The organism is Alcanivorax sp. DSM 26293 (assembly GCF_900107995.1).
Lineage (GTDB): Bacteria > Pseudomonadota > Gammaproteobacteria > Pseudomonadales > Alcanivoracaceae > Alcanivorax.
The window spans coordinates 540,220-768,143 of record NZ_FNUM01000001.1 but is presented as its reverse complement, the minus strand read 5'-3'; the positions used below and the strand labels follow the sequence as shown (position 1 = coordinate 768,143).

Below are 227,924 nucleotides of genomic sequence, written 5' to 3'. Positions count from 1 at the left end.
CTATCTCACTTCGACTACGACGCCTACGTTGCCGCGCGGCAGCAGTTCAGCACCGATGAGTGGATTGACCTGCTGATCCAGAGTATCGGCTTTAACCCGGATATGTTCGGACGGCGCAGCAAGCTAACCCAGCTGGTCCGCTTGATTCCGTTCTGCGAGCGGAACTACAACCTGATCGAACTTGGCCCCAAGGGGACGGGTAAATCCCACGTTTACTCCGAGTTTTCGCCCCATGGGATCCTGGTATCGGGTGGTGAAGTCTCTGTACCCAAGCTGTTTGTGAATAACTCCAGCGGCAAGATAGGCCTGGTGGGGTACTGGGATTGCGTGGCCTTCGACGAGTTCGCCGGCAAGCAGAAACGCGTCGATAAAGCACTGGTCGACATCATGAAGAACTACATGGCCAACAAGTCCTTCTCCCGGGGCGTGGAAACCCTGGGCGCCGAGGCGTCCATGGTGTTCGTGGGGAACACACGTCATACCGTGCCTTACATGCTGAAGCATTCGGACCTGTTCGATGAGCTGCCGGACAAGTTCTACGATTCTGCCTTTCTGGACCGAATCCACTTCTACATCCCCGGGTGGGAGGTCGATATCATCCGGGGCGAGATGTTCTCCGACGGCTATGGCTTCGTGGTGGACTATCTTGCAGAAATCCTGCGCTCGATGCGGAACTATGATTATTCCGATCAGTACCGCGAGCACTTTACTCTTTCTTCGGATATCTCGACCCGAGACCGGGACGGTATCAACAAGACCTTTTCCGGCTTGATGAAAATCCTGTTCCCCCAGGGGGGAGCAACCAAGGAAGAGGTTGAAGAAGTGCTGCGTTTTGCCATCGAGGGGCGCAAGCGGGTCAAGGACCAATTACAGCGGATTGATACCACCTATGGTGAAGTACGCTTTTCCTACCAAGATCAGCAGGGCCAGGAAATACTGGTCACGACACTTGAGGAAGAAGAGTACCCGGGTTACTACCATCAGACAGTGTCTACTCCTGATGACGGGAGATTAGAGCCCGAGTCAGCAGCAGACGTTAAAGGTGGCGAGCCCAAAGAGCCCCACGCCTCTGAACCCGCGCTGGAGGAAAAGCACCTGACCTTCCAGGAAAATCAAAAAGGCATCTCATTCGACGGTTTGTTTGGCGCATACCTGAAGGGAGCCAACAAGATCACCGTCACAGATCCCTACATCCGGCTTTTCTACCAGATCCGCAATTTCATGGAGTTTCTTGAAGCCATCGTGAAGAACAAGGCCGAAGAGGATGAAGTGGCGGTTCACCTCGTCACCGTCCGGGACGAGTTCAAGGGTGATCTGCAAGACGAGAGTTTTGAAAAAATCCAGGAATCCGCTCGCACCGTAGGCATCGACTTCACCTGGGAGTTTGACGAAAGCGGCACCATTCACGCCCGCCATATCGTCACTGATCATGGCTGGAAAATATCACTGGATAGAGGGCTGGACATCTTTCAGCACTACGAGATGAACGATGCTTTCGCTTTCGCGAATCGCCTGCAGAAGTTTAGGTCGAGCAAGGCCTTTGAAGTCACGTTTATAAAACAAGGGTGAATTTTATTGCTTCCTTATTAGTGGGGGCTCGTACTGAAAAACACAAAAAAAGAAGGCCTTGGCGCCTTCTTGTTTATGAACGGGGCTATTCCGCCCCGCTCACTTTTGCCGAAAGTGCCTCTTTCAGGCCGGATGATTGCTTGGACGCACTGGGGTCTTGGTTGGCCTCATTGCGATAAAACTCCTCCGTAACCTGCAACCCCTCATCCTCTGAATATTCGAACTGCGCATTCATCAGGCCTGCCTGAGCAACCTTGTCTAACTCGGCCTGATTGATTCCCAGATTCACCTGAGCCTGGGCTTCTTCCCTGGCATGGGTGACAGCCTCTTTCATGGATTGTTCTGCACGTAGGGTCAGATCCACGTAGTAGATCGGTGCCCGGTGACTCTGGGTGGTGCTTTTGCCGCGCAGCTTCAGCTCCAGAGGCAGGGTGGCCAGGTTGCCGCCACTGATGGCGTGGAAGTAGCGCAGCCGTGCGGTCAGGGTCCGAATGCTGTTGTAGCCGGTGGTCCGGAACACAAAGCAGCCCAGGTCATCCTCACCAATCCGGACGTACAGCCGGCCATAAGGCTTGCACAGCCCATGGCTGCCGTAGTCGCACAGATCCGGCGATGGGCAGGGCAGGGATTCCAGGCCGTTCTCGGTATGACGCCGGCAGGCTTCCCCATCACCGGCACACAGCGGCCTGCCGCTCTTGCGCTCGAAGAAGGTGTATTCGGCCCGTAGGTTCAGTTCTGGATCATTGAAGGGCAGGGTGACGGGAATGCTGCGCAGTTTCTTGCCCTGTACCTCCTGGCGAAGGGCTTCATCCAGCGGGTGCGGTAGCCAGCCGTCCCGGGTCTGTATCTGGGTGGTGATGGTGAATTGGTCGTCTTTCTCCGGCAGACGCTTGCCGTTCTTCTCCACTACGCGACCGATGCTAATGCGGCCAATGACGGGTGGGGTAATCGCGAGTCCTTTAATCATGGGATTCTCCTGATGAATAGCTGACATAAACGCAGCCGGGCAGTGCCCGGCTGTTATGCCGTGGGTCTTAGGGATTAGGCGTTAGGGCGCACCAGGAAGCGACGACTCCCTGCTTTGTACTTGGGGTAGTGCTTGAGCAGATCCGGCTGGTCCTGCAGCAGGGCCTTGGTGTCCAGGCTGGTGGAGTCCTTGCTGCGCTTCCAGGTTACAGAGCCCTCCGTGAAGGTGGCCTTGCTGGCCAGCCCCATGGTTTTCTGGATACGCTGTTTGAGGGTGGATTCCCGCTCGGTCAGTCGGCCCAGGGTGTCACGCAGATCCAGCAGCTCATTGAAGTCGCCCTCCATAGCCGGGTTATCCGTGAGATCCACAGTTTCCCCTTTGTCCTGGGGGTAGAGGGCTTGCAGGGCGTTTCCGGCAGAGTCGGAGCCATCCGGGTCCGGTGGGGTATCCGCTTCCACCAACTGCCAGAACTCCCGCTCCAGCTCGTACAGATGGGCGATCAACGCTTCATCCCGCTCAATGCGGTGAATCTGCAACTCTTGCCCACAGATCAGCACGGCCACATCGGCAGCCTGCTTACCGGTAACCGCCATCTGATGCTGCACCTGACACTGGATGTACTCGGGAACCCCGCCCGCCCAGAGCTTGGCCCCGTACTGTCCCGTGGTCTTGCATTCGAGTATCTGTACGTCGTCGTTACCGACCACGGCGTAATCCAGGTTGGCGAGCATCCAGGGCTTGTCGTCATCCGGGTGCTGCAGCACGGCATTCACTCGCCGTACCTTGTTGCCGGTGATCTTGGCGTAAGCCTCGGCCACCTTCGGCTCCAGCAGGGTGCCCCAGTACAGAGGGGATTGAATGTCATCAGGATCAGGGGCGGGTAACAGACCATCCCGCCCGGTCTTGATCATCCACAGTTCCAGCGGGGACTGGTACGGGCTGATACCTACAGCCGCAGCGGCATCACTGGCACCGATGCCTTGCTTGCGGATCTTCAGCCAGTCTTTGCGGTTCATGCGTTTGGTAGAGACCAGGCGCAGGGCAGGGCGCTGGCCAGGTGTGGTGCTTTTCGGTTGTGCCATGAGAATGCTCCAGACAAAGAAAAGCCCCGGCACAGTGGCCGGGGCTAGGGGTAAGGAATGAAAGTTGAACGAGGGCGATAGCCAAATGCCATTATGTGGCGCGACCTGAAGAGGAAGGGGCTTCCTCGCCAATCTCGAAGAAGTCATTCACCAGTGCTTCGATATAACGCTCAGCCTGCTTGTTGCTTGGCAGATGGCCAGTAGTGAGCAGTTGCTCACCCAGCCACTCGCCTAACTCGCTGACCACTTCGTACTCGAAGATGCCGGGGCGGCCACGGGGCTGATACCAGATGTGGGAGACCGTCTGCCAAAGCGGGTCCAGGTATTCACAGGACGCGATGATCAGCTCGATGCAGCCACTGTCCCAGGCTTCCAGTATCCGGCGGGGCCGGCCAGGATCGACGGGATGGCACATCAAGCCTTCATGTAGGAACGCGCCCCATACCGCTGCCAATTCAGCAGGCATAGGGCGACAGTCCCATACCGCCAACAGGCGGCAGAGCCATTTCAGATTCATGGTGTTCTCCAGATTTTCTTTTAAGCGGGAAAAGAGAGAGGGGGGGGGAAGAAAGATCAGGCCGGTATCAGGCGACCAGCAGGGAGGTTTGCTCCAGAGCGCGTTGCTTGATCTGGGCGCCTTTGCCGAACCAGGCGGAGTCCAGCCGGTTGTCGGTACTGCGAGCCCGACGCTCATGGTCCACGAATTCGGTGACCGCATTGAGCAGGCCGTAGGCCGTGTTCTTGGCGGACGCCAGCTCAGACCCGCGACCAGCACCCTCATACAGGGCCATGGCTTTCTTCATGGCCTGTTCGTTGGCCTTCACAGGCATACCCGGTGGCTGATAGCCGGTATCCGTGAAGATGGTCTGCATGACCTTCTCGGCTGTCTTGCGGGTGATGCGCCGCTCGCTCAAGGCTTTCAGGCGATACATGAAGTCATCCCAGGCTGAGACGGAGATCCCCAGCTGCTGCTTCACCGCTTGCGGATCGAAGGTGGTGCTGTGGCGTACCTTCACCGCATGCGTGTTGCCATTCAGCGCTACCGCGAGGGTGTTGTTACACACCACCCGGATACTGGTGAACTGCGCCGTGGTCGCCAGGGTGCCGTCACAGGCGGTGGCTAGCAGCACGTAGCCGTTGGTTTGGTCATTGCCTGCCAAGGAGCCTGTTTGCCCAGTGCGAGCCAGCGCCCACAGCTTGCGGCCCCCTTTCAGGACGCCCGCCGTCTCCAGCTCAAAGCCGGATTGCTCGGTGAGATCGCGGTAGAACTCCAGTACCTCACGGGGCTGAACCACCTTGAAGCGGTTGCTCACTACCGATAGGGGCTCCTGATTGTCGGAGCGGAACAGCACTTTCTGATCCGGAAAGGAGGAGATCTGCCCGAGAGCGCCTGCCTCGCTACTGATAAAGCGCACCGGGGTCTCACGGATCTCCCAATCCATGCCGGCTTCTCGCATCCAGACTTCCAGCGGTTGTTGGCTGGCCAGCTGGTTGCCCAGTCCGTGCCAGGGTGTGCGGCCCACATAGGCCATGTTTTCGACAAGATGTGCCATGGTGAATCTCCAATGAATAATGAGAGGGTGATGAGAAAGGAAGGGGTTAAACCATGCCGCGTTCGGCCAGGCTGACCCACTCGGAACGGGACACCACAAAGTGGTCGAGTACCCGGACATCAATCAGCGCGAGGGCGTCAGACAGGCGCTTGGTGATTTGCTGATCTGCCCGTGAGGGCTCACAGCAGCCGGAGGGGTGGTTGTGGGCAAAGATCACGGCGGCGGCATTGCAGGCCAGGGCCTGCTGCACCACCACACGGGGATACACCGCCGCGCCATCAATGGTGCCGGTGAACAGGGTCTCGAAACTGAGCACCTTGTGTTTGTTGTTGAGGAAGATGGCGGAGAAGACTTCGTTCTTCTCTTGGGCCAGCGCCAGCTGTAAGAACTGCGCGACATCGGTGGGCGCCGTGAGCGCTTCCCGGCTCGTCAGGTCATCCAGCAGGATGGTGGCCGCGGTACTGACTATCTCCTCGGGTTTAACGCAGCCCTGTACGTGGTACAGGCCCTGCTCGTTCTTTACGAAAGTGGGAATATCCATTCAAGCCTCCAAAGGGGCATAAAGAAGCCCGCACAGGGCGGGCTTCGGAGTAATGAGCAAAGGGAAGAGGGGTTACTCAGAATCAAGGCGGAAACTGTGCCCGCAATCCAGGCATTCCAGGTTGTCGAGATAGGTATCGTCGAGCTTGGCGCCCAGGGCAGCACCGGCCTCACCGCCAGCCACACCTCCCGCCAGCCCACCAAGCACCGCACCGGCGATGCCGCCGATGGCAGAGCCCGCAGGCCCAAACGCCATGCCGACGGTGGCTCCTACGCGAGCTCCGCTAGTCGCCATGGCAACGCCGCTGGCTGCGCCAGCAACAGTTCCAACAGAGCCGCCAACCTTACGGCCATTCTGCAAGGCGGCGACCCGGATAGAGCGGCAGGACGGACATTGAATGATCATGAAACCTCCATGAAATGGGGTCAGGAAGGCCATTCCTTCCTGGCTTCATGGAGGTGATATATGCCTGAAAAAATCTGGAATCGTGGGCCGCCAGTTAGGGGCTGGTGTCGTGTTCATACTGGCTGCCTTTACTTCGGCAGGGGCTTTATATTGGCATTCAGAGCTGAAATACTAACGAGGTATATACGTTGTTAGTATCTAGTCGTGAGGTCGGCCATGAGCAAAGAAGCGGTTTTCACAATGAAGCTGGAGTCTGAACTCCGGGCTGAATTTATTGCTGTGGCAGAGGCGGAGCATCGGCCGGCTTCGCAAATCGTGCGTGAATTGATGCGTGGCTACATTTCGCGTAAGCGGCAGGAACAGGAATACCAGGATTTTCTGAGGGGCAAGGTGGAAGCCGGTCGGGCAGAGATGCTGGCTGGTGAGGGGCGCTCCAACGATGAGGTGGAGGCTGATTTCGCGGCACGCAGGGCTGCTGGGGTGGGTGACGGTAAGGCTGGCGCATGAGGGTAATCTGGACCACTCAGGCCCAGAAAGACCGTCTCGCAATCTGGGAGTATATCGCGGCGAATAATCCGGTTGCGGCAGGTGACATGGATATGCGGTTCTCGGAGGCGGCAAGATTGCTGGCAGACCACCCCGAGATGGGGAGAGAGGGGGAGGTGCCTGGCACGCGGGAACTGTTCCCCCATGAACATTATCGGCTGGTCTATGAGGTTTATCAGGAGGCAGTTTGGGTGCTTACATTGGTGCATACGGCCAGGCTATGGCCCAAGCCGATGTCAGATAAAGATGGAGCGCCAGACTGAGATCGGAAGAACCCATGGTTTTTCGCTGTTCAATGACTTGTTTTGGATGCCTGCGCTATACTGCCGCCCGCAAGGGGTTCGGGTCCCATTTTTAGGTCATTTTCAGTGGGGCCAACAGCGGGGCCAACACCTTAAAAGGCTTTTTAATATTTAGTGGATTCAGAGGGTTAGGGCGGTATTTGAGTCCGGCCTCTGTACCAAATGATAAAAAAGCCCGCTTCGCGCGGGCTTTTTTATGGGCGCATCACGATGGCCCGACGCGGAATGGAGTGACCTGATGGAGAAGCTGCAACCTGCCGGTTTGCTCAAACGTCTGATGGCGTTGGTGTATGACGGTTTTCTGGTGATGGCCCTGTGGTTCGTGACCGCGGGTATTTTTGTGCTGGTATATCCCCATACCGGTTTGCCGGAAGAATCCATCAACGGTGTGACCCGTGCGGCACCGGGTTTTCTCAAAGGCATTCTGTTGCCGCTATTGCTGGTGGAAACCTGGCTGTTTTATGCCTGGTTCTGGATGCGCGGCGGCCAGACGCTGGGTATGCGTGCCTGGCGGCTGCAGGTGCAGGATTATCGGGGTGGGTCGGTCAAGCTGTGGCAGACCGTGGTCCGTTTTCTGGGCGCCTGTGTTTCCTGGGCGCTATTCGGCGCTGGTTATCTGGTGGTGCTGATTGCTCCTCACCAGACACTGCACGACCGCCTGTCCGCCACTGCCACGGTGGAATTGCCGAAAAAGCCGAAGAAGAGCTGATTTTCCCCTCGCACTTTATTCGCGAGGCCGCCGTAGAGGTCTTGATGAAGGGTGTTTTTTCCTCGTGGCAGAGCAGGTATCCTTGCCACCCCCAATAGCTTCCGTGCCGGTACAGTACGTGAACGTCGACGATTTTGATTTTGCTCTCCCGGACGGGCTGATTGCCCGCCACCCGCCTGCCGAGCGACGCGATGCCCGCTTGCTGGCTCTCACCCGTGATGCCCTCCAGCATCAGCAATTCCCGGATCTGCTTTCTCACGTGCGGCCCGGCGATCTGCTGATTTTTAACGATACCCGGGTGATCCCCGCTCGTCTGTTTGGCCAGAAGGAAAGCGGCGGCAAGGTGGAAGTCCTGATCGAGCGGGTGGTGGATGACCGTGAGGCGCTGGCCCATGTGCGGGCTTCCAAATCGCCGAAGCCGGGTTCCTGGCTGCAGTTTGATGACGGCGTGCGAGCCCAGGTCACTGGCCGCCGGGATGCCCTGTTCATTCTTGTGTTCCATGGCTGTGACACCTTGCTCGAGGCGCTCGAGCGTATTGGTCACGTACCGTTGCCGCCTTACATCGACCGGCCGGATGAAGCCGGGGACATGGAGCGCTACCAGACCGTCTATGCCAGGGAGCCGGGCGCCGTGGCGGCGCCCACCGCCGGCCTGCATTTTGATGACGAGATGCTGGCGGCGCTGGAGCAGCACGGGGTGGATATCGGTTTCGTCACCCTCCATGTAGGCGCGGGGACCTTCCAGCCGGTGCGGGTGGACAAGGTGGAAGACCACCACATGCACAGTGAGCGCTACCAGATCCCCGATTCACTGGTGGAGCAGGTGGCGCAGGCCCATGCCCGGGGTGGCCGGGTAGTGGCAGTGGGCACCACCGCGTTGCGGGCCCTGGAGGCGGCCAGTCAGTCCGGGGCCTTGATGGCGGGGCAGGGGGAGACCGATATCTTCATTTATCCGGGTTACCGTTTCCGGCTGGTGGATTGCCTGGTCACCAATTTCCATCTTCCCAAATCCACTCTGCTGATGCTGATTAGTGCCTTTGCGGGCCGCGAACGGGTCATGGCTGCTTACCAGGCGGCCATTGATGCGCAGTACCGGTTTTTCAGCTATGGCGATGCCATGTTTATCGAGCGGGTGGAGATGCCTCCCGCAGAGGGGCGTTAAATGTCTCGAATGCACTTTTCTCTCAGCGGCACCGATGGTGCCGCCCGGCGCGGGCAGATCACCTTTCCCCGCGGTACTATCCAGACCCCCGCCTTTATGCCGGTGGGCACCTATGGCACCGTCAAGGGCATGTTGCCGAAGGATCTGGCCGATACCGGTGCCGAGATCTGCCTGGGCAATACCTTCCACCTGATGTTGCGCCCGGGCACTGAAGTGATCGAGGCCCATGGTTCCCTGCATGGCTTTATGCAATGGGATAAACCGATTCTTACCGACTCCGGCGGTTTCCAGGTGTTCAGCCTGGGCGAGATGCGCAAGATTTCCGAGCAGGGGGTGGTGTTCAAGAACCCCATCAACGGCGACAAGGTGGAACTGACCCCGGAAAAGGCCATGCAGGTACAACGCTCTCTGGGCAGTGATATCTGCATGATCTTTGATGAATGCACGCCTTTCCCGGCCACCGAACAGCAAGCCCGGGATTCCATGGAGCTGTCCCTGCGCTGGGCCCGGCGTTCCAAAGACGCCCATGAAGGGAATGATGCAGCCTGCTTCGGTATCGTACAGGGCGGCATGTATGACACTCTCCGTCGGGAATCCCTGGCCGGGCTGGTGGACATCGGCTTTGACGGTTATGCCGTTGGCGGGTTGAGCGTGGGAGAGCCCCAGGAGGACATGCTGCGTACCCTGGGCAACTTGACGCCCCACATGCCTGCGGATCGCCCCCGCTACCTGATGGGCGTGGGCAAGCCGGAGGATATCGTGGAAGCAGTCCGGCGCGGCGTAGACATGTTTGATTGTGTGATGCCCACCCGGAATGCCCGTAACGGTCACCTGTTTACCGCCGAAGGCGTGGTGAAAATCCGCAACGCCCGGCATCGTCATGATCTGGCTCCCCTGGAATCGGACTGTGACTGCTATACCTGCCAGCATTTCTCTCGCAGCTATCTGCACCATCTGGACCGCTGCAACGAAATGCTGGGCTCCCAACTCAATACCATCCATAACCTGCGTTATTATCAGCGCCTGATGGCTGGATTGCGGGGGGCCATTGAAGGGGGTACATTGTCCGCCTTTGTGGACGACTTCTATGCAGCGCGAGGCCAGCAAACCCCCGCGCTGTAGGGTGCAACCGGCTATTCGGGGCACCCTTCGCTTATTGAAAACTTGGAGTAATCAATGAAAATCGCAATGCGTTCCATCCTGGCCTTGCTGGCCACCGGCCTGATTTCCCCGGCTTATGCGGCTGCGCCTGCGGGCCCGGGCGGTGTGGAGCTGATCATGCTGGTGGTGATGATGGTGGTGTTCTACTTCTTCCTGATTCGTCCCCAGCAAAAACGCGCCAAGGAGCACAAAAACCTGGTGGAAAGCCTGAGCAAGGGCGACGAAGTGGTCACCAGCGGCGGCATCCTGGGCCGTATCAGCAAGGTGACCGATGACTTCGTGGTGGTGGAAATCAGCAATAACCTGGAAATCAAACTGCAGAAAGGCAGTGTCCAGGCAACCCTGCCCAAAGGCACCATCAAGTCCATCTAAAAACAACGGTCAGCCCCGTCCTGTACGGGGCTTTTTACAGGCTCAAAAAACCTGTTTTGCCCGGGGGTGAGCGCGCAGCGCTTTTCATTCCCGGGCCCAAGGACCGGCAACACCGGAAAGTATTATGACCCGCTACCCCCGCTGGAAATTTTTCCTGCTACTGACCGCTCTGATCGTCTGCGGCCTGTACGCGCTCCCCAATCTTTACCCCGATGCGCCTGCCATCCAGATCAGCCACGCAGAGGCCGGTGGTGAAGTCACCGATGTGGCTCGTCAGAGGGTGCTTGGCGCTCTGGATGATGCCGGTCTCAACCACGGGCCAGGTGAAACGGTTGGTACCTCGCTGCTGGTCCGCCTGGATGATACGGAGGCACAACTTCGCGCACGGGAAATCGCGGCCAACCTGTTGGGCGATAACTACGTGGTGGCCTTGAACCTGGCGGCGACCACCCCCCAATGGCTGCGTGCTGTGGGTGCCAGCCCCATGAACCTGGGGCTGGATCTGCGGGGCGGGGTGCATTTCCTGCTGCAGGTGGATATGGACGACGTGGTGACCAGCCGCATGGAAGCCTGGGCGGGGAATGCCAAGCTGACCCTGCGTGATGCCGGGGTTCGCTATCGCAGCGTGGCGGTGGATGGCACCACCATTACTGCCACCTTTGCAGATCAGGTGGCCGCCGATGCGGCCCGGGCGCCATTGCGCCGCGCACTGGATAACTTTGCCATGAAGCCGGCGGGTGACAGCCCGGAAGTGGTGCTGACACTGAATGACAGTGCGCTCAAGGAAATGCAGGACTATGCGGTGGATCAGAACCGCACCGCCCTGAACAAGCGGGTCAACGAACTGGGTGTGGCGGAAGCCGTGGTGCAGCGCCAGGGCTCCGACCGGATTGTGGTGCAGTTGCCGGGGATTCAGGATGCGTCCCAGGCCCGCCGGATCCTTGGTCGTACCGCGACCCTGGAATTTCGCCTGGTGGACAACAGCGTGTCGTCTGCGCGCCTGCGCACCGGGGTAGCACCCCCGGGGCTGGAGTTTTTCCCCTTCAAGGGCCAGGAAGGCCGTATTGTTGCCTTGAGCAAGTCCAAGATCGCCACCGGTGACCAGGTCATTGATGCGCGTATGGGCTTCGATCAGCAGAACGGTTCACCGGAAGTGAATGTGACGCTGGACGGGGATGGCGCCAAGCGCATGCAGCGCATCACCGGCAAGAATGTGGGTAACCCCATGGGGGTGCTGTTCATCGAGACCAAGACCGATGTCCAGAAGACCACCGATGCCGATGGCAACACCGTGGACAAGATGGTCAGCACCACGGACAAGTACGTGATCAACGTGGCCACCATTCAGGATACCCTGGGCAGCCGTTTCCGCATCACCGGTCTGGACAACCCGGCGGAAGCCTCCGAGCTGGCCCTGCTGCTGCGTGCCGGTTCTCTGGCGGCGCCGGTGAGCATTGTCGAAGAGCGTACCGTGGGCCCGAGCCTGGGTGCGGAAAATATCGAAGCCGGCCTCAAGTCCATGGCGCTGGGCCTGGTCCTGGTGCTGATCTTTATGGTGGTCTGGTACAAGGTGTTTGGCCTGGTGGCCAATGTGGCCCTGCTCGGCAACCTGGTGATCATCGTTGGCATCATGTCACTGATTCCCGGTGCAACCCTGACCCTGCCCGGCATTGCCGGTATCGTACTGACCGTGGGTATGGCGGTGGACGCCAACGTGCTGATTTTCGAGCGGGTGAAAGAAGATCTGCGCCGTGGCCTCAAGCCGCTGCAAGCCATTGAAGAGGGCTACGGCAAGGCCTTCACCACCATTCTGGATGCCAATATCACCACCCTGATCGTGGCGGTGATCCTGTTTGCTGCCGGTACCGGGTCGGTACAGGGGTTCGCGGTAACCCTGTTCATCGGCATTCTCACTTCCATGTTCACGTCCATCATCGGCACCCGTGCCATGGTGGAAATGATCTACGGTCGCGGTGCCCGTGCACCGGCCAAACTGAGTATCTGAGGCGGTGATGGCGATGAGTAAGGCAGAAATGAACGTCAATTTTATGGGTGCCCGGAAACCTCTGGGAATCCTTTCCATCGCGCTGGTAGTGATCTCTGTGGTGCTGTTGGTGACCCGGGGCCTGAATCTGGGCCTGGATTTCACTGGTGGTACTACCATCGTGGTGAAAAGTCCGGTGGATGTGGAGCTGTCGCAGACAAGAGCGGATCTGTCCGAGGCCGGTTTCGGCGACGCGGTGGTCCAGCATTATGGTTCGCCCAAGGAAGTGAATATCCGTGTGGCGCCAAAAGACAGCGTGGATGCGGACAAGATCGGCTACGTGGTATTCGATGCACTCAAGGCTGAGAACAGTGATCTGGAATTGCTGAAGGTGGAGTTTGTCGGCCCACAGGTGGGCGATGAACTGCGTGATGAATCCGGTACGGCCATGCTGCTGGCGTTGGGCTTGATGATGCTCTACGTCTGGTTTCGTTTTTCCAACAAGTTCGGTGTGGCGACGGTGGTGGCCCTGTTCCACGATGTGATTGTCGTGCTGGGTCTGTTTTCACTGTTGCAGTGGCCATTTGATCTGACGGTGCTGGCGGCGGTGCTGGCGCTGATTGGTTACTCGCTGAATGACTCCATCGTAGTGGCGGACCGGATTCGAGACGAGTTCCGCAATACCCGGGAAACGGATCCGGAAGCCATTATCAATGGTGCGGTGAACCAGACGCTGACCCGGACCATCAATACCTCCTTGACCACCCTGCTGGTATTGGTGGCGCTGTTCTTCTTCGGCGGTGAAGTGATGAAGGCGTTTTCCGAAGCCCTGATCGTCGGGGTGTTGGTGGGTACCTATTCATCCATCTACGTGGTCACCAACATTCTGTTCATGATGAAGGTGACCAAGGAAGATTTCCTGATTCCGGAACCGGAAGAGCTGGATGAAACACCGTAAAAGCAGTGAATAGTTAACAATTCATCGTTAATAGCTAAACCCAAAAAAGCCGCGATTGTTCGCGGCTTTTTTGTTTCTGTAGATGCGAGTTACGACAAAACCGGTTTCGCCTTTCGCCTTTCGCGACTCGCTTCTCGTGACTCGCACCTCGCCTTTTACCCGAAGTTCTGTTTTTTCATCCACGGGATGATGCGTTCAAAGGCTTCCTCGATCTGGTCCAGGGAGGTGGAATAGCTGATGCGCAGGGCGTGTTTGCCGGCTTCCCCGAAGGTGTCGCCGGGGATGGTGCAGACGCCGGTTTCGCGCAGCATTTTCAGGGCCACATTGGCGCCGTCCACCCCATCCGGCAGCGACGGGAACAAATAAAAGGCGCCATCAGGCTGGTATCCGGTCAGGTACGGGGTCTGTTCCACCAGTTCCACCAGCCGGTCCCGACGATGCTGGTATTCCGCCACCATGCTGTCAATAAAGTCGTTGCTGCCGCGCAGCGCAGCAACCCCGGCCCACTGGCAGGGGGTGTTGGCTACCGTGGTGGTGAACATGTGGTAGCGACGCAATTTCTTGATGGCGCCCTGGCTGCCGATCAGCCAGCCGATGCGCATGCCGGCCATGGAAAAGGTTTTCGAGAAGCTGCTGATCACCATCACATGGTCCAGGTCCGAGCAGCAGGACAGCACGCTGGGGTAATCCCGACCGTCATAGATCAGGTGGTCATAGACCTCGTCACTGATCACATGAATGCCCCGGTAGGCCGCTTCTTCCACGATGGCTTCAATGGTTTCCCGTGGGTAGATGGTGCCGGTGGGGTTGCTGGGGGAATTGAGGACCACGGCAAAGGTATTCGGCCCCATGGCATCAATCACTTCCTGGGGGTCAAGCTGATGGTTGTTCTCTGCCCGGGTTGCAATGGTCTTTACGGTGCCGCCATTCATGCGGATCAGGGGGCCGTACAGCATGAATGACGGGTCGGGCACGATGAACTCCCGCCCGGGTGCAGAAGTGGCGGTGAGCGCCAGATAGATCGCCTCGGTGGCGCCGGTGGTGATCATCAGGTTTTCCGGCACCAGCGGGCGTTGGTACCGGTGGCTGTAGTATTCAGCCAGGGCTTCGAGCAGTTCCGGCAGGCCCGCGTCCATGGTGTAGCCGGTCTGCCCGGCGTTGAGGGCATCCACGGCGGCCTGGATAACATGGCCCGGGGGCTTGAAATCCGGTTGGCCAATGGAGAGATGGATGACATTGTCCAGGTCCGATGCCAGATTCACCATGCGACGAATGCCCGGCACCGGAATGGTGAGCAGCGCCGGGTTCCAGATCGGGTCTTCGCTTTCGTAGAAATCCGTATCCAGATTGATATTGCCCATCATGTGCTCCTTCTTTTTGATGCGCCGCTCTTCAGGCGGCGGCGACGGCGCGCCGCAAAACACGTGTCTAGTGTTGCAGCAATGGTGGCAACAGGGTGAATGGCTTGGCTTGCTCGAAGGCGTGCCCGGCGGCCAGGACCCGGGCATCGTCGAAACGGGCACCGACAATCTGCAGCCCCATGGGCAGGCCCTTGCTGTCCAGCCCCATGGGCACTGACAGTGCCGGCTGGCCAGTCAGGTTGAACGGATAGGTAAATGGGGTCCAGGTGGGCCAGCGGGTGCTGGGCCAGTCCACCGGTACTTCGCGGTTGGTGTCGAACGCCCCAAGAGGCAGGGTCGGAGTAATCAGCAAATCGTATTTGGTGTGAAAGACCGCCATGCGTTCGCTGACCGCCATGCGCTCGTTCATGGCGCCCAGGTAATCCAGCATGGAGAGTTTCTCGGCCTTGGTGGCGACTTCAATCAACGCCGGGTCCATCAGGCTGCGTTGGCGCTCACCGAGATCACGCATGGCATTGGCCGCACCGCTATAGAAAAGGTGACTGAACGCGGCCAGCGGATTGCTGAATCCGGGGTCGGCTTCAGTGATGGTGGCGCCCAGATCTTCAAATACCCTGGCGGCGTCCTTGAACGCTTTCTCGATATCCGGATCCACATCCACATAACCCAGGTTGGTGCTCATGGCGATTTTCAGGCCCTTCATGGGTTGGTCCAGCGCCGCCAGATAATCAATATGACGGCGGGGGGCGGCCAGGCTGTCGCGGGCATCGGCTTCGCACATCACGTTCATCATGAGGGCGGCGTCCGCCACGGAACGGGTCATGGGGCCGGCGTGGGCGAGGGTGCCAAACGGGCTGGCGGGCCAGTGCGGGACCTCGCTGAAAGTGGGCTTGTGGCCGACGATGCCGCAGAAGCTGGCGGGGATGCGAATAGAGCCGCCGGCATCGGTGCCAAGCGCCAGTGGGGCCATGCCCGCGGAGACCGCGGCGGAACTGCCGCCGCTGCTGCCGCCGGCGGTTTTGGATGGGTCCCAGGGGTTGTTGGTGGGCCCGCACAAGGGGCTGTCGGTAATCCCTTTCCAGCCGAACTCCGGGGTCGTGGTCTTGCCCAGAGGGACATAGCCATGGCGCTCCAGAGCGGCCACCGCCGGGGAGCGTTTGTTCAGGGTAGAGGCAGGGTCGATGGTTTTGGAGCCTTTCAGGGTCGGCCACATGGGAGTGAGGAAGACATCCTTGACGGCCACCGGTACGCCATCCAGTAACCCTTCCGGAGTGCCTTGCTGATAGCGTTGTTCGGATTCACGGGCCCATTGCAGGGTGGTATCGCGGTCAATCAGGCACCAGGCATTCAGGGCCGGGTCATGCTTTTCGATATGGTCCAGCAGGTTGGAGCAAACCTCTACGGGGGAGAGGGCGCCGGTCTGGTAGGCGGCTTTCAGCGCCTGGGCGCTCATGGTCAGTAGTTCCTTGCTCATCGGCATCACTCCTGGTTGACGCTAATCCTGTGTTTCTCTGCGTAGGGCTGCGGTCAGGCTCTTGCCTCAGGCATTACTGACGTAGCCGTGCTCCTTGCTGACCGGGTTGTTGAGCGGTTCCCCTTTCTGCCAGCGTTGAAAGTTATCGACAAATTGCTGACCCAGCGCGGCTCGCCAGCCGATAAAGTCCCCGGCCATATGGGCGGACAGCATGGCCTTGGGTTCATCCCAGAGCGGGTGGTTGGCGTGCAGGGGTTCTTCTTCGAACACGTCCAGAGCAACGCCGCCCAGATGCCCGCTTTGCAGGGCGGCCAGCAGCGCTGACGTTTCCACGATGGGGCCGCGCCCCACATTGATCAGTACCGCACCGGGCTTCATGCGCAGGAACTGGTCAGCGTCGAACAGCCCTTCGGTTTGCGGCGTCAGTGGTGCGGTAATGATGACGTAATCCGCTTCAGGGAGAAGATCGGGCAGATCCTGTTGGGCATGCACCCGCTCAAACGCTGCATCCTCCCGGGCGTTGCGGGCGGTGCCCACTACGCTGACGCCCAGGGCGCCCAGTACGGTTGCCACTTCCCGGCCAATGGAGCCGGCACCTACCACCAAGGCCCGGCTGTTTCGCAGTAGACGGGTTTCCCGGTGCTGCCAGCGGTGTTCCTTCATCAGCGACAGGTTGGTGAGCGTGTCCTTGGCAAACAGCAACATGGCGCCGAGCACATATTCGGCAATACCCCTGTCAAAAATACCTCTGGCATTGGTGACAGGAATGTCGCTGTCACGCACTTGGGGAATCATCAGGGCATCCACCCCCGCGCTGGTGGCGTGTATCCAGCGAATTTTGCAGGGATCGGGCCAGACTTCCTGCAGCATCTCGGTGCGGAAATCGGTCACCAGCAAAATTTCCGTTTCCGGAAGGGCGGCTTCCAGCTCCTCCCGATGCCGGGCCTCGCGAACCTCCGCTTGCCCCGCAAGGGCTTCAAGCCCGGGCATGGAGGGTTCATCCTCGGCCATCAGCACCGTAATTACCGGTTTGCTCATAATGCGACTCTTTCACTTTCCGGTGGCTTTCGAATTCAGCTTTTGCAGCCTGAGCAGCGTTTATCCTGGTTCTTGCATGTGCTGGCAATCGCCTTGGCGAAGGTGCCCACGGCAATATCGATTTCCTCGCGAGTCACGTTGAGCGCAGGCAGCCAGCGAACCACCTGGCCCTTGTGTCCACAGCGGAGCAGCAGGACGCCATCTTTCTCGCAGGCCTTGAGAATGGCCGCGGCGTGTTCGCCGTCTGCCACCCCCGGGGAGCGGGTGATCTCGGCGCCGAGCATCAGGCCCTGGCCGCGTATCTCTTCGATACAGGGGAAATCCTGCTGAACCGCCGTGAGCTTCTCCAGCAGATAGTCACCCATCTCGCGGGCATGCTCTACCAGCCCTTCTTCTTCGATAACGTCCAGCGTGGCGATGGCGGCAGCGCAGGCAACCGCGTTGGCGCCGTAGGTGCCGCCCTGGGAGCCCGGGTAGCCCTTGTCCATCAGGGATTTGCTGGCAGCGATGGCAGACAGGGGGTAACCACTGGCCAACCCCTTGGCGGTAATCAGGATGTCCCCGGACACCCCGCTGTGTTCGTGACTCCAGAACTTGCCGGTGCGCCCGTAGCCGGCCTGGATTTCATCGACGATAAGCAGGATGCCATGTTCCTTGCAGCGTGCCTGCAGTCCTTCCATGAAACGTTTCGGCGCCGGGTAGTAGCCGTACTCGCCCTGTACCGGTTCGATGATGATGGCCGCCGTGTCCTTGGGGTTGCACTCGGTGATCATCAGGTGATCGAGTTCTCCCAGACAGAAGTCCACGGTAGTGTCTTCGTCCCAGCCGTAGCGGTAGGCATGGGGGAAGGGGGCAACCGACACGCCCGCCATCAGCGGTGCCCAACCGGTGCGCACCTTGTTATTGGAGGTGGTCAACGACGCCGCGCCCATGGTCCGGCCATGAAAACCGCCACGAAACACCACAATGTTGGGGCGACCGGTAGCCTGTCGTGCCAGGCGGAATGCTGCTTCCACGGACTCACTGCCGGAATTGGAAAACGCCACAGCATCCATATGGGCGGGCAGATGCTTGTAGAGCCGATCCGTCAGTTCAACCATATTGGGGTGTTTGACGGTGGCATATTGTGCATGGACCAGTTTGGCGACCTGCTCCTGAGCCGCAGCCACCACTTTCGGATGACAGTGACCGGTGGAGGTGACACCGATCCCGGAGGTGAAATCCAGCCAGCGGTTGCCATCCTCGTCGTAGAGCCAGTTTCCTTCGCCGCGCTCGGCACAAATACCGCTGGATTGCACCAGCAGGGGGGACAGGTGACTCATAGTGCCTCCTTTCTGTTGTTGGCTTGCCGGCGCAGCGTCAGGCTGCCAGCCACTGGCATAGCCGTTGTCCGGTTTCCCGGGTGCCTGAAAAAGGGTCACCGTTCGCCTCGCGGGCCAGGTCCGCCTGAATCAGGTCATGCAGATGTTGTGCCGCACTGCCGATGGCCGGGTGATGGTGGGCCAGATTTTCCAGCAACATGGCCAGGCTCATCAGGGTGGCGCGGGGGTCGGCCAGGTTCTGGCCGGCAATGTCCGGGGCGCTGCCGTGCACCGGTTCAAAGAGGGCGGGCAGCGTGGGTTCATCCGGGTTCAGGTTGGCGGATGGGGCCAGCCCCGGTCCGCCGCACAATACCGCTGCCAGGTCGGTAAGAATGTCACCGTGCAGATTGCTGGCGACCACCACGTCGAAGCGCCAGGGGCACTGCACGAACTTCATGCAGGCCGCATCCACCAGCTCGTGGTGAGTGTCCACGTCGGGAAATTCGTTGGCGATGCGCTGAAAGGTATCCGTATACAGATCGCCCCAGAAAGGTTGGGCATTGCGCTTGGTGATCAGGCATACCTGGGCGTGCTTGCCGTTCTTGAACTGACGGGGTGTTCCGCGCTGGGCGGCCCGTTGACGGGCCCGCTGGAAGGCATGGCGGATCAGTCGTTCGGTGGCGCGGGCGGTAAACACCTCCACCTGGGTGGCCACTTCCTGAGCAGTGCCCGGCGCCAGCCGCCCGCCCTGGCCGCTGTATTCGCCTTCGCTGTTTTCGCGAATCACCAGCATATCCACTTCGCGGGCGCGTGGATCGGCCAGATACTGGGGCGCGCCGGGCAGCCAGTGGGCAGGGCGTTCGCAGGCCCACAGGTCGAGCTGTTTGCGCAGGGCCAGTAACGGTGCCAAAGACACGCTGTCGGACAGGACAAAACGGGAAGGGTCTTCTAGCGGGCCCGGATCCCCCAGAGCGCCCAGCAGCATGGCATCAAACTCGCGAAGCTGCGCCACGCCGTCGCCGGGCATCATCTCCCCATGGGCCTGATGCCAGGCGTGGGACGGCCAGTCAAAGCGGGTATATCCTAACGGCAGCTGGTAGCGCTGGATCAGCAGGTTCAGGACCGCCTCTGCCACATCCGTCACTTCCGGGCCGATGCCGTCACCGGGAAGCAGGGCGATGTTCAACGCTTGTCCCATTCCGCCTCCTTATCAGCTGCAGGTCGCTCTCTCCACGCTGCAATACGGGCTGTCCTGGCAGTGGCGGCAATGGATGCCCGCGATGCAAGCCTGTGTGCGCGGAGGTGAAGCGCTCCGGTTTCTGCAAGCGATGCGTTAATGCTCAGCTTGCAGTGTGTCTCGTGAAGCTGTTGTTAGGTTAGCTACCCATACACAGGTACTTGTCTTCCAGGTATTCATCCATGCCCTGGTGGGAGCCTTCCCGGCCCAGACCGGATTCCTTGACGCCACCGAAGGGGGCGGCCGCGTTGGAAATCAGGCCTTCGTTGACACCTACCATGCCGCTTTCCAGCGCTTCGGCCACGCGCCAGCAACGGTGGATGTTGTCGCTGTAGAAATAGGCGGCCAGACCGTAAGGGGTGTCGTTGGCGATGCGAATGGCGTCTTCTTCGGTGCGGAATGGAATCACAGCGGCCAGCGGGCCAAAGGTTTCTTCCTGGCAGAGCTGCGCATCGGTGGTCACGCCGGTGATCAGGGTGGGCTGTACAAAGCTGCCGCCGCGCTCATGGCGCTGGCCGCCGGTAACCACCTTGGCGCCCTTGCCCAAGGCGTCTTCCAGATGCTCCATGACCTTGTCGGCGGCATCCCGGTTGATCAGGGCCGCCTGGCTGACGCCCTCCTCAAGGCCGTCGCCGACTTTCATGGCTTCGATGGCAGTTTTCAGTTTTTCCACGAAGGCATCGTGGATGCTGTCCTGCACCAGGAAGCGGTTGACGCAGACGCAGGTCTGACCGGTGTTGCGGAACTTGCTGGCCATGGCGCCTTCCACGGCCTTGTCCAGATTGGCATCGTCAAAGACGATGAAGGGGGCGTTGCCTCCCAGTTCCAGGGACACTTTCTGGATGTGCTTGGCGCACTGGGCCATCAGTTTGGAGCCCACTTCCGTGGAGCCGGTGAAGCTCAGCTTGCGGACAATGGGAGAGTCGGTGAGGGCAGTGGAAATGGCCCCGGCGCTGCCGGTAATCACGTTGAACACGCCTGCGGGGATCCCTGCGCGCTCCGCCAGCTCGGCCAGTGCCAGGGCGGAGTAGGGGGTGGCACTGGCGGGTTTGACCACCATGGTACAGCCTGCGGCCAGGGCGGCGCCGGCCTTGCGGGTGATCATGGAGGAAGGGAAATTCCAGGGGGTAATCGCTGCGGTCACACCAATGGGTTGCTTGATCACCACAATTCGCTGACCGGCTTTGGGTGCCGGGATGGTGTCGCCGTAGGCGCGCCGGGCCTCTTCGGCGAACCATTTCAGGAAGGAGGCGGCGTAGGCGATTTCGCCCTTGGCCTCGGCCAGGGGTTTGCCCTGCTCCAGGGTCATCAGCCGGCCCAGGTCGTCCTGGTGTTCCATCATCAGATCGTGCCAGGCCTCAAGGAGCGTGGCGCGCTGTGCAGCGGGCAGATCCCGCCAGGCAGGAAAAGCCCCGTGGGCGGCGTCGATGGCCTGGCGGGTTTCTGCTTCTCCCATTCGCGGAGAGGTGCCCAGGCTGTCATCAGTGGCCGGGTTCGTCACGGTGAAGGTGGCACCGTCATCCGCATCGCACCAGTGGCCATTGATATAGCACTGCTGGCGAAACAGGGCGTTGTCAGTGAGGGTAACCGTCATCGTTTATCTCCCGAGCTTTTTGCACCGTGTTGCGTATTACGCTAGCAAAGCAAGGAGAGATGTCCATGCCGGAAGCAAAAAATCGGTTCGGGGTCTAAGGAAAAGACGGGATGAGCGCAGGGAGGGGTTGCAACAATACGGCTGTAGGGGCGCCGCTTGAGGCGCGAATGAGACGGAGCGAGTCCCGAGAAGCGAGTAACGAAAATCACAACCGAAGTCCGTATCGCCTTTCGCGACTCGCTTCTCGGGACTCGCCTCGGATTTTGCCGATTCGCGCCTCAAGCGGCGCGACTACCGCGATGTCCGATAGAAAATCTACCGCCGCAATCCGTCGTTCAGGTGCGGTTTGATCTTCTGCAGCAACCCTTTGAAGACCTTCGGGCTGCCGGCGACGATGCCGCCGCTTTCCAGGAATTTGTGGCCACCGCTCAGGTCGCCTACCAGGCCACCGGCTTCGGTGATCAACAGGGCGCCGGCGGCCAGATCCCACTCGGACAGGCCGAATTCGAAGAAGCCGTCCAGGCGACCGGCGGCCAGCCAGGCCAGGTCCAGGGCGGCAGAGCCCGGGCGGCGCAGGCCGGCGGTGGACGCGGCGATGTCGGCGAACATGCCCAGGTAGGCGTCCATATGCGGCGCCTGGTCTTTACGGAACGGGAAACCGGTGCCGATCAGACAGCCTTCCAGGCCGGGACGGTTGGTGCAACGGATACGGCGCCCGTTGAGGGCGGCGCCACGACCACGGCTGGCGGTGAATTCTTCATCCCGGTTGGGATCATAGATCACGGCGTGTTCCAGTTTCCCTTTGTATTTCAGGGCGATGGAGACGCAGTACTGGGGGAAGCCATGGATGAAGTTGGTGGTGCCGTCCAGGGGGTCGATCACCCACTGAAAGTCTGCCCCGTCACCCTTGCCGCGGATTTCGCCGGATTCCTCGGCGAGAATGCTGTGATCCGGGTAGGCCTTGAGGATGACTTCGATGATGCGCTGTTCGGCAGCCCGGTCCACCTCGGTGACGAAGTCGTTCATGCCTTTCTTGCTGACAGATAACGGGTCATTGCTTTCGGCGGCACGACGAATCAGGTTACCCGCCTGACGGGCGGCTCGCAGGGCAATATTCACTTGCGGCGCATGCATGCATCTGTCCTCAAAAAAGTTGTCAAAGAGCGCCGGCGGGCAGGGTGCCTTGCCGGGGCGCGGATTGTAGCAGAGCCGGTGCGTTCAGGGCAGCGTTGGAAACCGCTTAATTGCCTTTCCCGGGCACCGGGGCCTCTCGGGCAAGGGATAATTGGCAGTTTCTCATGATAACATTGCCGCCTTTTCCGGCCAGACCCGTGTACAGGTACCTTACATGCTAGAAAATGTGCGTATTGTGATGGTGGAAACCACCCATCCCGGCAACATCGGTGCCGCAGCCCGGGCCATGAAAACCATGGGGCTGTCGGACCTGAGGCTGATACAGCCGCGGGATTATCCGTCCGTGGAAGCCACCGCCCGGGCCTCCGGGGCCGGGGATGTGCTGGAAGCTGCGCAGGTCTGCCAGACCCTGGACGAAGCCCTGGAGGGGGCCACCCTGGTAATCGGCACCAGCGCCCGTCAGCGTCGTATCCCCTGGCCGTGCCTCACGCCCCGGCAACTGGCGGCGCAATTGTCCCACGAGCCGGATGACACCCGTATTGCGGTGCTGTTCGGTCGCGAGGACCGCGGGCTCACCAATGATGAGCTGCGCCGCTGCAATCTGCATGTGAGCGTGCCCACCAATCCCGAGTACGGGGTCTTGAATGTGGCGTCGGCGGTCCAATTAATCAGTTACGAGCTGCGCATGGCTCTGTTGGGAGACGATTTTGATCTGAAGGAAGCCCGTTCCCGCCGCGAGGCCATGCCGCTGCCGGAGATGTTCTGGGATGAGCCACTGGCCAGTAACGAGGCCGTGGCCGGTTTTCTCGATCATCTGGAAAAGGTCATGGCGCAAAGCGGTTTCCTGAATCCGCAGCAGCCGGGCCAGGTCATGACGCGCATGCGCCGTTTGTTTATGCGCGCGCGACCGGACAAAATGGAAATGAGCATTCTGCGTGGTGTGCTGGTGGCGCTGGAAAGAAAAATGCCGCGGAATGACGGGGAATAGTTCCCGCTCCCCGTGGTATCCAACCGGTTACGCCTGAGACGAGGTATCTATGTTTGATCGAGTACGCGAGGACATCGCGTCGGTATTCCACCGGGACCCGGCGGCACGTAACACCCTGGAGGTGTTGCTGAACTACCCGGGCCTGCACGCCGTGCTGTTCCACCGCCTCGCCCACGCCCTGTGGAAACGGAACTTCAAGCAGCTGGCGAGATTTGTTTCCACTTTCGCCCGCTGGATGACGGGTATCGAGATCCACCCTGGTGCCAAGATCGGTCGACGCTTCTTTATCGATCACGGCATGGGCGTGGTGATCGGCGAAACCGCGGAAATCGGCGATGACGTGACGCTCTACCACGGCGTTACCCTGGGCGGCACCAGCTGGAACAAGGGCAAGCGCCATCCGACCCTGGAGGACGGTGTGGTGGTCGGTGCCGGCGCCAAGGTGCTGGGGCCGTTTACCGTGCACAAGAATGCCAAGATCGGTTCCAACTCGGTGGTCACCAAGGAAGTCCCCGAAGGCGCCACCGTCATCGGTATCCCCGGCCGGGTGGTCAGCAAGCCGATCACGGAACAGGAAAAGAACCGCCAGCAGATGGCAGAAAAAATCGGATTCCAGGCCTATGGGGTCAGCAACGATATGCCGGACCCGGTAGCCGAAGCCATCCACCTGCTGCTCGATCACATGCACGCGGTCGACAACAAGCTGGACCGGGTCTGCACCAATCTGAAGAAGCAGGGCATTCAGGGCTGTGACGAGAAACTGCCGGAATTGAAGGACGAGGATTTCGAGCCAGTGAATGCCGGCGGAACAGATTGAAGAGCCGTTTCAAGTTGAAAGTGCAAAGTTGAAACGCGAGACGGTTTTAGTGTGAGCGGAAAGCAAAGAGGCCGCGCCCAAGGTTTGGGCGCGGCCTCTTTCGTTTCAACACATGGCGAACTTGGCCCGTGTTTGAACTTTCAACTTTTAACTTGCGACTCAGACGTTAAACCGGAAGTGCACGACATCCCCATCCTTGACGATGTATTCCTTGCCTTCCAGGCGCCATTTACCGGCATCCTTGGCGCCGGCTTCGCCGTTATGCTCGATGTAGTCTTCATAGGCGGTGACTTCGGCGCGGATGAAACCTTTTTCGAAATCGGTGTGGATCACACCGGCGGCCTGGGGGGCGGTGGCGCCAACACGGACGGTCCAGGCGCGCACTTCCTTCTTGCCCGCCGTGAAGTAGGTCTGCAGACCGAGCAGGTTGAAGCCGGCACGGATGACCCGGTTCAGGCCCGGCTCTTCCATGCCCAGGTCGGCCAGGAAGTCGGCCTTTTCTTCGTCGTCCAGCTCGGCAATTTCCGATTCGATCTTGGCGCAGATAGGCACCACGGAGGAATTTTCCTTCTCCGCCAGTTCGCGCACGGCGTCCAGCAGGGCGTTGTCCTCAAAGCCGCCTTCGTCCACGTTGGCGATGTACATGGTCGGCTTCAGGGTCAGCAGGTTCAGGCTCTTGATGGCCTTGCGCTCATCATCGTTCAGATCCACGGAGCGGGCCGGTTCACCTTCGTTGAGAACGGGCAGCACCTTGTCCAGTACCGGCAGCAGGCCTTTGGCATCCTTGTCCTGTCCCTTGGCGGCCTTGGTGGCCCGCAGGTGGGCTTTTTCCACCGTATCCAGGTCGGCCAGGGCCAGCTCGGTGTTGATCACGGAGATGTCGTCCAGGGGGGACACCTTGCCGGACACATGGATCACGTTCTCGTCATCGAAGCAGCGCACCACATGGGCGATGGCATCGGTTTCACGGATATTGGCCAGAAACTTGTTGCCCAGGCCTTCGCCCTTGGACGCCCCGGCCACCAGGCCGGCGATATCCACGAATTCCATGGTGGCGGGCATGATCCGTTCCGGGCTGACAATGGCGGAGAGCTTGTCCAGACGGGGGTCTGGCACCGGAACCACACCGGTATTGGGCTCAATGGTGCAGAACGGGAAGTTCTCGGCATCAATCCCCGCTTTGGTCAGCGCGTTGAACAGGGTGGATTTGCCCACGTTGGGCAGACCGACGATACCGCATTTGAAACCCATAACAGACCTCCGTTTTTCGAGGGCGCAATGCTACTCAAGGCGGGTTCAAAAAGCGACCACCGCCGGGCATTTCGCGGCGAACCCGGGGGTTGCTGGCGGGACGACTGTACCAGGCGCTGTTGCCGCTACCGACATGGCGGGGGCGGGCTAGACTGCAAGTCCGTCAACTGAACAAGAGTCACCATGGCCGAGCGCATCCTTTACCAGTTCCCGATCTCTCATTACTGCGAGAAGTCCCGTTGGCAGCTGGACCACAAGGGCCTGGCGTACCGAACGGCCAATCTGTTGCCCGTGGCCCACCGGGTGCGTACCCAGTGGCTGGCCCGCGCCAATACGGTGCCCCTGCTGCGCGACGGTAAACGCAGGATCAGTGACTCCACCCGGATTGCCTATTACCTGGAGAAATATTACCCGGAGCCGTCACTGTTGCCACGGGCCAGTGATGCCCGCGCCCGGGTGATTGAGCTGGAGCAGCAGTTTGATCGCTATGGCGTCCATGTTCGGCGTTGGGTGTACGGCCAGGTCCTTGATCGGCCGGAAGTGATGAGAGCCCTGGTGGGCGATTGCGGCTTGCCCGGCCCCCTGGAACGGGTGGCCAGGCCGCTGGTTCGGGAGGCCATTCGGCGCGGCTATGCCATCAATCCGCAATGGGTGATGCGATCCGAACAGCGCGTTGAGGAGGGCTTGGCACTGTTGGAGAGCGAGCTGAAGAAAGGCAAGGGGCAATATCTGGTTGGCGATCGCTTCAGTCTGGCGGATATCACGGCTGCCAGCATGATGGCGCCATTGGTGAGCCCGAAAGGTTCGCCCTGGGACTTGTTCGATGAAACAACACTGTCGCCAGCGTTGCGCAAACAGATCGAAAAATGGCGATCCCGGCCAGCCGGAGAGTGGCTGCTGGCGAGGTACGCGGAAGATAGGTAAGAATCAGTGATGAGGTAGGCGCGGGTTTGCGGTGTTCGAAACCCGCTGCTCGCAACTCGTACCTGCCTTTAAGCCTTGAACCCGTTGAGTCGGTTCATTGCCCCGTTCAAATCCCCGCGCAGCATGTCGGCGGTGTGATAGACCGCTTCGTCGATGGCGCGGTCGATCAGGTCGCGATCGGCCTGGGAGGGCTTGTTGAGCACATGGGGGGTGACGCGGTCAGCGGAGCCGGGGTGGCCGATGCCGATGCGCAGCCGATAGAAGTCACGGCTGTTGCCATGCTTGCTGATAATGTCGCGCAGCCCGTTATGGCCGCCATGGCCGCCGCCTTGCTTGAAGCGGGCGCAGCCGGGGGGCAGGTCCAGTTCGTCGTGGGCGACGAGAATCTGGGTGACAGGTATCTTGAAGAAGTTCGCCAGAGCGGCGGTGGCCTGACCACTGCGGTTCATAAAGGTCGTGGGGACCAGCAGACGAATGGTTTCGCCTTCGAAGGTAAAGGTGCCGGTAAGGCCGAAATATTTCTTGTCTTCAGAAAGGAAAACGCCCTGGCGACGGGCCAGGGCGTCCACATACCAGACGCCGGCATTGTGGCGGGTGTCCTCGTATTCGCGGCCCGGGTTACCCAGGCCTACGATCAGTCGAACCGTTTCCGCCACAGCCACAGTGCGTCTTATTCCTCGCCAGCGGCTTCTTCGCTTTCGCCGTCTTCGTCGTCAGCAGACGCACGAACTTTCGGCGCATGGATAGCGGCTACCGGCTGGTCGTGATCATCGCCCAGTGAGAGCTGGGTCAGCTCCACGCCCTTGGGCAGTTTCAGATCAGACAGGTGAACAATGCTGTCCAGTTCGACCGCTGCCATGTCCACTTCGATGAACTCGGGCAGGTTCTGCGGCAGACAGCTGACTTCCACCTCGGAAATATTGTGGTGGATCTCACCGCCCTGTTTCTTCACACCAATGGAGCTTTCTTCATTGATGAAGTGCAGGGGCACATTCATGGTGATCTTGTGAGTCTTGTCCACACGCAGGAAGTCCACGTGGGTCGGGTGGCCTTTAGCCGGGTGGCGCTGCATGTCACGCAGTACCGCCTGCACATTGGCGCCGTCCAGTTTCAGGGTCAGCACGTGGCTGTAGAAGGCTTCGGTTTCCAGAGCCTTTTTCAGTTCACGCAGCTCCACGCTGATCATCTGCGGCTCGGCGTCGCCACCATAGATGATGCCGGGAACACGTTCTTGCAGACGACGCAGGCGGCGGCTCGCACCTTTCCCCATGTCGCTGCGGGCTTCTGCATTCAGCAGGAAATCATTGGACATGATATGTCTCCAGTAAGCTCTCGGGCGTCCCGCGACCAGGTCTGCCGGAGAGGTTGATAGAACCACGGAGGATTCCGCGGGGGCGCGATTATGCATGAAAAAGGCGCTGCGTGCCAGCGGAAAGGGCTTCAAGCCGCAAGCTACAAGCTGCAACACGGTTTGGCATCGGGGTAGCCCGGAATGAAAGAGGCCGCGCACAGGAGCTGTGCGCGGCCTCAGGGGCTTCAAGCTGGCAACAATTCATGCCGTGTTGAAGCTTGTAGCTTGATGCTTGCCGCTGATTTACACCAGCTCCAGCCGGTCGAACATGGCGCTCAGGGACTCTTCGTTGTTCACCCGGCGGATGGTTTCGGCCAGCATCGGGGCCAGGCTGAGCACGCGGATGTTGGCACAGGCGCGTCCCGCTTCAGACAGCGGGATGGTGTCCGTGACCACCAGTTGATCCAGGGCGCTGTTGGCGATGTTGTCGATGGCCGGGCCGGACAGTACCGGGTGGGTGATATAGGCGTAGACCTTGGCGGCACCATGGTCTTTCAGGGCCTGGGCGGCCTTGCAGAGGGTGCCGGCAGTATCGACCATATCGTCCACCAGAATACAGGTGCGGCCTTCTACTTCACCGATGATGTGCATCACCTGGGACACGTTGGCCTTGGGGCGGCGCTTGTCGATGATGGCCAGATCGGCGTCGTTAAGCTGCTTGGCCAGTGCACGGGCGCGGACCACACCGCCCACATCCGGGGATACCACCATCAGGTCATCGTGATTCTGGCGCTCGATGTCCGCCACAATCAGCGGGGTGGCGTAGACGTTGTCCACCGGAATGTCGAAGAAGCCCTGAATCTGGTCGGCATGCAGGTCGACGGTGACAACCCGGTCGATACCCACGGCGGTGATCATGTCGGCGACCACCTTGGCGGTGATCGGTACCCGGGCGGAACGCACCCGGCGATCCTGGCGGGCGTAACCGAAATAGGGCATCACGGCGGTAATCCGGCCTGCAGAGGAGCGACGCAGGGCGTCGGCCATCACCAGCAACTCCATGATGTTGTTGTTGGTGGGATTGCAGGTGGATTGCACGATAAAGACGTCTTTGCCGCGCACGTTTTCCTGGATTTCCACGGCCACTTCACCATCACTGAAGGTGCCCACATCGGCATTGCCAATGGGCAGGTTCAGGTGTTTGACCATGGCCTGGGCCAGTTCGGGATTAGCGTTACCGGTGAAAACGACGAGTTTGGACACTGGCGTCCCTCTTGAGTCGTGAATTTCGGGAGCCTCCGAGGAAAGGGGGGAGGGCTCCGGGCAAGAAAATGGCTGGGGTACCAGGACTCGAACCTGGGAATCACGGGATCAAAACCCGTTGCCTTACCAACTTGGCTATACCCCAACACTCGGTCTCAGGTCTGCACTATTTACTCGTTTGTGCAGAGTTGCCTGAATTCTGTGTCTCTCGAAACTTCGCCAGTGTCTCTCCCAGTGTCTGGTGGAGAGGAGAAGTATTACAGCTTCGAGCGACGAAACCTGTCCAGTGTTGTGGCAACTGTTGCAGCAAATGCTGCCCCTGTTGCGGTCCGGTGAGGCGTGCAAAACAACAAGCGCCGGTACCGGTCATACGGGCATTTCCCGTATGCTGCCTGAGCCAGTGAAGCAACTCCCCGATTTGCGGAAATTGCCGTATTGCTGCCGCTTCACAGTCATTGCGAAAGTCGCGGGTCAGCACCACCTCAAGCGAGGCCGGTAATTTACTGACGGGGGTATCCCTTGTCAATTGCCGGTCGCCGAAAATTCGAGCAGTTGACACATGAATTCCCGGGTGAATGACCAAAAAATCATCGTTCGGCAGTGAAACCGGGGTGATTTGCTCTCCGACGCCTTCCGCCCAGGCGCTTTTGCCACGGACAAAGACCGGCACATCCGCCCCCAGTGATAACCCCAGTTCCGCCAGGGTGTCCTCGGGCAGATTCAGGCCCCACAGGGCATTGAGCCCCAGCAGGGTAGTGGCAGCATCAGAGGAGCCGCCGCCAACGCCGCCGCCCATAGGAAGGTGTTTTTCCAGGCGGATGCGAGCCCCGGAGTGGCAGCCGGCATGGGTCTGCAGGAGCCGGGCCGCGCGCAGTATCAGATTGCTGTCGTCGCTGGGAACCTCCGGGTGGTCGCATTCCAGGGTCAGGGAGTCAGCCGGGGTGAAATGCAGGGTGTCGCCCTGGTCGAGCAGCGCGAACAGGGTTTGCAGCTCATGGTAACCGTCCGGTCGACGACCCGTGATGTGCAGGAACAGGTTGAGCTTGCCGGGAGCCGGGAGGGTGAGCATGGTCATTGTCGGGGGCCGGGCTGCCAGTCCTTGATCAGCAGGGTGAAGCGGTTGCCGTTCTGTCTGGCCTTGATGCGATAAGGCAGCGTCACTCCGGCTACCGGCTGATAGCGGTCGAATTCCAGGCTCCAGCCCAGCTGTTGCAGGGTTTGCAGATGGCCGCTTTGGTCATAGTCGGCCTCGCCGCGGGCGCCAGGCCAGGGCAGGCCCCGAGCCCAGTACTGCAGGGCGGAGACCGGGAGCCAGAAGCCGGTCAGGTGCCAGGCCAGTTCACCGGGGCTGCGGGCCTGGTATTGTTCCTTGGCCGTAATCAGTTCGGCCCGGCCACTGTCCCAGCGCAGGTCGGCGCTACCAAAACCCAGGGGGCCGGAAAAGCGGATCTGGCCGCGATTGGGCTGCTGGGTCCAGTCGAAGGAGGCGCTGCCACCGTCATTGGCGGTTCGGTAGCCGAGCTTGCCACTCATGGCCCAGCGGTCGATCTGGTCGGGATGGTCAAAGGTTGCTGAGGGAGTGGGGCGCAGCTGACAGGCACTCACCGTCAGGGCCATCAGTGCCAGGGTGAGGATTCGCATGGGGCTGAGGATCACAGGCGAGCTCCGAATTTTTCCATGACTTCACGGATATGGGGGGCGTCCGGATTGCTTTGCAGGGTATCGCGCCATACTTGGCGGGCCTGATTCTGGGCACCCAGTACCCAGAGAACCTCACCGTAATGGGCGGCAACCTCCGGGTCAGGGAATTTTTCGTAGGCCCGGCGCAAATAGTCGCGGGCCGCTTCCAGTTCACCGCGCTTGTAAAGCACCCAACCCATGGAGTCCAGGATGGCCGGATCATTCGGCCGTAATGCCAGCGCTCGGGAAATATAGTCGTAGGCCTCGTCCAGGCGCTGGGTGCGGTTGGCCAGGGTGTAGCCCAAAGCGTTGAGTGCGCTGGCATCATCCGGTGAGATGGATAGCACCCGTCGCAGGTCGCGTTCCAGTTTTGCCAGATCGCCGGTTTTCTCTGCGATCATGGCCCGGCTATAGAGGAGCTCGGTATTGTCCGGTTCTGCCTCGACGGCCTGGTCGAGCAGGATCAGCGCCCCCCGGGGATCCCCTCGATCGTTGCGCATTTCTGCTTCAGTGATAGTAAGACTGGTGCTCAGCTCCGGGTGCTGTCTGGCCAGGCTGGCCATCAGGGCGCTTGCCTGGTCGCTGTTGCCCTGCTGGTAGAGCAGGCGTGCGGCCTGGACATTGGCACGGACCGCCTGGGCACCCTGCACTTTCAGGTAATGATCCACGGCCCGGTCCAGATCCTGTGCCTGCTCGGCGGCCTGTCCCAGGTAGAGATGCATGTCATCCGGCCGGTAGTTCTGCGCCAACAGGGCGTGCAGTTGCCCCCGGGCGGCATCGCTGGCTCCGGCTTCCAGGGCCAGCAGCGCCAGGGAAAAGCGCAGATCCAGATCTTCCGGGTATTGCTCCGCCATGCGGACCAGCTGTTTCTCGGCGTTATCCGCATCGCCGGTGGCCAGCAACATGCGGATATAGGTAATGCGGGGGCGTCGCGCCTGGGGATATTTGCGAACCAGTTTCTTCAGGTGCCGCAGGGCCTGTTTTTCTTCCCCCAATTTGTGCAGCAGCTGGGCCTTGAGCAGAAGAGCTTCTTCATGCCGGGGCATCAGGTCCAGGGCCCGTTCATCCGCCTCCAGGGCGCCCGCGTAATCGTTCTGGTGCTCGAGCCAGAGGGCGCGGGCGTACCATAGCGGGGCCTGATCCGGGTACCGGTCGGTGAGCTGGGCCAGCGCCTCGACCAGCTGCCGGTTACCCTGGGCATCCAGTCCGCGGGCTTGGCTGACCAGCCTGCCCAGCGCTTCACCGCCATGTTCGCCTAACAACATGTCCAGGTAGCGGCTGGCGGCGGGGATGTTTCCCAGGCGGATTTCCGAAAGGATCGCCAGTTGCAGGGCTTCTTCGTCCGCCGGAGCCTGTTCCAGCCATAGCTCGCTGAGGGCCAGGGCCTGTTGATGGTCTTCCAGGTAATGGGCCAGTTGGGCCGCCTGGCTGATCACTTGTGGATCCCCGGTGCTACGGGCCGCCTGGCTGTAATAGGCCAGTGTCACGCCCAGGGACTGGCGCTGGGCGGCCACTTCCGCCACCAGCAGGTCGGAAAGGGTCTCGCTGTCATAGCTCGGTGCGGGCGGATTGGCCGCAGGAGGCTGTGACTCGGCAGCTGTCGGGGCCGGTGTCTTGCTGGCGCAGCCGTTAAGTAACAGGACGCCGCAAAGTGGCAGAAAAAGGAATCGCGTCATTAAAGGGGGTATGCCTGTTTTATGGTCCGGGTATCATGGCACAGCGATCCGGGATTGCCCAAACGGATAAGCGGTTCCTATGCCATTGATTCGCCGGGCCATCATTGTTTTGGGGGGCGCTTTAACGCAAAATGCCTGACCCTTGCGTGGCCTGTTTTCACCGGGCTATTGCCTTCCGACGAATGTGGCGGACAGAGAGTTCCATGAACTGTCGACATGCGTATAAACCGGTGAGGAAAGTGGCCCGGGTCTGCTGCGGGCACGAGAGTCTATGAATCTAGTCGCTGTTGGCGTAAATCACACCACCGCGGATGTGGAGTTACGTGAACGTCTGGCGTTCTCCACGCAGCAGGCGGAAGCGGCGCTGGCCAGCCTGCGAGACATGCCCGGGGTCCGTGAGGCGGCCCTGCTTTCCACCTGTAACCGCACCGAGTTGTACTGTCTGGTGGATGAGACGGTGCCGGATTTCGCTGCCTGGCTGGCGCACAGTCGCCACTTGCCGGTAGATAAACTGGTGTCCGCACTCTATCAGCACCAGGGCGAGCAGGCGCTTGAGCATATGATGCGGGTGGCTGGCGGCCTGGATTCGCTGGTGCTGGGCGAGCCACAGATTCTCGGGCAGATGCGTGAAGCCTATGCCCGTGCCCATGAAGCCGGGTTGCTCAATGGCGAACTCTCCCGGTTGTTCCAGGAAGTGTTCTCGGTGGCCAAGCGCATTCGTACCGAAACCGGTATTGGTGCCAACCCGGTTTCTGTGGCCTATGCGGCCGTGTCCTTTGCCCGCCATATCTTTGCCGATCTGAAGAAAAGCCGCGCCCTGCTGATCGGGGCAGGGGAAATGATCGAGCTGGTAGCCCGTCACCTGAATGAGCAGCAGGTCAGCGAAATCACCATCGCCAACCGTACCCAGCAGCGCGCTGCGGAGCTGGCGGCCAGCGTCGGCGGACGGGGCATCAGTCTGGAAGAATTACCGGTGGCCCTGGAACGGGCGGATATCCTGATTTCCTGTACGGCGGCGCCGCTGCCCATTCTGGGTAAGGGAATGGTGGAGCGGGCGCTGAAGAAGCGCCGCCACAAGCCCATGTTCATGGTGGATATTGCCGTGCCCCGGGATATCGAACCGGAAGTGGGGGAGCTGGATGACGTCTACCTGTACACGGTGGATCACCTGCAGGAAGCCATTCAGGAAAATGTCCGTGCCCGCCAGCAGGCAGCCCAGGAAGCGGCCGAGCTGATCCGTGATGCCATCGTTCGCCACCGACGCCAGCGTCGCGAACTGGATGCAGTGACCGTGTTGCGCGAGTACCGGCAGCAGCATACGGCTCTGGCTGAGAACGAGTTGGAAAAAGCCCTGCAACAACTGCAGAACGGCGGGGACCCGGAGCAGGTCCTGCGCAAGTTTCAGCATTCCCTGGTCAACAAATGGCTGCACACCCCCAGTGTGACCCTGCGCAAGTTGGCAGCGGAGGGCCGAGCGGAGTCATTGCTGTTGGCCCGGGAGCTGCTCCTTGATGATCCGGACAGTCCGTCCGAACCGAAATAAATCCCTTTGAGGGTTCTATGAAAGCGTCTTTGCAAGGCAAGCTGGAAAAGCTGGCTGACCGTTTTGAGGAATTGTCCGGTCTGTTGTCGGACCCGGAGATTATTGGCAACCAGAAGAAATTTCGTGACCTTTCCCGGGAGTATGCGGAAATTGACCCGGTGGTGAAGTGTTACCGGGATTACTTGAAGGCCGCTGCCAATCTGGAAGCGGCCAGGGCCATGCAGGATGACAGCGATCCGGACATGCGTGAAATGGGCCAGGAAGAAGCCCGTGACGCGACGGCAACGATGGATGCCCTTGCCGGTGAGCTGCAGAAGTTGATGTTGCCCAAGGATCCCCGCGACGGTGCCAATGTGTTTCTTGAGGTGCGCGCCGGCACCGGCGGTGACGAGGCCGCCATTTTTGCCGGTGACCTGTTCCGCATGTACAGCAAATATGCGGAGCAGAATGGCTGGAAAGTGGAGTTGGTCAGTGCCAGTGAAGGGGAGCATGGCGGCTACAAGGAGGTGATTGCCCGGGTCATCGGCGATGGGGTCTATTCCCGCTTCAAGTTTGAATCCGGCGCCCACCGGGTGCAGCGGGTGCCAGCCACGGAATCCCAGGGGCGTATCCACACCTCTGCCTGCACGGTGGCCATCATGGCCGAAGCCGAGGACCTGGGAGATATCCAGATCCGCAACGAAGACCTGCGCATCGACACCTACCGGTCCTCCGGTGCTGGCGGTCAGCACGTGAACACCACCGACTCTGCGGTCCGCATCACCCACCTGCCCACCGGCGTGGTGGTGGAATGTCAGGATGAGCGCAGCCAGCACAAGAACAAGGCCAAGGCCATGAGCCTGCTCAGTGCCCGACTCTACGATGCCCAGCAGAATGCCGCCCATGCGGAACAGGCGGCGGAGCGCAAATCCCTGGTGGGATCCGGTGACCGTTCCGAGCGTATTCGCACCTACAACTATCCCCAGGGCCGGGTAAGCGACCATCGCATCAATCTGACGCTTTACCGGCTCGGTGAAATCATGGAAGGGGATCTGGATGAGTTGCTGGGTGCCTTGATGTCCGAACACCAGGCGGACCTGCTGGCAACCCTGGGCGACAGCTAGGATGCGCATTGATGCGGCCCTGCGCCAGGCAAGGGAGCGGCTGGCGTCGTCCCCCAGCCCGGACCTGGATGCCCAGGTGCTGCTCTGCCATGTGCTGGCGCGCCCGCGCAGCTATCTGTTTACCTGGCCGGAACGGGAACTGGAGGCGCACCAGCAGCAGAGCTTTCTGGCGTTGCTGGCACGGCGGGAACAGGGTGAACCGGTGGCTCACCTGACCGGTGAGCGGGAATTTTTTGGCCGCAATTTCAGCGTTACCCCTGACACTCTGATCCCTCGACCGGATACCGAAACCCTGGTGGAGCTGGCCCTGAAACTGGGGCCTGCGGGTCCGGCCCGGGTGGTGGACCTGGGCACGGGAACCGGTGCCATCGGCGTGACTCTGGCCCTGGAGCGTCCCCAGTGGCAGGTGACCCTGACCGACCTGAGTGCGGCGGCCCTGTCCGTGGCCGGGGGCAATGCCCGCCAGCTGGGTGCGCAGGTGACCTTGCAACAGGGAAGCTGGCTGGAGGATTGCCGGGGACCTTTCGATGTGATTGTCAGTAACCCTCCCTACATTGATCCGGCGGATCATCATCTCGATGAGGGAGATGTGCGCTTTGAGCCTCGCTCTGCGTTGGTGGCGGATCAGCGAGGCCTGGCGGACCTGGCCACCATTATCACCCAGTCCGCGGCCCGTCTGGTTGCCGGTGGCTGGCTACTGCTGGAACATGGCTACCAGCAGGGTGCGCAGGTGCGTGCGCTGATGGAGGCAGGACGTTTCGACGGGGTGCGCACCGAGCGTGACCTGGGCGGCAATGAGCGGGTGACGGTGGGAAGGCAGTTAATAGTTAATAATTAAGAGTTAATAGCGAAAACCCGAAAATCAAACCGTAGGGTGCACTGAGCTCAAGCGACCTGCACCATCGAATCTCAATGTTTTGCGTGCAAGCGTGAAGCGTGTTGTGTGCCAGCGAGACAGCCATGCTCAACGACGATCAGCTACTTCGCTACAGCCGCCAGTTGATGGTGGAGGAATTTGATCTGGCCGGGCAGGAAGCCCTGGCGGCAGCGCGGGTGTTGGTGGTGGGCTGTGGCGGGCTGGCCAATCCGGCGGGTTTGTATCTGGCAGGCGCCGGTATCGGTGAACTGGTGCTGGTGGATGATGACGTGGTGGAACCGAGCAACCTGCACCGGCAGGTGGCGTTCCGTGATGAGGATACGGGTCGGCCCAAGGCCGAGGCGCTGAAGGCACATTTGCTGGCGCTGAATCCGGAGATTGCGATCCAGGCCCATCGGCTGCGAGCCGATAGGCACTGGCTGGATCGGCAGGTGGCCGAGGCCAGTGTGGTGCTGGACTGCACGGATAATTTTGCAACGCGTCAGCGTATCAATGAGGCCTGTGTGGCTCACCGGAGGCCGCTGGTGAGTGGTGCCGCCATCCGCATGGACGGTCAGTTGGCGGTGTTTGACCTGCGCCAACCGGGCAGTGCCTGCTACGCCTGTGTCTACGGGGAGGGCACCGACGGTGATCTGGCGTGCAGCCAGGCAGGTATCCTGGGGCCGGTGGTGGGCACCATCGGCACGCTGCAGGCGTTGGCTGCCATACAGGTGCTGCTGGGGACATCCCTGCCTGCCACCCTGCGGCTGTTCGATGGCCGCACGCTATCCTGGCGGGAGATGCGTTTTCAGCGAGATCCCGCTTGTCCGGTCTGCTCCTCCCGCCAGACCCCTCCTGCGTGACGTGCCAATAGCCTCATTGCCCCTGGGGGCGCGCAGGCTCATCGTCCCGAGCCGTCGCGGAATCCTGGGACAGGGTCTGTTCCGGCGCCATATTCAGGGTCGGGTTGCTGGTCTCGGGGTCCGGGTCAGACAAGAAATAGACGGCCACCAGAATCAGTAGGCAGAGAATGATGGCTATGGAAAGGATGTGTCGCATGGTCCTGGCCTCCCTGGCTGAGCACAAAGGTCGACCCTGCGAGAAGGCGTTCAGGCCAACCTCCTTACTGCCAATATAGGCCCCTTTGCCGAGGGGGACAATGCACCTGACTGGGCCAGGCAGCGGCACTCACGCGGACAGCTGGACCACCTGATTATTGAGATCGGTGATTTGCCGGGCCATATCGGTAAGCAGGCTGTGAATCATGCCGGGATTGGTGCGGATCAGGTTTTTAAACTGGTGCTTGGGCACCTTGACCACGGAGCACCGGTGTTTGGCGCGCACCGTAGCACTGCGCGGGGAATGGGTGAGAAGGGCAATGGCGCCCAGCACTTCCCCTTCACTGACATGGCCGACCACAACGTCGTCCACCAGCACATCTGCCTGACCCTCGAACAGACTGAACACGTAATCCGCCGGTTCACCCTGGCGGATAATCACGTCACCGGGCTCGAAATAGGCAAACCCGGTGGTGGTATGGCTTTCTTCCGGGGCATGGGCCGCGAGCAGGCGTAGCAGCATGGCCTGCTGGATGGTGAGAATACGGGTCCAGAGCCGCGCCAGCCGCTCGTCGGCGAGGACGGTTTCGACCAGTTTCACGGTGGGGTAAGCGGCCAGCAGCACGGCACTTTCCGCGTAGTAGGTCACTTCGTCGTTGCCGGCGGCATCGGGCAGAATCATGTCCCCCTCATCCCAGGTAAACAATTTGCGCTCCTGACAGCGCATGCCCAGCATGCCGCCTTTCACGACGTAGGTGGTGTCAGCACACATGCCTTGCTTGAAGGCATTGTCTGTGGGTGCCAGAGGGAAAGACTGGGGTTGCAGTGGTAGCTGACCGATGAAGTCATCGACCAGGCGTTTGTACATGCGGGTCAGAGCGGAAAAGCCGCCACTGGCTTCGGCCACGGAAATCATGCAGTGCCTCAACAAACTCGTATTTTCGCCTGAGTATGCAGCAAGTTGAGGCTACGAAACAGGGCTGAGTTGTCAGTTGCCGGGGGCGCCGGTCGGGGGGCAGGTGTCACTGTCATGCCCCCACCGGTATGGGGGTATCAGTAGTCCCGTTCCCGCGGACCAAATTGCGGAGCTTCCTTTTTCTGTCCCGCCTGGAGGGCGCGACGATAGTTCTTGCCGCGTAGCAGCTTGAACTGAAGTTTGCTTTCCGTATCGAATGCCTGGGTTTCCGGCACGTTCCAGGTTTGCTGGAACAGGGCCTTGGCAGCGCTGATGCCATCCGGGGAGCGAGTCTTGATGGCCTCGGCCAGTTGCTCCGCTTCCGCCAGCGGGTCTTCAGCCACCCGGGTGACCAGATTCAGGACTTTGGCCTCGTCGCCCTTGAACAGGCGACCGGTCATGGTCAGTTCCTTGGCCACATCCATGGGAACCAGTTCGCGCAGGGTGACACTGCCGGTCATATCCGGGATCAGCCCCCACTTGATTTCCATGATCGACATTTCACAGTCCGGCGTGCTGATCCGAAAATCCGCGGCCAGGGCGATCTGCATGCCGCCGCCGTAGCAGTAGCCATGTAGCACCGTGATGACCGGAATGGGCAGCTCACGCCAGCACCAGCAGACTTCCTGGAACAGGTTGGTTTTCTTTACGCCGTATTTGGTGAAGCCTTTCAGCAATTTCAGTGGTTGCTTCATCACTGTGCCGAAATCCAGCCCGGCACAGAACGCCTTGCCAGCGCCCTGCATGATCACCACGCGCAGGCTCTTGTCTTTGCGTACGGCTTTGGCCGCTTCCACCAGCCCTTCCATCATGGCGAAATCCAGGCCGTTGTACTTGTCGGCGCGGCTCAGGGTGACATAGGCGATGTCGTTTTTCTTTTCCAGGGTGACGCGATTCTGGAAGGTTTGAGTGGTCATGGAGCACCTCGGGTGGATACCTGTGCTGTAGGAGCCATGCTCGCATGGCGAACACCCGAAGGGGGTGCGAGCAGATTCGCCATGCAAGCATGGCTCCTACGGATAGGGTGTTATTGGAGTTTCTCTCGCAGCAGTTGATTCAGTTGCTGCGGATTCGCCTTGCCCTGTGTCGCTTTCATTGCCTGGCCCACAAAGAAACCGATTTTTTTCTTTTTCTTGGCATCATCAGAGTTGCGGTAATCCTCAACCTGGGGCGCGTTATTGGCGATGATGTCATCGACAATTTTTTCCAGCTCACCGCTGTCGCTCATCTGTTTGAGGCCCTTGGCCTCAATGATGGTATCCGGGTCACCTTCGCCGGCCCAGCAGGCTTCGAAAACCTGCTTGGCAATCTTGGAACTGATGGTGCCGTCTTTCAGGCGGGCAATCAGCTGGCCCAGTTGTTCGGCGCTGACCGGACTGTCGCTGATGTCTTTGTCTTCCGCGTTCAATCTGGCGGCCAGTTCGCCCATCACCCAGTTGGCTGCCAGCTTGGCGTCACCACCGGCCTTGGCGGCACCTTCAAAGAAGGTGGCAGTGGCGATGGAGCCGGATAGCAGATCCGCGTCGTACTCGGACAGCTGATAGTCGTCCATGAAGCGTGCCTTGCGCGCATTGGGCAGCTCCGGCATGGCTGCTTTCAGTGCTTCCAGGTCCGCGTCGGTGATGGCCACTGGCAGCAGATCCGGGCAGGGGAAGTAGCGATAATCGTTGGCGTCTTCCTTGCTGCGCATGGAGCGTGCGGTGTGGGTGTCGCCGTTGTACAAACGGGTTTCCTGGACAATCTCGCCGCCGTCTTCCAGCACATCAATTTGCCGTTCCACTTCCAGCTTGATGGCCCGTTCCATAAAACGGAAGGAGTTCAGGTTTTTGGTTTCGGTGCGGGTGCCCAGTGGTTCGCCGGGTTTGCGGATGGACACGTTCACATCGAAACGCATGTTGCCCTGGGACATGTCGCCATCGCAGATGCCGATTGAGGTGACAATCGCATGGAGTTTACGGGCAAAGGCTACGGCTTCTTCCGCATTGCTCATGTCCGGTTCGGTGACCACTTCGATCAGCGGTGTGCCGGCCCGGTTCAGGTCAATCCCGGTCATGCCATGGAAGTCTTCGTGCAGGGACTTGCCGGCGTCTTCTTCCAGGTGCGCATGGTGAATGCGCACAGTTTTTTTCTCACCGTTTTCCAGCTGGATTTCTACCTCGCCGGCACCCACGATGGGCTCGGCCAGCTGGGTGGTTTGATAGCCTTTCGGAAGATCCGGATAAAAATAATTTTTCCGTTCAAACACACTGTGACGGCAGATATCTGCGTTGATGGCCAGACCAAATAGCGCCGCTTTGCGCACTGCTTCCTTGTTCACCACCGGCAGGGTGCCGGGCATGCCCAGATCCACCAGCGATGCCTGGGTGTTAGGCTCGGCGCCGGTGGACAGTTTGCTGCCGGAGAACAGTTTGCTGACGGTGTTGAGCTGGACGTGAATTTCCAGACCGATCACGACTTCCCAACTCATTGCTCACCTCCAAAAACCGGAGCCTGTTTATGCCAGTCGGTGGCCTGCTGATACTTGTGCGCCACGTTGAGTATCTGACCTTCGCGGAAATAGTTACCGATGATCTGTGTGCCGGTGGGCAGGCCGTTGATAAAGCCGGTGGGCATGGACAGGGCCGGCAGGCCGGCCAGGTTAACCCCGATGGTGAAGACGTCGGCCATGTACATGCTTACCGGATCGTCTTTCTTGGCGCCCAGTTTGAAGGCGGTTTCCGGGGCGGTGGGGCCCATCAACACATCGACTTTTTCGAAGGCGCGTGCAAAGTCGTCACGGATCAGGCGGCGGACCTGTTGGGCGCGACGGTAATAGGCGTCGTAGTAACCGGCGGACAGGGCGTAAGCGCCGACCAGAATGCGGCGCTTAACCTCATCACCGAACCCTTCTGAACGGGAGCGTTTGTACAGGTCTTCCAGATCTTTCGGGTCGTCACAGCGATGGCCGAACCGCACGCCGTCGAAGCGGCTCAAGTTGGAGCTGGCTTCCGCCGGGGCGATCACATAATAGGCCGGTACCGACAGTTTGACGCTGGGCAGTGATACCGAGACCACCTTGGCGCCCAGTTTTTCCAGTTCGCGAATGGCGTCGCGGCTGTTGTCGGCGATGGCGCCGTCCAGGGTGTCCGGGAAAAATTCTTCCGGGATACCGATGGTCAGGCCACGGATGTCGTTGTTCAGGGCGCCGAGATAATCATCCACCTTTTCATTAAGGCTGGTGGAATCACGATGGTCGTGACCGGCCATGGCCTGCAGCATCAGCGCGCAGTCTTCTGAACTCTGGGCCATGGGGCCGGCCTGATCCAGGCTGGAGGCAAAGGCAATCATGCCCCAGCGGGAAACGCGTCCGTATGTGGGTTTGAGGCCGGTAATGTTGTTCAGGGCCGCCGGCTGGCGGATAGAGCCGCCGGTGTCGGTGCCAGTGGCGCCGGGGGCCAGACGGGCACCGAGACAGGCCGCCGCACCGCCGGAGGAGCCGCCGGGGACCCGTTCCAGGTCCCAGGGGTTCTTCACCGGGCCGTAGTAGCTGGTTTCGTTGGAGGAGCCCATGGCAAACTCGTCCATGTTGGTCTTGCCCAGCATGACGGCACCTTCGGCGGCCATCTTTTCCACTACGGTGGCGGTGTAGGGGGCAATAAAGGAGTCCAGCATCTTCGAGCCGCAGCTGGTGCGCACGCCCTCGGTGCAGAAGATATCCTTGTGGGCGATGGGCAGGCCGGTGAGGAGGCCAGTATTGCCGGCGGCAATGGCCTGATCAGCGGCATCGGCCTGGGACAGGGCCTGCTCGGCGGTCACGGTAATGAAACTGTTGAGTTCACTGTCGTGTTGCTGGATGCGGGCCAGGAAATGCTCGGTGAGCTCCCGGGAGGAGAAGTCCCCGGCAGCCAGGCCGGCCTTGAGTTCTGTCAGTGTCTTGTTGTGCATGGCGTTGCTCATCACCTGTTTACTCAATCACCCGGGGAACCAGGAAACAGCCGTCTTCGGCGGCGGGGGCGATGTCCAGTGCCTTGTCGCGCACGTTGGGCTCGCTGACTTCGTCTTCTCGCAGGGGCTGGGTCACGTCCAGCGGGTGGGCCATGGGCGCCACATCAGTCACATCGGCCTGCTGCAGCTGGTCCACCATGGCCAGGATGTCATTGAGTCGGTCGGACAGGGCAGCACTGTCTGCCTCGTCCACTTTCAGGCGCGCCAGATGGGCCACCTGGGCTACCACCTTGGAATCAATGGCCATGATTCTCTCCGTTGGGATTCTCTGCGGTGGGCAGAGATAAGCTAATGCGGGTCTGGAAAGCCGCAAAAAGTACCATAGACCGCCTGTCCGGGGCCACTGCCAGCCAGTGTAAAAGGGCCAGTGTCAGCTTGCCCAATGCCCCTGCCGTTGCTAGAGTTGCGCCATCTTGTGAGATGCCCGGTTTTTTCCCGCCCGGTGTCGTTTTTTCGCGAAAATTTCAGGAAACACGCCAGAGATGTCCATGATCAAGCGTATTCGGGGGATGTTCTCCACCGATTTGTCCATCGATTTGGGGACCGCCAACACCCTTATATATGTACGTGGCCGCGGCATCGTACTGGACGAGCCGTCCGTGGTGGCCATTCGCCATCATGGTGCCCAGAAGAGTGTCGCTGCCGTGGGGGCCGATGCCAAGCGCATGCTGGGCCGGACTCCCGGCAATATCACTGCCATCCGTCCCATGAAGGATGGGGTGATCGCTGATTTCGATGTCACCGAAAAAATGCTTCAGTACTTCATCAAGAAGGTCCACGACACCGGGTTTTTCCCGCCGGCGCCCCGGGTGCTGGTCTGTGTCCCCTGTAAATCCACCCAGGTGGAGCGTCGGGCCATCCAGGATTCGGCCTATGGCGCCGGAGCCCGCGATGTGTACCTGATTGAGGAGCCCATGGCCGCCGCCATCGGTGCCGGCCTGCCGGTAGAGGAAGCGCGCGGGTCCATGGTGGTGGATATCGGTGGGGGGACCACCGAGATCGCCCTGATTTCCCTGAACGGCGTGGTGTACTCCGAGTCCGTGCGGATCGGTGGTGACCGTTTCGACGAAGCCATTGTCGCCTTTGTGCGCAAGGAATACGGCTCGCTGATCGGTGAATCTACCGCTGAGCGTATCAAACACGAGATTGGTACCGCCTATCCCGGTTCCGAAATCCGCGAGATCGATGTGCGTGGCCGGAACCTGGCTGAAGGGGTGCCGCGCAGCTTCACCCTGAATTCCGAGGAAATCCTGGAAGCGCTGAAAGAGCCGCTGGCGGCCATCGTCAATGCGGTGAAAAATGCGCTGGAAGCCTCGCCGCCGGAACTGGCCTCCGATATCGCCGAGCGTGGCCTGGTGATTACCGGTGGTGGCGCCCTGTTGCGTGATATCGACCGGTTGATCAGTGAAGAAACCGGCCTGCCGGTGATTGTCGCGGATGACCCGCTGACCTGTGTGGCCCGTGGTGGCGGCAAGGCGCTGGAGCTGATGGACAGCCAGGGTTTCGATATGTTGGCCATGGGCTAATAACCCATGGCTGCACCGGCCAATCCCACCTACCGACTCCTGATCGCGCTGGTTCTGGCCGTCATCATGATGGTCCTGGACCAGCGCACCCCCTGGGCTGCGCCAGTACGGCATGTACTCGGCTATCTCACCGCTCCGATCCATTACCTCGCCCATCTTCCGGTGGATTCGGGGGAATGGTTGTCCGAGCAGACCCAGAGCCGTGGGGCCTTGATCGATGAAAACCGGCGCTTGCAGAGACAGGCGCTGATTCTTGAGCAGCGCGTCCAGCGGCTGGCAGTGCTTGAAGCGGAAAATGTGCGTCTGCGCGAATTGCTCAATTCCTCTGCGGATCTGGATGCCAATGTGCTGGTGGCGGAGATCATTGGTGTGGATCCGGACCCCAACCGGCAAGAGCTGGTGATCAACAAAGGCAAGGGCGAGCAGGTTTTCCGGGGCCAGGCTGTGCTGGATGCCCAGGGGCTGATCGGCCAGGTCGTGGATGCGGGCCCGCTCAGCGCCCGGGTCCTGCTGGTGACCGATGCCAGCCATGCAATGAGTGTGCAGGTGAATCGCAACGGGGTCCGTGCGGTGCTGGCCGGCACCGGGCAGTCAGATGGTCTCAAGCTTCTCTACGTGCCCGATACCGCAGATATTCGCGAGGGCGATCTGCTGGTCAGCACCGGGTTGGGGCAGCGCTACCCGCGCGGCTATCCCGTGGCGACAGTGACCAGCGTGCGCCATCAGTCCGGCGCACCTTTTGCTGAAATCGCTGCCAGTCCCACTGCGCGCGTGGATCGTGCCAGTCATGTCCTCTTGGTGCAGTCCACCGATGAGCCCCTGATTCCGGTTCCCGACCCGGAGGCCGCCAATGATCCATGATCGTCCCGCCGGTACAGGCGTCATTGTCGTTACCTTGCTGATCGCCGCATTGCTGGAAGTGGTTCCTCTGCCCGATAGCGTTAACTGGGTGCGCCCGGAGTGGATGCTGCTGGTGCTGGTCTACTGGGTGCTGGAATTGCCCAACCGCATTGGCGTGTTATGGGGCTTCTTTGTTGGGCTGTATCACGATGTGCTGGTCGGCACCACGCTGGGACAATGGGGTTTGGCCTATGCACTGGGCGCCTTTGTGATGCTGGCCGCCTATAAACGCATGCGGGTGTTCACCTCGTTGCAGCAGTGTGCCGTGGTTTTCCTGCTGGTAGGCACCGTCAGTCTGCTGGCCTATCTGGTGCAGGAATCCGTGGGTCGTACCCTGTATCCGCCTTACACCATTCTTTATGCTTCCCTGACCAGCGCGGTGCTTTGGCGACCGGTCTGTGCGCTGTTGCGCTGGGTACAGCTGCGTTTTCTAGTACGATAAAGAGCAGTTGACAGTTGATAATTGACAGTTGACAGCGAAAACCCGGATAACCTTGGGCCTGGCTTCAATCTTTCAGTTCTCGGCATCAATGATGCCGAGCAGCTATCAACTGTCCACTGTCAACTATCAACTGATTTTATGATTCTTTACCTCGCCTCAGGTTCGCCTCGTCGGGCAGAGCTGCTACGGCAGATTGCTGTTCCCTTTTCCATGCTGTCCGCCCCGGATATCGATGAAACCCCGTTGCCGCAGGAGCCGCCCCTGGAGTATGTCTGTCGTATGGCCCGGGAGAAGGCCCTGGCCGGTGCGGCGGGAGCCGGTGATCTGCCGGACGGTGCTGTACTGGGGGCTGATACGGCGGTGGTGTTGGGGGATGAGATCCTTGGCAAGCCGGCGGATGAGCAACAGGCGCTGGCCATGCTCAAGGCGCTCAATGGTGCCGAACATCAGGTGATGTCTGCGTTGGCATTACTGCACCGGGACCATATGGCGGTGCGGTATTCCATCACCCGGGTGCAGTTTCGCCAACTCAGTGAGGCGCAACTGCAGGCCTATGTGGCCACCGGTGAAGGCGCTGACAAAGCTGGCGGGTATGGTATTCAGGGTCTGGGCGCGGCGCTGGTGGCTTCGCTGACGGGCAGTTACAGTGGGGTGGTCGGCCTGCCGCTGGAACAGGTGGTGGCATTGCTGGATCAGGTCGGCATCCGTTACTGGCAACCCAATTGACTATGGCCTCAACTCGACCGAATCGCTGGCATCGACTGTATCCCCCTCTCTGGTGGTTGATTGTGGCGTTGCTGCTGTTGATCGCCACCTATGTGGTAGTCGGTCGCCAGTTGATGTTGCTGGTACCGGATTACCGGGAACGGCTGGAAAGCCTTTTTGAAGAACGTCTGCAGACGCCGCTGACCATTGCCGAACTGGACGGACAAATGTCCGGGCTGGTGCCCCAGTTTATCGCCCGTCAGATCCGGCTGCCGGCTCCAGAAGGGGATACTGCCCTGGAACTGGACGAAGTGGTGCTGGGTGTCGACGTATTCCGCTCCTTGTGGCATCGGGATCTGGTACTCAAGGAGCTGCGCATTCAGGGCGTTGAGCTGAATCTGGTGCGTGGCGAAGACGGCAGCATACGCCTGCGTGGTTTGGATGCCCTGGGCAGCAATGACCCGCAACAACGTCCGCCGCTGGAGCGCATCCTGACCCTGTTTTACCGCCAGCAGTTGCTGGTGATCAGCGATGCCCGTCTTTCTCTGGACTGGCCTGGCATGCCGCCACTGGCAGCCTCCGAGCTGGAGGCCACCTTGATAAACCGCGGAGACGAGCATCGGTTGGCGGTGAATCTGGAAGCCCGGGACCGGCCCCTGTCGGTTCAGGCACGCATTCATCTGCATGGTGATGCGTTTTCCCTGGAAGACGTGGAAGCGGATCTCTACGCCAGTCTGAAGGGGGAGCAGCTGCACGAATGGCTGCCCGGTGATCTCGGCTGGCCGATGCAGCTTGCGGGGCTTGATGGCCGTTTGAAGGTGTGGTCTACCTTGAGGAAGGGGCAGCCCTACGATGCCTTCATCAATCTGACCCTGCCCACACTGACCCTGGAGCAGGGCGATATCTCCTGGCCCATGACGGACTTGTCAGCCCGCTTGGCGTTGGTCAGGGATGGGGAGCAGGCGACACTGTCGTTGTCTCGCCTGTCCGGTGATTCGCCGGCCGGGGCGCTCAGTCTGGGAGATATGGCGTTGCGTTGGCAGACCCGGGGAGAACAACGCCAATGGCAGTTCCGGGGAAGTGAACTGCCCCTTCATGGCCTCAGTCAGCAGTTTCAGCAGTGGCCGTTTACCTTGCCCGACAATGTGCAGCGGATTCGCGAGCGGCTGGCGGACCAGTCACCGCGTGGTCTGCTGGACGGCGTCTATGTGCAGGGCCGTGCCAGGCAAATGGAGAAGTTCCAGTTACGTTTTACTGACCTGTCGAGTCAGGCTCAGGACCGTACACCCGGTGTCCAGGGGTTGTCCGGGTGGGTGTCTGGCAGTGCGACCGAAGGGTTGGCGCACCTGCACGGTGACAATCTCAGCCTGCAATTTCCGCGGCTTTATGATCATGCTCTGGCGGGACAGATCAGTGGCCTGCTGAGTTGGCAACGCCATGGCGAGGCGCTGAGGGTGCGCTCGGGACGGTTGCGGGTGGTCAATCCGGATGCCCATGGCGAGGCGATGATGCAGCTCAGTCTGTTGCCGGAACAGGTTCCGCAATTGCGTCTGGCGGCAGAAATCTATGAGGGTAACGGCGCCCGTGCCAACCATTATATCCCGCTCAAGCGATTGCCCGAGGGGCTCTCGGGCTGGCTTGGGCAGGCGATCCAGGGCGGGCACTTGCAGCGCGGACAGATCCTTTACCAGGGGCCGGTGAAGATCGACAAGAGTCAGCAGCAGGACCGGACCCTTCAAATGCGTTACCAGGCCCGCGATGTGCGCCTGTCTTACCTGCCCGACTGGCCGATGGCCAGCGGGGTGTCGGCGGATGTGCTGATCAATGGCCGCCAGGTGCGTGGTCTGGCTCGCACCGGCAGGATACTGGGCAGCGATCTGAAAGCCGTGCATGTGGATGTGGCAGACGTTGAAACCGGTGAGACGCCCCGACTGGTGATCTCCGGGCAGGCCCGTGGGCCGATCCAGGATCTGGATACGCTTTTTCAGGACACGCCACTTCGCAAACCCCTGCCCGACGAGTTGCTGGATTGGCGTTTCCGTGACGGCAGTATGGCCGGCTACCTGCTGCTGGACATTCCCTTGCAGAAAGACAGCGGCGCACCGGTGGTGATTGTGGATGCCCAGGTCAGCGACGCCACCTTGCACAATGCGCCGCGGAAACTGCAGATCACGGATGCCTCGGCACCGGTCTATTTTCACTCGCGCAATGGCATGCAGATTGACCAGCTGCAGGCCCGGGCCCTGGGTGGGCAGTTTGCGGGCCAGTGGCTGACCCGCGATGGCCGCAGCCGTCTTCAGCTCGATGGCAGTGTGCCCATGAAGCAGGCCGCAAACTGGCTGGGGTTCCCCTGGTTGGCGCCGTTGTCCGGGCAGTTGCCCCTGGGACTCACCGTCCAGATTCCCTGGCAGGGAACGGCGTTTTCTTTGCGTGCGGCATCGTCCTTGAAGGGGATTACCGTGGACGCACCGGCGCCCCTGGGCAAGTCTGCACAGGCCACCCGCCCACTGGATATCCGCCTGAGCAACCCCGGGGGACGTTTGTCGCTGGAGTTGGACTATGGCGGTCTGCTGCAAGGGGCGTTCCGCATGGATAAACGCCTGCGAGGGGATCTGCTGCTGGGTAGCGGCTCCCTGCAGTTGCCTGATGAAGGGGTGCAGGTTCGCGGTCGTTTGGCTCAAGCCATTGTGGAGCCCTGGATAGACTTTATTGGTGATCGACTGATGCCCTCGTTGAAGGCGAGCCGGGGGGGGGGCAGCGGTACCGGCCAGGCGTCGCTGAGCAAGGTCAGTCTGCAGGTGGATCGTCTGGATCTGTTTGGCGTTAATGTGGCGGATACCCGCTTGTCGGTACTGCCTGCAAATGCCGGTTGGGATATGGCATTGAGTAGCCGGGCGGTAGCGGGGTCTGTGAGGATCCCGGACGGCTTTACTGCCCGGGGTGAGGCGCCGCTGTCCCTGTCCGTGTCCCGTCTCAATCTGATCCTCCCCGAAGGTGCCCTGGGGGACAAGGGCCAGTCTGTGCCGGTTTCTCCGTTGACGCTGCCGCCGGTGGATGCGGACTTCAACAATATCGTTATCAATGGCCAGGACTATGGTCAATGGCAAGGTAAGGTGCGGCCCGTCAAAGAGGGGGTGCGCATTTCTGAACTGGACGGCCGCTGGCGATCCAGCCGCTTTCAGGGCACGCTGGACTGGACCGAGCAGTCCGGTAAACCCTACAGCCGCTTCAATGGCAGCCTGTCCTCTGACAACCTGGGCCAATCCCTGAAAGCCTGGGGGTTACCGGCACTGATTGAGTCCGAGGATGCCCGTGCCCAGGTGGTACTGGGTTGGGCCGACTGGCCCCTCAACATGGATTATCTGGCACTGGAAGGGCAAACCCAGGTGGATATCGGCGAATGCCGGATTCCGGATACCGACACCCGAACCTCTTTCCTGCGTTTGCTGGGGATTCTCAACATCGGCACCATCCAGCGTCGCTTGCGGCTGGATTTCTCGGACCTGTACAAGAAGGGAATGAGCTGCGACAGCATCACCGGCGATTTCTCGATTGATGGTCCGCGCGTGGCCACCTCCAATCTGGCCATTGATTCGCCGTCCGCGGCGATTCGTGTGAAAGGTGCCATTGATCTGGAAAAGGAAACCCTGGATCACAACATGGAGGTTACCCTGCCATTGTCCAGTAACCTGTATGCGGGATGTCTGGCCGGGCCCGCTGCCTGTGCCGGCATTTTTGTGGTGGAGCGGATCTGGGGCGACCGGCTGGACAAGACTACCACCATGGAATACCGGGTAACCGGCAACTGGAGCAGCCCGCAGGTGAAAGAAACCGAGGGGATATTCGAATGACGTCAATGCGCTATTCGGTAGCGGCCATCCAGATGACCAGCAGCAAGCAGCCGGATGATAACCTTCGCCAGGCGGGTGCATTGCTGGCAGAGGCCCGGCAAAAAGGGGCCAGCCTCGCCGTGCTGCCGGAAAACTTCGCTGCCTACGGGGGCGACTATCGTTCCCTGGGCGAACGTTACGATGAACTGGTGAGCTGGCTGTATGATCAGGCCAGGTCCCTGGATATGGCCATTATTGGTGGCAGCCTGCCCGCCCTGCAGCGGCCGGATGGCCGGCCGGTACCGTCGCCCCTGGTGCGAACCTGCTCCATCGCCGTCAGTGCCACGGGGGAGCCCCTGGCCCGTTACGACAAACTGCATCTGTTTGATGCGGATGTGCAGGATGCCCAGGGGCGCTACCGGGAGTCGGATTTCTTCGAGCCCGGTCAGGAAGTGGCCACCGTCTCTGTGGGCGGTCTGCAGGTGGGCATGGCGATTTGTTACGACCTGCGCTTCCCGGCGCTGGCGCAGCGGCTGGTTAACGCCGGCGCCCAGTTGCTGGTGTACCCTTCCGCCTTTACGGCGGTCACCGGGGCAGCGCACTGGCAGCTGCTGCTGCGTGCCACAGCGGTGCAGACCGGTTGCTATGTGCTGGGCGCCAACCAGTGTGGCCAGCATGGCCCGCGCCGATCCACCTACGGGCATTCCATGCTGGTGGATCCCTGGGGCACAGTGGTGGACAGTCTGGGTGATGCTCCCGGTGCCCTTGTGGCGGAGCTGGACCTTGCTACCATGAACGAGCTTCGGCAAAGAATGCCGGTTCAACAGCATCAACGATTCCGAATTGAAGGACCCTATGACACATAACGACGCCCTATCCATTGCCGAGTCTGTCCTGCTGGCGCCGGCAAACCTGCACACCCCGCAATTGGCGTCGCTGCTGAACGGCAAGCTCACCGGCCAGGCCGACTATGCCGACATGTATTTCCAGCACAGTCGCCATGAGGCCTGGGTACTGGAAGACGGCATCGTCCGCGATGCCAGTTTCAACACCGAACGCGGTGCCGGGGTGCGTATTGTCCAGGGCGACAAGACCGGATTCGCCTATAGCGATGACATCACTCTGGATGCGCTGCAGCAGGCCAGCGGCGCCGCCCGCGCCATTACCCGCCAGGGCCAGGATCGGCAGATTCAACTTTCCAGCCGGTCGGTGCCGGCCCGTTATGCGGCCATTGATCCGCTGTTGGGCTGGCCCGCCGAAGACAAGGTGGCCCTGTTGCAACGCATCGATGCCCTGGCCCGTTCACTGGACCCGGCCATCGTCGAAGTGACTGCCAGCCTCAGCGCTGAACAGGATGTGATTATGGTGGTGGCCAGCGACGGCACGCTGGCCGCCGATGTGCGGCCGTTGATCCGCTGCAATGTCAGTGTCATCGCCGAGCGCAATGGTCGCCGTGAGCGCGGCAGTGCCGGTGGCGGTGGCCGGGTGGCCTATGACTGGCTGTTGCAGGAAGAGCGTATCGAGACCTGGGCCCGCGAAGCGGTGCGCGGCGCCTTGCTGAATCTGGAAGCGGTAGCGGCACCGGCGGGGACCATGCCGGTGGTGCTGGGGCCGGGCTGGCCCGGTGTGCTGTTGCACGAAGCTGTGGGCCATGGCCTGGAAGGCGATTTCAATCGCAAGGGCACCTCCATGTTCGCCAAGAAATTTGGCCAGCAGGTGGCATCGCCCCTGTGTACGGTAGTGGATGATGGCACCCTGGCGGATCGCCGCGGTTCCCTGACCATCGACGATGAGGGCACCCCCACCGCCTGCAATACCCTGATCGAAAACGGCAAGCTGGTGGGGTTCATGCAGGACAAGACCAACGCTCGCCTGATGGGTGTGGCGCCCACCGGCAACGGTCGTCGGGAATCCTATGCGCACCTGCCCATGCCACGCATGACCAACACTTACATGCTCCCCGGTGAAAGTGATCCCCAGGATATCGTTGCCAGTCTCGACCGGGGTATCTACGCGGTGAACTTCGGCGGCGGCCAGGTGGACATCACTTCCGGGCGTTTTGTGTTTTCCACCAGCGAAGCTTATCTGGTGGAAAAGGGCAAGATTGTCTGCCCGGTGAAAGGCGCCACCCTGATCGGTAGCGGGGCGGAGGTGATGAGTCGTATCTCCATGGTGGGCAATGATCTGGCCCTGGATAGTGGTATCGGTGTCTGCGGCAAGGATGGCCAGTCCGTGCCGGTGGGGGTGGGTCAACCCACGCTCCGCGTGGACGCCCTGACAGTGGGGGGCACTGCCTGATGTCACAGGTCATGGATGTGCTGTCACGGATGCGTCTGTTCGCCGGGCTCAGTGATGAAGAGCTTGGGGTGCTGGAGAAACTGGTCTTTGTGAATCGGGTTCCGGCGGGCGAGCCGGTGTGCAGGGAAGGAGACCGCAGCGATTTTGTCTGCTTCGTGGTGCGTGGCTGCCTGGATATCGTCAAGAACAGCGAGGCTGGCGGAGAGGTGGTGATTGCCCATCTGCGCCCGGGGGACTCCATGGGTGAGATGGCACTGGTTGACCACGAGCCCCGCTCGGCGACAGTCCGTGCTGCGGAGGATGCCACCCTGATCGTGCTTACCCGTAAAGGCGTGGAACAATTGCGCAAACGCAGCCCCCATGCGGTCAGTCTCATCATGGAAAACATTGCCCGCTTGTTGTGCCTGCATCTGCGCCGCACTTCCTCACAGCTGGCCCAGTTCAAACTGCCGGTTGGGTGACGTCATCAACTGCGCGGCGGGCTTGTCGATGAAAGTATGTTGCCTGGTAATGGTTCTTGTTGCGCTGGCGGGCTGTGATCCGGTGCAGTGGCCGGCGGAGGTGCGTTTGCCGGACGGGGCCGTGTATGACGGTGAGACACGGGATGACCTCTTCCATGGAGAAGGGACGCTGACCTGGCCGGATGGCCGCTACTACGAGGGCGCTTTCCGTGAAGGACGGCTCCATGGACACGGCAAGCTGGTGGACCGGCGGGGCTGTGTTCAGGAAGGTCAGTTCGTCGACGGCGTTCTGCACGGGCAGGGGCAATTTACCTGTGACGAGGCCACCTGGCAGGGCCGGTTCGAACAGGGGGAGCTGGTGGAGGGCTCCGTCAGCTATACCGAAGGGGGCTCATATCAGGGGGAGTTTCGTGATCTTGCTCCCCATGGCCAGGGGCTCTGGGTCACCGAGGCGGGACAACACTACGAAGGCCGTTTCGAGAATGGTGAACTGGTGGAAGGCCGTTACCGGGATGAGGAAGGCTACCAATATGAAGGGCAGTTCCGTTATTTTTCCTTCCATGGCCAGGGCACACTGACCCGTCCGGACGGCGTGGTGATCCGTGGCGAGTTTGAAAACGGTTATGCCCACGGCAACGGTACGCGCACCCGTCCGGCGGAGGGTGATGCGCAAGCGCAGGTGGAAAAAGGCTATTTCGTGCGTGGCCGTTACTATGCCAGCGAGGAGGCCTATCAGAAGAACCGCCACGCCCAGGCGGCGCAAATTGAAGCGCGTTTATATACCGAGTCCAGCCGCTTGCAGTCGGTGTTGTCATCCCTTGCCCCACAGCGTCCCGGCGTACGTGATGTGTACTTGCTTGTGGTGGGGGGCGATGGCACGGAAGGTGTGTTTGCCCGCGAGGTGGATTGGGTGGCAGAGCGGCTGGGATCCGTGTTCGATCTGAAACGTCGCCATGTGAAGCTTGTCAACGGTGGCAGCGACGACCTGCCCCTGGCGACCCGAACCAGTGTGCGTGAAGCCCTGGAAGCCCTGGATGCGTTAATGGATCCAAACGAAGACCTGCTCATGGTGCATCTGGTCAGTCACGGTTCCCGGGAGGGCGCCCTGTTGCTGGATGACCATAATCTCACGCTCAATGATCTCAGCGTGGCGGATGGAAAACAGTGGCTCAATGCCCTCAAGGCCAGGCACCAGTGGCTGGTGGTGTCGGCCTGTTATTCCGGCCAATGGGTGGACGCCCTGGCTTCCCCCCGGCGGGTGATATTCGCCTCCGCCGCATCGGATCGCACATCTTTTGGTTGCGGGGATGATTCTGATCGTACCTGGTTCAGCAAGGCGCTATACGGTGAAGACATGGCGGCGGGCATCGACGACCCCGCCGCCTGGTTTGCCGCGACCAGCGTTAAGGTGACCGGGATGGAGGAAGAGCAGGGCATTGATGGTGAGGAGCACTCCATGCCGCAACAGGCGGTGGGAGAGGCGTTCGTTCGCTGGTGGCAGGGCAATAAAGCAGTTAACAGTGAATAGTTAACAGTTAATAGTGAAAACCTGAAGCGTAGTATGAGGGTAGGGTGCACTGAGCCTAAGGCGAACTGCACCGGCCTTGCATTGTTTCTCGGCCCAACGTTCATTGGTGCAGTTCGCCTTAGGCTCAGTGCACCCTACGCCAGCTGGTTGGCTTGGTGTGTAGGCGTAAGCGTCTCTCAATACAGAGGCGCGGTTTTGTCCAGCTGGTTCAAGTAGCTCATCAGCTTGCGCCGCTCGCGTTTGAACTTGTCTTTTTCTGCGGCAGACGCTGTGGCCGGGTCGGCCACGCGGGCCTTGAGCGCGTTACGGCTCAGGTTTCGCAGCTGCTGGCGCTCACCGTGAGGGAAGAAGTCCAGGACTTGCTGCAGGGTGCTTTCAGCGTCCCTGGGCTGATCGCAGGCCATGATCTGCTCCACCCAGTTGGTCAGCCGCTGCTGGCGGAACGGATCATGAAACGCTTCCAGGGCCTGGATGATCTGCTCGCTGTTGGATTCGCGCATCAGGCGACCGATGTACTGGGCATGGCGACGGCGGGCCTCGTGGTGATTGATACGGCCGGCTTCGTCCAGGGCCTTTTTCAGTTCATCGCCCAGGGGCAGTCGCTCTCGCTCCGCCGGCTTCATGTCCATCAACGAGAGTCCCAGCTCCTGCAAAGCACTGTCATCGCGTTTTTGTTGTGTCTTGCTGGTCAGCAGGTCGTCGTTATACTCGGTCATTACATTTTCTGATTCTGGTTACGGAACCGCTATTTTATGTCTGATTCCCCCGCAACGACAGCAGTACTGGATATTGCCCAATTACGCCAGGCGGAAGACACGGCCGCCTGGGTGCTGGAAGAGGCGAAACGGCAGGGCGCCGATGGCGTGGAAGTGAATGTGAGCCTGTCCCAGGGGTATTCGGTGAATGTGCGCCAGGGCGAGGTGGAAACCGTGGAATTCCACCGCGACCGGGGGGTCTCGGTGACCGTGTTTCGTGGCCAGCGCAAGGGGCATGCCAGTAGTTCCGATGACAATCGGGATAGCCTGCGCGATACCATCCAGGCGGCGGCCTCGATTGCCCGCTACACCGAGGAAGATCGTTATGCGGGCCTGGCGCCGGCTTCCATGCTGGCCCGGGAGGTACCGGATCTGGATCTGTATCATCCCTGGGCAATGGATACCCAGGCGGCCATTGACGAGGCATTGCGTTGTGAAACCGTGGCTCGCAATGATGCCCGCATCGTCAATTCCGAAGGGGCGTCCATCAACAGTGGCGCCAGTCTGCGGGTCTTCGCGACCTCTGAAGGTTTCTTGCATGGCTATCGTGGCACCCACCACAGCCGGGTCTGTAGTGTGGTGGCGGAAGATGAAAACGGCATGCAGCGCGATTACTGGTATGACGGCGGGCGTATTGGCGAGCGACTGGCCGCTGCCGAGGAGATTGGCGAGAAAGCCCGGGAGCGGACATTGGCCAGGCTGGGGGCCAGTATTCCCGAAACCGGTGAATTACCGGTGATCTTTGCGCCGGAGGTGGCCTCCGGCCTGTTGGGACACCTGGTGTCGGCGATCAGCGGCGGCGCCCTTTATCGTCGTAGTTCCTTTCTGCAGGACAGCATCGGCAGCAGCGTGCTCCCCAAGGGGTTCTCGCTTACAGAGAATCCTCATCTGGCTGCCGGAAATGCTTCCGCGCCGTTCGATGGGGATGGGTTGCCCACCCGGGCCCAGTCTTTTGTGGAGGATGGCGTGCTGCGACAGTATGCGTTGGGTCTGTATGCCGGTCGCCGTTTGCAGATGGACCCCACCGGCAATGGGGGCGGGGTGCGCAACCTGTCGATCACGGATACCGGCGAATCACTGGCAGCCTTGATGGCTCGTGTACCCAGGGGGATTCTGGTCACAGAAGTGATGGGGCAGGGGGTGAATCTGGTGACCGGTGACTATTCCCGTGGTGCCAGTGGTTTCTGGTTTGAGAACGGCGTCATACAAGGTGCCTTGCAAGAGTTTACCATTGCGGGGCATCTGGGGGAGATGCTCAGGGGTATTCAGGGGAGCGGCACCGATGTGGATTATCGGGGTAACATTGCCAGCGGCTCGCTATTGCTGTCGCCCATCAAGATCGCCGGGCGATAGCGTATCCAGGCATTTTCAATGGATGAAAATTTTTTCGGTAAAGGAGTAAACCGTGAGTGAAATCAATCCGTATCAACAGCCTAAGGCCGAGTTGATTGACGACAACAATCCACCTGCTCAAGCGCTGACCATTTTGTCAGAGCCACGCAGTATCAGTGTGGGGGATGCCCTGGGCTGGATCGGTAGTGGCCACAAGATGCTGCCGGGGCACTGGGGTGTGGTTCTGGGGGCGCTGGTGGTCACCGTGCTGATCACCTCTGCGTTCCAGATCATTCCGCTGCTCGGCATGATCGCGCAAGTCCTGGCAACGCCCCTGCTCTATGCCGGCATCGTGAAAATTTTCCATCGCATGGAAACCGAGGGCAAGTCGGATTTTGCGGATCTGTTTGCCGCTTTCTCCGAGCGCACGGCACCCCTCATTCTGATGGCTCTGGCCCAGCTGGGCGTGATGCTGCTGCTTGGGGTTGTCTTTGGTGGTCTGGGCTATGCCATGGGGGTCAGCGGCGGTGCCAGTACCGGGGCGATGGTAGTGATCGGCCTGTTGGGTCTGGTGGCCATGTTTGGCTTTATCTACCTGTTCTACTTCACCGTGCCATTGATCTTCCTGGGCAACAAGGGCGTGGGTGAAGCCATGAAGCTGAGCATTGCCGGTTTCACCCGCAATGTGATTCCCTTGATTGTGTACCTGTTGGTAACCATGGTGATCGTGCTGGTGGCGGCCTTGCCGTTACTGCTGGGTTGGCTGTTCGTCATGCCGATTCTGGCCGGCGCCTACTACGTGTCCTTCCGGCAGATTTTTGTGGAGTAATGTCCGCCGAAAAAAAAGGCGCCAATGATTGGCGCCTTTTTTTGTGGGTGAAAATCTCAGACCAGCAGATGGGCATAAAGCACGGTGGCCAGGCCCAGGAAGGCAAAGAAGCCCACGATATCGGTGATGGTGGTAAGCACCACGGAGCCGGCCAGAGCCGGATCGATACCCATCTTCTTCATGATCATCGGCAGCATGGCGCCGGCACAGGCGGCCATGATCAGGTTGATGATCATGGCGGCAGCGATGACCATGCCGATACTGGGGTCGTCAAACCACAATGCTGCCGTAATGCCGATCACCGTGGCCCAAAGCAGGCCGTTCAGTGCGCCAACAGACAATTCCTTGACCAGCAGATAGCGGGTATTACTGGACTGGATCTGTCCCAGTGCCATGGCCCGGATCACCAGGGTCAGGGTCTGACTGCCAGCGATACCGCCCATGCTGGCAACAATGGGCATCAGGATGGCCAGCGCCACCACTTTTTCCAGGGTGGCTTCAAACAGACCGATCACGGCGGAGGCGGCCAGGGCGGTAAGCAGATTGATGCCCAGCCAGACAGCCCGACGCCGCGCCGTTTGCCAAACGGAGCCAAAGGTGTCCTCGTCCTCATCCAGACCGGCCATGCTCATCAGTGAGTGGTCCGCTTCCTCGATGATCACGTCTACCACGTCATCAATGGTAATCCGGCCGACCAGCATGCCGTCTTCGTCCACCACCGGGGCGGTTACCAGATCCTGGCGTTCAAAGATCTTGGCCACTTCGTGAGCAGGCAAGTTGGCGGGAATGGATTCGGTATCAGTGATCATGGCCTCGCGCACGGTGGTGCCGGGATCGCTGATCAGAACCTTGGTCAGTGGTAACAACCCGATAAACTGATTACGGCGATTGACCACTGCCAGGTTATCGGTGGTGCGAGGGATTTCCCCCCGGCGGCGCAGGTAGCGTTGCACCACTTCGAAGGTGATTTCCGGGCGGATGGTGATCACATCCGTGTTCATCAGGCCCCCGGCGGTATCCTCCGGGTAGCTCATTACCTGTTCCAGCCGGTCGCGATTCTGCTCGTCCAGGCTGGCCATGACCTGGCTGGTCACATGCTCAGGCAGCTCCTGCAGCAAGTCGGCAAGGTCATCGGTGTCCAGCTCTTCCACCAGAGAGACCAGCTCATCAGTGCTCAGGTTGCGCAGTAGCTCAACCCGCACTTCCTCACCCAGATACTGGAGAACCTCGCTTTCCTGGTCCTTGCTGAGCAGTTGCCAGAGAATCTCCCGTTCCCGGGGCGGAAAGGATTCCAGCAAATGCGCCGCTTCCGCACCGGGGAGATTGTTGAACAGCTGTCGCACCTGCGTATAGGTGCCGCTGGACAAGGCGCGGTTGATGACTTTGTGGTGCTGTTGACTACGGCTGGTATCGGCGGGCATCGAATAATCAGTTAACAGTTAACAGTGAATAGTTAACAGCGAAAACAGGATGTGCTGCTACTCGGGCTTGGATAGGCTCACAGTAACAGCCCTTCGGGGCATGTGGTACTTGATTTTTAGCTGTTCACTATTCACTGTTAACTATTAACGGCTTTTTACTCTTCTTCATCAAAGCGGCGGGCGAACAGGTCGGTGAGTTCGTCCATGGCGGCGGCTTCATCATTGCCTTCCACCTGGAAAACCACGCTGCTGCCTTTGGCGGCGCCCAGCATCAAAAGGCCCATGATGCTTTTGGCATCGATGGGTTTACCGTTATGAATAACGTGGATGCGGCTCTCGTATCGCGATGCCACACTGACCACCTTGGCGGCGGCGCGGGCATGAAGCCCGAGTTTGTTGATGATATCCAGTTTTGTTTCGATCATTGCGCGGCAGAGGCCTTAATCCAGTTCGCGGTGGCGTACCTGCAGGGTGGTGCCCTCATCACGCAGCCGTTTTGCCAGTTGCTCGGTGATAAATACCGAGCGATGGCGACCGCCGGTACAGCCAATGGCCACCGTCACATAGCTGCGGTCGCTCTCGGCGAAAGCCGGCAGCCAACGTCTCACGAAGTGGTGGATATCCTCCAGCATGTCGTGGCTGGCCTGGTGTTCCTTGAGGAAATCGATGATGGCTTCATCGCGCCCGGTAAAGGGGCGAAGATCTGCGCGCCAGTGGGGGTTAGGCAGTACCCGTACATCAAACACCAGGTCGGCATCATTGGGCAGGCCATTTTTGAATCCGAAGGACTCAAGCTGAAGGGAGAGGGCGGCGCTGCGATTGGCGACCCGCTCACGCACCAGATTGCGAAGGCTGTGTACGTCGTAATTGCTGCTGTCGATCACCAGATCGGCACGCAAGCGGATGTTGGCCAACAGCTCCCGTTCATGCTGGATGGCGGATTCCAGTGAACCCTGTTGCGCGCCGAGAGGATGCCGGCGGCGGGTGGCACTGAAGCGTTTCAGCAGAGTGCTGTCGTCCGCATCCAGATAAATGATTTCGGTCTTGACCTGTTGCTGATGCAACGCATCCAGAATGGCGTCAAAAGCCAGCAACTGGGTAGGCAGGTTGCGGGCATCAATGCCTACCGCCGCCCGCTCAATGGGCAGCTCTCCCTGGCTCAGCTGCTCTGCAAGAGTAGGCAACATGCCCACCGGCAGGTTGTCGACGCAATAGTAGTTCTGGTCTTCCATGGCCTGCAGGGCCGTGGTCTTTCCCGAGCCGGAGCGGCCGCTGATGATGGTGAGTTTCATGGCTGCTCCGCGCTTCTGCCATACACCACACGCAGGCATCCACGGTCAGCAGAGGAGGGGCGGTGGCTCTGACGCACTATGCCCGAAAGCTTGATGGGTAATGTCATGATGCCAGTCGCAGCTCCGCTTCGGATTCCACGGCAGTGTGATACAGGTGGTGATTGTCCTTGCTGAGTCGCAGCTCGGCACGGTAGTCGTCGTCGTTGAACAGGGAGGCCAGGTGGCTGAGGGTTTTCAGGTGCTGTTCCGGGTTTTCCTGGGGAACGAGCAACACAAACACAAGATCCACGGGGCGACCGTCAACGGCATCAAAATCGATGGGAGTGGACAGTTTCAGCAGCAGCCCGATGGGTTGCTGGCAGTGACCGAGACGACAGTGAGGAATGGCGATGCCTTCGCCGATGCCCGTGGAGCCCAGCTTTTCCCGGGCTACCAGGGCGTCGAAGACCTCCTGTTCGTTGAGGCTGTCGCAGCCGGCCGCAGCCAGCTGCGCAACCTGGTCCAGCAGCTGTTTCTTGCTGCTGGCCTGCACCTGATTATGGGTGCGTGCTTCGGTGAGTAGTTCGCGAACTCGCATAATTGTCGCTTTGGGGTCAGTGGCCGTGCTTGTGGCTGACGGCCTTTTCCTTGTGTTTGAGAATCTGGCGGTCGAGCTTGTCCGTCAGCTTGTCGATGGCAGCGTACATGTCCACTGCCTCAGCGGTGGCGAAGACGTCGGCCCCGGAGATATGGATAGTGGATTCCGCCTTGTGGGTCTTGGGTTCCGGGGAAAGAATCACCTGGACACTGGTAATCTGGTCGAAATGCCGTTCAAGACGGGAAAACTTGTCTCCCACATAGGCTCGCAAAGCGTCGGTAATTTCCAGGTGATGACCGCTGATATTAATTTGCATGTCTGGCTCCTTTACCTGCTCTTGGGCCGTCCCGGCGCCTACACCAAACGCTTGCGGGCGCTGGATGACGGTATTTTCATCGCCTCTCTGTACTTGGCGACTGTCCGGCGCGCCACGTTGATTCCCTGCTCGTTCAGCAAGCTTGCCAGCTTGTTGTCGCTGAGCGGCTTGCGGGGATTCTCGGCAGCGACCAGCTTCTTAATAATGGCACGAATAGCGGTGGAGGAACACTCACCGCCGCCGTCTGTTCCCACGTGACTTGAGAAGAAATATTTCAGCTCAAAGACGCCGCGGGGTGTCATCATGTATTTCTGGTTGGTGACCCGACTAATGGTCGATTCGTGCATCTCGACGGCATCGGCAATGTCGGCCAGAACCAGGGGTTTCATGGCCTCCTCCCCATAATCGAAGAAGTCCTGCTGGACTTCAACAATACGGGTGGCCACCTTCAGCAGGGTGTCGTGGCGGCTTTGCAGGCTCTTGATGAACCACTTGGCCTCCTGCACGCAGTTGCGCAGGTACTGACCATCCTCTCCCCCGGCTTTGCGGGCCATGGTGGCGTACTGCTGCTGCAGGTTGACCTTGGGCAGCACCTCCTCGTTCAGGCTCACCTGCCAGTGGCCCTGATGCTGGCGCACGATCACGTCCGGGACCGCGTAATCCACCTGGCTTTCCCCGATCTGCTCACCGGGGGCAGGATCCAGAGTGCGCAGCAGGGAGAGGGCATCAAGCAGGTTTTCCTCGCTGATCTGCAGGACCCGCCGCAGGGCGGCATAGTCGTGTTTTTCCAGTAGCTCCAGATGCCCCAGCAGGGCCAGGGCATACTCCAGGAAGGGCGTGTCCGTGGGCAGTTGGCGCAGCTGCACGCGCAGGCAGTCGGCCAGATCGAGGCTGGCCACGCCCACCGGATCAAATTGCTGCAGGCGATGCTGCACCGCCAGTACCTCATCGGCTTCCAGTTCATCGCCTTCGGTGAACAGGTCCTCCTGAGCATTCATCATCGCCACGATGTCGTCCACGGACACGGTCAGGTAGCCGCGATCGTCCAGGGATTCGATGATGGTCATGGCGATAATGCGGTCCACATCGCTCATGGGAGTCAGGTTCAGTTGCCAGAGCAGGTGGTCCTGCAGGTTGCCGGCCACACTATGGCGTTGCTGCCAGTCGTCGGCATCGTCGGGAAGGGCGGCGGAGGCGCTGCTGGTCTGGCCGGAATAGACATCGTCCCATTCCGTTTCAATGCCCGGTTCGTCGTCCACGAACTCTTCCAGGGCATCTTCCCGTTCGGTATCCAGCTCCTGCTCGTCCTGACGTTCTTCGTCAGTGTCAGGCAGGGATTCGTCGCCAAAATCGTCAGCCAGCTCCAGCAACGGATTGCTTTCTACTGCCTGCTGAATTTCCTGGCGCAGGTCCAGCGTGGACAGCTGCAAGAGGCGAATGGCCTGCTGCAGCTGCGGTGTCATGGTCAGCTGCTGGCCGATTTGTAGTTGTAGGCTTGGCTTCATACTGCTCAGGCTGATTGGTCCCCAAAGCCCGAGAATAACAGCCTATCTATAAGACAAGCAATATTTGTGCCAATGGTGGTTCTGTGCTAGGGAGCGGAGTTGACAGTTGATAGTGGACAGTTGACAGCTACGCGATAAAGGCTCTTGGTTCAGAAAACCATTTGAGGCCGCGCCCAAGCTTTAAACGCGGCCTCATACATTGCAGATGAAGACAGGATTTCCCGCGACAGCTGTCAACTGTCCTCTAGCAACTGTCAATTTGTTTACAGTCTAAAGTCGGCACCCAAGTACACATCCCGCACCTGCTGGTTGCCGAGGATGGTGTCTGCATCGCCGGAGGCGATGATATGGCCGGCGCTGACGATGTAGGCGGTATCGCAGATATCCAGCGTTTCACGCACGTTGTGGTCAGTGATCAGTACACCAATACCGCGCTCTTTCAGGTGGCGAATGATGCCCTTGATGTCGTTCACGGAAATCGGGTCCACGCCGGCGAAGGGTTCATCCAACAGAATGAAATCCGGGTCCGTGGCCAGGCCGCGGGCAATTTCCGCCCGGCGCCGTTCGCCGCCGGACAGGCTCATGCCCAGAGAATCGCGAATGTGGGTGATATGGAATTCCTTGAGCAGGCTTTCCATGCGCTCGTGACGTTCCGCCTTGCTGAGATCCTTGCGGGTTTCCAGGATCGCCATGATGTTCTCTTCCACGGTCAGGCGGCGGAAGATGCTGGCTTCCTGGGGCAGGTAGCCGATGCCGCGCTGGGCGCGACCATGCATGGGCAGATGGGTGATGTCCGCGTCGTTGATGTCGATGCGCCCGGCATCGGCTTCCACCAGGCCTACGATCATGTAGAAGCAGGTGGTCTTGCCGGCGCCGTTGGGCCCAAGCAGGCCGACGATCTGACCGGCTTCCACGTCCAGGGACACATCTTCGATGACCCGGCGGCCCTTGTAGCTTTTTGCCAGGTGGTGGGCGCGTAAATGGCTCATGGGGTGTTTGGCTCCGCCTCGGGGGAGGGCGCCACAGGCGCCTCGCCGTTTGCATTGTCGTCTGCCGGTGGGGATTGTTCGGTGCCAGGTGTCTGGTTCTCGGCGGGGATCACCAGTCTCACTCGCTTGTCGCCTTCACTGCTGGCGTCGACTCGCTTGGAGTCCAGGCTGTATTCCACCCGGGCGCCCTCGAAAGTATTGCCCAGATGTTCAATGTAGGCATCACCGGTGAGCACCAGGGTGCGTTTGCGGATGTCGTAGACCAGGTTGTTGGCGTGGGCCTGCAGGTCCTTGCCTTCTTGCATGCGTACCGGGGTGCCGGAGGCCTCCACGCGAGTCAGTTCGCCATTACGGGTAAACAGGCGCATTTCATCGGCAAACAGTTTGCGCTTGCCCTGTATCAGCTCCACATTGCCGCGATACAGGCCGCTGCCAGCGTCCTGCTCAAAGCGCCCGGAATCAGCGGTGACAGACACGGGCATTTGCGCAGGCGCCGCCAACGCCGTCACCGGCAGGGCAGCGGCAAGGGCGATGGTTCTAAGAAGCCGGTGCGTCAAACTCACTCTTTACTCCTTTTTCAAGGGTCAGGATGCCCTTCTCGAGATCGGCCTCCAGCGCTCCCGCGCGAGTGGTGCCGGATTCAAATTCCAGGTCCACATTGTCGGGAGAACTGGCGATGTTGGTGTCGCTGTAAAAGCGCAGCTCCTGGGTATCCAGGGTAATCTTCTGTTGCTGGTTCCGGGCTTTCACGTCGCCGGAAAATACGATCAGGTCGCCATTTTCCTTGACGACGCCCTGCTCGCTAACGATGGTCCAGCTGCCCTTGTCGTTGGCCATTTCCAGCTCCGGTTCCTGCATCTCCGTGAGTGGATTATGGTCGTACTGTGTCAGGGTTTTGGCGGTCAGATAGTACTGGAGACGGCCGTCCTCTTCACTAAAAGCCCGTGCCGTAATGTCTTTGGCAACAATGGCTGGTGCCGTGAGGATGCCATCCTCCTGCCCGGGTAGAGTGTCATCCCACTCGTGGAGCGTCATCAGCATCACCAGTCCCAGCATCAGGACACCGGTGGCGCTGAGCAGGCCCTGGCGCTTCATGCTGGGCTCCGCTGTGCCAGGATGGCGTCGCAAATTTCCCGCACCGCGCCCTCGCCGCCACGCCGTTCGGTAATGTGGTTGGCGGCCGCCTTGGCGCAGTCATGGGCATTGGCCGGGGCAAAGCTGAGCTGGGCCCATTCCAGGGCGCTCACGTCTGGTTCGTCATCGCCGGCATAGCCGGTTTCGCTGGCGGCAATACCCAGCTGGTTCGCCAGGTCGGCCAGGGCGACACCCTTGTCCTCGCGGCCCTGAATCACATGGTTAATGCCCAGGTCGGCGGCGCGTTTGGCCACCATGGGGGTGTTACGGCCTGTGATGATGGCCAGGGTCACGCCGCTGGCGGCCAGTTTCTTCAAGCCGTGGCCGTCCAGGGTGTTAAAGACTTTGAGGGCCTCGCCGTCCGGGCTGAAGTAGATGCGTCCGTCGGTCATCACTCCGTCCACGTCGAAGGCCATCAGGCGCAGTTTCTGGGCATCAATGGAAGACAGTTGCATTGGCATTTACACCACCCCCGCGCGCAGCAGGTCCTGCATATTGAAGGCACCCAGTGGCTTGCGGTCCTGGTCGCAGACCATCAGGCCGTTGATCTTGCGGCTTTCCATGATCTGCAGGGCCTCCGCGGCCAGGTGGCCAGGTTCAATGGTGATTGGCTGGGCCACCATCACCTCGTCGATGGTGGCCTTGCGGATGTCGATGTCGCGGTCCAGCATGCGGCGCAGATCGCCATCAGTGAAGATGCCTGCCAGGGTGCCGTCGTCCCGGGTGATGGCTGTCATGCCCAGCCCCTTGCGGGTCATTTCCAGTAGCGCTTCGCTGAGCGAGGTCCCGCTGGCAACCACCGGCAGTTGTTCCCCGGCGTGCATGATGTCATCCACCTTCAATAGCAGGCGCCGGCCCAGGCTGCCGCCGGGGTGACTCATGGCGAAATCTTCGGGCGTAAAGCCACGGGCTTCCAGCAGGGCGATGGCCAAGGCATCGCCCATGGCAAGGGCCGCTGTGGTGGAGGAGGTGGGGGCCAGATTGTGCGGGCAGGCTTCTTCGCTGACCGCCACGGTCAGGTGCACATCGGAGAGCTGCGCCAGGGCAGATTGTGGCCGGCCGGTCATGCCAATCAGGGCGGTGCCCTTGCGTTTGATGACAGGGAGGATGGCCAGTACTTCGGCGGTTTCTCCGGAGTTGGACAGGGCCAGCACCACATCGTCCGGGGTGATCATGCCCAGGTCGCCGTGGGACGCTTCCCCCGGATGCACAAAGAAAGAAGGTGTGCCGGTGCTGGCCAGGGTGGCGGCTAGTTTGCTGCCCACGTGGCCACTTTTCCCCATGCCGGTGACGATGACCCGTCCGCGGGCGGCCAGCATCAGGTCGCAGGCGGCGGAGAAGCTGTCATCCAGGCTGTCTTTCAGGCAATCAACGGCTCTGGCCTCGATGTCCAGTACCCGTCGACCCACGCCGATGTGGTCGTGACTCATTCATCTCTCCTCTGGTCGGGGTCGATTATACATTGCTGGGGACGCCTCGTTGACCCGAATTCTGTTTCATTTGGAACCGTTGGGACATCTTGTGACTCCAACAAAGCAGATGCGGTTCAGTGTGTTACTGGACATCAGCGGTATAAAACCGTAAAACCGCCGGACATTAACAGGGAGTTTTCTATGCATTTGCAGCGTGTTATCCGGATCTGGCTGGCAATGGTGTTTACCGCCATGGCCTCTTTGGCGGCGGCGGACAGCGATCCGCGGCAGGTGGTGATGGAAGCGGTGGAGCGCATGACCTCCCGTATCGAGGCGGAGCGGGAGCAACTGGAGGCTGATCCGGACCGGGCCAAGGAGCTGGTGCGCGAGGAGCTTGGCGATCTGGTGGACTTCAAGCGTATCACTCGGAGGGTGATGGGCGATTACTTCGGGCCGTCCAGCAAGGAACAGAAGTACCGGTTTCTGGACGTGTTCAAGAATAGCCTGATCAATACCTATGCCTCCGGTATTACCCTCTATGAAGGCCAGAAGATTACTACGCTGCCCATGCAGGAAGGGGATCGCAAAGGCGATTATGCCCGGGTGCGCATGGAGGTGAAGACCAACTCCGGCAAGACGGTACCGATCTACTACACCCTGTTCCTGCGTGATGGCCAGTGGCGGGTGGTCAATGTGGTCGTCAATGGTCTCGACCTGCGCGATACCTTCAGGAGTCAGTTTGCCCAGGGCATGCAGCAGTACAACGACATCGACAAGGTGATCGACACCTGGTCTGCAGACGCCAAGATTGATGCGGGTATCAAGGACAGCGACCCGAAGAGCTGATTCTTCCGGCGGTGCCGCCGTGGCAAGGGGGCGTCGGCTCGCGTATTATTGCCGTTTTCACCGAGGAGCGGGTTAATCCCGCTCCTCGCTGTTCGGGCCGCTGTCGGCCCCGATGAGGAGCGAGCATGAATCCGGAAGAGGTAAAAGCACTGGTCGAAGCCGGTTTTGACGATGCCGATGTGGCGGTGGAAGGCGGCGGCGACCGGTTCCAGATTCGCGTCATTTCCACGGCCTTTGAAGGCCTGATGCCGGTGAAGAAGCAGCAGCTGGTCTACGCCACCATCAACGAGCAGATCCAGAGCAACACCATCCACGCGGTGCAAATCATTACCTATACCCCGGCCGAGTGGGAAAAAGCCCAGAAGATGGGTATCGGCTGAGGCATTGCGCCTGGCCCTCTGACAAGTCTAGAGACAGTTCATGGATAAATTGATCATCACCGGTGGCCGGCGCCTTGACGGCGAAATCCGTATTTCCGGCGCCAAGAACGCGGCCCTGCCGATCCTGGCCGCCACCCTGCTGGCCGACGAGCCGGTCACCGTGGGTAATCTGCCGCACCTGCAGGATGTCACCACCCTGATCGAGCTGCTGGGCCGCATGGGCGTCCACGTGGTGATCGACGACCGCATGAACGTGGAAGTGAACGCCACTACCATCAAGGAACTCACCGCGCCCTACGAGCTGGTGAAGACCATGCGTGCCTCCATCCTGGTACTGGGGCCGATGGTGGCTCATTTTGGCAAGGCGTCCGTATCGCTGCCGGGTGGCTGTGCCATTGGTTCACGGCCAGTGGACATTCACCTGCGTGGCCTGGAAGCCATGGGCGCTGACATCGAAGTGGCGAACGGCTATGTCCATGCCTCCGTGGAGGGTCGCCTCAAGGGTGCCCGCATCGTCATGGATACGGTTACCGTCACCGGCACCGAAAACCTGATGATGGCCGCTGCGCTGGCGGAAGGGACTACCTACCTGGAAAATGCCGCCAGGGAACCGGAAGTGGTGGATCTGGCCGACTTCATCAACACCATGGGTGGCAAGGTGCGCGGTGCCGGCACCGACACCATCACCATTGAAGGGGTGGAGCGTCTCCACGGCGGTCATCATGAAGTCATCGCCGACCGTATCGAAACCGGGACTTACCTGATTGCCGCTGCCATTACCGGTGGCCGTATCAAGACCAAGGACACGGTGCCGGGTATCCTCGATGCAGTGCTACAGAAACTGGAAGAAGCCGGTGCCAAAATCACCACCGGTGACGACTGGATCGAGCTGGACATGGAAGGCCGTCGGCCCAAGGCGATCTCGCTGCGAACCGCCCCGTATCCGGCCATGCCCACGGACATGCAGGCCCAGTTCATGGCCCTGAACCTGATTGCCGAAGGGACAGGCACCATTGTGGAAACCGTCTTTGAAAACCGCTTTATGCACGTGCAGGAAATGAACCGCATGGGCGCGGATATCGAAGTGCAGGGCAATACCGCTATTTGTCGCGGTGTGGATCAGCTCACCGGCGCGCCGGTGATGGCCACCGACCTGCGAGCGTCTGCCTCCCTGGTGATCGCGGCCCTGGCGGCGGAAGGGGAAACCACGGTAGACCGCATCTATCATATTGATCGCGGTTACGAGTGCATCGAAGAGAAACTGCAATCGCTGGGTGCGGTGATTCGCCGCGTTCCGCGCTGATTGGGAAAGACCGTCGTAATGACCAAGCCGTTGACCATCGCCCTGTCCAAAGGGCGCATCCTCAAGGAAACCCTGCCGTTGCTGAAAGCGGCGGGCATTGAGCTGCTGGAAGATCCGGAGGCCTCGCGCAAGCTGATCTTCGACACCACCCGCGACGATGTGAAGATCATCATCATCCGCGCCACGGATGTTCCGCCCTATGTGCAGCACGGCGCGGCGGATATCGGTGTGGCCGGCAAGGATGTGCTCATGGAGCACGGCGCTGATGGTGTGTTCGAGCCTCTGGATCTGGATATCGCCCGCTGCAAGTTGATGGTGGCGGCGGTGAAGGATGCTCCGGAAGTAGGCAGTCGCCTGCGTGTGGCCACCAAGTTCGTCAACGTGGCCAAGGCCTACTATGCCCAGCAGGGCAAACAGGCGGAAGTGATCAAGCTCTACGGTGCCATGGAACTGGCCCCGCTGGTGGGCCTGGCCGACCGCATTGTGGATATCGTGGACACCGGCAACACCCTGCGCGCCAATGGCCTGGAGCCCACCGAGCTGATTGCCCATATCTCCACCCGGGTGATCGTCAACCGCGCCAGCATGAAAACCCGTCACGGGGATATTCAGGGAATCCTGGATCAGCTGGCCGAGGCGGTGGCGGCTCGCAAGGCGGGCTAACACCTTTCACCACAGTGGTCACAATGCGCGCGAGAATAACCGCCCATTGGTCGATGGGGCGTTGCGACAGGCGTTGTTGATCTTGGTGATAGAAAAAGACCCGCCTTCTCCTCACTGAATCCTGTGCCCTTTGTGGTAAAAACAGATTGTGACTTTGACTACGGTGCCAACCATGGAAACCACCTGGCTTAACGCCCAAGACGCGGATTTCGATGCCAAGCTGGCTGCGCTCACCGCCTGGTCCGAAGAGCGGGACGAGGAAGTAGCGGATCGGGTGCGCGGTATTCTTCGTGATGTGGCCAAACGCGGCGATGCGGCGCTGGTGGAATACACCAACCGTTTTGACCGTCGCGACGTGGCCGCCATGGATGCGCTGGTGGTGGGGCATGATCAATTGCAGGCAGCCCTGGAGCGTATTCCTGCCGAACAGCGCCAGGCGCTGGAAGCGGCCGCCGAACGGGTGCGTCGCTACCACGAAAAGCAGAAGCAGGATTCCTGGCAGTACCGGGAAGCGGATGGCACATTACTGGGCCAACAGGTGACACCGCTGGATCGGGCCGGTATCTACGTGCCCGGTGGCAAGGCCGCCTATCCCAGCTCGGTGCTGATGAACGCCTTGCCGGCCAAGGTGGCAGGTGTGGGTGAAATCATCATGGTGTCGCCGGCCCCGGATGGCGAAATCAACGACATGGTGCTGGCGGCGGCGGCCATTGCCGGGGTGGACAAGCTATTCACCCTGGGGGGCGCCCAGGCGGTAGCGGCACTGGCCTACGGCACCGAGACGGTGCCTGCGGTGGACAAGATCGTCGGCCCCGGCAACATCTATGTGGCGGAAGCCAAGCGCCAGGTATTCGGCAAGGTCGGCATCGACATGATCGCCGGGCCGTCGGAAATTCTGGTGGTCTGTGATGGCAAGACCGACCCTGACTGGATCGCCATGGACCTGTTTTCCCAGGCAGAACATGACGAGGAAGCCCAGGCCATCCTGGTCAGCCCGGACGGCGACTTCCTGCAACAGGTGGCCGAGTCCATGGAAAAACTGGCGGTGACTCTGGAGCGGGAAACCATTATCCGTACGTCCATGAAACATCGCGGCGCCATGATTCAGGTGCAGGATCTGGAGCAGGCCATTGCCCTGGCCAATACCATTGCCTCCGAGCATCTGGAGCTTTCCATTGATGACGCCGAGCAATGGGCAAAACAGATTCGTCATGCCGGTGCCATCTTCCTGGGCCGTCACACGCCGGAAGCCCTGGGTGATTACTGCGCGGGCCCCAATCACGTGTTGCCCACCAGTGCCACGGCACGATTTTCTTCCCCCCTGGGTGTGTATGATTTCCAGAAGCGCAGCTCACTGATCGGTTGCTCCCCGGAGGGCGCCAGCGAGCTGGCGAAAATCGCCTCACCCCTGGCCCGCGGCGAAAGCCTCACCGCCCACGCGCGCAGCGCCGAATACCGAATCAAGAAAGCGTCAGACGTCTGACCTCGGACGACAAAACTATGAGCAAATACTGGAGCGACTTCGTTCACCAACTGGAACCCTATGTTCCCGGCGAGCAGCCGAAGATGGACAGGTTGGTGAAGTTGAATACCAATGAGCACCCCCTGGGTCCGTCGCCAAAGGTGATTGAGGCGATTCGTGGGCAAGCGGACGAGCGCCTGCGTCTGTACCCGGATCCGGACAGTGGTGAGCTCAAGCAGGCCATTGCCGATTACTATTCTGCTCAGGGCCATGCTATCCAGCGTTCCCAGGTGTTCGTCGGCAACGGTTCCGACGAGGTGCTGGCGCATCTGTTCATGGGTTTTTTCCGCCAGAACAAACCCTTGCTGTTTCCGGACATCACCTACAGCTTCTACAAGGTCTATTGCGGCCTCTACCAGATCGACTATGAGCCGGTAGCGCTGGACGAGACGCTGTCCATCAATGTGGAAGACTACCTGAAACCCAATGGCGGCATTATTTTCCCCAACCCCAATGCCCCCACCGGCAAGTTAATGCCGCTGAGCGATATCGAGCGTCTGCTGCAGGCCAATACAGAAACCCTGGTGGTGATTGACGAAGCCTACATCGACTTCGGTGGCGATACGGCCATCAGCCTGGTCAACCGCTACCCGAATCTGTTGGTCACCCAGACCCTGTCCAAGTCCCGTTCCCTGGCCGGTTTGCGTATCGGTCTGGCCGTGGGCGATGAGGCGCTGATTGATGGTCTGAACCGCATCAAGGACAGCTTCAATTCCTATCCGCTGGATCGCCTGGCTATTGCCGCCGGTGTGGCCGCATTCCAGGATCAGGCATGGTTCGAGCAGGGCTGTGAACAGGTAATCCGCCAGCGTGACTGGCTCAACGAGCAGCTCTCCCGGCGCGGCTTCGACAGTCTGCCGTCGGCGGCCAATTTCCTCTTTACTCGCCACCCGCAACACAGTGGTGCGTCTCTCGCTCAGGGCCTGCGGGAGCAGGGCATCATCGTGCGCCACTTCGGCAAGCCTGAACGCATCGCCGACTACCTGCGCATTACCGTGGGCACTGCAGAGCAGAACCAGGAGTTGATCGACGCGCTGGACACCCTGCTCTGATCTCCGCCGCAGCAAATCTGATTTTTACCGCAGAGGGCACAGAGCACACCGAGAAAAGCAAGGGCTTCTGTGTTTTCTGTGGTGAAACGGGTTTTGCTCAGACTCTGGAATCGCGCCGCCAGCGACGCTCCTACGGACAGTGATCGTAACGTAGGGTGCACTGAGCCTAAGGCGAACTGCACCATTGCCCAACCCATCCGGTGCAGTTCGCCTTAGGCTCAGTGCACCCTACGCGGGCCACCGGAGATTTGGCTTTTTCTCAGTGATCTCTGTGTTCTCTGTGGTAAATAATCTTTTTCTGCACAGGAAGATCGCGCCAACCAACGCCGCAAGACTCCCCGCTTGAACCTTTCCCAATACCTGCGGTACTAACAGGTATCGTCCAACGGAAAGGACCCGAATAATGAAACGATCGTTGCTGCTTGCCTGTGCGCTGTTGCCCACGTCCCTTTTGGCCGCTGATTTCAACCTCACCGCGCCGGTGAGCGAGGCGGTGTTATTCCCCTCCCAGGCCGATCTCACTCGCACTCTCAGTCAGTCCCTCTCCGCTGGTGAGCACCAACTGGTAGTCAGTGGTCTGCCGGAGCTGGATCTGGACAGCTTGCAGGTGACGGTGAAGGGCGCTCGCTTGCAGGGTGTCCGCCAGGGATTTGCCATCAACAAAGCCGATGTATCAGCCCGGCGGGCCGAGTTGGATGCGGCCATCCTCGAACTGGAGCAGATCATGGCCGCCGCCAAGGCAGCGGATGCATTGGATCAGCAACAGATTCACCATCTGCAGTCGCTAATGGGGCAGGCTCCCCAGGGGCAAGCGGTGTTTGCGCAGGTGCCGGTAGAAAAGTGGTCCAGCGCCTGGGCGTCCATCGGCAAGGCGGTGGAACAGCGGCAGGCGGCCATCAACCAGCGGGCAGTGGTACGTCACAACCAGCAACAGAAACTGGACGCCCTGCGCCAGGAACGCCAGCAGTTGGGGCAAGGACAAACCCGCAGCCGCGAACTGGTTCTCACCGTCAGCGCTAACAAACCGTCAACGGCGAAGGTTGAGCTAAAGTACTTTACCCGCCAGGCGGGCTGGCAGAATCAGCTGCGGGTGGATCTGAACAGCCGCAATGAAAACGTGGCGGTGACCGGCATTGCCCTGATCCATAACCGGACCGGTGAGGACTGGCAGAATGTCCGCGCTACCCTGGGTCTGGTGCCGGCCGGTTATCGCCACCTGCCCGATCCGACGCCCTGGATTGTACGGTTGGCAGCCCCTCAGCCGGAGATGCGAAAGCAATCATTGCGGGCGGTGATGGCGGAGCCGGCGGCGTATCAAGCTGATATGGCAGAGAGCTTCAGCGGCATGCCGGTGGCGGCTCCTGTGGCACATGGCTTTGATATGCGGGTACCGCTTTCCGCGCCGTTGTCCCTGGCCAGTGGTGATGCCAGTGCCCGGGTTTCCTACCAACAGGCGGAATTACCGGTAACCCTGAGCCGGGAAAGTTACCTGTGGCAGCAGCCCGCAGTGCTGCTGGTGGGGGAGTGGGACAATACCAGCCCGCTTCCCTGGCTGGCGGGCAGTGTCACCCTGCTGCGTGATGGTCAGCGTCTGACCCGCTACCACCGCCAGCAAAGTATCAAGCAGGGTGAAAAGGTGAAAATGAGCTTTGGCGACGATCCGCGCCTTCAGATTACCGTGACCCGGGAGCCTTCCCGGGAAGGGGAAACCGGTCTGATCAGCAAGGAAAGTACCCTGTCGGCGATCAAGAACATCACCCTCCTTTCCCATTACGACAAGCCGATCACGGTAAACCTGCTGGATCGCCTCCCCGTGGCCGGCAACGACGATATTACCGTTACCGCCAAGGGCAAGGCCGCGGATGCACAGGATGTGGATGATGTGAAAGGCCTGCAACGCTGGCAATTCACTCTTCCCGCGGGGGGCGAAGAACGCTTCAAGCAGGGCTTTGAGATTCGTTATCCGGCAGGGGAAAGTTTGAGTGGGGTGGAAGGGCTTTGAAGGCAGTTAACAGTTAACAGTGAATAGTTAACAGCGGCGCGACAGCCCGCTGGGTTGACTTGAAACGCAAGAGGCCGCGCCCATCGCTTGGGCGCGGCCTCTTGCGTTTCAGAGACAGATAAGCGCTCACGCGCACTGTTCACTATTAACTATTCACTGTTAACTGCTTTATTCCGTTTCTGCCGGCGGCCGTGTACCAATCACCACATCTACGGTCAGCGGTTGGCGGTTACGGACGATGTTCAGACTGACTTTCTGCTCTGGCTTCATGCCGGCAATGCGGTTCATGGCTTCGTAGCCGTCGGCCATGGCGGTGCCGTCGATGCCCACCAGTACGTCGCCGGGCTGCAGGCCACCCTTGTGGGCGGGGCTGTCGATGACCACTTCCGTGATCACACCACCGCGCACTTCGTCCATGCCGAAGGTCTCGGCCAGGGACGGGGTAATATCCTGCACGGTAACCCCCAGATAACCACGAATCACCCGGCCATGGTCGATCAGGTCACGCATCACTTCCCGGGCGATGGAGGCCGGGGTGGCAAAACCGATGCCCTGCCAGCTGCCGTCAGCGGAGAGGATGGCGGTGTTGATGCCGATCAGGTGGCCACGGGTATCAATCAGGGCGCCGCCGGAGTTGCCGCGGTTGATGGCCGCGTCGGTCTGGATGAAATTCTCGAAAGTGGCAATGCCCAGATGGCTGCGCCCGGTGGCACTGACAATCCCCATGGAAACGGTCTGCCCTACGCCAAGGGGATTGCCGATGGCCAGCACCACATCGCCCACCTGCACCGGTCCGTTACCGTTGAGTTCCACTTCCGGCAGGTTTTCCAGTGCCACATGAAGCAGGGCCAGGTCGGTCTCCGGGTCCGTGCCCACCACCCGGGCCGGGGCATCGCGGCCGTCACGCAGGGCCACCAGGATTTCGTCTGCGTCGCGGATCACGTGATAGCTGGTAAGGATGTAGCCCTCGTCGTCCACGATAACCCCGGAACCCAGGCTGTTCAGGGCCCGTTCCCGGCGGGGTTCTTCCATAAAGCGGTTAAACAGCGGGTCTTCCGGCACGTCATCGCTGGTGAGGATTTGTGTGGTGTAAATATTGACCACTGCCGGAGCCGCATGGTTGACGGCGCCGGCATAACTGGCGGTGCCGCTGTCGTAGCGCCCGGGGCGAGCGTTCGGACCCCACTCATACCACCACAGCACGGCCAGGCCCACGGCCAGCCCCGCCAGAATCGGTCCGGCAAAAAAACGAAAGGCTCTGATCACCGACAATGCCCCCATGCGCTTGCTTTGGCCCGTGCCATTGCCTTTCGCCCGCCACCGGGACGGGGACGAACGAGACAAGCCCGGGTCTGGATAGGTAAACTGCGCGCAATATTATCAGATCATTGCCCGGTAGGTGTCATGCTCAAGCGCGATTACATGCTGACCTTGCTCGACCAGGAGCTGGCTGCGGATCACTTTCAGGACTACTGTCCCAATGGATTGCAGGTGGAAGGCCGCGAACAGATCCGCCGTGTGGTCAGCGGGGTCACCGCCTGCCAGGCCCTGATCGATGCGGCGATCGTGGAAGAAGCGGATGCCATTCTGGTTCACCATGGTTATTTCTGGAAAGGTGAGGATCAGCGGGTTCGCGGCATGAAAAAGCAGCGCCTGCAGACCTTGCTGCGCCACGATATCAATCTGTTTGCCTATCACCTTCCCCTGGATGCCCACCCGACCCTGGGCAATAACGCCCAGCTTGCCCGGCGTCTGGGGTTCACTGTGGAGGGTGGACTGGATGATGCGCCGCGGCCGATCGGCAATGTGGGGCGGCTCGACAGCCCCATGTCGGCGGCGGAGTTCGCTGCCCACGCGGAAGCCGTGTTGGGACGCACCCCGTTGCATGTGGGCGACCCGGGCGATGAGATTGAAACCATCGGCTGGTGTACCGGTGGCGCCCAGGGCTTTATCGACAAGGCCCAGACCCGGGGGATGGATGCCTACCTGAGCGGCGAGATTTCCGAGCCCACCACCCACTTTGCCCGGGAAACCGGCATGCACTATTTTGCCTTTGGTCACCATGCCACCGAACGCTATGGGGTACAGGCCCTGGGCCAGTGGCTCAATGAGCAGTTCGGTGTGGAACATATCTTTATCGACATCGATAACCCGGCCTGAGCAGTACGAGGAACACCCTGATCCCATGAAGATTACTGTTGTATACAACCCGACCGCCGGGGGTGGCCGGGAGACCCTGCTGTGCCGTTTTGTGGCGGAGCTGGAGAAACTGGACGCGCGAGTGCGTCTCTACCACACGCGAGGGCCGGGTGATGCCGCCGCGTATCTGCAGGCCCTGGAAAATCAGGGCGATTGCGTGGTGGCGGTGGGCGGTGATGGCACCACCAACGAAGTCCTCAATGGTCTGGCTCCCGGAGTGTCCCTGGGGGTGTTTGCCACCGGAACCGCCAATGTATTGGCAAAGGAGCTGCAGCTGCCCAAACAGCCGGAGCAGGCGGCCAGGATCGTGGTCAATGGCAAAAATGTGCCGGTCACCCCGGCCCGGCTCAACGGGCGCCGTTTTATCATGATGTGCGGCATCGGCTACGACGCCTGGGTGGTGGATGGGGTGAACCTGTCGGTGAAGGAACGGTTCGGCAAGCTGGCCTATGTCCAGTCCATGCTTGCCCAGATTCGCCGTTACGGTCAGCGCCATTACCGGGTCATGGTCGATGGCCGGCCGCTGGATTGTTTTTCTGCCATCGTCACTAACGGCCGCCACTATGGCGGCAGCTTTGTGCTCAGCCGTGAGGCCAATATTCTCCGGCCCCAGGTGCAGGTATTGCTGTTCCAGAAGCCGGGCGTCAGCTTCCTGTTGCGCTGTCTCGCCGCGCTGTTGCTGGGGCGCATGGAGCGGGTGGATGGTGTGGCCAGCCTGCGTGCCCAGCGGGTGGAGATTCGCTGCGAAAATGCCGATGAGCCGATCCAGGCCGATGGTGACCCGGCCGGGAAACTGCCGGCGGAGATTGTGGTGGAAGAGGAGCCTGTGCCCATGCGGGTGGCGCAGACCTTTCAATAAGCCCCCTTCACCAGCCCGGGTTGCAGGGCGTGAATATACGGTTGATGCCCCCCTGCCGTTGGAGCTTTGCTCGCAAAGCGAAGGTTACCCGCAGGCACGTCGCGGGATTTCGGACTTTCGCCTTGCGAGCAAGGCTCCAACGAGGAAAGGGGCGCCTGAGCCGGGGGTGCCAAGGCAGCGCCAGGAATTCGCTGGCGCTGGTTTGGGGGTGGTGTCGTCAGCGGTGTTTCATTTCTTTTCTTGCGGTGGGCAGCCCTGCTCGTCGCAGCCTTCCGCGTAGTCGCGGGGAGGCTCCACGATATTGTCGGTGACCGGGTTGTCCGCCACGTCCACGGGTTTGAACGGCCCGGTGGTTTTCTGGCGCAGACCGAAATCTTCGGCCAGGGTGCCGCCCTTGGCGCTGGGGGCATAATCCAGCGGCGGAGCCACCGGCTCGTCACTGCCTTTCTGCGGGGCAGAGTCCAGGGATTTTGCCACTGCCCGTTTGCGACCCACTTCTGAACACAAGGCCTGGGCACCTTTGGAAAGGTGCTCGTGGACGGAGCGATAGGCCTGGGTCATGTCGTTGACCAGTTCTGCGGTATGCAGAAAATGGTCATCCACCTGATCACGATAGTGATTGAGGGCCTGACGGGCTTCGTCACGGTCACGAATCAGCTGGCCGGCCTGACGCCGTGCCGGTAACAACCAGAACAGTAATCCTGCGCCCACTACCACGCCGGCGGCGAAGCACAGCACCCCAGTTGTCAGCATATCCATGGCATACTCCTTCTGAATTCCCGCTATTGCAGCACAGTGCCGGGCGGTCGCCAAGGGTTAGAGCCTATCCAGGGTCTCTTCACAACCGCGTTGCCGCTAAAAATGGCTCCAGGCAATACTCGCAGAGCACAGAGGGCACGATACCGCAGGGCCTGACGGGGCAAGTTCAAGGTTCATAACACAGCATGGGGCCATTTTTAGCGGCAACCCGAAGGGCCGGGCCCATTCTTTTCAGGTGGAGAGTGCCGCCAGCCCGCGACGGCGCTCGTTCATGTAGAATGACTACACTACACAATCGCCATCACGAGCTGGCGACCCGCTTTACAGGTTAAGGAAGGACTACGGCGCGGTTGTGAAGAGACCCTGGATAGGCTCCAAGGTGTAAGGGACTGTTGATACTTTTGATGTCCTTGATGCGGCGTAGGGTTTTGCGTCCGGGGGCAGCAGCGGGTCGGCAGGGCAAGAAATGCGACAGGGGTGAAATATGGCAGCACAACAGCGACAAAGTCTCTCCGGTCCGGCGGGCAATCTGGAGGCCGTGGTGGAGCAGGGCAGTGAAACGCCGTCGTTCGTCGCCATTATCTGCCACCCGCATCCCCTCTTTGGTGGCACCATGGACAACAAGGTGGTGACCAGCCTGAGCCGTCTGGCCCGAGACCAGGGGGCTGTGGTGGTGCGGTTCAACTTCCGCGGCGTTGGTGAAAGCCAGGGAGCCTATAGCGATGGCATCGGGGAAACCGAAGACCTGCTGGCCATACACAGCTGGCTGACCCATGCCTGGCCCGATCTGCCCCTGTGGTTGGCCGGGTTCTCCTTCGGCAGTTTTGTGGCCGCCCGCGGAGCAGAAATTCTCAAGGCCAATGGTATGCCGGCCCGGGAGTTGCTGCTGGTGGCGCCTCCCGTCCACCATTACCCCTTTGATGAGATCGAACAGACCGGCTGCCCGGTGACCGTGGTCCAGGGTGAGGATGATGAAGTGGTGCCGGCGGAGCAGGTGTTTCGTTGGGTTGACGCCACGCCGCTGGCGCCGGATCTGATCCGTTTCCCGGATTGCGGGCATTTCTTCCATGGCAAACTGGTGGAGCTGAAACAGGCTGCCGCCAGCCATTTGCCTGCCTGATGTTGTCAGCCAGTCCTTGCGACGCTACATTGCCCCGTCCGAGCAGCAGGCCCCGAGTCCCATGACGCCTCTTGAACAGTACCAAGCCGATCTCCAGAGTGACGACTTTTTCCAGGACCCGGCCCAGCAAAGGGCGGTGGAAGAACTGGATGCGCTGTATCACCGCTTGCTGGCAGAGCCGGCTGGCGGTGGCTTGTTGTCACGTTTTCGCAAGCCCCGCGCGCTTACCGGCCTGTACATGTGGGGAGGCGTCGGTCGCGGCAAGACCTACCTGATGGATGTGTTTTTTCAGGCGCTGCCGTTCAAGGAAAAGCGTCGCATGCACTTTCACCGCTTCATGCAGAAGGTGCACCGGGAAATGCGAGAGCGCCAGGGGGAGAAGAATCCGCTGGTGAGCATTGCCCGCAAGTTCGCCAGCCAGTCCCGGGTGCTGTGCTTTGATGAATTCTTCGTCACTGACATCACCGATGCCATGATTCTGGCCGGGCTGATGGGGGAGTTGTTCGCCAATGGCGTGACCCTGGTCGCCACCTCCAACATCGAGCCTGATGGTCTTTATAAGGACGGCCTGCAACGGGCGCGTTTCCTGCCGGCCATCGATCTGCTCAAGCAGTACACCAAGGTCCTCAACGTGGATGGCGGCAATGACTACCGTCTGCGGCTACTGGAACAGGCCGAGCTGTACCATTGTCCGTTGGGCAAGGCGGCGGATGAATTTCTCCGCGAACGTTTCCGTACCCTGGAACCGGATCATTCCCGGCATCGTGATCACGGCAACGTGCTGATCGAGGGGCGCAAGATTCCCTCGGTCATGTGCGCGGATGATGTGGTGTGGTTTGAATTCAAGGCCCTCTGTGATGGTCCGCGTAGCCAGACCGATTACATCGAAGTGGCGCGGGAGTTTCATACCGTACTGGTCTCCAATGTGGAGCAGATGGGGGCCGGCAAGGATGACATGGCCCGGCGTTTCATCAACCTTGTGGACGAGTTCTACGACCGGGCGGTGAAGCTGGTGGTTACCGCAGAAGTGCCCATCGAAGATCTCTATGCCGGTGGGCGCCTTGACTTCGAATTCGAGCGCACCCGTTCCCGTCTTCAGGAAATGCAGTCCTCCGAGTATCTGGGGCGTGAGCACCGGGCCTGAGAGCAAGTCGTCATTGGCCGGAATTGTCATCACGGTCTGGTGGTGAACATTTCGGTCATTGCCCGCTGGCAGCACCAGTGCACAGAATGCGTCATTCTGTGCCCCGGCCGAGCCCGGTATCGGGGCTACCCCTGATAACCTGACTCCGGAGAGCATCATGATTCCCCGTACGCTGTTCAGTTCCGACCATGAGACCTTCCGCGCAACCGTGCGCAAATTCCTCGAAAATGAGGCAGTACCTCATCACGAAGAGTGGGAGCAAACCGGTGTTGTTCCCAAAGAGGTATGGCTCAAAGCGGGTGAGCAGGGTTTTCTGTGCCCCATGGTGAGTGAGGAGTACGGCGGTATCGGGGCCGATTTTCTCTATAGTGTGGTGATTGGCGAGGAAGTGTCCCGGCTGGGTCTGACCGGCATTGGCTGGGGGCTGCACACGGAAATCGTGGCGCCTTACATCGAGCACAATGGCTCTGAAGTTCTCAAGCAGAAATACCTGCCGAAAATGGTCACCGGTGAAATGATCGGTGCCATCGCCATGACCGAGCCGGGTGCCGGTTCGGATCTGCAGGGCGTGAAGACCTCTGCGGTCAAAGAGGGCGACCACTACATCCTGAACGGCTCCAAAACCTTTATTACCAATGGCCAGAACGCGGATATCGTGATCGTCGTGGCAAAGACGGATCCGTCCAAGGGCGCCAAGGGTATCAGCCTGTTTGTGGTGGAAACCGATTCCGAAGGTTTCGAGAAGGGCACCAACCTGAAGAAAGTGGGCATGAAAGCCCAGGATACCTCCGAATTGTTCTTCCAGGACGTGAAGGTGCCAGCCGAAAACCTGCTGGGTGAAGAGGGCATGGGCTTTATCTACCTGATGCAGGAACTGCCGCAGGAGCGCTTGGGCATCGCCATTGGTGGTCTGGCAATGGCGGAAGCGGCCCTGGAACATACCATCAACTATGTAAAAGAACGTAAAGCTTTTGGTAAGCCGGTGGCTGCTTTTCAGAACACCCAGTTCAAAATTGCCGAGATGCACACCAAACTGGAAGTGGCCCGCGCCTATGTGGACCGCTGCCTGGAACTGCATCTGAAAAAGGAACTGGACATCCCCACCGCGGCGGCCGCCAAGTATTACATTACCGATCTGCAGTGCGAGGTAATTGACGAATGCGTGCAATTGCACGGTGGATACGGCTATATGTGGGAGTATCCGGTAGCGCGCATGTTTGCCGATTCACGGGTGCAGCGGATCTATGGCGGCACCAATGAAATCATGAAAACGATCATTGCCAAGGCCGTTCTGGCGGACTGAAACCGGTCGTGTGATTGTAAAAAAAGAAAGGGCAGCGTTCGCTGCCCTTTTTTCTTCTCCCTGCTGACGTGAAAGCCTGACTGAACGCGATTCCTTGCTTGTATCATGGCCTATTGTGTATAAGTGGGCTGCTGATCTTTTACTTATAACGACAGCATTACTTTGCGAGGAAGAGGGAGAGAAATCATGAAAAAAACAGGTGCCGTACTTGTCGGTTCCGCATTGAGCCTGGTTGCCGGGCATGCGGCGGCAAGTGGCTTTTCTGTGTCCTACCAATCCGTGTCCGCTCTGGGTACCGCTTACGCCGGTGCCGGTGTACTGAGCGAGAACGCCTCTAACCAATGGTACAACCCGGCTACTCTGGCGGGGCTGAAGCAGGCAGAGCTTTCTGCTGCAGTTCATCAGGTGTGGATTGATACCACTTTCAAAGGCGATGCTTCCACAACGCCTTTTGGAAATGCACCGGGAGACTTTGATGATGTGGAGCCATTCGTGGGCAGTCTTTTCATGGCTGTGCCGATCAGCGACATGATGACCTTTGGTTTGGGGGTGAATGCTCCCTTTGGTACCAAAATCGAGTATGAAGACAACTGGGGTAATGCCATCAGCCCCTTGGGCACTGGTAGCGGTGATTTTTACGCAACCGAGTCAGACCTGAAAACTTACAACGTGAATCCGTCTCTGGGTATTCAGGTGACAGATAACCTGAATGTGGGTGTAGGTGTCAGCTATCAGCGTCTTGATGCCGATATTCGTAATGCCGGAACACGACTGGAAGGTGACGATGATAGTTATGGCTGGAACCTGGGGCTGACCTATAGCCCGGATGACAACAACCATTTCGGTGTCGCATACCGCTCCAAGATTGATTATGACGTGGAAGGTGATATCACTTTTAACCCGGTGGTTGCGGGTCCCCTGGCAGGAACCTACGAAGGTGAAACATCCGTAGATCTGCCAGCTTCCCTGCAGCTTTCCTATGCGGGTGATCTGTCTGATCGCACCCAGATCCTGATGGGTGTTGAGTGGATGGAGTGGAGCAGTCTGGACAAGCTGGAAATTGATCATGCTGGTCCCGCTCCGCTCCCGAACCCCGCAGTGGAAACCTTCGATTGGGAAAACACTGTCCGTTACTCCCTGGGTGTTCGTCACGCCATGAATGACACCACGGTACTGCGTGCCGGTGTGGCGCAGGAGGAGTCCACTCAGGGTACGGATAACCGCTCAGCCATCTCTCCGGATTCTGACCGGGTCTGGTTGACCCTGGGTGCGGGCTTCACGCCGGTGGAGAACATGACCATCGACGTGGGTTATGCGCATATCTTTGTGGAAGATGCGGATATCAACCGGGCGGACAAAGGCGTACCGCTGAAAGGCACCTACGAACTGGATGCGGATGTGATCGGCGCGCAGCTGAGCTACCGCTTCTGATCGCTAGCTTCGTCCCACCCAAAAAGGCCCTGCAAGCAGGGCCTTTTTTTATGTTCGTCCATCACGCGGAATCTGCTCTACTTCGCCGTCTGCAGTCTCGCCGTCAGTGCTGGCGCCAGCGCGGTGGCCATGGCCTGGTATCCCGTGATGCCCGGGTGATAGCCGTCTTCGGCCAGCAGGGTCGGATCCGTCATTGCCGGGTAGCCCAGATAGATAAAATCATCGGGCTGCTCCGCGGCCAGCTTCCGCTGAATGGCATCCAGTTGTCTGGCCCGCCAGCCCAGTAGCTGCCGCAGGGGCGTGGGCAGGGCGGTAAAACGGTGCATGGGCGGTACGCTAAGCAGGAACAAGGGGCCAGGCAGTTGCGCGCCCAGGGCCAACAGCTGTTGACGGTAACGGCGCCTGGGTGTCAGCCCGGTGGTGTCATTGACGCCCATGCTGAGCAGGATGGCATCTGCCGGCGCCAGTTGGATGGTCTTCAGGTGGTCCTGCAGGGCCTGCAGGCGAATACCGTTAATGCCATGGCTGCGCCAGCCAATGGTGCGCCGGCTTTGTTGATGTAATTGCCGGGCCAGCTGGCTGGCCAGGCCATCTTGATGATGCGTTACGCCTACCCCGGCAGCAGTGGATTCGCCGAGCACCAGCAGTTGCCATGCAGGCTCCCCGTCACCGTACTGGCCGTGCGGGTCGCCGTGGGCCTCCGGCAAGCGTGGGGTGGTGCGGCGGGTTTGTTTTCCCTGCCAGAGCAGCAGCGGTGCGAGCAGGGTGATACTGAGCCAGAAGGGCAGGTGCATGGGTTACCCCACAAACATTTTCTTGGCCAGCGGCAGGCCTTTCAGGCCGCTCACGGCAACGGTGGTGAGCAGGCCGCCGATCATGGCGCCAACCACGCCGCAGGTCATGATGTCCTGGCCGGTCAGGTAGAGGCCCGGGAGGCGGGTCTTCGGTTTCAGCCAGTCCTGCTCAAACCGTTCTGGCGTGTGGTCCAGTCCGTAGATCTCGCCGGTGCTGTAGCGGCAGAAATAGTCCGTGGACAAGGGCGTGGACAGTTCGTAGTAATCCACCTTGCCTCGTAAATGGGGCATCTTTTCGTAGAGCTTTTCCAGCAGACGCTGGGCATAGGCGTCCTTCTTTGCCTCGTAATCCTGCCCGCGTTTACCCCAGGGCTGGTCCGCCCAGTCCTGATACCACTCGAATGGCCCCGGTGCCACGATCTCGATAGTGGCCCGGCCCGGGTAGCGCTCCGCGAAGCTGGGATCCTTGGCGGAGGGAAAGGAGATATAGGTGAGCGGAATATCGTGGCTGTCCGGGGCGGCGAGAAAATTCTCAACCTGGCCACGGTAATCTGCACCCGGGTAGATCCAGAAGTTGGTTTTCGGCAGCGCCAGGTTCTCCGCCGTGTCCTGGAGGCCAATATACAGGCAGACGCTGGCCATGGAGCGTTGCACCTGCCCCAGTTTGTTCTGGTAGAACGCCTTGTGGGGCGCGTTATTCGGCAGCAGTGGCCCGAAGGTATTGAAGACGCCGGCGTTGCTGATCACGGCGGGGGCGTGGATGGCCTGGCCGTCGGCCATGCGCACCCCCACGGCCTTGCCGTTTTCGATCAGGATTTCCTTCACGTCCGCATAGGTGAACACATCGCCGCCGCCTTGCTGGATCACCGGGATAATGGTCTTGGCCATTTCCGAGGCGCCGCCCACCGGATAGTAGCCACCATAGAGATAATGTCGGGCGATCAGGGCGTGGATGATAAAGCTGGAGTCATCGGGCACCAGGCCGTTGTCGCCCCACTGGCCGGTCAGGGCAGCGATCAATTCCTGGTTGCCGGTGAGGGTTTCCAGTACTTCCCGGGTAGTGCGGTTGAGAAAGTCGGGGGCCTTGCGGCGGGCCAGATACCGGAACGGGCCGGCCATCAGGTTCGGCAGTACCTTGGCCAGGGTGACACCGGGCATGGCCTTTGCCACCCGGGAGAGATAATCCAGATAGCTGTCGATGGCCTGCTCCTCACCGGGAAACTGGCTTTTCAGTTCCTTGGCAAAAGCCTCGGGCCCGGCGACCAGATCGATCTGGCGATCGCCGATAAAGAGTCGGTCATAGTGATCGTCCATGGCCGCCCATTGCAGTTGGCCGTCGGTAACATAGTCAAACAGGCGGCGGGCCAGGGTGTGTTTGGCGCCCATGTCGCCGATGTAGTGGACCCCCACATCCCATTCGTAGCCATTGCGGTCATAGCTGTGGGTGAAGCCGCCGGCGGTGTAGTGCTGTTCAAGCACGATTACCTTCTTGCCCATTTTGCTCAGGCAGGCGGCGGCGGTCAGGCCGCCAATACCGGAGCCGATGACGATGGCGTCATAGGGGCCTTCCAGGCGGTTGGCCCGGTAACGTCGACCAACGCGCAGGGTACTGGGTGTGGGGCTGCTCATGGGCTGGGTTCCTTGTTGGTAGTCCGTTCAACGCTGCCGTCCAGCAGCAGGGCGGTGATGCCTGCGGCCAGTTGCGGTTCGCTATCAGGGCCGGGCAGATGCCCGTCGATGGTCAGTTGCGACAGTCCGTGTACCAGGGACCAGGCGGCGGCGGTGAGCAAGGACAGGGGGGCTGCTTTCAGATAACCCCGCTGCTGGCCGTTTGCCACGGTGTCTTCCAGTACCTGGAAGGCGGCCAGTCCGGCCTGATCCAGTCGCGGGTGGGCGCCACGCGGCAACACTCGCCCGCCGAACATGAGTCGGTACAGATTGGGCTCGTCGCGAGCGAAGGCCACGTAGGCCAGGCCGATACCGATGAGGGCCTTGCGGCTGTCCTGCTGGTTCACCGCCAATAGCCGCTGACGCAGGGCCTGGAAGCCGCTGATGGCCAGTTCGGCCAGAAGACTTTCCCGGTCGGCATAGTGGCGGTAGAGCGCCGGCGCGCTGACGCCAAGCTGCCTGGCCAGGGCGCGCAGGCTGATGGCGCCGTCGCCTTGCTCACGCAGGGTCGCCAGGGCCTGCTGGTGGGCCTGCTGGGATAGATCGCCATGGTGGTATGCCGTGCGTGCCATGATTTCTCGTTTGCCGAAGTTAACGGCGTTAACATTGGCATGGCTGATGCTGTATCGTCAATGGTTATTCGTTAGCTGGGAGAGGGTTGTGGCTTCGCTGTAGGAGCGGCTCTCGAGGCGCGAACCACGCGCTAGCGTGGAAATCGCCCGCAGGGCGATCAGGGATGTCAGCGCTCGACAGGTTTCTGGAAGAACAGGGTTTTTGAAACCGCTGTTGCCTCGCTGCGCTCGGTTCGTCCCCAGGATGGGAACTCCTACAGTGGAGGTGTATTAAGGCCTTCAGGCGTGAAACTCCGCGTCCACGAATTGGACGCGGAGGGTTGCCTGGTATCAGGGCGCCGGGTAAGGGAAGCGGGTATGGATGGCATCGAGCGCTTTTTCCAGCTCCCGGTCCCAGGGCAGATCGACACTTTTCAGGTTTTCTTCCAGCTGGGACAGGCTGGTGGCACCAATAATATTGCTGGTGACAAAGGGGCGGGTGGTGACGAACTGCAGGGCCAGCTGGGTGGGGCTGAGGCCGCGCTGCTCTGCCAGCTGGCAGTAGGCCTCGGTGGCGGCGCTGGCCTGATCGTTGGTATAGCGGCTGAATTGTTTGACCTCGGTGAGCCGGGCCCCCTTCGGCCACTGGTTGTTGCGGTATTTCCCGGTCAGCATGCCAAAAGCCAGGGGAGAGTAGGCCAGTAAGCCGACGTGCTCGCGATGGGCGATTTCCGCCAGGCCCACTTCAAAGCTGCGGTTCAGCAGGGAGTAGGGGTTCTGGATGCTCACCGGTGGCGCCAGACCGACTTTTTCGGCTTCGCGTAGAAAGGTCATGGTGCCCCAGGGGGTTTCATTGGAGAGGCCCCAATGGCGGATCTTGCCGGCATCCACCAATTGCTTGAGGGCGGCCACCGTGTCGCTGATGGCAATACCGTCCTCCCCGTCCCGGTGCTTGTAGCCCAGCCGGCCAAAGTAGTTGGTGGTGCGCTCCGGCCAGTGGAGCTGGTACAGGTCGATGACTTCGGTCTGCAGGCGCTTCAGGCTCCCTTCCACGGCACTTTGCAGGCTCTGCGCACTGAAACGGGGGCCGCCGCGGATATGCTTCACATAGTCGCCCGGGCCGGCGGCCTTGGTGGCCAGGATCACCTTGTCCCGATGGCCGGTGCGGGCAAACCAGTCGCCGATGATGGTTTCGGTGCGGAATGAGGTCACCGGGCTGGCCGGCACGGCATACATCTCGGCGGTATCAAAAAAATTGATGCCGTGGTCCAGCGCCATGTCCATCTGGGCATGACCCTCTTCGGCAGTGTTCTGGCTTCCCCAGGTCATGGTTCCCAGACACAGACTGCTGACCTTCAGGTCGGTGCGTCCAAGACGGCGATATTCCATGGTGTACTCCTTATCCTTGCAAGGGGGCCGGTAGGCACGGGTAGAATGGCCGCTCATCTCACCATGCTGTTTGTCAGCGCACAATGGTGGGAACCGACCTGCGATCAGGTCGTTAATGTCATCTCAACAAAAGCCCCTGAACCGCTTGTGTTCTGAGGGGGGCTTGGGTAGAATTCGCGCTCTCTTGCCCGGCGGAACTGTCGCCGGCGGGTGTTTGCTACCCGTAACATATTGAATTTAGGGCAGAATTCCATGAAGACCTACAGCGCAAAACCGGAAAGCGTAAAGCGCGACTGGTATGTGGTAGACGCCTCCGGCAAAACGCTGGGTCGGTTGGCGACCGAAGTCGCCAGCCGTCTGCGCGGTAAACACAAGCCGGAGTTTACTCCACACGTCGATACCGGTGATTACATCGTCGTAGTCAATGCCGATAAAGTGGCCGTTACCGGTAACAAGGCAAATGACAAGATGTACTACCGTCACACCGGTTATCCGGGTGGCCTGAAAGAAGCCAACTTCTCCACTCTGCAGGCCGAAAAGCCTGAAATGATCATTGAGAAGGCGGTGAAGGGCATGCTGCCGCGTAACCCCCTGGGTCGCGCCATGTTCCGCAAACTGAAAGTTTACGCAGGCACTGAGCATCCGCATACCGCTCAGCAGCCGCAGCAGCTGGAAATTTAAGGGGTTAATTGATGGCAACTGTAGAAACCAACTACGGAACCGGTCGCCGCAAGACCTCTTCCGCTCGCGTTTTTCTGCGTCCGGGCAGCGGCAAGATTTCTGTCAATGGCCGTCCGCTGGATGTGTACTTTGGTCGTAAAACCAACCAGATGGTTGTTCGTCAGCCGCTGGAACTGATCGAAGTGAGCGACAAGTTTGACGTACTGGTTACGGTCAGCGGTGGCGGCAACAACGGCCAGGCTGGCGCCATCCGTCACGGTATCACCCGTGCACTGATGGAATACGACGGTGAGCTGCGTGGTCAGCTGCGTCGCGCCGGTTACGTGACCCGTGACGCCCGTGAAGTTGAGCGTAAAAAAGTGGGTCTGCGCAAGGCGCGTCGTCGTCCGCAGTTCTCCAAGCGTTAAGCTTTACAACAGCTGTTCACAAAAAAGCCCAGCAATGCTGGGCTTTTTTGTGTTCAAATCAGGCGTTTAGCGACTCTGGCCGGGGAATAACCGGTTGTCAGGTGTGGGCTTTTTCTTTACCATTTGCGCCGCCTTACTCCGCCCGGAGCGCGAGGTAGTACCTCGAGTCTCGGACTATTCCCGAGCGTGGGATCCAAGGGGAGAATAACTGAATGAGCAACGACGGCGTTAATACCAGCCGCCGCACCTTCTTGATCGGCTTGACCTCGGCTATTGGTGCCGCAGGTGCAGTTGGCGCGGCTGTTCCTTTTGTGAAATCCTGGCAGCCCAGTGCCAAAGCCAAGAATGCCGGTGCGCCGGTAACCGTGGATGTTGGCAAGCTGGAGCCCGGTCAGCGTGTGGTTGAGGAATGGCGAGGCCAGCCCGTTTGGGTGGTGCGCCGTACCGACGATATGCTGCAAACCTTGTCGCAGCTGGAAGACAAGCTTCGTGACCCTGCGTCCGAAGCGGACCAGCAGCCTGCCTATGCCCAGAACGAGTGGCGCTCGATCAAGAAAGAGCTGCTGGTACTGATTGGCACCTGTACGCATCTGGGGTGTTCGCCGTTATACGAGGACGAGCCCACAGTGGAGCTGGAGCATGGCGGCTTCTTCTGCCCCTGCCACGGTTCCAAGTTTGATCTGGCCGGTCGCGTCTACAAGAGCGTACCCGCACCCACTAACCTGGTGGTGCCGCCGCACTCCTATCTGAGCGAAGGTGTCATCATTGTGGGTTCTGAAGAAGGGGAGACCGAGGCATGATGGGAATGGTGAATCGTGTTGTCGACTGGGTAGATGCCCGTCTGCCCGTGGTGGACGCTTACAAGCGCCACATGTCCGAATACTACGCCCCGAAGAACTTCAACTTCTGGTACTACTTCGGTGTGCTGTCTCTGGTGGTGCTGATTAACCAGCTGCTCACCGGTATCTGGCTGACCATGTTCTACTCCCCCAGCGAAGGTTTTGCCTCGGTGGAATACATCATGCGTGATGTGGAGTGGGGCTGGTTGATTCGCTACATGCATGCGGTGGGGGCGTCCGCCTTCTTCGCTGTGGTCTATATCCACATGTTCCGCGGCCTGATGTACGGTTCCTACAAGCCGCCGCGGGAGCTGGTGTGGATCTTCGGCATGCTGATCTACCTGGCGTTGATGGCAGAAGGCTTCCTGGGCTATGTGCTGCCCTGGGGCAACATGTCCTACTGGGGGGCTCAGGTGATCATTTCCCTGGCGGGCGCCATTCCCTTTGACCTGCTGCCGTTTATCAGTGCTGCAGAAGCGAAGGAAATCGGCGAAGGCCTGACCACCTGGGTGCGTGGTGATTATCTGCTGTCCACGGCGACGGTGAACAAGTTCTTCGCCCTGCACGTGGTGGCTATCCCCATCGTGCTGCTGGCGCTGGTGGTACTGCATATCCTGGCACTGCACGAAGTGGGTTCCAACAACCCGGATGGTGTGGAAATCAAGCAGAACAAGGACGAAAACGGTATCCCGGTTGACGGTATTCCGTTCCACCCTTACTACACCGTGAAAGACCTGCCGGGCGTGATCGTGTTCCTGATGATCTTTGCCGTGGTGATCTTCTTCTTCCCGGATGGCGGGGGTTACCTGCTGGAGAAGCCGAACTTCGAGCCGGCCAACCCGCTGAAGACCCCGGATCACATTGCTCCGGTATGGTACTACGGTCCGTACTACGCCATGCTGCGTGCCACGACCCTGGATATCATCATGTCTTCCAAGGCCTGGGGTCTGGTTGCCATGGGTGGCGCTATCGTGATCCTGTTCGTGATCCCCTGGCTGGATCGCCACCCGGTTCGCTCCATCCGCTATCGCGGCTGGTTGAGCAAACTGTTCATGGCGATCTTTGTGGTGGACTTCCTGATTCTGGGCTATCTGGGGACTCAGCCGGCAACGCCGGGTAAGACCATGCTGGCGCAGTTCGGTACGGTGTATTACTTCAGCTACTTCCTGCTGATCATGCCGTTTGTTCACAAATTCGAAAAATCCAAGCCGGTTCCGGAACGGGTAACGGGGGGTCACTGATGAAGAAATTAGCGGTCGTTCTTTTCAGCTGCCTGCCGTTGGTTGCCTTCGCGGCCGGTGGTGGCAAGAGTGAGTACGAAGTGCCGGCACCGGTGAATCTGCAGGACAAGGTAAGCCTGCAGAATGGTGCCAAGCTGTTTGTAAACTACTGCATGGGCTGTCATGGTCTGCAGTACCAGCGTTACAGCCGCCTGGCTGAGGATCTGGAGATTCCGGAAGAACTGGTGCAGGAAAAGCTGAATTTCACCACCGACAAGGTGGGTGATCAAATGCGTACTGCCATGGACCCGGAAGATGCCAAGGCCTGGTTCGGCAATGCGCCGCCGGATCTCACCATGGTGACCCGCTATCGTTCAGAGGATTGGGTGTATTCTTACCTGATCAACTTCTACGAAGACGAGTCCCGTCCCTTCGGTTACAACAACCGGGTGTTCGAAAACGTGGGTATGCCCCATGTGATGGCAAGCCGGGAAGCTGAGCTGAGCGAAGAAGAGTTCAAACAGGAAATGGGTGATATCACCAATTTCCTGGCATACACCGCTGAGCCGGTCCGTCCGTTGCGTGAGCGTCTGGGTGTGTATGTACTGGTGTTCCTGGGCATTCTGTTTGTCCCGGCATACCTGCTCAAGAAGGAATACTGGAAAGACGTGCACTAACCATTAGTGCCGCTTTTCAGCGTTGAACAGGGTATCCGTGTAAGCGGTTACCCTGTTTCTGTTATATAGCTATTAGTGCGGAGATGATTCGACAATGGGTGTGGTGACCAAGCGTTCTTCAATGACTTTCTTTTCTTCCCCGGAAGATCATTACAGCCATCGCGTGCGTATCGTGCTGGCAGAAAAAGGGGTCACAGTCGATATCGTTGATGTGGACAACAACAACAAGCCGGAAGATCTGGCGTCGCTGAACCCCTACAACGAAGTGCCTACCCTGGTGGACCGTGAACTGACTCTCTATCAGTCCACCGTCATCATGGAGTACCTGGATGAGCGTTTCCCCCATCCGCCGTTGTTGCCGGTGTACCCGGTTGCCCGTGCACACAGCCGTCTGCTGATTCACCGGGTAGAGCGTGACTGGTGCGGTCACGTTGATGCCATTCTGGCCGGTGAGGAAAAAGAAGCCAGCCTCAACAAGCGTCGCAAGGAGTTGCGTGAAGCGATTATTGCTACCGCGCCGATCTTCAGCGAGCTGCCGTACTTCATGAGTGAAGAGTTCACCCTGGTAGACTGTGTGGTTGGCCCCATCCTGTGGCGGTTGCCTGCCCTGGGTATCGAGCTGCCAGCGAAACAGGTCAAGCCGTTGCTGGACTATGCCGAACGTCTGTTTGACCGTGATGCCTTCCAGGCCAGCCTGACCGACGCCGAGCGCGAACTGCGCAACCCGCTGTAATCATGTCCGATATGTCGCCCAATCGCCCGTATCTGATACGGGCGATCCACGAATGGATCTGTGATAACGGTCTGACGACCCACCTGGCTGTAAACGCCTCTTACCCCGGGGTGGAAGTGCCCCAGGATTTTGTTCAGGACGGCCAGATCGTGCTGAACATCGCGCCCCGGGCAGTGACGAACTTTGTTGCGGGCAATGAGGAAATCACTTTTTCCGCCCGTTTCGGAGGTATGCCCATGACTATCCGGGTTCCCGTGAATGCGGTGGTGGCGGTTTTCGCCCGGGAGAACGGTCAGGGTATGGCGTTCGATCCGGCGGAGCCGCCGCCCGAGCCCACACCACCGGAGCCGGAAAAGGATGACGGCAAGGCTAAGGTCAGCCATCTGAAGGTGGTTAAATAAGTTGCAGCGCGCCTGCTGAGTAAGGGGCTGATCTGAAAAAAAAGAGGCCGCGCCCAAATCTGTGGGCGCGGCCTCTTTCGTTATGCAATCCTGCAATCTGCTCCATGTTTCAATTTGGAGTTTTTTGTGTGGCGCGGGTAGGGCGTTAGCCGATTGGCAGGAGCCCATGTCGCGCTTTGCAACTTTGAACTTTCAACTTGCCACTGCTCTTCAGTCGATATACTCAATAATCTTGACGATCTTCTGTACGCCGTAAACCTTCTGTACCTGCTCGACCACCGCATCGGCCTCGTCGTGGGTCAGCAGGCCCATCAGATAAACCACGCCGTTTTCCGTGACCACCTTGGTGCGCCAGCCGGGCGCCTCGCCATTGATCAGCAGGCGGCTTTTCACCTTGCTGGTCAGCCAGGTGTCATTGGTGCGGGCCAGGAAAGAATTGGAGCCCACCACCTGCAGTTCGTTGTGCACATGGCGGACGTGGCGGACTTTCCCGGCGATGTTTCCGGCCTGGGCTTTCAGGTCTTCGCTGGCGACCTGGCCGGCAAGCAGTACGTTGCCATTATAACTGACTGCGACGATCCGGGATTCGTCCAGCTCGGCGCTGGCGCGGGCCAGATTCACAGCGACCTTGCGCTCAATATTGCCGTCCTCGATAAAGGCACCGAAAGTGCGTTTGCCGTGGTTCTGATCGACGGGTTCCTCGGACATTCCCTTGGACAGGGATGCGCACCCGGAGACGGTGGCGAACAGGACAAACAGGGTCAGGACGTGGCTGAATCGAATGAAGCCTGCGGCCATTTATTGGCCTCCAAACAGTTGCTGATCGATGTAATCGCACAGGGAGTGAATCACCAGCAGGTGGACTTCCTGAATGCGTGCGGTGGAGGCGGCCGGTACCCGGATCTCAATGTCGTTGGGCCCGTACAGGTTGACCATTTCGCCGCCTTCCTTGCCGGTCATGGCGACCACGCGCATTTCCCGGTCATGGGCGGCCTGGATGGCCTGGATGACATTGGCGGAGTTACCGCTGGTGGAGATGGCCAGCAGGATGTCGCCGCTGCCACCGAGAGCGCGAACCTGTTTGGAGAAGATTTCGTTGTAGCTGTAATCGTTGGCAATCGAGGTCAGCGTGGAGGAATCGGTGGTAAGCGCGATTGCCGGGAGTGCCGGGCGCTCCATCTCGAAACGGTTAAGCAATTCGGAAGAAAAATGCTGGGCATCACCGGCAGAGCCGCCATTGCCACAGGTAAGAATCTTGCCGCCGTTGAGCAGGCATTCCACCATGGCCTGACCGGCGGCTTCGATGACGGTGGGTAGCACTTCCCCGGCTTTGGCTTTGGTTTCAATGCTTTCGGCAAACAGTTGCCGGATACGGTCCACGCTCATAATTACCTCATTGTTCTGCGCGTTCGAAGATTGCGTGCAGCTATTCGCTGTAGAACGCGTTTTGTATCCACTGATACCGGACAGTGTTGTTATTGTCCGGTTCCATTCCCAGTACATCAAAGCGGCAGGGCCGATCATGGTATTGCGGGTGGCGACCCAGATAGTGCCGGGCTGCCAGTATCAGCCGGCGTTGCTTGTGGTGATCCACAGAGGCCAGAGCGCCGCCATGGCTGGGATTGCTGCGCCAGCGCACTTCCGTGAACACCAGGGTGTCGCCGTCCTGCATGATCAGGTCGATTTCCCCCTGGCGGCAGCGAAAGTTGCGTGCCACAACAATCAGTCCCTGCTCTGTGAGCCAGTGTGCAGCCTGTTTTTCCGCTTCGCTACCGGAATCTTTGTTACTGCGCGGTAATTTCACGGGGCCTGCCATTCTTTGCCGGCTCGGACACCTTGGGGAGAGCGCGAGCTTCACCATTGATAAATACACCCCAGTTCAGCTCGCGCACAATGCGTTGCTGTTCCATGCTCAGGCGACCGGTGACGCCGGGTAGCTCACTGGATGGAAGGGTGTTTAACAGGTAAAGACGGCCTTGTAGCCGGTAGGCATCAATCCCCATGGCAAACAGGCGCTCATAACGGCCGTGACCTTCGGGCCATTGGGTGTCGGCCATACGGCGCAGCTCGGAATCTTCCTTGCTGAGCATCCAGGGCATGTCCACAAAACGCACCCCATTCAAGTCCTGGTCGCGACGAGGATTGGACTCACCGCTATGAATTAGTGCCGTGGAGTACACCGGCAGATCCTTGGCGTAATGGAAATTCAGTGCCGGTTTCACCTGGCGGCCCTGATCCGGGCTGGCCAGCAGAAACAGGAAGCCCATGTCCTGGCGGCGGCGTGGCTGAATGTCCATGTCCAGGCTGGTGAAACGGCTGACCGCCTGGCCGCGACTCTGGCTCTGGGCCACCAGCAGCAGCTCCTTGACGGTATCCCCCAGAGTGGGGCCTTCCTGGTAGGTGCGGGTCACGGTCACCGTGCCGCCGAGGGATTGCCATTCTTCGGCAAACGCCTGGGCAACCCGTTCGCCCCATTCTCCCTGCGGGTAAAGGATGCCGGCCTGGCTGGCCCCCTCGCGGGCGCCTTGCAGCGCAATCTGGCGAGCTTCATCTTCCGGTGCCAGGCCGAACTGGAAAAAGTTCTCGGGCAGGTTGTCCTGATCAATATAATTCAGGGCCAGGGTGGTAACCGGCAGGGTGCCCTGGTTGGCAATGGTGGCTGCCTTTTCCTTGGCCAGGGGTCCGAGGACAAAGTCGGCACCGTCCTGTATGGCCTGCTGATAAAGAGCCAGAATGTTGTCGCCGCCAGAATCATAGAAGCGCAGTACCGGCGGATTGCCATTTTGCTTGTGCTGGTAGTACGCGGTCATGATGCCTTCCTGAAGAGCCTTGCCGGCATTTTTCAGGGGGCCTGTGGTGGGGAGCAGAATGGCTACCTTGCTGGGTCTTTCATTGGCGGCTTTTTCCAGGGCGTCGAGAATATCAGGAACATCCGCCGTTGCCGGATGGGTTCGCCATTGGGCGCTCCAGCGATTCAGTCGGTTGACCTGGGCGTCCAGGTCGGCAATGGGGTCCCGATACAGCTGTGCCAGGGTAAGCCAGCCACGCAGGTCGCCGCTGCTGCCCTCTACGGCGTTGGCCAGTTCGGTGTTGGACAGCTTCATCAGAAGCTGCCAGATCATGCCGTGGTTATAATCCTGGTCGTCTTCTTCCAGCAGAGGGTGAGCCGCCACGCGCTGCTGCAGGCTGCTGATCAGATCACCTTTCATGGCGAGGGCGTCGGCTCTGAGCAAGTCCAGTCTGGCTTGCTGCTCTGCGGGATACTGGAGAATCTCATCCTCATAGCGTTGCAGCAGCGCCAGTGCCTGATCTGGGCGCTGGTCGCCAAGCTGGGCTCGACCGCTGAGCAGAATCCAGGCGAAACGTTGCGCGTTGTCCATGGCTTGTGGATTCAGATCGGCAAGTAGCTGACCGGCATCAGCGGCACGCTGCTGATCCAGATATGTCTCAGCCCATTGCAAAGTGGCGCCAATACGCGCCTCCGTTGTCATGGTGGCCAGTTGGGTGCGGGCGGCCGTCAACGCCGCGGGAGCGATGCCAACCTTGGGTGCCGACGGTTGTTCATAAACCGTGGTGCGCGTAGGAGTTGTGGTAGAACAGCCAGCGATGACTGCGGCAGCAAGCAGGGCTGCCAAACGGGCCTTTCTGAATTCCATGGCGACAGGTTCGTATTACCAGAATGAAGCCGCTATTGTAGGCGCTTCATTGGAGCCTCACCAGTTGAGTCGTGCACAGATATGAGTGGAACTTTGTATATTGTCAGTACGCCGATCGGAAATCTGGATGACATCAGTCGTCGGGCTATAGCGGTACTGGATGAGGTCGACTGGGTGGCTGCAGAGGATACCCGGCACAGTCAGCGCATGCTGGAGCAGCTGGGAATCCGCAGTCGCTTGATCAGCTGTCATGATCACAATGAAAGTGCCCGCAGCGAAGAGTTGGTGGCTCGTTTGCAGTCAGGTGAGCAGGGCGCCCTGATCAGTGATGCGGGCACGCCACTGGTCAGTGATCCCGGCTACCGTCTGGTGCGCGCCTGCCATCAGGCCGGTGTGCGGGTGGTGCCGATTCCCGGTGCGTCGGCACTGCTGGCAGCGTTAGCCGCGGCGGGGCAGCCGTCTGACCGTTTTCTTTTCGAGGGTTTTGTGCCTGCCAAGGGAGCGCCCCGTCAGCAGGCCATCGAGCGCCTGGCAGGGCTGTCAGTCACAAGTATTATCTACGAAGCTCCCCATCGGGTGCTTTCCTTCCTCGAGGCGCTAACGCCCTTGGTTGAAAAAGATCGTGAAATCTCGCTCTGTCGTGAGCTGACCAAGCAATTTGAGACCATTCGCATGGGAGCCGTGGCGGATATCTGTGACTGGGTGGCATCAGATCGCAACCAGCAACGCGGCGAGCTGGTGCTGGTGTTGTCGCCTTGCGCGCAAACCGCCGACTGGAGTGAGCGGGATCAGGCCCTGGCAACGTCCCTGCTGGCGGAATTGCCGGTGTCCCGGGTGGCGAAAATCATGGCCGCCCATACCGGCCTGAAACGGCAGGCGGTGTATGCGCTGTTAGAGGCAATGAATAATTAATAGTTAATAATGAATAACTCGCGATCCGGTTTGGTCGTTTTTCAGGCACAAGAGGCCGCGCTCAACGTTAGGGCGCGCGGCCTCTTGCGTTTCAAGATCAGAAAACCCGGTCCGCGCAGCTATTAATTATTCACTATTAATTATTAACTGTTTAGACTCCGCCCCGGATCGGTCAGACAGTCGCTGGCGGCGTAGCCGCTGGAGGAAAGTCCGGGCTCCACAGGGCAGGGTGCCAGGTAACGCCTGGGGGCCACACTGGTGACGGTGTGGCTACGGCTAGTGCCACAGAGAAGATACCGCCTGTTCCTTCCTCGTGTCGGAACCGGTAAGGGTGAAAAGGTGCGGTAAGAGCGCACCGCGCCGCTGGCAACAGTGGTGGCAGGGTAAACCCCACCCGGAGCAAGACCAAATAGGGATCCTATGGCGTGGCCCGCGCTGGATCCGGGTAGGTTGCTAGAGGTTTGTGGCGACGCAAGCCCGAGATGAATGACTGTCCACGACAGAACCCGGCTTATCGACCGATCCACTTTATTCAGTAACGATGCGCGAGTTGCGAGAAGCGAAACCCAAGACGGGTTTTGCCTTTCGTGACTCGTGGCTCGCTCCTTGTAATACCTTCTCTTCTTGGTCCCGCTCGTTGTCCAATCATGCGAAGACCTCGGACTTGCCGTGCTTGCAGCCTGGAGGTTGGCGCAGATCAATCCCTCTGTCTCGACAATGACCAACATGTGCTGCGCTTTTCCGATCGGGTTGATGGCACTGGGGGCGGCGTCGGCCTGCCGGGTCGTCAATCCTGTCGCTGGCCCGTGTCCGAACAAGGCCTAATCATTTAGGTATGGAATATAAACAAAGTTAGTAATAACTAATCCGTCTAACACTTAAAGTGCTTTCTCACTTGCGCGTTCCAGCGCTCTGATTCGTCTCGAAACTCCCTCCGTTCATCCCTTTGTTCATTCTCTGTGATACCGCTAACAGGCTGATTTGTCTGGAAATTCTTTTACGTTTGACCGGGTGCTCACGCTTGACTTGGTGTTCGCAGTGGCCCTAGAGTGTCCCAATGTGGTGAAAAGTGGGAAAAAGTGGGATTTTCTTGGCGGCCGGTGTCGCGAAGTGGGGCAACAAGAGCCCCGGGAAGGAACCAAACAATCGAGCATGAGGACGGCCAGTGTTTACTGGGAGCACATCACTCAATCTGGATGCCAAGGGGCGGCTCACCATGCCGACCCGCTATCGCGCTTCGTTAAACGAAGCCTGCGGCGGCCAGCTTGTGCTTACCCGTCACCCTTATGACGAATGTCTCGCGCTTTACCCCCGTGATGAATTTATGGAAACCGCCGGCAAGCTGTCTGCGCAGAGAGACTCCAGCCCGCAGGTACGCCAGTTGAAACGCCGTTTTCTTGGCCAGGCGGTTGAAATCGATATGGATAGCAATGGCCGGCTGCTGGTGCCGCCGGAGTTGCGGGCGGCGATCGGCCTGGAGAAGCAGGCCATGCTGATCGGTCAAATGCACCGTTTTGAAATCTGGAAAGCAGAAAGCTGGTTGGAAGAGGATGGCACCCTGGATCCGGAGGCATTGCCGGAAAGCGTCCAGGAGCTGTCTTTCTGATGACCGACAAAGGCGCGCAGTACGAACACCAGCCAGTCATGCTGGAAGAGGTACTGGATATGTGGTTCAGCCGTGGTGATGGATTTTATGTCGACGGCACCTTCGGGCGAGGGGGCCACAGTCGTGCGCTGCTGGAAAAACTGGATCGCCAGGGCCGCTTGGCCGGTATCGATCGTGATCCCCAGGCTGTTGCCGCAGGCGAGCAGTTGGCGTCGGAAGATGATCGTTTCCGGATAATCGCCAACCGCTTTGACTGCCTGCCCGAGGTGGTGGCCGAAGCCGGGCGACCCATTGATGGGCTATTGCTGGATCTGGGTGTGTCGTCACCGCAACTGGATGATGCCGCCCGTGGTTTCAGCTTCCTGCGAGACGGGCCGCTGGATATGCGCATGGATCCCACTCGAGGGGAAAGCGTGGCGCAGTGGCTGGCCCGGGCCGAGGAGCAGGACATCGCCAATGTGTTGTACCGCTACGGCGATGAGCGTAAGTCGCGGCGAATTGCCCGGCGGATCTGTGAGGAGCGGGTGGAGCAGCCGATCACACGTACCTTGCAGCTTGCTGATCTGATCGAATCGGCCATCGGCCGTGGTGAGCCGGGCAAACACCCGGCCACGCGCAGTTTTCAGGCGTTGAGAATACATATAAACGGGGAGCTGGATGCGCTGAACAAAGTGCTCGAACAGTCCCTGGAGACGCTCGCCATCGGCGGGCGTCTCGCCATTATCAGCTTCCATTCTCTGGAAGACCGGATCGTGAAGCTGTTCATTCGCGATCACTCCGGCCGGGCACCCAAGGGGCGCGGTGGTTTGCCGTTGGGCGATGAAATGCCGCAGCGGCTGGAGCCGGTTGGCAAGGCCATTCGCGCCAGCAAGGCCGAGTTGAAAGTGAATGTGCGCTCGCGCAGTGCGGTACTGCGAGTGGCGGAGAAGGTGGCATGAGTGCCCCCTGGCTGATCCGCACCCTGGTGGTGCTGATCGTGATCTCCGCGCTGGCAGTGAGTTACAGCGTTCACGAGGCCCGTCGACTCACCGACGAGAGCCAGAAATTACAGCAGCAGCAGACTCGACTGGAAAGCCAGTGGAGTCAGTTGCTGTTGGAGCACAGCACCTGGGGCAGCTATGCACGGGTGGAGCGCCTGGCTCGCGAGGAGCTGGGAATGAAATTACCGAAAACCGATGAGAGAGTGCTGATCCGGCCATGAAACGCCAGGCTCGCAAGACACGGCAACCCAATCACCAGATGCGCTGGCGCTTTGTGCTGGGTTTCTGGTTGGTGTGTGCCTGTGTGTTGGTGGTGCGGGCGGTGGATCTGCAAGTGCTGCAGCATGATTTCCTTGCGCATCAGGGGGATATTCGCAATCTGCGTGTGGAGCCATTGGCGGCGCACCGGGGCGTGATTCGTGATCGAGGTGGGCGCCCTCTGGCGGTGAGTACACCGGTGGTGACGCTTTGGGCCAATCCCCGTGAAGCCCTGGAGAATCAGGAGCAATGGACCCGGCTGGCGGGAAACCCGGTGCTCAGCCAGCAGGAGTTTGCCCGCAAGGTCCGTCGGCACGAATCCCGGGAATTCATCTATCTTGGCCGTGGCATGGCGCCGGAAGCGGCCAAGGCGGTGCTCGATCTGAATATCCCCGGCATCCATTCGCTGACCGAATACCGCCGTTACTACCCGGCGGGCGAAGTGACCAGCCATGTGGTGGGGTTCACCAACATCGATGATCAGGGCCAGGAGGGGGTCGAGCTGTCCCTGGAGTCCCACCTGTCCGGCCAGTCCGGTCGCAAGAAGGTGGTGCGCGATCTGCTGGGTCGGGTGATCCAGGATATTGAAGTGCTGGAGCCGGCCCAGCCCGGTGAAGATGTGACGTTGAGTATCGACCTGCGTCTTCAGTATCTGGCGTACCGGGAGCTGCTGAGTGCCGTGCAGCAATTCAAGGCCAAGGGCGGTAGCGCGGTGGTGCTGGATGTGCGCACCGGCGAAGTGCTGGCCATGGTGAACCAGCCCGCTTACAACCCCAATAATCGTGGCAACCTGGATACCGCCGCGCTGCGTAACCGGGCGGTGACCGACCTGTTTGAGCCCGGTTCCACCATGAAGCCCTTTACCGTGGCGGCGGCCATGGAGATGGGTATGGTCACCCCGTCCACAACCATTAATACCCACCCGGGCACCATGCGTGTGGGCAGCAAGACCATTCGTGATCACCGTGATTACGGGATCATTGATATCACCACTGTGCTCACCAAAAGCTCGAATATCGGCACCAGCAAATTGGCGCTGGCCATGGAGCCGCTGGCCTTGCCCACCTATCTGGAGCGTTTCGGGTTTGGCGAGGCGACCGCCATTGATTTTCCGGGTGAAAGCAATGGCATGCTGCCTTTGCGGAGCCACTGGCGGGACGTGGAGCGGGCCGCACTTTCCTATGGCTATGGTTTGAGTGTATCTGCGGTGCAGCTGGCACAGGCCTATGCGGTCATTGCCAATGATGGCGTCAAGGTGCCGTTGACCCTGAAGAAAGTGAAAGACAAACCCGCCGGGCAACAGGTGCTTGGCAAGCAGGTTGCCCGGCAGCTGGTGCAAATGCTGGAAACCGTGGTCAGCCAGGTGGGTACCGCCAGCCGCGCTCAAGTGCCGGGTTACCAGGTGGCCGGCAAAACCGGCACGGTGCACAAGGTGATTTCCGGTGGGTATGCGGATGACAGTTATATCGGTCTGTTTGCTGGCCTGGCGCCGGCCACGGATCCTCGTATTGTCACTGTGGTCGTCATCGATGACCCGCGTAGCGATGCCTACTATGGCGGCCTGGTCGCTGCACCGGCCTTTTCACGCATCATGGGCGGGGTATTGCGGACCTTGCACGTGCCACCGGACAAGCCTGAAGGGCTGCTGGCCGGTGGCCCGGATACGGAGGATCGCTCATGATGCGCCTCCAGCAACTGCTCCCCGAGCACAACCTGCCTGCCCAAGTGGCAGGTCTTGCCATTTCAGGTCTGCAGCTGGACAGCCGTCGGCTCCAGTCCGGTGAGGCGTTTGTGGCCGTGCCCGGTGTGACCAGCGATGGCCGTCATTTCATCAGCCAGGCTATCAGTGCCGGTGCCGCCGTGGTGCTGGCGGACGCGGAGACCTTTTCCGTGGACCTGCAGGAAACTGTGCCGCGCGTGAATCTGCCCGGGCTGGCCCGGGGGGTGGCGGATCTGGCCGCGCGCTGGTTCGGCGAGCCGGCCAGCCGCTTGCGCATCACCGGTGTGACCGGCACCAATGGCAAGACCAGCATTACCTGGTTCCTGCGCGATGCCCTGAACGCATTGGGTCACCGCTGTGCCCTGGTGGGCACCCTGGGGCTGGGGCTGAAAGGGCAGGAGCAGACCACGGGTCATACCACGCCGGACCCGATCACCCTGCAGGCCGGGCTGGCAGCAGTCCGTGATGCCGGCGCCGATACCGTGGCCATGGAAATTTCTTCCCATGCCCTGGATCAGAACCGTCTCGGTGGCACCCTGGTCAGCACGGCGGTATTCAGCAATCTGAGCCGGGACCATCTCGATTACCACGGTGATATGGAATCGTACCTGGCCGCCAAGGCCATGCTGTTCACCCGAAAAGGGGTGCAGCTGGCAGTGATCAACTGTGATGATCCGGCGGCGCAGACCCTGATTGCCTGTCTGCCCAATGGCGTTCGATGCGTCACGTTCGGTAGCCAGCAGGGCGCTACCGTGCGCTGTGAGTCTCTGCAATACACGGCAGAAGGGATTACGGCCGAGCTGTTTGTTGGTGGCACGGTGGTGTCGTTGAGCCTGCCACTGTTCGGTCATTTCAATCTCAGCAATGTCATGGCCGTGGCGGCCATCCTGCATGGCCAGGGTACGCCCGCCGAGGCGTTGAGTGGGGCGCTGGCTGCGATTACGCCCGTACCGGGGCGTATGGAACCGCTGCAGGCCGACGGCTGTCCGACGGTGATCGTCGATTATGCCCATACCCCGGATGGGCTGGAAAAAGCCCTCCAGGCATGTCGGGATCATTTCCCTGGCCGCTTGTTCTGCGTGATCGGCTGTGGCGGCGACAGGGATGCCGGCAAGCGTCCGCAGATGGCAGCGGTGGCGGAAACGTTTGCCGATAGCGTGGTGCTGACCAGCGATAACCCGCGCAGCGAAGACCCGCAAACCATTATTGACCAGATGCGTGCCGGCCTGACCGATGCGCAGGCGGTCCACGAAAACGTGGATCGTGCCGCAGCGGTACAGGAAACCGTCCACCGTGCCCAGCCAGGGGATGTGATTCTGCTGGCTGGCAAGGGCCATGAGGATTATCAGGAAATTAACGGCGTGCGTTACCCCAGTGATGACAGAGACCTTGCCCGCCAGGCGCTGACCGCCCGGGGAGGTGCCTCATGATGTGGTTGTCGCAGATCGCCCAGTGGACCGGTGGCACCCTGATCGGGGAGGACCGCAAAGTGAATGCGGTGGTCACCGACACCCGTGACATGGAGCCGGGCTGCCTGTTTGTGGCGCTGAAGGGTGAGCGTTTCGATGCCCATGACTTTCTCGCCCAGGCTGCCGACAGCGGCGCCGTCGCTGCCCTGGTGGACCGGGAGCAGAATGACTTTGCCAGTGCCGTGCAGGTAGTCGATACCCGCCTGGCGTTGGGGCGCCTGGCCAGCGGCTACGCGGATCAGTTTACCTCTGAGCGACTTGCCGTGACCGGCAATGCCGGCAAGACCACCGTCAAGGAAATGGCGGCGGCCATGCTGGGTGAGGGCACCCTGGCCACCCGTGGCAACTTCAACAATGACATCGGTGTGCCACTGACGTTGCTGCGTCTGTCCGGCGAGCACCGCTATGCGGTCATTGAGCTGGGCGCCAATGCCCCCGGTGAGATTGCCTGGACCAGTTCCCTGGCCAAGCCGAAGGTGGTGCTGGTGACCAATGTGACCGGCGCCCACCTGGAAGGATTTGGTTCCATGCAGGGTATCGCCAACGCCAAGGCGGAGATCTTTGGCGGTTGCCAGGCTGGCGGTCAGGCGATCATCAACAATGACGACAGTTTTGCTGATTTCTTTGCCGCTGAAGCTGAAAAGGCGGGCCTCCGCCTGATTCGTGTTGGCAGTCAGGCGCCGGCAGATCTGTATGCGGAGCATATCCAGCTCCATCAGGACCGGGTGGAATTTGTGCTGCAGCCGTTGGGCGAAGCGGTGACCGTTCCCCTGCCCGGTGCCCATCAGGTCAGCAATGCCCTGCTGGCCTGTGCCGCCGTTCGCGCCCTGGGGGTGAGCCTGGGCCAGGTCCTGCCACGGCTGTCACAGCTGAAACCGGTGCCCGGGCGCATGAATCTGCATTCCCTGGCCGGCGGTGTGCTGGTGGATGACACCTATAACGCCAACCCCGGCTCCGTGCGTGTTGCCATTGACTGGCTGGCGGCCCAGCCGGCGCCGCAGATGCTGGTGCTGGGCGCCCTGGGCGAACTGGGGCCGCAGGCGGAGCAACTGGTCGAAGAGCTGGGTGGCTATGCCCGCCAGGCGGGGATCAGTGACCTGGTGGTGATGACCGGCGCCAGTGCCGCCGCCAAAGGGTTTGGTGACGGTGCCATGACGGCAGAAAACGATCAGCAGGCGGCAAGCTGGAGTGCCCAGGTTCTGCAACAGGGTGGAACCGTGCTGGTAAAAGGCTCACGTAGCGCCGGTATGGAAGCGGTGGTGCAGCGACTGATCATGGGCGCAGGCCCGCAAAAACCGGAACAGGGGGCACACTGATGTTGCTTTGGCTGGCCGAGCTTCTGGCAGAATTTCATAGCGGTTTCCTGGTGGTGCAGTACATCACCCTGCGCGGCATTCTCAGCGTACTGACGGCCCTGTTTATCGCTTTCTGGGTGGGCCCGATCATGATCCGCAAGCTGCAGGAAAAGCAGGTGGGTCAGGCCATTCGAGATGATGGCCCGAAGAGCCATCTGAGCAAGGCTGGCACCCCCACCATGGGCGGGGCGCTGATCCTCATTGCCATCGTCATCTCCACCCTGCTGTGGGCTGACCTGAGCAACCGCTTTATCTGGATCACCCTGGGTGTGCTGTTCGTCTTCGGTGCCGTGGGCTGGGTGGATGACTGGCGCAAGGTGGTGGAAAAGAATCCCCGCGGCCTGCCGGCCCGCTGGAAATACCTGTGGTTGTCCGTGGGTGCGTTGGGGGCAGCCTTTGCCCTGTACTTCACGGCCCAGAGCCCGGTGGAAACCCAGTTGATCGTGCCCTTCTTCAAGAATGTGGTCATCAACATGGGCTGGTTCTACATCGTGCTGACCTATTTTGTGATCAACGGCACCAGCAACGCGGTGAATCTGACCGATGGCCTGGATGGTCTGGCGATCATGCCCGCGGTATTGGTGGGCGGTGCCCTGGGCATCTTCGCCTATGCCGGAGGGCATGCGGAATTCGCGCCGTATCTGCAGATTCCCTATGTGGCCGGTGCCGGCGAGCTGGTGATCATTTCCGCCGCCCTGTGTGGTGCCGGTCTCGGATTTCTGTGGTTCAACGCCTATCCCGCCCAGGTATTCATGGGCGATGTGGGCGCGCTGGGCCTGGGCGCGGTACTGGGTGTGATGGCGGTGATTGTCCGTCAGGAAATCGTGCTGTTCATCATGGGCGGGGTGTTCGTGATGGAAACCGTCTCGGTGATGTTGCAGGTGGGGTCGTTCAAGCTCACCGGCCGGCGGGTGTTCCGTATGGCGCCGATCCATCACCACTTTGAACTGAAAGGATGGCCGGAGCCGAAGATCATCGTGCGCTTCTGGATCATCACCGTAATTCTGGTCCTGGTGGGTCTGGCGACCCTGAAAATCCGATAGGGGATTGAGTTAATTTTATGGCGAAAGACGGGTTTGATCTGGTCATTGGCCTGGGAGTTTCCGGGCGTTCCGTGATCCGTTATCTGACGGACCAGGGGATGCCTGTGCGCGCCCTGGACACCCGTGCCGAGCCCGCCGGCCTGGAGGCGCTGCGCGCCGAATTCCCCAATGTGAAAATTCATACCGGCGGGTTCAAGTCCGGCTGGATGAACAATGCCCGTCGCCTGATCGTCAGCCCCGGCGTGGCCGTGGCAACACCAGCCATTGCCGAGCAGGTCGTTGCCGGCAAGGAAGTGATCGGTGATGTGGAGCTGTTTGCCCGGGCCGCCAGCGAGCCGCTGGTGGCAATTACCGGTTCCAATGCCAAGAGTACCGTGACGACCCTGCTGGGGCAGGTGGCGGATGCCTGCGGCATGAATCCGGGCATTGGCGGCAATCTGGGCGTGCCCGCCCTGGAACTGCTGGACGACAAGGCCCGCCTGTATGTGCTGGAGCTGTCCAGTTTCCAGCTGGAAACCACCTACAGCCTGAGTGCGGAAGTGGCCACCATCCTCAATGTGTCCCAGGACCATCTGGATCGTTACGCCAGCTTTGCCGATTACGTGGCCGCCAAGCAGCGCATCTACGATGGCTGCCAGGTGGCAGTGTGGAACCGGGATGATCTGGCCACTCGCCCTCCTGCCGGGGTGGCGCGGCAGGTGACCTTCGGGGCTCACCCGGAGGCGGACTACCGGCTGGATAGTGAAACCGGGCAGCTGCTGTATCGGGGCGATACCCTGTTGTCCCTGTCCGAACTGGCACTTACCGGCCATCACAACGCCATGAATATTCTCGCCGTGCTGGCGATCAGCGATGCCCTGTCCCTGAACCGGGACAAGGCCCTGGCCACCGTGAAAGCCTTTACCGGTCTGCCGCACCGTTGCCAGCTGGTGGCTGAAGCAGGGGGCGTGCGCTGGTTCAACGATTCCAAGGCCACCAACGTGGGAGCTACCCTGGCGGCCCTGACGGGGATCGGTGAAAGCATTGAAGGCAAGGTGATCCTGATCGCCGGTGGTCAGGGCAAGGGGCAGGATTTCTCGCCGCTGGCGGAGCCGGCGCGACAGTACCTCCGTGCCGGTCTGTTGATGGGCGAAGATCGCAGCACCCTGGCTCAGGGCATGTCGGCGGCACCCTGTGAATTGGTGGCCGACATGCAGGCCGCGGTGACCCGGGCCCATGCCCTGGCACAGCCCGGTGATGCGGTGCTGTTGTCTCCGGCGTGCGCCTCTTTTGACATGTATTCCAGCTTTGTTGCCCGTGGCGATGATTTTTCCGCCCGGGCCCGGGAGGTGTGCCATGACTGAGCGCATGATCCTCAAGCTGGATAACCGGGGTCTGGACAAGCCCCTGATGTGGACGGCCATCCTGCTGGCTCTGGCTGGCCTGGTAATGGTTTCCTCGGCCAGCCTGCAGATCGCTGAAACCCGGCTGGGCGATCCGTTCTACTACGCCCTGCGTCATGGCATCTACCTGGCACTGGGCCTGGGGGCCGGGGCGTTTGTCTATTTCGCGGTACCGCTGGCGCTGCTGGAACGGCTCCGTTTCCTGATGCTGCCGGTGGCTCTGGTGGTGCTGGTGATGGTGTTTATTCCCGGGCTGGGACGGACCGTGAATGGTTCCACCCGCTGGATTGCCCTGCCGGGCCTGACCATTCAGGCCTCGGAAATCGTCAAACTGTGCTTTGTATTGTATCTGGCAGGCTATATCGCCCAGCGCAAGGCGGCGCTGGAAACCGAGTGGAAAGCCTTCCTGCTGCCGTTGGCGTTGCTGGGCGTGTTGACCGTGCTGCTGCTGCTGGAGCCGGACTTCGGGGCTGTGGTGGTGCTGGGTATCACCGCCATGGGCATGCTGTTTCTTTCCGGTGTGCCGACCTTGCGCTTCCTGCTGATTGGTCTGGCTGCGGTGGCGCTGGGCGCGCTGGTGGCGTTTGCTGAGCCCTACCGGGTGGCACGTCTGATGACCTTTACCGATCCCTGGGCAGATCAATACGGTTCTGGGTACCAGTTGACCCAGAGCCTGATTGCCTTTGGCCGCGGGCACTGGAGCGGCGTAGGCCTGGGCAACAGTGTGCAGAAGCTGTTCTATCTGCCGGAAGCCCATACGGATTTTGTTTACGCCGTGATGGCGGAAGAGCTGGGGCTGCTGGGCAATCTTGCTCTGATCGGCGGCTTCGTGCTGCTGGGCTGGCGCGTGTTCCGGCTGGGTCACAGCCTGGAAACCCGCGGTCTGCTGTATCACGCCTATGTGGTCTACGGTTGCGCCTTTGTCATGTGCTCCCAGGTGTTCATTAATCTGGGCGTGAATATGGGGCTGCTGCCCACCAAGGGCCTGACCTTGCCGTTTATCAGTTATGGCGGTTCATCACTGTTGATCTTCTCCGCCATGGTGGGCTTGATCCTGCGCGCCGGGTCAGAAGCCGAGCAGCTGAAAGCGAGAGGGAGGGCGGCACGATGAGTGGCACCATCCTGATCATGGCAGGCGGCACCGGTGGGCATGTGTTCCCGGCACTGGCAGTGGCGGATCAACTCCGTGAGCGCGGTTTCCGGATCCTCTGGCTGGGCGCCGAGAACGGTATGGAAGGCAAGCTGGTGCGCCAGTACGGCTACGAGATTGCCGAACTGGCCGTCTCCCGGCTGCGTGGCGGCGGGCTCAAGCGCAAGCTTACCGCGCCGTTCAATCTGCTGCGTGCGGTCTGGCAGGCGCGCAACCTGATCAGCCAGCGTCAGCCCCTGCTGGCGGTGGGCTTTGGCGGTTTTGCCAGCGGCCCGGGTGGCCTGGCTGCGCGCCTCTGCAAGGTGCCGGTGGTGGTCCACGAACAAAATGCGGTGCCGGGGCTGACCAACCGGCTGTTGTCGAAAATGGCCACCGTCACCCTGGAGGGTTTCCAGGGAGCGTTCGGCTCCCAGAGCGCCTGCTGGGTGGGCAATCCGGTACGCGCCGAGATTGCCAATCTGGACGACCCGGCCCGTCGCTATGCCCAGCATCAGGGTGGCTTGCGGGTGTTGGTTCTGGGCGGCAGCCAGGGGGCCCTGGTGCTGAATCAGGATCTGCCGGAACTGCTGCTGGCCGTGTTGGGCCGGGAAATTCAGGTGCGTCACCAATGCGGTGCCGGTCGCACCGGGGAAGCCGCGCCGATCTACCAGGCGCTGGGCATGCAGGCCCGGGTGAGTGAATTTATTGACGACATGGCGGAAGCCTATGGCTGGGCGGATCTGGTGATCTGCCGGGCCGGGGCGCTGACCGTGGCGGAAGTAGCGGCCGCCGGTGTGGCGGCCCTGTTCGTGCCGCTGCCCACGGCGGTTGACGATCATCAGACATTGAATGCCCGCTGGCTGTCAGACCGGGGCGCGGCCCTGTTGTTGCCCCAGCGGGATATGAGTGCCGCCAGCCTGGCGGGCACATTGAAACCGGTTGCAGAACGCGGGTTGCTGGCGCAAATGGCGCAGCGGGCTCGCGAGCAGGCCGTGGCCGACAGCGCCGAGCGCGCGGCCACGCTGTGTGAGGAGGTGGCCAATGGCCGATAACGACAACATCCATATCGTCCCCGAGATGCGGCGCATCAGCGGTATCCACTTTGTGGGTATCGGCGGCGTGGGCATGTGTGGCATCGCCGAGGTGCTGGCCAATCAGGGCTATGCCATCAGCGGTAGCGACATCAAGGAATCGGCGGTCGTAGAGCGTCTTCGTGGCCTGGGTGTGCGGGTGGAAATCGGTCACCGGGCAGAAAATATCGATGGCGCTGACGTGGTGGTAACGTCCACGGCGGTGACCACGGAAAACGAGGAAGTGGCGGAAGCCCATGCCCGCCGGATTCCGGTGGTACCGCGGGCCCAGATGCTGGCAGAGCTGATGCGCTTCCGTCACGGCATTGCCGTGGCCGGGACCCACGGCAAGACCACGACGACGTCCATGACCGCGGCCATCATGGCAGAGGCGGGTATGGACCCCACCTTCGTGATTGGCGGGCGATTGAACAGCGCCGGCACCAATGCGCGCCTGGGGCAGAGCCGTTATCTGGTGGCGGAAGCGGATGAATCCGACGCCAGCTTCCTGCACCTGCAGCCCATGAGTGCCATCGTGACCAATATCGAAGCGGATCACATGCACACCTACGGCGGGGACTTTGCCCAGCTGGAGAACACCTTTATCGAGTTCCTGCACAACCTGCCGTTCTATGGCGTGGCAGTCATGTGCGTGGATGACCCGGTGGTGCGCAAGCTGCTGCCACGGGTGAACCGTCAGGTGATCCGCTACGGCTTCAGTGACGATGCGGATCTGCGTGCGGAGAACGTGCAGCAACAGGGTATGACCACGTCTTTCCGGGTGATCCGCAAGGAAGGTGAGCCGCTGGATGTGGTGCTGCACATGCCTGGCAAGCACAACGTGCTCAATGCTCTGGCGGCCATCGCCGTGGCCGCCGATGAAGGCGCCAGCGATGACGCCATTATTCGCGGCCTGAATAACTTTACCGGTGTTGGCCGTCGCTTTGATGTGCAAGGCGAATATCACTTCGACGGTGGCAGCGCGACTCTGGTGGATGACTATGGTCACCACCCCAGCGAAGTGGCTGTCACCATCGATGCCATCCGTGCCGGCTGGCCGGGTCGTCGTCTGGCCATGCTGTTCCAGCCCCACCGTTATACCCGTACCCAGGATCTTTACGAGGATTTCGTGGATGTGCTCTCCGGGGTGGATGTGTTGCTGATGCTGGAAGTGTATGGCGCCGGCGAAGACCCGATCCCCGGGGCCGATGCTCGCGCCCTGTGCCGCAGCATCCGCAAGCGTGGGCGAGTGGAGCCCGTATTCGTGGATGATCCGGCCAAGCTGGCCGACATTCTGGCCACCCAACTGCAGGACGGTGATCTGCTGGTGACCCAGGGCGCCGGCAATGTGGGAGCCATTGCAAAAGAACTGGCTGAACAGGGAGGCGCCAAGCGTGGATAAGGTGCTGCTGAAGAAGCAACTGGCCAGCGTTGGCCGGGTAGCGGTACTGGCCGGCGGCAATTCCGCCGAGCGCCCCGTGTCACTGAAAAGTGGTGCGGCGGTCCATCAGGCGCTGCGCAATCTGGGGCTGATCGCCGAGCTGGTGGACCCGGCACACAAGAGCGTGGATACCCTGAAAGGGTTTGATGCGGCCTTTATCGCCCTGCATGGCCGGGGCGGTGAAGACGGCGTTATCCAGGGCGTCCTGGAACACCTGGGCATCCCCTATACCGGTTCCGGGGTGATGGCCTCCGCCATCGGCATGGACAAGGTGCGCACCAAACAACTGTGGAAAGGCGCCGGCTTGCCAACCCCGGCGTTTTATGTGGCCGGCCGTAATGAGATGGACCTGGGCTTTCCGCTGATGATCAAGCCGGCCCATGAGGGCTCGTCCATTGGCATGGCCAAGGCGGATAACGCCGAGCAGCTGGCTCAGGCCCTGAAAGAAGCGGAAAAGTTTGATTCCGATGTGCTGGTGGAAGCCTGGGTGAACGGCCCGGAATACACCGTGGCCATCCTGGGCGACGAGCCGTTGCCGGCGATTCGCCTTAAGACACCCAATGCGTTTTATGACTTCGAAGCCAAGTACCAGTCCAACAGCACTGAATATCTGTGCCCGGCGGGGTTGGATGAGGCCGATGAGCAGGCCCTGCGCCAACTGGCTCTGACCGCCTTCCGGGTGGCGGGCTGCCGGGGCTGGGGCCGGGTGGATGTGATGCGTGACGAACAGGGACACTGGCAGTTGCTGGAAGTGAACACGGTACCGGGAATGACCGATCACTCCCTGGTACCCATGGCAGCCAAGGCCGCCGGGCGGGATTTCGACACCCTGGTGGGGGAAATCCTGCTGGATGCGCTGGAACGGAGTGATGGCTAAGCAGGCCGTGACCCCGCGCGGGGCCCGCCGCAAGCCGGTGAAGAAAGCCGGCGTACCGCTCAGCGAGCGGTTGGCGGCAGCGGTGCCCTGGATGCTGGTGGGAACGGTGGCGGCGGTGTTGTTGGTCGGTGTGATCTATCTGCCGGCGGCACTGGATGGTTATCCGGTGCGCAAGGTGGGAGTGGATGGTGTCACCGATGTGCGCCGTCAGCAGCAGATCCAGACCGCCCTGGCGGCGCTGGTTCGCGACGAAAATTATTTTTCCGTGCCGCTGGAGGAAATCTATCAGCAGGCACAGGGCCTGAGCTGGGTGGAACGGGTTTCCGTTCGCCGGCAGTGGCCCGACACCGTGGTGCTGACCGTGGAAGAGCGGCGCCCGGTGGCGGTGTGGAATGACACCGTGCTGATCTCGGACAGCGGCGAGCCGTTCAAGGCGCTCAAGCAGTACGACCTGGCCGGATTGCCCCGGCTGAGCGGGCCGCAACAGCGGCTGGAAGAAGTGATGGGGTTCTATCACAGCATGGGCAAGATGCTGGCGGATGTGGACCTGGGTATTCGCAGTATGGAGGTCAACGCGCGACTGACCGCGCGACTGACCCTGAACAACGATATGCAGCTGGTGGTAGACCGTGAAGCGTACACCAGCAAATTGCGCCGCTTTGTGCGGCTCTATCGCGGTGTGCTGAGCACGGACAGCCGCCGGGTAACCCGGGTCGACCTGCGTTATGCCGATGGCATGGCGGTGACCTGGGGCGAGCAAAGCTAGTTTTAGGAGAATGGATGACATGGCAAACGCATCAGAAAACATGATTGTCGGACTCGACATTGGCACCTCCAAGGTGGTGGCCATCGTCGGTCAGTCATCCGCCGATGGCACCATGGAAATCGTCGGTATCGGCTCCCAGCCGTCCCGGGGGATGAAGAAGGGTGTGGTGGTGGATATCGAAGCCACCGTGCGCTCCATCCAGCGGGCGGTGGAAGAGGCCGAGCTGATGGCTGGCTGCCACATTCATACGGTGTATGCGGGCATCGCCGGTTCCCATGTGCGCAGCCTCAATTCCCACGGCATCGTCGCCATCCGCGACCGGGAAGTGGCCCAGGCAGATATCGACCGGGTGATTGACGCGGCCCAGGCCGTGGCGATCCCGGCGGATCAGAAAACCCTGCATGTGCTGCCCCAGGAATATGTGGTGGACAACCAGGAAGGGGTGCGTGAGCCCATCGGCATGAGCGGTGTGCGCCTGGAGGCCAAGGTGCACCTGGTGACCTGCGCCGTGAACGCCGCCCAGAACATCGAGAAATGTGTGCGCCGCTGCAACCTGGAGGTCGATGACATCATTCTTGAGCAGTTAGCGAGTGCTCACGCCGTTCTCACTGAAGACGAGCGTGAACTGGGTGTCTGCATCGTGGATATCGGTGGCGGGACCACGGATATCGCCATCTTCACCGAAGGGGCCATCCGTCACACCGCCAACATTCCCATTGCCGGGGACCAGGTGACCAACGATATCGCCATGGCCCTGCGGACCCCCAAGCAGCACGCGGACGAAATCAAGATCAAGTACGCCTGCGCACTGACCCAGCTGGCCGGTGCGGACGAAACCATCAAGGTGCCCAGCGTGGGCGACCGGCCGCCCCGTACCCTCAGCCGCCAGAATCTGGCCGAGGTGGTAGAGCCTCGCTACGACGAACTGTTCACCCTGATCCAGGCCGAGCTGCGTCGCTCCGGCTTCGAGGATCTGATTCCCGGGGGCATCGTGCTCACCGGGGGCTCCTCCAAGATCGAGGGCGCGGTGGATCTGGCCGAAGAAATCTTTCACATGCCGGTGCGTCTGGGGTCCCCGCAGGGTATCTCCGGGCTCACCGACGTGGTCAGGAACCCGATCTATTCCACCGCGGTGGGCCTGCTGCTGTATGGCCAGCGCATGGAAAAAGACGGTACCAGTGCCCGCGCCCTTGCCGGTGGCGGGGAAGTGAACTGGGTAGAGCGTTTCAAAAACTGGTTCAAGGGCAACTTCTAGTTTCTCGGGCCGGTTGGCAGTTTTAGCGGAAGCGGCAGTTCCGGGCCGCGGCAACATCACCGGGACAATTCGACGTTAAATAACGTTCAAAGTAGTAACAGGGAAGCAATAACGGGAGATCAACCATGCAATTCAAACTGGAAGACAGCGTACCGCATGGCGCGGTCATTAAAGTGGTAGGTGTCGGTGGCGGCGGCGGTAACGCCGTGGATCACATGGTGCGTTCCGGTGTGGAAGGGGTGGATTTTATCTGCGCCAACACCGACGCCCAGGCACTGCGAAATGCCTCCTCCAAAACCGTGATTCAGCTGGGCAGCCAGGTGACCAAGGGGTTGGGTGCAGGCGCAAACCCGGAAATCGGTCGTCAGTCCGCCATGGAAGACCGTGACCGCATCGCCGAGCTGCTGGACGGTGCCGATATGGTATTCGTTACCGCCGGCATGGGCGGTGGCACCGGCACCGGTGCGGCACCGGTGGTGGCAGAAATCGCCAAGGAGCTGGGTATCCTGACCGTGGCGGTGGTGACCAAGCCGTTCCCCTTCGAGGGCAAAAAGCGCATGCGCTCCGCCCAGGAAGGTATCGAGGAGCTGAAAGAGCACGTTCACTCCCTGATCACCATTCCCAACGAGAAGCTGCAAGCAGTGCTCGGGGGTTCCACCAGCCTGCTGGATGCGTTCAAGGCGGCCAACGAAGTGCTGCAGGGTGCCGTAAAAGGGATTGCCGATCTGATCGTTCGCCCGGGCATGATCAACGTGGATTTCGCTGACGTGCGCACCGTGATGAGCGAAATGGGTACCGCCATGATGGGTACCGGTACTGCCAGCGGCGAAGGCCGGGCGGCAGAAGCGGCCCAGGCAGCCATTTCCAGCCCGTTGCTGGAAGATGTGGACCTGCGTGGCGCCCGCGGTATCCTGATCAATATCACCGCCAACGAGTCCATCGCCCTGGACGAGTTCTCTGAAGTGGGTGACATTGTCAGCGAGCTGGCCAGCGATGATGCCAACGTGATCATCGGTACTGCCATTGACCCGGATATGGGTGACAACATCAGCGTCACCGTGGTGGCCACCGGCCTGGGTGCTGCCCAGCAGGAACTAAAAGTGGTACGCGGTCGTCAGACCCCCGTTACCGCGGATGGCCGGGTGGACTACAGCGACCTGGATCGCCCCGCCGTGGAGCGCAAACGCGCTGCCCAGCAGGCGGCCAGCGGCCGCGGTCAGCAGGCGGTGAACACCGCGGAAGATCTGGATTTCATCGATATCCCGACCTTCCTCCGTCGTCAGGCCGACTAACGGTCTGGCGGCCGGGTTGGCCGTAAAGGTGCAAAATCTGGGCATTGCAGTATAATTCGGCCCTAATTTTGTGTTGAGGAAAGCGGTATCCTGCAGGATACCCGCAGCTGTGTGACAGACTGATGATCAGACAACGAACGCTGAAAAACGTGATCCGCGCCACCGGCGTGGGGCTTCACACCGGCGAAAAGGTCTACATGACCGTGCGCCCGGCACCCGTGAATACCGGTATCGTGTTCCGGCGTGTGGACCTGGACCCGGTGGTGGAGATCAAGGCGTCAGCCGATGCGGTCCGTGAAACCACCCTGTCGTCGACCCTGGTTCAGGACGGCGTCAAGGTCGGTACCGTGGAGCATTTCCTGTCCGCCATGGCCGGGCTCGGCATCGACAACGCTTTCGTGGAGCTGTCTGCGCCGGAAATGCCGATTATGGATGGCAGTGCCGGTCCTTTCGTGTTCCTGCTGCAGTCTGCCGGCATCAAGGAGCAGGAAGCGGCCAAGAAGTTCATCCGCATCAAGAAGGAAGTGACGGTGCGTGAGGGCGACAAGTCAGCGACTTTCGTTCCCTTTGATGGCTTCAAGGTGACCTTCTCCATCGAATTCGATCACCCGGTGTTTGAAGAGCGCAATCAGGTGTCCAGCATCGACTTCTCCACGACCTCGTTCGTGAAGGAAGTGGCGCGGGCCCGGACGTTCGGCTTCATGCGCGATATCGAGTTCCTGCGCAGCCAGAACCTGGCGCTGGGCGGTAGTGTCGATAACGCCATCGTGGTGGATGAGTATCGCATCCTCAACGAGGACGGGTTGCGTTACGAGGACGAATTCGTCAAGCACAAGATGCTGGATGCCATTGGCGACCTGTATCTGCTGGGGCACAGCCTGATCGGCGAGTTCATCGGTCACAAATCCGGCCATGCCCTCAATAATGCCTTGCTGCGCGAGATTCTCCGTCAGGAGGATTCTTACGAGGTAGTGACCTTCGAAGATGCCACCGACGCCCCGGTATCCTACATGCGGCCGGTGTTGGCGGCGGCGGAGTAGTTACTCAGCAGTACCGTACAAACGTCGAAAAACCCTGTTGCCACCCGGCGGTTCTCCCGCCGCCGGGTGGTTTTTCGTTTCAGGGACACGAGATTTATTCGGATTCACCGCGGCTGGCCAGCCGTTGCAAGGAGGCTTTGAGACCCTCATCCTCTATGCTGTCCGCCAGATCCGCAATTTGCCTGGCACTTTCTCTGGCCAATCTGGGTTTGTCCTGTTGATTGGCACGAACATTGCTACTATGCATCTGGCGTTTGCCGCCGACCATGATCTTGATCTGCTGGCCGGGCAACGCCTGTTGTAGCTTCGGTAAATGAAAGCGCAGCAGCTGTGCGGTGGCGCTGGTTTCGGCAATGGCCAGCCAGCGCAGGCTGTCTTCCACCAGGGTGACACGCTCACGCAGGGCCGGCGGCAGGCAGTCCAGAGGGTCTGCCATAGCGGGAGTCTGCGAGTCATCGCTGGCCGCTTTCCGGGCCTCCCGGGTCAGGCGGGAGAGTGTCGGGTTACCACTCAGCAGAGCGAGCAGGGCTTTGGGAGAAGTTGTCTTGCTCATGGGTTTTACTTAGACTAGCCTGCAATTGTAAAAAATAATCAAGAAAACCAGTGCAACTATTTGAATTATTTCATTTTTAGTCGGTGCGTTACACGAATCTATGAATATCTTAGTCATTAACAGCAAGCGAGGCCATTCGCGAACACTGCCGGTGCCCCGTCATTGGCCCTGGCTGCTGGCTGCTGTGTTGGTGGTAGTGCCGCTGCTCTCGGGCGTTGGCGGTTACCTGCTGGTATCGCAACTCAGCGAGCAACCTGAGTATACGCCAGTAATGACCGAACGTTTCTCCACCCATCTGGAGGAACAGCAGAAAGCCCTGGAATCGCTGGATCGTCTCAGTCAGGAACAATTCCGGGCGCTGACCCTGAAACTGGCCCAGGCCCAGGCCCGCCTGGTGCGACTGGATGCGTTGGGCGAGCGGCTGGTGGAAGTGGCGGATATTGATGGCGAGGAATTTGACTTCAGCACTGTGCCAGGGCTGGGGGGGCCGGAAGGCTCGGACGAGGGTGCCAGCTACGAATTGCCGTCCTTTATGGAGGCCGTGAACCAGATGGCGGAGACCCTGGAACGTCGTGAGCGTCAGCTGGAGATTCTCGAAAATCTGTTGGCCGGCAAGCAGATCGAAGATCAGACCTATCTTTCCGGTCGTCCGCTGGCCAAAGGCTGGATGTCCAGCCGTTTCGGGCGCCGTTCCGACCCGTTCACCGGCCGCGTTGCCTGGCACAAGGGGGTGGACTTTGCCGGCAAGGAAGGGACGCCGATTATTGCTACCGGTGCCGGTGTGGTCACCTACTCCGGTGACCGCTCAGGTTATGGCCTGATGGTGGAAATCAATCATGGCAATGGCATCTCTACCCGCTACGGTCATGCCAAGGAACTCTCGGTAGAAGCCGGGGAGATTGTCCGCACCGGGGATGTGATCGGCAAAGTGGGCAGTTCTGGCCGTTCCACGGGGCCGCACATCCATTATGAAGTGCTAAAAAATGGTACCCAGGTGAATCCCCAGCCCTATATTTACCGTGCGCGACGCTAACAGGATCGCTCCAAACGGCCCCTTGCGGGGCCGTTTTTCGTTCCGGGCCCTTGATAACCGGGAATACCACCTTATCTCTTCAATCTATTGTGTTTAGAATGGCTAACCTTTTCTTGCCAGAGTCCGTTGTGACGCTGCCGTCGGAGCCCTGCGAACATGGCTTCGCTTGGCAGGCGGCCGACTTTATGGCCTGACTGTTTACTGAACCGGAAGTTGTATGCTGGGTACCATCGTAAAAAAAATCATCGGCACCAAGAATGATCGTGAGCTGAAACGCATGGGCAAGTTGGTCGAAACGATCAACAGCCACGGGGAAGCGCTGGCACAGCTCAGTGATGCGGACCTGCAGCTCAAGACCCGCGAATTTCGTCAGGCCTTCCAGGATGGCAAAACTCTGGATGAATTGCTGCCTGAAGCGTTTGCCGTGGTTCGTGAGGCGTCCACCCGGGTCATGGGCCTGCGCCATTTTGACGTTCAGATGGTCGGTGGTATTGCCCTCCATGAGGGGCGGATTTCCGAGATGCGCACCGGTGAGGGTAAAACCCTGACCGCTACCTTGGCGGCCTATTTGAACGCCCTGTCCGGTGAAGGTGTGCACGTGGTCACCGTGAATGATTATCTGGCCGAGCGGGACGCCAACTGGATGCGCCCCTTGTACGAATTTCTGGGGCTCAGTGTCGGCGTCATTCTTTCCCAGCAGCCCACGGACCAGAAACGGGACGCCTACGCCGCTGATATCACCTACGGTACCAACAACGAGTATGGCTTTGATTACCTCCGGGACAACATGGCGTTCCGGCTGGAGGATCGGGTCCAGCGTGGCCTCAACTACGCCATTGTCGATGAAGTGGATTCCATCCTGATTGATGAATCCCGTACCCCGCTGATCATTTCCGGTCCGGCGGCGGATTCTTCCGAACTGTACGTGGCCGTGAACCGGTTGATGCCCAGTTTGTCTGCACAGACCGAAGAGCAGGACGGTGACTTCTTTGTTGATGAGAAGCAGCGTCAGGTGGAGCTGACTGAAGACGGGCATCAGAAAATCGAGGCCCTGCTGGTCAGTAATGGCTTGCTGGAACAGGGCGAGAGCCTGTATGCGGCGCACAATCTGGCATTGTTGCACCATGTGCATGCTGCACTGAAAGCCCATGCCCTGTTCCATGTGGACCGTGATTACATTGTGCAGAACAATCAGATTGTGATTGTTGATGAGCACACCGGCCGTACCATGCCGGGTCGTCGCTGGTCCGAGGGCATTCACCAGGCCATCGAGGCCAAGGAAGGGGTGAATATCCAGCAGGAAAACCAGACGCTGGCCTCGACCACGTTCCAGAATTATTTCCGTCTCTATAACAAGCTGGCGGGCATGACCGGTACGGCGGATACTGAAGCCATGGAGTTTCGCCAGATTTACGGCATGGACGTAGTGGTGGTCCCCACCAATCGGCCCATGGTGCGGGTGGACGCCAATGATCTGGTGTATCTGACCCTGGAAGAAAAATTCGACGCCATCGTCAAGGAAATCACCGAAGCCGTTGCCAAGGGCGCGCCCGTGTTGGTGGGTACCGCCACCATCGAAGCCTCCGAGTATCTTTCCAAGCGCCTGAAGAAAGACAAGATTGCCCACGAAGTACTGAACGCCAAGTTCCACCAGCGCGAAGCGCAGATCATTGCCCAGGCCGGCCGTCCCGGCGCAGTGACCATCGCGACCAATATGGCGGGTCGGGGTACCGACATCATGCTTGGCGGTAATCCGGAAGAACAAATCAAGCACATGGATACCCCCTCGGACAGCGAGGCGGAAAAAATCCGTGCCGAGTGGCAGGCCAACCATGACAAGGTCATGGAAGCGGGCGGCCTGCATATCATCGGTACCGAGCGTCACGAATCCCGTCGGATTGATAACCAGCTTCGGGGTCGTGCCGGCCGTCAGGGGGATCCGGGTTACACCCGTTTCTTCCTGTCCATGGAAGACGATCTGATGCGTATCTTCGCTTCCGACCGGATCCGCAATATGATGCGCTCGCTGGGGCTTGAGAACGGTGAGGCCATCGAGCATCGCTGGGTGACACGTGCCATCGAGAATGCCCAGCGCAAGGTGGAAGGGCGCAATTTCGATATCCGCAAAAACCTGCTGGAATACGACGATGTGGCCAACGACCAGCGTCGGGTTATCTACACCCAGCGTGACCAGATCCTGGAAACCGAGGATCTGCGAACGTCCGTGGAAGGCATTCGTTATGATGTGGTGACCGAACTGGTGCACAGTTATCTGCCACCGGGTTCTGTGGAAGACCAGTGGGATGTGCCGGGCCTGGAGAAAACCCTGGAAGCGGAATTCCAGTGTAATGCGCCGGTTGGCCAGTGGCTCAGCGAAGACAACCAGATGCATATCGATGGGGTCATCGAGAAGCTGGTGGAAACCCTGGAGCAGGACTACCTGCGCAAGGAACAGGAGATCGGTGTCGAGGATCTGCGCAAGATCGAGAAGCACCTGATGCTGCAGATTCTCGACCGTCACTGGAAAGAGCATCTGGCCAATATGGATCATCTGCGTCAGGGGATTCATTTGCGTGGTTACGCCCAGAAAAACCCCAAGCAGGAATACAAGAAAGAGTCTTTCGAACTGTTCCAGGGGCTGCTTAACCAGATCCAGCATGAGCTGATCCGTGTTCTGCACAGCTTCCAGGTGCGTCGTGATGACGAAGTAGAGCGCCTTGAGCAACAGCGCCAGGAAGAAGCCCGTCGTCAGGCTGAAAAAATGAAAATGCAGGCGGCTCCCGAACCGGGCACTGATGGAACCGCCGGTGAGAGTGACCAGGCAGGGCCCCCGAAGACAGTGGTACGAGAGGGGCGAAAGGTAGGCCGCAATGAACCTTGCCCCTGTGGCTCGGGCAAGAAATACAAGCAGTGCCACGGCAAGATTGAATAGAATCTAGCTACGAGCTTCCAGCGACGAGAAATACAAAAGCACCGGTTTTCACCGGTGCTTTTCGTTATTATGGCTAGTAGCTCGTCGCTTAAAGCTAGTAGCTGAATTTTCAAGGAATGGGTTATGACACAGACAGAATGGTTGCCTGTCCCCGGTATCCGTCTTGCCGCTGTTGAGGCTGGCATCAAGAAGGCCAACCGGAAGGATCTGGTATTGCTGGAATTGGCCGAAGGCAGTCGTGTCAGTGGTGTTTTCACCCTGAATCGTTTCTGTGCTGCGCCGGTGCAGGTGGCAAAAAGTCGTTTGGCCGCAGAAGCCCCCAAGTACCTGATGATCAACACCGGCTATGCCAATGCGGGTACCGGTAAAAAGGGGATGGAAAACTGTCTGGCAAGTTGTCGCCTGTTGGCCGAGGCGGCGGGTTGTCGTGAAGATCAGATCCTGCCGTATTCCACCGGGGTGATCGGTGAGCAGTTTCCGTTACCGGCATTTGAAAAAGGTCTCCCCAATGCTCTGGCCGTGCTGGATGAGCATCACTGGGGACGGGCGTCGGAAGGCATCATGACCACCGATACCTACCCCAAGCTTACCAGTCGTCGCGTGGAGATCGACGGTGTGCCGATCACCGTTACCGGTATGGCCAAGGGCTCGGGCATGATCAAGCCGAACATGGCCACAATGCTGGGTTTTATCGCCACCGATGCGCCCATCGCCAAACCTCTGTTGGACCAGTGGGTGAAAACCCTGGCGGACAAGTCTTTTAACCGGGTCACGGTGGACGGCGACACCTCCACCAATGATGCCTGTATGCTGATCAGCACGGCTACGGCGCAGATGCCTGAGATTCAGGCGCTGGATGATCATAGCCAGCTGCTGTACCAGGCCCTGGAAAGTGTGTTCGTGGAACTTGCCCAGGCACTGGTGCGCGATGGAGAAGGCGCCACCAAGTTTGTGGCAATTACCGTGGCAGGTGCCGCCAGCGAATCCGATGCCCGGACCGTGGCGGAGACCATTGCCCATTCTCCTCTGGTAAAGACGGCGCTGTTTGCCTCAGATCCCAACTGGGGCCGTATCCTGGCTGCCATTGGCCGTGCTCCTATTGCGTCCCTGGACGTGGACAAGGTCAGCGTCTGGCTGGATGATCTGCTGTTGGTAGAGCAGGGCGGTGTGGCGGACAGCTACGAAGAGGCGAAAGGGGCCGAAGTGATGGCCAAGCCGGAGATCCACATTCGCGCGGACCTGGCCAGTGGCGATGCCGAGTGCACCGTGTGGACCTGTGATTTCAGCTACGACTACGTGAAGATCAACGCGGAATACCGCACCTGATTTAGTGTCTGACGTCTGACGCAAAACGCCGTAGCCTCTGTGGGAGCTATGCTTGCATGGCGAACGTGCTCGCGACGTTCATCCGCTGTTGCGCCTGCGGGCGTGGCACTCCCGAGTCTCCTGAAGAAACGTTGTTTATGACCGAAACCACCCCCGCCATCACCGTCGTTGCCGCCATCATCCGCGGCAACGACGGTCGCATCTGCCTGAGCAAGCGCCCAGACCACAAGCATCAAGGGGGTCGCTGGGAGTTTCCCGGCGGCAAGGTGGAGCCCGGGGAGCCCTTGTCGACAGCACTGGCCAGGGAGCTGGAGGAGGAACTGGGCATGCAGGCGGCGATTTCCTCTCCGTTCATGACGATTGCCCACCAGTACGAGGATCTGCACGTCACCTTGCATTTTCGCGATGTCACCGCCTGGCAGGGTGAGCCTTCGGGCCGTGAAGGTCAGCCGGTGCGCTGGTTCGAGATTGCCGAGCTGCCGACGCTGGAATTTCCGGCGGCGAACCGGCCGGTGGTGACGGCAATGACATTGCCTGCCCGCCTAGCCATCGCGCCGGATAATCAGGATCTCGAGGATCTCAAGGTGGGCATCAATCGTCTGGATGCCGCTTCTACAGGGTTGTATCTGCGCCAGTGGAGCGAGCATGCGGCACTGCCGGAGCTCCTGGCGCTGTGCCAGGACAAGGGCATCAAGGTATGGTTGCGGGCTTTATCCGCAAAATGGATGGAACAGGCATCCTTGCAGGGTGTCTTCGGGCTGCACCTGCCCGAATCGGTATTGATGGATTGCCGGGAGCGACCGGGTTTTCCCGGTGTGGTATCGGCGGCTTGCCACAGCCGGGACGCCCTGTCAAAGGCGGTGTCTCTGGAGCTGGATATGGTACTGGTTTCCCCGGTAGAGACCACCGCCAGTCATCCGGATCGTCCCCCTCTGGGTTGGCAGCAAGCAGGGCAATGGATTACCGGGTTGCCGCTGGCCTGTTATGGGTTGGGGGGCGTCTCGCCAGCGGATCTGGACAAGGCCCGCCAGCACGGTGCCGTTGGCGTGGCGGGGATTCGTGCCTTTTGGCCGGGCTCTGCCTCTGAACCTGTGTAGGGTGCTACTGAGCCTAAGGCGAACTGCACCATCCAGCCACCGAATCGGTTCGGTGCAGTTCGCCTTAGGCTCAGTGGCACCCTAGGGTAGGCGTTGGCGCCTCTCCCCGTTACGCCCCTGTTAGAGAAAGAGGCACGGGTTTATTCGCACTGTTGCACGAGCAGCCCAATCCGCAGCTTATCCCGTCAGACGATCAAAACTCTTCGAAATCCCCGGGTGCATTGTCATCACCGGGAATTGCATGGCGCTCCGCCGCCCAGTCGCCCAGATCAATCAGTTTGCAACGTTCGGAACAGAAAGGGCGCCAGGGGTTATTGTCCCAGCGGGTAAGGGATTTGCATTGGGGACAGGGATAGGTACGGGTGGTGTTATCGGTATCAGACATGTTCAGAGTGCGTTGGCCATTTTTAGATAGCGTTGATGCAGGTCTGTGAGTTGCGCATGAAATGCCTGCAGCGACCCGTGATTCTCAATCACATCGTCGGCCTGGTCCAGGCGTTTGGTCCTTTCCATCTGAGCTTTCATGATGGCGGCAACCTGGTCTTCAGGCACATGGTCGCGGGCCATGGTGCGTTGCACCTGCAGTTCTGCGGGGGCATCAACCACCAGAATACGATCCACCAGGTTTTTCTGGCTGGTTTCCAGCAGTAGCGGGGAAACCAGGACGGTATAGGGGGACTGGCTGGCCGTAATCTGTCGTTTCAGCTCTTCACCGATGGCCGGGTGAGTAATGCCTTCAAGAACTTTCAGTGCGCTCGCGTCCGCAAACACGATCTCGCGCAGGGCACGGCGATCAAGGGCGCCTTCCTCAGTGAGAACATGCTCACCAAAATGCTCGGCGATACGCTCAAGCGCGGGCTGGCCTGGCTCTACCACCACCCGGGACGCCAGATCTGCATCGACAATGGTGATGCCCTGCTGGGCGAGGAAATCCGTGGCAGCGGTCTTGCCACTACCAATGCCACCAGTCAGGCCGACTACGAACATAGGGGGGAACTCCGAATTCAACACAGTCAATTAACGGATGGCTGTGATGCAATAGCTTATTGGGGGAAGAGTTGACAGTTGATAGTGGACAGTTGACAGCGAAAGCTCAAACTCGTCCAAGCTTTAGGTTTTGCTTTTAGCTGTCAATTATCAATTGTCCACTGTCAACTGATCTTAAACATCCCCAGATACGAACTGACGATGGTATCGCCCCACAGCAAGGCAATCCAGCCGGCGGCGGCCAGATAGGGACCGAAGGGGATCTGGGTACGTTTTTCACCACCGAACAGCGTCGCGAGAAGGGTAAACACCAGTCCCACCACGGAAGACAACAGGATAATCAGCGGGAGATACTGCCAGCCCGTCCAGGCCCCCAGGGCGGCCAGCAATTTGAAATCACCATAGCCCATCCCTTCCTTGCCGGTGAGTAGCTTGAACAGCCAGTACACGCTCCACAGGGAAAGATAGCCCGCCATGGCGCCAGCCACCGCATCGGGCAGGGATACCGGTGACACCCCTATCAAGGCTGCCAGCAGGCCGGCCCACAGCAGCAGATAATTCATGCTGTCTGGCAGTAGGGTGGTATCCGCATCAATCATGGCCGCGGCGAGCAGGGTCCAGGTGGCAAACAGCATAAAGAGCAACCAGGGGCCGTAACCGAAATGCCAGGCACACAGCCCGGCCAGCAGACCACTGGTCAGCTCAATAACCGGATAACGCTTGCTGATGGGCGTATGGCACTCTCTGCATTTGCCTTTCAGCACCAGCCAGCTAATGACCGGGATATTCTCGTACCAGGTAATGGCATGGTTACACTTGGGGCATCGGGAGCGGGGGGTGACCAGATTGAAAATCTCGCCATCCTCCTCCGGGGGAAGCGCCAGAATTTCCCGGGCCTCCTGCTTCCAGCTGCGCTCCATCATTACCGGCAGACGGTAAATCACCACGTTAAGGAAACTTCCGACCAACAGGCCCATAAAGACACAGAGCCCAACAAGAAGGGCTGGGCTTGTGGAAAGTAAATGAATCATCTCGGGCACTTTATACCACTTGGCCAAGCTGGAAGATGGGGAGGTACATCGCGATAATCAAACCACCAATAAGGACGCCGAGTACCGACATAATGAGGGGCTCCATCATGCTTGTCAGGCCATCGACAGCAGCGTCTACCTCTTCCTCATAATAAATTGCCACTTTTTCCAGCATGGCATCCAGGGCACCAGATTCTTCACCAATAGCTGTCATTTGTAAGGCCATCGCAGGAAAGACGCCCGTTGAGCGCATCGCAAATTGCAGTTGCTGGCCAGTGGATACGTCATCTTTTACCTGAAGTACAGCATTTCGGTACACAACATTGCCTGTCGCCCCTGCGCAAGCATCAAGTGCGTCAATGAGTGGGACCCCAGCAGAAAAAGTGGTTGAAAGAGTGCGCGCGTAGCGAGCGATAGTGGCTTTGAAAGTAATGTCCCCCACGATTGGGAGCTTTAACAGCAGCCGATCAATGGCATCACGAAATGCTTTGGAGCGTTTTTTTGCTTCAGTGAATATAAAAATAAACGCAATTATGGAGACTATGAATATCAAGAAATTATCAATCAGGATATCGGATATTCCAATCACAAATTGTGTAAAGGCGGGGAGTTCTGCACCAAATCCTTCGAAAAGGTCTTTAAATGTGGGCACAACCTTTACAAGAAGAATGCCCGTAACAATAATTGCAACGCAAATAACGCTGATCGGATATTTCAGTGCTTTTTTAACTTTGAGTTTCAGTGCTTCGCTTTTTTCTTTGTAAAGCGCAACGCGGTCGAGCATTACTTCCAGTGAGCCTGACTGTTCGCCAGCGTCCACAAGGCTGCAATATAAGTCATCAAAAAGCAGCGGGTGATTACGTAGGGCGTTGGCGAAGTTATTGCCTCCTTCAACGTCCACTTTGAGCTTCATAACCACATCTTTCATGGATGGATTGCTCAAGCCATCGGCTACAATCTCGAAAGATTGAACCAGGGGCACGCCTGCTTTCATCATGGTCGCCATTTGGCGAGTGAAAATAGCGATATCCATGGGCTTGATTTTTTTCTTGCCGCCCAGGTTGACTTCTCGCTTTTTGGTGACCCTCTTGGCCTGGATGCCTTGTTTGCGAAGTTCGGCACGTACAAGTGCGGGGCCTTTCCCAGTCGTTTCCCCTTTGATTTTCTTGCCTTGGCGATCAAGGCCTTCGTACACGAAGGTGGCACTTTTTTGTTCAGAAGCTTTTTTGGCCATAATTTAGTGTCCGCTGGTTACTCGGTTAACTTCTTCCAGACTGGTGACGCCTTGCATGGCTTTTACCAAGCCAGAGCGATGAAGATCATTGAAGCCTTCCTTGCGGCACTGATCGCCAATCTGAATTGAGTTGCCCTCCTCCATGATGATGCGGGCAATCCCGTCAGTGATTTTCACTACCTCATAAATCCCCACGCGGCCCTTGTAGCCGTTGTTGCATTTTTCGCAACCCTGAGGGCCGTACACAGTAAATTCGGAAGCGATGTCTTCTTCTGTGAACCCCATCTCACGGAGAGATTGTTCAGGTATTTCCACTTCGGTTTTGCAGTGCTCGCACAACCTGCGAGCCAGACGCTGGGCAATGATCAATACGACCGAAGTGGCAATATTGAAAGAGGGAACCCCCATGTTGCGCAATCGCGTTAACGTTTCCGGGGCACTATTGGTGTGCAGGGTAGAGAGCACAAGGTGGCCAGTCTGGGCTGCCTTGATGGCGATGTTGGCAGTTTCCAGGTCGCGGATTTCCCCTACCAGAATCACATCGGGGTCCTGCCTCAGAAACGCGCGCAGGGCCGCCGCAAAATCCATCCCCTGTTTGGGGTTCACGTTGACCTGATTGATGCCTTCCAGGTTGATTTCAACGGGATCCTCAGCCGTGGAGATGTTTCTCTCCGGAGTATTGAGAATGTTGACACCTGTATAGAGTGACACGGTTTTCCCTGACCCGGTTGGACCTGTTACCAGGATCATGCCTTGGGGTTTCTGGAGCGCATCCACATACAGTTGTTTCTGGTCTTCCTCATAACCCAGAGCATCAATACCCATTTTGGCGGATTCGGGATCCAGTATCCGCAGTACAATCTTTTCGCCGAACAGGGTGGGGCAGGTGTTGACACGAAAATCGATGGCCCGGGTCTTGGAGATTTTGAGCTTGATCCTGCCATCCTGGGGGACCCGTCGTTCGGAGATGTCCAGCCGGGACATGACCTTCAGGCGGGCAGAGAGCTTGCTGGCGATGTTGATAGGCGGCTTGGATACGGTCTTCAGGATGCCATCCTGGCGAAATCGTACCCGATAGGACTTTTCATAGGGCTCAAAATGCAAGTCAGAAGCCCCACCTTTAATGGCATCCAGCAGTAGCTTGTTGACGAAGCGAACAATGGGGGCGTCATCTGCCCCGGATTTGGTTTCGTCAGAGGTCTTTTCATCGGCGGCATTGACGTTCAGATCATCAAGATCATCATCCAGGCCATCAAAAGCGCTCTCGTCCGCTTCAGACTCCAGGTGGTCGATCCAGTGAGTCAGTTTGTCCTGCTCAACAATAATGGTTTCGACATTCAGGCCGGTGTTGAACCGAATTTCCTCGAGTGCAGGAAGATTTGTGGGGTCGGCGACAGCCACAAAAAGCCGGCTTCCTCTTCGGAACAGGGGGAGCACGTGGTGTTTGGTAATGAGTTTGGGGTCGACCAACTCCTTTATCAGACTGTCACGCTGAAAGGCGTTCAAATCCAGAATGGGGTCGCCAAACTCCTCCGCAACGGCATTGGCCACAACCATTGCAGTCAGTCGGCCAGAGCTCACTAACTGATGCACCAGACTTACTCGCTCTTCTCGAGCTTTCTGCTGCACCTTTTGCATGTCTTCTGCGGTCAGTAATTCCTGCCGGACAAGGCGTTTTGGTAAACCGCTGAAAGAAAGGGGCTGGTCAGTCATGGCAACCTGCTTGTTTATCCTTAGTATGGTGGGTTAGCCCAACACTTTTTTCGTAACATACCGGTTGTGGGGGGTTCAGGGAAGACCAGATGTCGCAAAATCAGAGTCTTGTCGCTATTTCCTCAGGTGCATCCGAGCTCTTGCAGCACGGTTTTCAATGAGCTGATACGCAAATGGTTTGACACGGTCTTTTGGGGCGGTTTTGACGCGATCGCCTGTTAGGAGGCGGCCCTGCCGCCCCGGAAATGACAATCAACGACATATTGCTAACTGCGTGCGACGCAGAATGTCACTAACTGACACTCCTGGTAAGGGCGTCAGGCTCTTTAGCATGGGCGCTGCGGACCGCGGTTTCAATGCAAGTGCCGGTTTGCAGGTCTTCTCATGCTTTTGGCTCATGTCTTTCACAAGTTGGCCCGCTCTGTGCATTGGTCAGGGCAGAGGCTCGCCAGGGGTGGGCTCAACAACAAGATTTGCCAATTTTACGTTGGAGAGAATGACATGAAGAAGCAAATGCAACAGGGTTTCACCCTTATCGAACTGATGATCGTGGTTGCTATCATCGGTATTTTGGCAGCGATCGCTCTGCCTGCCTACCAAGATTATACGATTCGTTCCAAGATGTCCGAGGTTGTACTTGCAGCGAGTGCTTGTAGGACCACAGTTACTGAAGTTTCACAGACGGGCTTTGCTGCAGCACCTGCTGCAAACGGGTTCGGATGTGGCGAGGATGCAACTGGTCCTGTTTCCCAGTACGTCCAGACTGTTCAAACCACGGATGCAGGTGTGGTCCAGGTTGAAGTTCGTAATATCGACGGCGCTGTAAATGGTGAAATCGTTGAGCTGCGTCCGTTTACCGATGCGGATGCAACTACTGCAGCTGTTGCCAATGATTTTGTCCGCGGTACTGCCCAGCCGATCCGTGCCTGGTTGTGCGGCCCATCCGCAAGTGGCAGTTTGGAAGATAAGTATCTTCCCGCAACCTGTCGTGACTAAGTTTGGTGCTTAGCACTGAAAGGAGGCTATGGAAAGGATATAGCCTCCTTTCTTCTTAAGGCCCCTGTCAAAATACTGACAGGGGCTTTTTCGTGAAGGGGTTGGCCTTTTAGAGCTTGGCGAGTATATGCCGATGCTTCTTGACTGTGGCGCTATTCGCTCCTTGGCTCTGCCGGGAATAACAAGATTTCGTTTTCTGTCGCTCAGATTTTTGATTGAGCAATATCCGCTTGGGACTGCACGCGCAAGGACAGGTCTATTGCCCAGATATGTTTGGTTAATGCGCCAGATGATAAAAACCATTGGCGACTTGAAGGCAAAGAGGCGGCATTGTCTACGGTGAGATTGCCAGATACTTCGAGACACGACTGCCGAGTAGCTATATCGTCTGCCGATTTCAACATGTTGGCATTAAAGTTATCCAACATAATCTGATCCGGCTTCAGCGCAGCCGCTTCCTCCAGCTCCGCCAGCGTTTCCACTTCCACAATAATCTTCTTCTCTGGCGCCAGTGCCCGGGCGCGCTCAATGGCGGCGGTGATTCCTCCGCAGGCCGCCACATGGTTTTCCTTGATCAGAAACGCATCGTACAGCCCCACACGATGGTTCTGGCAGCCGCCGCAGAGGACGGCGTATTTCTGGCCAGCTCGCAGGCCGGGCAGGGTTTTCCGCGTATCCAGAATCGTCACGGTGGTGCCTGCCACAGCATCCGCATAGCGGCGCGCCGTGGTGGCGGTGCCCATCAGGGTTTGCAGGAAGTTCAGCGCAGTTCGCTCGCCGGTGAGAATCTGGCGGGTATTGCCTCTCAGGGTGCACAGGGTGGTGTCCGCAGTCAGTCGATCACCATCCTCCACATGCCACTCAATCTGCACATCGCCCAGTTGCCGGAACACTTCATCCGCCCAGGGAATGCCGCACATGACGGCGTTTTCGCGGGTGATGATGGTGGCGGTGCTTTCGCTATCGGCGTCGATGAGCTGGGCGGTGATGTCACCGCTGCGGATGTCTTCTTCCAGGGCAAAGCTTACGTTGCGCTGAATGTCGTCACGCACATAGTCGGGCAGGGTGATGGTCATGCTGTTCTCGGTGCTGAACTCAATGAAAGACCCCGCAGGCAGGCCTGCGGGGTCGTGTTATGCGGCGATGGTGCCTTCAATCCGGCCGGTGGGTAAAGAATTCCCGGCTCAGGCGGACCACCACGGGAGACAATAATAACAGAGCAATCAGGTTGGGTATCGCCATCAGGATATTCATGATGTCCGCCAATGCCCAGACCAGGTTCAGGCTGACCACGGCCCCCAGGGGCACCGCCAGTACCCAGATGACCCGAAAGGGCAGAATGGCCCGGTCACCGAACAGGAACTGGGTGCAGCGTTCGCTGTACAGGCTCCAGCCCAGCAGGGTGGTGAAGGCAAAGATCGCCAGCCCCCCGGCCACGATCACATTACCGAAGTCCCCGAACGTGGAGGAAAAGGCCAGGGCGGAAAGCGGCGCGCCTTCCTCGCCGCTGGTCCAGGCGCCGGAGGAGACAATGGCCAGGCCGGTGATGGAGCAGACAATGATGGTATCGATAAAGGTGCCCAGCATGGCGATGGAGCCCTGGCGGGCGGGGTGGTCGGTATTGGCGGAAGCATGGGCAATGGGGGCGCTGCCCAAGCCTGCTTCATTGGAAAAGATGCCACGGGCGATACCGAAGCGGATGGCTTCCTTGACCAGGGCGCCGGCGAAGCCGCCAGCGGCGGCGGTGCCCGTAAAGGCGCTTTCAAAGCACAGGGCCAGAGCCGCGGGCAGCGCTTCGGCATGGTCCACCAGGACAACCAGGCCGGCCAGCAGATAGGTCAGCGCCATGAACGGGACGATGAACGTGGCCACGGAGGCGATGCGTTTTACGCCACCCAGGACGACCAGGCCAACCAGCACGGCCAGGGTTACCCCGGTAATCCATGCCGGCAAGCCAAAGCTGTCCTGCAGGCCGTGGGCCACGGAGTTGGCCTGGACGCTGTTACCGATACCGAATCCGGCCAGCATGCCGAAGATGGCGAAGGCAATGGCCAGCCAGCGCCAGTTACGGCCCAGCCCATTCTGGATGTAGTACATGGGGCCGCCAACATATTGTCCGGCGGCATCTTTTTCCCGATATTGCACCGCCAGAACGGCTTCCGCGTATTTGGTGGCCATGCCGACCAGAGCGATCAGCCACATCCATACCAGCGCCCCCGGGCCACCGGAATGAATGGCGGTGGCGACCCCCACGATGTTACCGGTACCGATGGTGGCGGACAGGGACGTGGCCAGGGCGGCACCTGCGCCGATGGTACCGACCCCGGTCTGGGGGCCGAACATCTGCTTGAAACCGAACCCCAGCTGCCGCAGGGGCAGGAACCGCAGTATCAGGGTCAGGTAGATGCCGGTACCGGCAATCAGAATCAGTGCCGGCCATCCCCACAGGAAACCGCTGATCTGTTTAAGAATGGTAACCGCTTGCTCCATGGCTCTCGTCCATTTCCCCAAAAGGCCTTAGGCTATGGGAATTTAGCGGGCAGGGAAAGCTGGCGACGTGTTTGTGGTGGCTTAAACACAAAGTGTGACGTGCGAACTAGTTCAAAATTCGTACCCAGCTAGTGTGATAGCGTAGTAAAGTATTAAAACCACAGTCCCATTTACTGAACGGGTGAAGTACTATCCCCGGGGGTGTCATGGCCAAGGTTACCCAGCTTAAACCGGTTGCCGGCAAAGCCGCTGTCAACAGCCTGCCCAGGCCTATCGAAAAAGTCCGTGACCGCTATGTGTCAGTGGCCTCTTCCTACCTTGAGGACATGCTGGATGGTGCGGACGACCGGCTCTACGATCTGGCCGAGAAAGAGACCGACAGCGAGCGCGAGCGCTATTTTGATGCCATGCGGGAGCTGCGCGTGCAGCGAGCCGGGCTCACTGCCGGCTTGAAACAGGCCATACAGCATCAGTTTGCCTGTCTCGGGCAGGGGCAGGAGCAGGCTGAGTCTCTGGAAAATGCCAAGTTTGATCTGGACTCCTTGGCCCTGGTCAACGAAGAAGAGCTGGAAACGTCGGTGGCACTGGACAATATGGCCCGCAGAGCCCGCAACGGCTGCGCGGAACAGCTGAAAGTGTTGTGTCATCGCCTGGAATACTTGTTCGAAAGCAAGGCGGAGATCACCGAGCGCAACAACCCGCTGGAACCCCGCCAGTTGGTGGATGCATTCAACCAGGGGCTGGAAAAGCTGTCCCTGGACATCAAGGCCAGGCTGATCATTCTCAAGCTGTTTGAGCGTGAGGTGATGGCGGAAACCGGCTTTATGGTGTCCGAAGCCAACAAGGTGTTGGTGGATGCCGGGGTCCTGCCGGACATGAAAACGGCGCCGATCGCGCCTGTTCGCAAACCCGGGAACCGTTCTCTGTCGGGGGGGCAGTCGTCCTCCTCCGGTGCTGGCGCTGGCGGTAACGACCAGATGTTCGGCTTGCTCCAAGAGCTGTTGGTCACCATGCGTGGTATGCAGGGCGGTGTTGCGCCGGCGAACGGCGCCGCGCCCGCCGTTGATATGAACGCGGCCATGGCGGTCATGCAGAATGGTGTGCCCTATCTGAATGGCGCCCCGGTGGCCAATGCGGCCTCCGTTCACCAGGTCAGCTCCGATGATTTGATGGGGGTGCTCAATCGCCTGCAGCGGGTGGAGCGAAGCCTGAGTGAGAAAGACGGCGAGCGGGCCAACCTGAAGGAAGATCTCTCCGAATTGCTCGACAGTGAGCATGGTGAAGCCATCCATGCCCTGGATCAGGCCGATGACGATGTGATCAACCTGGTGTCCCTGCTGTTTGATTTTATTCTTGATGACGAGGGCCTGCCCTCGGAGATCAAGGCGTTGATCGGCCGCTTGCAGATTCCCCTGCTGAAAGTGGCAATCACCGACAAGACCTTCTTCAGCAATGACAATCACGAAGCCCGGCTGCTGCTCAACATGCTGGCCCGGGCGGGTAACCAGTGGGATCCGCAGCAGGGCATTCAGGATGACCTGTATCAGCGTATCAATCATGCAGTACACCGCATCATCGATGATTTCGAGGATGATGCCAGCCTGTTTGCCACCCTGCTTGATGAATTCCAGGGCTTTTTTGATAGTCAGCGCTCACGTTCAGAACGGGTGGAGCAACGTGTCCGAGAGGCGGAAGAGGGCAAGGCCCGCGCCGAGCAGGCACGCCAGGAAGTGGTGGCCGTGCTGGACAAGCGCATGGCAGGGCGTCAATTACCGGATGTGGTGGTACGTCTGCTCCGGCAGGGCTGGCAACAGGTGCTGTACCTGACCTGGTTGCGCGAAGGGGCTGACAGTGAAGCCTGGCAACAGCAGGTCAAGGTTGTCGACGGCGTCGTCTGGAGTGTTCTCCCGCATCGCGATCAGGGCGCTCTGGAAAAGCTCAAGGCACTCAGCCCGAAACTGCTCAAAACCCTCCATAATGGCCTGGGTCAGATCAGTTACGATGATGCCGAAGCGAAGCAGCTGCTGACCAAATTCCGGGATGTACACCAGCAATTGCTTAAAGGCCTGGAAACCGAGCGCGTGGCGGTGCAGCCGGAAATGCCGGCCGCGGAGCCTCAGCAGCAGGAACAGAGCGCGGCCTTACCGGAAAACCATTTTCTGGTGAAAAAAGCCGGCCAGCTCTCTCCGGGCCAGTGGATTGAAATTGTCGAGGTTGACGAACCTCGCCGGGCCAAACTGGCAGCCAACATCCGTGGCGGCGTCAAGATGGTGTTTACCAACCGCCGGGGGATCAAGGTGGAAGAGTTTACTGCTTACACCCTGGCCGTTGCCCTGCATGAAGGGACTGTTAAACTCATCGAAGAGGGAGCCCTGTTCGATCGGGCTCTGGAAGCGGTTATTGGCGACCTGCGCCGTATGCAGGCCAACGTTCAACATTAGGTTGGTCGGCACCGCGCGGGAATAAGGAGCTAGCGCGGGTGCTCACCCTCAACGAACACCGGGTTGACCAGGCACAATGGTGTCCATCACCCAATTTCAACCTCCGTCCCGACCCCGATGACATTTCCCTGCTGGTGATCCATAACATCAGCCTGCCGCCGGAGCAGTTCGGCGGTGATTATATTCAGGCCCTGTTCCAGAACTGCCTGAACCCGGACGATCATCCCTACTTCCGCGAAATCCACCAACTTACCGTGTCGTCTCACTTCCTTATCCGGCGCGACGGCAGCCTGTTGCAGTTTGTTCCCTGCGACCAGCGTGCCTGGCATGCGGGCATATCCTGCTTTGCCGGGCGGGAAAACTGTAATGATTTTTCCATCGGCATTGAGCTGGAAGGCGCAGATACAGTCCCCTATGAAGAGGCACAGTACGCGACATTGACGGAGCTGACCTGGCTGTTGCAGACCCATTATCCGGCGATTGACGATACCCGTATCACCGGCCATGAACATATTGCCCCGGGTCGCAAGACCGACCCGGGGCCCGCTTTCGACTGGGCGGATTACCGGGCCCGCCTGGCTGCATTCAAGGAGGAAATGGCATGAAATTTCTGGTGCTGATACTGGTGCTTGGTCTACGCAGACTGGATACCAGCTGGCCGCTCTGGATTAGCAATCCGCAGCGTCATCAGGGCTGGTTGCAGCAATGGAGCAATCGCCTGGGGCAAGGACAACGGGTCTGGTGGCTGGCGGTGCTGTTGCCGGCAGTGCTGATTGCGGCCCTGACGTGCTGGCTAGATGGATTCTGGGGGCAGCTGCTAGTGCTGGCATTGGGCATTGCACTGATGCTGTGGCTGGTCGGTGGGCAAAGCGAGTTTCGTCACGTGGATGAATTGCTGGTGCGTGGCCGCATGAACGACCCGGAAGGCTTTGCTGCTCTGGCCACGGATGAATTCGATGTGACCGGAACGCCGGGGGACCCTGACTACCAGAGTGCCCTGACGGAAAGAATTCTGGCCCGGGAACAGGGCCTCTTTGTGGCGATTTTCTGGCTGGTGCTGCTGGGTTTCGGTGCGGCATTTCTGGTGGTGCTGAACCGGGCCTGGTTGAGCCGGGCCGGTGAAGAGCAGGGCAATAGCTGGCAGACCCGCCTGGATGGCTGGGCCTGCTGGCCGGCGAACAGATTGCTGGTGTTGAGCATGGCGCTGGCCGGCGACTTCACCGCAGTGATGGAGAAAATGCGGGGCCATTGGCTGCATCAGGAGCATAGCGGCGACTCCCTGCAGCAGGTGGTCAATGTGGCACTGGAAACGTCACCGTCAGGGGAGCCAGGCTCCCTGTCTGCTGCCCTGGATCATCTGGAGTCACTGCAGGGGCTGCTGCTGCGCTGTGTTGCCATCTGGCTGATCCTGTCAGCGCTGTGGATCATCGTGATCTGACGATAATTACCCAAGGTGTTCTGGACATGCGTAGGGTGCACTGAGCCCAAGCGAACTGCACCACTCCGGCTTTGACTGGTGCAGTTCGCTTGGGCTCCGTGCACCCTACGGGAAGTGTCAAAGTATTTTTCTCTCGATCAGACTTAGGTCTGATGTCGTCCTGTAGCGGCAGTGGTCATGCTGAAAGGGATCTTGCCATACCAAAACATCCGCCTGTGACCCGCCTCTGGTGATTATCGTCATTTGACCGGCCAGTCATTGCGGCTAGTATGGAAAGTGCTTGTAGTGGCTCGCCCAACACCCCCGGGCGTTTATTTCTGCGGTGCTGCAGTGATCCTGTCGTGCCGCCTGGCAACGCGAAAAAGGACGCACGCCCATGCACAAAAGAAGTTTCTTTGATGATATGGACCCGGCGGAAACCCGGGAGTGGCTTGAAGCCCTGGAGTCCGTCGTCGAGCGCGAAGGCCCGGAGCGGGCCGCCTGGTTACTGGATACCATCACCAATGAGGCCCAGGAACAGGGCATCCACCGAACCCACCTCAATACCCCGTACCTCAATACTATTCCCGCCAAGGACGAAGTGCCGATTCCCAGTGATATTTTCATGGAACGCCGGGTGCGTTCTCTGGTGCGCTGGAATGCCCTGGCCACGGTGATGCGGGCCAACATGAATGACGACGAACTGGGGGGCCATATTGCCTCCTTTGCGTCCTCCGCCACCCTTTACGATGTGGGATTCAATCATTTCTTCCGGGCCCCCAGTGACAAGAACGAAGGGGACCTGGTGTTTTTCCAGGGCCATTCCGCGCCGGGGGTGTATGCCCGCGCTTACCTGGAAGGACGCATCAGCGAAGAGCAGCTGGATAACTTTCGCCGGGAGGTGGATGGCAAGGGCCTGTCCTCCTATCCGCATCCCTGGTTGATGCCGGACTTCTGGCAGTTTCCCACCGTGTCCATGGGGCTGGGGCCGATCCAGGCCATCTACCAGGCCCATATCATGAAATACCTGCAAAACCGTGAATTGATCCAGAAGGATGATCGCAAGGTATGGGCCTTCCTGGGCGACGGCGAAATGGACGAGCCGGAGTCTCTGGGTGCCCTGGCCCTGGCTGGCAGGGAGAAACTGGATAACCTGATTTTTGTGGTCAACTGCAACCTGCAGCGGCTGGATGGCCCGGTGCGCGGTAACGGCAAGATCATTCAGGAACTGGAAGGCGTATTCCGTGGGGCCGGCTGGAATGTGATCAAGGTGGTCTGGGGGCGACTCTGGGATCCGCTACTGGAACGGGATAACCAGGGCCTGCTGCGCCGGCGCATGGAAGAGTGCGTGGACGGGGAATACCAGGCCTACAAGAAAAACGGCGGCGCCTATACTCGTGAGCATTTCTTCGGTGAGTACCCGGAGCTGAAGAAGCTGGTAGAGCACATGTCCGACGATGAGGTGTACCGCCTCAATCGCGGTGGCCACGATCCGTTCAAGGTCTACGCGGCCTACCATGCGGCGGTGAACCACACCGGTCGGCCCACGGTGATTCTGGCCAAGACCGTAAAAGGGTACGCCACCGGCGCCGGTGAAGCGGTCAACAAGACCCATCAGATGAAGAAGCTGGATCTGGAAAGTCTCAAGGAATTCCGTGATCGCTTCGATATGCCGTTTACCGACGAAGAACTCAAGGATGTGCCCTACTACCGGCCGGACGCCGACTCCCCGGAAATGCGTTTCATGAAAGAACAGCGCGACAAGCTGGGCGGTTATATGCCGGTGCGTCGCCAGCAGGCCAGTCAGGCACTGACCCTGCCCGGGCTGGATATTTTTGCCAACTTCCTGGAAGGCAGTGGCGACCGGGAGATTTCCACCACCATGGCGTTTGTGCGCATGATGAGTGCGCTGATCAAGGACAAGCAGATCGGTGAAAGGGTGGTGCCGATTGTGCCCGATGAGGCGCGTACCTTTGGCATGGAAGGCCTGTTCCGGCAACTGGGTATCTATTCCTCTGGTGGCCAGAAATACGAGCCCGAGGATGCCGGTCAGGTCATGTATTACCGGGAAGACAAGAAGGGTCGCATCCTTGAAGAGGGGATCAACGAAGCGGGCGCCATGTCCGGCTGGCTGGCCGCCGCCACCAGCTACAGCGTGCACGATTTCACCCTGATCCCGTTCTATATCTATTACTCCATGTTCGGTTTCCAGCGCGTTGGCGACCTGTGCTGGGCCGCCGGTGACAGTCAGGCCCGCGGTTTTCTGCTGGGCGCCACCGCTGGACGCACCACGCTCAATGGGGAAGGGCTGCAGCATCAGGATGGTCACAGTCACATCCTGGCCAGCACGGTCCCCAACTGTGTCAGTTACGACCCGACCTACAGCTATGAGCTGGCGGTGATCCTCCATGACGGCTTGAAACGCATGTATGAAGACAATGAAAAGGTCTTCTATTACCTGACGCTGATGAACGAAAACTACGTGCACGGTGCCATGCCGGAGGGGGCCGAAGAAGGTATTCGCCGGGGCATGTACCTGTTGCGTGAAGGCAAGGGAAAAACCAAGAAATCCCCCCGCGTGCAGTTGCTGGGTTGCGGCACCATTCTGCGCGAGGTGGAAGCAGCAGCGGAGCTGCTCCGGGATGACTTCGGGGTGGCGGCAGATGTGTGGAGTGTCACCAGCTTCAACGAACTGCGCCGGGAAGGTCTGCGCCTGGACCGGGATGAAATCCTTAACCCGGATAAAGAGCGCGAGCGCACCTGGGTAGAGAAATGCCTGGATGGTCGCGACGGTCCGGTGATCGCGTCCACCGACTACATGCGCGCCTTTGCCGACCAGATCCGGCCCTGGATACACGCACCGTATACGGTACTGGGCACCGACGGTTTCGGCCGCAGCGATTCCCGCCAGAAACTGCGCCACTTCTTTGAGGTGGATCGTCATTTCGTGGTGCTGGCGGCGCTCAGTGCATTGCGCAAGGACGGCAAGGTGGAGGCGTCTACCGTGAAAAAGGCCATCGAAAAATACGGCATCGATACGGATAAACCCTATCCGGTGATGCATTGATCGCACCCCAACGTGATCTCACAAAAGGAGACCGGTGTGAGTAAGAGCATGATTCGTGTTCCCGATGTGGGCAGCAGTGATCCTGTTGACGTCATCGAGATCAGCGTGAAAGTCGGCGACACCATTGCCGCAGAAGACACCATTATTGTTCTGGAATCCGACAAGGCCACGGTGGAAGTGCCCGCACCGCAAGCGGGAAAAATTACCGCCATCAGCGTCAAGGTGGGGGATCGGGTCAAGGAAGGCGATGAACTGATGGAAGTGGAGGCCGAAGTCGAGTCGGAAGATCAGGCCTCCGCGGGCTCCGAGGCTGCCAGTGAACCGTCGCAGGCCGCAGAGGAAAAACCGGATACGGAGTCAAAGCCGCAAGAAGGGGGTGAGTCCGAAGCGTCGCAAGCGCAGCAAAGCGGTGGCAGCGAAACCGTTTCAGTCCCGGACCTGGGCGATATCGATTCCGCAGAAATTATCGAAGTGAATGTGGCCGTGGGTGATGAGCTCGAGCAGGAGCAGGTCATCGTGGTGGTGGAATCGGACAAGGCGTCCCTGGAAATTCCTTCTCCCTCCGCCGGCAAGGTGGAATCGGTGGCGGTGAAGGTGGGTGACAAGGTCGGCACCGGCGATGCGCTGCTGACCATGGCGGTGGCCGGCGGCAAGCCGGCAGCGGACAACAAAGCCGAGGCGGCAGAAAAGTCAGAGACAAAGCCGACGCCAGCCCCGGAGCAGGCCTCCACCGAGCAAAAACCGGCTCCGGCAACGTCGCAGCCAACCACGGCGGATGCCGGTTCCCCCTCAAAGTCCGTGCATGCTGGCCCGGCGGTCCGCAAACTGGCCCGGGAAATGGGTGTCGATCTGGCCCAGGTCAACGGCACCGGTCCCAAGGACCGAATCCTCAAGGAAGATGTACACGCCTGGGTGAAACAGCGCCTTGAAGGTGCACCTGCCGCAGCTGGCGGTGGGCTGGCGGTGGAATTGCCGGAAATTGATTTCAGCCAGTTCGGCGAGATCGAGCGGCTGGAGCTCAACAAGCTGCGCAAGGTGTCCGCCCAGAACCTGACTCGCTCCTGGCTGACCATTCCCCATGTCACCCAGCATGACAATGCGGATATCACTGACCTGGAAGCTTTCCGCAAACAACAGAACAAGGCCCTGGAAAAAGAGGGCGTCAAATTGACCATGCTGGCGTTTCTGGTCAGTGCCTGTGCCAGAGCCTTGAAGGAATTCCCCCGTTTCAATAGCTCCCTGGAAAACAGTGGTGAGGCGCTGATCCAGAAGCACTACATCAACATCGGCATTGCCGTGGACACCCCCAATGGGCTGGTGGTGCCGGTGATCAAGGATGCGGACAAGAAGGGGCTGAAAGCCATTGCCCTGGAAATGAGTGAGCTGGCGGAAAAGGCCCGCAATCGCAAACTGACACCGGCAGACATGAAGGGCGGGACGTTCAGTATTTCTTCGCTGGGAGGCATTGGCGGCACGGCCTTTACGCCCATCGTGAACTGGCCGGAAGTGGCCATCCTCGGGGTGAGCCGGTCCGACCTGCAGCCGGTCTGGGATGGTGAACAGTTTCAGCCCCGGCTGATGCTGCCGTTGAGCCTGTCCTATGATCACCGTGTGATTGATGGGGCCGATGCGGCCCGGTTCACGACCTACCTGAGCCAGTTGTTGACAGATATGCGACGGGCGTTGCTGTAGGAGCGTCGCTGGCGGCGCGATTGGCTACGTTGGAATCGCGCCGGGAGCGATGCTCCTACGGCAAAGAACGGACATTATCCCAGGTCTTTAATGGCCGGGTTTTGTGTATCGCGCGGGATAAGGCATTAGCGCGGATTACTCTCCGCGCTTGCCCTTGTTTTCCTTCCAGTTTTCCTTGCGTTCTTCCCAGCGTGCCTTGCGTTGCTCTTTCATCTCAGCCAGCTTTTCCTGCTGCGCCGGGGTCAATACCTGGTTCATCTTGCTTTGTGTTTCTTCGTGCAAGGCTTTCATCTTTTCGCCCTGCTCCTGAAAAATCGCTTTGAGCTGGGTGCTTTGCGCTTCGCTCAGTTCCAGTTTCTTTTCCAGGCGCTCAACCATTTGCTCCCCGCCTTTATGACCGGGGCCATAGGCAAAAGCGGAAGTGGTAAAGATAGCCAGGGCAACGATAGCCAGTTTTTTCATGATGCTCTCCTTGTGACTCTGTGAGTCCCTGTGAATGTGTGGGATCAGTATGGGCGGGAAGCGTGCAAGGAATATGCAGGAAAAAAGGAAGAAGCAGTGACAAGCTACAAGCCTCAAGCTGCAAGCTAAAACGCGAATCCTGGATTCTGTGCTTTTCAGCGCTGAGGCCGCGCCCAAAGTAGGGGCGCGGCCTCAGCGGTTTTCGATCATAAAACCTTTCACCATGTTGCAGCTTGAGGCTTGTCGCTTGCGGCTGTTATGGCTGCTCCAACCGGTATCCCACTCCGTAAACACTGCCGATCCAGTCATGGGATGCGTCATCCCCGTCGCTGAGTTTGCGGCGCAGTTTGCGGATGTGGCTGTCGATGGTGCGGTCGGACACTACCCGGTGATCCTGGTAGATTTCATCCATCAACTGGTCCCGGGACCAGATACGGCCGGGGTGGCGGGCCAGGGTGGCAAGCAGGGCAAACTCAATGGCGGTGAGAGCGACCCGCTGTGAACCCATGACTGCCTCATAACGCTCCTCGTCCAGAGTCAGGGTGGGGGTGGAACTGTCTTGTTGCGGATTGGCCCGGCGCAATACCGCCTTGACCCTGGCCACCACTTCCCGGGGGCTGAAGGGCTTGCAGATATAATCATCGGCGCCCAGCTCCAGGCCCAGCAGACGATCCACTTCATCCACCCGGGCGGTGACCATCAGGATCGGCACCTGGCTGTGTTGGCGAATGGCCTTGCACACTTCCATACCATCACCATCCGGTAGCATCAGATCCAGCAGAATGGCCTGAAAGTGTTCCTTTTTTGCCAACGCCATAGCCTGCCTTGCGCTGTCAGTCTGCTCGGTGTGAAAGTGCGCGTGCTGGAGATAGTCCGCCATCAGTTGTGACAGGCGGGGCTCGTCTTCCACGATCAGGATGCGATTCATGGGGCGCCTCCCGGCAGGGTAATGCAGATGCGAACGCCGCCCAGAGGACTGTGTGCTGCCGCAATGGTGCCGCCATGGGCTTCAATAATCCGCTGGCAGATAGCCAGCCCCAGGCCGGCCCCCCCCGTGCGGCGGTTGCGAGAGCTTTCCACCCGGTAGAGATGATCGAACAGGCGGGGCAGGGCATCGTCGGGCACGCCGGGGGCGCTGTCGTCGACAAGGAGTTCCCATTGGCCTGACTGCTGTGTCAGGGACAGGCTCAAGGTCCCGCCGCTGGCCGTGTACTTGAGCGAATTCTGCATCAGGTTGTCCAGCAACTGGCGAATACGCACCGGGTCCATATCGATAACGGCTCGGTCGGGAAGATGGGTTTCCAGGCTGATGCTCTGCTGGCTAAAGCTGTTGCGATAACTGTCGACCACCTCGCCAAGCAGGTCCGCCAGATCGTCTCGATGGAACTGGTAACGCAGATTGCCACCGTCGGCCAGCGCCAGATCGTGCAGGTCGTTGATCAGGTGGGTGAGCTGGGCCACTTCTCCTTCCAGGGACTTGATGAACGCCGGGCTCAAGGGGCGAATGCCATCGCTGATGGCTTCCAGTTCCCCCTGCAGGATTGCCACCGGGGTGCGCAGCTCGTGGGCAATGTCCGAGAACCAGCGTTGACGGGCCTGCTGGCCCTGATCCAGTCGTTGTGCCAACTGATTCACCTGGTCGGTGAGCGTACCCAGTTCGTCCCGGCGCCGGCTTTCCAGACGGGCGCTGTAATGGCCTTCCTGGAGATCGCGGGTGTGCTTGGACAGGGCCAGAATCGGAGCCACCAGGTGGCGAGCCAGCAGCCAGGAGACCAGCAGTGACAGCAAGACACCGACAAACAGCATCCAGCCGATGAAGCGCAGTTGGCGGCCCATGAAGCGCTGGTCCAGCTTGTCGCGGATGGCTTCCTGGTCCGGGTAAGTCAGGTAGCCAACGATACCAGGGCCGACCTGGACGGGGATTTCCGAACGGAATTTCGGTGGCACCGGTGGGCCCAGCAGCCGCTGCCGATGTGCATCCAGCAGTTGCAGGTGGCGGTGATCAGCACGGCTGTCCCGGTCATCATCCCGGTCGCCGGCCAGCCGGTAGAGTCGTTTAAGCAGGCGGGGATCGTCCATCAGGAATTGCCAGCCGCCACGTTGCTGGTAGAGCAGACCCAGATGATCTGCCAGCCTTTCTACCTGGGCCTGCTGGCGTTCATCCAGATAGGTTTCCAGGCTGCCCAGAAAGGCCAGGTAATAGAAACCGCTGGCCGCCAGGGTGAGCACCAGGAAGGTGGAAAGGAAAATGACAAAGAGTTTGTTGCGGATGCCCATGGCAAAACATCATCAATCCGGGCTTACAGTGTAGCCCGGGCCTCTGCTTTTGCGTCAGGGTTGCACAATGTTTTCACAATGGCCGTTGCAACTTGTTCCTCAGCCTTTCGGCGTCCAAAGCGTCTCCGGTGATTCCTGGCGCAGATTGATCACCCGGGCCATCACGAATAGCAGATCAGAAAGGCGATTGATCAGAGCCAGGCTGACCGGATTGACGGCGTCTTCGTCGGCTTCCAGAAGGGCAACAAGGTGGCGTTCGGTGCGCCGGGCGACCGTGCGACAGTGATGGCACCAGGCGGCATCCGGGTGGCCCCCGGGGAGAACGAACTCTTTCAGCGGCGGCAGCTCCGCATTGAAGGTATCCGCCCGGGATTCCAGTTCCACCAGATCGTGATCGTCGATGACCCGGCGACCGGGGATCGCCAGCTCGCCACCGATATCGAACAGCAATTGCTGGGCCAGGCCGAGCACGGTATCCAGATCCGTATCCAGGGACCGGGCTCGCAGTACCCCCAGGGCGCTGTTCAGCTCATCCAGCTCACCCAGTACCTGAATGCGCGGATGCCATTTGCTCACCCGACTGCCATCGGCAAGCCCGGTGTCGCCACGGTCGCCGGTGCGGGTAATTACCCGGTTGATGCGGGTCTTGTCCTTGTCGCTCATGGTGGCTCCTGATGGGGGCGCGTATCACTCTTTTCCCGTTGGAGCCTTGCTTGCAAGGCGAAGCGTTAACCTCATTCGCCTTGCGAGCAAGGCTCCAACGGGGTTGGGGTATGACCTTAGAATTCCATGCCAAACGCGGCGCGGTAATGACGTTCCGGTAACGGATACAGCGTGGCCGTGTTTGTGGTGTTGCTGAAGTTACCGTAATCCACCACCTGGTGATCTTCCAGGTTGTAGACCCCGGCCTTGAGGTACATGGCCCGGTAGCGAGCAGTCAGCTGCAGGTCCGTGGTGCGGTAGTGGTCCAGTTTGCGGAAGCGGTTGTCCAGGTCCCCGTCGAACCGTCGATCCCCCACATAGCGGTGGCTGATCTGGGTGGACAGCCAGGACAGGGCCTGCCAGTCGGCAATCAGTTGCATCGTCTGTTCCGGCACCAGCGGGACGTCGTTGCGGTCGAAGGGGCCACCGTCGAAGCGGGCCTGCTGGGCGCTGGCATTGATGGTCAGCATCAGGTCCTTGTCCAGCCGCCAGCGGGAGTTGATGCTGACGCCCTTGTGCACGGTGCGATCTTCCAGGTTACGGTTGCTACCAAAGGCACCGACGGTTGGGTCGAAGACGATCTCGTTGTCGATCTCGGCCCGCCAGAAAGTCAGGGTGGAGTGCTGACGTCCCTGGGACCAGCTGGCCCCGGCGGTGTAGCCCTTGCCGGTTTGCGGATCAATGGGGGGATTGAAAGGACTCAGTTCATCCACATTGGCAATACGCACACTGCGCTGGGCGCCGGCGAACAGGGCCAGGTTGCCGGTGAAGGTATAGCGAATCCCGCCCTCGTACATTTCGCCGTCCTGCTCCTTGTCTTGTCCTTCGCCGCTAAGGGTGCTTTCCAGCTTGCGGGCCCCGGCGCTGACGGAAAGTTTCGGGGTCAGGCTGACCAGGTTGTGCAGATACCAGGCCCGCTGGCTCTGTTCCAGTTCCCGGTCACCGAAACTGGTCTGGCTGTCGTAGTCGTATTCGTTCAGATCCAGACCCAGGGTCCAGTTGTGCACTGCGCTACCGGTGGTGTGCTGACCTTCCAGTTTGGGGGTGACGCTGATGCTCTCAACCACGGTTTCCCCCACGCTGCCGCTGGAAACGTATTCAAACGCCTGCTGCTGGCGGCGTTTGCTGGCTTCCAGGGTCAGCGCGGTGTTACCGCGCAAGGCGATGCGCAGGCCCGGCATCAGCCAGTAATTGTCCTGTTCGGCATTATCGAAGGGAGTGTCGGTCCCCTGTGGGTCATTGCGAAATTGCGCGTCGGTGCGACCGCCGGGCAGGCCCAGTTCCTGGTCTTCGCCGCTGGCGGTGAAGTAGGCTTCGATACCTTCCTCCTGGTAGCGCACATCGGCGAAGGCGCTGTGATTGCGCACCGCGTTGTTGTCCCGGTACCCGTCGCTGTCCAGGGTGCTGATGGCCACGGCGCCGCTCAGGTTGCCCTGCTGGCCAGTGGCATAGCCGCTGCCGCCAAGGGTGCCATAGCTGCCGCCATTCACTTCCAGCCCGGCGCTGTTTTCATAGCGGCGGCGGGTGATGATATTGATCACCCCGCCCACGGCGCCATTGCCGTACAAGGCTGCACCCGCGCCAGGAAGGATCTCGATACGCTCAATGGCGGCCAGGGGAATGCCACTGAGGAAGGGGCTGGCCAGATCAATATTCGAGAGGCGGCGACCATTGAGCAGGATCAGGGTGTTCTGGTTGGCGGTGGCGCCAAAGCCCAGCAGGTCCAGGCTGGCCTCGCTGCCGTTAATGCCAAAGAGCTGACTGGCCTGCAGGCCGCCCACGGTATCCAGCACTTCCGTCAGGTTACCGGCGGGCATGCTGGCCAGGGTTTCCCGGTCCAGGGTCAGGGTGCCGGTGGGCAGCTCCCCGGCCAGGCTGGGGTGACTGGCGCCACTGACTTTTACCGCCTTGATTTCGTTATCAGCCAGGGTCAGGCCGCTGGAGGCAATCAGGCCTATGGCCAGAAGATGTCGAGGTTGCATCGGTGTTCCACGAATCCGGAGAAGTGCCCGCTACGATGGCGAAAAACCGCGTCTAATTCCAGTGCTGATGGGTAAAAGCCGCAGCGGTCGGGATGACTCAGAAAGGGTAGGGCGGGGGGCATTCAGGTTCGAGGTTCGAGAAGCGAGTTTCGAAGAGCAAAACCATGACCGCCGGGAAAGCCTGGTTGTCGCTTCTCGAACCGCATATTTCGTCAAGGGTTTTAGCGCACCGTTAGTGCCGTGATCACCTGCCTGTTGGCGGGAACTGCCAAGCCCAGTTTCTCTGCCTGCTTCACCAGCCAGCCATTGATGGCATCCACCTCCGTGGGAGCGCCCCGTTGCCGGTCAGCGCGCATGGAGGAGGTGTTGCCGGCGGTGGCCCGGGCCACGGCGAGCACATTGTCTATGGAATGACCGGGCCATGCCGGGTCCAGGTGCTGCAGTATCTGATCTGCTTCCCGGCAAAGTTGCTGGGCCTGTTCGCGCAGGGCCGGGTCGTCACTCACCCGGCCATTGGGTACATCGTGGAGGGCGGTCAACGGATTGATTACCGCATTGGCGACCAGCTTGTGCCACTGGCGCGGGCGGATATCGTCCTCCCAGTGCAGGTGGGGCCAGTGTTTGGCCAGGGTGGCAAACCAGTCAGGCGGGGGGCTGCTGCCACCCAGCCAGGTGGCATTTTCCGCCACCACGGTATGGGTGGGGTGTTGCCCTTTGACGGCGCTGGTGGTGATCGCCTCCATCAGCTGGCAGCCCGCTGGCAATAAACCGTCCATGGCGCCGATGCCGTTCTGAAAACGCAATACCCGGGCGCCGTTATCGAGACGGTCAGCCACGGTCGCCATCGCCTGGCGGGTATATGGGGTTTTGACGGCCACCAGTAAATGGTCGATCCGGTCGGGCAGGGCCGCAGGCGCCAGCACAGGCAGTGAAAAGGCGTGCGGCTGTCCGTCCGGCAGCCAGAGCGTTTTTTCCAATGGCGAGGCGGTGGCGTCACGAATCACGGTGATCCGGTGCCCGGCCCGGGTCAGATACCAGGCCGCCAGCGAGCCCATATTGCCGGCCCCGAGCAAAAACCAGTGGGGAAGAGTGTGTGGCATGATGTCCAACCGCAAAGAATGGTTTTGTACCACAGCCGGCACAGAGAGCACAGAGATCGGGGAGATTGTTGTCGGCGGATGGCCGTGAGCGGCAATATCAGATTGGAAGCGGGAACCGGGTGTCGACGCTCAAATCGGGACGCGGTGGGACGGCGTCATGAGTCACACGTTGGCGGTGGCCGAGACAATGCGTCGTTCGCTGAGGGACTGATCCAGCTCCACCAGGGCCTGGTCGAACATCTGCTCGGCACTGCCATGGCCTTCGGAGGCAGCGATTGCCATGCTTACCTGCAAGCTCAGAAAGCCGGCAGCGGTCTGGTAGGCCCGGTGGTTGAGCCCTTCATACAAGCGCCGGAAACCGGTGGGATCGCAATGGCTCAACTGGGGTTGCCAGGTGATCAGGGCAAACTGGTCGGTCTGCAACCGGCAGAGATGATCCATGGGACGTACCGACTGGCGCAGGCGCCGGCTGAACGCCAGGACCCCCTGCTGCATTACCTTGTCGCCCCGCTGGGCACGCAGGGCCTCGAAGTCTTCCAGGCGCAGCATCAACAGGCAGGCGGCGCCGCCCCGTTTTTCTGCCTGCTTGAGGGTATTCTGCAGGGCGCGCAGGGCGTCCTGGCGATTACCGAAACCGGTGAGGGGATCGATGAGGGCGTGGCGTTTGAGCTGACGGTTTACGGTCAGCATGCGCTGGTAGTCGGTTTGTATGCGGTTGTGACGCTGAATGATCCGGTCTGCCGCCATCACCCGGTGATGCAGTTGCTCGGTCATGGCGGATTTGGACACAAAATCGTCCACGCCCTGGTCAAAGGCCTGTTGCAAGGCCGCCACGCCTTCGCGGGCGGTGAGTAGCAGCACATAGGTGTAGCGATTGCTGGCTTCGTCGTTTTGACGAATGCGACGGGTCAATTCCAGGCCGTCCATGCCGGGCATCAGCCAGTCCGCCACCACCAGATCGGCGGGTTGTTCGGTCAATTGGCCGAGAGCGTCCTGGGCGCTGTGGGCGTGGCGAATGCGGGTATAACCGGCAGTGGCGAGGGTACGATTGACCACCGCCGCCGAGAAGCGGGCATCGTCCACCACCAGAATATCGAGTTCCGAGTCACTCATCCGTGTGTTCTTATTGTTGTTTTTTGTAAGTGTCCACTATAGCCGGTTTGTCAATTGATTGAAAAGTATACTGTCTCCCTGCCGGGTTGGGGCGCTGCCTTACTGCCGAAAGGCCTCATGGCGCTGGATCAGATAAATCAATCCCAGCACCGGCACGCCCATCAGGCTGGCCAGCAGGAAAAAACCGGGATAGCCCAGATTATCCACCATGCTGCCGGAATAGCCGCCAATGGTTTTGGGCAGGAGCGTCATCAGGGAGCTGAAAATGGCGTACTGGACGGCGGTGAACGACACATTGGTCAGCTGGGAGAGGAAGGCCACAAAGGCGGCGCTGGCCAGGCCGGCGGTCAAGTTATCGGCAGAGATCACCGCATACAAAATGCGGATATCGTGGCCCGCGTAGGCCAGCCAGAGAAACAGCAAATTGGTGGCCACGGTCAGGAATGCCCCCAGGTAAAGCACGCGTATGACCCCGTGTCGGACCGCCAGCAGCCCCCCCAGAAAACCGCCTGCGATGGTCATAAATAACCCGAAGGTTTTTACCACCCCGGCAATCTCGGTTTTGGTAAAGCCAATATCTTCAAAGAAGACATTGGAAATCACCCCGAGAACAATATCCGAGATGCGGTAAAAACCGATAAACACCAACAGCAGTAACGCCAATCGTTTGCCGTAACGCTGGAAGAAATCTCTCACCGGTTCCAGGTAGCTCTCGGTGACCAGCCGCTTTTCATACAACGGTGTCAGCGAGAGGGCCTTGATCACCACGGCAACCGTCAGAATGGCCAGGGTAAGGCGAAGTGTCTCCACGATCAGCCCGGACAAGACCCCATTGTGGAGAAGGTCAGTCAGGGTGGTGCGCTGGGCCGTGGCGAGCTCGGCGGTCATGACGTAGACGCTGATAAATGTGGCAATACCGGCCACAAAGATGGTCAGGAATTTCAGGTATTGGCTGCTGCTGTATTGGTAGGGCGATGTTCTGGGATTGTCAGGCTCACGAATAATCAAGGTGGTAATGGCGCCAACCAGCATGGTTAGGGCCATTACCGCATAGGTGGTTTGCCAGGCGGGATAACTGTAGGCCTCGCTGGTTGAGCCCAGCCAGCTTGCCAGCACCAGGGAGCCGGCACCGGAGGTGAGCATGCCTATCCGGTAGCCGGCGATATAGGACGAGGACATCAGCGCCTGTAATTCTGCCCCGGCAGACTCGATGCGATAGGCATCGATGACAATATCCTGCGTGGCTGCGGTAAACCCGAGCATTACCACGGCAAAGGCCATCAGATTCAACGCGCCGGGTTGTGTGGGATCCACCAGAGAGATACTGAAGACGGAAATGGCCACCGTGGCCTGGGCTACCAGCAGCCAGGCGCGACGGCGTCCCAGCCAGCGTGTCAGGCCGGGGATGGGTAAGCGGTCAATCAGCGGCGCCCAGAGAAATTTGAAGGAATAGGCCAGCGCTGCCCAGCTGAAGTAGGTGACGGTGGAGCGATCAATGCCCGCCTCGCGAAGCCACAAGGATAACGACGAGAAGATCAGGAGTAACGGAATGCCTGCAGAAAACCCGTAGAAGAACATGGTCACTACACGGGGGTGCAGGAAGGCTTTCAGGGATTGCTGCCAACTGGTCGATTGTGGGGGCATAAGTCTCTTGGCGGATGTTGCCGATGGGCGAAGGGCTCATCATAGACACTTTGTCCGCAAGGAGCGATGCGGGGGCATTACCGGCCCAGGAAATACTGGCGGGGTACCCGGCCGCTCAGGACGGTGACATTTTCGTTGCGCAGTCGCTGTACCTGTTCTTCCCCTGCCGGCGTGCCTGCCAGGGCTATCCGGCCGTCTCCACGCAACACCCGGTGCCAGGGCAGACGGGTGTCGCTGGGCAACTGGCTCATCAGCCGACCCACAAACCGGGCATGGCGGGGAAAGCCCGCCTGCCGGGCCACGGCGCCATAGCTGCTCACCGCGCCAGACGGAATGGCGGCAACAATCTGGTAGACGGCGTCTCGGAATGCAGGGTCCATAAAGGCAGCTTCAAGCCACAAGTTTCAAGCTACAAGGAAAGCATGAAAGAAGACAAAAGGGCAGGCCCGAAGGCGTGCCCTTTTGTGTGGCCAGCACACCATGCTGGCTTGCAGCTTGCAGCTTGCAGCTTGCAGCTCAGCGAAGCCCGCCATCCATATCGATACAACGGCCGGTGAAGTAATCGGTCTCGAAAATAAAGGCCACGGAGCGGGCGATGTGTTCCGCTTCACCCAGACGCTGCAGGGGCACGGCCTGAATCAGGCGTTCACGGGCTTCCGGCTTCATGGCGGCCAGCATGTCGGTGTTGATGGTGCCGGGGGCCACGGCGCCGGTACGGATGTTGTAGCGAGCCAGTTCCTTCGCCCACACCTCGGCCAGGGCAACCACCCCGGTCTTGGCGGCGGCATAGTTGCTCTGGCCGAAGCTGCCCTGGCGAGCCAGGGAGGAAATGTTGACGATGACCCCTTCCTCGACACCCAGCTCCAGCATTTTGGCTGCCGCTTCGCGACCAGACAGGAACACGCCGGTCAGGTTCACGTCGATCACCGCCTGCCATTGTTGCAGGCTCATCTTGCTGACCACTTGTCCGTCCTTGGCCTTTACCAGCAGACCATCGCGGGTGATGCCGGCATTGTTGACCACGCCGTGCAAGGTGCCGAAGTCGGCCACCACATCATTGAACAGTTTCTCTACCTCTTCCTCCTTGGCCACATTGGCCAGGTAGGCACGGGCTTCACCGCCAGCGGCTTCGCAGGCCGCCACAGTGGCGTCCAGGTCTTCCTGGCTAAGGTCCACGCAGGCCAGGCGGGCGCCCTTGCCGGCAAAGTAGGTGGCAATACCCCGGCCCAGGCCGCGGCCGGCGCCGGTGACAACAACCACTTTCTGCTTCAGATCCATGGTGATTCCTTGCAATGTCGGTTCACGATGGCCCGGATTATGGTGGGCAGCCCCGGTCGGGCCAATGACCGGATTGCTCAGAGACTCGCAAAAACGGCAAACGGCACGCCGGGGCTACCTTGTCCGGCAAAGTATTTTTCTTCGCCGCCCCCTTGAAACCCGGGGCTGCGGCCCCACTCCTGTGTCCTGCAGGCGGTCGCGGGACCGGCGCTTTCAAAGGTCACATTCCCTATTGACTGCTCTGGCATCATTACTATTATTAGCACTCGACTCGTTAGAGTGCTAATTGCGACTGTCGAGCCCTGCCCGCTGGGGAAGCGGCTCGGGTGTCAACCGAACTAACTGGGAGTTTAAGGAAAAATGAGCATCCGTCCTTTGCATGATCGCGTGCTGGTTCGCCGTGAAGAGGAAGAAACCAAGACTGCTGGCGGTATCGTGCTGCCCGGTTCCGCTGCCGAGAAGCCGTCCCGCGGCGAAGTGATCGCAGTGGGTAACGGCAAGATCACCGATAGCGGTGATGTACGTCCGCTGGACGTGAAAGCCGGTGACAAGGTGATCTTCGGTCAGTACGCCGGTAACACCGTGAAGGTGGACGGCGAAGAACTGCTGATCATGAGCGAATCCGAAATTCTGGCCGTGGTCGAAGGCTAAGCGCTGAAGACCGGGTACGAGAGCCAAGAAAGAACACGAACGCCCGCAAGGGTATTCACCCCATTCCGGGGTAAAGATTTGCAGAGGTAAAGAACCATGGCGAAAGAAATTCTGTTCCGTGACGAAGCCCGTCAGCGTATGGCCAAAGGCGTTAACATCCTGGCCGACGCGGTCAAGGTAACCCTGGGCCCGAAAGGCCGTAACGTGGTACTGGAAAAATCCTTTGGCGCGCCTGCCATCACCAAGGATGGCGTATCCGTAGCCAAGGAAATCGAACTGGAAGACAAGTTCGAGAACATGGGCGCCCAGATGGTGAAAGAAGTGGCGTCCAAGGCCAACGACGAAGCTGGCGACGGCACCACCACCGCCACCGTGCTGGCCCAGGCGTTTGTTAACGAAGGCCTCAAGTCTGTCACCGCCGGCATGAACCCCATGGACCTGAAACGCGGTATCGACCAGGCTGTGGCCGCCGTGGTGGAAGAGCTGAAGAAGCTGTCCACCCCGTGTGACAACACCAAGAGCATCGAGCAGGTGGGCACCATTTCCGCCAACGCCGATAAATCCGTCGGTGAAATCATCGCCCAGGCCATGGAAAAAGTGGGCCAGGAAGGCGTTATCACCGTTGAAGAAGGCCAGTCCCTGCAGAACGAGCTGGACGTGGTTGAGGGCATGCAGTTTGACCGCGGTTACCTGAGCCCCTACTTCATCAACAACCAGGAGAAGATGCAGGTCGAGCTGGAAGACCCCTACATCCTGCTGGTGGACAAGAAGATCTCCAACATCCGCGAGCTGTTGCCGGCCCTGGAAAATGTGGCCAAGGCAGGCAAGCCGCTGCTGATCATCGCCGAGGACATCGAAGGCGAAGCGCTGGCGACCCTGGTTGTGAACAACATGCGCGGCATCATCAAGTGCGCCGCCGTGAAAGCGCCGGGCTTCGGTGACCGTCGCAAGGCCATGCTGCAGGACATCGCCATCCTCACCGGCGGTACCGTGATCAGCGAAGAAGTGGGCCTGAGCCTGGAAAATGCGTCCCTGGAAGATCTGGGTACCGCCAAGAAAGTGAACATCGACAAGGAAAACACCACCATTGTTGATGGCGCTGGCCAGCAGGCTGATATCGATGCCCGCGTGGAGCAGATCCGCAAGGAAATCGAGAACTCTTCTTCTGACTACGACAAGGAAAAACTGCAAGAGCGCGTGGCCAAGCTGGCCGGCGGTGTTGCGGTGATCAAGATCGGTGCGGCCACCGAGATTGAAATGAAAGAGAAGAAAGCCCGTGTGGACGATGCCCTGCATGCGACCCGTGCGGCGGTAGAAGAGGGTGTGGTACCGGGCGGCGGTGTGGCCCTGGTTCGCGCTCTGGCCAACGTTGGCACCATCAAGGGTGACAACGACGAGCAGAACGCCGGTATTGCCCTGACTTTCCGTGCGCTGGAAATGCCCCTGCGTCAGATCGCCTACAACGCCGGCGCTGAAGCTTCCGTGATCGTACAGGAAGTGCGTAACGGCAAAGGTAACTACGGTTACAACGCGGCCACCGGTGAATACGGTGACATGCTGGAAATGGGTATCCTGGATCCTGCCAAGGTAACCCGTTCCGCACTGCAGGCAGCGGCCTCCATCGCCGGCCTGATGATCACCACCGAAGCCATGGTGGCGGACAAGCCGGAAGAAAACGGCGGTGGCGCCCCGGATATGGGCGGCATGGGTGGAATGGGCGGTATGGGCGGCATGATGTAAATCATCCCCCTCGTCACACGCTCCACAGAAAACCCCGCCTTGTGCGGGGTTTTCTTTTATGGGGCATCTGTCCTGAACCCACCGTAGGAGCGCCGCTCGCGGCGCGATAACCAGCTCTGGACCAAAAGCACTTTTACCACAGAGCGCACAGAGATCACCGAGCAAACCTGTTCTTTTACTCGGTGATCTCTGTGCGCTCTGTGGTAAATCTGTATTTTCAGACTTTGGGTTATCGCGCCGCGAGCGACGCTCCTACAGGGAGGCTGTTGGGGCTCGGCTTGGGTTGCACCTTCTATTGCTGCCTCCCCATAATGACCGCTCTCTTTCAGCCGGTACCTCCATGCAACCCAGAGACAACAAACTCCGCCTGCACTTCGCCCTGATGGTGATCCTCATGGTGGTGTTGGGTCTGGCCCATGCATGGGTTAACCCCTGGCTGGGGTTTGACCGTGGGGCCATCGAGCAGGGTCAGATCTGGCGGCTGCTGACCTGCCATCTGGTGCATCTCAATCACTGGCATATGCTGCTCAATCTGGCCGGGCTGGTGCTGTGCGGTTATTTCTTCACGGACCTGCTGGATCGAGGGCGTTTCTGGAGCTGGCTGCTGTTCTGCGGGCTGGCCACCGGCCTGGCGTTGTATTTTCTGGATACCGGTTTACAGCACTATGTGGGCCTGTCCGGTATTCTTCATGGCTTGCTGGTTTTCTGTCTGTTAATCGGCTGGCGGGGTAACCCCTGGTTGCATTCGCTGGTGTTACTGGTGATCGCCGGGCGCATTGTCACTGAGCAGCAGGCAGGCTATGACGTGGATTATCTCCGTAGCTGGATCGACGGGCGGGTCTATGTGAATGCCCACCTGTACGGTGCCCTGGCCGGAGTATTGTTGTTTGGGGGAATCACCGGTGTCGAATACCGCAGAAAAAACAGAACAGGACGGGCAGAAAGACGATAAGGCATCAGGGTGTATGACCATCCTGTTTCCCGGGGTTTTCCTGGTGGCAGGCCTGGCGGTGATGTTCTTTGTGGGACTCAAACCCGTCTTTCAATACTGGCAGTCCGGTAGCTGGGACAGGGTGCCGGCCACCGTGCTTAGCAGTACTCTCAATCGCAGTTATTCTGACGGTTCCACCACTTACAGCGTCAGCGCCCGCTACCGTTATGACTATAACGGGCGAAGCTACGCCAACGATACGGTGAGCCAGTATGGCGGCAGCGATAATTTCGACGATTACTGGCAGCGTCTGGCCCGCCGTCTGGAGTCGGCTCGCACCCACGGACGCACCGTCTTGGCCTGGGTCAACCCGGCGAATCCGTCCGAGGCGTTTCTGGATCGCACTCTGCGTTGGGGCTCACTGGTGTTTGGCCTGGCCTTCGGTGGTGTCTTTGCCTTGGTGGGCGGCGGCCTGATGTTTCTGTTTAACCGGGACAGCAAGGGCAAGGCCGAGCTGGCAGATGGCGGCCAGTACCACAGCAATGAGAAATCCGGTCACTGGTTTCTGGTGGGGTTTGGCGCCATTTTCATCCTGCTGCCGTCGCCAGCGTATCTGGCCGTCTGGGATAAGGTCAGCCGGGGTGACTATGCGATTCTGATGGTGCTGCTGTTTCCCGCCGTGGGCGCCGGCATTGCCTGGGCAGGCTGGAAAATGCGCCGTAATTACCGGTTTTTCGGCCCCACTCCCCTGGAGCTGGACCCGGAACCGGGCCATGCCGGGGGGCAGGTGGGTGGCGTCATCCGCCTGGGCAAGGCACTGCCCCGGGAGACGGACATGGACGTATGGCTAAGCTGTATCCGTGGCCGGGAAAGCGGCAGCGGCAAGGACCGCAAGACCGTGGAAGACATTCTCTGGCAGATTGACCAGCGAGCCTTTTGCCAGCCCACCCAGCAAGGCAGCGATATTCTGTTCTGTTTCGATGTGCCGGCGGAGCAGCCGCCGACCTCCGGAAGTGGCCGCAATTATATCTGCTGGCGCGTAGAGCTGGAGGGCAGGGTAGAAGAGCGCAAGCTGAAACGCAGCTGGGATATCCCGGTGGTGGCAGGGCAGGGGGAAAGCCGTTTCCGTCTGCCGGAGTCCCATGTCATGGCCGACCAGCGCGAGCGTCAGGTGGACGCGCTGGAGTCCGCCAACGAACAGATCCGGGTGGCGCAGACCGGCCAGGGTCTGCACCTGGAAAGCGGTCCGGGCCGACACCTGGGCATGAAGCTGGCGCTACTGGTGTTTGGGGGTATTTTCGCCGCCGTGGGCACCGGGCTGTTTATCGCTGCCGCCAGCGAGGGTTTCATGCTGTATGTCATGGGCAGCATCTTCGGGTTGATTGGCTATGCCATTGTCGGCAGCACCCTCTTTACGCTGGGGCGCGGACTGGATGTATGGATTCGCGGTGGCGAAGTGCGCAGCCTGCGCCGCTGGCTGGGTGTGCCCCTGTTTACCCGCAAGGGACAGCTGCTGAGGGCGGAGCAGGTCGTGCTCAAGAGTGGCATGAGCAGCACCACCAATGGCCGCCGCACCGAGTACGTGACGCTGATCGCCGAGGTGGATGGCAAAAAGATCCGGTTGGCAGAGGGAATCGCCGGGCGAGAGGCGGGAGAGGCCCTGCGTGAAGCCGTGCTGCGCACCCTGCGACTGGTGTAGAATTCAGGGAAACCCCAACGACAAATCACCGTAGGAGCCATGCTCGCATGGCAAAGAGGCTTCGGGTTGGCAACTGCGTGGCAGGAAACTTGCCACCGTCGTTCGCCCTGCAAGCATAGCTCCTACAGCTCGGTGAGCTGGATGGCTCACCCGCCAGAGAGAGACCCCGATGAGCAAAGAACGCCTGATTATTTTCGATACCACTCTGCGCGATGGCGAGCAGAGCCCCGGCGCCACCATGGACCAGGACGAGAAGCTGCGTATCGCCAAGGCCCTGGAACGGATGAAGGTGGATGTGATCGAAGCCGGCTTCGCCATCGCCAGCCAGGGGGACTTTCTGTCGGTGAAGGCCATTGCCGACACCGTGCGCGAATCCACCATTTGCTCCCTGGCCCGTGCCAAGGCGTCGGATATCGACCGGGCGGCAGAAGCCCTGGCCGGGGCAGAATCCGGGCGCATTCATACCTTCCTGGCGACCAGCCCGATCCATATGCAGCACAAGCTGCGCTTGGCGCCGGATCAGGTGGTCGAGCATGCGGTGGCGGCGGTAAAACATGCCCGCAATCATATGGGGGATGTGGAGTTTTCCTGTGAGGATGCGGGCCGTTCCGAGCTGGATTTCCTGTGCCGCATCATCGAGGCAGTGATCGATGCCGGCGCCACCACCATCAACATCCCTGACACAGTGGGCTATGCCATTCCCGAGCAGTTCGGTGACACCATCGGCAAGCTGCTCACCCGCATTCCCAACGCGGACAAGGCGGTGTTCTCTGTCCATTGTCACAATGACCTGGGGTTGGCGGTGGCCAATTCACTGGCCGCCGTCCAGGCCGGTGCCCGGCAGGTGGAGTGCACCATCAACGGTCTCGGTGAGCGGGCGGGGAATGCCTCACTGGAAGAAATCGTCATGGCGGTCCGTACCCGCCAGGATCTGTTCAACGTGGACACCGGCATCAACGCCAAAGAGATCGTGCCCACCTCGAAAATGGTGTCGCAGATCACCGGCTTCCCGGTGCAGCCCAACAAGGCCATCGTCGGCGCCAACGCGTTCGCCCACGAGTCCGGTATCCACCAGGACGGGGTACTCAAACACCGGGAAACCTACGAGATCATGTCCGCCGAGGATGTGGGCTGGCATACCAACCGGATGGTGCTGGGCAAGCATTCCGGCCGCGCTGCCTTCCGCGCTCGCCTGGACGAGCTGGGCATCACCTTTGCGTCGGAAGCCGCCATGAACGAGGCCTTCCAGCGCTTCAAGGATCTGGCCGACAAGAAGCACGAAGTGTTTGATGAGGACCTGCAGGCGCTGGTCAGCGATACCAAGAAAGCCGCCGAAGAAGAACGTTTCAAACTGGTGCTGCTGGAAGCCACGGCGCGCACCGGTGAAACCCCGGAAGCACGTATCGTGCTGACCATTGATGGTCAGGAGCGTGAGGCCACCTCCACCGGCGCCGGTCCCGTCGACGCGGCCTTCAAGGCCATCGAGATGCTGGCGGAAAGCCACAGCACCCTGCAGTTGTATTCGGTGAACGCGATTACCGCCGGCACCGACAGCCAGGGTGAGGTAACGGTGCGGCTGGAAAAGGGCGGGCGAATCGTCAATGGTCACGGTGCCGATGTGGATATCATCACTGCCTCGGCCAAGGCCTACCTGAATGCGCTGAACCATTTTGCGGCGGGCCTGGAACGGGCCCACCCGCAGGCGGCGGATGTATGAGTCTCTGGTCGGACATCCGACCGGTGCGGAGCGCCCTATGAATGAAGCCCAGCGACAACATTACCTGAAAGCCCTGGGGCTGACCCCCTGGGTGGCCCGGTCCCCGTTGCCGGGTGCGGCATCGTCGCCGCTGCTGGACTGGGACGAGGAAAACGATCAGCCGGTGACGCCGGCGGCATCGCCAGCAGAGGCTGCACCTTCTCCGGCACAGCCGCAGACCGCGGCGCCGGTGGTCAGCGAGGCACCGGTTGCGACGGCTCCACAAAGCCAGAGCCCGGAAGCCCCCACGGAGACCCCGGAGCCCGTTTCGGCGGCACCCGCGGTCGAGAAAGGCAGGGGGCTGACCTTTACCCTGGAGGCCCATCTTGGCGGTGATACCTGGTTGCTGTGCGCCCAGGAAGACAGCCAGGCACCGGGGCTGGGGCGGTTTGAAGCGCCGCTGATGGCCAACCTGCTGGCGCTGTTTCAGGCGCGCCCCCAGCGTCCGCGACGTTTCTTCTGTCCGCTGACCGACCAGCCCATGCCGGCAGCAGAAGCCTCACAGGCCCTCTCGGCGTTTATTGCTGGCCTCTGTGAACAGGCTGGTGGCGAGCGGGTGCTGCTGTGCCTGCCGGACAGCCTCTGTGATGCCCTGTTTCAGCAGCCTCGCTATCAGCCCTTACAGCTGGGGGGCCGACCGGCGCTGGTGGTCAGTAGCCTGGCGGAAATGCTGGCAGAGCCCGCCGAGCACAAGAAGGCCAGCTGGCAAGCCATGCAGGCCAATGGTTTCCATGGCGAGTGAGCCCGCCCGCGAGGAGCTCATCCGCGCCATGGAGCCGGAAGATCTGGATGCGGTCATGGCCATCGAAACCGCGGCCCAGTTGACTCCCTGGAGCAGCGCCCACTTTCGCGATTGTCTGGGCAACGACAACTATCTGTGTCAGGTGGCCACCGTGGACGATGTGCTGGTCGCCTTCCTGATCCTCTCGCGCATCCTCGACGAAACCCATGTGCTCAATATTACAGTGGCGCCCGCCTGGCAACGCCGAGGTATCGCCCGACGGATGTTGCAACAGGCCCTGGCGTCCGCCCGGGCCGATGCCATGTCGGTGGTGTATCTGGAGGTGCGCGAAAGCAATCAAAGCGCCCAGGCACTGTATCGTCAGCTGGGGTTTGAGGTCTGTGGTGTGCGCAAGAATTATTACCGCAGGGGAGAAGGCCACGAGAATGCGGTACTGATGCAATGCCTGCTCTCCGGCGGGCATAAATAACAAGCTACGAGCTACGAGCTACGAGCTACGAGCTACAAGCTACAAGCTACAAGCTACAAGCTACAAGCTACAAGCTACAAGCTACAAGCTACAAGCTACGCTGGTTGGATAGGGAAAGATTGGAAAGTTCCCTGAGCTCATTGCCATTCTACGAAGCTGCTGTGGGAGCGGTCGTTCGACCGCGAACCGCGCTTGCGCGGAAATCGACCGGAGGGCGATCAGGCATTTCAGAACTCGACAGGCCTAACCAAGCCCTACCAATCCGGTGCCAACTCCAATCGCCTGCAAGCAGGCTCCTACAAAAAACGCGGGCAGGGCGCTATTCGATTAGCACGGCCCAACCCGCGTTGCAGCTTGCAGCTTGAGGCTTGCAGCTCCCTGTTATTCCTGAATCGGCATCCAGCCGTTCTCTGAATCCCGGAAGGTAATCACCCGCTGGCGCTGGAAGGTATCGCCCTTCTTGAAGTTGCCGTGCTCCATACGCAGGGCGCTGAGCGTCATGATCATGGCAAAGCGATCCATGCCGGACAGATCCTCGTTACCCTTGATCTTGTCGGTGTAGCCACCCAGGTCGTCCCTGGCTTTCAGCTGGTAATCCACTTCCAGGGTGTAGCGGCCGTCTCCGTCGTCGTACCCATTGCGCTTTTCCACATCGGTGACTGCCAACAGGCCGGACAGGTGCGCGTTGTCCAGTTCTGCCTCCAGCGCTTGACGGGCATCGCTGGCGTCCGGGGTGCGGCTGCAGGCCGCCAGCAGGGTAGCGAGGAAGAGGGCAGCGAAAGCGCGGAGATAAACAGGCATGGTCTGGCATCCTTGTTGTTCTGGAACCGACACTCTAGCACTGCTTTCGGCTCGCCCTGAAGTACCGAGTTGGAAAGGTGGACACACCAGAGTAAATCCTCAAGGATACGGTGATTACGGATGACCTATTGCGAGGACTTGGCCTGTGTCAGAGAACCTGTTTCGTCGACTGTTATTGCTGGTAGCCCTGAGCTTTTGTGTGGTGTTTGCGGTGCTGATTATCCCGCCGCTGCTGGAGAACCCGGATATCCTGGCTGCCGCCGCCGGAGGCTTTGTGAATCCCTTTGCGGCCGGGTATTCCACGGATGTTATTTTGTGCTGGGTGGTGCTTGCCATCTGGGTGGTGTTCGAGCGTCAGCGTTACCAGGTCCGCGGCGGTTGGCTGGCGCTGCTGCTGGGGCTGGTTCCTGGTGTCGCGGTGGGATTTGCCCTCTATCTGCTAATGCGTCAGCGCCAGCTGAAGGGCTCCGGCATCGTCTGACAGGGTGGCGCTGAGAGCCTGATAAGGGCTCGCAAGGCTGTTATACTCGCGCCCTCGAAAATCCCTGTCAGAGTCGGAAGCCCCATGAGCCTGCAAGACCAGGTGGCCAAGCGCCGCACCTTCGCGATTATTTCGCACCCGGACGCCGGTAAAACCACCATTACCGAAAAGCTGCTGTTGTACGGAAACCTGATCCAGAGCGCAGGTACCGTGAAAGGCAAGAAGTCCGGCAAGCACGCCACCTCCGACTGGATGGAGATGGAGAAGGAGCGGGGCATTTCCGTGACCACCTCGGTGATGCAGTTTCCCTACAAGGGGGCCACGGTCAACCTGCTGGATACCCCCGGCCACGCCGACTTCTCCGAAGATACCTATCGCACCCTCACCGCCGTGGATTCGGCGTTGATGGTGATTGATGCCGCCAAGGGTGTGGAGGAGCGGACCGTCAAGCTGATGGAAGTGTGCCGCCTGCGGGACACGCCGATCCTGACCTTCATCAACAAGCTGGACCGGGATGTCCGCGATGGCATTGAAGTGCTGGATGAAATCGAGGACGTGCTCAAGATCGAGTGTGCCCCGGTGACCTGGCCCATCGGTATGGGCAAGAGCTTCAAGGGCGTCTATAACCTGCTCACCGACACCACCGTTCTCTACAAGACTGGCCAGGGCCACACCGTGCAGGACGTGCGCGAAGTGAAAGGGCTGGACAATCCTGAGCTGGACCAGGCCGTCGGCGCGGACTACGCGGAAGAACTGCGCGAGACACTGGAACTGGTGCAGGGTGCCAGCCACGAATTCGACCTGGAGCGTTTTCTGGCCGGCAAGCTGACCCCGGTGTTCTTCGGTACCGCCCTGGGCAACTTCGGTGTGGATCACATGCTTGATGGTCTGGTGAACTGGGCGCCGCCGCCCCAGCCCCGGGACGCCACCGCACGTACGGTGGCCGCCGACGAACCCAAGATGACCGGCTTCGTGTTCAAGATCCAGGCGAACATGGACCCCCGTCACCGGGATCGTATTGCCTTCATGCGCATCTGTTCCGGCAAGTACCAGAAAGGGATCAAGCTCAAGCAGGTACGTACCGGCAAGGACGTGCGCATCCCCGATGCCCTGACTTTCCTGGCCGGCGAACGCGACAACGTGGATGAGGCCTTTTCCGGTGACATCATCGGCCTGCACAACCACGGCACCATCCAGATCGGGGACACCTTCACCGAAGGGGAAGAGCTGGCCTTCACTGGCATTCCCCACTTCGCCCCGGAACTGTTCCAGCGCGTGGTGCTCAACGATCCCCTGAAGAGCAAGCAGCTGCACAAGGGGCTGACCCAGCTGGCGGAAGAGGGTGCCACCCAGGTGTTCTTCCCGCTGCGTAACAACGACGTGATTCTTGGCGCCGTGGGCACCCTGCAGTTCGATGTGGTGGCAGCGCGGCTGAAAGGCGAATACGGCGTGGATTGCCGCTATGAGCCGGTGAGTGTGGCCACCGCCCGCTGGATCGAAGCCGACAGTGATAAAGAGCTGGCGGCCTTTGAACGCAAGGCCTACGACAACCTGTCCCGCGATGGCGCCGGTCACCTGACCTATCTGGCGCCGACCCGGGTGAACCTGCAGCTGGCCCAGGAACGCCATCCGGAGATTCTGTTCCGCGAAACCCGGGAAATTTCCTGATAACGGGGCGCGTGCCTGCGCCATCGCGAGCCTGCGGCGTGCCAGTTCCGGGGCGCCAATGGGCTTGCGGTGGTGTATTGAGCATGGCTTTCATGGCGGGAGGCTGTTCATCGGGTGACATTATTTTTCATTAACCCGGGCATTCCCCGCTGCCGGGTTGTCGCGATCCTTTCCGCAAGCGGGTAAACTCTCGGCCTGTTTCGGCCCCACCTCACAAGGGTACTGTCGAAGCTCAAGACCCCGGCTACCCGCCGGGGTTTTTTATTGGGCGGATGCGCCCGGGGCCCGGGCAACATGCTCATCAGTGCCCACCTGTTTTTCCGGTGCAAACGACCGGTTGTGCGGTAGGCGGTGGGTAACAGGGGCGGTATCATCTCCATGGCCGTTGCTGCCAACGCGACACGGACAGGCGACGGTTTCTCAATGGCCGGCCAACCAGGACACCGGAATCATGGACGTAAAAGCCGCTGAAGCCTACCTGCTGAGCAAGCCGGAAGCGCGCAAGGATTTTCCCTTTGGGCCGGATGTGGCGGTCATGAAAGTCCGTGACAAGATGTTCGCGACGCTGAGTCAAGAGCAGGGCGAAGGGCGCATGAATCTCAAATGTGACCCGGACCAGGCCCAGGCGCTGCGGGATATTTTCGCGGCGGTGACTCCCGGTTACCACATGAACAAGAAACACTGGAATACCCTCAAGCTGGATGGCTCCATCCCGCGCGGGGAAATCGAGCGCATGATCGACCATTCCTACGCCCTGGTGGTGGGCGGCTTGCCGAAAAAAGTGCGCGAAGGCATGGCGGTCCGGCACGGCCGTGAGGCACTCTACGGACAACAGGAACAGGAGCGTTAACGGTGGCAGTGATTATTGGTGGTCTGATCGTTATCTGGCTTGGCCTTGGCATGGGCGGCGCCGTTCTGCGCTGGCTGGGCATTGAGCTGCATTACCCGGCTCGATTGGCGGCCCCCTTGTTGCTGGCAGTACTGGAGACCGTGCTGTTCCTGGTGTTTGTACCCGGCACCGACCTGCTGCCGGAAACCTGGGGTTGGCCCATGGCCGGCGGCCTGGTGGCAGCCGCCTGGCTGATCAACGGCGCGGTCAGTGGTTTGGATTGGTACCGCAACCGGCCGGTGAAAGAATCTCCGGCTACGGAATAACCCCTTCCTTTCTGTAGGAGCGTCGCTGGCGGCGCGAACCGGAACGCAGTGGAGGTAACGCCCGCGAGGGCGGTCCGTAGGGTGCATGAAGTGCATAATCCAACGCCTGGAATCGCGCCGCCAGCGACGCTCCTACGGTTTGCGAAGCTGGCGCGTCTACTTTGCGGTGAAAATTGCCTTTACCCTAGAAACTGCTCCACCCGGTAAATTCCATTACCCGATACACCCAGTACTTCCAGCTTGCTTCGTCCGCGTACACCCCGTAATCGGTACTGTGCTTCTCCCCGTCACGATTGTCCCAGCGTCTGGCAAAGGCGGATCGGGCATTCACCATGAACGCGTGATCCGTTTTCGCCAGCACCCGCACGCTGCTTTCCAGGTTCAGGTTGTCCAGATTGCGGCGGGTGAAATTGGCGGAGCCGATGATCACTTCCGAGCGCTCAGCGCCTCTGCGCAACAACATCTTGGTATGGCACTGCTCGCCCTGGGTGTTGCACCAGCGCACTGTAATGCCCGCTGCATGGAGTTCTGCGCCCACCTGGCGGTTGGGGATGCCGTTTTTCTGGCGGCCGAATGCATCCTTGTTGGGGTCCAGCAGCACGCGTACGGCAACGCCTCGCTCATGGGCTGCCAATAGCGCCTTCACCAGGGGGCGGTGGGACAGGTAGAACACCGACACATCCAGCGCTTCACCGCGCTGGCTGCGGGACACGGCGGCCAGCAAGGCGTCGCGGATGGCGCCCTCGGTGAGTACCTGCAGCTGGGCGGCGGTGGTTTCCGCTGTGGGACCGGTGGGGACGGGGGGCAGATCCGGGAGCGGAACGCCTGCCATGCGAACCACCGCCAGTTCGCTGTCCAGCAGTTCCGCCACGGCCGGGCCCTGGAAAGTGAGGCCCAGATTGCTGTGGGCACTGCTGGCGTCGTGGGGGTTGGCGGTGGTGACCAGAGCGGTCCACCGGTCGCCTTCATCCACCACCAGGGTCTTGCGGTGGTTGGCCTTGAAATTGAGCAAGGTCAGGTAGCTGCGCAGGGTGACCTGGCCGGGCCCCATGGGGTTGGGCAGCCAGCCCCCCTCGTTGCTGTTGCCCAGCCACTGACAGCAGATCCGCCAGATCCCGGACCAGCTCGGATTGGAGTCGCGTAACCGGTGCAAGGGCGTGGTGGCCACCACCACCCCGGCGTTTTCCAGGCGCTCCAGGTGCTCGCTGTGCAGGCCGCCGTAGAGGGTGTTGATGGGATCAGTGATCAGGACAACGGGTAGATCCGGTTGCTGCTGTTTCTTGGCCACCAGTGCCCGGGTCAGCTGCTCGGACAGGGGCCGGTAACTGGCCTCATCGGCGCCCTGAAAGGCGTTGAACAAGAACATGTCCACCACCACCAGTTGCCGGGCCTGTTCGATCAACCGCAGGGCCTCGTCGAAAATGCGCTGACGCATGCCCCGGCCGCCATCGGCGGTTTCCCAGGTGTCATCCACCAGCAGATTCAGCCCCATGGCAGGGAGCAGCGGTGATTCATGGGCGAGACCGTCCGGCAGGGGTTTGTAACGGTGCCAGAGGGCGGTGCAGGCGATCAGCGCCAGCAGCAAGAGCAGGGCAAGTTTCAGTCGGATCATGGGCGGTCCATCCAGAGGTTGCGGCTACCTTAACAGCCTGGCTCGTGGGGCTGAACCTTGGCGGATCATGGTGTGGTACATTCGTACAACATTCTGCAAAGAATGTCCCCTCCTGTTAACTATCGCGCAACCGCACATCAACAGTAAGTCGGCCCCCGGTCCTCGAGAATGGGTTGACACTGATGTTAATAACAATAAGCCGGTCAGCGCACCGGCCTGGAGTCTCCCATGAAATCCCTGTCTCGTTTGCTGGCGGCCGTCCTGGTAGCCCTGTTGGCGGCTTGTGGTGGTGGCGGTTCGTCGTCGTCGCCGGCGGCCAGTAATCCGGTTCCGAATACCCCCGATCCGGACCTTCCCGAAACGCCGCAGGCGGGAGAAGGTGATATCCGTGTGCTGTCCAATCGCGCGGACCTGATCAGCGGCGGTGATGCCCTGGTGGAAATTACGGTAGACGATAGCGCCCTGTTGAGCGGGGCAAAGGTCATGCTGGGTGATCGGGAGGTGACCGAGCACTTGACGGCAACCAGCGAGGGCACCCTAAAGGGCTTGCTGGAAGGCATGGCGCTGGGGGCCAACACGGTCACCGTGGTGCTGGCCGATGCGTCGGTGCTGGAGCGGCAGATCATCAACCACCCCAACGGCGGTCCGGTGTTTTCCGGGCCCCAGCTGCAGCCCTGGCAGTGCACCAATGAACAGGCGGTGGATGCCCAGTGTAATCAGCCGCCGGAATACACCTTTCAGTATGTGCAGGCCAACAAACTGGAAAACCTGCTGACCAACTTTGATCCGGAAAACCCCGGCTTGCCGCAAGCCTTCCAGCCCTACGACCCGGCAAATCCGCCTGCCGATGACAGCATTGCCCGCATTACCACGGATGAAGGCATGGAAATGCCCTTTATCGTGCGCATGGAAGAAGGGGTCATGAATCGTGACCGTTACCTGATCATGACGCTCTATCAACCGGATCAGCCCTGGACCGCCCTGGACCCGCAACCGCAATGGAACGGCAAGCTGCTGATTCATCATGGCGGTAACGTGGGCGTCAGTTATGGCATGGGGGAGGTGCCCCGTGGTGATATCGCCGGCACTGCCCCCGCGGGCGCCGAGCTGTTGCTGGGTGACAGCATCACTACCGCCCTGGCGCGGGGGTTCATGACCCTGTCCACGGCCCAGGCCAACCTGGGGCATAACGCCAATCTGGCAACCGCGGCGGAGTCCCTGATGATGGGGAAAGAGCGGATCATCGAACAGTATGGGGAAATCCGTTACACCATCGGCACCGGTTGTTCCGGTGGTTCCATTACCCAGCACCACGTGGCCAATGCCTACCCGGGCATTTATCAGGGACTGATCGTGCAATGCTCCTACCCGGATGTCTGGACCACCGCCACCCAGTTCGCGGACTACAACCTGCTCAGTAATTACTTCGGCAACCAGCTGCCTACCGATCCGCAAGGGTTTCAGGAGGTGGTTACCTCGCTGCTGACCTCCGGGGTGATTCCGGCCGCGCAGTGGTCCGCCTTCTATGGCCACTTGCCGTTGAATCCGGTGGTCTCCGATCTGGCATTCTTCCCGTCCGCCTACCCGGACCAGGAAGATTGTCCGGGTCTGCAGGAAGGGGTGGCGGTCTATGACGCCGAGTCGCAGCCGGACGGACTGCGTTGCGGCTTGCTGGATTACATGATCAACCAGTTTGGCCCCCGTGACCCGTCGGTATGGACCCGCAATGAACAGCTGCTCGGTCGCGGTTTTGGTGGTATTCCGCTGGATAATGTGGGCGTCCAGTATGGGTTGAAAGCATTGCAGAACGGGGTGATCAGCGGCGAACAGTTTCTCAGGGTGAATCGGGAAATCGGCGGTTTGAGTGTGGATATCGACTATCAGGCCGAGCGCACCGTGGCTGACCCGCAAGCCTTGCGAAATGCCTATCGGACCGGCGCCATCAACACCGCTGAGCATCTGGCCAATGTGCCGATCATTGATCTGCGTGGCCCGGACCCGGGCATTGCCCATGACGCCTACCATTCCTGGCAGATGCGTGCGCGGCTGGAGCAGACCCAGGGTCACGCCGATAACCATGTGATCTGGTATGGCCCGGCACCGCTGTTTGGCGATTCGGTTTTCACCACCGAAGCCCTGCTGGTCATGGACCTGTGGCTGTCCGGCATCGAGCAGGATGCCACGGCCACGCCGGTGGCCGAAAAGGTGATCGCCAACAAGCCGGTTTATGCCCGCGACCGGTGTCTTTCCGTATCGTCCCTGTTCGGCCCTGAAGGCCCCATCGTGCCGTTGACCGGCAATCTGTTGTACCCGGACCCGATCCTGCCGGGGCTGGATCTGTCCCTGCTGCCGCCGGCACCGGCGGAAGCCGGGGTGGTGGTGGATGCGCTCACCGGTCAGGTATGTGGCCTGGATATCAGCGCGCTGCCGGTGGTGTCCGAGCTGCCGGTGCTGGGTGAGTTACTGGGCACCCTGGGTGAGTTGCTGGCACCGCTGACCGATCCGGTTCTGGGCCTGCAACAGACCGTGGTGCAGACCCGTTTCGGGACGCCACGGACCGTGGCCGGTGACAGCATCCAGACCCTGACCAACAAATGCCAGCTGAAACCGGTGGATCCGGCAGATTACCCCACGGTACTGGATCCGCAGGGTTTCGCGGACCAGGTGGCGGAGATCTTCCCGCAGGGCGTCTGCGATTACAGCAAGCCCGGCGAGGGGACCATGCCTACCCGGACCTGGTTGCAGTACGGTGATGCGCAGCAGGTCATTTACGGCGGTGCCCCCTTGGCTGATGGTATGGCCACCCGTCCTCAGGGCTGGGCGTCGCCGGCCTTCCAGGTGGAGATTCGCTGATTTTCAGTCGCTGGGGGTGCTGAGTGACGAGTTGCGAAGACCGGGAAAGGTTTTCGTAACTCGTAACTCATACCTCGTTACTCACCCTTTCCCATCCGAGTAGCGCTAGAGATTGATTTGGTAAGCCGCCAGGCCGTTGTCGTCGTCAAAGGGCATGGCGGTGCCGCCATTGAGTTGCACCGCATCCCCGGTCAGCGTCACCGCTTCATCTCCCATTACCCCCTCGTTAAACCGGTATACCGGTTTGGGGGCTTCGTGCAGGCAGTGGTCGCGGAAACGGCTCTTGGCCTGCAGCACCGTGTCACGGGCAGTTTGCCAATGGCTGATGGCTTTGCTGCCATGGCGTTGTTGCAACATGGCCTCGGTGACCCGAGCGGACAACGCCACAGCAGTGGCGTTGTTGCCTCCAAACCCCTTCGAGTTGATCAGGCTGGCTTGCAAGTCGTCGCGCGGGACGTGGTCCATGGCGAAGTCCAGGTGCTGGCGGTGCACATCACTGGCAATGTGGTCGATGGTGCTGATGCCCGGCAATATCCCTTGCGCGAAGCTACCCAGCGTCGCGGCCAGCTGGTCGCCGCCGGCACTGCCCAGGGAGTGTCCCACAAACGCCTTGATGGCCGTCACCGGCCACTGGCGGACACCGAAGGCCTCGGCCACCCGGTCCAGAATCACCGATTCGGTGACCCGGTTCTGGGGGGTGCCGGTACCGTGAGCATGAACAAAGCTGTGCTCGCGCAGGCCCTTGTCGCCGATCAGCTGAAGGGTCAGGGCAGCGGCTTTACCCACGGTCAGGTAGTTACCCACGCCGGGGGCGGAAATGGATTTCTTGGCCCCGTCCGCATGGATAAACACATCCGGTACGGCGCCGAGAATATCGGCACCCAGTTCCAGGGCCAGGGCATCATCCATCAGCACGGTGAACTGGGCGGACTCGGCCATGGTAAAGCCGCAGTTATCGGAAAACGGCCGGCAAGCGCGGCGCACATCCGCCTGTTGGGCACTGTCCAGAGCGGCCAGGTCCTGGTCTTCTGCCAGCGCACCCATGGCCCGGTACCCTTCCATGACTTCTGCTACCAGCGGGGCTTCGCTGGTGCCGACGATGGCCACCCGTACCTTGCCGCTGCGAATGGCCTGCACCCCTTTTTCCAGGTTGTAGAGGAAGGTGGCGCAGGCGCCCAGCATGCCGCCGGTGGTACCCACCGAGTGCAGCACATAGGCATTGAGAAAATCCGCGGTCATCTCGCCCAGTCCCAGCGGCACCTGTTTGGAGGTGATGCGCTGGCCATTGGGCGGGAAGCGCATGACGCCGCCCAGGCCGTTGTCGTCCAGCTGGGACATGGCGTTGCTGGCGTAAACGGCGACCTGATCCGGGCGCACCTTGCCGGCCACGGTGGCCCAGTCCATGCCCAGATCCCCCAGCGCATCGCTGATACCGAAGATGGCCATCTGCAGGGCCCGGGGGTGGTTGCGCGAGGCATACAGGGCGCCGGGATCGAAGCCGTCCGGCAATTGCCCGGCAGCGCTGACCCGGCGCGGGGCGTCATGGGGAACACGCAGATCCAGCCCCGCGGGCAGGGTGACCTGGCAGCGGCGTTTGTCGATAGGGGAGACCTGCCAGCCAGCGGGTAGCGGGTCAGGCAGGTCCATGTTGCGCATTTCCAGGGTAACGGGAATGTCGCTGGTGCCGCTGATGGCGGCGTGGAGACGGTGGGCGTCGGGCAGGGCGCGAATCAGCGTGGCGGCCAGCTGCTGGTCCATGCTGCGGCCGGTCAACTGGCCCAGCGAACGCAGTGTGTCCTGGCGGCCGGCATCCGGCAGGGCGTCAAATACCAGCCGTTGAAAGCCGAAATGCAGGGCGCTGCGGCCGGCCGCATTGATGCCGCCCATGGCGGTGATCACGGGTAATGCTGTCATGGTGCTCCCGGGCCTGCGCCCAATCCAAAACGGTGACTAGCCGGTCAGGGTACAGATGAAACCCTGTTTTGCGTATACGACGGAGGGCGAATCCGGTCAGGAAAGTGCAACAGAATTTGAAAGTGAAAGCGGATGTTTCGGAAATGAATTGTTGGAGGGGTGGCTTTGTCATTTCTACGAAGCCGCTGTAGGAGCGGCGCTCGAGCCGCGAACCGCGCTTGCGCGGGAATCGCCCGCAGGGGGATCAGGCATTCCAGGGCCTGACAGGTCTTTCTGAATGATCACGCTCTCCCTGGTTCGCACCTCAAGAGGTGCTCCTACAGAGGGCGGGAAATAGGATGTCGCCAACCAAAAACGGGGCCCGAAGGCCCCGTTTGGTCTGGCATCGAGCGTTGTACCTATTACAGCAGCTCAACAGCCACCGCAGTGGCTTCGCCGCCGCCGATACACAGGCTGGCCACACCGCGCTTGCCGCCGGTGCGCTTGAGCGCGTGGATCAGGGTGAGGATGATGCGCGAGCCAGTGGAGCCCACCGGGTGGCCCAGGGCACAGGCGCCGCCGTGGATGTTCACCTTCTCGTGGGGAATGCCCAGGTCAATCATCGGCATCATGGCCACCATGGCAAAGGCTTCGTTGATCTCGAACAGATCCACGTCGTCCACGGTCCAGCCGGCTTTTTTCATGACCGCTTCGGTGGCACCGATGGGCGCAATGGTGAACTCGCTGGGGTGTTTGCTGTTGGTGGCGTGGGCCAGGATGCGGGCCAGCGGCTTGAGGCCGCGTTCATTGGCCACGGACTCACGGGCCAGTACCAGCGCGGAGCCGCCATCGGAGATGGAACTGGCGTTGGCGGCGGTGACGGTGCCGTCTTTGGCGAAGGCCGGACGCAGGGTCGGGATCTTGTCGATGTTGGCGTTGCCGGGCTGCTCGTCGGTGTCGACAACCACTTCACCCTTACGGGTTTTCACGGTCACCGGCACGATCTCGTCCTTGAACCAGCCGTTCTCGATGGCCGCCTGGGCACGCTTCAGGGATTCGATGGCGTAGTTGTCCATGTCTTCCCGGCTGATGGAACGCTTGTCCGCCACTTCCTGGGCGAAGGAGCCCATCAGGCGGCCGGTTTCTGCATCTTCCAGCCCGTCCAGGAACATGTGGTCATAGACCTGACCATGCCCCATGCGCATGCCGCTGCGGGCCTTGTCCAGCACATAGGGCGCATTGGTCATGGATTCCATACCACCGGAAACGACGATGTCGTTGGTGCCGGCCTTGATGGAATCATAGGCGAACATGGTGGCCTTCATGCCGGAACCGCACAGCTTGTTGATGGTGGTGGCACCGGTGTTGTCCGGCAGGCCGGCCAGACGCATGGCCTGGCGGGCGGGGCCCTGCTTGAGGCCAGCGGGCAGTACACAGCCCATGATGACTTCCTGTACGTCTTCCGGCTTCAGGCCGGCACGGGACACGGCTTCACGGATAGAGGCGGCGCCCAGTTCGGGAGCGGAGACCGCAGACAGGGAACCCTGGAAGCCACCCATGGCAGTACGGGCACCATTTACAATTACTACAGCATCATCAGACATCGTTTTCTCCTGCCAAGCACGCAGTTATCAAAATTTGGGGCGCATTGTACTTGAAACAAGGGGCAGACACCCCATCTCACAGGGACCTGCCGGTCACGGATCAGGCATTGGCGATAGAAATCGTCTATTGCAGCCAAAGGCAATCATGGTAAACCCCTGGTCCGTGGTGGAGATTGCCGCCGGTAGCTTGTTATTATCATTCAGCCGTTGGCGACAGGCATGCCGCCAGCGGGGAATTTCTTTCTGTTGCCGAGCCGCAACAGAACAACATGATGTCAGGGGAAATGACTATGGCTTTTGAATTACCGCCGCTTCCGTTCGAGAAAAATGCACTGGAACCGCATATTTCTGCAGAGACTCTCGAGTACCATCACGGCAAGCACCACAATGCCTACGTGACCAAGCTGAACGAAATGGTTGCCGGCACTGACAACGAAGGCAAATCCCTGGAAGAGATCATCAAGAGCGCTGAAGGCGGTCTGTTCAACCAGGCGGCCCAGGTGTGGAACCACACTTTCTACTGGAATAGCCTGAGCCCCAACGGCGGTGGCGCCCCCACCGGTGATCTGGCTGCGGCCATCGACAAGGCCTTCGGTTCTTTCGACGAGTTCAAGTCCCAGTTCAACGCCAAGGCTACCGGCAACTTCGGCTCCGGCTGGACCTGGCTGGTGAAGAACAGCGATGGCAGCCTGGAAATCGTCAACACCGACGATGCGGATACCCCGATCGCCCACGACAAGGGCCAGACTCCGCTGTTCACTGTGGACGTGTGGGAACACGCCTACTACGTGGACTACCGCAATGCCCGTCCCAAGTATCTGGAATCCATCTGGAACCTGATCAACTGGGACTTTGCCGCCAGCAACTTTGCCGGTTAAGACGGTCTATCCCTGCGGGGATACCGTTCAGGTAACGAAAAAGGCCGCCTTCGCGGCCTTTTTTGTGTCCATATGGCGGCGATCAGGGAAGTTTGGTAGCGTCCCCAGCCTGGGATATTGTCGGCCGTTGTGTGGTCCAACCCCCAAGCGAATGAAAATAACAGGTGTAATGTATGCGTTTTTTGGGAATCTTTTTTCTTGTAATGGGGCTGTGGGCAACCAGTGTCACGGCTGAGGAGGCCCCTGCCGCTGGGGCTGAAAAGCAACAGAAAAGCCCTGAACAGCAAGCCATGGACCAGCTGGCTGAAGCCGGCCTTCGCCAGGCGCTGAAAGCCATCCAGCGCTCCGGCGGGCTCTATCCTTTCGGTATGATTCAGTCTGGCGATACGGTTCGGGCGGTGGGCTATTCCGGGGATAAGGAAGATGCGCCCAGCGCGGAAGAGTGGGCACAGGGCCTGTTCATGCAGTTGCGCAAGATCGGTAAAGAGCAGCCGGACATCGAGTTGATGGCGCTGTTCCGTCTCCATGAGATTACCGCTGAAAATGGCGACAAAGTCACCGGGGTGTGGGCCCAGGTGGATCACCGCGATGTTCGCCCCTGGGTGATCTTTCTGCCGCTGCTGAAAAATGAGGCAGGCAAGCATGAGCTCGGTGATATGGTCTACTACGCCACCGAGCAGCCGCTGTTCGAGAAAGGCGGCGAATAAACTTTCAAAAACAGGCAGGCCAGGGACCGCGGTGAGCGCCAGCCGTTCTCCAGGGTCTCCCCGGATGAAATGGGGGCTGCTTGGCAGCTATGCGGCCCCGCCTGTGGCACTATCCAACCATCGCTATCAACAGGGCCATTAGCCGGGATTGCAGGACACTGGAATGACGCGAGATCGTGAAGTAAATCTGGGTAACTTGAATGACGTCACCGTGGATGACCATGGTGATACCGGTCGCCGCTCTTCCCCCGCCGGAGCCGACAACAACGGCAAGGGCGAGGGTAAAGGCAAGCCTCCCAAGGCCCCCAAAAAACCGGCCCCGAAAGCCCATAGCAACGGAGGCGGTGGCGGTGGATGGATGATTGCCTGTCTGGTGCTGGTGGTTCTGATTGCTGTGATGGGGGTCTGGTTCCAGAAACAGATGACCGTGCTGCAGGCTCAGATGGATGAGCGCATTTCGGAATCCAGCCAGAAACTGGGCAATCTCCAGTCCCGGCTATCTGCCACCGACGAGAGTCTGAATCAGTCCTCCGGTCAGCTGCAGGACACGGTCCGTGCCCAGGGCAAGAAGCTGGAAGAAAACAACACCGAAATCCGTAAACTCTGGGACCTGAGCAATAAACGCAATCGGGCGGATATTGCCGAGCAGAGCAAGAAACTGAATGCCCTGTCCTCCACGATAAACGAGGTAAAAAAGGCCCAGGCCGGTGTCGATGGCAAACTCCAGGGTATCGGTAAAGACACCGCTGCCCTGAAAAAGCAGGTGGACAGTGCGGTCGCCGCAGTGAACAAAAGCAGTGAGCAGTGGCAGACCCGCATCAGTCAGATGCAGACCCAGCTGGATGTGCTGGTGGAAAATATCAATCAGCTGGAAAGCCAGCAGCAAAACCTGAAAAACGCGCTGTCCAAAGTGGAGAAAGGCCAGGCCGGGTTGGCTGCGCTGAAAGACCGGGTGGATGAAACCGAGGCAGCCATTGCGGCGTTTGACGCTTATCGGCTCCAGGTCAATAGTCGGTTGGATAAACTGGAAGGGCGTTGATCGAACCCGGGGGGGTAGGGATCAGCGAAAAACAATAATGATAAAGAGCGTCTTGCCATGGCCAAGTTGCCGGAAAATAAAGAGCGGCGTCTACAGGGATTGAATCAGGATGTGTTGGCGGTAACCGCTCCACTGCCGGGGCCGGATAGGGAGCCGGTAGCGCTGCGTCCCCAGAACAAGAGCAAGCCGGTATCGGTCAGCGAAGGCGGCCATTCCGGCTTGCTTTGGCTGTCCCTGGTGCTGGCGGTGATTGCCCTGATGTTGGCGGTCAGTCAATGGATGGCTCACGGTGACATCCGTCATGAGCTCAGCGAGCTGCGTCAGCAATACTACCAACTGGCGTCTGAACGCCAGCAGCAGGAGGCGCGCAGCATGGCAACATTGCCGGCGACGGCAGACCTGGAAACCTCTCCTGCTCTGGCTCCCCTTCGTGAAGACCTGCGTGAGCTCAATGCCAAGGTGCGTGGTCTGACCGTGGCATTGGCCAAACAGCGAGGCAATGGCCCGGAAAGTCGCGAATGGGAAACCCGGCTGGATGCGCTGGACAGCAGATTGAGCGGTTTGTCCTCACGGATCAGCAACCTGGCTGCCCGGCCGCAACCCGCTGCACCGGTGGCGCAACCGGTATCAGATAACAGCGCCGAGCTATCGGCTCTGGCGAGCAAGGTGGAGAAAGTCGACAAGGACCTGCAGGCACTTTACCGGATTCTCCAGGGCGGCTGATGCCGCTGGTAATTAACGATTAGCCTGCTAGAATAGCCGCCCATTGCGCCAGTGGTGGAATTGGTAGACACGCCAGATTTAGGTTCTGGTGCCGAGAGGTGTGGGGGTTCAACTCCCTCCTGGCGCACCATCTCAAAGAAAGGCCGTAACGGCATTGCTGTTACGGCCTTTTGCTTTTCTGGGCGCTGCAACGCCTCCGCATTGCCGCTATCAAGTTAATTTCATTACCTTTCAGGTTTTACCTTCTTTTCATTCTTTTCGCCGCTCAGATCCCTACTATTCCCCGCTGTCGAATCCGCGAATCGGGGAAGGGTATGCGGTATTACCTCAGCAAGATCCAGGCTGATGATGACACTTGGGAAATTCACACGGTGAATTGCCGTCACTTGCCCAAGGAAAATGACCAGCGAATTTATCTGGGCGATTTTTCCCACTGTATTCATGCCTTGCCGGTGGCAAAGCTGTATTTCCGTAGCTTGCGCTTTTGTCCGGAATGTTCCATCAACACCTGACCCCCGCTTGCAGGTTCACCCCTCGCCGCGTAGAACTAAAGGGGAGGTGTACTATGCGAGAGCACACACAAGATAAACATCGAAACGCCGGTCACTTTCCTGCGGCACGAAAGCTTGAAGCCGATCGTGTGCGCCTGTTGGCGCTGGTCGTGTTGGCGGCGGGGGCGTTAATTCTGGGTGGGCTGATCTATGCAGAGGGGCAGGCAACCCAGGGGGCCCTGCATGAGATCAAGGCGTCGCTCATGGAGTCGGTGAACTCACTCTAGGATGATGTGGGGAGCCCGGCGAGCCCCCCCCCCCACGTTTCCTGACTACAGCGCGGCCTGAACCGTTTTGGCCGTGGTCTCCAACGCCGTGTCCAATACCCGACGCCGCCGGGTTGGATCCATCATGTTGAACCCGAAAGCCTTCAGGTCCTCGGCATTGGGTTCCAGGCGAATCACCCGCTTGCCAGCCTTTTCCAGTTTGTTGACTTCCTTATCCACGATGCGGGTCATGTAGCGGCGTACCCGCCGCTCGATGGCGGCCAGGGGGGAGCGCGGCCGGTCCGGTTGCCGTGAGGCCATGGGAGCAAGAATGATGACCTCATCCACGGCACTATCCACCAGAAGGTCTGCGGAGGTGGGGGACGCCACGCCGCCGTCGATGTAGGTGCGGTTGCCCAGGCTTACCGGCGGACACCAGACGGGGACCCCGTAGGACGCACAAACCGCATCGCGGATATTCGCCTGTGGCGCGCCGCCTTTACCGAAGGGCACCCGTTTGCCGCTGGTGGTATCCACGGCCATGATCCAGGTGGCCGGGTGGGCCACCCAGTCAGCGCCCCCGGTGGCGTCGTCCACCAATTTCCGAAAGGGCGTCATGTCAAACTGGCCCCGGGGCAGCAGGCCGCAGAAGGCGGTCAATGGCGAGACGTCTCCACGCAAGCCCTTCAGAGCAAGTTTGGCGCCGGTGAGACTGGCCGCGGGTAGCGGTGGCAGGGCGCCGCCGGTATCGCTGTCGTGATTCCAGCGGCATTGTTGACGGGTGCCCTGCTGGCAGGCCAGCAGCTGATCCACGCTGACGCCGCTCCCCAGCAAGGTGGCCAGCACCGCGCCTGCCGAGGTGCCGATAAGGATATCGGCGTCGCGGGCGTCCCAGTCCAGTTTCTGCTCTAGATGGTGCAGGGCGGCAATGGACCAGGCGCCGCCGGCGACACCGCCGCAGCCCAGTACCAGGGCGCGACGGGGAGATGGAGTGTTGTTTGTCATTATTCGGGCCTGTTCACATTAAAAGACGGGTTGGCTGGCGGGGGTGAGCGAGTAGTTTTCCGCATCAAAGTCCTTGAGCAGACGCTGCATTTCCAGGGTACTCCAGGGAAAGCCCACACTGTTGAAACCGTTCTTGTCCAGGTAGTAGCTGGAGCAGCCGCCGGTGTTCCAGACGGTGCCCTGCAGGTCTTTCTGGACCTTGCGATTGTAGGTTTTCTGGCTATCGGCTTTGACTTCCACCCGACTCAGTTGCTGCTCGCGCATGGTTGTCAGGGTGCTGAGGATATAGTTGATCTGCGCTTCAATAACGATAAAGGCAGAATTGTGGCCGATACCCAGATTGGGCCCCAGCACCATGAAGGCGTTCGGCAGGCCGGCAATGGTGGTGCCGCGGTAGGCCTGCATGCCGTCCTTCCACATCTGGCTGAGTGAGTCGCCGGCATCGTTATAGATGTGATCGGCAATGGGCGGCTCGGTGACGAAGAACCCGGTACCCAGAATAATGGTGTCTACCTCGCACTCGCTGCCGTCCTGGCCCACCAGGGTATTGCCGCGCACCGCTTTCAGGCCGGTGGCAAACACATCCACATTGTCCTGATTGAGTGCCGGGTAATACTGGTTACTCATCAGCACCCGCTTGCAGCCCAGGGTGTAATCCGGGGTCAGCTTGGCGCGCAGGGCCGGATCCTTGATGGCCAGGCGAATATGCGCCTCGCCCAGTTTCTGGATCTGCCGCAGCAGGGCCGGTTTGCGAAAGCCGATGCCGAAGGTTTCAAATCCGCCGTAAAGCATCTTGCGCCAGGCGTTCAGGGTGAACGGCAGGCGGAAGAAGTTTTCCTCGATTTTCGGGATGGGGTGATCCGGCTTGGGCAGCACCCATTGCGGGGTACGCTGGAACAGGGTCAGGTGCCGCACCTTGGGCTGGATCTCCGGCACGAACTGGATGGCCGAAGCGCCTGTGCCGATCACGGCTACCCGTTCGCTGCTCAGGTCGTGGTCATGGTCCCAGCGGGAGGAATGGAACAGCTTGCCTTGAAAATCCTTCAGGCCGGGGATGTTCGGAATGATGGGTTCGTGCAAGTAGCCGGAGCAGGCCACCACGGTACGGGCCCGGTAGAGCTGGTCGCCGGTCTGCACTTCCCAGAGATTTTTCCGCTCCCGCCACTGGGCCCGTTCCACGCCCTGATTGAAGCGAATGAAGGCGGGTATGTTGTGGCGGTTAGCCGTTTCACGCACATAGTCGAGAATCTCTGCCTGGCCGGCGAAGGCCCGGCTCCAGTCCGGTTTCTGTGCAAAGGAATAGGAGTACAGCGCCGAGGGCACATCGCAGGCACAGCCCGGGTAGGTATTATCCCGCCAGGTACCGCCCAGGTCCGCGGCTTTTTCCAGGATCACAAAGTTATCGAAGCCGGCTTCGCGCAGGCGAATGCCCAGGCCGATGCCGCTGATGCCGGCGCCCACAATCAGGACGTCATAAAGTGGAGTGTTGGCTTGCTGTGTCATGGGAATGTCCGGGGTCACTGGTTCGGTTGCGGGCTGAAGAAATCCATGGCCCGGTTGGTCAGATTCAGGTTGGCGACCTGTTTGGCCAGGGCGTAGATATCCGGGTAGATCACCCGGGCGCCACCCTTGCGGAAAGTGCGGTAGATACGCTCGGCCAGCACCTCCGGCTTGCCGGTGGGGATATAGCGGGACACCGGGCCTTTCTTCACCTGGCTGCGGGCATGGCTTTCCAGGCCGGAATGGATCGGGCCCGGGTAGACAGTGATCACATTCACGCCCTGCTTCTTCAGATCCAGCCGGGCGATTTCCGAGGCCAGGCCGATGCCGGCCTTGGCGCCACCGTAGTAGCTGCAGCCACGAATTGGCACGCGCCCGGCCATGCTGGCCACATTGATCACGCAACCGTTGCGGGCCTCCACCATGGTTGGCAATGCCAGGTCCATCAGCCGCATGGGGGCAGTGAAGTTGATATCCAGCAAACGTTTGCCCTGCTCCCAGCCGGTGCCGGTGATGCTGATGATGTCCATGATGCCGGCACAGTTGATCAGCACATCCACCGGTCCGCGACGATCTATCAGCGACTGCCACCAGCCAGGCAGGGCGTCGATATCGGTCAGATCGCAGGTTTCCGCGTGAGCGCCGTGCTGGTCGGCGGCCAGGGCGAGGGCCTCGGCATTCAGGTCCACCAGGGTGATGCGTGCGTCCGGGTGATGCTGACGAAACTGCCCGGCGAGCTGGCCGCCAATGGCGCCGGCACCGCCGGTAATCAGGATATGTGTGGGTGTCATGATTGCGTGCCTTTGTTGTTGTGATTGGCGATGGCGAGCCAGCAGGCATCCCGTGCCCGTGTCAGGTCGTCATCATCCAGGGTCAGATAGCCCAGGCGCTCTGCCTTGAAGACACCCACGAAAGCTCCCCAGAACAGGGCGATGGCCAGATCCGGTTTCATGATGTCGTTGAGCAGGCCGGTGCGCTGGCCGATGACCACCATCATGCCCAGGGGAATCAGCAGGGCCTGCTCCTGATGGCGGCTTTCCGGATCCAGGTAGCTGTGGTGATCCTGCATCTCCAGAAAATGAAAGGCGTCCGGCTCTTCGCGGGCAAAGGCGGTAAGCCGGGCCCAGAGGGTATCGAAGAGACTGCGGGAGGGGTGTAGCAGGTCCAGATCGCTGAGCAGACGTTCCTTGAGGCGGCGCTTGCTGTCCCGGAAGACGGCGTTGATCAGCGCTTCCTTACTGTCGAAATAGCGATACAGGGTTCCCACGCCGACTCCGGCCTCCGCGGCGATGGGCGGTACCGGCGTGCCGTGCAGGCCATGCTCAGCAAACACCCGCAGCGCGGCCTGGATGATCTGGTCGCCTTTGCGAGCTTCCTTGTTATCGGCCGGCACAGTCCGGTCAGCGAGGGTCATGGCAAGTCTCACTCAGTGATTGAATGAATGTTCATTCCGTAACTGTGCCATTGAGTGATGTTTTTATGGAAGGGTCATTTCGGGACAAATGATAGAGGCTATCCGTAGGAGCGTCGCTGGCGGCGGGATAACCCAAAGTTTCGAGTTGCGAGAAGCGAGTCTCGAAAGGCGAACCCCGAACACGGGAAAGCCCAATGATTTTCGCTTCTCGAAACTCGTTACTCGCAACTGGTTTATCGCGCCGCCAGCGGCGCTCCTACGAATGGAGGAGGGGGGTCAGATCAAGCCCTTTTCCCGGGCGGCCAGTTCGGTGAGTTCTGCTGCGAGGGTGACCGGGCGGGCGTAGGAGCGGTCGTAGTGGGCCTGGGCCAGGGCGTGGCATTCGGCGCTGATCTGATCGTAGAGCTCACGGGGCAGCAGGCCGCGGGTCGCGGGCAGGGGGTGCAGGCCGAAACGGTCATAGGGAATCGGTTGTTTGCCGGCGGCCTTGAGCAATTCCGGCACCCAGCCCTGTGGAGAAAGCTGGGTCTGGTAGCGGAGGTTCTGGAAGTCCATCTCCGCCGCCAGCCGGTTCGCATCGGTGACCTGGAAATAGTTGTCCACTACCTGGCAAAGCAGCAAATTCAGGCGTTTCCAGACGATTCGCTTCTCTTCGTTGGTGTATCCGTTCCAGTGCACAACCTCGTGGCTGAAGCGGCGACAGCCACGACAGACCGTATCACCGAAAACGGTGGAACAGACGCCGATACAGGGGGTGTGGATACGATTGACTGCCATGGCCGAAGACTACCAGAAAACCCCGGGCAGGGAAGCGCGAGGGGACGCCGTTTGGCGGGAATTTGAGCGTTTGCTGCTATCTTGAGCAATGTCGGCAAATCGGCCATAGTTAGCACCTGAATCCGTGGCTTGATCGCGGCGCCTGACGCAAGTCTTTGTCGCCACAGAGTTGTTGTTTTCTCAAGAGCGCCTTCAGTGGAGCGTATTTGCGACGACGCTTCTGCAGAAAACACCCTGTGGCAACCGATGCTTGCGCCATGCACCCACGCTGAAGTCACAGACTCAGGTGGCAACGAACAAATGCTCTGTCTTGCGCGAAATAATAAACAGGGTCGCCCCGGATTAACGGGAAGCGGCATCACTGGAGAATAATAATGCGATTGGCTGTGTTGCTGGCAGCTTGCCTGTGGATGCTTTCCGGATGTTCCAGCCTGGGTGTGGGCGTTCCCTCAACCCCCGGTGCTTTTATCCATGCCCCCCAGGGCAAGACCTTCAAACCCATGGATACGCTGGATCCGCGTAATGCCATGGTCTATATCTACCGTCCGATTACCCGTTGGGGCTACGAAGAAGTGCAGGCGCCGGTGTTCTTCCTGGATGCCACGCAGCTTTTTGGTCTCAAGGCCGGTGCCTACAGCTGGCTGGAATTGCCCGCCGGCACCCACGACTTCTATGCCCGCCGTCCGCTTAGCGTGCTCTATCTGAAGATGGTCTTCGAAATGCCGCTGGAAGTGGAAGGGGGCAAGGATTACTACTTCCGCTACTCGGAAACCCGTCCGCTGGATATGGAAGAACTGGTTGCCGACCCGGAGAACTACCAGCAGGCCGGCCCCTTGCAACAGGTTCCCCGTGCCGTGGCGCTGCGGGAAATCGCCGATCTGCGTCTGGATGAGCCTGGCGTCTACTATGCCGGCCGCGACAGCAAGGTGCCGCGTTGGGCACCGTTTTATACCTATACGACGGAAAAATGACAGCTGCGAGTGGCTAGCTACTAGCTTCTAACAGAAACAAAAAAGCCCCGGCATGCCGGGGCTTTTGCTGTCTGGAGAGGAATAACCTTTCTACGAAGCCGCTGTAGGAGCGGCGCTTGAGCCGCGAACCTCGCGTAGCGAGGAAATCGCCCATAGGGCGATCAGGAGTTTCAGAACTCGACAGGTTCCAGAAAAATAGCGGGTAGACCTTGATCTCCCCTCGCCAAGGCTCGGATCGCGCCGCCAGCGACGCTCCTACAGCGGATTTTTCTGTTAGCTAGTAGCTAGCAGCTCGTATCTAGTCACTCTCTGTCAGCCGCCGCTTGGTCTGCAGCAGTCGCTTCCACTGTTCCACGTACTCCGGCAGGGCCGGGGAGGTTTGATTGAAGCCGGTAATTTCCTGCAGGGTCTGGGGGCTGATAGATTTACCGCCATACACATTGGCCACTCGCAACAGGGCATGGGTGTGCAGTTTGCGCTGGGATTCGAAGCGCTGATCGTAGTACACGTATTTGTCGTCCCAGCCGAGAATGCGGGTATGCACCTGGAATTGCTGGTACGGGCGCAACTCGCGGATATAGGAAATCTCGGTATTGGCAACCACACCGTTACAGCGCGCTTCGATCATGCGGTTGAGCAAGCCGGTAACCACCGCGTGCTCCAGCCGGCAGCGATCCATGAACTTCAGGTATTTGGCGTTGTTCAGATGCATGTTCAGGTCAATATCCAGCAACCCCACCCGGTATTCCTGGGTGACAACATCAAACAGCTGGTGTGTGGGCGGCCGTTTACGACGGCGAGCCGCGCTGATCAGTTCGAGCATCCGATCTCCCTATGCCACGGTGGTCCGTGACCCCTTTTATTCTTTCGAAGACTGAATCGGCAAAAAAACGCGATTCAGTATAACGGTACCAGTGCCAGTTCACACTATTCGCTGATATCAAAGTGCTCAGTTTTACAGTCTTTGCAATCCTGTCCCGCGCCAGGCGAGGGTTTCGGCGCGTGATGCCCTGTGTGCAGGGGGTTGCAACGGTTACGCACAGGCCAGATGCAGACTGAACAGGCTGTCGCTATCCGTCCAGCACCCGGATGGGGAAAAACCGGCGGCAACCAGTTCGGCGGAGAACCCTTCGATGGTGAATTTGTAGGAATTTTCTGTGTGAATACGGGTGCCGGCAGTCAGTGTCAGGCTGTCGTCGCCAAGGCGGATGTGCTGATCCTGCAGGCACTCCAGGTGCATTTCGATACGGCTTTGCGTGCTGTTGTAGAACGCCAGATGGCGCACGGTATCGGTATCGAAGCCGCAATCCAGTTCCCGGTTCAGATGGTGCAGGGCATTCAGGTTGAAGGCGGCGGTCAGTCCTTGCGAGTCATTGTAGGCGGCATGGAGCTGCTCAGAGGGTTTCTGCAGGTCCGCGCCAATCAGCAGGGCGCCACCGGGTCCGGCCAGTTCCCGCAGCCCGCGCAGAAAGCTGGCTCGCTGGGCCGGTTCAAAGTTGCCAATGGTGGAGCCGGGGAAAAAGACCAGACGGCCCGGCTGTTGTAATCCCTCGGGCATGGCCATGGCCTGGCAATAATCCGCGCAGACCGCACTGATGTGAATCTGCGGAAAGTCGTCGGCCAGGCGCCGTGAGGCGCCAAGCAGACACTCCCGGGAGATTTCCAGCGGCATGTAATGGGCCGGTTGCCAGGCATCCAGCAACACCCGCACTTTTTCGCAGCTGCCTGCACCGGGTTCGGCGATGGTGTGGGTGTTCTCCAGGCGCGACTGAATATCCTCGGCATAGCGACGCAACAAACGGGCTTCCGTGCGAGTGGGATAGTACTCCGGAGTGCGGGTGATGCGGTCGAACAGGGTGGAGCCGGTTTCGTCGTAGAAGAACTTGGGGTGCAGCGTCGGCGTGGTTGCTCGCAAGGATTCACTGACCTCGGCAAGCATGTCGGTGGTCGGCGGGTGGAGGTCGAAGAAGGTCAGGTTGGGGCCGAGCTGTTGTTGATTCACGATGGCTCTCCCGCAAGCCGGATACCACTGAATTGCCAGCGATGGTGAGGATAGAAGAAATTACGGTAGCTGGCGCGAAGATGGTCCCGGCTACTGACACAGGAGCCGCCGCGCAGCACCATCTGGTTGCACATGAATTTACCGTTGTACTCACCCACGGCACCGGCATCAGGCTGGAATCCCGGGTAGGGCAAATAGGCGCTGGCGGTCCATTCCCATACATCCCCGAACAGGTGTGCCATGCCGGTATCAATGGCCGGGGCGGGTTGGTAGAGACCGTTGTCCACAAAGTTGCCTTGCTGCGGTTGCGTGGTGGCCACGTGCTCCCATTCCTGTTCCGTGGGCAGACGCTTGCCCGCCCAGCGGGCATAGGCGTCGGCTTCATAATAATTCACATGGGCCAGAATCTGACCAGGGAGCAACGGTTGTAGCCCTGCCAGGGTGAAGTGCTGGTCAAGGTCCTCATGCCAGTAAAGAGGGCGCTGGACAGCGTTTGACTGAACCCAGGCCCAGCCGTCAGACAGCCATAAATCCGCACGCCGATAGCCGCCGTCCTGGATGAAGGCGCGGAACTCACCCTGGGTGACAGGCCGGTTGGCCAGGGAGAACGGCTCCAGCCAGACTCGATGCCGGGGCGTTTCATTATCGAAGGCAAAGCCATTGCTGCTGGCGCCCATATCCACCAGGCCGCCACTGAACGTTTGAAAGCGCAATGGGGCAGCCGGGCCAGACGGGTCGAGGGGCTGGCCGAGGGTTGGTGCCAGCGGATTGAACGAGAGGCTGTATTTCAGATCGGTCAGCAACAATTCCTGATGTTGCTGCTCATGATTGAGCCCCAGTGTCACCAGATCCGCCAGACCCGGATATTGCGCGATAAGCCGTGCCATGGCCTCATCCACCTGCTGTCGCCATGCATAGACGTCTGCGCCGGTGGGGCGTGACAACAGGTGGCGTTGCGGGCGGGCAAACTGTTCGCCAATGCCGTTGTAGTAGCTGTTGAAGAGATACTCGAATTGCGGTTCGAACACCCGGTAACCGGGCAGGTGGGGCTTGAGGAGGAAGGTTTCGAAGAACCAGGTGGTGTGGGCCAGATGCCAGCGGGGTGGGCTCACGTCAGCGCAGGCCTGCAACCCCATGTCCTCGGTGAGTAACGGCTCACAGAGTTGTTCGCTGAAGGCCCGGATACGCTGGTAGTGCGCTATCAAGGTAGCGCTGACGTCTTGTCTGGCGGTATCTGGCAAGGTTTTCCCTCCCAATCCGGTTGTCAAAGAGTGGCACCCACTTTGAGCGAAAGCAACAATGTGACGCGTGAACGGTGTGGGTATACTGCGGGGCAGCATTTGTAGTGGGTTGTTGCTGCGACGCAGTGACAGCCCATGCCCTTTCACCACAAGGAGAGCATATGAATATTACCGATAAAGTTGCCGTGATCACCGGCGCTGCATCCGGTCTGGGCCAGGCCACGGCCGAAGCCATTATCGCCAAGGGCGGCAAGGTGATGATTCTGGATCGTGACGACAAGCGCGGCCCGGAAGTGGCGGCGGAGCTGGGTGCCAATGCGGCGTTTGTGCAGACCGACGTGACCGACGAGGAATCCGTTAAGGCGGCCATCGACGCCACCGTGGAAAAATTCGGTGCCATTCATGTGTGTGTGAACTGTGCCGGGGTGGGGTCTGCCATGAAGACCGTGGGTCGCGAGAACAAGCCCCATGATCTGGGCGTGTTCAACATGGTGGTCAAGATCAACCTGATCGGTACCTTCAACGTGGCCCGTCTGGCCGCCGCCGCCATGGCCGAGAACGAGCCGGGTGAAGACAACGAGCGTGGCCTGATTGTGAACACGGCTTCTGTGGCAGCCTTTGATGGTCAGGTTGGCCAGGTGGCTTACGCGGCCACCAAAGGCGGTGTTGTCGGCATGACCCTGCCCATCGCCCGTGACCTGGCGCCGCTGGGCATTCGCTGCAACACCATCGCCCCGGGCATCTTCAACACCCCGTTGATGAATGCGGCTCCTGACAAGGTGAAAATGCCGCTGATCGAAATGACTCAGTTCCCCAAGCGTCTGGGTAACCCGGCGGAATACGCGCAGCTGGTCTGCCACATGATCGAGAACAGCTTCCTTAACGGTGAGACCATCCGCATCGATGGTGGTATCCGTATGCAGCCGCGGTAAGGCAGCTGTTAGCGACGAGTGAAAAGAAAAAGCCCCGGATTTCCGGGGCTTTTTCTTTTTTGCAGATGCGGCGCTGGCGGGCGATGCATCAGTTTCGAGTTTCGAAAAGCGAGAGCCTACCTTTCATGAATTTCGGGGTTTGATTTTCGAAACCCGCTTCTCGCAACTCGTGACTCCTGTAATCGCGCCGCCAGCGACGCTCCTACGGAAGTCTTGCCTGGCTGCTAGGTCCTTTCCTTCACCCCACCAACGCATAACACGGCTCGTAATGGCTCCCGGGGAGTTTCATGCGATGTTGCTCCACAAACGCCTTGAGCAGTTCGTCCAGGTGGGTCATCAGTTCACCCGGCGCATGCAGCCGATAGGGACCGTGCTGTTCGATGGCATGGATGCCTTGCTCTTTCACATTGCCGGCCACAATGCCGGAGAATGCCCGGCGCAGGTTGGCAGCCAGCTGATGGACCGGTTGATTGGGGCTCAGATCCAGGCTGGCCATGGCCTCGTGGGTAGGCTCGAAGGGTTGCTGGAATTCCAGGGGAATGTTCAGCCGCCAGTTAAAGTAGAAGGCGTCATCATTGTCGCGGCGGAACAGGGTCAGACGGTCGATGCCCACGCACATTGCCAGGGCCACGGCTTCCGGGTCATCGATGATGATCTGGTAACGTTGCGCCGCCTGGTCTCCAAGTGTTGCGCGAATAAAGGCATCCACCTGGCGGAAGTAGTCCGCACTGCTGGCCGGGCCGGTGAACACGACCGGCAAGGGCATGTCCGCATTGTCCGGGTGCAGCAGCACGCCAAGCAGGTAGAGGATTTCCTCGGTGGTGCCCACCCCGCCAGGAAAGACGATGATGCCATGGCCGACCCGCAGAAACGCCTCCAGCCGCTTTTCGATGTCCGGCATGATCACCAGCTCGTTGACGATGGGGTTAGGGGCCTCGGCGGCGATGATGCCGGGCTCGGAGATGCCCAGATAGCGGCCGCCCTTGAAACGTTGTTTGGCGTGGGCCACATGGGCGCCTTTCATTGGCCCCTTCATGGCACCAGGGCCACAGCCGGTGCAGATATCCTTGTGACGCAGGCCGAGTTGATAGCCCACGCTCTTGCTGTAGTCGTATTCTTCCCGGGAAATACTGTGGCCGCCCCAGCAGACCACCAGGTTTGGCGAGGCTCCTGCCTTGAGCACGCCGGCGTTGCGCAGAATGTGGAAGACCGCATTGCTGATGCCCTGGCTGCTATTGAGGTTGAAGCTGTCGTTATTCTGGATCTCATTGGCCACATAGACGATATCGCGCAACACCGCCGATAAATGCTCGCGGATGCCGCGGATCATGCGTCCGTCCACGAAGGCGCCGGCGGGGGCATTGTCCACCTTGAGCCGCAGCCCACGGTCTTCCTGAATCACCTCGATATCAAAATCCTTGTAGGTCTCCAGTACCTGGCGGCTGTCATCGGTGGGGGTGCCACAGTTGAGTACGGCCAGCGCGCACCGGCGTAGCAGCTCATGCAGGCCGCTGCCGGAGGTGTCACGCAGACGTTCAACTTCGTGTTGGCTGAGAACTTCCAGGCTGCCTTCCGGGGCAACAATGGTGGATACCGTTTCGGTCATAGGGTCGGGTCCGTCGCAAAATAATCGTTACTCAGAGGCTGCAGGCCAGCCCGTGCGGCTACGAAGCCGCTGTAGGAGCGCCGCTTGAGGCGCGAACCTTGCTTGAGCAAGGAAGCCCCCGCAGGGCGGCCAAGCCGTCGCAGTTCATCCCAAATGCAGCTACAACTCCCAAGAGTACCCCAGATGACACTCCCGGTGAGTGAAGAGTTGCAAGCCCTTGTTCCCGGGGTGGCGACAGACTCTTTTACAATTTCCCGGGAACGCCTTGTCGCCGCAAGCGTCACATCCTTTATCAGGTCTGGCACACTGACTGCATGGTTGATCTGTGTCATCTGGCTGTCTTCAGCAGCCGCCATACTTGATCGATTGGGAACCGGCATAAGGCCGTCCCGTTAATGAGGTTTATCAGGAGCAAAACATGTTGCTCAAATATCTGAATCAGCTGGAACAGGCAGTCAAGGCGGCTTGCGATCACCCGGATACGGATACCGTCAACCGCTGCGCGGATTGCGTGGCCACCCTGGACGCTTATCTGGATGCGCAGATGGAGCCGGTACAACGTCGGGGACGGGAGCTGATGGACGGAATGATTCCCTCCGAGTTGCACAGCCGCGTCTGTCAGCGGGTGCATTGACCCCGCCTCGCTTCTGATAGGAGCGTCGCTGGCGGCGCGATTAATCAGTTGCGAGTTGCGAGAAGCGAGTTTCGAAGATCAAAACCTGCAATTCATGGCAGATAGCTTCTCGCAACTCGTACCTCGAAACTGGGTGATAGCACCGCCCAACGCTGCTACAGCCGATTCCGCTGCTGCCGCAACGCCTTTTCCCTCTCTTCCGGAAACAAATCCGGCTGCTGCGGAGCTTTCAGGTCGCGCAGGCGGGCGCCGATGCCGATCAGGCGGGCCGGGCCCTGGCGGCGTTCCCACAATTGTCGCAGCAGTGCCTCGAAATGGGCCGGATCCAGATCGTTGCCGGCCTTGTCGCAGCTCAGGCTGACAAAATCCTGGTATTTCACCTTGGCGGTGAGCCCACTGATCAAATAGTGCTGATCCAGTTTGGCGAAACGGGCCTTGAGCTTTTCCAGCAGACCATCCAGTTCCCGCAGCCAGGCATTCAGGTCCGGCTGGTCCTGGTCGTAGGTGCGCTCTACGGACACGGATTTGCGTCGGCGGCCGGTTTGTATGGGCCGATCATCATGTCCGCGGCTCAGGTGATAGAGCCGCTCGCCGAAACTGCCGAAGTGCTGTGACAGCTCCAGTCGGCTCATGCCTTGCAGGTCGCCACAGGTATGCAGGTTGAGACCGGCCATGCGCTCGGCCGTCACCCGGCCCACCCCGGAAATCTTTTTTACCGGCAGGGCGGCCACGAAGGCGTCCACCTGGTCCGGCGGAATCACAAACAGGCCGTCAGGCTTGCGCCAGTCGCTGGCCACCTTGGCAAGAAACTTGTTGGGCGCCACACCGGCGGATACGGTAATGCCCAGCTCCCGGCGAACATCCTGTCTTAACGCCTCGGCAATACGGGTTGCGCTATTATCGAACTGTTCGCTGTCGGTCACGTCCAGAAAGGCCTCGTCCAGGGACAAGGGTTCGATCAGGCTGGTGTAACGGCGAAAGATATCGTGGATCTGTGCCGAGACCTTGCGATACTTGTCAAAGTTGGCGGGTACAATGACCAGTTCCGGGCACAGGCGCAGGGCGTGGGATGAGGCCATGGCGGAATGCACCCCGAAATGCCGGGCCGGGTAATTGCAGGTGGCGATAACGCCACGGCGGTTGGGGTCGCCCCCCACTGCCACGGGCCGATTGCGCAGGGACGGATCATCACGGATTTCCACGGCGGCGTAGAAGCAGTCGCAGTCCACGTGGATAATCTTGCGTGAGGCCTGTGCCATGAATGAACTCTGGGATGTGGCAGGATTGACAATCGGGTTGCCTGTGTCGCTTGGGCCGCCCTGAGGAGAGTGTAACATCGGCATTACCGCAAACCGCACACCGCAGGTCCTGATTATCGGTGCCGGGCCCACCGGCCTGGCCCTGGGCATAGGCCTGCGTCGACACGGCATTCACTGCTGCATTATCGACCGGCTCGCCGAGCCGTCTCCCTGGTCCCGAGCGCTGGGGCTGCATGCCCGCACCCTGGAAATCTTTGCCGCCCTGCAAGTGCTGGCTCCGATCCGCAAGGCTTCGCGCACCCTGAGCGCAGTGTCTGTCTATGGCGACAAGGGATTCCTGTTCGAGCTGGATCTGACCAGCCTGGATGCCCCGTACCCCTGGGTGCTGAGCTGCCCCCAGTCCGATGTGGAAAGCGTCCTCACCGAGCGCTACCGCAGCCTGGGAGGCGAACTGGTCCGTGGCACGGAATTGCTCGATTTTACCCAGGATGGGGCAGGGGTTCGTGCCCGGCTGCGCCAGGGGACGGACGTGGAAACTGTCAGCTGCGATCTGCTGGTGGGCGCCGACGGCGTGGGTTCCACCGTGCGTGAGCAGCTGGGTATCGGCTTCAACGGCGTCGATTACGATGAACATTTCCTGCTGGCTGATGTGGACTGGCAGGGGCCCTGGCGCAATGACAGCTCCCACGGTTTTTTGCAGGAAGAGGGGTTGCTCATAGCCTTGCCTCTGCCCACGGGCTGGCGGTTGATCATGGCCCGGGACGAGCCCTGGGAAGGGGAGATAGATCTACAGCCTTTTGCGGATCGGCTCACTCCGATACTGGGTGATACGCCTGACCTGGGTGAACCACGCTGGATCAGCCGCTTTTCGGTGCAACGTCGGCTGGCCCATCACTACCGTCGCAATCGTGTTTTTCTGGCGGGCGATGCGGCCCATGTGCAAAGCCCGCTGGGCGCACAAGGCATGAACACCGGCCTGGCAGATGCCTTCAACCTGAGCTGGAAACTGGCGTTCTATCTCAAAGGGTATGGCAGCGGTACCCTGCTCGACAGTTACGAGCAGGAGCGAAAACCGGTGGCGGACAAAATGCTGCACGGTGTGGATTTGCTGTCGCGGGCTTCACTGGTGAAGTTGCCCATGTTGCGCCGCACCCGCGATTCGCTGCTGAAAATGGCGGGGGGGCGTGCCGGTTTGTCCCGGCGTTTACTGCGCACGGCCAGCCAGCTGGACGTGCACTATCGATCCTCGCCGCTGGTGAGCTGTGGTCCGGAAGCGGATCTGGGCTGGCGCAATCGGGGGCCGTTGCCCGGGGACCGACTCCCCGATGCGGCCCTGCGCTCTGTACGTACCGGGCACCTGCACCAGCTTCATGGTCTGCTCCGGAAACCGGTCCATCACCTGTTGCTGCAACTGGGTGAGACCCCGGAGCATAACGAACGGCTGGTGCTGTATGCGCTCAGTGACCGTCTGGGGCAGGAATATCGCGAGCGGGTTCATCTGACCGTTATCGTGGCCAGCGGGACTCCCACTGAAGCGATTCCCCGGGAGGGCACCACGCGAATCTGGCAGGATCACCAGGGTGAGTTTGGCGAGGCATTTGGGGAGGGGCCGAGAATGTGGCTGATGCGCCCGGATGGCCACCTGGCCTACCGGGCCCCGGTGAGCAACGCCAATCACCTGCTGGAGTACCTGGATACGGCCTTGGGGAAGGCAATTAATAGTTAATAATGAATAATTAATAACGTCGCGGAATGGGTTGTCTGTTCTGCAACGCAAGAGGCCGCGCCCATGCTTTGGGCGCGGCCTCTTTGCTTGCGGATTCCACAATCATCCAACCGCGAAACTATTCATTATTAACTATTAATTGATTTTCCCCCACCGCTGAATCACAAAATGCGCATTCATGGTCTGGCCCGCCAGCTTGCCGATACCGGCCTTGGCTTCCGGTTTGGCGCGCCAGTGGTGTGGGGTCATGGCCAGGAGATTCTGCAGTTCCTGCTCGTCATCCGGCACCCATTCCAGGTGGATATCCTGATTGTCGATCTGCGTGAATCGGGCATCGAGAAACTTGCCTGCATCGAACCCGGATTGACGTACTTCTTCATAGAGCGCCTCGCGCAGAGGCAGCAAATGCTGCTCACCGGTGCCGACCACAATCAGCTCCCCTCCGGGCTTGAGAACCCGGGCAATGTCGTCGGTGAACAAGCGGGTGAACAGCACAAAGACCCGCTGCTGACTGTTATCAAACAACGGCAAGCGGGCGCCGCTGGCCACCAGCCAGGTCAACGCCTTGTCCCGTTTGGCCGCCGCATCCACGGCAAACTTGGAAATATCCACGCCCACGCCATTGGCGCTGCCAAGCCGGCGGGCGAATTGGCAGGTATACCAGCCTTCGCCGCAGCCGATATCCAGCCAGGGCTGGTCCTCGGCGTCCAGGTTATCCAGCAGGGCATCGGCCAGCGGTTGATAACGCCCCAGCTCCAGAAACGCGGTGCGCGCCTGCACCATGGCTTTGTCGTCGCCGGGCGCCCGGGAGCGGCGGTGCTGAGCCAGCAGCAGGTTGGTATAACCCCGTTTGGCGCGATCAAAACGATGACCGTTGTCGCACTGCCAGCTGTTGCCGGAAAGAAGCAGGGGGAGGTCGCAACTGGGACATTTCAGGTTGGGCATGGTCTGCGGGTGACTCGGGTAGGGCGCACTTGGCGATGGCAAGAAACCGCATTGTCGCAAATTCTTCCGGCAATAAAAAAGGGCCGGCAAGGCCGGCCCTTTTCTTTGTGGTGTCTGTTCAGGCTTTGCGCCGGTACAGACCCAGCAACACCATGAGGGACAACAGACCCAGGGGAAGGCTGCCGCCTCCGCCGCCTGAGCTGCGCGGAGAACGCGTCGCAGTGGGGGGGACATCGGGACAGGCGTCCAGATCTTCACGGCTGAAGTCCAGTGCCACTTCGGTCTCGGTGACGGAGCCGACTTTCACGCCGTTATCGTTTTCTACCTGAATCAGCAGGGTTGTCGTGGTCTCGGCATCAGCCCGAATGACGATTGTGGCGTCCAGTTCCTGGTTGGCATCCAGTTGCCCGAGCTGGCAGGTGTATTGACCTTCGTCAGTACTGCATTCCGCGCTGAGTTTGGTTACCAGTGTGAGGGCTTCATCCAATGGGCCGGTAATACGGTTACCAATAGAGTCGATCACGGGGTCCTGGTTGGCCAGACTTGCCTCGATACGCATCTCTACCTGACCGTTCCGGGGGGAGAGACAGACAGGCTCTGCGGCGATGGCCAGCGCCGGTTGGCCAAGTTGCAGGGTAATGTTGCCGCTGTTGTTCAAACGGTAGTAGTCCCGTTGGTTGTCCAGCTCGACCGTGGCCTCTATCTGGAGGTCGGTATCGCTCTGGCTATTGCTGTCCGTGGCGGTAAAGCCGAACGGCTGGCTCGATCCGCCGGGGATGGCTGCGCCGTCATACTGACATGCGGTGACTCCGTTGTCCGACGGGGTGCAGGCAAGCCCGGTTTGGTCTGGAGACGGGGTCAGGGTCAATTCGGTGGGATGCGAGATAGATAGCGCGAACTGAGTTGCTGGACGGCTGCCCGCGTTTTCTACCGGCACCTGGAAATCGATGGTGCCGAATCCCTGGAAAGTATTGCCGTCGTCAGCAATGGTGAGGTCGCGCAGCGCCAGCTCGGCAGCACCAGAATGTTGCTCAATCCAGTCCAGATACTGGGAAACCCGAGTGTAGATAGAGGGAATCTCCGGGTCGCCACATTTGCCATCGGTGGAATAACCGAAACTGGTAATCCCGACCTGGGGGCTGTCATTCAGTATCGCGTCGGTCAGCAGCAATGGGCCGCCGCTGTCACCCTGGCAGGAGTCTTCCCCAAAGGTATCGCCTTGATCCGGGTTAGGCTCATTCGCGCACAGCATGGTGTCCAGTATCTGATCGCCATTGGTATAGAGATCAATAGTGGCCTGGCAAGATGCGTTGGTGACATAGTCCAGCGCTGCTTCCTGCAGCTCTACAAAGGCCACAGGTCGCATGGGAGTCATGGGGTTGTTGTCGTGATCCTCATAGGTGGCAACACCCCAGCCCAATACACTCAGAATGTCATCGTAGCTGGCCAGGTTTTCGATAGCGCTGTCGGTGTCGAGCTTTGACAGTACCCCGGTGTGGATGCTCGGGCTGTCGGTTTCCGCTGGTTCTGCGAGCCGGATCAGAGCGATATCGTTTTCAAAGGTATTTTCGTTGTAGCCGGCGTGGACAATAACGGATGCTGCATCCAGCAGCATGGGACTATTTGTCGGCACATCCAGGGTCTGGCTGCCCACCAGGATTTCGAGGTTACTGGCAGGGGTGGTAACGACACCGGAGCGGACACAGTGCGCTGCGGTTAGCACCCAGTGCCGGGACAGCAAGGTGCCGCCGCAGACGTGTCCTCTACCTACCGGGAAGGGGTGCTCTTCAGTGATGCCGTCTTGTTTCCCCTGTTTATCAATCAATGCAACCAGTGTGTTCCAGTCGCTGTCAGCGATGTCCCCGCCGACGACTCTTGGTGAGGCGGTTGCAGCGAACAAGGTGCTGCAGGCCAGAGTGGAAGCCAGAGCGGCAATCAAGTGGTACTTCATGTGAAATTCCCCAGATGAATCAGAATGCCCAAAAGGCGGCATTCTAGGTGCTGTCAGCGCTGAAAGATGTAGGAAAAACGCTATACTTTTTGTAGTCAGAATGGATGGTGTGACGTTCTTCACATTCCTTGTCGGCGTTTACGATAGGGGTCAAGGTTTTTTGGGTAGCGGATTCCCGAACCGTTCCAGATACACCCGACCAATCTCTGTGGACCCCACATGGTTCAGATGACTTTCGTCCCGGTAGAGGGGGATGCCATTCAGTACGGTCTGGCAGCGGCTTTTATTGCAGAGGACTTTTCTCGGGTTAATCCAGGTGATATCCGGGAAGCGTGCCTGTACGGTTCGCTTGAAGCGATAGAAATTGCTCAAATGCGCTTCCGCCTCCACTGCATCAATGGAGCAGTCGTCCATATTTTTCAGCAAGCATTCCGCATAGGACGAGGAGGGTAGCTCGGGTACGTCCTCAATGAGGATAACGTTGTGGCCCTGGCTGTGAAGCCAGGCCACGGTGTCCACGAAATAGCGCTGGAAGGCATCACTTTGCAGGTAAGCGCTCCACCAGGCATTGACGAACACGGTCATGGGGCGTTGTTGCAGGTACTCGGCCAGGGCGATGTTGCGTTGGGTTTTTTCCGGGTCGGAGAAGGCGTTGGCTGAGTGTTCGGGGATCACGAAAGGCGTCGACGCACGGGTCACCACCAGCATGGAATGGCGCTCACCGATCAGTTGCTCGACGAAACCCAGCAGGGCGATGGCATGGGAATCACCGATCAGCATGGCATCCGGCTGGCCGTTCTCCGGTTCGGCGCCGAACCGGCAGGCCTTGCCCTTGTTGAATTCTCTCGGATCACCCTTGAAGCAGCGTTTGTACAGATCGGCGGCATTGTTCTGGGCGATGATGGTGTAGAGCTCGCGACGTTCTTCGGAGATGCGAAAGCTCAGGTCATCGGCAATGCGGATGGTGGACTGGATGGCCCAGATGATCAGCAGCGGCACGAAGATGAACACCATGAAGGATTTCTTGAAACTCCAGGGGCGATGCCGGTAGCGGTTTTCCACGAAGCGGTAGCTCAGCCATGACAGCAGTAGCACCAGCGCCATGAGCCCTAGCCGGATGGGCCAGGTGATTTCGATCAGTTGATAGTGCAATAGCGCCACCGGCGGCCAGTGCCACAGGTACAGCGAATAGGAGATACCGCCCAGAAACACCATCACCGGCAGACTGAGAAGGCGGGCGGTGAGAGTGTGGGTCTGGTGCAGACCCGCATAGATCACCATCGCCGTCCCCAGGGTCGGCCACAGGGCGTTATAGCCGGGGAAGTGATCGTGCTTGGTCAGCAGCAGGCCGGTGGCGATGATCATGGCCAGCCCCAGGCCTGCCAAAATCTCGACACTGGGTCGGTTCAAGGCCGGAAGCTGACGGCTGAACAGGGCCACGCCGGTGCCAAGCATAAACTCGAATAACCGGGCGGGCAGCAGGTAATAGGCGGCAGCAGGGTGGGCGCTGGCAAGATACACGGACAGCGCAAAAGTCCCGACCAGGGTGATGCGGAACGGCCAGTGACCGTCACGCCCCTTACCGAACCGGTAGGCCAGATACAGGGCCAGCGGCCAGATCAGGTAGAACTGCTCTTCCACCGCCAGCGACCAGGTGTGCAGCAGGGACAGGGAGCGGGTTTCCGGGGCGAAGTACTGGCTCAGTTCCTGGAAATAGTAAATGTTGCTCAGGCCCACCAGGGAGGACAGCCAGCTCTTGGCAAAGATGTAGTAGGCATCGCCGATATAGAAGGGCGAGATCATCAGGAAGGTGACCGTGGACACCAGCAGGAACAGGGGCACCAGTCGCCGGATACGACGGGCGTAAAAATCGCGAAACCGAAAGGTGCCTTTTTCAAACGCCCGCTGTAGAAGCTGGGTGATCACAAACCCGGAAATGACAAAGAACACGTCCACACCGATAAAACCGCCGGTGATGCCGGGAACCTCATAGTGATAGAGAATCACCAGGACAACGGCCAGCGCACGTAGCCCTTCGATATCGGCGCGGTAACTCGGCGTGGTCTTCAAGGCGTTCTCCCGGAATGATCAGCAAACCGGGGAGAATATAGGGCGGTGCCAGGGCAAACAAGACGGGCCGGGCCTGCCGCCAAGGGGAGGGCGCTTTCCCGTCTCTGTGGCCGCCACAGGCCCGGCATGCGCGAACCTGATTCAGGGTGGCGCTCATGCATGTTACTGTGAGCCCGACTCAATCCCTTTGGCTGCCATCAAGGAGCACTCTGTGGCTGCATCCCTGCCGTTTTCCCTGCTGGAACTGGCCTCCGTCCGTGAGGGTGACACCATCGGGCAGACCCTGGCTAACAGCGTGGCCTATGCCCGCCATGCGCAAGCCCTGGGCTTCAAGCGCTTCTGGCTGGCCGAGCATCACAACATGGAGGGCATCAGCAGTGCGGCCACCGCGGTGCTGATCGGTCATATCGCCAATGCCACGGAGACCATCCGGGTGGGCTCCGGTGGAGTGATGTTGCCTAACCACCCGCCTCTGGTTATCGCCGAACAGTTCGGGACCCTGGAAATCCTGCATCCCGGCCGGATTGATCTGGGGTTGGGGCGGGCCCCGGGCACCGACCCGATGACCAGCCGCGCCCTGCGCCGCGAGGGTCTGGGTGCCGAGCAGTTCCCCCGTGACGTGGCCGAATTGCAGCGGCTTTTGGGGCCGCTGGATCGTTCCCGGTCGGTCAACGCCATTCCCGGTGCCGGCACCGAGGTGCCGATCTGGTTGCTGGGGTCCAGCCTCTATAGCGCCCAGCTGGCGGCCCAGCGGGGGTTGCCCTATGCCTTTGCCGGGCATTTTGCGCCGCGATTGTATCGCGAGGCGTTGCGTCTCTACCGGGAGCAGTTTCAGCCGTCGGCGCAGCTGGACAAGCCCTACGCCATGCTGGCGGTACCGGCGGTGGCGGCGGAAACCGATGAGGAGGCCCGTTTTCTGGCCACCACCAGCTATCAGCGCATTCTGTCCCTGTTCCGGGGGCAGCCCCTGTGGATGCGTCCGCCAGTGGAGAGCATGCAGGGCCTATGGAATCCGCAGGAAGAAGACGGGGTCAGAGGCTTTCTGGCCCTGCAATTGCTGGGGACTGCCAGCACGATTCAGGGGGAGCTGGATCAATTGCTGGATACCGTGGAAGTGGATGAACTGATGGTAACCGTGGATCTGTTCGACCCGGAGAAGCGTCGTCATGCCCTGGATATTCTGGCGTCGCTGCCGCAGTTTCGTCGTGAGCAGTAGCGACAGCGTCAGACTCCGTTGGAGCTTTGCTCGCAAAGCGAATGGCCTTCGCCTTGTGAACAAGGCTCCAACGGGATAGGGAGGGGCTGGCGCTGTTGTTTTTTTGCAGGAAGGCCGCGCAACGCCAGCAGCAACCCGGCCAGCACAGTGAGAAGGCCTGGTGCGCCACCACCACCACCGCCAAAGCCGCTACTGCCACCGCCTGGGGCCGGGGCCGCTGAAGGGTAACGCAGGGTCAGGGTGACACGGGAGTCGCTATCATTGGGTACATCCCCGTCAGCAGAGAAACCGCTCAAGGTGATGCTCTGACTGTCACCGGTATCCGAAGCAAAAATCAGGTTGAGGGTTCGGCTGGACGAGGCGGGGACATTGCCTGCCGGACAGCGTACCGGGTTGGACAGTGAACAACCCAGTGCGTCGGCGTTGCTCAAGGTGGTGTTCCTTGGCAGGGCAAAGCGGACCTCACCATTGCCAGCAAGATTGATCGTGGAGCGGTTAGTGAGCGTGACGACGACCCGGGTCTCATTGGCACTGCCACTCTGCTGGACTGCCGAGAGGGCCAGGTCCGGCTTGTCGGAGAACACCACTCGTTGCTCAATGCGATTATTGCGACGCCGGTAATCATCCTCGATGGCGCTGGCGGTGATGCCCACGGTCACCACCTGATCGGCGCCGCCGTTACCGTCAATGACCAGATCCCGGATAAGGCTGCCCTCGGCGGACAGGTTGTCTGCGAGGCGACAGCGGTTGCCAGAGAGCAAGCCGCCGCACCCGGACCAGTCGCCACTGGCCACCGTGTTACCGCTGAGGCTGAAGGCCAGTGCCGGGTCAGTGGCAGGGTTTTCCTGGCTGCCATTCTTCAGGGCCAGGGTGAGGGTCTGGCTGCCGCCGGGGGGTTGGTAATAGTACTGCGGTGGTGGTGTTGTCCATTCGGGGAGTAGATCCACCAGCGGAATCCCTTCCAGAGCGGTCAATACTTCCAGCTCCCGGGTCTCCGCAGACAAATGGGTATAACCGGACGGCGCACCGGTGGCGCAGTTGCGCAGGCCGAAACTGGTCAGGCCCACCAGCCAGGGTTGAGGATCACGGCCCAGAAACAGGGGGCCGCCGCTGTCACCGAAGCAGGAATCCTGCTGGACACCGTCCTGAGGATTCAGCTCGGCGGCACACACGGCAAAGTCGGTGATGGTCAGGCTCGAGAGCGCACGGCATCGTTGCTGGGGGATGTAGTCCAGTTGCACCTCTTGCAACACATTGCTGAGGCTGCCATTCCCGGTGTCCCCCCATCCGAGAGCTGTCACAGACTCATCCAGCTCAGCAGTGTTTTGCTGTTCCAGCGCCTCAAAACGTTCCTCGCTGATAATGCTGGGCCAGCGGGTGTTGGTGCGGGTATCGATACGCAGCAGGGCCAGGTCGCGGTTCAGGTTCTGATATTGGCGGTGAATGAGGATCCGTCTGACAGGGATGCCGTTTTGCGGAATGTTATTGCGATCCCGGTCGCCGATAAACACGAAGGTACGACTCTCTTCCGCGGGATCGCCGTTCAGGTATTCCATGCAATGGGCGGCAGTCACCAGCCATTCCGGACTCAGGTGGCTGGCGCCGCAGAGCAGATAGCCGCTCACACTGGGATCATCCACGGCCACCTGGGCCATCCACGGCCAGCGGTCAGGTGCCGGTTCGCCACCCACAATACGGGGGGTGGCGGTGTCAGCGAGGGGGCTGGAAAAGGGAAGAGTGACCAACCCCGCCAGCAGAGCGATACGACGGAACATGACGGCTGCCTTGCACGTTTTTGACTAGTTTATCGCCTTTCGCGGCAAGGCAGTGTGAGCCTTGTGTATCTGACCCGCGTTCACTCCATGGCGGTAGACGCTCAATGCATGGGCGGGGCGTGGGCCAGCCAGTGGTCGTTGTCGTCCCGGGTGCGGGCCATGGAGCTCTGCAGGTGAGCCAGGGCCTGCTCCAGGGCCGCATCGCCATCGCTCAACGTCATGATGGCGGCGCGCAGCCCAGGGTGGCGGTCGCGCAGATCGTTAAGCAGCTGCTCGGCGGCGGCGGTGGCCGTGCAGGGCAGTAGCAGCGCCAGATGCTGTTCATCATAGCGGGCCGCCACGTCACTGCGGCGGATGCGGTGAGCCACCCGGTTGGCCAGCTGGGGCAGCTCGTCGTGTCGGACCAACGCCAGGGTCAGGGGCGAGGAAATCCGGTCGTGCAGTGGCACCAGCCAGCCGGCGGTGCTGACCAGTGCCTCGCGGCTGATGAAATCCGTGTCCGGATCCCGCCAGGTGGCTTCCAGGGCCGCCCGTGCCAGGGCCTGGTTGCGCCAGATCATCAGCCCGAAATAGAGCATGCAGGCACTCAGGGCGATGACCAGGAACAGGCTTGCCGAGGCTGTTGGCGTGGTCACATAACTGAGCCGGATTGGCAACACGAAGGCCAGCACGATTTCCGCACCGGCCAGCATGATCAGAAAACGTTTGATGCCATGCAGCAGGCCGTTGCTGAGCACGGCGATAAACAGCAGCGCCATGGTGGGCGGCGGATTGCCCGGGTCCAGCAGCAGTACGATACCCAGGGTCAGCAGATCCAGGCCGGAAGCGAACGCATCGCCATTGGCCGGTCGCCAGAACACCAGTAACAACTGCAGGCCCACATAGGCGGCAAACAGCAGCCAGGGGGTGGCCTTGGGCAGGGTAAAAAAGAAGTTGTCCGCATGGTGGAAATAAATCACGGCCAGGGCGGCAAACAGGGCACGGGCCAGGTACTGCATGATCACCACACCCTGATCCGAGGTGATACGGCTGGAAGTCGTCATGATTCATCGATCCCCGGTTATTTATGGAGCCTATGTTGCGTCAGGGCCTCTCCGGAATAAAGATGTCCGGCACGGGAATGTTGTTAAAAATGCGTTTTTTTGCCGATGTCATGGCCAAGGCCAATGGGCTCAGGCATAAAGAAGGCCATACCGTCCTGCAGTCATGAAGGAGTCACCGTGGATAACAGTGTCAACACGCCGCTGAGAGATGATGTGCGTTTGCTGGGGGATTTGCTGGGCCAGTGCCTGCGCCAGCAGGCCGGAGAGGATCTGTACCAGACCATCGAAACCATCCGTCAGGCCTCGGTAACCACCCGCGGAGAACAGGGGGCGGCGCTGTCGTCCCTGCGCGATCTGTTGTCGCCCCTGGATGATGCCACCCTGCTGGAAGTGGCGCGGGCCTTTAGCCAGTTTCTCAACCTCAGCAACATTGCCGAGCAACACCACCGCGAGCGTCTGCACCGTCAGCATCAGCGTTACCCCGGGGATCCGGGCGGTGATCAGGGGATTCGCGATGTGCTGCAGCGCCTGCAGGAGGAGCAGATTGCCAGTGGAGTGATCGAAGGCACCCTGCGGGACCTGTCAGTGGAGCTGGTACTCACTGCCCACCCCACGGAAGTGACCCGCCGTACCCTGATTCGCAAATACGACCAGATGGCGGATCTGCTGGGTGAACTGGACCGTCCGGATCTCACCGACGATGAACTGGCCTTTCGCCGCGAAAAGCTCTACCGCCTGATCCTGGCCGCCTGGAGCACCGATGAAATCCGTCGCGAACGGCCTACCCCGGTGGACGAGGCCAAGTGGGGCTTCGCCACCATTGAGCAGTCCCTGTGGCAGGCGGTACCGGAAATGGTTCGGCAACTGGAGCGGGAGCTGGCTGAGCAAGGGCTGCCCCAGCCACCCGCTGACTGGGCGCCGGTGAGACTGGCCTCGTGGATGGGCGGGGACCGGGACGGCAACCCCAACGTGACCGCGCCGGTGACCCGGGAAGTGTTGCTGCTGGCCCGCTGGATGGCCGCGGACCTGTATCTGCGTGATGTGGAAAACCTGCTGGCGGACCTGTCCATGGAAACGGCCAGCGACGAGTTGCTGGCCGAAACCGGTCACAGCCACGAGCCCTATCGGGTGATTCTGCGTCAGGTGCGCCAGCGGCTGAAGTTGACCCGCCGGCAGATGGAAGCGCGGGTGGAAAACCTGCCGGTGCCGGAAGGCGAGGGGTTCCAGCGCCGCGAGGAGCTGTTGGCTCCCCTGCAACTGATCGACCGCTCCCTGCGTGCAGTCGGGCTGGGCGATATCGCCGATGGCGACCTGAAAAACACCCTGCGCCGGCTCAACTGCTTCGGTATTACCTTGCTCTGTCTGGATATTCGCCAGGAATCCACCCGTCATCGTGATGCGGTGGATGCGGTGACCCGCTATCTGCAGCTGGGCAGCTACGCCGACTGGCCGGAGGAGCGCAAGCAGGCCTTCCTGGTAGAGGAACTGCAGGCCCGTCGCCCGTTGATTGATGACGGTTTTTACCGCAGTGAGGAATGCAGCGACGAGGTGGCGGAAGTGCTGGCCACCTGTCGGGTGATTGCCGAGCAGGGCAGCGAAGGGCTGGGTGCCTATGTGATCTCCATGGCCCGGGCCCCCTCGGATGTGCTGGCGGTGATGCTGCTGCAGAAGATCGCCGGGGTCAGCGAACCCATGCGCGTGGTGCCGCTGTTTGAAACCCTGGATGACCTGGACAACGCCGAGGACACCATGTCGGCCCTGTTGGCGGTGCCGTTCTATCGGCAGCGAGTGGCCGGAGGCCAGGAAGTGATGATCGGCTATTCCGACTCCGCCAAGGATGCGGGCTTTCTCGGTGCCGCCTGGGCCCAGTACCGCTCCCAGGAAAAGCTCACCGCCCTGTTTGCCGAGCACCAGATTCCATTGACCCTGTTCCATGGCCGGGGTGGTTCCATCTCCCGGGGAGGCTCGCCCACCCGCATGGCGTTGCTGTCCCAGCCGCCGGGCTCCGTGGCCGGGCGCATTCGCGTCACCGAACAGGGGGAAGTGATCCGCTTCAAATACGGTCGCCCGGCGGTGGCCGTGTTCAACCTGGCGCAATATGTGGCCGCCACCCTGGAAGCCACCCTGTTGCCCCCCCGGGCGGCGAAACCGCAATGGCGGGAACAGATGCAGACGCTTACCGACGTCTCTGTGGCCGGCTACCGCAGCGTGGTCCAGGAGGAGCCGGAGCTGGTGCGTTATCTGCGCACGGTTACCCCGGAGACCGAACTGTCCCGACTGGCCCTGGGCAGTCGCCCGGCACGGCGAAAAAAGGATGCCGGCATCAGCTCCCTGCGAGCCATCCCCTGGGTCTTTGCCTGGACGCAGATCCGCTTGATGCTGCCCGCCTGGCTGGGCACCGGGGCAGCGCTGGAGGCGGCTCAGGCAGACCCGGAACAGAATCGCACCGTGCAGGAAATGGTGGCGCAATGGCCGTTCTTCCAGGGTGTGGTGGACATGCTGGAAATGGTACTGGCCAAGGCCGATCTGCGCGTGGCGGCCTGGTACGAGCAGCGCCTGGCCGGGGAGGACGTTGATCTGGCCCGGTTGGGTGAAGTGTTACGCGAGCGGCTCACCGGCACGGTGAACGCCTTGTCTGCGCTGACCGGCCGTGAAGACCTGCTGGACAACAACCCGGTGATGCGCTGGTCCATCCGTGTCCGCGACCCTTACACGGACCCTCTGCATCTTCTCCAGGCAGAACTGATGGCCCGCCTGCGTCAGCAAGACGGCGATAAAGTCCTGGAAAGTGCGTTGATGGTAACCATCGCCGGTATTGCAGCAGGGCTTCGCAACACGGGGTGAAGGTAATTGACAGTGGACAGTTGATAGTTGGCAGCTGCGCGCGAACGGCTGTCTTCATTTGAAACGCAAGAGGCCGCGCCCAATCTTTGGACGCGGCCTCTTTGCTTCATCAAGCATCACAACGCAATCGCGAGGTTTTTAGCTGTTAACTGTCCACTATCAACTGTCAACTATCTTCGAATGGCTGCCATCGCAAACCGGTCCCTTGGCGCTGTGCTTGCAGCCGCAGAAAAACACGATTTTGTCCCGTGGTGCGGTGTAGGCCACCGGGGTGATGCCGGTGCCTTTGTGGCTGCCATCACAGTAAGGCTGGTTGTCGCTGCGCCCGCAGGCACACCAGAACACCTTTTCCCCTTTCTTCACCGGCAACGGATAGGGAAACCGGGAAGCAATGACTGGCTTGTCCATAAAATATCCTTTTCACAAACGGCCGGGGCGTTGTACCTGCTACGCGCATTGCTGCGCAATCGACTCTCTATTTTCAGCCCGGAATTTCACTCCTCACTTTTGCGCGCGGTCTCATGCGTTTCAGCAGCCACCGTGCCACTTCCGCGCAACTATTAACTATTCACTGTTAACTATTAACTGCCTTTAACCCTTGTCGCACAACTGTCACTCAAACGTCACTACTGTGCCACGTCCACTGGCGAAACTGCCCGAAACTGCCAGTGGAGTACACTATGCTTGCGCAAGCCGCAGGAAAGATCAAAGCACTGAGCCCCCACTTAAGAGGGGCCCTGACCAAGCCGTTTACGGCCACTGCCGATATTCTCCGTTTCCCCCGGGACATGGCGGCGGATGCGGAAAATGCCGGACGCTTCAGTGCCTACTTCACCCGCTCCCGACGGGAAATCATCAAGGTCCAGCGTTTGCGCTACCGTATTTTTTCCCAAGAATATGGTGCCAGCTTCAGCGCGCCTTTCGGACTGGACCGGGATCGCTTTGATAAACACTGTCTGCATCTGGTGGTACGCGACAACCACAGCGGTGAGATCGTGGGTTACACCCGGGTGCTGCCCTGTGAGCGCCTGCACCGCACCGGCGGCTTCTACTCCAGCGGCGAGTTTGATTTGTCCATGCTGCGTCATCTGGATGGCCGGGTAGCAGAGATTGGCCGCACCTGTATTCATCCCGCCCATCGTGGTGGCGCGGTAATTACCGTGCTGTGGGCCCGGCTGGCCCAGTACATGCTCGAAAACGATGTGCGTTACCTGCTGGGCTGCGCCAGCATTGCCCTGAGCGAGGGCTACAATGTGGCCGCCATTCAGCGGCGCATCAGTGAGCGCCACCTGAGTGATGCCACGCTGCGGGTCCAGCCGCACCTGCGCCTGGAGCGGCTGCCGGGCAGTGCCGACGACGACAACGTGAAAATGCCGCCGTTGCTCAAGGCCTACCTGCGCATGGGGGCCCGGGTCTGCGGCGAGCCCTGCTGGGACCCGGATTTCAATTGCCTGGATTTCTTCGTGTTGATGGCGGTGGATGATCTGCCCGCCCGTTATGTGCAGCATTTCTTGCAGCCCGCCCAAGCGGTTTGAGGGGCATCGTATAGAAATAGCGTCCGGTCCAGGCCGTTGGAGCCATGCTTGCATGGCGAATGAGGGGGAAGGACTTGGTGCTTACTGAACCCTTCGCTTTGCGAGCAAAGCTCCAACGGTTTTGGGGGCGCCTGATCTGGGTGGCAAACGCTTATGACTCTGGAAAGCAATGAACGATAGCGTCAGCGTCAGTCCTTATGAGGGCAGCGGCCTCTGGCCGCAACTGCGCAGGATGTTCCGGGTTGCCCGCATCGTGCTTTATCTGCTGTGGGGGTTTGTGTTGGCTTTTCTGCTGGGGGCCTTCTGGTCGCCTTACCGCCCCGTGGTGCTGGCGGCCAAACAGCGCTGGTGCCGTCGTTTTCTGGGTATCCTCGGCGTGGAGCTCACCGTCACCGGCAGCCCGGTCGATGCCCCGGTATTTCTGGTCAGCAACCATGTGTCCTGGCTGGATATCCCGTTGATCGCCAGCCAGCGTCACCTGTATTTCCTGTCCAAGGCGGAAGTGGGGGACTGGCCGTTGATTGGCACCCTGGCCCGGGCCATGGGCACCCTGTTCATCAAACGGGGCAGCGGTGAGTCCAGCCGCAAGGCCCGGGAAATCGCCGACCGCCTGAAGCTGGGCCACACCGTGCTGGTATTCCCGGAAGGCACCACCACCGATGGCACCGGCCTGCGCCGTTTCTTTCCGCAGCTGTTCGATGCGCCGTTGATGGCCGATGTGCCGGTACAACCCCTGGCGGTACGCTACCTGGACGACAGCGGCGCCCCGGACGCCGCCATGGCCTTCATCGGCGACGACGAATTCCACCATCACCTGTGGGCCATGCTGCTACGCAACCGCATCCGCGTGCGCCTGCATTTCTGCGAACCGGTATCGGCTCAGGGCACGGACCGGAAGGGGATTTGTGAGGCGGCGTGGGGGAAAGTGGCAGAGCAGTTGACAGTTGATAGTGGACAGTTGACAGCTCGCGGTTGATTTTTGTCCTTGTTTTCAATGCTTGAGGCCGCGCTTAGCATTTGGGTGCGGTTCCAAACAGAGAAGAGTTTTCCTTCTTTTGGCTGTCAACTATCAACTGTCCACTGTCAACTGTATTCCTCATCCCTGTTATCTGGCGCCACACCTTTAAGCTCGGATACCATGTCTTTTTATTCACAAGGACATTGCCCTGCCATGACCCGCGCCAGCGATCTGAAGAAATCCGACGTTATCGAAGCCAATGGTACCCTTTACGCTATTCGCCAGATCGAGGTGCAGTCGCCCTCGGCCCGGGGGGCGGCGACCTTGTATCGGGTGAAAGCCAGTGCGGTGGGCGGTGGACCCAAGTTTGAAGAACGCTACAAGGGGGATGATGAGGTAACCACCGTGGAACTCCTGCGCCGGCCGGTGCAGTTTTCCTATGTGGATGGTGATGATTACATCTTCATGGATAACGAGGATTTCTCCCAGTACCTGCTCAAGGCCGAGGACATTGCCGACGAGTTGGCCTTTATTACCGAGGACACCGAAGGTCTGCTGGCGCTGCGGGTGGACGATGCGGTGATTGGCCTGGAGCTGCCTGCGTCGGTGGTGCTGGAAGTCACCGAGACCGCCCCGGCCATGAAAGCGGCCTCTGCCTCCGCACGCACCAAGCCGGCCACCCTGAATACCGGGCTGGTGGTGCAGGTGCCGGAATATATCGTGGAAGGGGAAAAGGTGCGGGTGAACACCGCCGAGCGCAAATTCATGTCCCGGGCCTGATCCCGGATCATGAGGGTATTACGGGGTGTCACGCTGGCGGCTATGACGCTGCTTGCCGGTTGCCAGCTTGGCTATTACAGCCAGGCCGCCAAAGGGCATTTGTCGCTGATGGGCCAGCGCGAACCCCTGGAGGCGGTGCTGGCGGACCCCCAAACCCCTCCACAGATTGCCCATTCCCTGCTGTTCAGCCAGCAGGTGGTACGCTTTGCCGGGGACAATTTGGCGCTGCCCGCCGAGGATGTATATCACCAGTACGTGGCCCTGGAGCAGGACGCCGTGGTGTGGAATGTGCTGGCGGCACCGGCCTGGTCACTGACGCCCAAAACCTGGTGTTACCCGCTGATTGGCTGTGTCAGCTACCGGGGGTATTTCCAGCGCCCGGCGGCGGAAAAGGCGGCCGCACGCCTCAGCGAACAAGGGCTGGATACCTACGTGGGCGGTGCTATTACCTATTCCACCCTCGGCTGGTTTGCCGATCCGTTGACCACGCCCATGCTGCAACGCTCTGAGCCGGCCCTGGCGGAACTGTTGATCCACGAGCTGGCCCACCGCCGCCTGTATATCAAGAACGACACCCGTTTCAATGAATCCCTGGCCACCCTGGTGGGTCGTGAGGGCGCGGTGGATTTCTTTGCCGCCACTGGTACGCCGTTGCCGGCCAATTTCTGGCAGCGTCGTGAGCAGGTTCGCCAGGCTTTTCTGGCCATCGTCACCGATACCCGTGAGGCGCTCAAGCAGCTGTATGCCAGCGAGCAGGACGAGGCGGTCATGGCCCTCGAGAAAGCCCGCATCCAGCAGCAGGCCCGGGAGCGCTTTGCCCGCGAGCAACAGAGCCTGCCGGCCCTGGCCGGTTATCAGGGGTACTTTGACGGGCCGTTGAACAATGCCCAGCTAAACGGTGTCAGTGACTACAATGATTATGTGCCGGCTTTTGCCCGCCTGCTGGAACAATGCCGGCGGGACTGGGACTGTTTCTGGCAGCAGGTGGAAACCCTGGCTGAGCTGGATAGCCTGCAACGTACCGAGACCCTCAAGGAACTCACATGGAACTGATCCGCACCCCGCAACCGGAACTGGCCGAGCTGTTTGAGCACACCCTCAAGCGGAACGGCTTTTCGGTAGTGCGCCGGGAAGAGGGCGGTGAGCAGATTATCGACCTGCAGGACCCGGCCCAGTACAACCCTGCCAAGGCCTTGCTGGAAGAGCTGATTACCGATCTCAGGCATCAGCAGGGTCGCCAGCCGGTGGAGCCCCTCACCGGTCGGCCCCAGCCACTCATGTCCGGGGGCTGGTTTGCCAGCCTGGGCTGGGTCACCCGCATCGTGCTGATTGTCAGCGTGCTGGTATACCTGACGCCGTATCTGATGGGAGATGGTGTCTACCGGGCGCTGTTATTCCCGGCGGCGCTGGACGGGCTGGAAAGCCAGCCCTGGCGGCTTGTGACCCCCATGCTGCTGCACTTTTCCCTGTTGCATCTGCTGTTCAATCTGCTCTGGTGGTCGGACCTGGGGCGCCTGATCGAGCGCTTCCAGTCCAGTGGCCAGCTGGTGCTGGTTACCCTGGTCACCGGCATCACCGCCAATGTGGCCCAGTTTTTCCATACCGGCCCCATGTTCGGTGGTTTGTCCGGGGTGGTGTACGGACTGCTTGGCTATCTGTGGATTTACGGCAAGGTGAATCCCCAATCCGGTTACCCCCTGCGCCGGGAAATTGTCATCTTCATGCTGGCGTGGATGGTGATCTGTTTTGTGGGGCTCTCCAGTGTGGTGGCCAATGCGGCGCATCTGGCGGGGCTGGTCAGCGGTTGTCTGCTGGGGGCCGGTTTCGGTCTCTGGCGCCGGGCACATGGGGCCGGGGCCGTTTGAGTTACCCCGGTCGTACTGCTATAAAGACAGCCAAAACAATCAGTCACAATAATGAAAGGATACCGGCGACCTATGCAGTGGCGCGTCCTACCCGGGTTGGTTCCCTCTCTCCTAGTTGCAGCGGTCGTTTCCTTGCAGGGCTGTTCCCTGGCCAGCATCGACGACAACCTGCCCTATGGGGTATTGAACAACAATGATCTCGAGCTGGTGGCCGAGGGCCTGCCCACCTATCTGTTGATGGTGGACGGCCTGATCGAAAACTGGCCCGACAGCGCTTCCATGCTGGCCAGCGGGGCAGACCTTTATGGCGCCTATGCGGGCCTGTTTGTGGAAGACCCGAAACGGGCCCGCAAGCTCAGCGACAAGGCGCTGGGTTATGCCTTCCGTTCCGCCTGTGCCCATGATGATGATTACTGCGAACTGCGTGCGCTGTCCGTGCCCGAGTTCGAGGCACTGCTGGAAGACGCCGACAAGGGCGATGTGCCCATGCTGTTCACCCTGGGCAGTGCCTGGGCCGGGTATATTCAGCAGAACACCAGCGACTGGAACGCGGTGGCCGAGCTTGGCCGCGTGGAAGCCATCATGGAGCGTGTAGTGGCTCTGGATGAGGGTTACCAGTATGGCCAGGCGCACATGTACCTGGGGGTACTGAGCAGCATCCTGCCCGCGTCCCTGGGAGGCAAGCCGGACCAGGCCAGGGCCCATTTTGAGCAGGCCATGACCCTGTCAGAGGGTCAGAACCTGCTGGCTCCGGTGCTTTATGCCGAAAAGTATGCCCGTTTGGTGTTTGACCGTGAGCTGCATGATAGCCTGCTCGAGGATGTCCTCGCCGCTGATCCGCAGGTGCATGGTCTGACCCTGCAGAATACCTATGCGCAGGAGCAGGCCGAAGCCCTGCTCGCCGACGCTGACGATTATTTCTAGGAGTACTTATGCTGCGTCTTGCCACGATTCTGGTCGCGTTGTTGCCGGTCTGGGCTTCGGCCGCCAACACCCTGAAAATCTCCACCCTGTACCCGGATGGCACCACCATCGTCACCGGCCTGAAAGAGGCGGGGAAGGAAATCGCCGAGAAGACCGACGGGCGTGTGAAGCTGAAAGTGTATCCCGGTGGCGTCATGGGCGATGACCGCGCGGTACAGCGCAAGATTCGCATCGGTCAGCTCCACGGCCAGGTGGCCCAGGGCGGCGCCTTTGCCTCCGCCTACAAGGACAGCCAGATTCTCAACGTGCCGCTGGCCTTCAACAACTACGACGAAGTGGACGCGGTGCGTGCCGAGCTGGACCCGGTGATCAAGCAGGGCCTGGAAGAGGGCGGCTGGGTGAGCTTCGGCCTGATCGATGGCGGCTTTGCCTACGTGATGTCGGAAAATCCGGTAAAGAGCATCACCGACCTGCGTGACCAGAAACTGTGGTTGCCGGCCAACGATGAAGGCTCTGCCAAGGCGGCCAAGGCCTTCGAGCTGTCGCCGATCATGCTGAATATTGGCTCGGTGCTGACCTCCCTGCAGACCGGGGCGGTCAATGCCTTCGCAGCACCGCCGGTGGCAGCCCTGACCCTGCAGTGGTATTCCCGGGTGAACTATCTGACCGACATGCCGCTGCTGTACACCTTCGGCACCCTGGGTATCCACGAAAAGTTCTTCAAGCGTCTCAGCGCCGAGGATCAGCAGGTGGTGCGCCAGGTGCTGGATAGCACCTTCGCCAGGCTGGATGCGGAAAGCCGCCAGGAAAACCTGAGCGCTTTCCAGGCCGTCAAACAGCAAGGCCTGGAAGTGGTCGAGCCGTCCCCGGAGCAGCTGGCAGAATGGCGCGACTACGCCAAGCGTGCCACCGCTGAACTGGTGGAAGAAGGGGAGATTTCCCAGGACATGCTGGACCGGCTTAACGGCATTCTGGCCCAACAGCGCGAAGGGCAGTGATGGCAGCCTTGCTACACAGGCTCCACCGTACCCTTCACCAAATCGAGGACGGCCTGATCGTGGCCGTCCTTTTGTTTATGGTGCTGCTGGCGGTGGCGCAGATCGTGCTGCGGAATTTCTTTGGTACCAGTCTAGTGTGGATCGAGCCACTGCTGCAGAACGCGGTGCTGTGGATCGGCCTGCTCGGTGCCATGATCGCTTCCCGCAATGATGAGCACATCCGCATCGATGTGGCCTCGTCGCTGCTGCCGGAGAAATATCACCCCTTCCTGACCACCTTTGTGGATCTGTTCACCGCCTTTATCTGTGTGTTGGTGGCCTGGTACAGCGTGGGGTTTGTGATCGAGGAATACGACTACGCCGGCGCGGCCTTTGCGAATGTGCCGAGCTGGCTGCTGCAGAGCATTATCCCGCTGGGTTTCTCGGTGATGGCCGTGCGCTACGTGGTGCTGTTTGCGCTGGGGTTGCTGGGTAAGCGGCCGAAGATGCAGGAGCCGGTGCCATGATCCCCGTTGCCATTCTCCTGCTGGTACTGCTGGCGCTGATGGGCGCCCCCCTGTTTGCGATTATTCTCGGTGCCGCAGCCCTGGGCTTTTATACCCTGGGCATCGAAATGTCGGTGCTGCATATCGATATCTATCAGCTCAGCAATTCCGTGGTGCTGATGGCGCTGCCGCTGTTCACCTTTGCCGGCTTTTTGCTCAGCGAATCGAAAACCGCCGACCGCATGCTGCGTCTGAGCCAGGCGGCCTTCGGCTGGATGCCCGGTGGCATGGCCTTTGTGTCGCTGATTGCCTGCGCCTTCTTTACCGCCCTGACCGGTGGCTCCGGGGTCACCATCGTGGCGCTGGGGGCGTTGTTGTTGCCGGCACTGGTGAAAGGCAATTACCCGGAAAAATTCAGCCTGGGCCTGGTGACGTCTTCCGGTAGCCTGGGCCTGCTGCTGGTGCCCTCCGTGCCGCTGCTGATCTACGGCATTATTGCCCAGCAGATGTCCCAGCAGCTGGATATGCCGTCGGTGGAAATCGTCGATCTCTACCTGGCCGGGCTGGTGCCGGCGCTGCTGATGGTTGTGCTGATGTACGGCTATTGTGTGTGGGCGACGCGTGGCACCGAGGTTCCACGTCAGAGTTTCGATTTCCGTGAACTGGTGGATGCGCTCTGGGAAGCCCGCTGGGAATTACCGCTGCCGCTGGTGGTGCTGGGCGGGATCTTCTCCGGCTTTCTGGTGATCAGTGAGGCGGCGGCGGTGACCGCGCTTTATGTGCTGGTGGCGGAAGTGTTCCTGTACCGGGAAATTTCCCTGCGCCGGCTGCCAGGCATCATGCGTGATTCCATGATCATGGTGGGCGGCATCCTGCTGATTCTGGCGGTGGCCCTGGCCTTCACCGATTACCTGGTTTACGCCGGGGTACCGGAGAAGCTGTTCACCCTGATCCAGACCCACGTGGAGAGCAAGATCACCTTCCTGATCCTGCTCAACATCCTGCTGCTGTTGCTGGGGGCGTTGCTGGATATCTTCGCGGCGCTGGTGATCATGGTGCCCCTGATCCTGCCGGTGGCGTTGCGCTACGGCATCGATCCGGTGCACCTGGGGATTATCTTTGTGGCCAACATGCAGATCGGCTACATCACCCCGCCGGTGGGCATGAACCTGTTCATCGCCAGCTACCGGTTCAAGAAGAAAGTCACCGAGCTGTTCGCGGCCACGTTGCCTTTCATGATGGTGTTGATCATTGCCTTGTTGATGATTACCTATATTCCGCAGCTCAGTCTTTGGCTGGTGCGCTAACCTATCGACGAAGCCGCTGTAGGAGCGCCTCTTGAGGCGCGAAGCGGCTTTCCGTTAACCAAAGAGAGCACAGTATGTAGGGTGCACTGAGCCCCAGGCGGACTGCCCCGTTTCGGCGTTTGATGGTGCAGTTCGCCTGGGGCTCAGTGCACCCTACGGTAGGTGTAGCCAGCGTGGGAGTCTCCGTGAAGGGGAGCAGGTATCACTTCCGTAGCGTCTTGACCTGAATGCTCTTGCCTTGTCCTTTCTGTATCTGGAACCACTTGGGGTAGGCGCGGATCATGTCGCTGAGTTTCTTGTGGCCGAACAGGCGGGTGTCGAAATCCGGCTTGCGCTTGCTCAAGTGCTGGCCCACGGTGCCCAGGTTGGCCCAATCGTCTTCGTCGGAAATATCGTCAATCACGTTGGCAATCAGTTGCAGCGGAGGCGGTTCCTTGCTGACCGGGTCGCTGGGAGTCGGCTCCTCGGCTTTGCCGGCGGTGTCCTGCGGAGCGTGGTCCGAACGCAATACTTCGGTATAGATGAACTTGTCGCAGGCGGCCACAAAGGGCCCGGGAGTTTTGCGTTCTCCGAAGCCATAAACGGTCTGCCCTTCCTCGCGCAATCTGGCTGCCAGACGGGTGAAATCGCTGTCACTGGATACCAGGCAGAACCCGGACAATTGTTTCGTATACAGCAGATCCATGGCATCGATAATCATGCTGCAGTCCGTGGCGTTCTTGCCCTGGGTATAGGCGAACTGCTGGATCGGCTGCACGGAGTGCTTCAGCAGCACGTTTTTCCATCCGCCCAGATTGGGCTTGGTCCAGTCGCCGTAGATGCGTTTGACGCTGGCCGTGCCGAATTTGGCAATTTCCTCGAACAGACCGTCGACGATTTTCGGTGGCGTGTTGTCCGCGTCGATAAGGACTGCCAGTGAGGTGCTGCTGACCGGTGAAGAGTCCGTGCCCATGTTGCTGCCTGCCATGATGCATTCCTTTTGCGAGGGATACCCCCAACATAACGGATTCGGCGGGGAGGGGACAGGCGCGGATGGACCGTTGTAGGCGCTATGCTTGCCCCTCCTTGTGGGAGCAAGCAAGGTTATTCACTTCGGGGCTCACGTTCGATAAAGGGTCGCCCTGCTATGCCATTGCCCGTTGGAGCTTTGCTCGCAAAGCGAACCGGTTAAGCAGCAGCCATCGCTTCCGGAGCAGTCCTCCCGCAGACCATTCCCGGTCGCCCGGATGGCATGGGCCGAAAGTCTCAGGAATTGTCGCGACGCAGTACAAAGAAAAAGGGTTCTTTGGTGCCTTTCAGATCCATGATGCCGAGCACCGTGTTGTCGTCTACCTTCCGGAAAACATCATTAATGGGCAGGTTATCGTAAATCATGGTGGCGGAGGGTTTGCCCCGGTAGGTCGTCAAGCGCAGGCGAGCGGCGGACTTGCGGCCGGACAGCAGCGGCAGAGTCCACTGGAACAACTTGCCGACAACGCGCGACTTGAGGAATGGCATCTTTTCCAGGAGGCCCATGCCTGGCATAACCAGTAACGGCCTCACCGAGGTCAATGTCCCGGACACCTTGCGAAATACCAGTGGATGCACATGTTCCAGGCTTTCAAAACGTTTGCCGTGCCAATGGCAACGTTCCAGCATTCCATCCATGGTATGGCCGGTCTCGAAACCTTCACCTTTCCAGGCGCCGATCATGAAGTTCGTCTCAACAGGTTCCAGCGCATCAAAAATGGCCAGCGCATCTTCAGGGGGCACCCGGTCGACTTGCGTTGCTGCCGCAAAACTGCGTACTTTCACGTCGTTCTGATCTGCCTGTGACGCATTCATGATGAACTCCTGAAGGTGAAAAGTGATGGACCGCAGTTTCAAGTCATTACTGCCATTCCACTCCACGGCATAAGCGGAATAAACATTCAAAACGTGCAAGGCGCGGAGGATTCAGCGATTCCCTAGCGCTTTAATGGACGCAAACAATCGTAAGCGCCATTTCCTGTCAACGTACCACCATCCACATAAATAACCTGCCCGGTAATGTAACTGGCGGCCTCACTACAGAGGAAAACGGCCGTATCGGCGATCTCCGTTACCGTGCCAAGTCGTCTGGCAGGAACCCGGCCGATCGCTTCGTCAAGGCCATCTTGAGAGCTCGATAGGTATTTCACTCCTTCGGTTCCTTCTATGCCCCCCGGCGCAATAAGATTCGCTCTCACTCCAGCGGGTCCCCACTCGACGGCAAGGGTTTTCGTCAGCATGTTGACCCCGGCTTTAGCCGCCGCAGCATGGGCCTGGAAGGGGACGGCATGTTCCGCCTGGCCTGCTGTGATGGCTATCAGAGAGGCGCCGGGTTTGGTGAGATAGTCGAAGCTGGCCCTGAACACGTTAAATGTACCAATAAGGTCGATATCGACGACGGTTTTAAACGCATTCGCAGATAACCCCACAATGGGTGAGAAAAAGTTACCTGCCGCGCCGGATACCAATATATCAATCTTGCCGAAGGCCTCTGCCGTGGTTTTTATGGCTGTCTCAACCGCTGCATAATCTCGCACGTCGCAGGACATACCCAGCGCACGTCCGCCTGAAGCCTGCTCAATGTCGGCCTGGGCAGCCGCCGCCCTTTCCGCATCTCGACCAATCACTGCAACCCGGGCACCAGCGCACGCAAACGCTTTTGCGATACCCAAATTAATCCCTCGAGTACCGCCCGCAACGAATGCCACTTTGCCGGCCAAGAGATTTTCACTAAAACATTGACTCATAAGAGCCTCCTGACAATTTTTTAAACCATCTTTGCAAGGAAATTTGCGTCCCCGTTTACAGGGCCTGCTGATCCTGAAAATGCCTGTTAACGGTCAACGGCCTTCACCGATTTCTTGTGAACAAGATTGGCCATGGCGCCAAGGGGCATCATGCGGATAAACAGGCTTTGCAAGGTCACGGACAGGCCGGGCAGGGCGTAGCGTTTTCCCCTTTTGAGGGCCGCATAGCCGGCTCTGGCCACGTCTTCCGGGGTAGCGATTTGGGCAGACACAAACTCCCTGATGCCGCTGGAAGAGGTGTGTTTGCTCTGGGCGGTGTCCAGGAAGGCGGTTTTGGTGGTGCTGGGACAGAAGCAGGTGACCTGCACGCCGTAAGGTTTCAGCTCTTCGTGCAGAGAGGCGCTGAAATTGATCACGAACGCCTTGCTGGCACTATAGGCAGCGAAGAAGGGCATGGGGCAGAAGCCGGCCAGGGAGCCAATGTTCAGGATCTTGCCCCGGCCACGGGCTTTCATTGTCTGGCCCACCAGCATGCACAGCTTGCTGAGCAGGATGTTGTTCAGGGTGAGCATACGCTCCAGCTTCTTGCTGTCCTGCTCCACGTGCTCGCCCATCATGCCGAAACCCACATTGTTGACCAGTACGTCCAGCTCGATCCTTTCCTGGTCCAGCCACTGCATGATGGCTTCGGCGGCGCCGGGCTGGGACAGGTCCATTTGCACTCCCCGATAGTCCACATCTTTGCGCTGTGCTTTCAGGTCATGACCCAATGCATCCAGCTCATCCTGCAGCAGGCTGAAAACGATGATGCGGTAGCCGTCCGCATTGAAAAGCTTGCAGAATTCCCGGCCAATGCCGCCGGCGCCGCCGGTAATCAGAACAGTTTTTGTCATGGGACTCTCCTGTCAGGCGTTGCCGGTGTTGTCGTCCGGGCCAAGCTGGAACGGACGGATGATCATGTTGCTGGAATGCTCCCGGTGATATTGCTCGCGGGCCTTCCAGGCCTTGCCGTAACGGTAGAAGGGAATGGTGGGGTAGAGGTGATGCATGAGGTGATAGTTCTGATACATCAAGATCGGGGTCAGAAGCCATTCCTTACCCATGCGCATCAGTGCGGTGGCGTTGGGGTCGTCGTCCTGCCGAGCAGTATGCGGATAGTGGGGAAGTACCATGAACACCAGACACATCAGAAAGAAAGCAAAGTAGGTGGGCAGTAGCCACAACATCAAGGCTTCATAGGGGCGCCAGAGGATGAGGGCAGTCAGCGCCAGACCGGCCACCGCCAACTCGCGCTTGATTTCCGAGGGCTCCACATTGGGCAACACCTCCGGCTTGCGCAGGTAGTTGATCAGATAGATGAAGGGCCAGAATCCCCACAGCGGCATGGTCCACAGGCTGCTGGCCATCCAGTGATCCGGGTCCTTTTCCGGGTCATTGGTAAAGCGGTGGTGACGCATATGCATCAAGCGAAACAGTGTGCCCTTGCCGAACGGCACCGCTAAAAACGTGGCGATGGAGAGGATCAGATCGTTGTGTTCCGGCTTTTGGGCAGCGCAGCGGTGAATGGCCTCATGGGCAGGCGTAAACAATGCGTAGCCGGTGATGCTGATAATGATCAGCCCGACCCAGGCTGGCCACAGGCCACTAAGTACCATTGTCCAGGTAAGAATGTTGACGGCATGGGAGGCTACCAGGATAGCCACGGTGGGCCAGGCAATCCTGGGGGATAGCTTGAGCCGGGCCAGCGTCTTGAGGTCATCTTGTTGTGTGCCAGTTGTATTTGTCATGGGCGCTCTCCTGAATAGGTCCAATACAGAGTGTTTACTTTTCGGCATGGCAACATAAGCGCGGAAATTGCCAATCGGGGGATAAAAAGTGCCAATGCGCGGAATAAAAAAACGGGCGGCAATTGCCGCCCGGAAAGGGGAACATCAGACAGAGAAGGGTTTACGGCCTCAGGACGGGGAGCCCGTTAATACCGCTGCCTGAATGTTCACGGTGAGAGGGTTTGCATGCTTTTCGAGCCAGGATCTGTGCGATGCACCCCAGATAATCCAGAATGCCGGCGACGGTTCACCCGGCCAGTGGTTGCGAGATCTTCAGGGACTCAGAACCTGCGGCCAGTCAGCCCTGGTGTTCTCCGCGATACATTTCCCTTGTTTCCACGTTTACTGGGTGACCAGTGTCACTGGAATACTGGGCGCAGGAGAGCGCGGATACCGACAAGATGGGGATGGAAAGTGACAATCTACGCTGAGCGCTTCTGGCCATACGCTGCAACAGTGAGCGGTGTTGGCAAAACAGTATCTCGCTAAGCGGTGTATGACAGGGGGGCTACTGACCTAGACCTCTTGATATCGCCTTGCAGGACTCATTGTCGTTTGGGGTTATTGCTGGCGGAAACGGCTGGGGCTGGTGCCGAACCAGCGTTGAAAAGCGCGTCTGAAGCTGGCCACATCGGTGTAACCCAGATCTTCGGCAACGGCAGCGACGGTATAGTGCGGCAGGCTGAGTAACTGAGCGGCGCGGCGACTGAGGGTCTGGTCCAGCAATTGCTGGAAGCGGGTGTTTTCCTGCTTGAGTTTGCGGATCAGAGTGCGTGGGCTCATGTGTAACTGATCGGCGATGCTTTCCAGAGTCGCCTTGCCGGGTTCCTGGTGAAGCAGGGATAGCACTCTGTCGCTAAGCGTTCCCTGTTTGCGCAAGGTTTCCTGGCGAACCTCGCACTGTCGGATGGCGACCCAAAGCAGATCCCTGTCGTGACTGTGGAGAGCTTCATCGCCGTAACTGGCGGGCAAGCTGAGTGCAGCGTCAGGCGCATCGAAGACAATATCCATTCCACGAAAAACTTGCGGATAGGCGTCGGCCCAAGGCGGAGCGGGATAGTTGAAATACACGCAGCCGTCATTCAGTGGCCGGCCGCGCAACATCACATAGCAGGCGTAGGAAGAGGCCATCGCTGATTCAGTAAGAAAACGGATGGCGCTGTCATGTGGATAGGCAAATACCAAACGTAAAGTGATGCGTTCCGGTGTTTCTTCCATCACCGTGTTGAAGATGCGGGTGCGAGTATTATTAAACCGTGCAAACAGCCGCATGGCGTCGCGCAGCGTCGGGCTGGCCATGGCTGCCATGCCCATGGGGCCATGCATGGCAGGCAGGGCGCGCAGGCCGGATTGCAGGGCAATATCCGGCTGGTCGGTGAGTTGATGGGCATTGGCAATCAATTGCCGGGTTCCATCCCAGTCAATAAACCCGTCGCTGTGTAGTAGCGTTTCCTCATCAATCCCGGTTCCTCGCACCAGCGCTGTCAGGCCAGTATCGTCCAGGCCCAGGGTCTGGGCGATCATGCGGCAGTAGGTCAATGCCAGGTCCGGGGTCATGGTCGAGCAGGTCCTGTGCGGCGGTGATCACGGGGAATCGGGAACCCTCAGATAGTCGCACCTGGATTTCCGGCAGGCAATGACACAACCGCGCGGTCCATGGCAAGGCTGAGCGTAGTGGACAAAAAAACGGCCGTCAGGGGTGACGGCCTAAGGGGGGGAAGCATGAACCCTCACGGGTTCGGGTATCACAGAATCAACGCAGGGATGTCTGTCTGGAAAGGCATGGCGCTTTCCAACAATCACAGATTAGCGACAGGCCAGAATGAAACACAGAAGACTGTATTGAGGGGTGTGATCAGATTTTTCGATCAATAAGAAAAGTTGAGGCGGGGTTCAGACCAGCGACTTTCGCATGGCATGGCGAGTCAGCGGGATGCCATCGCGTTCCGCCTGTTCCTGACCTTCGCTGTTAAAGCCCATGTAGGCAAAGAAATCATGGGCGGTGAGGCTGGCGTGGGTGGTCAGCTCGGTGATGCCTTCGATGCGGGCGCCGTCTTCCAGGTGCTGGTAGAGCAGGGTGGCGATGCCCACTCGGGAGGCCTCCGGATGGACGAAGACCATGTTGATGTAATCGCGGATTCGGTGGGCAAACCCCACCAGCTTGTTATCCCATTCCGCCACCACGGTGTCGCCCTCGCTGAGCACCGAGATCAGGCTGTCGTAGTTCTGGGCCTGGCTCCAGGCATCCCGTTGTTGCTGGTCATACTCCGCTGCCGCACTGACCTGGATGGCCTCGCGGAATACGCCCAGCAGCTCGGCCATGTCCTTGCTGTCCAGGGGGCGTATCTGGAAGGGCATGAGGGCCGCGATGGGGTCCGGCTCCGACGCGCGGGGAGCGGGTTCCGGCGCAGGCTGAGCGGCGGAGTGGGCCGGGGCCTCCGGTTGAACGGGGGTGCGGTGAAAAAGCTGGCGTAGCCATTGCAACATCATTGCTCTGCCCGGGCAGTGTCATCTGCCTCTTCGGATTGTTTTTTCAGTGCCTGGATTTCCTGCTGTAGAGCATCCAGGTATTGGTCTTGCCGACGGAGAAGTTGCTGCGCAGTGGCCTGCCGCTCCTGTAATTCTGCCGCCCGCTCTGACAGCTCCTGCTGTTCACGCAGGCGAGCGTCACGCTCCTCTTCCGTGAGCAGACGGGCGTTGCTGTCCTGTTCGGCAAACAAGATGCTGGACAGGATCAGCGCGATGGCAGCAAACAGGTAACGCACGGACTTCCCCCAAACTGGCCGTGAAGGGAATCAGCATAGCAAAAAGGGGGCGGGAAGGGGGAGGGCTAGCTACGAGCTACGCTGGCTGGATAGGGAGAGGCCAAGGAGTTACCACGAAATCCGTGTTCTCTACGAAGCCGCTGTGGGAGCTATGCTTGCATGGCGAACCGCGCTTGCGCGGAAATCGCCCGCAGGGCGATCAGGCATTTCAATCCTAGACAGGTCTTTCCGGAAAGAACGGAGGGCGGACTTCCTCCCCTTGTCACCTCGCGACGCCCGGTTCGCACCTCAAGCGGTGCTCCTGCGGGGCGGGGGAAGATCGGTGCAGTTCGCCCGAGGCTCAGTGCACCCTACGGTGGGGCCACAAATGCAGGAGGCCGCGTCCGTTGTTCGGGCGCGGCCTCCTGGGTGAGAGCAAGCAACGCGTTCAGCCCGCGTTGCAGCTTGTCGCTTGCTGTTTCTCCTACATCATTTGCCGCAGCACATAGTGGAGGATGCCGCCGTTCTTGTAGTACTCCACTTCGGCGGCGGTATCCAGGCGGGAGAGGGCGTCCACCTTCTGTTCCTTGCCATCCTTGCGGAATACCACGGTGACGGTGTCGCTGGGCTTCAGGTCATTGCCCAGGTCCGGGATATCCACCTCTTCCGTGCCATCCAGGTTCAACGTCTTGCGGTCGGTGCCTTCCGGGAACTGCAGTGGCAACACGCCCATGCCGATCAGGTTGGAGCGGTGAATGCGCTCGTAGCTTTCCGCGATCACCGCTTTTACGCCCAGCAGGTTGGTGCCCTTGGCGGCCCAGTCGCGGCTGGAGCCGGTGCCGTATTCCTTGCCGGCCACCACGACGGTGGGGACGCCTTCCTTCTGGTAGCGCATGGCGGCGCCGTAGATGGAGATCTCCTCGCCACCGGGCAGGTGTTTGGTAAAGCCGCCTTCGATATCCGGCGTCATCTCGTTGCGGATGCGGATATTGGCGAAGGTGCCACGCATCATCACCTCGTGGTTGCCCCGGCGCGAGCCGTAGGAGTTGAAGTCCAGGGGTTCCACGTCATGCCCCTGCAGGTAATGCCCGGCGGGGGAGTCCGCCTTGATGGCCCCGGCGGGGGAGATGTGGTCGGTGGTGATGGAATCGCCCAGCAATGCCAGGATGCGGGCATCCTTCACCGGCTGCACATCGTCCACCTGCTTGGTCAGCCCGTCGAAGAACGGCGGGTTCTGAATGTAGGTGGAGCTGCTGTCCCAGTCGTAGGTTTCGGAGTCCGGGATTGGCAGGCTCTGCCAGACCTCGTCGCCTTCAAAGACGCTGGCGTACTGGCTACGGAACATGCTGTTGTTGATCTTCACCAGCTCATTCTGGATTTCCTCGGAGCTGGGCCAGATATCTTTCAGGTACACCGGCTGGCCGTCCTTGTCCTTGCCGATGGGGTCCTTGTCCAGATCGATCTTCACCGTGCCGGCCAGGGCGTAGGCCACCACCAGCGGCGGTGAGGCAAGCCAGTTGGTGCGAACGCTCTGGTGGACCCGGCCTTCGAAGTTCCTGTTGCCGGAGAGCACCGAGGCCACCACCAGATCGCCATCACTGATCGCCTTGTCGATTGCTTCCGGCAACGGGCCGGAGTTGCCGATGCAGGTGGTGCAGCCGTAACCCACCAGATCGAAACCGATATCGTTGAGGGGTTTCTGCAGGCCGGTCACATCCAGGTAATCGGTCACCACCTTGGAGCCCGGGGCCAGCGACGTTTTCACCCAGGGCTTGCGGTTCATGCCTTTCTCGGCGGCTTTCTTTGCCACCAGCCCGGCGGCCAGCATGACGCTGGGGTTGGAGGTGTTGGTGCAGGAGGTGATGGCCGCAATCACCACGTCACCGTGGCTCATGAAGTGCTTCTGGCCGTCGATCACCACCGGTACCTGGCCGCCACTGGGTTCATGGTTGCCCACGGCGGTCTGGCCGCCTTCTCCTTCCAGTGTGCTGATTTCGTCGTCGTTGAGCTTGAGGGTCTCGGTGACCACATCAATGAAGGTGCGTTTCACCGCAGTGAGCGGTACCCGGTCCTGGGGCCGTTTGGGGCCGGCCAGGCTGGGCACCACATCGCCCAGATCCAGTTCCAGCACATCGGTGAACTCCGGGTCCGGATCGGCGCTGGAGCGCCACAGGCCCTGGGCCTTGCAGTAGGCTTCCACCAGGGCAATGGTGTCCGCATCACGGCCAGACAGCTCCATGTATTCGGTGGTGCGCTCATCAATGGGGAAGAAGCCGCAGGTAGCACCATACTCCGGTGCCATGTTGGCGATGGTGGCCCGGTCGGCCAGGGTCAGGTCGGCCAGACCGTCGCCGAAGAACTCCACGAACTTGCCCACCACGCCGCGGCGACGCAGCATCTCGGTGACGGTGAGCACCAGATCCGTGGCCGTAATCCCTTCGCGCAGCTTGCCGCTGATCTTGAAGCCGATCACCTCGGGAATCAGCATGGCAATGGGCTGGCCAAGCATGGCGGCCTCTGCCTCGATACCGCCCACACCCCAGCCCAGTACGCCCAGGCCGTTGATCATGGTGGTGTGGGAGTCGGTGCCCACCAGCGTGTCCGGGTAGGCGTAGGTGTTGCCGTCGTCGCTTTCGGAGGACCATACCCCCTTGGCCAGGTATTCCAGGTTCACCTGGTGACAGATGCCGGTGCCCGGTGGCACCACCCGGAAGTTGTTGAAGGCTTTCTGGCCCCAGCGCAGGAACTGATAACGCTCCCGGTTACGCTGGTATTCAATCTCCACGTTGTCTTCAAAGGCCTGCGGATTGCCAAACTTGTCCACCATTACCGAATGGTCGATGACCAGATCCACCGGTGTCAGCGGATTGATGCGGGAAGGATCCCCGCCGGCCTTGTGAATGGCGTCGCGCATGGCGGCCAGATCGACCACGCCGGGGACCCCGGTAAAGTCCTGCATCAGCACCCGGGCCGGACGGTAGTTGATTTCCTTGTCGGAACGTTTGTTCTCCAGCCAGCGCATCACGGCTTCCACGTCGGCGCTGGTGACGCTGTCGCCGTCTTCAAAACGGAGCAGGTTTTCGAGAAGGACTTTGAGGGAGAAAGGGAGCTTGCTGAGATCACCCCAGCCCTTGTCGGCGACCGTATTGATATCGAAGTAATGATAGGTCTTGCCGTTGGCTTCCAGCGTTTTCTTGCTGTTAAGGGTGTCCTGGCCAATCCGTGTCACTACACACCTCCTGGGCTCTGGTTGGAGTCCCGCACTGATGGATAGAGCGGCCACCAGCGGGAACACTGGCGCAGGATCCATATCGCAATGCCACAAACCGAGGCACTGATGACCCTGCGTTATGACGTTAAGTCATTTCATACTACGCCCTTATGGTGGGGACATGAAACTGCCGGCCAGGGTCTTTGGCGCTATCCGGGGTCTGGAATGTAACAGCTTGTTGAATAAAGGGGTTTTGACGTTGCGAGCAGCGGGTGGGCCCGGGTAAGGAGGGCGGAAGGAACCCCTGCCGGCGTTGATCCCGGCAGGGATGTCAGCCGTTGCCGGTGTCCTGCCAGAGCAGCCAGAGGCGGGTGTCCAGCTCAAGCTGGTGGTAGTCCGGTGCCATGTGCGAGCAGAGCTGGTAAAACGCCTTGTTATGCTCCGTTTCCTTGAAGTGGGCCAGTTCGTGGACCACGATCATCCGCAGAAAGGCTTCCGGTGCTGCCTTGAACTGGCTGGCAATGCGCACGCTGTTATGGCTGCGCAGTTTGCTGCCGTGGATACGGGTTTGCCGGGTGTGCATACCCAATGCCTGGCTGAGTGTTTTCAGCTTGGCGTCGTAATGGACCTTGCCCAGCGGCGGCGCCTTGCGCAGAAATTGTTGCTTGAGGCTGTTGGCATACTGGAACAGGGCCTTGTCGCCCTGAATATCATGTTTGTCCGGGTAGCGCTGTTGCAGATAATCACCCAGCTGCCCCCGCTCCACCAGGGTTTGGGCCTGCTGCTGGATCTGGGTGGGGTAGCCGGTCAGGTACTGCAGGGGGTTCATGGGCCGGTTATCGCTTCCTGGAAACGTTGGGCGTTAGTGCCAATGCTCTTATTCTGCCGAGTGGGTATGATCGCCGCTCTCTTTGCAATGGACAATCCCATGTCGTCACCCCAGGACTCTGATTATCCCCGTCGCGGCAATGCCTTCTCCCGGTGGCTGGCCGGTGGTTTTTTGCGCCTGGCAGGCTGGCGGGTGACCAATCCGATGCCGGCATTGCCCAAGGTAGTCGTCATCGGTGGGCCGCATACGTCAAACTGGGATGGCATCTATACCCTGGCGGCGATGATGCAGTTGGGGCTGGATGCTCACGTGATGATCAAGGATAGCGCCTTCAAGGGACCGTTTGGGTCAATGTTGCGCTGGATGGGAGCGTTGCCCATTGCCCGCCACAAGGCCGGCGGGGTCGTGGAGCAGACCGTGGCGCAGTTCAACAGTCGTGACAAGCTGGTCATGGTGGTGGCGCCGGAAGGCACCCGGGGTGGGGCCACACAATGGAAAACCGGCTTCTACCGCATCGCCGAGCAGGCCGGTGTGCCTATCGTGTTGGCCACAGCGGACTACCAGAAAAAAGAGATTACCTTTGCCCGGGTGATTGAACCCTGTGGGGATGTGGAAAAGGATATGGCGGAAATTTTTGAGTGCTATGCGTCCATTCACCCCCGTCATCCGGATAAATTGTCGGCACCCCTGAAAGCCCTCCGCGAGCGGCGTTAATCGCCGCGCACCCGGTGACGGGTTTCCCTGTCACTCTCTCCCGTTGGAGCCTTGCTCGCAAGGCGAATACCCGGGAAGTTCTGACATTCTTCGCCTTGCGAGCAAGGCTCCAGCGGCAGTGGTGATGCTGCCCTGGCAGGTTTAAAAAATAAAAACCCTCCCCTTGCGGGGAGGGGCCAAACACTCCTCCCGGAGACAAGGGGAGGAGGGAGGGGGAAAGGTGCAGCGCTAGTTGCAGGCGCTGCCGTTGGTGTAGCTGCTATCCACTACCTGATTGATCCACTGATCCAGCAGGGCAGTGGCTTCGTCGTGGGTCACGCTGCGGGCGATGGGGGGCATCATCCGTTGCGGGTCGTTTTCCGCGGCCAGGCGGCAGGAAACGATGGAACTGTTTGCGCTGCCCGGTACCACCACATGCTGGCGACCGCAGGAGCCGCCGCCGGTGGCGGTGGGTTTCTTGCAGATGCCATAGCTGGCGTCCACTTCACGGAAATGATCCAGGTAGTAGCCCGTGTTGGAGGCGGCGCCCTTGTCGTTGTGACAGTGCTGGCAGTTCACTTCCAGATAGGCTTTGACCCGACTTTCAATATCCGCATCGGAGTTGGCGGTGTTGCCGCTGTCGCCGGGCACGTTCCAGTGCGGCAGTCGCTCGATGTTGGTGGCGACGCCGTTGCTGATCTGCAACTCCGGGGTGCCGCTGAGGATGCCCACATCGGTCCAGTACTGAAGCTGGTTGATGCGCGGGAAGCCCGCCTGGCCGGTGTTGCCCATGAAGGCGGATTCCGGCTTGTAGGCACGGTTCAGGTTGCGTGGCTTGGGACCAATGGGGGCGCTGCCGCCGGCCTGGTCGTCGTTGCCATGACAGGTGATGCACTGGTTGGCGTTGGGCACGGAATAGTTGTCAGTGCTGCCGGTGAGCAGGGCACCGGAGTCGCTGTCGCGATAATGCCAGCTGGCGGCGGTACTACCCCCGCCCATGGTCAGACGGGCCACCGGTTGGCCATCCTCTTCGCCCCAGATGTAGGGCAGGCCTTCCCAGAAGGGTTTGCCGCTGCTACTGACCCGTTTGATCAACAGGCGGGTTTCCACCAGGGTTTCATCGCCGTTGGCCTCATCGGTGAATGCGAAGGTCTTGGCCAGCACGGTGCCGGTGGGGAAGTGGATACCGCCATTGGGGTTGCTGCCGTCCTGGCCGTCCCGGTAGACCGCCTTGGTACCGGGGGGGACGAAGGCGACCCGGTATTTGGTGGCGTAGTCGGAGAACAGTTTGGTGTTCAGGACATAGGGCACGCCACCTTCGTTGGGCAGACTGCGTGGATCGGTGGCGTCGGCAAACAGGTTGTACTGTTCCAGTCGCGGGCAGTTCACTGCCAGGGCATCGCGATTGATTTCACCGCTGTCCACCTCGGCGTTACAGAGTTCGTCTACCACTTCCTGCGGCGGGGCCGGATCAAAATCGCCGCTGGGCTCGAAGGGGGGAATCTCTACCCGTGGGAGTGACGGCAGCAGTTTGCCGAAACGGGCCTGGCAATCATGATCCGACAAGTTTCTGTCCGAGGGCATGTTGAGCAGCCCTTCCAGTGCATCCAGCAGCCCGCCGGGTGAGAGAATGGACAGGTCCTGCTCAGCCAGGGCGAGCACCAGTTCCAGGCCGTCAGTGCCGTGGAAGTTCAGATAGGGTTCGCTGTCCTCGGAAAAGTCGTTATCGCGGATACAGGATCCCCAGGTGGGCTGGATGCGTTCGTTGTTCTCATCGAACTTGTAGGCGTTGTAATGACAGCTCGGATTGGGGTGCTCATTGGTGTGCAGGGGCTTGCCGTTGCTGTCCATGGGCACCGGATCCCCGTTGCTGTCCACCGGATAGGGGCAGTCCGCATCCAGCTCGTCGCGCAGACCGTCCCAGACAATGTGGGCGCCTTTACCCAGGTTGAGAATATTCTCCAGGCTGCCCAGCAGCTGGGTGGGATCATTGATGGTGGGCAGGTTCTTCAGGCCGATCAGGGTGGGCAGCACGCTTTCCACTTCCCCGTTGGCCACTTTCTCCAGATCCGGCGGTGGCAGATCGTACCCGGAGTTTTTCATCACGTTGTTGTGGATGTGGAGGCCTTCGGTATAGGGGTCCAGTTTCTTGTCTGCGGTCTTGTCCTTGCCATCGATGAGTTCATAGCTGGTGTAAATGATGGCGGCGGTGCTGTGGTCTTCAAAGGTGTTGTTGAACACCTCGATATTGTCATAGCCGAGCGTGATAAAACCGGTGCCCCGCGGCACTGCAGACACCAGCCCGCTCTGGGCGAAGTTGTAGGTATTGTTGTTGCGGGCCAGATTGTTGAGCATCACCGAGGTGTCGCCGTACTGGGTGATGTTTTCCAGATCGTAGATCAGGAACCCGCCGGTATTACACTCGGCCACGTTGTTGTCGTATTCGCCGCCTTGTACATTCTCGATTTCAAAACCCATCACGTTATAGACAGCACGGCTGTCGCGGATGATGGCGGTGTTGGTCTGTCCCACGTAGATGCCGGCATCGGACGCGCCCACGGATTCACTGCCTTCCACCAGAATGTTTTCCGATTCCACCGGGTAGATGCCATAGCGGCCACTGGCGGCGCTGGGCACGTAATCCGGGGCGGGGTCCCCTTCGTTGAAGGGCGGCTTGGTGCATGCCACATGCAGACGGTCTTCGTAGTTGTCGGCGGTGACCGGCTCGCCGCCGCCAGACCACATGGCGCGCACATTGCGCAGAGTGCCCCATTTCACGCCCTTGAGTTTGAAGGCGTCACCGGGGGAATCCAGGATGGTCAGGTCTTCCACGGTAATACCGCGAATGTTCAAGGCTTCCAGGCCGGTGACGTTGGCGCTGTCCTTGAATGACAACACGGTCTCGTCTTTACCACAGCCTTTGATCAGCACATCTTCGGTGGCCTGGATCAGGAGCCCCTGGTCCAGATCGAAATAGCCGCAGTCGAACTGCAGGGTATCGCCGGGGCGCAACTGGATCATGGCATTGACCATGTCTTCGGTGGCATTGTCGCCGGGAGAAATGATGAAGGTGCGACCGTCGCCGGTGGGCGGCGTGCCGGTGTCCCCGTCATCATTGTCGTTGTCATCGCCATCATCGGCGTCACTGTCCCCATCGCCACCGTTATCATTACCGGTGTTGGCGGTGGGGGTGTTGACCGGGTCGCTGCTGCCGCCACCACCGCAGCCAGAGATGACGGTGGTGGCCAGTAACAGCAGAAAGAGAGAGCGGGCTGTTAGCGTTTTCATGGTATTCCCCAAAGTCTTGTTATGTGGCGGCGTTACCGCGCCGCCTGTTCAAGCCGTTCCCACATGCGCAGGTAGGCTTCCGCCGAGGTAAATAACTGGTTGATGGCATCGTCGATCTGTTCCGGCGGTCGGTCGCTATGAGCGACCATGTCGGCGATCTGGTCCGGGTAGAGGCCGTAGTGTGCGACGCCGCGCCCCTCATAGAGGCTGAAGGCGTGGTCGCCGGTGACTTGCTTGTCGAACACCACGCGACCATCCACAGAGGTGAACGGGTACAGGCTGTCTTCCTGATCCGGGGTGCCCGGATTCCCGGCCAGGGCGGCGATACCGTTCACGTCAGAAGCAAAGGGGGCGCCGCCGAAGGGGCCTACCTTGTAGCTATCCGGGCGCGGGCGATTCCCGTCGCGGGTAAGCTGGTCCACCCAGTCGTCGCGAACACTGCCGAAGGAGGCGCTGATGCCCCCCTGGGCAGCGACCCGGTCACGCAGGGTTTCGGTGCCACCCCAGCTGCCATGGCTGTTGATTACCGGGTAGCCGCGCGGCGCGGTCAGGTCGAGAATCTGGGTGGCGGCCTTGCGGCTGATGTGGTCGGTTTCGATCATCATGCCGCGCTTGGCCAGTTCTTCGATCAGGAAGAAACCCAGGTCGGTAAGGCCGCGGGTATTACACAGATGGTCGGTGCCACGACGTGGGTCCAGCTCTGCCACCTCTTCCGGGCTTGCCGGAAAGCGTTCACCCAGGTAATCCAGCTGGAACAGCAATTGCTCAAAGATGCCGTAGGGTTGTAGCGGGTCGGCGAGGGGGCTGTCGTTCACTGCGTGGTCGTGATCATGGTTGTGAGCCGGACACTCTTCGAATTCCACCAGATGGCCGGTTTCCAGCAGGTTGCCGCCGTACAGGACAGCACCAATGCCGATGCCACCGGACAGATCCGGCAGGTGGCCGCCGAAGGCGTTATCGAATTTGTGTACCGGGAACAGGCTGCGCACATCCATGGCATAGAGGCGGTCCAGCCGCTCCACAATTTCCTCGCGGCTGCATTCGGCCACGCCCAGGAACTCCCCGCAGTTGAGGGCCTTGGACGCTTCCACGCCAAGGATCACGGCCATCTTGCCGTCGCCGATCACCTGGCGAGCTTCGCTGGCGCTGGTCACGATGCGGAACCAGCCCTCGCCGGGGCCGCCCTGCTGGGCGTCGATGTAGTCCTCCATGCGATGCATCAGTTCCGCCTGCTGCTCGATGGCGGCCACGGTGTCGCAATCGTTCTGCTTCTGCGGATTGATCTGGCAGAGGATTTCGTTATGCACCAGGTGGTTGACCAGAATTTTCAGGCCGGACAGGTGGGCCCGCTCGATCCACTTGTAGTAACTCTGGTGGTGTTGCAGGGAGTCGTTGCGGGGCCAGAAGGGAAAATCCGGCCAGCCGCGGGTCTCGTGGGGGCCCGGGCTGCTGGTGACCTGTTCCACCAGGCCAGTGAGGCCCTGGGGCCCATGGTTTTCCTGACAGTCGTGGAGGGCGTGATCGACACCGAATTTGTGGAAGGGGTCGCCGTAGTTGACCCGGCCGCCGATGAATTCGTAGGCGGAAATATGGCTGTGGGCATCCACGTAGCCGAACACATCGTCGTCATCGATGCCGGGAGTGTCGCGGAAGCGCTCCACCTCTTTCAGGTAAATGGCCGGTCCGCTGTCGGCCACGGTGGCGCTCAGCTCGGCTTCCGGGTAGCCGCTGCAACCCTCGGCTTCGTTGAGCACGAAACGGGTGTCGGCGTTTTCCAGGCTGGGGGAGGTCAGGGTCAACCCATTATCGCCGGCGGTCAGCAGCAGACCGGTGACCTGGGAGGCCAGCGAGAAACTGTCGCCCTCACTGGCAGAGAGATTCCATACCGCCAGATCATTGGCATCGGAGACCATGGCCAGAGATGGACGCAGGGTGGTGTCGCCCAGATTGTTGCCGATGCCTTCCAGGCTTTCCCCCAATTCCCGCAGCAGGCCCCCCAGGGGGGCCACCGGGTCCAGTACCAGATTGAGGGTATCGCCCAGGCCGGCTACCAGATAGCTCAGTTCACCAACGAAGTTGCCGCCCTGATCCAGTAACTCGCCGGCCGGGTCGCTGATACCGAGCAGCTGTTTCTGCCCGGCGCTGCCAGTGGTGCGCTGGTAATCCGACACCAGCAGATAGCGGCCCAGATCGGTGGGTTTGAGGGTAAAGGCGGTGGCCTGGGTGGGGTCGGTTGTCAGGCCGTAGTCGCTGTTGGCGGTGTTGGCCTGCAGGAAACGGCCATCGCTGTTCAGGGTGTAGCAGCCATTGGCAAATTGGTAGCGATTGAGGGGTTCCGGCTCAGGCGCAGGCACCGGGTCCGGGCCGGGTTCCGGTGTGGGGGCCGGATTGTCGGTGCCGGGTTGCCGTGGTTGCTCGGCGGCAGTGCTGGAGGAGGAGCTCCCGCCGCCACAGCCGGCCAGAAGGCTGGCGGCCAGCAGCAGTGAGCACGGCAACACAGAATTGGTCAGGGCCGAAGCCCGGGTCAGTTGTAGCATGGCTAACCCCTTATGGCGGTCCTCGCATGTTGGGACGCCCGTTGTTGTTATAGTACGTTCGTTCTTATTGGTACGTTTGTACAACTAAAGGGTTGAGGGAGGCTGTAGCGTTATTGTCAAAAAGGGGGAGGGGTTTGTTACAGGGGCGTCGTGGAGGCCGAGAGATGACGGTGTAGGGTGCACTGAGCCTGAGGCGAACTGCACCACCCCGGCGGCTGACCGGTGCAGTTCGCCTCAGGCTCAGTGCACCCTACGAAGTGGGGGGCGTTGGGAGAGCGGTCGAGCCAACCTGGCATGGCAAACGACCGCTCAACTGAACACGGAAAAGGCCGCTTACGCCGCCTGTTGATTATCCAGCGGGCGGGTCAGGTAGCCCAGCACCAGAGCCGCGATGTCCACCTTGGGCTGATAGTGCAGGAAGAAGCCGCCCAGGGTGCCGAACACCCGTGCCAGCATGATGAAGTCGCCGGGGAGGGTGTCCACCGGGTCCTGTTGCAGTCGGCCCAGCAAATGGCTTACCTGCTGCATCATTTCCTCAGGGCTGGGCCAGCCCTTGTCCGGGTCCGGGTAGATGATGGCGTTGCGCACCTGGTCCAGAACGGCGGACACGAATGCCAGCAGGGTATCCGGGTTGCCGCTGCGGGTGGTAAAGCCCATGGTGGCCAGGGTGTCGGCAATCACTTGCTTGTCGTCCACCACGCAGGCCTGCAGAACACGGAAGTATCCACGCCGGGCGGTGTCGCTGAGGCGCTGGGCACAGCCGAAATCCAGCAGCACCAGGGTATCGTCGTCGGTGAGCATGATGTTACCCGGGTGCGGGTCGGCGTGGAAAAGGCCGCCATGCAGTACCTGGGAAAACCAGGCGTCCAGCAGCCGGTGCAGCACCCCACCCAGGCGTTCCGGGTCGGTGTGGTGCAGTTCATCCAGCACGGTGGTGAGTTTGCGACCGTGGACGAATTCGGTGGTCAGCACATGCCGGCTGCTGTGTTCCGCCACCAGGGCCGGGGTGGTGATGCCGGGGATGCCGGCCAGTTGCTCACCGATCTGTGTCATCACCCGGGCTTCGCGCTCATAGTCCAGTTCTTCGCGGACAGTGCGCTGGATTTCACTGACGATGGTGTCGATGTCCATGGGGGGCAGGGCAGATTTCACCGCGCCCATGAAAATCTTGAGCAGGGTCATGTCCAGTTCCACGACTTCATCCAGCCCCGGACGCTGTACCTTGACCGCCACGTCGCGACCATCATGCAGGCGTGCCCGGTGTAC

General features: G+C 60.0%; 207 protein-coding genes, 2 tRNA genes and 1 other RNA gene (2 of these 210 only partly in view). 110 read left to right on the top strand and 100 right to left on the bottom strand.

Going from position 1 to position 227,924, the window contains the following annotated elements; translation table 11 throughout:
- Positions 1-1,569, top strand: the 3' portion of a protein-coding gene (gene brxL, locus C4S63_RS03470) for a BREX system Lon protease-like protein BrxL (protein WP_103916692.1). Its footprint begins 483 nt before the window's first position; 1,569 of the gene's 2,052 nt are visible here — the last part of the coding sequence; its start codon lies beyond the left edge, outside the window; its stop codon occupies positions 1,567-1,569.
- Positions 1,570-1,654: 85 nt separating this feature from the next.
- Here the strand turns inward: brxL and C4S63_RS03465 are convergent, their stop codons facing one another.
- The 6 genes from C4S63_RS03465 to C4S63_RS03440 all read right to left on the bottom strand — a co-directional run bounded on the left by C4S63_RS03465 (position 1,655) and on the right by C4S63_RS03440 (position 6,117).
- A complete protein-coding gene (locus C4S63_RS03465; protein ID WP_103916691.1) occupies positions 1,655-2,536 on the bottom strand; it encodes a hydrolase or metal-binding protein in 882 nt (293 codons plus the stop codon).
- A gap of 74 nt (positions 2,537-2,610) precedes the next feature.
- Positions 2,611-3,618 (bottom strand): YqaJ viral recombinase family protein, encoded by a 1,008-nt coding sequence (locus C4S63_RS03460; RefSeq protein WP_103916690.1) that lies wholly within the window; start codon positions 3,616-3,618, stop codon positions 2,611-2,613.
- A gap of 91 nt (positions 3,619-3,709) precedes the next feature.
- The gene (locus C4S63_RS03455; protein ID WP_103916689.1) at positions 3,710-4,135 is read right to left on the bottom strand and encodes a hypothetical protein; all 426 of its coding nucleotides are present in this window, start codon (positions 4,133-4,135) and stop codon (positions 3,710-3,712) included.
- A 67-nt stretch (positions 4,136-4,202) separates the two neighbouring features.
- Positions 4,203-5,171: a DUF932 domain-containing protein gene (locus C4S63_RS03450; RefSeq protein ID WP_103916688.1), complete on the bottom strand. Its 969-nt coding sequence runs from the start codon at positions 5,169-5,171 to the stop codon at positions 4,203-4,205.
- A gap of 46 nt (positions 5,172-5,217) precedes the next feature.
- Complete coding sequence (radC, locus tag C4S63_RS03445; protein WP_103916687.1) at positions 5,218-5,712, bottom strand: DNA repair protein RadC; 495 nt, start codon at positions 5,710-5,712, stop codon at positions 5,218-5,220.
- Positions 5,713-5,784: 72 nt separating this feature from the next.
- Positions 5,785-6,117, bottom strand: coding sequence for a hypothetical protein (locus C4S63_RS03440; protein WP_103916734.1), 333 nt, complete (start codon positions 6,115-6,117; stop codon positions 5,785-5,787).
- Positions 6,118-6,333: 216 nt separating this feature from the next.
- On the opposite strand from C4S63_RS03440, the gene C4S63_RS03435 reads away from it, so the two are divergent.
- The 8 genes from C4S63_RS03435 (at position 6,334) to secF (ending at position 13,311) form a co-directional block, all read left to right on the top strand.
- Positions 6,334-6,624 carry a hypothetical protein gene (locus C4S63_RS03435; RefSeq protein ID WP_035460534.1) on the top strand — a complete coding sequence of 97 codons (291 nt, stop codon included), beginning with the start codon at positions 6,334-6,336 and terminating at the stop codon, positions 6,622-6,624.
- Positions 6,621-6,926, top strand: a complete 306-nt coding sequence (locus C4S63_RS03430; protein WP_035460536.1) for a type II toxin-antitoxin system RelE/ParE family toxin — start codon at positions 6,621-6,623, stop codon at positions 6,924-6,926. The genes C4S63_RS03435 and C4S63_RS03430 overlap by 4 nt, the downstream gene beginning before the upstream one ends.
- A gap of 277 nt (positions 6,927-7,203) precedes the next feature.
- Positions 7,204-7,674 (top strand): RDD family protein, encoded by a 471-nt coding sequence (locus C4S63_RS03425; protein WP_062816638.1) that lies wholly within the window; start codon positions 7,204-7,206, stop codon positions 7,672-7,674.
- Between the two features lie 118 nt (positions 7,675-7,792).
- A complete protein-coding gene (gene queA, locus C4S63_RS03420) occupies positions 7,793-8,836 on the top strand; it encodes a tRNA preQ1(34) S-adenosylmethionine ribosyltransferase-isomerase QueA (RefSeq protein ID WP_103916733.1) in 1,044 nt (347 codons plus the stop codon).
- Between the two features lie 9 nt (positions 8,837-8,845).
- A complete protein-coding gene (tgt, locus tag C4S63_RS03415; RefSeq protein ID WP_063509307.1) occupies positions 8,846-9,958 on the top strand; it encodes a tRNA guanosine(34) transglycosylase Tgt in 1,113 nt (370 codons plus the stop codon).
- Between the two features lie 54 nt (positions 9,959-10,012).
- Positions 10,013-10,369, top strand: a complete 357-nt coding sequence (gene yajC / locus C4S63_RS03410) for a preprotein translocase subunit YajC (protein ID WP_231865998.1) — start codon at positions 10,013-10,015, stop codon at positions 10,367-10,369.
- Between the two features lie 124 nt (positions 10,370-10,493).
- Entirely contained in the window at positions 10,494-12,374 is a 1,881-nt protein-coding gene (gene secD / locus C4S63_RS03405) for a protein translocase subunit SecD (RefSeq protein WP_062816640.1), read from the top strand.
- Positions 12,375-12,387: 13 nt separating this feature from the next.
- Positions 12,388-13,311, top strand: coding sequence for a protein translocase subunit SecF (gene secF / locus C4S63_RS03400; protein ID WP_062816641.1), 924 nt, complete (start codon positions 12,388-12,390; stop codon positions 13,309-13,311).
- Between the two features lie 155 nt (positions 13,312-13,466).
- On the opposite strand, the gene C4S63_RS03395 is transcribed toward secF, so the two are convergent.
- From C4S63_RS03395 to suhB, 7 genes are all read right to left on the bottom strand, one after another.
- Complete coding sequence (locus C4S63_RS03395) at positions 13,467-14,675, bottom strand: pyridoxal phosphate-dependent aminotransferase (protein WP_062816642.1); 1,209 nt, start codon at positions 14,673-14,675, stop codon at positions 13,467-13,469.
- Between the two features lie 64 nt (positions 14,676-14,739).
- On the bottom strand, positions 14,740-16,146 hold the full coding sequence (locus tag C4S63_RS03390) for an amidase (RefSeq protein ID WP_062816643.1): 1,407 nt from the start codon (positions 16,144-16,146) through the stop codon (positions 14,740-14,742).
- A gap of 66 nt (positions 16,147-16,212) precedes the next feature.
- Complete coding sequence (locus C4S63_RS03385; RefSeq protein WP_103916686.1) at positions 16,213-17,184, bottom strand: D-2-hydroxyacid dehydrogenase; 972 nt, start codon at positions 17,182-17,184, stop codon at positions 16,213-16,215.
- 35 nt (positions 17,185-17,219) lie between these two features.
- A complete protein-coding gene (locus tag C4S63_RS03380) occupies positions 17,220-18,506 on the bottom strand; it encodes an aspartate aminotransferase family protein (RefSeq protein ID WP_062816645.1) in 1,287 nt (428 codons plus the stop codon).
- Between the two features lie 37 nt (positions 18,507-18,543).
- Positions 18,544-19,683 (bottom strand): isocitrate/isopropylmalate dehydrogenase family protein, encoded by a 1,140-nt coding sequence (locus C4S63_RS03375; protein WP_103916685.1) that lies wholly within the window; start codon positions 19,681-19,683, stop codon positions 18,544-18,546.
- Positions 19,684-19,861: 178 nt separating this feature from the next.
- On the bottom strand, positions 19,862-21,316 hold the full coding sequence (locus C4S63_RS03370; protein WP_062816647.1) for an NAD-dependent succinate-semialdehyde dehydrogenase: 1,455 nt from the start codon (positions 21,314-21,316) through the stop codon (positions 19,862-19,864).
- A gap of 315 nt (positions 21,317-21,631) precedes the next feature.
- Positions 21,632-22,450 (bottom strand): inositol-1-monophosphatase, encoded by an 819-nt coding sequence (gene suhB, locus C4S63_RS03365; protein WP_062816648.1) that lies wholly within the window; start codon positions 22,448-22,450, stop codon positions 21,632-21,634.
- Positions 22,451-22,664: 214 nt separating this feature from the next.
- Between suhB and C4S63_RS03360 the strand changes: the two genes are divergently transcribed.
- Both C4S63_RS03360 and cysE read left to right on the top strand, forming a co-directional pair.
- Positions 22,665-23,438, top strand: coding sequence for an RNA methyltransferase (locus C4S63_RS03360; protein ID WP_063509304.1), 774 nt, complete (start codon positions 22,665-22,667; stop codon positions 23,436-23,438).
- Between the two features lie 49 nt (positions 23,439-23,487).
- Positions 23,488-24,255: a serine O-acetyltransferase gene (gene cysE / locus C4S63_RS03355; protein ID WP_062816649.1), complete on the top strand. Its 768-nt coding sequence runs from the start codon at positions 23,488-23,490 to the stop codon at positions 24,253-24,255.
- Positions 24,256-24,414: 159 nt separating this feature from the next.
- Here cysE and ychF read toward each other — a convergent pair whose 3' ends face one another.
- A complete protein-coding gene (gene ychF, locus C4S63_RS03350; protein ID WP_062816650.1) occupies positions 24,415-25,506 on the bottom strand; it encodes a redox-regulated ATPase YchF in 1,092 nt (363 codons plus the stop codon).
- Between the two features lie 183 nt (positions 25,507-25,689).
- On the opposite strand from ychF, the gene C4S63_RS03345 reads away from it, so the two are divergent.
- Entirely contained in the window at positions 25,690-26,430 is a 741-nt protein-coding gene (locus tag C4S63_RS03345; RefSeq protein ID WP_103916684.1) for a glutathione S-transferase family protein, read from the top strand.
- A gap of 68 nt (positions 26,431-26,498) precedes the next feature.
- Here the strand turns inward: C4S63_RS03345 and pth are convergent, their stop codons facing one another.
- The 7 genes from pth to C4S63_RS03310 all read right to left on the bottom strand — a co-directional run bounded on the left by pth (position 26,499) and on the right by C4S63_RS03310 (position 32,340).
- Positions 26,499-27,086, bottom strand: coding sequence for an aminoacyl-tRNA hydrolase (gene pth, locus C4S63_RS03340; RefSeq protein ID WP_103916732.1), 588 nt, complete (start codon positions 27,084-27,086; stop codon positions 26,499-26,501).
- Positions 27,087-27,100: 14 nt separating this feature from the next.
- Entirely contained in the window at positions 27,101-27,742 is a 642-nt protein-coding gene (locus tag C4S63_RS03335; protein WP_062816652.1) for a 50S ribosomal protein L25/general stress protein Ctc, read from the bottom strand.
- 282 nt (positions 27,743-28,024) lie between these two features.
- A complete protein-coding gene (locus C4S63_RS03330) occupies positions 28,025-28,984 on the bottom strand; it encodes a ribose-phosphate diphosphokinase (RefSeq protein ID WP_062816653.1) in 960 nt (319 codons plus the stop codon).
- 69 nt (positions 28,985-29,053) lie between these two features.
- Positions 29,054-29,129, bottom strand: a tRNA-Gln gene (locus tag C4S63_RS03325).
- A gap of 21 nt (positions 29,130-29,150) precedes the next feature.
- Complete coding sequence (gene ispE, locus C4S63_RS03320; protein WP_062816654.1) at positions 29,151-30,059, bottom strand: 4-(cytidine 5'-diphospho)-2-C-methyl-D-erythritol kinase; 909 nt, start codon at positions 30,057-30,059, stop codon at positions 29,151-29,153.
- A complete protein-coding gene (gene lolB, locus C4S63_RS03315; RefSeq protein WP_082810831.1) occupies positions 30,056-30,640 on the bottom strand; it encodes a lipoprotein insertase outer membrane protein LolB in 585 nt (194 codons plus the stop codon). Before lolB ends, ispE begins: the two co-directional genes overlap by 4 nt.
- Positions 30,637-32,340 (bottom strand): tetratricopeptide repeat protein, encoded by a 1,704-nt coding sequence (locus tag C4S63_RS03310; protein ID WP_103916683.1) that lies wholly within the window; start codon positions 32,338-32,340, stop codon positions 30,637-30,639. Before C4S63_RS03310 ends, lolB begins: the two co-directional genes overlap by 4 nt.
- A 271-nt stretch (positions 32,341-32,611) precedes the next feature.
- On the opposite strand from C4S63_RS03310, the gene hemA reads away from it, so the two are divergent.
- The 4 genes from hemA (at position 32,612) to C4S63_RS03290 (ending at position 36,705) form a co-directional block, all read left to right on the top strand.
- Positions 32,612-33,883, top strand: a complete 1,272-nt coding sequence (hemA, locus tag C4S63_RS03305; protein WP_062816657.1) for a glutamyl-tRNA reductase — start codon at positions 32,612-32,614, stop codon at positions 33,881-33,883.
- A 17-nt stretch (positions 33,884-33,900) separates the two neighbouring features.
- Positions 33,901-34,986, top strand: a complete 1,086-nt coding sequence (prfA, locus tag C4S63_RS03300; protein WP_063509299.1) for a peptide chain release factor 1 — start codon at positions 33,901-33,903, stop codon at positions 34,984-34,986.
- Position 34,987: 1 nt separating this feature from the next.
- Positions 34,988-35,824: a peptide chain release factor N(5)-glutamine methyltransferase gene (gene prmC, locus C4S63_RS03295; protein ID WP_103916682.1), complete on the top strand. Its 837-nt coding sequence runs from the start codon at positions 34,988-34,990 to the stop codon at positions 35,822-35,824.
- A 122-nt stretch (positions 35,825-35,946) separates the two neighbouring features.
- Complete coding sequence (locus C4S63_RS03290) at positions 35,947-36,705, top strand: molybdopterin-synthase adenylyltransferase MoeB (RefSeq protein WP_103916681.1); 759 nt, start codon at positions 35,947-35,949, stop codon at positions 36,703-36,705.
- 13 nt (positions 36,706-36,718) lie between these two features.
- Here the strand turns inward: C4S63_RS03290 and C4S63_RS03285 are convergent, their stop codons facing one another.
- From C4S63_RS03285 to gatC, 6 genes are all read right to left on the bottom strand, one after another.
- The gene (locus tag C4S63_RS03285) at positions 36,719-36,901 is read right to left on the bottom strand and encodes a hypothetical protein (RefSeq protein ID WP_103916680.1); all 183 of its coding nucleotides are present in this window, start codon (positions 36,899-36,901) and stop codon (positions 36,719-36,721) included.
- A 129-nt stretch (positions 36,902-37,030) separates the two neighbouring features.
- Positions 37,031-37,816, bottom strand: a complete 786-nt coding sequence (locus tag C4S63_RS03280) for a cyclic nucleotide-binding domain-containing protein (protein WP_103916679.1) — start codon at positions 37,814-37,816, stop codon at positions 37,031-37,033.
- Positions 37,817-37,953: 137 nt separating this feature from the next.
- Positions 37,954-38,772, bottom strand: coding sequence for a crotonase/enoyl-CoA hydratase family protein (locus tag C4S63_RS03275; protein WP_103916678.1), 819 nt, complete (start codon positions 38,770-38,772; stop codon positions 37,954-37,956).
- A 110-nt stretch (positions 38,773-38,882) separates the two neighbouring features.
- Positions 38,883-40,322 carry an Asp-tRNA(Asn)/Glu-tRNA(Gln) amidotransferase subunit GatB gene (gatB, locus tag C4S63_RS03270; RefSeq protein WP_103916677.1) on the bottom strand — a complete coding sequence of 480 codons (1,440 nt, stop codon included), beginning with the start codon at positions 40,320-40,322 and terminating at the stop codon, positions 38,883-38,885.
- Positions 40,319-41,779 (bottom strand): Asp-tRNA(Asn)/Glu-tRNA(Gln) amidotransferase subunit GatA, encoded by a 1,461-nt coding sequence (gene gatA, locus C4S63_RS03265; RefSeq protein WP_103916731.1) that lies wholly within the window; start codon positions 41,777-41,779, stop codon positions 40,319-40,321. Before gatA ends, gatB begins: the two co-directional genes overlap by 4 nt.
- 19 nt (positions 41,780-41,798) lie before the next feature.
- A complete protein-coding gene (gene gatC / locus C4S63_RS03260) occupies positions 41,799-42,086 on the bottom strand; it encodes an Asp-tRNA(Asn)/Glu-tRNA(Gln) amidotransferase subunit GatC (RefSeq protein ID WP_062816665.1) in 288 nt (95 codons plus the stop codon).
- Between the two features lie 241 nt (positions 42,087-42,327).
- Between gatC and C4S63_RS03255 the strand changes: the two genes are divergently transcribed.
- The 9 genes from C4S63_RS03255 to C4S63_RS03215 all read left to right on the top strand — a co-directional run bounded on the left by C4S63_RS03255 (position 42,328) and on the right by C4S63_RS03215 (position 53,529).
- Positions 42,328-43,365, top strand: a complete 1,038-nt coding sequence (locus tag C4S63_RS03255) for a rod shape-determining protein (protein ID WP_035248243.1) — start codon at positions 42,328-42,330, stop codon at positions 43,363-43,365.
- A gap of 6 nt (positions 43,366-43,371) precedes the next feature.
- Complete coding sequence (gene mreC / locus C4S63_RS03250; RefSeq protein ID WP_103916676.1) at positions 43,372-44,226, top strand: rod shape-determining protein MreC; 855 nt, start codon at positions 43,372-43,374, stop codon at positions 44,224-44,226.
- On the top strand, positions 44,216-44,707 hold the full coding sequence (gene mreD / locus C4S63_RS03245) for a rod shape-determining protein MreD (protein WP_062816667.1): 492 nt from the start codon (positions 44,216-44,218) through the stop codon (positions 44,705-44,707). The genes mreC and mreD overlap by 11 nt, the downstream gene beginning before the upstream one ends.
- A 138-nt stretch (positions 44,708-44,845) precedes the next feature.
- Positions 44,846-45,433 (top strand): nucleoside triphosphate pyrophosphatase, encoded by a 588-nt coding sequence (locus C4S63_RS03240; protein ID WP_062816668.1) that lies wholly within the window; start codon positions 44,846-44,848, stop codon positions 45,431-45,433.
- 2 nt (positions 45,434-45,435) lie between these two features.
- Positions 45,436-49,263 (top strand): YhdP family protein, encoded by a 3,828-nt coding sequence (locus C4S63_RS03235; protein ID WP_103916675.1) that lies wholly within the window; start codon positions 45,436-45,438, stop codon positions 49,261-49,263.
- Positions 49,260-50,108, top strand: coding sequence for a carbon-nitrogen hydrolase family protein (locus C4S63_RS03230; protein ID WP_200819496.1), 849 nt, complete (start codon positions 49,260-49,262; stop codon positions 50,106-50,108). The genes C4S63_RS03235 and C4S63_RS03230 overlap by 4 nt, the downstream gene beginning before the upstream one ends.
- On the top strand, positions 50,098-51,540 hold the full coding sequence (gene tldD / locus C4S63_RS03225) for a metalloprotease TldD (RefSeq protein WP_062816671.1): 1,443 nt from the start codon (positions 50,098-50,100) through the stop codon (positions 51,538-51,540). Before C4S63_RS03230 ends, tldD begins: the two co-directional genes overlap by 11 nt.
- Positions 51,540-52,001, top strand: coding sequence for a Crp/Fnr family transcriptional regulator (locus tag C4S63_RS03220; RefSeq protein WP_062816672.1), 462 nt, complete (start codon positions 51,540-51,542; stop codon positions 51,999-52,001). Before tldD ends, C4S63_RS03220 begins: the two co-directional genes overlap by 1 nt.
- 49 nt (positions 52,002-52,050) lie before the next feature.
- Positions 52,051-53,529: a C13 family peptidase gene (locus C4S63_RS03215; RefSeq protein WP_231865988.1), complete on the top strand. Its 1,479-nt coding sequence runs from the start codon at positions 52,051-52,053 to the stop codon at positions 53,527-53,529.
- A gap of 176 nt (positions 53,530-53,705) precedes the next feature.
- Here C4S63_RS03215 and yjgA read toward each other — a convergent pair whose 3' ends face one another.
- Positions 53,706-54,245 (bottom strand): ribosome biogenesis factor YjgA, encoded by a 540-nt coding sequence (gene yjgA, locus C4S63_RS03210; RefSeq protein ID WP_063509289.1) that lies wholly within the window; start codon positions 54,243-54,245, stop codon positions 53,706-53,708.
- Between the two features lie 36 nt (positions 54,246-54,281).
- Between yjgA and pmbA the strand changes: the two genes are divergently transcribed.
- Together pmbA and C4S63_RS03200 are read left to right on the top strand one after the other, a co-directional pair.
- Positions 54,282-55,637: a metalloprotease PmbA gene (pmbA, locus tag C4S63_RS03205; protein WP_062816675.1), complete on the top strand. Its 1,356-nt coding sequence runs from the start codon at positions 54,282-54,284 to the stop codon at positions 55,635-55,637.
- A 52-nt stretch (positions 55,638-55,689) separates the two neighbouring features.
- Positions 55,690-56,445, top strand: coding sequence for a BPSS1780 family membrane protein (locus C4S63_RS03200; RefSeq protein WP_062816676.1), 756 nt, complete (start codon positions 55,690-55,692; stop codon positions 56,443-56,445).
- A 56-nt stretch (positions 56,446-56,501) separates the two neighbouring features.
- On the opposite strand, the gene mgtE is transcribed toward C4S63_RS03200, so the two are convergent.
- The 11 genes from mgtE to C4S63_RS03145 all read right to left on the bottom strand — a co-directional run bounded on the left by mgtE (position 56,502) and on the right by C4S63_RS03145 (position 65,109).
- On the bottom strand, positions 56,502-57,866 hold the full coding sequence (mgtE, locus tag C4S63_RS03195) for a magnesium transporter (protein WP_062816677.1): 1,365 nt from the start codon (positions 57,864-57,866) through the stop codon (positions 56,502-56,504).
- A 155-nt stretch (positions 57,867-58,021) separates the two neighbouring features.
- Entirely contained in the window at positions 58,022-58,291 is a 270-nt protein-coding gene (locus C4S63_RS03190; RefSeq protein WP_062816678.1) for an HPr family phosphocarrier protein, read from the bottom strand.
- A 15-nt stretch (positions 58,292-58,306) separates the two neighbouring features.
- Complete coding sequence (gene rapZ / locus C4S63_RS03185; protein WP_063509288.1) at positions 58,307-59,158, bottom strand: RNase adapter RapZ; 852 nt, start codon at positions 59,156-59,158, stop codon at positions 58,307-58,309.
- 103 nt (positions 59,159-59,261) lie between these two features.
- A complete protein-coding gene (gene ptsN, locus C4S63_RS03180; RefSeq protein ID WP_062816680.1) occupies positions 59,262-59,735 on the bottom strand; it encodes a PTS IIA-like nitrogen regulatory protein PtsN in 474 nt (157 codons plus the stop codon).
- Between the two features lie 16 nt (positions 59,736-59,751).
- Positions 59,752-60,051, bottom strand: coding sequence for a ribosome hibernation-promoting factor, HPF/YfiA family (hpf, locus tag C4S63_RS03175; RefSeq protein ID WP_062816681.1), 300 nt, complete (start codon positions 60,049-60,051; stop codon positions 59,752-59,754).
- Between the two features lie 38 nt (positions 60,052-60,089).
- The gene (locus tag C4S63_RS03170) at positions 60,090-61,556 is read right to left on the bottom strand and encodes an RNA polymerase factor sigma-54 (RefSeq protein ID WP_103916674.1); all 1,467 of its coding nucleotides are present in this window, start codon (positions 61,554-61,556) and stop codon (positions 60,090-60,092) included.
- A 263-nt stretch (positions 61,557-61,819) separates the two neighbouring features.
- Positions 61,820-62,545: an LPS export ABC transporter ATP-binding protein gene (gene lptB / locus C4S63_RS03165; RefSeq protein ID WP_062816683.1), complete on the bottom strand. Its 726-nt coding sequence runs from the start codon at positions 62,543-62,545 to the stop codon at positions 61,820-61,822.
- Positions 62,542-63,108 carry a lipopolysaccharide transport periplasmic protein LptA gene (lptA, locus tag C4S63_RS03160; protein ID WP_234999916.1) on the bottom strand — a complete coding sequence of 189 codons (567 nt, stop codon included), beginning with the start codon at positions 63,106-63,108 and terminating at the stop codon, positions 62,542-62,544. The genes lptB and lptA overlap by 4 nt, the downstream gene beginning before the upstream one ends.
- On the bottom strand, positions 63,083-63,640 hold the full coding sequence (lptC, locus tag C4S63_RS03155; RefSeq protein WP_103916672.1) for an LPS export ABC transporter periplasmic protein LptC: 558 nt from the start codon (positions 63,638-63,640) through the stop codon (positions 63,083-63,085). The genes lptA and lptC overlap by 26 nt, the downstream gene beginning before the upstream one ends.
- Complete coding sequence (locus tag C4S63_RS03150) at positions 63,637-64,140, bottom strand: HAD family hydrolase (RefSeq protein WP_103916671.1); 504 nt, start codon at positions 64,138-64,140, stop codon at positions 63,637-63,639. The genes lptC and C4S63_RS03150 overlap by 4 nt, the downstream gene beginning before the upstream one ends.
- Positions 64,141-65,109 carry a KpsF/GutQ family sugar-phosphate isomerase gene (locus tag C4S63_RS03145; protein ID WP_103916670.1) on the bottom strand — a complete coding sequence of 323 codons (969 nt, stop codon included), beginning with the start codon at positions 65,107-65,109 and terminating at the stop codon, positions 64,141-64,143.
- Between the two features lie 183 nt (positions 65,110-65,292).
- Here C4S63_RS03145 and C4S63_RS03140 point away from each other — a divergent pair, with 183 nt between their 5' ends.
- From C4S63_RS03140 to C4S63_RS03110, 7 genes are all read left to right on the top strand, one after another.
- Entirely contained in the window at positions 65,293-65,937 is a 645-nt protein-coding gene (locus C4S63_RS03140) for a phospholipid-binding protein MlaC (RefSeq protein ID WP_103916669.1), read from the top strand.
- 125 nt (positions 65,938-66,062) lie between these two features.
- Positions 66,063-66,317: a BolA family protein gene (locus C4S63_RS03135; RefSeq protein ID WP_062816689.1), complete on the top strand. Its 255-nt coding sequence runs from the start codon at positions 66,063-66,065 to the stop codon at positions 66,315-66,317.
- Between the two features lie 40 nt (positions 66,318-66,357).
- Complete coding sequence (gene murA / locus C4S63_RS03130; RefSeq protein WP_062816690.1) at positions 66,358-67,620, top strand: UDP-N-acetylglucosamine 1-carboxyvinyltransferase; 1,263 nt, start codon at positions 66,358-66,360, stop codon at positions 67,618-67,620.
- Positions 67,621-67,638: 18 nt separating this feature from the next.
- A complete protein-coding gene (gene hisG, locus C4S63_RS03125; protein WP_062816691.1) occupies positions 67,639-68,283 on the top strand; it encodes an ATP phosphoribosyltransferase in 645 nt (214 codons plus the stop codon).
- 172 nt (positions 68,284-68,455) lie between these two features.
- Positions 68,456-69,766 carry a histidinol dehydrogenase gene (gene hisD, locus C4S63_RS03120; RefSeq protein ID WP_103916668.1) on the top strand — a complete coding sequence of 437 codons (1,311 nt, stop codon included), beginning with the start codon at positions 68,456-68,458 and terminating at the stop codon, positions 69,764-69,766.
- 17 nt (positions 69,767-69,783) lie between these two features.
- Entirely contained in the window at positions 69,784-70,857 is a 1,074-nt protein-coding gene (hisC, locus tag C4S63_RS03115) for a histidinol-phosphate transaminase (protein ID WP_103916667.1), read from the top strand.
- 403 nt (positions 70,858-71,260) lie between these two features.
- Positions 71,261-72,859 carry a DUF4139 domain-containing protein gene (locus tag C4S63_RS03110; RefSeq protein WP_103916666.1) on the top strand — a complete coding sequence of 533 codons (1,599 nt, stop codon included), beginning with the start codon at positions 71,261-71,263 and terminating at the stop codon, positions 72,857-72,859.
- A 168-nt stretch (positions 72,860-73,027) separates the two neighbouring features.
- Here the strand turns inward: C4S63_RS03110 and C4S63_RS03105 are convergent, their stop codons facing one another.
- Positions 73,028-74,140, bottom strand: a complete 1,113-nt coding sequence (locus C4S63_RS03105) for a trypsin-like peptidase domain-containing protein (protein WP_062816695.1) — start codon at positions 74,138-74,140, stop codon at positions 73,028-73,030.
- Positions 74,141-74,263: 123 nt separating this feature from the next.
- Here C4S63_RS03105 and C4S63_RS03100 point away from each other — a divergent pair, with 123 nt between their 5' ends.
- Both C4S63_RS03100 and C4S63_RS03095 read left to right on the top strand, forming a co-directional pair.
- The gene (locus C4S63_RS03100) at positions 74,264-75,019 is read left to right on the top strand and encodes a Nif3-like dinuclear metal center hexameric protein (protein ID WP_103916665.1); all 756 of its coding nucleotides are present in this window, start codon (positions 74,264-74,266) and stop codon (positions 75,017-75,019) included.
- A 25-nt stretch (positions 75,020-75,044) separates the two neighbouring features.
- Positions 75,045-75,917 (top strand): diacylglycerol kinase family protein, encoded by an 873-nt coding sequence (locus tag C4S63_RS03095; protein WP_103916664.1) that lies wholly within the window; start codon positions 75,045-75,047, stop codon positions 75,915-75,917.
- Positions 75,918-76,145: 228 nt separating this feature from the next.
- Here C4S63_RS03095 and C4S63_RS03090 read toward each other — a convergent pair whose 3' ends face one another.
- Positions 76,146-76,676, bottom strand: coding sequence for a YhcB family protein (locus C4S63_RS03090; RefSeq protein WP_062816698.1), 531 nt, complete (start codon positions 76,674-76,676; stop codon positions 76,146-76,148).
- A 484-nt stretch (positions 76,677-77,160) separates the two neighbouring features.
- On the opposite strand from C4S63_RS03090, the gene C4S63_RS03085 reads away from it, so the two are divergent.
- From C4S63_RS03085 to C4S63_RS03070, 4 genes are all read left to right on the top strand, one after another.
- Entirely contained in the window at positions 77,161-77,796 is a 636-nt protein-coding gene (locus C4S63_RS03085) for an alpha/beta hydrolase (RefSeq protein WP_103916663.1), read from the top strand.
- 61 nt (positions 77,797-77,857) lie between these two features.
- Positions 77,858-78,940, top strand: a complete 1,083-nt coding sequence (gene zapE, locus C4S63_RS03080) for a cell division protein ZapE (RefSeq protein WP_103916662.1) — start codon at positions 77,858-77,860, stop codon at positions 78,938-78,940.
- A 157-nt stretch (positions 78,941-79,097) separates the two neighbouring features.
- Positions 79,098-80,243: an acyl-CoA dehydrogenase family protein gene (locus C4S63_RS03075; protein ID WP_063509277.1), complete on the top strand. Its 1,146-nt coding sequence runs from the start codon at positions 79,098-79,100 to the stop codon at positions 80,241-80,243.
- Between the two features lie 186 nt (positions 80,244-80,429).
- Positions 80,430-81,674 carry an OmpP1/FadL family transporter gene (locus C4S63_RS03070; RefSeq protein ID WP_103916661.1) on the top strand — a complete coding sequence of 415 codons (1,245 nt, stop codon included), beginning with the start codon at positions 80,430-80,432 and terminating at the stop codon, positions 81,672-81,674.
- A gap of 77 nt (positions 81,675-81,751) precedes the next feature.
- Here C4S63_RS03070 and C4S63_RS03065 read toward each other — a convergent pair whose 3' ends face one another.
- The 4 genes from C4S63_RS03065 to C4S63_RS03050 all read right to left on the bottom strand — a co-directional run bounded on the left by C4S63_RS03065 (position 81,752) and on the right by C4S63_RS03050 (position 86,076).
- Positions 81,752-82,468, bottom strand: a complete 717-nt coding sequence (locus C4S63_RS03065; protein WP_103916660.1) for an SGNH/GDSL hydrolase family protein — start codon at positions 82,466-82,468, stop codon at positions 81,752-81,754.
- Between the two features lie 3 nt (positions 82,469-82,471).
- Positions 82,472-84,097 carry an NAD(P)/FAD-dependent oxidoreductase gene (locus C4S63_RS03060; RefSeq protein WP_103916659.1) on the bottom strand — a complete coding sequence of 542 codons (1,626 nt, stop codon included), beginning with the start codon at positions 84,095-84,097 and terminating at the stop codon, positions 82,472-82,474.
- Positions 84,094-84,708 carry a TetR/AcrR family transcriptional regulator gene (locus C4S63_RS03055; RefSeq protein WP_103916658.1) on the bottom strand — a complete coding sequence of 205 codons (615 nt, stop codon included), beginning with the start codon at positions 84,706-84,708 and terminating at the stop codon, positions 84,094-84,096. The genes C4S63_RS03060 and C4S63_RS03055 overlap by 4 nt, the downstream gene beginning before the upstream one ends.
- Positions 84,709-85,038: 330 nt before the next feature.
- Positions 85,039-86,076: an aldo/keto reductase gene (locus C4S63_RS03050; protein WP_103916657.1), complete on the bottom strand. Its 1,038-nt coding sequence runs from the start codon at positions 86,074-86,076 to the stop codon at positions 85,039-85,041.
- Positions 86,077-86,328: 252 nt separating this feature from the next.
- Here C4S63_RS03050 and rplM point away from each other — a divergent pair, with 252 nt between their 5' ends.
- The 7 genes from rplM to C4S63_RS03015 all read left to right on the top strand — a co-directional run bounded on the left by rplM (position 86,329) and on the right by C4S63_RS03015 (position 91,034).
- Entirely contained in the window at positions 86,329-86,757 is a 429-nt protein-coding gene (gene rplM / locus C4S63_RS03045; protein ID WP_035248051.1) for a 50S ribosomal protein L13, read from the top strand.
- Between the two features lie 11 nt (positions 86,758-86,768).
- Positions 86,769-87,164 (top strand): 30S ribosomal protein S9, encoded by a 396-nt coding sequence (rpsI, locus tag C4S63_RS03040; RefSeq protein WP_062816707.1) that lies wholly within the window; start codon positions 86,769-86,771, stop codon positions 87,162-87,164.
- A gap of 212 nt (positions 87,165-87,376) precedes the next feature.
- Positions 87,377-87,964 (top strand): ubiquinol-cytochrome c reductase iron-sulfur subunit, encoded by a 588-nt coding sequence (gene petA, locus C4S63_RS03035; protein WP_062816708.1) that lies wholly within the window; start codon positions 87,377-87,379, stop codon positions 87,962-87,964.
- A gap of 5 nt (positions 87,965-87,969) precedes the next feature.
- Complete coding sequence (locus C4S63_RS03030; RefSeq protein WP_231866050.1) at positions 87,970-89,244, top strand: cytochrome bc complex cytochrome b subunit; 1,275 nt, start codon at positions 87,970-87,972, stop codon at positions 89,242-89,244.
- Entirely contained in the window at positions 89,244-89,900 is a 657-nt protein-coding gene (locus tag C4S63_RS03025; protein ID WP_062816709.1) for a cytochrome c1, read from the top strand. Before C4S63_RS03030 ends, C4S63_RS03025 begins: the two co-directional genes overlap by 1 nt.
- A gap of 94 nt (positions 89,901-89,994) precedes the next feature.
- Positions 89,995-90,633 (top strand): stringent starvation protein SspA, encoded by a 639-nt coding sequence (gene sspA / locus C4S63_RS03020; protein ID WP_062816710.1) that lies wholly within the window; start codon positions 89,995-89,997, stop codon positions 90,631-90,633.
- Between the two features lie 2 nt (positions 90,634-90,635).
- Positions 90,636-91,034 (top strand): ClpXP protease specificity-enhancing factor, encoded by a 399-nt coding sequence (locus C4S63_RS03015; protein ID WP_082844621.1) that lies wholly within the window; start codon positions 90,636-90,638, stop codon positions 91,032-91,034.
- Between the two features lie 210 nt (positions 91,035-91,244).
- Here C4S63_RS03015 and C4S63_RS03010 read toward each other — a convergent pair whose 3' ends face one another.
- The 4 genes from C4S63_RS03010 to C4S63_RS02995 are packed head-to-tail and all read right to left on the bottom strand — an operon-like array spanning position 91,245 to position 94,690.
- The gene (locus C4S63_RS03010) at positions 91,245-91,832 is read right to left on the bottom strand and encodes a BON domain-containing protein (protein ID WP_103916656.1); all 588 of its coding nucleotides are present in this window, start codon (positions 91,830-91,832) and stop codon (positions 91,245-91,247) included.
- Complete coding sequence (locus C4S63_RS03005; protein WP_062816713.1) at positions 91,833-92,420, bottom strand: phosphoheptose isomerase; 588 nt, start codon at positions 92,418-92,420, stop codon at positions 91,833-91,835.
- Positions 92,421-92,460: 40 nt separating this feature from the next.
- Positions 92,461-92,838: a YraN family protein gene (locus C4S63_RS03000; protein ID WP_062816837.1), complete on the bottom strand. Its 378-nt coding sequence runs from the start codon at positions 92,836-92,838 to the stop codon at positions 92,461-92,463.
- Positions 92,819-94,690, bottom strand: a complete 1,872-nt coding sequence (locus C4S63_RS02995; protein WP_062816714.1) for a penicillin-binding protein activator — start codon at positions 94,688-94,690, stop codon at positions 92,819-92,821. The genes C4S63_RS03000 and C4S63_RS02995 overlap by 20 nt, the downstream gene beginning before the upstream one ends.
- 81 nt (positions 94,691-94,771) lie before the next feature.
- Between C4S63_RS02995 and rsmI the strand changes: the two genes are divergently transcribed.
- The 18 genes from rsmI (at position 94,772) to lpxC (ending at position 114,285) form a co-directional block, all read left to right on the top strand.
- Positions 94,772-95,602 (top strand): 16S rRNA (cytidine(1402)-2'-O)-methyltransferase, encoded by an 831-nt coding sequence (gene rsmI / locus C4S63_RS02990; RefSeq protein ID WP_063508877.1) that lies wholly within the window; start codon positions 94,772-94,774, stop codon positions 95,600-95,602.
- A 164-nt stretch (positions 95,603-95,766) separates the two neighbouring features.
- Positions 95,767-96,132: RNase P RNA component class A (rnpB, locus tag C4S63_RS02985), an RNA gene on the top strand.
- Between the two features lie 635 nt (positions 96,133-96,767).
- A complete protein-coding gene (gene mraZ / locus C4S63_RS02980) occupies positions 96,768-97,208 on the top strand; it encodes a division/cell wall cluster transcriptional repressor MraZ (RefSeq protein WP_062816716.1) in 441 nt (146 codons plus the stop codon).
- The gene (rsmH, locus tag C4S63_RS02975; protein ID WP_062816717.1) at positions 97,208-98,146 is read left to right on the top strand and encodes a 16S rRNA (cytosine(1402)-N(4))-methyltransferase RsmH; all 939 of its coding nucleotides are present in this window, start codon (positions 97,208-97,210) and stop codon (positions 98,144-98,146) included. Before mraZ ends, rsmH begins: the two co-directional genes overlap by 1 nt.
- Positions 98,143-98,409, top strand: a complete 267-nt coding sequence (gene ftsL, locus C4S63_RS02970; protein ID WP_062816718.1) for a cell division protein FtsL — start codon at positions 98,143-98,145, stop codon at positions 98,407-98,409. Before rsmH ends, ftsL begins: the two co-directional genes overlap by 4 nt.
- On the top strand, positions 98,406-100,127 hold the full coding sequence (locus tag C4S63_RS02965) for a penicillin-binding protein 2 (RefSeq protein WP_103916655.1): 1,722 nt from the start codon (positions 98,406-98,408) through the stop codon (positions 100,125-100,127). The genes ftsL and C4S63_RS02965 overlap by 4 nt, the downstream gene beginning before the upstream one ends.
- Complete coding sequence (locus C4S63_RS02960; RefSeq protein WP_103916654.1) at positions 100,124-101,596, top strand: UDP-N-acetylmuramoyl-L-alanyl-D-glutamate--2,6-diaminopimelate ligase; 1,473 nt, start codon at positions 100,124-100,126, stop codon at positions 101,594-101,596. Before C4S63_RS02965 ends, C4S63_RS02960 begins: the two co-directional genes overlap by 4 nt.
- Positions 101,593-102,951 carry a UDP-N-acetylmuramoyl-tripeptide--D-alanyl-D-alanine ligase gene (gene murF, locus C4S63_RS02955; RefSeq protein ID WP_103916653.1) on the top strand — a complete coding sequence of 453 codons (1,359 nt, stop codon included), beginning with the start codon at positions 101,593-101,595 and terminating at the stop codon, positions 102,949-102,951. Before C4S63_RS02960 ends, murF begins: the two co-directional genes overlap by 4 nt.
- The gene (mraY, locus tag C4S63_RS02950; RefSeq protein ID WP_062816722.1) at positions 102,951-104,033 is read left to right on the top strand and encodes a phospho-N-acetylmuramoyl-pentapeptide-transferase; all 1,083 of its coding nucleotides are present in this window, start codon (positions 102,951-102,953) and stop codon (positions 104,031-104,033) included. Before murF ends, mraY begins: the two co-directional genes overlap by 1 nt.
- A 17-nt stretch (positions 104,034-104,050) precedes the next feature.
- Complete coding sequence (murD, locus tag C4S63_RS02945) at positions 104,051-105,376, top strand: UDP-N-acetylmuramoyl-L-alanine--D-glutamate ligase (RefSeq protein ID WP_063508881.1); 1,326 nt, start codon at positions 104,051-104,053, stop codon at positions 105,374-105,376.
- Positions 105,369-106,526, top strand: coding sequence for a putative lipid II flippase FtsW (ftsW, locus tag C4S63_RS02940; RefSeq protein ID WP_062816724.1), 1,158 nt, complete (start codon positions 105,369-105,371; stop codon positions 106,524-106,526). The genes murD and ftsW overlap by 8 nt, the downstream gene beginning before the upstream one ends.
- On the top strand, positions 106,523-107,596 hold the full coding sequence (gene murG / locus C4S63_RS02935) for an undecaprenyldiphospho-muramoylpentapeptide beta-N-acetylglucosaminyltransferase (protein ID WP_103916652.1): 1,074 nt from the start codon (positions 106,523-106,525) through the stop codon (positions 107,594-107,596). Before ftsW ends, murG begins: the two co-directional genes overlap by 4 nt.
- Positions 107,586-109,016: a UDP-N-acetylmuramate--L-alanine ligase gene (gene murC, locus C4S63_RS02930; protein ID WP_103916651.1), complete on the top strand. Its 1,431-nt coding sequence runs from the start codon at positions 107,586-107,588 to the stop codon at positions 109,014-109,016. Before murG ends, murC begins: the two co-directional genes overlap by 11 nt.
- Positions 109,009-109,932: a D-alanine--D-alanine ligase gene (locus C4S63_RS02925; protein WP_103916650.1), complete on the top strand. Its 924-nt coding sequence runs from the start codon at positions 109,009-109,011 to the stop codon at positions 109,930-109,932. The genes murC and C4S63_RS02925 overlap by 8 nt, the downstream gene beginning before the upstream one ends.
- On the top strand, positions 109,925-110,698 hold the full coding sequence (locus C4S63_RS02920) for a cell division protein FtsQ/DivIB (RefSeq protein WP_062816728.1): 774 nt from the start codon (positions 109,925-109,927) through the stop codon (positions 110,696-110,698). The genes C4S63_RS02925 and C4S63_RS02920 overlap by 8 nt, the downstream gene beginning before the upstream one ends.
- A 19-nt stretch (positions 110,699-110,717) precedes the next feature.
- Entirely contained in the window at positions 110,718-111,953 is a 1,236-nt protein-coding gene (gene ftsA, locus C4S63_RS02915; protein WP_062816838.1) for a cell division protein FtsA, read from the top strand.
- Positions 111,954-112,078: 125 nt separating this feature from the next.
- Positions 112,079-113,245, top strand: a complete 1,167-nt coding sequence (gene ftsZ, locus C4S63_RS02910) for a cell division protein FtsZ (RefSeq protein ID WP_063509391.1) — start codon at positions 112,079-112,081, stop codon at positions 113,243-113,245.
- A gap of 122 nt (positions 113,246-113,367) precedes the next feature.
- Complete coding sequence (gene lpxC / locus C4S63_RS02905; RefSeq protein WP_062816730.1) at positions 113,368-114,285, top strand: UDP-3-O-acyl-N-acetylglucosamine deacetylase; 918 nt, start codon at positions 113,368-113,370, stop codon at positions 114,283-114,285.
- Between the two features lie 94 nt (positions 114,286-114,379).
- Here lpxC and C4S63_RS02900 read toward each other — a convergent pair whose 3' ends face one another.
- The gene (locus C4S63_RS02900) at positions 114,380-114,838 is read right to left on the bottom strand and encodes a hypothetical protein (protein WP_103916649.1); all 459 of its coding nucleotides are present in this window, start codon (positions 114,836-114,838) and stop codon (positions 114,380-114,382) included.
- A 100-nt stretch (positions 114,839-114,938) separates the two neighbouring features.
- Between C4S63_RS02900 and C4S63_RS02895 the strand changes: the two genes are divergently transcribed.
- From C4S63_RS02895 to C4S63_RS02880, 4 genes are all read left to right on the top strand, one after another.
- The gene (locus C4S63_RS02895; protein WP_103916648.1) at positions 114,939-115,871 is read left to right on the top strand and encodes a M23 family metallopeptidase; all 933 of its coding nucleotides are present in this window, start codon (positions 114,939-114,941) and stop codon (positions 115,869-115,871) included.
- 217 nt (positions 115,872-116,088) lie between these two features.
- Positions 116,089-118,803 (top strand): preprotein translocase subunit SecA, encoded by a 2,715-nt coding sequence (secA, locus tag C4S63_RS02890; protein WP_103916647.1) that lies wholly within the window; start codon positions 116,089-116,091, stop codon positions 118,801-118,803.
- 123 nt (positions 118,804-118,926) lie between these two features.
- Positions 118,927-120,129 carry a bifunctional glutamate N-acetyltransferase/amino-acid acetyltransferase ArgJ gene (argJ, locus tag C4S63_RS02885; protein WP_103916646.1) on the top strand — a complete coding sequence of 401 codons (1,203 nt, stop codon included), beginning with the start codon at positions 118,927-118,929 and terminating at the stop codon, positions 120,127-120,129.
- 137 nt (positions 120,130-120,266) lie between these two features.
- Positions 120,267-121,226 (top strand): Nudix family hydrolase, encoded by a 960-nt coding sequence (locus C4S63_RS02880; RefSeq protein ID WP_103916645.1) that lies wholly within the window; start codon positions 120,267-120,269, stop codon positions 121,224-121,226.
- A 193-nt stretch (positions 121,227-121,419) separates the two neighbouring features.
- Here the strand turns inward: C4S63_RS02880 and C4S63_RS02875 are convergent, their stop codons facing one another.
- The 5 genes from C4S63_RS02875 to pilB all read right to left on the bottom strand — a co-directional run bounded on the left by C4S63_RS02875 (position 121,420) and on the right by pilB (position 126,191).
- Positions 121,420-121,611 (bottom strand): DNA gyrase inhibitor YacG, encoded by a 192-nt coding sequence (locus C4S63_RS02875; RefSeq protein ID WP_062816736.1) that lies wholly within the window; start codon positions 121,609-121,611, stop codon positions 121,420-121,422.
- A gap of 2 nt (positions 121,612-121,613) precedes the next feature.
- Positions 121,614-122,213, bottom strand: coding sequence for a dephospho-CoA kinase (gene coaE, locus C4S63_RS02870; RefSeq protein WP_103916644.1), 600 nt, complete (start codon positions 122,211-122,213; stop codon positions 121,614-121,616).
- A 164-nt stretch (positions 122,214-122,377) separates the two neighbouring features.
- Positions 122,378-123,190, bottom strand: coding sequence for an A24 family peptidase (locus C4S63_RS02865; RefSeq protein ID WP_103916643.1), 813 nt, complete (start codon positions 123,188-123,190; stop codon positions 122,378-122,380).
- Positions 123,191-123,254: 64 nt separating this feature from the next.
- A complete protein-coding gene (locus C4S63_RS02860; protein ID WP_103916642.1) occupies positions 123,255-124,478 on the bottom strand; it encodes a type II secretion system F family protein in 1,224 nt (407 codons plus the stop codon).
- Between the two features lie 3 nt (positions 124,479-124,481).
- The gene (gene pilB / locus C4S63_RS02855; protein WP_103916641.1) at positions 124,482-126,191 is read right to left on the bottom strand and encodes a type IV-A pilus assembly ATPase PilB; all 1,710 of its coding nucleotides are present in this window, start codon (positions 126,189-126,191) and stop codon (positions 124,482-124,484) included.
- 501 nt (positions 126,192-126,692) lie between these two features.
- On the opposite strand from pilB, the gene C4S63_RS02850 reads away from it, so the two are divergent.
- Positions 126,693-127,187 (top strand): pilin, encoded by a 495-nt coding sequence (locus C4S63_RS02850; protein WP_103916729.1) that lies wholly within the window; start codon positions 126,693-126,695, stop codon positions 127,185-127,187.
- A gap of 203 nt (positions 127,188-127,390) precedes the next feature.
- Here the strand turns inward: C4S63_RS02850 and nadC are convergent, their stop codons facing one another.
- A complete protein-coding gene (gene nadC / locus C4S63_RS02845) occupies positions 127,391-128,263 on the bottom strand; it encodes a carboxylating nicotinate-nucleotide diphosphorylase (protein ID WP_103916640.1) in 873 nt (290 codons plus the stop codon).
- 76 nt (positions 128,264-128,339) lie between these two features.
- A complete protein-coding gene (locus C4S63_RS02840; protein ID WP_103916639.1) occupies positions 128,340-129,677 on the bottom strand; it encodes a sodium:alanine symporter family protein in 1,338 nt (445 codons plus the stop codon).
- Positions 129,678-129,883: 206 nt separating this feature from the next.
- Between C4S63_RS02840 and C4S63_RS02835 the strand changes: the two genes are divergently transcribed.
- From C4S63_RS02835 to aceF, 5 genes are all read left to right on the top strand, one after another.
- Positions 129,884-132,118 carry a DUF1631 domain-containing protein gene (locus C4S63_RS02835; protein WP_103916638.1) on the top strand — a complete coding sequence of 745 codons (2,235 nt, stop codon included), beginning with the start codon at positions 129,884-129,886 and terminating at the stop codon, positions 132,116-132,118.
- Positions 132,119-132,156: 38 nt separating this feature from the next.
- A complete protein-coding gene (ampD, locus tag C4S63_RS02830; RefSeq protein ID WP_062816745.1) occupies positions 132,157-132,723 on the top strand; it encodes a 1,6-anhydro-N-acetylmuramyl-L-alanine amidase AmpD in 567 nt (188 codons plus the stop codon).
- On the top strand, positions 132,720-133,556 hold the full coding sequence (locus tag C4S63_RS02825; protein ID WP_103916637.1) for a hypothetical protein: 837 nt from the start codon (positions 132,720-132,722) through the stop codon (positions 133,554-133,556). Before ampD ends, C4S63_RS02825 begins: the two co-directional genes overlap by 4 nt.
- Before the next feature lie 376 nt (positions 133,557-133,932).
- Positions 133,933-136,602, top strand: coding sequence for a pyruvate dehydrogenase (acetyl-transferring), homodimeric type (gene aceE, locus C4S63_RS02820; protein WP_103916636.1), 2,670 nt, complete (start codon positions 133,933-133,935; stop codon positions 136,600-136,602).
- A 36-nt stretch (positions 136,603-136,638) separates the two neighbouring features.
- Positions 136,639-138,294 carry a dihydrolipoyllysine-residue acetyltransferase gene (aceF, locus tag C4S63_RS02815; RefSeq protein ID WP_103916635.1) on the top strand — a complete coding sequence of 552 codons (1,656 nt, stop codon included), beginning with the start codon at positions 136,639-136,641 and terminating at the stop codon, positions 138,292-138,294.
- A 135-nt stretch (positions 138,295-138,429) separates the two neighbouring features.
- Here the strand turns inward: aceF and C4S63_RS02810 are convergent, their stop codons facing one another.
- The 10 genes from C4S63_RS02810 to C4S63_RS02765 form a co-directional block, all read right to left on the bottom strand.
- Positions 138,430-138,756, bottom strand: a complete 327-nt coding sequence (locus C4S63_RS02810) for a Spy/CpxP family protein refolding chaperone (RefSeq protein WP_062816748.1) — start codon at positions 138,754-138,756, stop codon at positions 138,430-138,432.
- 256 nt (positions 138,757-139,012) lie between these two features.
- Positions 139,013-139,684 carry a response regulator gene (locus C4S63_RS02805; RefSeq protein WP_062816749.1) on the bottom strand — a complete coding sequence of 224 codons (672 nt, stop codon included), beginning with the start codon at positions 139,682-139,684 and terminating at the stop codon, positions 139,013-139,015.
- On the bottom strand, positions 139,681-141,033 hold the full coding sequence (locus tag C4S63_RS02800; protein WP_062816750.1) for an ATP-binding protein: 1,353 nt from the start codon (positions 141,031-141,033) through the stop codon (positions 139,681-139,683). The genes C4S63_RS02805 and C4S63_RS02800 overlap by 4 nt, the downstream gene beginning before the upstream one ends.
- 99 nt (positions 141,034-141,132) lie before the next feature.
- Complete coding sequence (locus C4S63_RS02795; RefSeq protein ID WP_062816751.1) at positions 141,133-141,696, bottom strand: cob(I)yrinic acid a,c-diamide adenosyltransferase; 564 nt, start codon at positions 141,694-141,696, stop codon at positions 141,133-141,135.
- Between the two features lie 116 nt (positions 141,697-141,812).
- The gene (locus tag C4S63_RS02790; RefSeq protein WP_103916634.1) at positions 141,813-143,717 is read right to left on the bottom strand and encodes a TonB-dependent siderophore receptor; all 1,905 of its coding nucleotides are present in this window, start codon (positions 143,715-143,717) and stop codon (positions 141,813-141,815) included.
- A 221-nt stretch (positions 143,718-143,938) separates the two neighbouring features.
- Positions 143,939-144,817 (bottom strand): ketopantoate reductase family protein, encoded by an 879-nt coding sequence (locus C4S63_RS02785; RefSeq protein ID WP_103916633.1) that lies wholly within the window; start codon positions 144,815-144,817, stop codon positions 143,939-143,941.
- A gap of 162 nt (positions 144,818-144,979) precedes the next feature.
- Positions 144,980-145,930, bottom strand: coding sequence for a response regulator (locus C4S63_RS02780; protein WP_062816754.1), 951 nt, complete (start codon positions 145,928-145,930; stop codon positions 144,980-144,982).
- 99 nt (positions 145,931-146,029) lie between these two features.
- On the bottom strand, positions 146,030-147,574 hold the full coding sequence (locus C4S63_RS02775; RefSeq protein ID WP_103916632.1) for an MFS transporter: 1,545 nt from the start codon (positions 147,572-147,574) through the stop codon (positions 146,030-146,032).
- 77 nt (positions 147,575-147,651) lie between these two features.
- The gene (locus tag C4S63_RS02770; RefSeq protein ID WP_062816756.1) at positions 147,652-147,954 is read right to left on the bottom strand and encodes an MGMT family protein; all 303 of its coding nucleotides are present in this window, start codon (positions 147,952-147,954) and stop codon (positions 147,652-147,654) included.
- Positions 147,955-148,090: 136 nt separating this feature from the next.
- Positions 148,091-148,852: an SDR family oxidoreductase gene (locus tag C4S63_RS02765; protein WP_103916631.1), complete on the bottom strand. Its 762-nt coding sequence runs from the start codon at positions 148,850-148,852 to the stop codon at positions 148,091-148,093.
- A gap of 360 nt (positions 148,853-149,212) precedes the next feature.
- Here C4S63_RS02765 and groES point away from each other — a divergent pair, with 360 nt between their 5' ends.
- From groES to rimI, 7 genes are all read left to right on the top strand, one after another.
- The gene (gene groES / locus C4S63_RS02760) at positions 149,213-149,503 is read left to right on the top strand and encodes a co-chaperone GroES (protein ID WP_062816758.1); all 291 of its coding nucleotides are present in this window, start codon (positions 149,213-149,215) and stop codon (positions 149,501-149,503) included.
- A 96-nt stretch (positions 149,504-149,599) separates the two neighbouring features.
- The gene (gene groL, locus C4S63_RS02755) at positions 149,600-151,243 is read left to right on the top strand and encodes a chaperonin GroEL (RefSeq protein ID WP_062816759.1); all 1,644 of its coding nucleotides are present in this window, start codon (positions 149,600-149,602) and stop codon (positions 151,241-151,243) included.
- A 340-nt stretch (positions 151,244-151,583) separates the two neighbouring features.
- Positions 151,584-152,195: a rhombosortase gene (gene rrtA, locus C4S63_RS02750; RefSeq protein ID WP_103916630.1), complete on the top strand. Its 612-nt coding sequence runs from the start codon at positions 151,584-151,586 to the stop codon at positions 152,193-152,195.
- 13 nt (positions 152,196-152,208) lie between these two features.
- Positions 152,209-153,873, top strand: a complete 1,665-nt coding sequence (locus C4S63_RS02745; protein ID WP_103916629.1) for a DUF3592 domain-containing protein — start codon at positions 152,209-152,211, stop codon at positions 153,871-153,873.
- Positions 153,874-154,042: 169 nt separating this feature from the next.
- A complete protein-coding gene (locus C4S63_RS02740; protein WP_062816762.1) occupies positions 154,043-155,590 on the top strand; it encodes a 2-isopropylmalate synthase in 1,548 nt (515 codons plus the stop codon).
- 37 nt (positions 155,591-155,627) lie between these two features.
- Positions 155,628-156,371: a hypothetical protein gene (locus C4S63_RS02735; RefSeq protein WP_103916628.1), complete on the top strand. Its 744-nt coding sequence runs from the start codon at positions 155,628-155,630 to the stop codon at positions 156,369-156,371.
- Positions 156,361-156,840 carry a ribosomal protein S18-alanine N-acetyltransferase gene (gene rimI, locus C4S63_RS02730; RefSeq protein WP_234999915.1) on the top strand — a complete coding sequence of 160 codons (480 nt, stop codon included), beginning with the start codon at positions 156,361-156,363 and terminating at the stop codon, positions 156,838-156,840. The genes C4S63_RS02735 and rimI overlap by 11 nt, the downstream gene beginning before the upstream one ends.
- Positions 156,841-157,221: 381 nt before the next feature.
- On the opposite strand, the gene C4S63_RS02725 is transcribed toward rimI, so the two are convergent.
- Complete coding sequence (locus C4S63_RS02725; RefSeq protein WP_103916626.1) at positions 157,222-157,641, bottom strand: hypothetical protein; 420 nt, start codon at positions 157,639-157,641, stop codon at positions 157,222-157,224.
- A gap of 145 nt (positions 157,642-157,786) precedes the next feature.
- Here C4S63_RS02725 and C4S63_RS02720 point away from each other — a divergent pair, with 145 nt between their 5' ends.
- From C4S63_RS02720 to C4S63_RS02705, 4 genes are all read left to right on the top strand, one after another.
- Positions 157,787-158,122, top strand: a complete 336-nt coding sequence (locus C4S63_RS02720; protein WP_103916625.1) for a DUF2834 domain-containing protein — start codon at positions 157,787-157,789, stop codon at positions 158,120-158,122.
- Between the two features lie 84 nt (positions 158,123-158,206).
- A complete protein-coding gene (gene prfC, locus C4S63_RS02715) occupies positions 158,207-159,790 on the top strand; it encodes a peptide chain release factor 3 (protein WP_062816766.1) in 1,584 nt (527 codons plus the stop codon).
- A 451-nt stretch (positions 159,791-160,241) separates the two neighbouring features.
- The gene (locus C4S63_RS02710) at positions 160,242-160,640 is read left to right on the top strand and encodes an MmcQ/YjbR family DNA-binding protein (RefSeq protein ID WP_103916624.1); all 399 of its coding nucleotides are present in this window, start codon (positions 160,242-160,244) and stop codon (positions 160,638-160,640) included.
- Between the two features lie 2 nt (positions 160,641-160,642).
- On the top strand, positions 160,643-160,945 hold the full coding sequence (locus C4S63_RS02705; RefSeq protein ID WP_103916623.1) for a hypothetical protein: 303 nt from the start codon (positions 160,643-160,645) through the stop codon (positions 160,943-160,945).
- 184 nt (positions 160,946-161,129) lie between these two features.
- Here C4S63_RS02705 and C4S63_RS02700 read toward each other — a convergent pair whose 3' ends face one another.
- Positions 161,130-162,557, bottom strand: coding sequence for a phospholipase D family protein (locus tag C4S63_RS02700; protein ID WP_103916622.1), 1,428 nt, complete (start codon positions 162,555-162,557; stop codon positions 161,130-161,132).
- Between the two features lie 228 nt (positions 162,558-162,785).
- On the opposite strand from C4S63_RS02700, the gene C4S63_RS02695 reads away from it, so the two are divergent.
- Positions 162,786-165,410, top strand: coding sequence for a DUF6351 family protein (locus C4S63_RS02695; protein WP_103916621.1), 2,625 nt, complete (start codon positions 162,786-162,788; stop codon positions 165,408-165,410).
- Between the two features lie 105 nt (positions 165,411-165,515).
- Here C4S63_RS02695 and C4S63_RS02690 read toward each other — a convergent pair whose 3' ends face one another.
- Both C4S63_RS02690 and C4S63_RS02685 read right to left on the bottom strand, forming a co-directional pair.
- The gene (locus C4S63_RS02690; protein WP_103916620.1) at positions 165,516-167,324 is read right to left on the bottom strand and encodes a beta-ketoacyl synthase; all 1,809 of its coding nucleotides are present in this window, start codon (positions 167,322-167,324) and stop codon (positions 165,516-165,518) included.
- 401 nt (positions 167,325-167,725) lie between these two features.
- Positions 167,726-168,907 carry an acetyl-CoA C-acyltransferase gene (locus C4S63_RS02685; RefSeq protein ID WP_062816772.1) on the bottom strand — a complete coding sequence of 394 codons (1,182 nt, stop codon included), beginning with the start codon at positions 168,905-168,907 and terminating at the stop codon, positions 167,726-167,728.
- 290 nt (positions 168,908-169,197) lie between these two features.
- On the opposite strand from C4S63_RS02685, the gene C4S63_RS02680 reads away from it, so the two are divergent.
- The 7 genes from C4S63_RS02680 (at position 169,198) to C4S63_RS02650 (ending at position 173,032) form a co-directional block, all read left to right on the top strand.
- Entirely contained in the window at positions 169,198-169,785 is a 588-nt protein-coding gene (locus tag C4S63_RS02680; RefSeq protein WP_062816773.1) for a superoxide dismutase, read from the top strand.
- Between the two features lie 173 nt (positions 169,786-169,958).
- The gene (locus C4S63_RS02675) at positions 169,959-170,492 is read left to right on the top strand and encodes a hypothetical protein (protein ID WP_103916619.1); all 534 of its coding nucleotides are present in this window, start codon (positions 169,959-169,961) and stop codon (positions 170,490-170,492) included.
- A gap of 163 nt (positions 170,493-170,655) precedes the next feature.
- Entirely contained in the window at positions 170,656-171,531 is an 876-nt protein-coding gene (locus C4S63_RS02670; RefSeq protein WP_103916618.1) for a hypothetical protein, read from the top strand.
- A 57-nt stretch (positions 171,532-171,588) separates the two neighbouring features.
- Entirely contained in the window at positions 171,589-172,254 is a 666-nt protein-coding gene (locus C4S63_RS02665; protein ID WP_103916617.1) for a hypothetical protein, read from the top strand.
- 45 nt (positions 172,255-172,299) lie between these two features.
- Positions 172,300-172,384: transfer RNA gene (locus C4S63_RS02660), tRNA-Leu, on the top strand.
- Positions 172,385-172,568: 184 nt separating this feature from the next.
- Positions 172,569-172,766 (top strand): hypothetical protein, encoded by a 198-nt coding sequence (locus C4S63_RS02655; RefSeq protein ID WP_062816777.1) that lies wholly within the window; start codon positions 172,569-172,571, stop codon positions 172,764-172,766.
- 53 nt (positions 172,767-172,819) lie between these two features.
- A complete protein-coding gene (locus tag C4S63_RS02650; protein ID WP_062816778.1) occupies positions 172,820-173,032 on the top strand; it encodes a hypothetical protein in 213 nt (70 codons plus the stop codon).
- A 45-nt stretch (positions 173,033-173,077) separates the two neighbouring features.
- Here C4S63_RS02650 and C4S63_RS02645 read toward each other — a convergent pair whose 3' ends face one another.
- The 5 genes from C4S63_RS02645 to C4S63_RS02625 all read right to left on the bottom strand — a co-directional run bounded on the left by C4S63_RS02645 (position 173,078) and on the right by C4S63_RS02625 (position 177,707).
- The gene (locus C4S63_RS02645; RefSeq protein WP_103916616.1) at positions 173,078-174,016 is read right to left on the bottom strand and encodes a patatin-like phospholipase family protein; all 939 of its coding nucleotides are present in this window, start codon (positions 174,014-174,016) and stop codon (positions 173,078-173,080) included.
- An 18-nt stretch (positions 174,017-174,034) separates the two neighbouring features.
- A complete protein-coding gene (locus C4S63_RS02640) occupies positions 174,035-175,519 on the bottom strand; it encodes an NAD(P)/FAD-dependent oxidoreductase (protein ID WP_103916615.1) in 1,485 nt (494 codons plus the stop codon).
- Positions 175,520-175,533: 14 nt separating this feature from the next.
- On the bottom strand, positions 175,534-176,307 hold the full coding sequence (locus C4S63_RS02635; RefSeq protein WP_103916614.1) for an SDR family oxidoreductase: 774 nt from the start codon (positions 176,305-176,307) through the stop codon (positions 175,534-175,536).
- Entirely contained in the window at positions 176,304-176,930 is a 627-nt protein-coding gene (locus C4S63_RS02630) for a TetR/AcrR family transcriptional regulator (RefSeq protein WP_062816782.1), read from the bottom strand. Before C4S63_RS02630 ends, C4S63_RS02635 begins: the two co-directional genes overlap by 4 nt.
- Positions 176,931-177,206: 276 nt before the next feature.
- Positions 177,207-177,707, bottom strand: coding sequence for a DUF1289 domain-containing protein (locus tag C4S63_RS02625; RefSeq protein WP_062816783.1), 501 nt, complete (start codon positions 177,705-177,707; stop codon positions 177,207-177,209).
- 374 nt (positions 177,708-178,081) lie between these two features.
- Here C4S63_RS02625 and C4S63_RS02620 point away from each other — a divergent pair, with 374 nt between their 5' ends.
- Complete coding sequence (locus C4S63_RS02620) at positions 178,082-178,678, top strand: DUF2846 domain-containing protein (protein WP_103916613.1); 597 nt, start codon at positions 178,082-178,084, stop codon at positions 178,676-178,678.
- 298 nt (positions 178,679-178,976) lie between these two features.
- On the opposite strand, the gene C4S63_RS02615 is transcribed toward C4S63_RS02620, so the two are convergent.
- The 3 genes from C4S63_RS02615 to egtB all read right to left on the bottom strand — a co-directional run bounded on the left by C4S63_RS02615 (position 178,977) and on the right by egtB (position 181,921).
- Positions 178,977-179,501, bottom strand: a complete 525-nt coding sequence (locus C4S63_RS02615) for a thioesterase family protein (RefSeq protein WP_035249412.1) — start codon at positions 179,499-179,501, stop codon at positions 178,977-178,979.
- Positions 179,502-179,711: 210 nt separating this feature from the next.
- Positions 179,712-180,680 carry an L-histidine N(alpha)-methyltransferase gene (gene egtD, locus C4S63_RS02610; protein ID WP_234999914.1) on the bottom strand — a complete coding sequence of 323 codons (969 nt, stop codon included), beginning with the start codon at positions 180,678-180,680 and terminating at the stop codon, positions 179,712-179,714.
- Complete coding sequence (gene egtB / locus C4S63_RS02605; RefSeq protein ID WP_234999913.1) at positions 180,677-181,921, bottom strand: ergothioneine biosynthesis protein EgtB; 1,245 nt, start codon at positions 181,919-181,921, stop codon at positions 180,677-180,679. The genes egtD and egtB overlap by 4 nt, the downstream gene beginning before the upstream one ends.
- 161 nt (positions 181,922-182,082) lie before the next feature.
- Between egtB and C4S63_RS02600 the strand changes: the two genes are divergently transcribed.
- Complete coding sequence (locus C4S63_RS02600; RefSeq protein ID WP_062816786.1) at positions 182,083-182,853, top strand: 3-hydroxyacyl-CoA dehydrogenase; 771 nt, start codon at positions 182,083-182,085, stop codon at positions 182,851-182,853.
- A gap of 238 nt (positions 182,854-183,091) precedes the next feature.
- Here C4S63_RS02600 and ppnN read toward each other — a convergent pair whose 3' ends face one another.
- Positions 183,092-184,459: a nucleotide 5'-monophosphate nucleosidase PpnN gene (gene ppnN / locus C4S63_RS02595; protein ID WP_062816787.1), complete on the bottom strand. Its 1,368-nt coding sequence runs from the start codon at positions 184,457-184,459 to the stop codon at positions 183,092-183,094.
- A gap of 418 nt (positions 184,460-184,877) precedes the next feature.
- On the opposite strand from ppnN, the gene C4S63_RS02590 reads away from it, so the two are divergent.
- Positions 184,878-185,093, top strand: a complete 216-nt coding sequence (locus C4S63_RS02590) for a hypothetical protein (protein WP_062816788.1) — start codon at positions 184,878-184,880, stop codon at positions 185,091-185,093.
- A 155-nt stretch (positions 185,094-185,248) separates the two neighbouring features.
- Here C4S63_RS02590 and dinB read toward each other — a convergent pair whose 3' ends face one another.
- Positions 185,249-186,352 carry a DNA polymerase IV gene (gene dinB / locus C4S63_RS02585; protein ID WP_062816789.1) on the bottom strand — a complete coding sequence of 368 codons (1,104 nt, stop codon included), beginning with the start codon at positions 186,350-186,352 and terminating at the stop codon, positions 185,249-185,251.
- Positions 186,353-186,428: 76 nt separating this feature from the next.
- On the opposite strand from dinB, the gene C4S63_RS02580 reads away from it, so the two are divergent.
- Positions 186,429-188,078 carry an FAD-dependent monooxygenase gene (locus tag C4S63_RS02580; protein ID WP_369826406.1) on the top strand — a complete coding sequence of 550 codons (1,650 nt, stop codon included), beginning with the start codon at positions 186,429-186,431 and terminating at the stop codon, positions 188,076-188,078.
- 135 nt (positions 188,079-188,213) lie between these two features.
- On the opposite strand, the gene C4S63_RS02575 is transcribed toward C4S63_RS02580, so the two are convergent.
- From C4S63_RS02575 to C4S63_RS02565, 3 genes are all read right to left on the bottom strand, one after another.
- Complete coding sequence (locus tag C4S63_RS02575; RefSeq protein ID WP_103916610.1) at positions 188,214-189,023, bottom strand: putative RNA methyltransferase; 810 nt, start codon at positions 189,021-189,023, stop codon at positions 188,214-188,216.
- Positions 189,024-189,141: 118 nt separating this feature from the next.
- Positions 189,142-190,974 (bottom strand): serine protease, encoded by a 1,833-nt coding sequence (locus tag C4S63_RS02570; protein ID WP_160052708.1) that lies wholly within the window; start codon positions 190,972-190,974, stop codon positions 189,142-189,144.
- 150 nt (positions 190,975-191,124) lie between these two features.
- Entirely contained in the window at positions 191,125-193,044 is a 1,920-nt protein-coding gene (locus tag C4S63_RS02565; RefSeq protein ID WP_103916608.1) for an acyltransferase family protein, read from the bottom strand.
- A 211-nt stretch (positions 193,045-193,255) separates the two neighbouring features.
- Here C4S63_RS02565 and C4S63_RS02560 point away from each other — a divergent pair, with 211 nt between their 5' ends.
- Positions 193,256-194,260, top strand: coding sequence for an LLM class flavin-dependent oxidoreductase (locus tag C4S63_RS02560; protein WP_200819494.1), 1,005 nt, complete (start codon positions 193,256-193,258; stop codon positions 194,258-194,260).
- An 8-nt stretch (positions 194,261-194,268) separates the two neighbouring features.
- Here C4S63_RS02560 and C4S63_RS02555 read toward each other — a convergent pair whose 3' ends face one another.
- Together C4S63_RS02555 and C4S63_RS02550 are read right to left on the bottom strand one after the other, a co-directional pair.
- Positions 194,269-196,035, bottom strand: coding sequence for a trypsin-like serine protease (locus tag C4S63_RS02555; RefSeq protein ID WP_103916607.1), 1,767 nt, complete (start codon positions 196,033-196,035; stop codon positions 194,269-194,271).
- Between the two features lie 101 nt (positions 196,036-196,136).
- On the bottom strand, positions 196,137-197,078 hold the full coding sequence (locus tag C4S63_RS02550) for a hypothetical protein (RefSeq protein WP_062816800.1): 942 nt from the start codon (positions 197,076-197,078) through the stop codon (positions 196,137-196,139).
- Between the two features lie 177 nt (positions 197,079-197,255).
- Between C4S63_RS02550 and ppc the strand changes: the two genes are divergently transcribed.
- A complete protein-coding gene (ppc, locus tag C4S63_RS02545; protein WP_200819493.1) occupies positions 197,256-199,922 on the top strand; it encodes a phosphoenolpyruvate carboxylase in 2,667 nt (888 codons plus the stop codon).
- 159 nt (positions 199,923-200,081) lie between these two features.
- Here the strand turns inward: ppc and C4S63_RS02540 are convergent, their stop codons facing one another.
- Positions 200,082-200,330 carry a CDGSH iron-sulfur domain-containing protein gene (locus tag C4S63_RS02540; RefSeq protein WP_103916605.1) on the bottom strand — a complete coding sequence of 83 codons (249 nt, stop codon included), beginning with the start codon at positions 200,328-200,330 and terminating at the stop codon, positions 200,082-200,084.
- A gap of 272 nt (positions 200,331-200,602) precedes the next feature.
- Here C4S63_RS02540 and C4S63_RS02535 point away from each other — a divergent pair, with 272 nt between their 5' ends.
- The 9 genes from C4S63_RS02535 (at position 200,603) to C4S63_RS02495 (ending at position 208,774) form a co-directional block, all read left to right on the top strand.
- A complete protein-coding gene (locus tag C4S63_RS02535) occupies positions 200,603-201,457 on the top strand; it encodes a GNAT family N-acetyltransferase (RefSeq protein WP_103916604.1) in 855 nt (284 codons plus the stop codon).
- 169 nt (positions 201,458-201,626) lie between these two features.
- Complete coding sequence (locus tag C4S63_RS02530; protein WP_103916603.1) at positions 201,627-202,433, top strand: 1-acyl-sn-glycerol-3-phosphate acyltransferase; 807 nt, start codon at positions 201,627-201,629, stop codon at positions 202,431-202,433.
- A 195-nt stretch (positions 202,434-202,628) separates the two neighbouring features.
- Positions 202,629-203,195: an elongation factor P-like protein YeiP gene (gene yeiP / locus C4S63_RS02525; RefSeq protein ID WP_103916602.1), complete on the top strand. Its 567-nt coding sequence runs from the start codon at positions 202,629-202,631 to the stop codon at positions 203,193-203,195.
- Positions 203,196-203,204: 9 nt separating this feature from the next.
- A complete protein-coding gene (locus C4S63_RS02520; RefSeq protein ID WP_103916601.1) occupies positions 203,205-204,248 on the top strand; it encodes an aminopeptidase in 1,044 nt (347 codons plus the stop codon).
- Complete coding sequence (locus tag C4S63_RS02515; protein WP_103916600.1) at positions 204,239-205,060, top strand: rhomboid family intramembrane serine protease; 822 nt, start codon at positions 204,239-204,241, stop codon at positions 205,058-205,060. The genes C4S63_RS02520 and C4S63_RS02515 overlap by 10 nt, the downstream gene beginning before the upstream one ends.
- Positions 205,061-205,132: 72 nt before the next feature.
- A complete protein-coding gene (locus tag C4S63_RS02510; RefSeq protein WP_062816808.1) occupies positions 205,133-205,984 on the top strand; it encodes a TRAP transporter TatT component family protein in 852 nt (283 codons plus the stop codon).
- Positions 205,985-205,992: 8 nt separating this feature from the next.
- Positions 205,993-206,982, top strand: a complete 990-nt coding sequence (gene dctP, locus C4S63_RS02505; protein WP_103916599.1) for a TRAP transporter substrate-binding protein DctP — start codon at positions 205,993-205,995, stop codon at positions 206,980-206,982.
- 59 nt (positions 206,983-207,041) lie between these two features.
- On the top strand, positions 207,042-207,488 hold the full coding sequence (locus C4S63_RS02500; RefSeq protein ID WP_234999912.1) for a TRAP transporter small permease: 447 nt from the start codon (positions 207,042-207,044) through the stop codon (positions 207,486-207,488).
- Complete coding sequence (locus C4S63_RS02495) at positions 207,485-208,774, top strand: TRAP transporter large permease (protein ID WP_103916597.1); 1,290 nt, start codon at positions 207,485-207,487, stop codon at positions 208,772-208,774. The genes C4S63_RS02500 and C4S63_RS02495 overlap by 4 nt, the downstream gene beginning before the upstream one ends.
- Before the next feature lie 202 nt (positions 208,775-208,976).
- On the opposite strand, the gene C4S63_RS02490 is transcribed toward C4S63_RS02495, so the two are convergent.
- The 10 genes from C4S63_RS02490 to C4S63_RS02440 all read right to left on the bottom strand — a co-directional run bounded on the left by C4S63_RS02490 (position 208,977) and on the right by C4S63_RS02440 (position 220,140).
- Positions 208,977-209,741: an NYN domain-containing protein gene (locus C4S63_RS02490; protein WP_082844752.1), complete on the bottom strand. Its 765-nt coding sequence runs from the start codon at positions 209,739-209,741 to the stop codon at positions 208,977-208,979.
- A gap of 278 nt (positions 209,742-210,019) precedes the next feature.
- Positions 210,020-210,598 carry a DUF4334 domain-containing protein gene (locus tag C4S63_RS02485; RefSeq protein ID WP_103916726.1) on the bottom strand — a complete coding sequence of 193 codons (579 nt, stop codon included), beginning with the start codon at positions 210,596-210,598 and terminating at the stop codon, positions 210,020-210,022.
- 122 nt (positions 210,599-210,720) lie between these two features.
- Positions 210,721-211,530 carry an SDR family oxidoreductase gene (locus C4S63_RS02480; RefSeq protein WP_103916596.1) on the bottom strand — a complete coding sequence of 270 codons (810 nt, stop codon included), beginning with the start codon at positions 211,528-211,530 and terminating at the stop codon, positions 210,721-210,723.
- An 86-nt stretch (positions 211,531-211,616) separates the two neighbouring features.
- Positions 211,617-212,423: an SDR family oxidoreductase gene (locus tag C4S63_RS02475; protein ID WP_103916595.1), complete on the bottom strand. Its 807-nt coding sequence runs from the start codon at positions 212,421-212,423 to the stop codon at positions 211,617-211,619.
- 12 nt (positions 212,424-212,435) lie between these two features.
- The gene (locus C4S63_RS02470) at positions 212,436-213,317 is read right to left on the bottom strand and encodes a fatty acid desaturase (RefSeq protein WP_063509357.1); all 882 of its coding nucleotides are present in this window, start codon (positions 213,315-213,317) and stop codon (positions 212,436-212,438) included.
- Positions 213,318-213,917: 600 nt separating this feature from the next.
- A complete protein-coding gene (locus C4S63_RS02465; protein WP_063509358.1) occupies positions 213,918-214,913 on the bottom strand; it encodes an AraC family transcriptional regulator in 996 nt (331 codons plus the stop codon).
- Positions 214,914-215,249: 336 nt separating this feature from the next.
- A complete protein-coding gene (locus C4S63_RS02455; RefSeq protein ID WP_103916593.1) occupies positions 215,250-215,846 on the bottom strand; it encodes a GNAT family N-acetyltransferase in 597 nt (198 codons plus the stop codon).
- The gene (locus C4S63_RS02450) at positions 215,843-216,121 is read right to left on the bottom strand and encodes a hypothetical protein (protein ID WP_103916592.1); all 279 of its coding nucleotides are present in this window, start codon (positions 216,119-216,121) and stop codon (positions 215,843-215,845) included. Before C4S63_RS02450 ends, C4S63_RS02455 begins: the two co-directional genes overlap by 4 nt.
- Before the next feature lie 463 nt (positions 216,122-216,584).
- A complete protein-coding gene (acnA, locus tag C4S63_RS02445) occupies positions 216,585-219,329 on the bottom strand; it encodes an aconitate hydratase AcnA (RefSeq protein WP_062816819.1) in 2,745 nt (914 codons plus the stop codon).
- 313 nt (positions 219,330-219,642) lie between these two features.
- Positions 219,643-220,140 (bottom strand): M48 family metallopeptidase, encoded by a 498-nt coding sequence (locus C4S63_RS02440; protein ID WP_103916591.1) that lies wholly within the window; start codon positions 220,138-220,140, stop codon positions 219,643-219,645.
- 99 nt (positions 220,141-220,239) lie between these two features.
- On the opposite strand from C4S63_RS02440, the gene C4S63_RS02435 reads away from it, so the two are divergent.
- Positions 220,240-220,854 (top strand): lysophospholipid acyltransferase family protein, encoded by a 615-nt coding sequence (locus C4S63_RS02435; protein WP_234999911.1) that lies wholly within the window; start codon positions 220,240-220,242, stop codon positions 220,852-220,854.
- Between the two features lie 228 nt (positions 220,855-221,082).
- Here the strand turns inward: C4S63_RS02435 and C4S63_RS02430 are convergent, their stop codons facing one another.
- The 3 genes from C4S63_RS02430 to C4S63_RS02420 form a co-directional block, all read right to left on the bottom strand.
- Entirely contained in the window at positions 221,083-224,121 is a 3,039-nt protein-coding gene (locus tag C4S63_RS02430) for a parallel beta-helix domain-containing protein (protein WP_103916590.1), read from the bottom strand.
- A gap of 32 nt (positions 224,122-224,153) precedes the next feature.
- On the bottom strand, positions 224,154-226,658 hold the full coding sequence (locus C4S63_RS02425) for a membrane dipeptidase (RefSeq protein WP_103916589.1): 2,505 nt from the start codon (positions 226,656-226,658) through the stop codon (positions 224,154-224,156).
- A 333-nt stretch (positions 226,659-226,991) separates the two neighbouring features.
- Positions 226,992-227,924, bottom strand: the 3' portion of a protein-coding gene (locus C4S63_RS02420) for an AarF/ABC1/UbiB kinase family protein (RefSeq protein WP_103916588.1). 660 nt of this gene lie beyond the right edge of the window; the window shows 933 of its 1,593 coding nt (coding positions 661-1,593); the start codon falls outside the window, past its right edge; the stop codon is at positions 226,992-226,994.

Excerpts from the sequence above, each read along its gene's own strand:
- C4S63_RS02805 (WP_062816749.1), bottom strand. The coding sequence starts at position 139,684 with ATGAATCGCATCCTGATCGTGGAAGACGAGCCCCGCCTGTCACAACTG.
- dctP (WP_103916599.1), top strand. The coding sequence starts at position 205,993 with ATGCTGCGTCTTGCCACGATTCTGGTCGCGTTGTTGCCGGTCTGGGCT.
- C4S63_RS03090 (WP_062816698.1), bottom strand. The coding sequence starts at position 76,676 with ATGGATATGCTGACAACTGGGGTGCTGTGCTTCGCCGCCGGCGTGGTA.
- C4S63_RS02485 (WP_103916726.1), bottom strand. The coding sequence starts at position 210,598 with ATGAATGCGTCACAGGCAGATCAGAACGACGTGAAAGTACGCAGTTTT.
- tldD (WP_062816671.1), top strand. The coding sequence starts at position 50,098 with ATGACACATAACGACGCCCTATCCATTGCCGAGTCTGTCCTGCTGGCG.
- C4S63_RS02555 (WP_103916607.1), bottom strand. The coding sequence starts at position 196,035 with ATGTTCCGTCGTATCGCTCTGCTGGCGGGGTTGGTCACTCTTCCCTTT.
- lptC (WP_103916672.1), bottom strand. The coding sequence starts at position 63,640 with ATGAAGCGCCAGGGCCTGCTCAGCGCCACCGGTGTCCTGATGCTGGGA.
- C4S63_RS02625 (WP_062816783.1), bottom strand. The coding sequence starts at position 177,707 with ATGGCAGTCAATCGTATCCACACCCCCTGTATCGGCGTCTGTTCCACC.
- C4S63_RS02515 (WP_103916600.1), top strand. The coding sequence starts at position 204,239 with ATGGAACTGATCCGCACCCCGCAACCGGAACTGGCCGAGCTGTTTGAG.
- C4S63_RS03345 (WP_103916684.1), top strand. The coding sequence starts at position 25,690 with ATGGCCGAGCGCATCCTTTACCAGTTCCCGATCTCTCATTACTGCGAG.
- C4S63_RS02680 (WP_062816773.1), top strand. The coding sequence starts at position 169,198 with ATGGCTTTTGAATTACCGCCGCTTCCGTTCGAGAAAAATGCACTGGAA.
- rapZ (WP_063509288.1), bottom strand. The coding sequence starts at position 59,158 with ATGAAACTCACCATCATCAGCGGCCGCTCCGGCTCGGGAAAGACCACG.
- murC (WP_103916651.1), top strand. The coding sequence starts at position 107,586 with ATGGCCGATAACGACAACATCCATATCGTCCCCGAGATGCGGCGCATC.
- prfC (WP_062816766.1), top strand. The coding sequence starts at position 158,207 with ATGAGCCTGCAAGACCAGGTGGCCAAGCGCCGCACCTTCGCGATTATT.
- C4S63_RS02745 (WP_103916629.1), top strand. The coding sequence starts at position 152,209 with ATGACCATCCTGTTTCCCGGGGTTTTCCTGGTGGCAGGCCTGGCGGTG.
- C4S63_RS03370 (WP_062816647.1), bottom strand. The coding sequence starts at position 21,316 with ATGACGGTTACCCTCACTGACAACGCCCTGTTTCGCCAGCAGTGCTAT.
- secA (WP_103916647.1), top strand. The coding sequence starts at position 116,089 with ATGCTGGGTACCATCGTAAAAAAAATCATCGGCACCAAGAATGATCGT.
- C4S63_RS02630 (WP_062816782.1), bottom strand. The coding sequence starts at position 176,930 with ATGACCCTCGCTGACCGGACTGTGCCGGCCGATAACAAGGAAGCTCGC.
- ppnN (WP_062816787.1), bottom strand. The coding sequence starts at position 184,459 with ATGACCGAAACGGTATCCACCATTGTTGCCCCGGAAGGCAGCCTGGAA.
- C4S63_RS02640 (WP_103916615.1), bottom strand. The coding sequence starts at position 175,519 with ATGACACAGCAAGCCAACACTCCACTTTATGACGTCCTGATTGTGGGC.
- C4S63_RS02455 (WP_103916593.1), bottom strand. The coding sequence starts at position 215,846 with ATGATGTTGCAATGGCTACGCCAGCTTTTTCACCGCACCCCCGTTCAA.
- C4S63_RS03030 (WP_231866050.1), top strand. The coding sequence starts at position 87,970 with ATGGTGAATCGTGTTGTCGACTGGGTAGATGCCCGTCTGCCCGTGGTG.
- C4S63_RS02710 (WP_103916624.1), top strand. The coding sequence starts at position 160,242 with ATGGACGTAAAAGCCGCTGAAGCCTACCTGCTGAGCAAGCCGGAAGCG.
- C4S63_RS03430 (WP_035460536.1), top strand. The coding sequence starts at position 6,621 with ATGAGGGTAATCTGGACCACTCAGGCCCAGAAAGACCGTCTCGCAATC.
- C4S63_RS02490 (WP_082844752.1), bottom strand. The coding sequence starts at position 209,741 with ATGGCAGGCAGCAACATGGGCACGGACTCTTCACCGGTCAGCAGCACC.
- C4S63_RS02600 (WP_062816786.1), top strand. The coding sequence starts at position 182,083 with ATGAATATTACCGATAAAGTTGCCGTGATCACCGGCGCTGCATCCGGT.
- C4S63_RS03440 (WP_103916734.1), bottom strand. The coding sequence starts at position 6,117 with ATGATCATTCAATGTCCGTCCTGCCGCTCTATCCGGGTCGCCGCCTTG.
- C4S63_RS03060 (WP_103916659.1), bottom strand. The coding sequence starts at position 84,097 with ATGAGCAGCCCCACACCCAGTACCCTGCGCGTTGGTCGACGTTACCGG.
- C4S63_RS03390 (WP_062816643.1), bottom strand. The coding sequence starts at position 16,146 with ATGAGCAAGGAACTACTGACCATGAGCGCCCAGGCGCTGAAAGCCGCC.
- hisC (WP_103916667.1), top strand. The coding sequence starts at position 69,784 with ATGAGCAAATACTGGAGCGACTTCGTTCACCAACTGGAACCCTATGTT.
- C4S63_RS02475 (WP_103916595.1), bottom strand. The coding sequence starts at position 212,423 with ATGACAAAAACTGTTCTGATTACCGGCGGCGCCGGCGGCATTGGCCGG.
- hisD (WP_103916668.1), top strand. The coding sequence starts at position 68,456 with ATGGAAACCACCTGGCTTAACGCCCAAGACGCGGATTTCGATGCCAAG.
- C4S63_RS02695 (WP_103916621.1), top strand. The coding sequence starts at position 162,786 with ATGAAATCCCTGTCTCGTTTGCTGGCGGCCGTCCTGGTAGCCCTGTTG.
- C4S63_RS02430 (WP_103916590.1), bottom strand. The coding sequence starts at position 224,121 with ATGAAAACGCTAACAGCCCGCTCTCTCTTTCTGCTGTTACTGGCCACC.
- gatB (WP_103916677.1), bottom strand. The coding sequence starts at position 40,322 with ATGAGTTGGGAAGTCGTGATCGGTCTGGAAATTCACGTCCAGCTCAAC.
- coaE (WP_103916644.1), bottom strand. The coding sequence starts at position 122,213 with ATGTTCGTAGTCGGCCTGACTGGTGGCATTGGTAGTGGCAAGACCGCT.
- C4S63_RS03220 (WP_062816672.1), top strand. The coding sequence starts at position 51,540 with ATGTCACAGGTCATGGATGTGCTGTCACGGATGCGTCTGTTCGCCGGG.
- secD (WP_062816640.1), top strand. The coding sequence starts at position 10,494 with ATGACCCGCTACCCCCGCTGGAAATTTTTCCTGCTACTGACCGCTCTG.
- rsmH (WP_062816717.1), top strand. The coding sequence starts at position 97,208 with ATGACCGACAAAGGCGCGCAGTACGAACACCAGCCAGTCATGCTGGAA.
- C4S63_RS02790 (WP_103916634.1), bottom strand. The coding sequence starts at position 143,717 with ATGCAACCTCGACATCTTCTGGCCATAGGCCTGATTGCCTCCAGCGGC.
- C4S63_RS02735 (WP_103916628.1), top strand. The coding sequence starts at position 155,628 with ATGAATGAAGCCCAGCGACAACATTACCTGAAAGCCCTGGGGCTGACC.
- ychF (WP_062816650.1), bottom strand. The coding sequence starts at position 25,506 with ATGGGTTTCAAATGCGGTATCGTCGGTCTGCCCAACGTGGGCAAATCC.
- C4S63_RS02775 (WP_103916632.1), bottom strand. The coding sequence starts at position 147,574 with ATGCCCCCACAATCGACCAGTTGGCAGCAATCCCTGAAAGCCTTCCTG.
- C4S63_RS02510 (WP_062816808.1), top strand. The coding sequence starts at position 205,133 with ATGCAGTGGCGCGTCCTACCCGGGTTGGTTCCCTCTCTCCTAGTTGCA.
- C4S63_RS02650 (WP_062816778.1), top strand. The coding sequence starts at position 172,820 with ATGCGAGAGCACACACAAGATAAACATCGAAACGCCGGTCACTTTCCT.
- C4S63_RS03375 (WP_103916685.1), bottom strand. The coding sequence starts at position 19,683 with ATGGGACAAGCGTTGAACATCGCCCTGCTTCCCGGTGACGGCATCGGC.
- C4S63_RS03010 (WP_103916656.1), bottom strand. The coding sequence starts at position 91,832 with ATGGCCGCAGGCTTCATTCGATTCAGCCACGTCCTGACCCTGTTTGTC.
- C4S63_RS02700 (WP_103916622.1), bottom strand. The coding sequence starts at position 162,557 with ATGATCCGACTGAAACTTGCCCTGCTCTTGCTGCTGGCGCTGATCGCC.
- hemA (WP_062816657.1), top strand. The coding sequence starts at position 32,612 with ATGAATCTAGTCGCTGTTGGCGTAAATCACACCACCGCGGATGTGGAG.
- C4S63_RS03455 (WP_103916689.1), bottom strand. The coding sequence starts at position 4,135 with ATGAATCTGAAATGGCTCTGCCGCCTGTTGGCGGTATGGGACTGTCGC.
- tgt (WP_063509307.1), top strand. The coding sequence starts at position 8,846 with ATGCACTTTTCTCTCAGCGGCACCGATGGTGCCGCCCGGCGCGGGCAG.
- C4S63_RS02665 (WP_103916617.1), top strand. The coding sequence starts at position 171,589 with ATGGCCAAGTTGCCGGAAAATAAAGAGCGGCGTCTACAGGGATTGAAT.
- C4S63_RS03105 (WP_062816695.1), bottom strand. The coding sequence starts at position 74,140 with ATGGGGGCATTGTCGGTGATCAGAGCCTTTCGTTTTTTTGCCGGACCG.
- ftsL (WP_062816718.1), top strand. The coding sequence starts at position 98,143 with ATGAGTGCCCCCTGGCTGATCCGCACCCTGGTGGTGCTGATCGTGATC.
- C4S63_RS02575 (WP_103916610.1), bottom strand. The coding sequence starts at position 189,023 with ATGCCCAACCTGAAATGTCCCAGTTGCGACCTCCCCCTGCTTCTTTCC.
- C4S63_RS02900 (WP_103916649.1), bottom strand. The coding sequence starts at position 114,838 with ATGAGCAAGACAACTTCTCCCAAAGCCCTGCTCGCTCTGCTGAGTGGT.
- C4S63_RS02635 (WP_103916614.1), bottom strand. The coding sequence starts at position 176,307 with ATGACACCCACACATATCCTGATTACCGGCGGTGCCGGCGCCATTGGC.
- murG (WP_103916652.1), top strand. The coding sequence starts at position 106,523 with ATGAGTGGCACCATCCTGATCATGGCAGGCGGCACCGGTGGGCATGTG.
- C4S63_RS02480 (WP_103916596.1), bottom strand. The coding sequence starts at position 211,530 with ATGAGTCAATGTTTTAGTGAAAATCTCTTGGCCGGCAAAGTGGCATTC.
- C4S63_RS03435 (WP_035460534.1), top strand. The coding sequence starts at position 6,334 with ATGAGCAAAGAAGCGGTTTTCACAATGAAGCTGGAGTCTGAACTCCGG.
- C4S63_RS03380 (WP_062816645.1), bottom strand. The coding sequence starts at position 18,506 with ATGAGTCACCTGTCCCCCCTGCTGGTGCAATCCAGCGGTATTTGTGCC.
- sspA (WP_062816710.1), top strand. The coding sequence starts at position 89,995 with ATGGGTGTGGTGACCAAGCGTTCTTCAATGACTTTCTTTTCTTCCCCG.
- ftsZ (WP_063509391.1), top strand. The coding sequence starts at position 112,079 with ATGCAATTCAAACTGGAAGACAGCGTACCGCATGGCGCGGTCATTAAA.
- prmC (WP_103916682.1), top strand. The coding sequence starts at position 34,988 with ATGCGCATTGATGCGGCCCTGCGCCAGGCAAGGGAGCGGCTGGCGTCG.
- C4S63_RS03110 (WP_103916666.1), top strand. The coding sequence starts at position 71,261 with ATGAAACGATCGTTGCTGCTTGCCTGTGCGCTGTTGCCCACGTCCCTT.
- C4S63_RS03235 (WP_103916675.1), top strand. The coding sequence starts at position 45,436 with ATGGCCTCAACTCGACCGAATCGCTGGCATCGACTGTATCCCCCTCTC.
- C4S63_RS03215 (WP_231865988.1), top strand. The coding sequence starts at position 52,051 with ATGGTTCTTGTTGCGCTGGCGGGCTGTGATCCGGTGCAGTGGCCGGCG.
- C4S63_RS02590 (WP_062816788.1), top strand. The coding sequence starts at position 184,878 with ATGTTGCTCAAATATCTGAATCAGCTGGAACAGGCAGTCAAGGCGGCT.
- C4S63_RS03065 (WP_103916660.1), bottom strand. The coding sequence starts at position 82,468 with ATGCACCTGCCCTTCTGGCTCAGTATCACCCTGCTCGCACCGCTGCTG.
- C4S63_RS03460 (WP_103916690.1), bottom strand. The coding sequence starts at position 3,618 with ATGGCACAACCGAAAAGCACCACACCTGGCCAGCGCCCTGCCCTGCGC.
- C4S63_RS03100 (WP_103916665.1), top strand. The coding sequence starts at position 74,264 with ATGCTCAAGCGCGATTACATGCTGACCTTGCTCGACCAGGAGCTGGCT.
- mgtE (WP_062816677.1), bottom strand. The coding sequence starts at position 57,866 with ATGCCCGCCGATACCAGCCGTAGTCAACAGCACCACAAAGTCATCAAC.
- C4S63_RS02765 (WP_103916631.1), bottom strand. The coding sequence starts at position 148,852 with ATGGATCTGAAGCAGAAAGTGGTTGTTGTCACCGGCGCCGGCCGCGGC.
- C4S63_RS03145 (WP_103916670.1), bottom strand. The coding sequence starts at position 65,109 with ATGAGTCACGACCACATCGGCGTGGGTCGACGGGTACTGGACATCGAG.
- C4S63_RS03140 (WP_103916669.1), top strand. The coding sequence starts at position 65,293 with ATGCATTTGCAGCGTGTTATCCGGATCTGGCTGGCAATGGTGTTTACC.
- murD (WP_063508881.1), top strand. The coding sequence starts at position 104,051 with ATGGCGAAAGACGGGTTTGATCTGGTCATTGGCCTGGGAGTTTCCGGG.
- rrtA (WP_103916630.1), top strand. The coding sequence starts at position 151,584 with ATGCAACCCAGAGACAACAAACTCCGCCTGCACTTCGCCCTGATGGTG.
- C4S63_RS02795 (WP_062816751.1), bottom strand. The coding sequence starts at position 141,696 with ATGAGCGACAAGGACAAGACCCGCATCAACCGGGTAATTACCCGCACC.
- C4S63_RS03230 (WP_200819496.1), top strand. The coding sequence starts at position 49,260 with ATGACGTCAATGCGCTATTCGGTAGCGGCCATCCAGATGACCAGCAGC.
- C4S63_RS03055 (WP_103916658.1), bottom strand. The coding sequence starts at position 84,708 with ATGGCACGCACGGCATACCACCATGGCGATCTATCCCAGCAGGCCCAC.
- C4S63_RS03285 (WP_103916680.1), bottom strand. The coding sequence starts at position 36,901 with ATGCGACACATCCTTTCCATAGCCATCATTCTCTGCCTACTGATTCTG.
- pmbA (WP_062816675.1), top strand. The coding sequence starts at position 54,282 with ATGTCTGATTCCCCCGCAACGACAGCAGTACTGGATATTGCCCAATTA.
- C4S63_RS03190 (WP_062816678.1), bottom strand. The coding sequence starts at position 58,291 with ATGATCGAAACAAAACTGGATATCATCAACAAACTCGGGCTTCATGCC.
- hisG (WP_062816691.1), top strand. The coding sequence starts at position 67,639 with ATGACCAAGCCGTTGACCATCGCCCTGTCCAAAGGGCGCATCCTCAAG.
- lptB (WP_062816683.1), bottom strand. The coding sequence starts at position 62,545 with ATGAGCCATTTACGCGCCCACCACCTGGCAAAAAGCTACAAGGGCCGC.
- C4S63_RS02540 (WP_103916605.1), bottom strand. The coding sequence starts at position 200,330 with ATGGACAAGCCAGTCATTGCTTCCCGGTTTCCCTATCCGTTGCCGGTG.
- C4S63_RS03465 (WP_103916691.1), bottom strand. The coding sequence starts at position 2,536 with ATGATTAAAGGACTCGCGATTACCCCACCCGTCATTGGCCGCATTAGC.
- C4S63_RS02850 (WP_103916729.1), top strand. The coding sequence starts at position 126,693 with ATGAAGAAGCAAATGCAACAGGGTTTCACCCTTATCGAACTGATGATC.
- C4S63_RS02530 (WP_103916603.1), top strand. The coding sequence starts at position 201,627 with ATGAACGATAGCGTCAGCGTCAGTCCTTATGAGGGCAGCGGCCTCTGG.
- C4S63_RS03290 (WP_103916681.1), top strand. The coding sequence starts at position 35,947 with ATGCTCAACGACGATCAGCTACTTCGCTACAGCCGCCAGTTGATGGTG.
- argJ (WP_103916646.1), top strand. The coding sequence starts at position 118,927 with ATGACACAGACAGAATGGTTGCCTGTCCCCGGTATCCGTCTTGCCGCT.
- ftsW (WP_062816724.1), top strand. The coding sequence starts at position 105,369 with ATGACTGAGCGCATGATCCTCAAGCTGGATAACCGGGGTCTGGACAAG.
- yajC (WP_231865998.1), top strand. The coding sequence starts at position 10,013 with ATGAAAATCGCAATGCGTTCCATCCTGGCCTTGCTGGCCACCGGCCTG.
- C4S63_RS02570 (WP_160052708.1), bottom strand. The coding sequence starts at position 190,974 with ATGAAGTACCACTTGATTGCCGCTCTGGCTTCCACTCTGGCCTGCAGC.
- pilB (WP_103916641.1), bottom strand. The coding sequence starts at position 126,191 with ATGACTGACCAGCCCCTTTCTTTCAGCGGTTTACCAAAACGCCTTGTC.
- rsmI (WP_063508877.1), top strand. The coding sequence starts at position 94,772 with ATGAGTGGAACTTTGTATATTGTCAGTACGCCGATCGGAAATCTGGAT.
- C4S63_RS02620 (WP_103916613.1), top strand. The coding sequence starts at position 178,082 with ATGCGATTGGCTGTGTTGCTGGCAGCTTGCCTGTGGATGCTTTCCGGA.
- C4S63_RS03255 (WP_035248243.1), top strand. The coding sequence starts at position 42,328 with ATGATCAAGCGTATTCGGGGGATGTTCTCCACCGATTTGTCCATCGAT.
- C4S63_RS03310 (WP_103916683.1), bottom strand. The coding sequence starts at position 32,340 with ATGACGCGATTCCTTTTTCTGCCACTTTGCGGCGTCCTGTTACTTAAC.
- rimI (WP_234999915.1), top strand. The coding sequence starts at position 156,361 with ATGGCGAGTGAGCCCGCCCGCGAGGAGCTCATCCGCGCCATGGAGCCG.
- C4S63_RS02615 (WP_035249412.1), bottom strand. The coding sequence starts at position 179,501 with ATGCTCGAACTGATCAGCGCGGCTCGCCGTCGTAAACGGCCGCCCACA.
- C4S63_RS02440 (WP_103916591.1), bottom strand. The coding sequence starts at position 220,140 with ATGAACCCCCTGCAGTACCTGACCGGCTACCCCACCCAGATCCAGCAG.
- C4S63_RS02860 (WP_103916642.1), bottom strand. The coding sequence starts at position 124,478 with ATGGCCAAAAAAGCTTCTGAACAAAAAAGTGCCACCTTCGTGTACGAA.
- C4S63_RS02780 (WP_062816754.1), bottom strand. The coding sequence starts at position 145,930 with ATGAGTGACTCGGAACTCGATATTCTGGTGGTGGACGATGCCCGCTTC.
- rplM (WP_035248051.1), top strand. The coding sequence starts at position 86,329 with ATGAAGACCTACAGCGCAAAACCGGAAAGCGTAAAGCGCGACTGGTAT.
- C4S63_RS03085 (WP_103916663.1), top strand. The coding sequence starts at position 77,161 with ATGGCAGCACAACAGCGACAAAGTCTCTCCGGTCCGGCGGGCAATCTG.
- C4S63_RS03070 (WP_103916661.1), top strand. The coding sequence starts at position 80,430 with ATGAAAAAAACAGGTGCCGTACTTGTCGGTTCCGCATTGAGCCTGGTT.
- C4S63_RS02465 (WP_063509358.1), bottom strand. The coding sequence starts at position 214,913 with ATGACCCCGGACCTGGCATTGACCTACTGCCGCATGATCGCCCAGACC.
- suhB (WP_062816648.1), bottom strand. The coding sequence starts at position 22,450 with ATGCATGCGCCGCAAGTGAATATTGCCCTGCGAGCCGCCCGTCAGGCG.
- C4S63_RS02550 (WP_062816800.1), bottom strand. The coding sequence starts at position 197,078 with ATGACGACTTCCAGCCGTATCACCTCGGATCAGGGTGTGGTGATCATG.
- C4S63_RS03385 (WP_103916686.1), bottom strand. The coding sequence starts at position 17,184 with ATGAGCAAACCGGTAATTACGGTGCTGATGGCCGAGGATGAACCCTCC.
- mraY (WP_062816722.1), top strand. The coding sequence starts at position 102,951 with ATGTTGCTTTGGCTGGCCGAGCTTCTGGCAGAATTTCATAGCGGTTTC.
- murF (WP_103916653.1), top strand. The coding sequence starts at position 101,593 with ATGATGTGGTTGTCGCAGATCGCCCAGTGGACCGGTGGCACCCTGATC.
- C4S63_RS02725 (WP_103916626.1), bottom strand. The coding sequence starts at position 157,641 with ATGCCTGTTTATCTCCGCGCTTTCGCTGCCCTCTTCCTCGCTACCCTG.
- C4S63_RS02495 (WP_103916597.1), top strand. The coding sequence starts at position 207,485 with ATGATCCCCGTTGCCATTCTCCTGCTGGTACTGCTGGCGCTGATGGGC.
- C4S63_RS02895 (WP_103916648.1), top strand. The coding sequence starts at position 114,939 with ATGAATATCTTAGTCATTAACAGCAAGCGAGGCCATTCGCGAACACTG.
- C4S63_RS03240 (WP_062816668.1), top strand. The coding sequence starts at position 44,846 with ATGATTCTTTACCTCGCCTCAGGTTCGCCTCGTCGGGCAGAGCTGCTA.
- C4S63_RS02690 (WP_103916620.1), bottom strand. The coding sequence starts at position 167,324 with ATGACAGCATTACCCGTGATCACCGCCATGGGCGGCATCAATGCGGCC.
- C4S63_RS03015 (WP_082844621.1), top strand. The coding sequence starts at position 90,636 with ATGTCCGATATGTCGCCCAATCGCCCGTATCTGATACGGGCGATCCAC.
- C4S63_RS02920 (WP_062816728.1), top strand. The coding sequence starts at position 109,925 with ATGGCTAAGCAGGCCGTGACCCCGCGCGGGGCCCGCCGCAAGCCGGTG.
- yeiP (WP_103916602.1), top strand. The coding sequence starts at position 202,629 with ATGACCCGCGCCAGCGATCTGAAGAAATCCGACGTTATCGAAGCCAAT.
- rpsI (WP_062816707.1), top strand. The coding sequence starts at position 86,769 with ATGGCAACTGTAGAAACCAACTACGGAACCGGTCGCCGCAAGACCTCT.
- C4S63_RS03450 (WP_103916688.1), bottom strand. The coding sequence starts at position 5,171 with ATGGCACATCTTGTCGAAAACATGGCCTATGTGGGCCGCACACCCTGG.
- C4S63_RS02825 (WP_103916637.1), top strand. The coding sequence starts at position 132,720 with ATGAAATTTCTGGTGCTGATACTGGTGCTTGGTCTACGCAGACTGGAT.
- C4S63_RS03275 (WP_103916678.1), bottom strand. The coding sequence starts at position 38,772 with ATGACCACTCAAACCTTCCAGAATCGCGTCACCCTGGAAAAGAAAAAC.
- C4S63_RS02675 (WP_103916619.1), top strand. The coding sequence starts at position 169,959 with ATGCGTTTTTTGGGAATCTTTTTTCTTGTAATGGGGCTGTGGGCAACC.
- C4S63_RS02670 (WP_103916618.1), top strand. The coding sequence starts at position 170,656 with ATGACGCGAGATCGTGAAGTAAATCTGGGTAACTTGAATGACGTCACC.
- C4S63_RS03075 (WP_063509277.1), top strand. The coding sequence starts at position 79,098 with ATGATTCCCCGTACGCTGTTCAGTTCCGACCATGAGACCTTCCGCGCA.
- C4S63_RS02875 (WP_062816736.1), bottom strand. The coding sequence starts at position 121,611 with ATGTCTGATACCGATAACACCACCCGTACCTATCCCTGTCCCCAATGC.
- groES (WP_062816758.1), top strand. The coding sequence starts at position 149,213 with ATGAGCATCCGTCCTTTGCATGATCGCGTGCTGGTTCGCCGTGAAGAG.
- petA (WP_062816708.1), top strand. The coding sequence starts at position 87,377 with ATGAGCAACGACGGCGTTAATACCAGCCGCCGCACCTTCTTGATCGGC.
- C4S63_RS02810 (WP_062816748.1), bottom strand. The coding sequence starts at position 138,756 with ATGAAAAAACTGGCTATCGTTGCCCTGGCTATCTTTACCACTTCCGCT.
- dinB (WP_062816789.1), bottom strand. The coding sequence starts at position 186,352 with ATGGCACAGGCCTCACGCAAGATTATCCACGTGGACTGCGACTGCTTC.
- C4S63_RS02425 (WP_103916589.1), bottom strand. The coding sequence starts at position 226,658 with ATGCTACAACTGACCCGGGCTTCGGCCCTGACCAATTCTGTGTTGCCG.
- C4S63_RS03050 (WP_103916657.1), bottom strand. The coding sequence starts at position 86,076 with ATGGAATATCGCCGTCTTGGACGCACCGACCTGAAGGTCAGCAGTCTG.
- zapE (WP_103916662.1), top strand. The coding sequence starts at position 77,858 with ATGACGCCTCTTGAACAGTACCAAGCCGATCTCCAGAGTGACGACTTT.
- C4S63_RS02995 (WP_062816714.1), bottom strand. The coding sequence starts at position 94,690 with ATGGAATTCAGAAAGGCCCGTTTGGCAGCCCTGCTTGCTGCCGCAGTC.
- C4S63_RS03280 (WP_103916679.1), bottom strand. The coding sequence starts at position 37,816 with ATGATTTCCGTGGCCGAAGCCAGTGGCGGCTTTTCCGCTCTGACCCGC.
- C4S63_RS03335 (WP_062816652.1), bottom strand. The coding sequence starts at position 27,742 with ATGTCCAATGATTTCCTGCTGAATGCAGAAGCCCGCAGCGACATGGGG.
- nadC (WP_103916640.1), bottom strand. The coding sequence starts at position 128,263 with ATGACCATCACCCTGCCCGACTATGTGCGTGACGACATTCAGCGCAAC.
- C4S63_RS03025 (WP_062816709.1), top strand. The coding sequence starts at position 89,244 with ATGAAGAAATTAGCGGTCGTTCTTTTCAGCTGCCTGCCGTTGGTTGCC.
- C4S63_RS02645 (WP_103916616.1), bottom strand. The coding sequence starts at position 174,016 with ATGACAAACAACACTCCATCTCCCCGTCGCGCCCTGGTACTGGGCTGC.
- C4S63_RS02520 (WP_103916601.1), top strand. The coding sequence starts at position 203,205 with ATGAGGGTATTACGGGGTGTCACGCTGGCGGCTATGACGCTGCTTGCC.
- C4S63_RS02835 (WP_103916638.1), top strand. The coding sequence starts at position 129,884 with ATGGCCAAGGTTACCCAGCTTAAACCGGTTGCCGGCAAAGCCGCTGTC.
- gatA (WP_103916731.1), bottom strand. The coding sequence starts at position 41,779 with ATGCACAACAAGACACTGACAGAACTCAAGGCCGGCCTGGCTGCCGGG.
- C4S63_RS02965 (WP_103916655.1), top strand. The coding sequence starts at position 98,406 with ATGAAACGCCAGGCTCGCAAGACACGGCAACCCAATCACCAGATGCGC.
- C4S63_RS02880 (WP_103916645.1), top strand. The coding sequence starts at position 120,267 with ATGACCGAAACCACCCCCGCCATCACCGTCGTTGCCGCCATCATCCGC.
- C4S63_RS02740 (WP_062816762.1), top strand. The coding sequence starts at position 154,043 with ATGAGCAAAGAACGCCTGATTATTTTCGATACCACTCTGCGCGATGGC.
- murA (WP_062816690.1), top strand. The coding sequence starts at position 66,358 with ATGGATAAATTGATCATCACCGGTGGCCGGCGCCTTGACGGCGAAATC.
- C4S63_RS02470 (WP_063509357.1), bottom strand. The coding sequence starts at position 213,317 with ATGACAAATACAACTGGCACACAACAAGATGACCTCAAGACGCTGGCC.
- C4S63_RS03095 (WP_103916664.1), top strand. The coding sequence starts at position 75,045 with ATGAAGATTACTGTTGTATACAACCCGACCGCCGGGGGTGGCCGGGAG.
- secF (WP_062816641.1), top strand. The coding sequence starts at position 12,388 with ATGAGTAAGGCAGAAATGAACGTCAATTTTATGGGTGCCCGGAAACCT.
- C4S63_RS03005 (WP_062816713.1), bottom strand. The coding sequence starts at position 92,420 with ATGAGCGTGGACCGTATCCGGCAACTGTTTGCCGAAAGCATTGAAACC.
- C4S63_RS02770 (WP_062816756.1), bottom strand. The coding sequence starts at position 147,954 with ATGGACCCTGCATTCCGAGACGCCGTCTACCAGATTGTTGCCGCCATT.
- lpxC (WP_062816730.1), top strand. The coding sequence starts at position 113,368 with ATGATCAGACAACGAACGCTGAAAAACGTGATCCGCGCCACCGGCGTG.
- C4S63_RS02800 (WP_062816750.1), bottom strand. The coding sequence starts at position 141,033 with ATGGGCATCCGCAACAAACTCTTTGTCATTTTCCTTTCCACCTTCCTG.
- C4S63_RS02655 (WP_062816777.1), top strand. The coding sequence starts at position 172,569 with ATGCGGTATTACCTCAGCAAGATCCAGGCTGATGATGACACTTGGGAA.
- hpf (WP_062816681.1), bottom strand. The coding sequence starts at position 60,051 with ATGCAAATTAATATCAGCGGTCATCACCTGGAAATTACCGACGCTTTG.
- C4S63_RS02785 (WP_103916633.1), bottom strand. The coding sequence starts at position 144,817 with ATGCCACACACTCTTCCCCACTGGTTTTTGCTCGGGGCCGGCAATATG.
- C4S63_RS03360 (WP_063509304.1), top strand. The coding sequence starts at position 22,665 with ATGCTAGAAAATGTGCGTATTGTGATGGTGGAAACCACCCATCCCGGC.
- C4S63_RS03170 (WP_103916674.1), bottom strand. The coding sequence starts at position 61,556 with ATGAAGCCAAGCCTACAACTACAAATCGGCCAGCAGCTGACCATGACA.
- cysE (WP_062816649.1), top strand. The coding sequence starts at position 23,488 with ATGTTTGATCGAGTACGCGAGGACATCGCGTCGGTATTCCACCGGGAC.
- radC (WP_103916687.1), bottom strand. The coding sequence starts at position 5,712 with ATGGATATTCCCACTTTCGTAAAGAACGAGCAGGGCCTGTACCACGTA.
- C4S63_RS02435 (WP_234999911.1), top strand. The coding sequence starts at position 220,240 with ATGTCGTCACCCCAGGACTCTGATTATCCCCGTCGCGGCAATGCCTTC.
- yjgA (WP_063509289.1), bottom strand. The coding sequence starts at position 54,245 with ATGACCGAGTATAACGACGACCTGCTGACCAGCAAGACACAACAAAAA.
- gatC (WP_062816665.1), bottom strand. The coding sequence starts at position 42,086 with ATGGCCATTGATTCCAAGGTGGTAGCCCAGGTGGCCCATCTGGCGCGC.
- groL (WP_062816759.1), top strand. The coding sequence starts at position 149,600 with ATGGCGAAAGAAATTCTGTTCCGTGACGAAGCCCGTCAGCGTATGGCC.
- C4S63_RS02840 (WP_103916639.1), bottom strand. The coding sequence starts at position 129,677 with ATGGAGCAAGCGGTTACCATTCTTAAACAGATCAGCGGTTTCCTGTGG.
- C4S63_RS03395 (WP_062816642.1), bottom strand. The coding sequence starts at position 14,675 with ATGATGGGCAATATCAATCTGGATACGGATTTCTACGAAAGCGAAGAC.
- C4S63_RS02535 (WP_103916604.1), top strand. The coding sequence starts at position 200,603 with ATGCTTGCGCAAGCCGCAGGAAAGATCAAAGCACTGAGCCCCCACTTA.
- mreC (WP_103916676.1), top strand. The coding sequence starts at position 43,372 with ATGGCTGCACCGGCCAATCCCACCTACCGACTCCTGATCGCGCTGGTT.
- aceE (WP_103916636.1), top strand. The coding sequence starts at position 133,933 with ATGCACAAAAGAAGTTTCTTTGATGATATGGACCCGGCGGAAACCCGG.
- ptsN (WP_062816680.1), bottom strand. The coding sequence starts at position 59,735 with ATGCGAGTTCGCGAACTACTCACCGAAGCACGCACCCATAATCAGGTG.
- ispE (WP_062816654.1), bottom strand. The coding sequence starts at position 30,059 with ATGACCATGCTCACCCTCCCGGCTCCCGGCAAGCTCAACCTGTTCCTG.
- C4S63_RS03150 (WP_103916671.1), bottom strand. The coding sequence starts at position 64,140 with ATGCCAATGCAACTGTCTTCCATTGATGCCCAGAAACTGCGCCTGATG.
- C4S63_RS02960 (WP_103916654.1), top strand. The coding sequence starts at position 100,124 with ATGATGCGCCTCCAGCAACTGCTCCCCGAGCACAACCTGCCTGCCCAA.
- C4S63_RS03425 (WP_062816638.1), top strand. The coding sequence starts at position 7,204 with ATGGAGAAGCTGCAACCTGCCGGTTTGCTCAAACGTCTGATGGCGTTG.
- C4S63_RS02685 (WP_062816772.1), bottom strand. The coding sequence starts at position 168,907 with ATGTCTGATGATGCTGTAGTAATTGTAAATGGTGCCCGTACTGCCATG.
- ftsA (WP_062816838.1), top strand. The coding sequence starts at position 110,718 with ATGGCAAACGCATCAGAAAACATGATTGTCGGACTCGACATTGGCACC.
- C4S63_RS03135 (WP_062816689.1), top strand. The coding sequence starts at position 66,063 with ATGAATCCGGAAGAGGTAAAAGCACTGGTCGAAGCCGGTTTTGACGAT.
- C4S63_RS02865 (WP_103916643.1), bottom strand. The coding sequence starts at position 123,190 with ATGGGCCTGTTGGTCGGAAGTTTCCTTAACGTGGTGATTTACCGTCTG.
- prfA (WP_063509299.1), top strand. The coding sequence starts at position 33,901 with ATGAAAGCGTCTTTGCAAGGCAAGCTGGAAAAGCTGGCTGACCGTTTT.
- mreD (WP_062816667.1), top strand. The coding sequence starts at position 44,216 with ATGATCCATGATCGTCCCGCCGGTACAGGCGTCATTGTCGTTACCTTG.